The organism is Brevundimonas sp. GW460-12-10-14-LB2 (genome assembly GCF_001636925.1).
Lineage (GTDB): Bacteria > Pseudomonadota > Alphaproteobacteria > Caulobacterales > Caulobacteraceae > Brevundimonas > Brevundimonas vesicularis.
Window position 1 is genome coordinate 1,511,003 of sequence record NZ_CP015511.1, and the last position, 226,115, is coordinate 1,737,117.

General features: G+C 65.5%; 215 protein-coding genes, 5 tRNA genes and 1 pseudogene (2 of these 221 running past the window's edge). 114 read left to right on the plus strand and 107 right to left on the minus strand.

Going from position 1 to position 226,115, the window contains the following annotated elements; all coding sequences use genetic code 11:
- On the minus strand, window positions 1–291 hold the 5' portion of the coding sequence (locus tag A4249_RS07550) for a hypothetical protein (protein WP_197458485.1). The gene continues 255 nt to the left of window position 1, outside the view; the window shows 291 of its 546 coding nt (coding positions 1–291); it begins with the start codon at window positions 289–291; the stop codon falls past the left edge of the window.
- Window positions 292–789: 498 nt separating this feature from the next.
- On the opposite strand from A4249_RS07550, the gene A4249_RS07560 reads away from it, so the two are divergent.
- From A4249_RS07560 to A4249_RS16605, 4 genes are read left to right on the plus strand one after another with little or no spacing between them, the layout of a single operon-like run.
- On the plus strand, window positions 790–1,032 hold the full coding sequence (locus tag A4249_RS07560; RefSeq protein WP_066551811.1) for a hypothetical protein: 243 nt from the start codon (window positions 790–792) through the stop codon (window positions 1,030–1,032).
- Entirely contained in the window at window positions 1,029–1,520 is a 492-nt protein-coding gene (locus A4249_RS07565; protein ID WP_156494668.1) for a hypothetical protein, read from the plus strand. Before A4249_RS07560 ends, A4249_RS07565 begins: the two co-directional genes overlap by 4 nt.
- Window positions 1,517–2,404: a tyrosine-type recombinase/integrase gene (locus A4249_RS07570; protein ID WP_066551813.1), complete on the plus strand. Its 888-nt coding sequence runs from the start codon at window positions 1,517–1,519 to the stop codon at window positions 2,402–2,404. The genes A4249_RS07565 and A4249_RS07570 overlap by 4 nt, the downstream gene beginning before the upstream one ends.
- A 31-nt stretch (window positions 2,405–2,435) precedes the next feature.
- Window positions 2,436–2,846 carry a hypothetical protein gene (locus A4249_RS16605; RefSeq protein ID WP_156494669.1) on the plus strand — a complete coding sequence of 137 codons (411 nt, stop codon included), beginning with the start codon at window positions 2,436–2,438 and terminating at the stop codon, window positions 2,844–2,846.
- A gap of 252 nt (window positions 2,847–3,098) precedes the next feature.
- On the opposite strand, the gene flaF is transcribed toward A4249_RS16605, so the two are convergent.
- Both flaF and flbT read right to left on the minus strand, forming a co-directional pair.
- The gene (gene flaF / locus A4249_RS07585) at window positions 3,099–3,464 is read right to left on the minus strand and encodes a flagellar biosynthesis regulator FlaF (protein WP_055808591.1); all 366 of its coding nucleotides are present in this window, start codon (window positions 3,462–3,464) and stop codon (window positions 3,099–3,101) included.
- Window positions 3,424–3,846, minus strand: coding sequence for a flagellar biosynthesis repressor FlbT (gene flbT, locus A4249_RS07590; RefSeq protein ID WP_045811316.1), 423 nt, complete (start codon window positions 3,844–3,846; stop codon window positions 3,424–3,426). Before flbT ends, flaF begins: the two co-directional genes overlap by 41 nt.
- Before the next feature lie 156 nt (window positions 3,847–4,002).
- Between flbT and A4249_RS07595 the strand changes: the two genes are divergently transcribed.
- The 8 genes from A4249_RS07595 (at window position 4,003) to A4249_RS07630 (ending at window position 10,035) form a co-directional block, all read left to right on the plus strand.
- Complete coding sequence (locus A4249_RS07595) at window positions 4,003–4,446, plus strand: hypothetical protein (protein ID WP_066551816.1); 444 nt, start codon at window positions 4,003–4,005, stop codon at window positions 4,444–4,446.
- A gap of 12 nt (window positions 4,447–4,458) precedes the next feature.
- The gene (locus A4249_RS07600) at window positions 4,459–4,653 is read left to right on the plus strand and encodes a hypothetical protein (protein WP_066551817.1); all 195 of its coding nucleotides are present in this window, start codon (window positions 4,459–4,461) and stop codon (window positions 4,651–4,653) included.
- 63 nt (window positions 4,654–4,716) lie between these two features.
- Window positions 4,717–5,577: an AAA family ATPase gene (locus A4249_RS07605; protein ID WP_017505219.1), complete on the plus strand. Its 861-nt coding sequence runs from the start codon at window positions 4,717–4,719 to the stop codon at window positions 5,575–5,577.
- Between the two features lie 73 nt (window positions 5,578–5,650).
- The gene (locus tag A4249_RS07610) at window positions 5,651–6,454 is read left to right on the plus strand and encodes a methyltransferase type 11 (protein ID WP_066551818.1); all 804 of its coding nucleotides are present in this window, start codon (window positions 5,651–5,653) and stop codon (window positions 6,452–6,454) included.
- 94 nt (window positions 6,455–6,548) lie between these two features.
- Window positions 6,549–7,190 (plus strand): HD domain-containing protein, encoded by a 642-nt coding sequence (locus A4249_RS07615; protein ID WP_156494670.1) that lies wholly within the window; start codon window positions 6,549–6,551, stop codon window positions 7,188–7,190.
- Window positions 7,191–7,194: 4 nt separating this feature from the next.
- On the plus strand, window positions 7,195–8,127 hold the full coding sequence (locus A4249_RS07620; RefSeq protein WP_066551819.1) for an NUDIX hydrolase: 933 nt from the start codon (window positions 7,195–7,197) through the stop codon (window positions 8,125–8,127).
- Between the two features lie 87 nt (window positions 8,128–8,214).
- Window positions 8,215–8,304, plus strand: a tRNA-Ser gene (locus A4249_RS07625).
- Window positions 8,305–8,571: 267 nt separating this feature from the next.
- Window positions 8,572–10,035: a carboxylesterase/lipase family protein gene (locus A4249_RS07630; protein ID WP_231868794.1), complete on the plus strand. Its 1,464-nt coding sequence runs from the start codon at window positions 8,572–8,574 to the stop codon at window positions 10,033–10,035.
- Here the strand turns inward: A4249_RS07630 and A4249_RS07635 are convergent.
- The 3 genes from A4249_RS07635 to A4249_RS07645 form a co-directional block, all read right to left on the minus strand.
- Entirely contained in the window at window positions 10,032–10,940 is a 909-nt protein-coding gene (locus tag A4249_RS07635) for an alpha/beta hydrolase (RefSeq protein WP_231868795.1), read from the minus strand. The genes A4249_RS07630 and A4249_RS07635 overlap by 4 nt on opposite strands.
- A gap of 175 nt (window positions 10,941–11,115) precedes the next feature.
- Window positions 11,116–12,402 carry an MFS transporter gene (locus A4249_RS07640; protein WP_066551822.1) on the minus strand — a complete coding sequence of 429 codons (1,287 nt, stop codon included), beginning with the start codon at window positions 12,400–12,402 and terminating at the stop codon, window positions 11,116–11,118.
- Between the two features lie 88 nt (window positions 12,403–12,490).
- The gene (locus A4249_RS07645; RefSeq protein ID WP_082854105.1) at window positions 12,491–13,327 is read right to left on the minus strand and encodes a 2-keto-4-pentenoate hydratase; all 837 of its coding nucleotides are present in this window, start codon (window positions 13,325–13,327) and stop codon (window positions 12,491–12,493) included.
- 135 nt (window positions 13,328–13,462) lie between these two features.
- Between A4249_RS07645 and A4249_RS07650 the strand changes: the two genes are divergently transcribed.
- Window positions 13,463–14,512, plus strand: a complete 1,050-nt coding sequence (locus A4249_RS07650; protein ID WP_066551823.1) for a LacI family DNA-binding transcriptional regulator — start codon at window positions 13,463–13,465, stop codon at window positions 14,510–14,512.
- 40 nt (window positions 14,513–14,552) lie between these two features.
- Here A4249_RS07650 and A4249_RS07655 read toward each other — a convergent pair whose 3' ends face one another.
- Window positions 14,553–15,215 carry an RpiB/LacA/LacB family sugar-phosphate isomerase gene (locus A4249_RS07655; protein ID WP_066551824.1) on the minus strand — a complete coding sequence of 221 codons (663 nt, stop codon included), beginning with the start codon at window positions 15,213–15,215 and terminating at the stop codon, window positions 14,553–14,555.
- 172 nt (window positions 15,216–15,387) lie between these two features.
- Between A4249_RS07655 and kduI the strand changes: the two genes are divergently transcribed.
- The 4 genes from kduI to A4249_RS07675 all read left to right on the plus strand — a co-directional run bounded on the left by kduI (window position 15,388) and on the right by A4249_RS07675 (window position 19,882).
- Window positions 15,388–16,233, plus strand: a complete 846-nt coding sequence (gene kduI / locus A4249_RS07660) for a 5-dehydro-4-deoxy-D-glucuronate isomerase (RefSeq protein WP_066554893.1) — start codon at window positions 15,388–15,390, stop codon at window positions 16,231–16,233.
- A gap of 22 nt (window positions 16,234–16,255) precedes the next feature.
- The gene (gene kduD / locus A4249_RS07665; protein WP_066551825.1) at window positions 16,256–17,014 is read left to right on the plus strand and encodes a 2-dehydro-3-deoxy-D-gluconate 5-dehydrogenase KduD; all 759 of its coding nucleotides are present in this window, start codon (window positions 16,256–16,258) and stop codon (window positions 17,012–17,014) included.
- Between the two features lie 21 nt (window positions 17,015–17,035).
- Window positions 17,036–18,079 carry a sugar kinase gene (locus A4249_RS07670; protein WP_066551826.1) on the plus strand — a complete coding sequence of 348 codons (1,044 nt, stop codon included), beginning with the start codon at window positions 17,036–17,038 and terminating at the stop codon, window positions 18,077–18,079.
- A 159-nt stretch (window positions 18,080–18,238) separates the two neighbouring features.
- On the plus strand, window positions 18,239–19,882 hold the full coding sequence (locus A4249_RS07675; protein WP_066551827.1) for a pectate lyase: 1,644 nt from the start codon (window positions 18,239–18,241) through the stop codon (window positions 19,880–19,882).
- 60 nt (window positions 19,883–19,942) lie between these two features.
- On the opposite strand, the gene lldD is transcribed toward A4249_RS07675, so the two are convergent.
- Genes lldD through A4249_RS07690 form a run of 3 tightly spaced genes read right to left on the minus strand, consistent with a single transcriptional unit; the run spans window position 19,943 to window position 22,678 of the window.
- Complete coding sequence (lldD, locus tag A4249_RS07680) at window positions 19,943–21,076, minus strand: FMN-dependent L-lactate dehydrogenase LldD (RefSeq protein WP_066551828.1); 1,134 nt, start codon at window positions 21,074–21,076, stop codon at window positions 19,943–19,945.
- A gap of 9 nt (window positions 21,077–21,085) precedes the next feature.
- A complete protein-coding gene (locus A4249_RS07685; protein WP_066551829.1) occupies window positions 21,086–21,847 on the minus strand; it encodes an SDR family NAD(P)-dependent oxidoreductase in 762 nt (253 codons plus the stop codon).
- A 24-nt stretch (window positions 21,848–21,871) separates the two neighbouring features.
- A complete protein-coding gene (locus A4249_RS07690) occupies window positions 21,872–22,678 on the minus strand; it encodes an IclR family transcriptional regulator (protein WP_066551830.1) in 807 nt (268 codons plus the stop codon).
- Between the two features lie 140 nt (window positions 22,679–22,818).
- Here A4249_RS07690 and rhmD point away from each other — a divergent pair, with 140 nt between their 5' ends.
- From rhmD to A4249_RS07730, 8 genes are all read left to right on the plus strand, one after another.
- Window positions 22,819–24,012: an L-rhamnonate dehydratase gene (gene rhmD, locus A4249_RS07695; RefSeq protein ID WP_066551831.1), complete on the plus strand. Its 1,194-nt coding sequence runs from the start codon at window positions 22,819–22,821 to the stop codon at window positions 24,010–24,012.
- A gap of 21 nt (window positions 24,013–24,033) precedes the next feature.
- Window positions 24,034–24,882: a fumarylacetoacetate hydrolase family protein gene (locus tag A4249_RS07700; RefSeq protein WP_066551832.1), complete on the plus strand. Its 849-nt coding sequence runs from the start codon at window positions 24,034–24,036 to the stop codon at window positions 24,880–24,882.
- Window positions 24,879–25,631, plus strand: a complete 753-nt coding sequence (locus A4249_RS07705) for an SDR family NAD(P)-dependent oxidoreductase (RefSeq protein WP_066551833.1) — start codon at window positions 24,879–24,881, stop codon at window positions 25,629–25,631. The genes A4249_RS07700 and A4249_RS07705 overlap by 4 nt, the downstream gene beginning before the upstream one ends.
- 9 nt (window positions 25,632–25,640) lie before the next feature.
- The gene (locus A4249_RS07710) at window positions 25,641–26,543 is read left to right on the plus strand and encodes an amidohydrolase family protein (RefSeq protein WP_066551834.1); all 903 of its coding nucleotides are present in this window, start codon (window positions 25,641–25,643) and stop codon (window positions 26,541–26,543) included.
- A gap of 60 nt (window positions 26,544–26,603) precedes the next feature.
- Complete coding sequence (locus tag A4249_RS07715) at window positions 26,604–27,869, plus strand: MFS transporter (protein ID WP_066551835.1); 1,266 nt, start codon at window positions 26,604–26,606, stop codon at window positions 27,867–27,869.
- Window positions 27,869–30,151, plus strand: a complete 2,283-nt coding sequence (locus tag A4249_RS07720) for a hypothetical protein (protein ID WP_231868796.1) — start codon at window positions 27,869–27,871, stop codon at window positions 30,149–30,151. The genes A4249_RS07715 and A4249_RS07720 overlap by 1 nt, the downstream gene beginning before the upstream one ends.
- Before the next feature lie 26 nt (window positions 30,152–30,177).
- Window positions 30,178–31,629 (plus strand): oligogalacturonate lyase family protein, encoded by a 1,452-nt coding sequence (locus A4249_RS07725; RefSeq protein WP_066551836.1) that lies wholly within the window; start codon window positions 30,178–30,180, stop codon window positions 31,627–31,629.
- Window positions 31,630–31,836: 207 nt separating this feature from the next.
- Entirely contained in the window at window positions 31,837–34,593 is a 2,757-nt protein-coding gene (locus tag A4249_RS07730; RefSeq protein WP_197458486.1) for a TonB-dependent receptor, read from the plus strand.
- A 118-nt stretch (window positions 34,594–34,711) separates the two neighbouring features.
- On the opposite strand, the gene A4249_RS07735 is transcribed toward A4249_RS07730, so the two are convergent.
- The 3 genes from A4249_RS07735 to uxaC are packed head-to-tail and all read right to left on the minus strand — an operon-like array spanning window position 34,712 to window position 39,097.
- Complete coding sequence (locus A4249_RS07735; RefSeq protein WP_066551837.1) at window positions 34,712–36,211, minus strand: UxaA family hydrolase; 1,500 nt, start codon at window positions 36,209–36,211, stop codon at window positions 34,712–34,714.
- Window positions 36,212–36,215: 4 nt separating this feature from the next.
- Complete coding sequence (locus A4249_RS07740; protein WP_066551838.1) at window positions 36,216–37,685, minus strand: mannitol dehydrogenase family protein; 1,470 nt, start codon at window positions 37,683–37,685, stop codon at window positions 36,216–36,218.
- Window positions 37,682–39,097 carry a glucuronate isomerase gene (gene uxaC / locus A4249_RS07745; protein WP_066551839.1) on the minus strand — a complete coding sequence of 472 codons (1,416 nt, stop codon included), beginning with the start codon at window positions 39,095–39,097 and terminating at the stop codon, window positions 37,682–37,684. The genes A4249_RS07740 and uxaC overlap by 4 nt, the downstream gene beginning before the upstream one ends.
- Window positions 39,098–39,307: 210 nt before the next feature.
- On the opposite strand from uxaC, the gene A4249_RS07750 reads away from it, so the two are divergent.
- Window positions 39,308–39,383: transfer RNA gene (locus A4249_RS07750), tRNA-Thr, on the plus strand.
- A gap of 21 nt (window positions 39,384–39,404) precedes the next feature.
- Complete coding sequence (locus A4249_RS07755; RefSeq protein WP_066551840.1) at window positions 39,405–40,031, plus strand: TetR/AcrR family transcriptional regulator; 627 nt, start codon at window positions 39,405–39,407, stop codon at window positions 40,029–40,031.
- Here the strand turns inward: A4249_RS07755 and A4249_RS07760 are convergent.
- The 3 genes from A4249_RS07760 to A4249_RS07770 are packed head-to-tail and all read right to left on the minus strand — an operon-like array spanning window position 40,028 to window position 42,960.
- Window positions 40,028–40,792: a prepilin peptidase gene (locus A4249_RS07760; protein ID WP_066551841.1), complete on the minus strand. Its 765-nt coding sequence runs from the start codon at window positions 40,790–40,792 to the stop codon at window positions 40,028–40,030. The genes A4249_RS07755 and A4249_RS07760 overlap by 4 nt on opposite strands.
- 33 nt (window positions 40,793–40,825) lie before the next feature.
- On the minus strand, window positions 40,826–42,694 hold the full coding sequence (gene feoB, locus A4249_RS07765) for a ferrous iron transporter B (protein WP_066551842.1): 1,869 nt from the start codon (window positions 42,692–42,694) through the stop codon (window positions 40,826–40,828).
- Entirely contained in the window at window positions 42,694–42,960 is a 267-nt protein-coding gene (locus A4249_RS07770) for a FeoA family protein (RefSeq protein ID WP_055754847.1), read from the minus strand. Before A4249_RS07770 ends, feoB begins: the two co-directional genes overlap by 1 nt.
- Window positions 42,961–43,111: 151 nt before the next feature.
- Between A4249_RS07770 and A4249_RS07775 the strand changes: the two genes are divergently transcribed.
- On the plus strand, window positions 43,112–43,615 hold the full coding sequence (locus A4249_RS07775) for a c-type cytochrome (RefSeq protein ID WP_055754846.1): 504 nt from the start codon (window positions 43,112–43,114) through the stop codon (window positions 43,613–43,615).
- Between the two features lie 4 nt (window positions 43,616–43,619).
- Here the strand turns inward: A4249_RS07775 and A4249_RS07780 are convergent, their stop codons facing one another.
- From A4249_RS07780 to A4249_RS07795, 4 genes are all read right to left on the minus strand, one after another.
- Window positions 43,620–46,826, minus strand: coding sequence for an efflux RND transporter permease subunit (locus A4249_RS07780; RefSeq protein WP_066554898.1), 3,207 nt, complete (start codon window positions 46,824–46,826; stop codon window positions 43,620–43,622).
- Window positions 46,826–47,929, minus strand: coding sequence for an efflux RND transporter periplasmic adaptor subunit (locus A4249_RS07785; RefSeq protein ID WP_066551843.1), 1,104 nt, complete (start codon window positions 47,927–47,929; stop codon window positions 46,826–46,828). Before A4249_RS07785 ends, A4249_RS07780 begins: the two co-directional genes overlap by 1 nt.
- A 111-nt stretch (window positions 47,930–48,040) precedes the next feature.
- Entirely contained in the window at window positions 48,041–48,625 is a 585-nt protein-coding gene (locus A4249_RS07790) for a hypothetical protein (protein ID WP_156494672.1), read from the minus strand.
- 185 nt (window positions 48,626–48,810) lie between these two features.
- The gene (locus A4249_RS07795) at window positions 48,811–49,575 is read right to left on the minus strand and encodes a class II aldolase/adducin family protein (RefSeq protein ID WP_055754843.1); all 765 of its coding nucleotides are present in this window, start codon (window positions 49,573–49,575) and stop codon (window positions 48,811–48,813) included.
- A gap of 173 nt (window positions 49,576–49,748) precedes the next feature.
- Between A4249_RS07795 and A4249_RS07800 the strand changes: the two genes are divergently transcribed.
- From A4249_RS07800 to A4249_RS07810, 3 genes are all read left to right on the plus strand, one after another.
- Window positions 49,749–50,873 carry a DUF2336 domain-containing protein gene (locus A4249_RS07800; protein WP_066551844.1) on the plus strand — a complete coding sequence of 375 codons (1,125 nt, stop codon included), beginning with the start codon at window positions 49,749–49,751 and terminating at the stop codon, window positions 50,871–50,873.
- Window positions 50,874–50,946: 73 nt separating this feature from the next.
- Window positions 50,947–51,699, plus strand: coding sequence for an NAD kinase (locus tag A4249_RS07805; RefSeq protein ID WP_156494673.1), 753 nt, complete (start codon window positions 50,947–50,949; stop codon window positions 51,697–51,699).
- A 61-nt stretch (window positions 51,700–51,760) separates the two neighbouring features.
- Window positions 51,761–52,237 (plus strand): hypothetical protein, encoded by a 477-nt coding sequence (locus tag A4249_RS07810; protein WP_055754927.1) that lies wholly within the window; start codon window positions 51,761–51,763, stop codon window positions 52,235–52,237.
- Window positions 52,238–52,356: 119 nt separating this feature from the next.
- Here the strand turns inward: A4249_RS07810 and A4249_RS07815 are convergent, their stop codons facing one another.
- Both A4249_RS07815 and A4249_RS07820 read right to left on the minus strand, forming a co-directional pair.
- Window positions 52,357–53,496, minus strand: a complete 1,140-nt coding sequence (locus tag A4249_RS07815; RefSeq protein WP_066551845.1) for a DUF2336 domain-containing protein — start codon at window positions 53,494–53,496, stop codon at window positions 52,357–52,359.
- Window positions 53,497–53,584: 88 nt separating this feature from the next.
- Window positions 53,585–54,382, minus strand: a complete 798-nt coding sequence (locus A4249_RS07820; RefSeq protein WP_055754840.1) for a transglycosylase SLT domain-containing protein — start codon at window positions 54,380–54,382, stop codon at window positions 53,585–53,587.
- A gap of 166 nt (window positions 54,383–54,548) precedes the next feature.
- On the opposite strand from A4249_RS07820, the gene A4249_RS07825 reads away from it, so the two are divergent.
- Window positions 54,549–55,280, plus strand: a complete 732-nt coding sequence (locus tag A4249_RS07825) for a TonB family protein (RefSeq protein ID WP_066551846.1) — start codon at window positions 54,549–54,551, stop codon at window positions 55,278–55,280.
- On the opposite strand, the gene A4249_RS07830 is transcribed toward A4249_RS07825, so the two are convergent.
- Together A4249_RS07830 and A4249_RS07835 are read right to left on the minus strand one after the other, a co-directional pair.
- Entirely contained in the window at window positions 55,277–56,290 is a 1,014-nt protein-coding gene (locus A4249_RS07830; protein WP_231868797.1) for an NAD(P)/FAD-dependent oxidoreductase, read from the minus strand. The genes A4249_RS07825 and A4249_RS07830 overlap by 4 nt on opposite strands.
- Window positions 56,291–56,338: 48 nt before the next feature.
- Complete coding sequence (locus tag A4249_RS07835) at window positions 56,339–58,186, minus strand: phosphoenolpyruvate carboxykinase (GTP) (RefSeq protein ID WP_066551848.1); 1,848 nt, start codon at window positions 58,184–58,186, stop codon at window positions 56,339–56,341.
- A gap of 196 nt (window positions 58,187–58,382) precedes the next feature.
- Between A4249_RS07835 and A4249_RS07840 the strand changes: the two genes are divergently transcribed.
- Complete coding sequence (locus A4249_RS07840) at window positions 58,383–59,018, plus strand: DUF938 domain-containing protein (protein WP_066551849.1); 636 nt, start codon at window positions 58,383–58,385, stop codon at window positions 59,016–59,018.
- Here A4249_RS07840 and A4249_RS07845 read toward each other — a convergent pair whose 3' ends face one another.
- A complete protein-coding gene (locus A4249_RS07845) occupies window positions 59,019–59,510 on the minus strand; it encodes a hypothetical protein (RefSeq protein WP_231868798.1) in 492 nt (163 codons plus the stop codon).
- A 279-nt stretch (window positions 59,511–59,789) separates the two neighbouring features.
- On the opposite strand from A4249_RS07845, the gene A4249_RS07850 reads away from it, so the two are divergent.
- Window positions 59,790–60,569: a pseudouridine synthase gene (locus A4249_RS07850; protein ID WP_066551850.1), complete on the plus strand. Its 780-nt coding sequence runs from the start codon at window positions 59,790–59,792 to the stop codon at window positions 60,567–60,569.
- Here the strand turns inward: A4249_RS07850 and A4249_RS07855 are convergent.
- From A4249_RS07855 to A4249_RS07890, 8 genes are all read right to left on the minus strand, one after another.
- A complete protein-coding gene (locus A4249_RS07855; RefSeq protein ID WP_066551851.1) occupies window positions 60,566–61,318 on the minus strand; it encodes an ATP12 family chaperone protein in 753 nt (250 codons plus the stop codon). The two genes, A4249_RS07850 and A4249_RS07855, sit on opposite strands and share 4 nt — an antisense overlap.
- 17 nt (window positions 61,319–61,335) lie before the next feature.
- The gene (locus A4249_RS07860) at window positions 61,336–62,820 is read right to left on the minus strand and encodes a putative 2OG-Fe(II) oxygenase (RefSeq protein ID WP_066551852.1); all 1,485 of its coding nucleotides are present in this window, start codon (window positions 62,818–62,820) and stop codon (window positions 61,336–61,338) included.
- Entirely contained in the window at window positions 62,817–63,842 is a 1,026-nt protein-coding gene (locus A4249_RS07865; protein ID WP_066551853.1) for an RluA family pseudouridine synthase, read from the minus strand. The genes A4249_RS07860 and A4249_RS07865 overlap by 4 nt, the downstream gene beginning before the upstream one ends.
- A complete protein-coding gene (crcB, locus tag A4249_RS07870) occupies window positions 63,839–64,234 on the minus strand; it encodes a fluoride efflux transporter CrcB (protein WP_055808533.1) in 396 nt (131 codons plus the stop codon). The genes A4249_RS07865 and crcB overlap by 4 nt, the downstream gene beginning before the upstream one ends.
- Window positions 64,235–64,274: 40 nt before the next feature.
- Complete coding sequence (locus A4249_RS07875) at window positions 64,275–64,763, minus strand: CC0125/CC1285 family lipoprotein (RefSeq protein WP_066551854.1); 489 nt, start codon at window positions 64,761–64,763, stop codon at window positions 64,275–64,277.
- A gap of 62 nt (window positions 64,764–64,825) precedes the next feature.
- Complete coding sequence (locus A4249_RS07880; protein WP_066551855.1) at window positions 64,826–65,548, minus strand: RluA family pseudouridine synthase; 723 nt, start codon at window positions 65,546–65,548, stop codon at window positions 64,826–64,828.
- A gap of 39 nt (window positions 65,549–65,587) precedes the next feature.
- Window positions 65,588–66,031: a hypothetical protein gene (locus A4249_RS07885; protein WP_066551856.1), complete on the minus strand. Its 444-nt coding sequence runs from the start codon at window positions 66,029–66,031 to the stop codon at window positions 65,588–65,590.
- Window positions 66,032–66,102: 71 nt separating this feature from the next.
- On the minus strand, window positions 66,103–67,419 hold the full coding sequence (locus A4249_RS07890; RefSeq protein ID WP_066551857.1) for a replication-associated recombination protein A: 1,317 nt from the start codon (window positions 67,417–67,419) through the stop codon (window positions 66,103–66,105).
- A gap of 74 nt (window positions 67,420–67,493) precedes the next feature.
- On the opposite strand from A4249_RS07890, the gene A4249_RS07895 reads away from it, so the two are divergent.
- Window positions 67,494–67,916: a VOC family protein gene (locus A4249_RS07895; protein ID WP_066551858.1), complete on the plus strand. Its 423-nt coding sequence runs from the start codon at window positions 67,494–67,496 to the stop codon at window positions 67,914–67,916.
- A gap of 4 nt (window positions 67,917–67,920) precedes the next feature.
- Here the strand turns inward: A4249_RS07895 and A4249_RS07900 are convergent, their stop codons facing one another.
- Window positions 67,921–69,324: a Do family serine endopeptidase gene (locus A4249_RS07900; RefSeq protein WP_066551859.1), complete on the minus strand. Its 1,404-nt coding sequence runs from the start codon at window positions 69,322–69,324 to the stop codon at window positions 67,921–67,923.
- A 217-nt stretch (window positions 69,325–69,541) separates the two neighbouring features.
- On the opposite strand from A4249_RS07900, the gene ettA reads away from it, so the two are divergent.
- The gene (ettA, locus tag A4249_RS07905; RefSeq protein WP_055755177.1) at window positions 69,542–71,209 is read left to right on the plus strand and encodes an energy-dependent translational throttle protein EttA; all 1,668 of its coding nucleotides are present in this window, start codon (window positions 69,542–69,544) and stop codon (window positions 71,207–71,209) included.
- Between the two features lie 29 nt (window positions 71,210–71,238).
- Complete coding sequence (locus tag A4249_RS07910) at window positions 71,239–72,165, plus strand: 2-hydroxyacid dehydrogenase (protein ID WP_066551860.1); 927 nt, start codon at window positions 71,239–71,241, stop codon at window positions 72,163–72,165.
- 2 nt (window positions 72,166–72,167) lie between these two features.
- On the opposite strand, the gene A4249_RS07915 is transcribed toward A4249_RS07910, so the two are convergent.
- A complete protein-coding gene (locus A4249_RS07915) occupies window positions 72,168–72,572 on the minus strand; it encodes an EF-hand domain-containing protein (RefSeq protein WP_066551861.1) in 405 nt (134 codons plus the stop codon).
- Window positions 72,573–72,690: 118 nt separating this feature from the next.
- On the opposite strand from A4249_RS07915, the gene A4249_RS07920 reads away from it, so the two are divergent.
- Genes A4249_RS07920 through metH form a run of 4 tightly spaced genes read left to right on the plus strand, consistent with a single transcriptional unit; the run spans window position 72,691 to window position 78,352 of the window.
- On the plus strand, window positions 72,691–73,650 hold the full coding sequence (locus tag A4249_RS07920) for an ArsR/SmtB family transcription factor (protein ID WP_066551862.1): 960 nt from the start codon (window positions 72,691–72,693) through the stop codon (window positions 73,648–73,650).
- Window positions 73,650–74,606 carry a methylenetetrahydrofolate reductase [NAD(P)H] gene (metF, locus tag A4249_RS07925; RefSeq protein ID WP_066551863.1) on the plus strand — a complete coding sequence of 319 codons (957 nt, stop codon included), beginning with the start codon at window positions 73,650–73,652 and terminating at the stop codon, window positions 74,604–74,606. The genes A4249_RS07920 and metF overlap by 1 nt, the downstream gene beginning before the upstream one ends.
- Window positions 74,603–75,685: a homocysteine S-methyltransferase family protein gene (locus tag A4249_RS07930; protein ID WP_066551864.1), complete on the plus strand. Its 1,083-nt coding sequence runs from the start codon at window positions 74,603–74,605 to the stop codon at window positions 75,683–75,685. Before metF ends, A4249_RS07930 begins: the two co-directional genes overlap by 4 nt.
- Window positions 75,686–78,352, plus strand: coding sequence for a methionine synthase (gene metH, locus A4249_RS07935; protein WP_066551865.1), 2,667 nt, complete (start codon window positions 75,686–75,688; stop codon window positions 78,350–78,352). It abuts the gene before it with no gap.
- A 45-nt stretch (window positions 78,353–78,397) separates the two neighbouring features.
- On the opposite strand, the gene A4249_RS07940 is transcribed toward metH, so the two are convergent.
- Both A4249_RS07940 and A4249_RS07945 read right to left on the minus strand, forming a co-directional pair.
- Window positions 78,398–78,952 carry a hypothetical protein gene (locus A4249_RS07940; protein ID WP_066551866.1) on the minus strand — a complete coding sequence of 185 codons (555 nt, stop codon included), beginning with the start codon at window positions 78,950–78,952 and terminating at the stop codon, window positions 78,398–78,400.
- A 142-nt stretch (window positions 78,953–79,094) separates the two neighbouring features.
- Window positions 79,095–82,052, minus strand: a complete 2,958-nt coding sequence (locus tag A4249_RS07945) for a TonB-dependent receptor domain-containing protein (protein ID WP_066551867.1) — start codon at window positions 82,050–82,052, stop codon at window positions 79,095–79,097.
- 253 nt (window positions 82,053–82,305) lie between these two features.
- On the opposite strand from A4249_RS07945, the gene A4249_RS07950 reads away from it, so the two are divergent.
- The gene (locus tag A4249_RS07950) at window positions 82,306–82,845 is read left to right on the plus strand and encodes a hypothetical protein (protein ID WP_066551868.1); all 540 of its coding nucleotides are present in this window, start codon (window positions 82,306–82,308) and stop codon (window positions 82,843–82,845) included.
- A gap of 4 nt (window positions 82,846–82,849) precedes the next feature.
- On the opposite strand, the gene A4249_RS16790 is transcribed toward A4249_RS07950, so the two are convergent.
- A complete protein-coding gene (locus tag A4249_RS16790; RefSeq protein WP_197458487.1) occupies window positions 82,850–82,996 on the minus strand; it encodes a hypothetical protein in 147 nt (48 codons plus the stop codon).
- Window positions 82,997–83,062: 66 nt separating this feature from the next.
- Between A4249_RS16790 and A4249_RS07955 the strand changes: the two genes are divergently transcribed.
- Window positions 83,063–83,965 carry an MBL fold metallo-hydrolase gene (locus tag A4249_RS07955; RefSeq protein WP_066551869.1) on the plus strand — a complete coding sequence of 301 codons (903 nt, stop codon included), beginning with the start codon at window positions 83,063–83,065 and terminating at the stop codon, window positions 83,963–83,965.
- Here the strand turns inward: A4249_RS07955 and A4249_RS07960 are convergent.
- Both A4249_RS07960 and A4249_RS07965 read right to left on the minus strand, forming a co-directional pair.
- Window positions 83,962–84,630, minus strand: coding sequence for a DUF1499 domain-containing protein (locus A4249_RS07960; protein WP_066551870.1), 669 nt, complete (start codon window positions 84,628–84,630; stop codon window positions 83,962–83,964). The genes A4249_RS07955 and A4249_RS07960 overlap by 4 nt on opposite strands.
- Before the next feature lie 18 nt (window positions 84,631–84,648).
- The gene (locus tag A4249_RS07965; RefSeq protein WP_066551871.1) at window positions 84,649–86,277 is read right to left on the minus strand and encodes a long-chain-fatty-acid--CoA ligase; all 1,629 of its coding nucleotides are present in this window, start codon (window positions 86,275–86,277) and stop codon (window positions 84,649–84,651) included.
- A gap of 158 nt (window positions 86,278–86,435) precedes the next feature.
- Here A4249_RS07965 and udk point away from each other — a divergent pair, with 158 nt between their 5' ends.
- Window positions 86,436–87,083, plus strand: coding sequence for a uridine kinase (udk, locus tag A4249_RS07970; protein WP_066551872.1), 648 nt, complete (start codon window positions 86,436–86,438; stop codon window positions 87,081–87,083).
- Window positions 87,084–87,208: 125 nt separating this feature from the next.
- Here the strand turns inward: udk and A4249_RS07975 are convergent, their stop codons facing one another.
- Window positions 87,209–87,991, minus strand: coding sequence for a thiazole synthase (locus tag A4249_RS07975; RefSeq protein ID WP_066551873.1), 783 nt, complete (start codon window positions 87,989–87,991; stop codon window positions 87,209–87,211).
- Between the two features lie 115 nt (window positions 87,992–88,106).
- On the opposite strand from A4249_RS07975, the gene A4249_RS07980 reads away from it, so the two are divergent.
- Window positions 88,107–88,352, plus strand: coding sequence for a type II toxin-antitoxin system Phd/YefM family antitoxin (locus tag A4249_RS07980; RefSeq protein ID WP_066551874.1), 246 nt, complete (start codon window positions 88,107–88,109; stop codon window positions 88,350–88,352).
- Window positions 88,349–88,735, plus strand: coding sequence for a type II toxin-antitoxin system VapC family toxin (locus A4249_RS07985; protein ID WP_066551875.1), 387 nt, complete (start codon window positions 88,349–88,351; stop codon window positions 88,733–88,735). Before A4249_RS07980 ends, A4249_RS07985 begins: the two co-directional genes overlap by 4 nt.
- Here the strand turns inward: A4249_RS07985 and thiS are convergent, their stop codons facing one another.
- Window positions 88,736–88,936: a sulfur carrier protein ThiS gene (gene thiS, locus A4249_RS07990; RefSeq protein WP_066551876.1), complete on the minus strand. Its 201-nt coding sequence runs from the start codon at window positions 88,934–88,936 to the stop codon at window positions 88,736–88,738.
- 350 nt (window positions 88,937–89,286) lie between these two features.
- On the opposite strand from thiS, the gene aroQ reads away from it, so the two are divergent.
- The 5 genes from aroQ (at window position 89,287) to lepB (ending at window position 93,283) form a co-directional block, all read left to right on the plus strand.
- Window positions 89,287–89,733: a type II 3-dehydroquinate dehydratase gene (aroQ, locus tag A4249_RS07995; protein ID WP_066551877.1), complete on the plus strand. Its 447-nt coding sequence runs from the start codon at window positions 89,287–89,289 to the stop codon at window positions 89,731–89,733.
- A 46-nt stretch (window positions 89,734–89,779) separates the two neighbouring features.
- Complete coding sequence (accB, locus tag A4249_RS08000; RefSeq protein ID WP_066551878.1) at window positions 89,780–90,271, plus strand: acetyl-CoA carboxylase biotin carboxyl carrier protein; 492 nt, start codon at window positions 89,780–89,782, stop codon at window positions 90,269–90,271.
- 3 nt (window positions 90,272–90,274) lie between these two features.
- Window positions 90,275–91,627, plus strand: a complete 1,353-nt coding sequence (accC, locus tag A4249_RS08005; RefSeq protein ID WP_055808513.1) for an acetyl-CoA carboxylase biotin carboxylase subunit — start codon at window positions 90,275–90,277, stop codon at window positions 91,625–91,627.
- Window positions 91,628–91,759: 132 nt separating this feature from the next.
- Window positions 91,760–92,440 carry a leucyl/phenylalanyl-tRNA--protein transferase gene (aat, locus tag A4249_RS08010; RefSeq protein ID WP_066551879.1) on the plus strand — a complete coding sequence of 227 codons (681 nt, stop codon included), beginning with the start codon at window positions 91,760–91,762 and terminating at the stop codon, window positions 92,438–92,440.
- Between the two features lie 78 nt (window positions 92,441–92,518).
- Entirely contained in the window at window positions 92,519–93,283 is a 765-nt protein-coding gene (gene lepB / locus A4249_RS08015; protein WP_066554910.1) for a signal peptidase I, read from the plus strand.
- 155 nt (window positions 93,284–93,438) lie between these two features.
- On the opposite strand, the gene A4249_RS08020 is transcribed toward lepB, so the two are convergent.
- From A4249_RS08020 to A4249_RS08030, 3 genes are read right to left on the minus strand one after another with little or no spacing between them, the layout of a single operon-like run.
- A complete protein-coding gene (locus A4249_RS08020; protein WP_066551880.1) occupies window positions 93,439–93,777 on the minus strand; it encodes an EF-hand domain-containing protein in 339 nt (112 codons plus the stop codon).
- A 26-nt stretch (window positions 93,778–93,803) separates the two neighbouring features.
- Window positions 93,804–94,457 (minus strand): DUF2155 domain-containing protein, encoded by a 654-nt coding sequence (locus tag A4249_RS08025; RefSeq protein ID WP_066551881.1) that lies wholly within the window; start codon window positions 94,455–94,457, stop codon window positions 93,804–93,806.
- Window positions 94,454–94,846, minus strand: a complete 393-nt coding sequence (locus tag A4249_RS08030) for an NADH:ubiquinone oxidoreductase subunit NDUFA12 (protein ID WP_026108621.1) — start codon at window positions 94,844–94,846, stop codon at window positions 94,454–94,456. The genes A4249_RS08025 and A4249_RS08030 overlap by 4 nt, the downstream gene beginning before the upstream one ends.
- A 206-nt stretch (window positions 94,847–95,052) precedes the next feature.
- On the opposite strand from A4249_RS08030, the gene A4249_RS08035 reads away from it, so the two are divergent.
- The 3 genes from A4249_RS08035 (at window position 95,053) to A4249_RS08045 (ending at window position 99,108) form a co-directional block, all read left to right on the plus strand.
- Window positions 95,053–97,590, plus strand: coding sequence for a TSCPD domain-containing protein (locus tag A4249_RS08035; protein ID WP_066551882.1), 2,538 nt, complete (start codon window positions 95,053–95,055; stop codon window positions 97,588–97,590).
- A gap of 57 nt (window positions 97,591–97,647) precedes the next feature.
- Window positions 97,648–98,139, plus strand: coding sequence for a pentapeptide repeat-containing protein (locus A4249_RS08040; RefSeq protein WP_066551883.1), 492 nt, complete (start codon window positions 97,648–97,650; stop codon window positions 98,137–98,139).
- An 81-nt stretch (window positions 98,140–98,220) separates the two neighbouring features.
- Entirely contained in the window at window positions 98,221–99,108 is an 888-nt protein-coding gene (locus tag A4249_RS08045) for a pentapeptide repeat-containing protein (protein WP_066551884.1), read from the plus strand.
- Window positions 99,109–99,358: 250 nt separating this feature from the next.
- On the opposite strand, the gene tuf is transcribed toward A4249_RS08045, so the two are convergent.
- From tuf to rpsL, 4 genes are all read right to left on the minus strand, one after another.
- On the minus strand, window positions 99,359–100,549 hold the full coding sequence (gene tuf / locus A4249_RS08050; RefSeq protein WP_055753383.1) for an elongation factor Tu: 1,191 nt from the start codon (window positions 100,547–100,549) through the stop codon (window positions 99,359–99,361).
- Window positions 100,550–100,658: 109 nt separating this feature from the next.
- On the minus strand, window positions 100,659–102,737 hold the full coding sequence (fusA, locus tag A4249_RS08055) for an elongation factor G (protein ID WP_066551885.1): 2,079 nt from the start codon (window positions 102,735–102,737) through the stop codon (window positions 100,659–100,661).
- Window positions 102,738–102,882: 145 nt separating this feature from the next.
- The gene (rpsG, locus tag A4249_RS08060) at window positions 102,883–103,356 is read right to left on the minus strand and encodes a 30S ribosomal protein S7 (RefSeq protein ID WP_055754905.1); all 474 of its coding nucleotides are present in this window, start codon (window positions 103,354–103,356) and stop codon (window positions 102,883–102,885) included.
- Between the two features lie 81 nt (window positions 103,357–103,437).
- Window positions 103,438–103,812 (minus strand): 30S ribosomal protein S12, encoded by a 375-nt coding sequence (gene rpsL / locus A4249_RS08065; RefSeq protein ID WP_008260482.1) that lies wholly within the window; start codon window positions 103,810–103,812, stop codon window positions 103,438–103,440.
- 394 nt (window positions 103,813–104,206) lie between these two features.
- On the opposite strand from rpsL, the gene A4249_RS16610 reads away from it, so the two are divergent.
- Together A4249_RS16610 and A4249_RS08075 are read left to right on the plus strand one after the other, a co-directional pair.
- Window positions 104,207–104,803, plus strand: coding sequence for a hypothetical protein (locus tag A4249_RS16610; RefSeq protein ID WP_156494674.1), 597 nt, complete (start codon window positions 104,207–104,209; stop codon window positions 104,801–104,803).
- Between the two features lie 727 nt (window positions 104,804–105,530).
- Entirely contained in the window at window positions 105,531–106,370 is an 840-nt protein-coding gene (locus A4249_RS08075) for a hypothetical protein (protein ID WP_156494675.1), read from the plus strand.
- A 3-nt stretch (window positions 106,371–106,373) separates the two neighbouring features.
- Here the strand turns inward: A4249_RS08075 and A4249_RS17040 are convergent, their stop codons facing one another.
- The 3 genes from A4249_RS17040 to rpoB all read right to left on the minus strand — a co-directional run bounded on the left by A4249_RS17040 (window position 106,374) and on the right by rpoB (window position 115,043).
- Window positions 106,374–106,505, minus strand: coding sequence for a hypothetical protein (locus tag A4249_RS17040; protein ID WP_255353850.1), 132 nt, complete (start codon window positions 106,503–106,505; stop codon window positions 106,374–106,376).
- A 122-nt stretch (window positions 106,506–106,627) separates the two neighbouring features.
- A complete protein-coding gene (rpoC, locus tag A4249_RS08080; RefSeq protein WP_055754901.1) occupies window positions 106,628–110,824 on the minus strand; it encodes a DNA-directed RNA polymerase subunit beta' in 4,197 nt (1,398 codons plus the stop codon).
- A 103-nt stretch (window positions 110,825–110,927) separates the two neighbouring features.
- Window positions 110,928–115,043 (minus strand): DNA-directed RNA polymerase subunit beta, encoded by a 4,116-nt coding sequence (rpoB, locus tag A4249_RS08085; RefSeq protein WP_066551888.1) that lies wholly within the window; start codon window positions 115,041–115,043, stop codon window positions 110,928–110,930.
- Between the two features lie 340 nt (window positions 115,044–115,383).
- On the opposite strand from rpoB, the gene A4249_RS08090 reads away from it, so the two are divergent.
- The 4 genes from A4249_RS08090 to A4249_RS08100 all read left to right on the plus strand — a co-directional run bounded on the left by A4249_RS08090 (window position 115,384) and on the right by A4249_RS08100 (window position 120,856).
- Window positions 115,384–115,935, plus strand: coding sequence for an FKBP-type peptidyl-prolyl cis-trans isomerase (locus A4249_RS08090; protein WP_066551889.1), 552 nt, complete (start codon window positions 115,384–115,386; stop codon window positions 115,933–115,935).
- Window positions 115,936–116,408: 473 nt separating this feature from the next.
- Window positions 116,409–116,552, plus strand: a complete 144-nt coding sequence (locus tag A4249_RS16615; RefSeq protein WP_156494676.1) for a hypothetical protein — start codon at window positions 116,409–116,411, stop codon at window positions 116,550–116,552.
- Between the two features lie 132 nt (window positions 116,553–116,684).
- The gene (locus A4249_RS08095; RefSeq protein WP_066551890.1) at window positions 116,685–118,646 is read left to right on the plus strand and encodes a M61 family metallopeptidase; all 1,962 of its coding nucleotides are present in this window, start codon (window positions 116,685–116,687) and stop codon (window positions 118,644–118,646) included.
- Between the two features lie 233 nt (window positions 118,647–118,879).
- Window positions 118,880–120,856, plus strand: coding sequence for a M61 family metallopeptidase (locus tag A4249_RS08100; protein ID WP_066551891.1), 1,977 nt, complete (start codon window positions 118,880–118,882; stop codon window positions 120,854–120,856).
- A 153-nt stretch (window positions 120,857–121,009) separates the two neighbouring features.
- Here A4249_RS08100 and A4249_RS08105 read toward each other — a convergent pair whose 3' ends face one another.
- Entirely contained in the window at window positions 121,010–121,690 is a 681-nt protein-coding gene (locus A4249_RS08105) for a type 1 glutamine amidotransferase domain-containing protein (RefSeq protein ID WP_066551892.1), read from the minus strand.
- Between the two features lie 119 nt (window positions 121,691–121,809).
- Between A4249_RS08105 and A4249_RS08110 the strand changes: the two genes are divergently transcribed.
- A complete protein-coding gene (locus A4249_RS08110; protein WP_066551893.1) occupies window positions 121,810–122,727 on the plus strand; it encodes an alpha/beta hydrolase family esterase in 918 nt (305 codons plus the stop codon).
- Window positions 122,728–122,873: 146 nt separating this feature from the next.
- Here the strand turns inward: A4249_RS08110 and rplL are convergent, their stop codons facing one another.
- The 6 genes from rplL to A4249_RS08140 all read right to left on the minus strand — a co-directional run bounded on the left by rplL (window position 122,874) and on the right by A4249_RS08140 (window position 126,913).
- A complete protein-coding gene (gene rplL, locus A4249_RS08115; protein WP_055754823.1) occupies window positions 122,874–123,257 on the minus strand; it encodes a 50S ribosomal protein L7/L12 in 384 nt (127 codons plus the stop codon).
- Window positions 123,258–123,319: 62 nt separating this feature from the next.
- A complete protein-coding gene (gene rplJ / locus A4249_RS08120; RefSeq protein WP_055754822.1) occupies window positions 123,320–123,835 on the minus strand; it encodes a 50S ribosomal protein L10 in 516 nt (171 codons plus the stop codon).
- Between the two features lie 310 nt (window positions 123,836–124,145).
- Complete coding sequence (locus A4249_RS08125) at window positions 124,146–124,718, minus strand: DUF2059 domain-containing protein (RefSeq protein WP_156494677.1); 573 nt, start codon at window positions 124,716–124,718, stop codon at window positions 124,146–124,148.
- Between the two features lie 68 nt (window positions 124,719–124,786).
- Window positions 124,787–125,239: an NUDIX hydrolase gene (locus A4249_RS08130; protein ID WP_055754820.1), complete on the minus strand. Its 453-nt coding sequence runs from the start codon at window positions 125,237–125,239 to the stop codon at window positions 124,787–124,789.
- A gap of 153 nt (window positions 125,240–125,392) precedes the next feature.
- Window positions 125,393–126,475, minus strand: a complete 1,083-nt coding sequence (locus A4249_RS08135) for an AI-2E family transporter (protein WP_082854109.1) — start codon at window positions 126,473–126,475, stop codon at window positions 125,393–125,395.
- A 69-nt stretch (window positions 126,476–126,544) separates the two neighbouring features.
- A complete protein-coding gene (locus tag A4249_RS08140; protein WP_231868672.1) occupies window positions 126,545–126,913 on the minus strand; it encodes a winged helix-turn-helix transcriptional regulator in 369 nt (122 codons plus the stop codon).
- A gap of 101 nt (window positions 126,914–127,014) precedes the next feature.
- Between A4249_RS08140 and A4249_RS08145 the strand changes: the two genes are divergently transcribed.
- Entirely contained in the window at window positions 127,015–127,719 is a 705-nt protein-coding gene (locus A4249_RS08145) for an NAD(P)-dependent oxidoreductase (RefSeq protein WP_231868673.1), read from the plus strand.
- Here the strand turns inward: A4249_RS08145 and rplA are convergent.
- The 8 genes from rplA to aspS form a co-directional block, all read right to left on the minus strand.
- Complete coding sequence (gene rplA, locus A4249_RS08150) at window positions 127,688–128,377, minus strand: 50S ribosomal protein L1 (protein ID WP_017506695.1); 690 nt, start codon at window positions 128,375–128,377, stop codon at window positions 127,688–127,690. The two genes, A4249_RS08145 and rplA, sit on opposite strands and share 32 nt — an antisense overlap.
- Window positions 128,378–128,380: 3 nt before the next feature.
- Window positions 128,381–128,812 carry a 50S ribosomal protein L11 gene (rplK, locus tag A4249_RS08155; protein ID WP_055754816.1) on the minus strand — a complete coding sequence of 144 codons (432 nt, stop codon included), beginning with the start codon at window positions 128,810–128,812 and terminating at the stop codon, window positions 128,381–128,383.
- 227 nt (window positions 128,813–129,039) lie between these two features.
- On the minus strand, window positions 129,040–129,615 hold the full coding sequence (gene nusG / locus A4249_RS08160; RefSeq protein ID WP_017506694.1) for a transcription termination/antitermination protein NusG: 576 nt from the start codon (window positions 129,613–129,615) through the stop codon (window positions 129,040–129,042).
- Window positions 129,616–129,628: 13 nt separating this feature from the next.
- The gene (gene secE / locus A4249_RS08165; protein WP_066551896.1) at window positions 129,629–129,925 is read right to left on the minus strand and encodes a preprotein translocase subunit SecE; all 297 of its coding nucleotides are present in this window, start codon (window positions 129,923–129,925) and stop codon (window positions 129,629–129,631) included.
- Between the two features lie 70 nt (window positions 129,926–129,995).
- Window positions 129,996–130,071: transfer RNA gene (locus tag A4249_RS08170), tRNA-Trp, on the minus strand.
- Window positions 130,072–130,167: 96 nt separating this feature from the next.
- Window positions 130,168–131,502, minus strand: coding sequence for a hemolysin family protein (locus A4249_RS08175; protein ID WP_197458362.1), 1,335 nt, complete (start codon window positions 131,500–131,502; stop codon window positions 130,168–130,170).
- A 95-nt stretch (window positions 131,503–131,597) separates the two neighbouring features.
- Window positions 131,598–131,732 (minus strand): hypothetical protein, encoded by a 135-nt coding sequence (locus A4249_RS17045; RefSeq protein ID WP_257722448.1) that lies wholly within the window; start codon window positions 131,730–131,732, stop codon window positions 131,598–131,600.
- Between the two features lie 146 nt (window positions 131,733–131,878).
- On the minus strand, window positions 131,879–133,711 hold the full coding sequence (aspS, locus tag A4249_RS08180; RefSeq protein ID WP_066551897.1) for an aspartate--tRNA ligase: 1,833 nt from the start codon (window positions 133,709–133,711) through the stop codon (window positions 131,879–131,881).
- A 129-nt stretch (window positions 133,712–133,840) separates the two neighbouring features.
- Between aspS and A4249_RS08185 the strand changes: the two genes are divergently transcribed.
- From A4249_RS08185 to A4249_RS08200, 4 genes are all read left to right on the plus strand, one after another.
- Window positions 133,841–134,164 (plus strand): YciI family protein, encoded by a 324-nt coding sequence (locus tag A4249_RS08185; RefSeq protein WP_228763693.1) that lies wholly within the window; start codon window positions 133,841–133,843, stop codon window positions 134,162–134,164.
- 86 nt (window positions 134,165–134,250) lie between these two features.
- A complete protein-coding gene (locus tag A4249_RS08190) occupies window positions 134,251–134,931 on the plus strand; it encodes a DnaA/Hda family protein (protein WP_066551898.1) in 681 nt (226 codons plus the stop codon).
- Between the two features lie 60 nt (window positions 134,932–134,991).
- Window positions 134,992–137,208, plus strand: coding sequence for an RNA degradosome polyphosphate kinase (locus A4249_RS08195; RefSeq protein WP_066551899.1), 2,217 nt, complete (start codon window positions 134,992–134,994; stop codon window positions 137,206–137,208).
- Window positions 137,208–138,695, plus strand: coding sequence for a Ppx/GppA phosphatase family protein (locus tag A4249_RS08200; protein WP_066551900.1), 1,488 nt, complete (start codon window positions 137,208–137,210; stop codon window positions 138,693–138,695). Before A4249_RS08195 ends, A4249_RS08200 begins: the two co-directional genes overlap by 1 nt.
- A gap of 167 nt (window positions 138,696–138,862) precedes the next feature.
- On the opposite strand, the gene rnd is transcribed toward A4249_RS08200, so the two are convergent.
- On the minus strand, window positions 138,863–140,011 hold the full coding sequence (gene rnd, locus A4249_RS08205) for a ribonuclease D (RefSeq protein WP_066551901.1): 1,149 nt from the start codon (window positions 140,009–140,011) through the stop codon (window positions 138,863–138,865).
- A 79-nt stretch (window positions 140,012–140,090) separates the two neighbouring features.
- On the opposite strand from rnd, the gene purM reads away from it, so the two are divergent.
- Window positions 140,091–141,128 carry a phosphoribosylformylglycinamidine cyclo-ligase gene (gene purM, locus A4249_RS08210; protein ID WP_066551902.1) on the plus strand — a complete coding sequence of 346 codons (1,038 nt, stop codon included), beginning with the start codon at window positions 140,091–140,093 and terminating at the stop codon, window positions 141,126–141,128.
- Window positions 141,129–141,151: 23 nt separating this feature from the next.
- Here purM and A4249_RS08215 read toward each other — a convergent pair whose 3' ends face one another.
- The gene (locus tag A4249_RS08215; RefSeq protein ID WP_066551903.1) at window positions 141,152–142,762 is read right to left on the minus strand and encodes a S10 family peptidase; all 1,611 of its coding nucleotides are present in this window, start codon (window positions 142,760–142,762) and stop codon (window positions 141,152–141,154) included.
- 142 nt (window positions 142,763–142,904) lie between these two features.
- On the opposite strand from A4249_RS08215, the gene purN reads away from it, so the two are divergent.
- Entirely contained in the window at window positions 142,905–143,507 is a 603-nt protein-coding gene (gene purN, locus A4249_RS08220) for a phosphoribosylglycinamide formyltransferase (RefSeq protein WP_066551904.1), read from the plus strand.
- Between the two features lie 87 nt (window positions 143,508–143,594).
- Window positions 143,595–145,679 (plus strand): M13 family metallopeptidase, encoded by a 2,085-nt coding sequence (locus tag A4249_RS08225; RefSeq protein ID WP_066551905.1) that lies wholly within the window; start codon window positions 143,595–143,597, stop codon window positions 145,677–145,679.
- Window positions 145,680–145,768: 89 nt separating this feature from the next.
- Here A4249_RS08225 and A4249_RS08230 read toward each other — a convergent pair whose 3' ends face one another.
- Both A4249_RS08230 and ndk read right to left on the minus strand, forming a co-directional pair.
- The gene (locus A4249_RS08230; protein WP_017504673.1) at window positions 145,769–145,969 is read right to left on the minus strand and encodes a YMGG-like glycine zipper-containing protein; all 201 of its coding nucleotides are present in this window, start codon (window positions 145,967–145,969) and stop codon (window positions 145,769–145,771) included.
- 259 nt (window positions 145,970–146,228) lie between these two features.
- Window positions 146,229–146,648, minus strand: coding sequence for a nucleoside-diphosphate kinase (gene ndk / locus A4249_RS08235; protein ID WP_017504672.1), 420 nt, complete (start codon window positions 146,646–146,648; stop codon window positions 146,229–146,231).
- A 151-nt stretch (window positions 146,649–146,799) separates the two neighbouring features.
- Here ndk and A4249_RS08240 point away from each other — a divergent pair, with 151 nt between their 5' ends.
- Both A4249_RS08240 and A4249_RS08245 read left to right on the plus strand, forming a co-directional pair.
- Window positions 146,800–148,689, plus strand: a complete 1,890-nt coding sequence (locus A4249_RS08240) for an ABC-F family ATP-binding cassette domain-containing protein (protein WP_066551906.1) — start codon at window positions 146,800–146,802, stop codon at window positions 148,687–148,689.
- A complete protein-coding gene (locus A4249_RS08245) occupies window positions 148,686–148,937 on the plus strand; it encodes a DUF2164 domain-containing protein (protein ID WP_066551907.1) in 252 nt (83 codons plus the stop codon). The genes A4249_RS08240 and A4249_RS08245 overlap by 4 nt, the downstream gene beginning before the upstream one ends.
- Window positions 148,938–148,987: 50 nt before the next feature.
- On the opposite strand, the gene A4249_RS08250 is transcribed toward A4249_RS08245, so the two are convergent.
- The 3 genes from A4249_RS08250 to A4249_RS08260 form a co-directional block, all read right to left on the minus strand.
- Window positions 148,988–149,197, minus strand: coding sequence for a DUF3126 family protein (locus tag A4249_RS08250; protein WP_017504669.1), 210 nt, complete (start codon window positions 149,195–149,197; stop codon window positions 148,988–148,990).
- 65 nt (window positions 149,198–149,262) lie between these two features.
- Entirely contained in the window at window positions 149,263–150,090 is an 828-nt protein-coding gene (cysE, locus tag A4249_RS08255) for a serine O-acetyltransferase (RefSeq protein WP_066554922.1), read from the minus strand.
- Between the two features lie 20 nt (window positions 150,091–150,110).
- The gene (locus A4249_RS08260; RefSeq protein ID WP_066551908.1) at window positions 150,111–150,737 is read right to left on the minus strand and encodes an NUDIX domain-containing protein; all 627 of its coding nucleotides are present in this window, start codon (window positions 150,735–150,737) and stop codon (window positions 150,111–150,113) included.
- Between the two features lie 45 nt (window positions 150,738–150,782).
- Between A4249_RS08260 and A4249_RS08265 the strand changes: the two genes are divergently transcribed.
- Both A4249_RS08265 and A4249_RS08270 read left to right on the plus strand, forming a co-directional pair.
- Complete coding sequence (locus A4249_RS08265; protein ID WP_066551909.1) at window positions 150,783–151,376, plus strand: nitroreductase family protein; 594 nt, start codon at window positions 150,783–150,785, stop codon at window positions 151,374–151,376.
- A gap of 72 nt (window positions 151,377–151,448) precedes the next feature.
- A complete protein-coding gene (locus A4249_RS08270; RefSeq protein WP_066551910.1) occupies window positions 151,449–152,111 on the plus strand; it encodes a DedA family protein in 663 nt (220 codons plus the stop codon).
- On the opposite strand, the gene A4249_RS08275 is transcribed toward A4249_RS08270, so the two are convergent.
- Window positions 152,083–152,955, minus strand: coding sequence for a DUF817 domain-containing protein (locus A4249_RS08275; protein WP_156494678.1), 873 nt, complete (start codon window positions 152,953–152,955; stop codon window positions 152,083–152,085). The genes A4249_RS08270 and A4249_RS08275 overlap by 29 nt on opposite strands.
- A 158-nt stretch (window positions 152,956–153,113) precedes the next feature.
- On the opposite strand from A4249_RS08275, the gene A4249_RS08280 reads away from it, so the two are divergent.
- Window positions 153,114–153,881, plus strand: a complete 768-nt coding sequence (locus A4249_RS08280; RefSeq protein ID WP_066551911.1) for an EAL domain-containing protein — start codon at window positions 153,114–153,116, stop codon at window positions 153,879–153,881.
- Between the two features lie 42 nt (window positions 153,882–153,923).
- Here A4249_RS08280 and queF read toward each other — a convergent pair whose 3' ends face one another.
- A complete protein-coding gene (queF, locus tag A4249_RS08285) occupies window positions 153,924–154,385 on the minus strand; it encodes a preQ(1) synthase (protein ID WP_066554928.1) in 462 nt (153 codons plus the stop codon).
- 473 nt (window positions 154,386–154,858) lie between these two features.
- Between queF and A4249_RS08290 the strand changes: the two genes are divergently transcribed.
- From A4249_RS08290 to A4249_RS08310, 5 genes are all read left to right on the plus strand, one after another.
- Window positions 154,859–155,791, plus strand: coding sequence for an NAD(P)H-dependent flavin oxidoreductase (locus A4249_RS08290; protein ID WP_066551912.1), 933 nt, complete (start codon window positions 154,859–154,861; stop codon window positions 155,789–155,791).
- A 38-nt stretch (window positions 155,792–155,829) separates the two neighbouring features.
- On the plus strand, window positions 155,830–156,546 hold the full coding sequence (locus A4249_RS08295) for a TorF family putative porin (RefSeq protein WP_066551913.1): 717 nt from the start codon (window positions 155,830–155,832) through the stop codon (window positions 156,544–156,546).
- A gap of 176 nt (window positions 156,547–156,722) precedes the next feature.
- Window positions 156,723–156,935 (plus strand): cold-shock protein, encoded by a 213-nt coding sequence (locus A4249_RS08300; protein ID WP_008260450.1) that lies wholly within the window; start codon window positions 156,723–156,725, stop codon window positions 156,933–156,935.
- Between the two features lie 51 nt (window positions 156,936–156,986).
- Window positions 156,987–157,181: a hypothetical protein gene (locus A4249_RS08305; protein ID WP_055754798.1), complete on the plus strand. Its 195-nt coding sequence runs from the start codon at window positions 156,987–156,989 to the stop codon at window positions 157,179–157,181.
- Window positions 157,182–157,204: 23 nt separating this feature from the next.
- Window positions 157,205–157,462, plus strand: coding sequence for a hypothetical protein (locus A4249_RS08310; RefSeq protein ID WP_055754797.1), 258 nt, complete (start codon window positions 157,205–157,207; stop codon window positions 157,460–157,462).
- A 2-nt stretch (window positions 157,463–157,464) separates the two neighbouring features.
- Here the strand turns inward: A4249_RS08310 and A4249_RS08315 are convergent, their stop codons facing one another.
- A complete protein-coding gene (locus A4249_RS08315; protein WP_066551914.1) occupies window positions 157,465–158,628 on the minus strand; it encodes a cystathionine gamma-synthase in 1,164 nt (387 codons plus the stop codon).
- A gap of 4 nt (window positions 158,629–158,632) precedes the next feature.
- Complete coding sequence (locus A4249_RS08320; protein ID WP_066554931.1) at window positions 158,633–160,033, minus strand: pyridoxal-phosphate dependent enzyme; 1,401 nt, start codon at window positions 160,031–160,033, stop codon at window positions 158,633–158,635.
- Window positions 160,034–160,151: 118 nt separating this feature from the next.
- On the opposite strand from A4249_RS08320, the gene rnr reads away from it, so the two are divergent.
- From rnr to A4249_RS08335, 3 genes are read left to right on the plus strand one after another with little or no spacing between them, the layout of a single operon-like run.
- The gene (rnr, locus tag A4249_RS08325; RefSeq protein ID WP_066551915.1) at window positions 160,152–162,461 is read left to right on the plus strand and encodes a ribonuclease R; all 2,310 of its coding nucleotides are present in this window, start codon (window positions 160,152–160,154) and stop codon (window positions 162,459–162,461) included.
- Complete coding sequence (locus A4249_RS08330) at window positions 162,458–163,159, plus strand: NUDIX hydrolase (RefSeq protein ID WP_055754794.1); 702 nt, start codon at window positions 162,458–162,460, stop codon at window positions 163,157–163,159. Before rnr ends, A4249_RS08330 begins: the two co-directional genes overlap by 4 nt.
- 1 nt (window position 163,160) lies before the next feature.
- Window positions 163,161–163,574, plus strand: coding sequence for a DUF5990 family protein (locus tag A4249_RS08335; RefSeq protein WP_066551916.1), 414 nt, complete (start codon window positions 163,161–163,163; stop codon window positions 163,572–163,574).
- A 2-nt stretch (window positions 163,575–163,576) separates the two neighbouring features.
- Here A4249_RS08335 and A4249_RS08340 read toward each other — a convergent pair whose 3' ends face one another.
- Window positions 163,577–164,143 (minus strand): hypothetical protein, encoded by a 567-nt coding sequence (locus A4249_RS08340; RefSeq protein WP_066551917.1) that lies wholly within the window; start codon window positions 164,141–164,143, stop codon window positions 163,577–163,579.
- 126 nt (window positions 164,144–164,269) lie between these two features.
- Between A4249_RS08340 and rpmG the strand changes: the two genes are divergently transcribed.
- On the plus strand, window positions 164,270–164,437 hold the full coding sequence (gene rpmG / locus A4249_RS08345) for a 50S ribosomal protein L33 (protein WP_003164451.1): 168 nt from the start codon (window positions 164,270–164,272) through the stop codon (window positions 164,435–164,437).
- 75 nt (window positions 164,438–164,512) lie between these two features.
- Here the strand turns inward: rpmG and A4249_RS08350 are convergent, their stop codons facing one another.
- Together A4249_RS08350 and A4249_RS08355 are read right to left on the minus strand one after the other, a co-directional pair.
- Window positions 164,513–165,874: a PleD family two-component system response regulator gene (locus A4249_RS08350; protein WP_045810078.1), complete on the minus strand. Its 1,362-nt coding sequence runs from the start codon at window positions 165,872–165,874 to the stop codon at window positions 164,513–164,515.
- Window positions 165,871–166,236: a response regulator gene (locus A4249_RS08355; protein ID WP_164952723.1), complete on the minus strand. Its 366-nt coding sequence runs from the start codon at window positions 166,234–166,236 to the stop codon at window positions 165,871–165,873. The genes A4249_RS08350 and A4249_RS08355 overlap by 4 nt, the downstream gene beginning before the upstream one ends.
- Before the next feature lie 106 nt (window positions 166,237–166,342).
- Here A4249_RS08355 and A4249_RS08360 point away from each other — a divergent pair, with 106 nt between their 5' ends.
- The 3 genes from A4249_RS08360 to A4249_RS08370 are packed head-to-tail and all read left to right on the plus strand — an operon-like array spanning window position 166,343 to window position 169,692.
- The gene (locus A4249_RS08360; RefSeq protein WP_082854111.1) at window positions 166,343–167,611 is read left to right on the plus strand and encodes a DNA polymerase IV; all 1,269 of its coding nucleotides are present in this window, start codon (window positions 166,343–166,345) and stop codon (window positions 167,609–167,611) included.
- Window positions 167,612–167,619: 8 nt separating this feature from the next.
- The gene (locus A4249_RS08365; RefSeq protein WP_066551918.1) at window positions 167,620–168,915 is read left to right on the plus strand and encodes a nicotinate phosphoribosyltransferase; all 1,296 of its coding nucleotides are present in this window, start codon (window positions 167,620–167,622) and stop codon (window positions 168,913–168,915) included.
- A gap of 36 nt (window positions 168,916–168,951) precedes the next feature.
- Window positions 168,952–169,692: a polysaccharide deacetylase family protein gene (locus A4249_RS08370; protein WP_066551919.1), complete on the plus strand. Its 741-nt coding sequence runs from the start codon at window positions 168,952–168,954 to the stop codon at window positions 169,690–169,692.
- A 2-nt stretch (window positions 169,693–169,694) separates the two neighbouring features.
- Here the strand turns inward: A4249_RS08370 and A4249_RS08375 are convergent, their stop codons facing one another.
- Window positions 169,695–170,591, minus strand: a complete 897-nt coding sequence (locus A4249_RS08375) for a hypothetical protein (RefSeq protein ID WP_066551921.1) — start codon at window positions 170,589–170,591, stop codon at window positions 169,695–169,697.
- Window positions 170,592–170,697: 106 nt separating this feature from the next.
- Between A4249_RS08375 and A4249_RS08380 the strand changes: the two genes are divergently transcribed.
- Window positions 170,698–171,156, plus strand: coding sequence for a RidA family protein (locus A4249_RS08380; protein WP_066551923.1), 459 nt, complete (start codon window positions 170,698–170,700; stop codon window positions 171,154–171,156).
- 8 nt (window positions 171,157–171,164) lie between these two features.
- Window positions 171,165–172,299: pseudogene (locus A4249_RS08385) on the plus strand (GNAT family N-acetyltransferase).
- A gap of 52 nt (window positions 172,300–172,351) precedes the next feature.
- On the opposite strand, the gene clpA reads toward A4249_RS08385, so the two are convergent.
- Entirely contained in the window at window positions 172,352–174,652 is a 2,301-nt protein-coding gene (clpA, locus tag A4249_RS08390) for an ATP-dependent Clp protease ATP-binding subunit ClpA (RefSeq protein ID WP_066551924.1), read from the minus strand.
- 13 nt (window positions 174,653–174,665) lie between these two features.
- Window positions 174,666–174,995, minus strand: a complete 330-nt coding sequence (clpS, locus tag A4249_RS08395) for an ATP-dependent Clp protease adapter ClpS (RefSeq protein ID WP_017504641.1) — start codon at window positions 174,993–174,995, stop codon at window positions 174,666–174,668.
- 171 nt (window positions 174,996–175,166) lie between these two features.
- On the opposite strand from clpS, the gene A4249_RS08400 reads away from it, so the two are divergent.
- Complete coding sequence (locus tag A4249_RS08400; protein WP_066551927.1) at window positions 175,167–175,640, plus strand: nuclear transport factor 2 family protein; 474 nt, start codon at window positions 175,167–175,169, stop codon at window positions 175,638–175,640.
- A 61-nt stretch (window positions 175,641–175,701) separates the two neighbouring features.
- On the opposite strand, the gene A4249_RS08405 is transcribed toward A4249_RS08400, so the two are convergent.
- On the minus strand, window positions 175,702–176,193 hold the full coding sequence (locus tag A4249_RS08405; RefSeq protein ID WP_082465129.1) for a phasin family protein: 492 nt from the start codon (window positions 176,191–176,193) through the stop codon (window positions 175,702–175,704).
- A 275-nt stretch (window positions 176,194–176,468) separates the two neighbouring features.
- Between A4249_RS08405 and A4249_RS08410 the strand changes: the two genes are divergently transcribed.
- Together A4249_RS08410 and A4249_RS08415 are read left to right on the plus strand one after the other, a co-directional pair.
- Window positions 176,469–177,959: a D-alanyl-D-alanine carboxypeptidase family protein gene (locus A4249_RS08410; RefSeq protein ID WP_066551928.1), complete on the plus strand. Its 1,491-nt coding sequence runs from the start codon at window positions 176,469–176,471 to the stop codon at window positions 177,957–177,959.
- A gap of 62 nt (window positions 177,960–178,021) precedes the next feature.
- Complete coding sequence (locus tag A4249_RS08415) at window positions 178,022–179,086, plus strand: PA0069 family radical SAM protein (RefSeq protein WP_066551930.1); 1,065 nt, start codon at window positions 178,022–178,024, stop codon at window positions 179,084–179,086.
- Here A4249_RS08415 and A4249_RS08420 read toward each other — a convergent pair.
- Window positions 179,083–179,478, minus strand: a complete 396-nt coding sequence (locus A4249_RS08420) for a hypothetical protein (protein ID WP_231868674.1) — start codon at window positions 179,476–179,478, stop codon at window positions 179,083–179,085. The two genes, A4249_RS08415 and A4249_RS08420, sit on opposite strands and share 4 nt — an antisense overlap.
- 2 nt (window positions 179,479–179,480) lie before the next feature.
- Window positions 179,481–180,725: a class I SAM-dependent RNA methyltransferase gene (locus A4249_RS08425; protein WP_066551933.1), complete on the minus strand. Its 1,245-nt coding sequence runs from the start codon at window positions 180,723–180,725 to the stop codon at window positions 179,481–179,483.
- A gap of 196 nt (window positions 180,726–180,921) precedes the next feature.
- Between A4249_RS08425 and A4249_RS08430 the strand changes: the two genes are divergently transcribed.
- Window positions 180,922–181,584: a glycine zipper 2TM domain-containing protein gene (locus A4249_RS08430; RefSeq protein ID WP_066551935.1), complete on the plus strand. Its 663-nt coding sequence runs from the start codon at window positions 180,922–180,924 to the stop codon at window positions 181,582–181,584.
- A gap of 378 nt (window positions 181,585–181,962) precedes the next feature.
- On the opposite strand, the gene A4249_RS08440 is transcribed toward A4249_RS08430, so the two are convergent.
- The 5 genes from A4249_RS08440 to A4249_RS08460 form a co-directional block, all read right to left on the minus strand.
- Window positions 181,963–182,694, minus strand: coding sequence for a TlyA family RNA methyltransferase (locus A4249_RS08440; RefSeq protein ID WP_066551939.1), 732 nt, complete (start codon window positions 182,692–182,694; stop codon window positions 181,963–181,965).
- A 21-nt stretch (window positions 182,695–182,715) separates the two neighbouring features.
- Window positions 182,716–185,514, minus strand: a complete 2,799-nt coding sequence (locus tag A4249_RS08445; RefSeq protein ID WP_066551942.1) for a valine--tRNA ligase — start codon at window positions 185,512–185,514, stop codon at window positions 182,716–182,718.
- Window positions 185,515–185,595: 81 nt separating this feature from the next.
- Entirely contained in the window at window positions 185,596–186,201 is a 606-nt protein-coding gene (locus A4249_RS08450) for a DUF2497 domain-containing protein (RefSeq protein WP_066551944.1), read from the minus strand.
- Between the two features lie 130 nt (window positions 186,202–186,331).
- Complete coding sequence (locus A4249_RS08455; RefSeq protein WP_066551946.1) at window positions 186,332–187,867, minus strand: TolC family outer membrane protein; 1,536 nt, start codon at window positions 187,865–187,867, stop codon at window positions 186,332–186,334.
- Between the two features lie 140 nt (window positions 187,868–188,007).
- On the minus strand, window positions 188,008–188,637 hold the full coding sequence (locus tag A4249_RS08460) for a protein-L-isoaspartate O-methyltransferase family protein (RefSeq protein ID WP_066551947.1): 630 nt from the start codon (window positions 188,635–188,637) through the stop codon (window positions 188,008–188,010).
- A gap of 134 nt (window positions 188,638–188,771) precedes the next feature.
- Between A4249_RS08460 and A4249_RS08465 the strand changes: the two genes are divergently transcribed.
- Window positions 188,772–188,845, plus strand: a tRNA-Cys gene (locus A4249_RS08465).
- A 48-nt stretch (window positions 188,846–188,893) separates the two neighbouring features.
- Here the strand turns inward: A4249_RS08465 and A4249_RS08470 are convergent.
- Window positions 188,894–189,727, minus strand: a complete 834-nt coding sequence (locus tag A4249_RS08470; RefSeq protein WP_082854112.1) for a TrmH family RNA methyltransferase — start codon at window positions 189,725–189,727, stop codon at window positions 188,894–188,896.
- Between the two features lie 44 nt (window positions 189,728–189,771).
- Between A4249_RS08470 and A4249_RS08475 the strand changes: the two genes are divergently transcribed.
- The 7 genes from A4249_RS08475 to mnhG all read left to right on the plus strand — a co-directional run bounded on the left by A4249_RS08475 (window position 189,772) and on the right by mnhG (window position 196,018).
- Window positions 189,772–189,846, plus strand: a tRNA-Asn gene (locus A4249_RS08475).
- A 219-nt stretch (window positions 189,847–190,065) separates the two neighbouring features.
- On the plus strand, window positions 190,066–192,984 hold the full coding sequence (locus A4249_RS08480; protein ID WP_066551948.1) for a monovalent cation/H+ antiporter subunit A: 2,919 nt from the start codon (window positions 190,066–190,068) through the stop codon (window positions 192,982–192,984).
- The gene (locus A4249_RS08485; RefSeq protein ID WP_197458363.1) at window positions 192,981–193,325 is read left to right on the plus strand and encodes a Na+/H+ antiporter subunit C; all 345 of its coding nucleotides are present in this window, start codon (window positions 192,981–192,983) and stop codon (window positions 193,323–193,325) included. Before A4249_RS08480 ends, A4249_RS08485 begins: the two co-directional genes overlap by 4 nt.
- Complete coding sequence (locus tag A4249_RS08490; protein ID WP_066551949.1) at window positions 193,322–194,917, plus strand: monovalent cation/H+ antiporter subunit D; 1,596 nt, start codon at window positions 193,322–193,324, stop codon at window positions 194,915–194,917. The genes A4249_RS08485 and A4249_RS08490 overlap by 4 nt, the downstream gene beginning before the upstream one ends.
- Complete coding sequence (locus A4249_RS08495) at window positions 194,914–195,402, plus strand: Na+/H+ antiporter subunit E (RefSeq protein ID WP_066551950.1); 489 nt, start codon at window positions 194,914–194,916, stop codon at window positions 195,400–195,402. Before A4249_RS08490 ends, A4249_RS08495 begins: the two co-directional genes overlap by 4 nt.
- On the plus strand, window positions 195,399–195,680 hold the full coding sequence (locus tag A4249_RS08500) for a K+/H+ antiporter subunit F (protein ID WP_066551952.1): 282 nt from the start codon (window positions 195,399–195,401) through the stop codon (window positions 195,678–195,680). The genes A4249_RS08495 and A4249_RS08500 overlap by 4 nt, the downstream gene beginning before the upstream one ends.
- Window positions 195,677–196,018 (plus strand): monovalent cation/H(+) antiporter subunit G, encoded by a 342-nt coding sequence (mnhG, locus tag A4249_RS08505; RefSeq protein ID WP_066551954.1) that lies wholly within the window; start codon window positions 195,677–195,679, stop codon window positions 196,016–196,018. The genes A4249_RS08500 and mnhG overlap by 4 nt, the downstream gene beginning before the upstream one ends.
- A 115-nt stretch (window positions 196,019–196,133) precedes the next feature.
- On the opposite strand, the gene A4249_RS08510 is transcribed toward mnhG, so the two are convergent.
- Window positions 196,134–196,856 carry a hypothetical protein gene (locus A4249_RS08510; protein ID WP_197458364.1) on the minus strand — a complete coding sequence of 241 codons (723 nt, stop codon included), beginning with the start codon at window positions 196,854–196,856 and terminating at the stop codon, window positions 196,134–196,136.
- Between the two features lie 111 nt (window positions 196,857–196,967).
- Here A4249_RS08510 and A4249_RS08515 point away from each other — a divergent pair, with 111 nt between their 5' ends.
- Together A4249_RS08515 and A4249_RS08520 are read left to right on the plus strand one after the other, a co-directional pair.
- The gene (locus tag A4249_RS08515; protein ID WP_066551959.1) at window positions 196,968–197,573 is read left to right on the plus strand and encodes a TIGR00730 family Rossman fold protein; all 606 of its coding nucleotides are present in this window, start codon (window positions 196,968–196,970) and stop codon (window positions 197,571–197,573) included.
- 105 nt (window positions 197,574–197,678) lie between these two features.
- Window positions 197,679–197,972, plus strand: a complete 294-nt coding sequence (locus tag A4249_RS08520) for a CC_3452 family protein (protein ID WP_017504618.1) — start codon at window positions 197,679–197,681, stop codon at window positions 197,970–197,972.
- A 15-nt stretch (window positions 197,973–197,987) separates the two neighbouring features.
- On the opposite strand, the gene gltX is transcribed toward A4249_RS08520, so the two are convergent.
- The 3 genes from gltX to A4249_RS08535 all read right to left on the minus strand — a co-directional run bounded on the left by gltX (window position 197,988) and on the right by A4249_RS08535 (window position 200,438).
- Window positions 197,988–199,322 (minus strand): glutamate--tRNA ligase, encoded by a 1,335-nt coding sequence (gene gltX, locus A4249_RS08525; RefSeq protein ID WP_066551960.1) that lies wholly within the window; start codon window positions 199,320–199,322, stop codon window positions 197,988–197,990.
- A 76-nt stretch (window positions 199,323–199,398) separates the two neighbouring features.
- Window positions 199,399–199,833, minus strand: a complete 435-nt coding sequence (gene dksA / locus A4249_RS08530) for an RNA polymerase-binding protein DksA (RefSeq protein WP_017504616.1) — start codon at window positions 199,831–199,833, stop codon at window positions 199,399–199,401.
- Between the two features lie 179 nt (window positions 199,834–200,012).
- Window positions 200,013–200,438, minus strand: coding sequence for a flagellar assembly protein FliX (locus tag A4249_RS08535; protein WP_066551962.1), 426 nt, complete (start codon window positions 200,436–200,438; stop codon window positions 200,013–200,015).
- Between the two features lie 183 nt (window positions 200,439–200,621).
- Between A4249_RS08535 and A4249_RS08540 the strand changes: the two genes are divergently transcribed.
- The 4 genes from A4249_RS08540 (at window position 200,622) to A4249_RS08555 (ending at window position 204,150) form a co-directional block, all read left to right on the plus strand.
- Window positions 200,622–201,743, plus strand: a complete 1,122-nt coding sequence (locus A4249_RS08540; protein WP_091747795.1) for a flagellar basal body P-ring protein FlgI — start codon at window positions 200,622–200,624, stop codon at window positions 201,741–201,743.
- A 2-nt stretch (window positions 201,744–201,745) separates the two neighbouring features.
- Complete coding sequence (locus A4249_RS08545; RefSeq protein WP_066551966.1) at window positions 201,746–202,048, plus strand: rod-binding protein; 303 nt, start codon at window positions 201,746–201,748, stop codon at window positions 202,046–202,048.
- Window positions 202,045–202,482 (plus strand): flagellar basal-body protein FlbY, encoded by a 438-nt coding sequence (locus A4249_RS08550; protein ID WP_066551967.1) that lies wholly within the window; start codon window positions 202,045–202,047, stop codon window positions 202,480–202,482. Before A4249_RS08545 ends, A4249_RS08550 begins: the two co-directional genes overlap by 4 nt.
- 90 nt (window positions 202,483–202,572) lie before the next feature.
- Window positions 202,573–204,150, plus strand: a complete 1,578-nt coding sequence (locus A4249_RS08555; RefSeq protein ID WP_066551969.1) for an EAL domain-containing protein — start codon at window positions 202,573–202,575, stop codon at window positions 204,148–204,150.
- Window positions 204,151–204,156: 6 nt separating this feature from the next.
- Here A4249_RS08555 and A4249_RS08560 read toward each other — a convergent pair whose 3' ends face one another.
- Complete coding sequence (locus A4249_RS08560) at window positions 204,157–205,767, minus strand: ABC-F family ATP-binding cassette domain-containing protein (RefSeq protein ID WP_066551972.1); 1,611 nt, start codon at window positions 205,765–205,767, stop codon at window positions 204,157–204,159.
- Between the two features lie 175 nt (window positions 205,768–205,942).
- Between A4249_RS08560 and A4249_RS08565 the strand changes: the two genes are divergently transcribed.
- The 3 genes from A4249_RS08565 to uvrA all read left to right on the plus strand — a co-directional run bounded on the left by A4249_RS08565 (window position 205,943) and on the right by uvrA (window position 209,953).
- Window positions 205,943–206,377, plus strand: coding sequence for a hypothetical protein (locus tag A4249_RS08565; RefSeq protein ID WP_066551975.1), 435 nt, complete (start codon window positions 205,943–205,945; stop codon window positions 206,375–206,377).
- Window positions 206,378–206,402: 25 nt separating this feature from the next.
- A complete protein-coding gene (locus A4249_RS08570; RefSeq protein ID WP_156494679.1) occupies window positions 206,403–206,897 on the plus strand; it encodes a group III truncated hemoglobin in 495 nt (164 codons plus the stop codon).
- Window positions 206,898–207,007: 110 nt separating this feature from the next.
- Complete coding sequence (gene uvrA / locus A4249_RS08575) at window positions 207,008–209,953, plus strand: excinuclease ABC subunit UvrA (RefSeq protein WP_066551976.1); 2,946 nt, start codon at window positions 207,008–207,010, stop codon at window positions 209,951–209,953.
- Window positions 209,954–209,956: 3 nt separating this feature from the next.
- Here uvrA and A4249_RS08580 read toward each other — a convergent pair whose 3' ends face one another.
- The 9 genes from A4249_RS08580 to flgK form a co-directional block, all read right to left on the minus strand.
- On the minus strand, window positions 209,957–210,859 hold the full coding sequence (locus tag A4249_RS08580; protein ID WP_066551977.1) for a hypothetical protein: 903 nt from the start codon (window positions 210,857–210,859) through the stop codon (window positions 209,957–209,959).
- 94 nt (window positions 210,860–210,953) lie between these two features.
- Window positions 210,954–211,604 carry an ABC-type transport auxiliary lipoprotein family protein gene (locus A4249_RS08585; RefSeq protein ID WP_066551978.1) on the minus strand — a complete coding sequence of 217 codons (651 nt, stop codon included), beginning with the start codon at window positions 211,602–211,604 and terminating at the stop codon, window positions 210,954–210,956.
- On the minus strand, window positions 211,601–212,539 hold the full coding sequence (locus tag A4249_RS08590; RefSeq protein WP_039246448.1) for an MlaD family protein: 939 nt from the start codon (window positions 212,537–212,539) through the stop codon (window positions 211,601–211,603). Before A4249_RS08590 ends, A4249_RS08585 begins: the two co-directional genes overlap by 4 nt.
- Before the next feature lie 12 nt (window positions 212,540–212,551).
- Complete coding sequence (locus A4249_RS08595; RefSeq protein WP_055804373.1) at window positions 212,552–213,328, minus strand: ABC transporter ATP-binding protein; 777 nt, start codon at window positions 213,326–213,328, stop codon at window positions 212,552–212,554.
- Window positions 213,325–214,440, minus strand: a complete 1,116-nt coding sequence (locus A4249_RS08600) for an MlaE family ABC transporter permease (RefSeq protein WP_066551983.1) — start codon at window positions 214,438–214,440, stop codon at window positions 213,325–213,327. Before A4249_RS08600 ends, A4249_RS08595 begins: the two co-directional genes overlap by 4 nt.
- A 228-nt stretch (window positions 214,441–214,668) precedes the next feature.
- Window positions 214,669–216,123 carry a UdgX family uracil-DNA binding protein gene (locus tag A4249_RS08605; protein ID WP_066551985.1) on the minus strand — a complete coding sequence of 485 codons (1,455 nt, stop codon included), beginning with the start codon at window positions 216,121–216,123 and terminating at the stop codon, window positions 214,669–214,671.
- Window positions 216,123–217,361 carry a putative DNA modification/repair radical SAM protein gene (locus A4249_RS08610; protein ID WP_066551986.1) on the minus strand — a complete coding sequence of 413 codons (1,239 nt, stop codon included), beginning with the start codon at window positions 217,359–217,361 and terminating at the stop codon, window positions 216,123–216,125. Before A4249_RS08610 ends, A4249_RS08605 begins: the two co-directional genes overlap by 1 nt.
- Before the next feature lie 66 nt (window positions 217,362–217,427).
- Complete coding sequence (locus A4249_RS08615) at window positions 217,428–218,393, minus strand: flagellin (RefSeq protein ID WP_055754756.1); 966 nt, start codon at window positions 218,391–218,393, stop codon at window positions 217,428–217,430.
- The gene (flgK, locus tag A4249_RS08620) at window positions 218,390–220,489 is read right to left on the minus strand and encodes a flagellar hook-associated protein FlgK (RefSeq protein WP_231868675.1); all 2,100 of its coding nucleotides are present in this window, start codon (window positions 220,487–220,489) and stop codon (window positions 218,390–218,392) included. The genes A4249_RS08615 and flgK overlap by 4 nt, the downstream gene beginning before the upstream one ends.
- A gap of 405 nt (window positions 220,490–220,894) precedes the next feature.
- Here flgK and A4249_RS17050 point away from each other — a divergent pair, with 405 nt between their 5' ends.
- The 5 genes from A4249_RS17050 to mnmA form a co-directional block, all read left to right on the plus strand.
- Window positions 220,895–222,829, plus strand: a complete 1,935-nt coding sequence (locus A4249_RS17050) for a flagellar hook-length control protein FliK (RefSeq protein WP_257722449.1) — start codon at window positions 220,895–220,897, stop codon at window positions 222,827–222,829.
- A 4-nt stretch (window positions 222,830–222,833) separates the two neighbouring features.
- Entirely contained in the window at window positions 222,834–223,562 is a 729-nt protein-coding gene (locus tag A4249_RS08630; RefSeq protein WP_066551989.1) for a flagellar hook assembly protein FlgD, read from the plus strand.
- A gap of 48 nt (window positions 223,563–223,610) precedes the next feature.
- The gene (gene flgE, locus A4249_RS08635; protein WP_055754753.1) at window positions 223,611–225,368 is read left to right on the plus strand and encodes a flagellar hook protein FlgE; all 1,758 of its coding nucleotides are present in this window, start codon (window positions 223,611–223,613) and stop codon (window positions 225,366–225,368) included.
- Between the two features lie 172 nt (window positions 225,369–225,540).
- Entirely contained in the window at window positions 225,541–225,825 is a 285-nt protein-coding gene (gene sciP, locus A4249_RS08640) for a CtrA inhibitor SciP (RefSeq protein ID WP_026108337.1), read from the plus strand.
- Between the two features lie 91 nt (window positions 225,826–225,916).
- Window positions 225,917–226,115 carry the beginning of a tRNA 2-thiouridine(34) synthase MnmA gene (gene mnmA, locus A4249_RS08645; protein ID WP_066551990.1) on the plus strand. The gene runs 1,013 nt beyond the window's last position, so the window shows 199 of its 1,212 coding nt (coding positions 1–199); it begins with the start codon at window positions 225,917–225,919; the stop codon falls past the right edge of the window.

The following is a 226,115-nucleotide window of genomic DNA, read 5'->3' on the forward strand; positions in this document are numbered from 1 at the left end:
GATCCGATAGTTGTCGCCGCTCACCATGTAAGTGCCACCGTCGTAGTAGCGATCATTCACCTCAATCTGACGCTCGCTATGCTCGGCAGTGAGTTCATCCAATCTGAGCCTTGGGACGTCGATGTGGTTCGACGCGACATAGTAGTCGATCAGCGCGTCGATATCGGTGTTGAGTATGCGTTCAGCCGGAAGGTTGGCGATTTGTGACTGAAGGTTTTGAATCCGCTCATGCTGGATTGCGAACCCGTCGTATCGCGAGAACAGGCAGTTGTCAGAAAAGCCGCGACTCATATGCTGATCCATCAGATGTAATAGCGTCAGGCTATCACCGGTTGCGGACGGTTATAGGCGCGCAGTCGCATTTTTTCGCGCTGGCTCTTGCAGCCGCAAAGCTCGCTAACCATCTCCCACCCAAGGCGCGCAATCGCCAACGATATAGTCGGAGCGTGTAAGGGGTCACCAGAACCGGACCAAACACAGGCCAAACAAACCCCAGCCTACGCTGGCCTAAAGCATCCCCCGACTACCCCAAGGGACCGGGATGCAGGAGGTAGAGGAGACAGGACTTGAACCTGTTATTCGCTATCGAGGTCAGCCAGCCGAGTGGGGCAATGTTCCGCATGGTTTTGGGATGCAATCTGCATCCTCTGATCTCGTGGTTCGGCGCCGTATCCCGGTTGTTCTGAACAAAGAAGGCCGTCTCGGAAACGAGGCGGTCTTTCTTTTTGACACGATTGACCAAAAGAGTCATCGGCGCCATCATGATTCCAAAGCACATAACAGGTTGTCATGATGGAAGCGAATAGGGCGGCTCGGGGCTGGGCCAAGGTGATTATCGCGGGGTTCTTCGCGACGATCCTCGAACTTCAACTGCGACAGTCGGGTGGATCGTTGCTGTGGCTGCTTCATGCCGCGTCCATGATCCTCAAGGGCATGGGCGATTGGTTTAGCGAGCTTGGCGCAATCGCGCCGGTCGCAGCCCTTATCACCCTGTTCTGCCTCGATGGCTTCTTCTCGGGTTTTCGCAAATGAGGTCTGCCGCCCTGTCGTGCGACGACACGCTCGATATGTTCATTGAGCTTAAGGCCAAGCCGACGCATCCTTTGCGCCTCGTGCAAAAGGATTCGGCCATGGCCTCGATCAAACCCCACGTCTGGACGTTCATGACGTTCGCTGCTGCCCTTCAAACCCTCGCGAAGGAACTACCGACCCGTGTGACGGTGCGCCAACTGCTGACGTTCGCGATGATCGTCGAACAGGTCAGCCTTGGTCACAACATCACCATCGCGACCATCCGTGAGAAGGCTGGGAGCGATAAGCACGGTGATGAACTGCTCGGTCAGTCCATCGGCCGCAGCTACCAACTTTTCCTCAAGCCCACCAAGAAGGAGCCTGACGCTCTGGGCTGGGCCTACGTCGAGGAAAACGAGGACGACCGACGCGAGAAATTCCTGCGCCTAACCCCGGAGGGCGAAGAGGTCGCCCTCAAGATCGCCAAGCTGCTGAAAGAGAAACCGTGAAGGTCCGCGAACTCCTGCGCTACTGCGAAGTGCACGAATGGCGTGGCGCCCGATCCAAGGCCACCCTCCGCACCAACATCAAGCAGCTTGCCGCTCTGATCGGCGAAGAGGACATCGCTGATCTGCATTACACCCGGCTCAAGAAACTGGCGTCAGACCTTGAGACTTACGGCCGGAAGGCGGCGGCGCCCGCGACCGTCAAACGTAAGCTGGACACCCTGTCCAACGCCCTGACCATCGCCACGCGGATGACGAACGACGATGGCTCGCCGGTCCTGAAAGCCAAGCCGACTTTCCCGACGTTCGACATCAACAACATCCAAGAACGCACGATCTCCGACGCCGAACTGGCGGACATGTTCGAGGTCATCGCCGCCCGGCGCGAGGCCGAGCCGCACCGCGATTGGAGCCGGTTCGACGCCTTCATGAGGTTCATGCTGGCCACGGCCTGTCGGCGAGGCGAGGCGTTGCGGGTCTGGCCGGGACACATCGAGCAGCGCGACGCCCGGCACTTCGTGATCTTCGAACGCTACACGACCAAGAGCAAAAAGCCCCGGATCGTCCCGCTGTCGGCCGAGATTGTCAGGCTGCTTCCGGCACTGCGCCTACAGGCGGGAAATGGCCCGCTCTTTCCTTTCACCGCATCGGTTCTCTGGGGAATGTGGAAGGCGGTCAGGCAGGACATGGCCGGGCGCGGCCATGACTTCTCGTTGGTCCGCTACCACTCCACCCGCCACACCACGCTGACCAAGGCGATGAAGCGACATCCAATCGCGCTCGTGTCCAAGCTGGCCGGTCACGCCAGCATCCAGATTACGGCAGATCGCTACGGCCACCTGTCGGCTGATGACCTCGTGGGTATGGTGGACGAGATCGCGGCTTGACGTTCGGTCGAACGCTTCGCAAATCTGGTTGATGATACCGGCACAATGTGAAGTCGATTGGGGTGCGTGGGCGACGCTGTTCACAGGCTGCGCCGCTGTTTTGGCGGCGTTGATCGTCGGCTTGAAGCAGTCCCGTATCCAAGAACTGCAAGCCAAAATCGCGGATCGCGTGGCCTCAACCGAAGAGGCCCGCATTCGCCTTGAGCTTTTCGAGAAGCGATATGCCTTCGTCGTGGTGCTCAACAGATTCGTGAGCCGCGTCCGATCCAAAAAGGATTTTTGGACGGAAGAGGATACGGCGTTTCTCGAAGAGTCGAAGCGCGCCCAATATCTCATTTCCACGCGAAATGAAGGCGATCATCGACCGCCTCTGGTATCTCGCAGCGGACTATCAGGGCACATCAGATATGCTGACCAGTCGGATACCCGGCGAAAGAGATGAAGCTATCAAGCAGAGGCCGAAACTCCGCAATGATCTGAACAAAATCGTCGAGGACTTTTACGAAGTTTGCGACCGCGAAATGCGGCCTTTCCAACATTAAGCCGACCCCTTCCCTGCCCCGCCAAACCCCGCGCCTCGTATGAGACATGTGTGGGTTTGACTTCCTTTCGACTGTTGAACAGGGAGGTGAAACATAAGCCTGCTCAACGCCTTGCGCCAATGGGCTTCGCGCTTTCGTGAACGCGTGCCGGTTTACTGCGTCGGCGACGCCCCGCCGGACAGGCCCTGCATGATCATGCGATTGATATCGATCAGATCCTGAAAGCTCTCTTCGCCCCGCATGATCGCCGAGGAATGGCGATTGATGAACAGGCTCAGGGAAATGATCTGCGCACGCATCGGAGCGCCCAGGGCGTTGCCTGCATCGCTGCACTCGCCGGCCAGCGTCGACCAGAGACGCCGATTCCAGTCCAGCGCGTCGATACGGGTGGCGATGTCGGATTCGTCGACGGTCGAGGCGTGAACCAGAGCGCGCGTGACCTGACCGAACAGACGGTACTCCAGGTCGCGCGGGCTCTCAGCCCTCGCTGTCGCCGCTGTGTAGGCCTGAAGCGACATTCAGCACTCTCTCTTCATACTCGACAATCTTACGCGCTGACATCAGGGCCTTGTAGTATTCGCGCGCCAGCACATGACGCGAGGCCGAGACGCATTCGGCCAGGATGTCCGGGTTCTGCGTCGCGCCCATGAATTCGGTGATCCGCAGAGCGAGTTCGTCGAAGAACTTCGACGCCGAACTCTCGTCCAGATACATCATCATGATCGGGAAATAGATGCGGCGTGCGGGCGTGGTGACGTCCTCGGCCTGCATGATGTCCTTCTCGCGCAGGACGCTGGCGCGGTTTTGGAGGATCAGCACGCCGCGACGATCGCCGTTCTGGACCACGGCGCCATTCAGAACGAACTTCTCGCCGGGTTTCAGCGACAGCTTCAAGGCCATTGAGGACCGTACTCCAGTCGTGATCGAGCCGGTCGCGCACGACAGCTCCGAGTGAATCAGACTCTACCCCGGCATCAGTTAACCATCCCTTGTGAGATCGATCCGCTGGAACGCGTATCGTCGCCGTTGCGTTGGCTTGTCGAAGAGGAGACGACCATGCCGGACAACGACTATCAGGACGATCAGGAACAGTCTGAGACGTTCGACGAAACCCATCTGGACGACGAGGGCGACGGCGAATTTCTGCTGGATGAAGCCGACCAGGTGCTGGACGTGACCCAGGCTGACGGCGACGCCGACGAAGAGGAGTTCGACGAGGACGCCGAGGTCGATCTCGACGACCAGCTAGCTCTCGACGGCATCGAACGCGAAGCCGACGCCCTGTTGGGCGTCGATGGCGAAAACCGCGATCAGATCGACGCCGAAGGCGGGCCTGCGTCAGCACCAGATGAAGTCGAGCTCGTCTATTCGGGCCTGATGGAAAACGAACGCGGCGCACAGGCCAGCGCCGCCCACTGGGAAGCCAAACGGCTCTCGGATGACGACATCACGGACCTGGGATACGGCCCGGACGGTGATCAAGACGCTCCGGCGCGATAAGGAGACAATGACATGACCGACGATAAAGCCCGTCACGACGCGTCCACCGACGCCCCGCACGCCAAGCGCACGACCTCGCAGGACGGTGTGCCGGACCAGCTCGACAAGATCGAAAAGTCCGAAAGCCGCCAGGAGGCGCTCGTGGATGAGGGTCTGGAAGAAACCTTCCCCGCCAGCGATCCGGTCTCGGCCAAGCGCATCACCTGATCGCTGTTCACGGCGCAAGTGATCCGCTAACCCACTTCGTGGAAACACGGAGTGGGTTTTTCTATGAGCCGTTTCGAAGGCACGGACCGTTATATCGCCACGAGCGACCTCAAGGTCGCGGTGAACGCTGCGGTCGCGTTAGAGCGTCCCCTGCTGATCAAGGGCGAGCCCGGCACAGGCAAGACGGTCCTGGCCTATGAGATCGCCAAGGCCTTCGACGCACCGCTGATCACTTGGCACGTCAAATCCACGACCAAGGCCCACAACGGTTTGTATGAGTATGACGCGGTCAGCCGACTGCGCGACAGCCAGTTGGGCGAGGAGCGCGTCCATGACGTCCGCAACTATCTGAAAAAAGGCAAGCTGTGGGAAGCCTTCACCGCCCCTGCCCGCCCCGTCCTGCTGATCGACGAGATCGACAAGGCCGACATCGAGTTCCCGAACGACCTGCTTCAGGAACTGGATCGGATGGAGTTCTACGTCCAGGAAACGGACGAGACGATCCGCGCCGAAGTTCGTCCCATCGTCATCATCACCTCCAACAACGAGAAGGAACTGCCCGACGCCTTCCTGCGGCGCTGCTTCTTCCACTTCATTCGCTTCCCCGACGCCGAGACCCTGTCGGCCATCGTCGATGTGCACTTCCCCGGCATCAAACCGCGCTTGGTGTCCGAGGCACTGAAGACCTTCTACGAAATCCGCGACACGCCGGGCCTGAAGAAGAAGCCGTCAACCTCGGAGCTTCTGGATTGGCTGAAGCTGCTGCTGGTCGAGGATATCGATGCTGAGACCCTGCGTGAGAAGACGCCGAACAAGCTCATCCCGCCGCTGCATGGCGCGCTGCTCAAGAACGAGCAGGACGTGCATCTGTTCGAACGCCTGGCCTTCCTGAACCGCCGCGAAGGCTCGCGCCCCGGCGGCTGACCCGGTGATTACCGCGATTTCACTGGATCACGCGGCCGCAGCGCGCAGAATGAGGGCCAAGAGAGGTTCGACCATGCGTCATGTCCTGCTTTATCTAGCCCTCAGCGCCAGCCTGGCCGCCTGCGACGGCGACAACTCGGTCCGCATCACCACCACCTCGTCCAGCGACGATCAGGGCGCGGGCGTATTGAAGGTGATCGACGCCCTGCAATGCCCCGACAATCTTGGCGTTCTGACGCGGAAAGGCCTGGCGGCGGCGGGCGGCGCGAACTGCGTCTATGGCGGCCCCAAGGGCGCCGACGTCGTTCTGCATCTGGTCAAGCTGGACGGTCGCTCCGTTGATGACGTCCTGCGGGACTTCGAGGCGCGCGCCAGCGCCGATCTGCCCCATACGGTCGCGCGCCTGGCTCCGGGCGCAGGCGATGCGCCGCCGCCTCCGCCATCGATCGAGGCAGGGGATACGACTTCCGTCCAGGCGCCTGGGGTCGACATCAAGACGCGCGGCGAGGACGCCTCGGTCCGCCTGCCCGGCCTGAAGATCGAGACCCAGGGCGATAACGCCAGCGTCCGCATCGGCGGCATCAACATCCAGTCCAAGGACGGACAAAACGTCCGCACCGAAACCTCGACGGTCAGCGTGGACGCCAACGACAACTCCACGCGCGTGCGCACCCGTGCGCCGGGCGCGGCGACGCGCATGACCTATATCCTAGCTGACGATCAGCCCGGCGATGCGGGCTGGCGCCAGGTCGGCTTCGAGGCGCGCGGCCCCAGCGGCGGCCCGATCGTCATCGCCGTGGTCAGGTCCAAGGATCGTAGAAACGACGGCATTTTCGACGACGCCAAGGAACTGGTCACACTGAACGTCGGACGCTGACGCGGCGATTTCCTGCGCCGTCTGGTCCCTCCCGCTTGATCCCGGCGTATCTTTGCGTCACCTGACCAGCCGACAAGCGATCAGGACACGCGATTTGGCCGAGCGCCCCACCAAGAAGAACGCCCCCCGCGCCTGGCAGCGCATGCTGTCCGGTCGTCGCCTGGATCTGCTGGACCCGTCGCCGTTCGACATCGAGATCGAGGACATCGCCCACGGTCTGGCGCGCGTCGCCCGCTGGAACGGTCAGACCATCGGCGAGCACGCCTTTTCGGTCGCCCAGCACTCGTGCGTGGTCGAAGAGATCGCCGCCCACATCAAGCCCGGCCTGGATCCGAAATGGCGTCTGGCCGCCCTGCTGCATGACGCCTCGGAATACGTCATCGGCGACATGATCTCGCCGTTCAAGGCGGCGCTCGGAGCCGGTTACAAGGACTTCGAGGCCAAGCTGGAAGCCGCGATCCACCTGCGCTACGGCCTGCCGCCCAAGACGCCGCAAACGATCAAGACCCTGATCAAGAAGGCCGACAAGGCCTGCGCCTTCTTCGAGGCGACGCAGCTGGCAGGTTTCACCGAAAAGGAATCGCTGGGCTTCTTCGGCAGCCCGCCCCAGGGCTACAGCCTGACGATCGAACCCCAACCCGCGCCGGTCGCCCAGGCCCGCTATCTGGAACGCTATCGCGTCCTGGCGGGCGCCGTCGGCCTGATCCCCGCCGACGACGCCTGGCACACGGAATAGCGCAATGACCCAGGGGGCGGAGGACGGCGTTCGCATCGGCCTGTCGGCGGTCGTGATGACCCTGAAAGATCGGCAGGCCGTCGTCCTGACGACCCCGACCGAGGACGGTTCGCGCGCCCTGCCCTTCGGGCCGTTCGATCCGGTGCGCGACCGCACCTTCGAACGCGCCCTACGGGACTTCGTAACCGCCCAGACCGGGTTTCGGCTCGGCTTTGTCGAACAGCTCTACACCTTCGGCGACGCGGGCCGCGCCTCGCCGCGCGCCACCCCCGGTCCTGGCCGTCACAGGGAGGTGTCCGTCGGCTACCTGGCCCTGACGCCTGACGCGGCGGAAGGCCAGACACACGACGCCCGCTGGGACGCTGTGTTCGAATTCTTCCCTTGGGAAGACCGGCGCGGCGGCCAAGACACCCCGATCACGGAAGGCTTGCACGCCTGGGCCGATGGCGACGAGCACCGCCTGGCCCGCGCTCGCGCCCTGTTCGCCCTGACGCCCGATCATCGCTGGAACGAGGAGCGGGTCCTGGAGCGCTATGAACTGCTCTACGAAGCGCGTCTGGTCGCTGAGGCGTGGCGCGACGCCGACCTGTCGCCCACGCAGCCCATGCCGGGCCGCATCATGTCTTCCGATCACCGGCGCATCTTGGCGACCGCGCTCGGCCGCCTGCGGAGCAAGCTGAAATACCGCCCGGTTCTGTTCGATCTGACGCCTGGCGTCTTCACCCTGTCCCAACTCCAGGCGGGCGCCGAGGCCGTGTCGGGCCTCAGTCTGCACAAGCAGAATTTCCGCCGCGGCGTTGAGCGGACAGGGCTGGTCGAACCCACTGGACAGCTGTCTTCCACCACGGGCGGCCGGCCTGCCGAACTGTTTCGATTCAAGGGCGTGGACGCCCAGACCGGCGCCGCGCCGGGCCTGTCTTTGCCCGCACAAAGATAGCGTCGGATTTCTTTCACAGACGGGTTGCGAAGCGCTGCGGCTCCGACTAGAGAAGCCCCTCGCTCGACCAAGCGATATCGGCGCCGCGGAGAGGTGGCAGAGTGGTCGAATGTACCGCACTCGAAATGCGGCGTGCCTGGAAGGGTACCGTGGGTTCGAATCCCACCCTCTCCGCCACCGGCCTGACGAAGGCCTAGCCCAAGTTCCAACATTATCGAAACGAGGCTTCGGCCTTTGTCGTCGGGTTTCTGCGCCTGCATCTCGGACTCTCAAGCATTGCGCATTGAATGATCATGATACCGGTGTCAGGGTCACTTTCGTTGGATATCAGATGGGCGACGATCGATGATCACGCGACGTAAGGCGCTGCTGAGCAGCATGGCGATCGCAGGTCTGCTTTCGGCGCCCTCCGGCGTTCTTGCGGCGACGGCGCCAGATCGCGTTATGACAACCGCAGGACCGGTGATCGGTCTACGACGGGAGGGAATCAGCGTCTTCAGAGGCGTGCGATATGGAGCGCCGACGCGGCGGTTCCAACCGCCAGAAAAGCCGACGCCTTGGCGCGACCCGGTTCGTGCAACACGTTACGGCGCGGCCAGTCCGCAGCGCGGCGATGAGCCGAATCAAAGCGAAGACTGCCTGTTCCTGAACGTCAGGACGCCGGGGACCGACGCGGGTCGGCGACCGGTGATGGTCTATATCCACGGCGGCGCCTATTCGAGCGGATCGGGATCGGACCCGCTGTATGACGGCACGCGTCTGGCGGCGCGCGGCGATGTCGTGGTGGTGACGCTGAACCACCGGCTGAATGTCTTCGGTTATGCCTATCTGGCGCGACTGGCGCCGGGGTTCGAAGATTCGGGCAACGTCGGCCAGCTGGATCTGATTCTGGCGCTGCAGTGGATACGGGACAATATCGCTGCGTTCGGCGGCGATCCTTCCAGGGTGATGCTGTTCGGTCAGTCCGGCGGCGGCGCAAAGATCGCCACCCTGATGGCGACGCCGGCGGCGCAGGGTCTGTTCCACCGCGCCGCGACCATGAGCGGTCAGCAGGTGACCGCGTCCGGGCCGATCAACGCCACGACGCGAGCCACGACATGGCTGAACGCCCTGGGCCTGACACCGGATCGGGCGGCCGAAGCGGCGACGATGCCGGTCGAGCGGCTGCTCGAAGCGCAGAGCGCCGAGGACCCGATTCTGGGCTTCGGCGGCCTGTATTTCGGGCCGGTGCTGGATTTCCGCACCCTGCCCCGCCACCCCTTCTATCCCGACGCGGCGCCGCTGGGCCGGTCGATCCCCATGATCATCGGCAATACCCGCGAAGAGACGTTGGGCTTCATGGGCAACGATCCCAAGAATGTCGGCCTGACGTGGGAGACCTTGAAGACGCGGCTGTCGCCCGGCGTCATGCGAATCGACATCACGCCCGAAGCCGTGATCGCCGGCTATCGCGCCATGCATCCTGAATGGTCGCCCGACCAGGTGCTGATCGCCGCGACGACGGCGGGGCGGTCCTGGCGCGGCGCGGTGATCGAGGCCGAGGAGCGGGCCAAGGCCGGGGCGCCAGCCTGGGTCTATCAACTCGACTTCCCTGGAGAGTTGGCCTCGGGTCGCAAGGGCGCCTTCCACACCGCCGACATTCCGTTGGTGTTCGACAATGTCGAGGCGACAGGCTCGCGGACGCGTGGGCCGGATGCGCAAATCATGTCGGACCGGATGAGCGACGCCTTCATCGCCCTGGCCCGCGACGGCGATCCCAACCATGCCGGACTGCCGCGCTGGGACCGCTATGAGCTGCCTCGCCGACAGACGATGTTGATGGATATCCAGCCGCGCATGGTCGACGACCCGCGCGGCGACGAGCGGGCCTTCTTCTCGGCCATTCCCTATATCCAGCCGGGAACCTAGAGCGGGAAATCCAGCCTGACGGCCCAGGCGCGAACCAGATCGGGCCAGACCTGGGCGGGCTTGCCCTGGATCAGGCGGACGCCGAATCCGTGGCCGCCTTCCTGGAACAGATGCGCCTCAGACGGGACGGCGGCGGATTTGAGCGTGGTCAGCAGTTGCAGGCTGTTCTCGACCGGCACGGACGTGTCGTCCATGGCGTGCAGCAAGAAGACGGGAGCCGCATTCCGCCACCCCATCTGCTCAAGAGAATAGGCCGCGATCCGCTCGGCCGAAGGCGTCTCGCCCAGCAGGTGCGTCCGCGATCCGGCGTGGACGTACGGGTCCGCCATGGTCGCGACCGGATACATTAAAACGGTCAAATCTGGTCGCAAGGATGCGCTGTCGGCGGCGTCGACCGGTTCATAGGTCGGGTCCGTCCGGACACTGGCCAACCCCGCCAGATGACCGCCGGCCGAGGCGCCCAGTACGGCGATCTTTTGCCGATCGACAGCATAGTCGGCGGCGCGGCTGCGTATCAGCCGGATCGCACGCTGGGCGTCCTGAAGGGGTGCGTCGGCCCCGGCCGCCCAGCCGTCAGCCGGCAGGCGATAACGCAGGACGAAACAGGTCGTGCCGCTGGCCGCGAAAACGCGCGCAACGTCATACCCCTCCTTGTCCAGCACCGCCCAGCGGTAGCCGCCACCGGGTATGAGGAGCATCGCCGAACCGTTCGGCCGCTCGGGGCGAAAGACGGTCAGGATCGGATCGGTCGTGTACTGGGCGTAACGGTCGTGGAAGGCGGGATCGGTCGACCGTTCTGGCACGACCGGCGTGACAGTCACACCCTGCCTGCCCGGCGCGCCGTGGGGCCATAGGCGGATGATCTCGGTTGGGTCGGCCGGACCGGCGCGGCCGCCGTCCGCCACTGTCTGCGCCCTCGCCCCGGATGCGCCAACCACGGCCCCTATCGCCAGACCTAAAAGCGTCCTGCGTTCCAGATCCATCACGGTTCTCTCTTCCTGAAAAAGACGACGGCCGGACGATCGCTCGGCCGGCCGCAATCCTTGATGACGTCGCGGCGCTGAGCCACGCAGTCTTTCGTCAGACCTTGGCCAGTTCGTATTTCGGCGTGATCAGATGAATGACCAGAAGGGCGATCAGATAGGCCGAGGCCGCCACGATGAAGATGGGCGTATAGGTGCCGATCTTCTCCAAGACGTAGCCGGCGTATTTCGCCATGGCCATGCCGCCGATGGCGCCCAGCATTCCGCCGATGCCGACGACCGATCCCACCGCCGAGCGTGGGAAGACATCGCCTGGAAGCGCATAGAGATTGGCCGAGAAGCCCTGGTGCGCGGCCGTCGCCAGTCCAATGATTCCTACCGCGACCCAAAGGTTTGACGCCTCGGCCGCGAAGGCCACCGGCACGGCGCATAGGGCGCAGATCAACATGGTGATCTTGCGGGCCTTGTTGATGCTCATGCCCCTATGCATGAAGCGCGACGACAGCCAGCCGCCGCCAACCGACCCGACATCGGACAGCAGATAGATGGCGACCAGCGGCGGGCCGAAGGTCTTTAGGTCCAGCCCATAGGTTTTGCCGAGGAAGTCCGGCAACCAGAACAGGAACATCCACCAGATCGGATCAATCAGGAACTTGCCTAGAGCGTAGGCCCAGGTTTCCTTGACCGTCAGCAGTTTGGTCCATTTGACCTTTTCGACGACGTCGGCCGGGTCCTGTTCGATGTAGGCTAGTTCGGTCGCGGACAGCTTCTTCTGTTCGCGCGGGCGGCGATAGACCAGCAGCCAGATCGGAAGCCAGATCAGGCCCAAGGCCCCGGTGATGACGAAGGCCATCTGCCAGCCGAAGGCCAGGACGAGGCCTGGAACGATCAGGGGGGTGACGATGGCGCCGATATTGGTGCCGGCGTTGAACAGCCCCGTGGCGAAGGCGCGTTCCTTCTTCGGGAACCACTCCGCGACCGCCTTGATGCCGCCGGGGAAGCCGCCGGCCTCACCGACGCCCAGCATCATCCGCGCCATCATGAAGTGCGACAAGTCACGCGCCGCACCATGCATGATATGACCGATCTGCCAGATGCCGAATGCGATCCCCAGCCCCCAGCGCGCGCCAATCTTGTCCATGATCCGGCCCCACAACAGGTAGGCTACGGCATAGGACGCCTGGAACCAGAAGACGATGTCGGCATAGTCTGTTTCGGACCAACCGAATTCGGCCGAAAGGGTCGGCTTGAGGAAGCCGATCATCTGACGATCGACGTAGTTGATGACCATGGCTGCGAACAGCAGCCACATGATGATCCAGCGATACTTGCCGGGAGATGGCGCCTTGATCTGGATCGGCGGCGCGACGGAGGCGTCTGACATGGTTATGAAAACCCGTTCCTGAATATTCCTCGACGCGTCCCTGCTCTTTTCCGTCCCTGAACGGCGGCGGGGTGGGCGTCCGATGATGTTACTGGGCTTCGGCCCTGACGACCGAACAGTGAAGTTCTGCGATACCCTTGAAGATGCACACGGCCTCGTCGCCCGCGTGGACACGGTGGACGCCGGTGACAGCCCCGGTCGAAACCAGCGTGCCCGCCTTCAGCGGACGGCCCCAGCGCGCGCAATGTTCAAGCAGAAATCGCACGGATTCCATCGCGCCGCCCGCCAGGGACTGCGACCCGCCCGTGCCGACACTGGCGCCATTGATCACCGTCTCGACCTCAATGCCGTCCAGCCGGTCGCGCCAGTTCTCGACCTCGGGACCGATCATCAGTCCGCCATTGTTGCCGAAATCGGAGGCGACCACGGCTGATCCCAGGTCGTTGATCGTCGAAAGCGGACTGCCAGCCAGCTCGACGCCGATGAAGACCTTGTCCACGACGCCCATCGCGTCTTCGATGGTCCAGTCGGTCTTGGCTGGATCGGCGTCGGCGCCGATCCGAGCAATGAACTCGGCTTCCACCGCTGCAAACCCGCCCTCGATTTCGGGCAAAGGCACGACTGTATCGCCGGGCGCCGGCCAGACGTTGCGCGCGAAGATGGCGCCGGCCAGACGATGGATCCCCAGCTTCGGCTGCTGCTCAGGCGGGACACCGCCCACCTTCCAGCCCACGACCTTATCGGGAAACAGACCGATGGCGACGTCCTGGATGGCGTAGGATTCGGCCATGCTCTGCGGAATCACGCCGGGATAGTCTGGCGTGTTGCGCGCCGCCAGACGCGCGGCGACGAACTGCTGTGCGATCGCCGCCGGGTCGGCCGACAGCGCGTCGTCCTGGCTCGCAAGAGAGGGGGTCGAAGTCAAAGGTGTCGCCTCGTGAATAGGCTGCGATAAGAGCGATGAAGGAAACCGGTGTCAATGCGCTTTAACTGAGCCCCATGGCGTCGGCCGCGAGTCGCGGCTATGCCTTCAAGCTGCACATAGGGAAGGAGCCGAACCTTGGCTCAAGACGATCCGCGATCCGGCAAGCCGGGCAAGCGGGCAACCATCAACGATGTCGCCCGTGAGGCGCAGGTCTCCAAGAAGACCGTCTCGCGGGTCATCAATCAGTCGCCGTTCGTCAAGGAAGACACGCGCGAAAAGGTCAACGCCGTCATCAAGGCTCTGGGGTTCACGCCTGATCCACAGGCGCGCGGCCTGGCCTTTCGACGTTCGTTCCTCGTCGGTCTGATCTACGACAACCCCAGCCCGACCTATGTCGTGAACATGCAGCAGGGCGTGTTGGATGCGCTAAAGGGGTCCGGCCTGGAACTGGTCGTTCATCCTTGCAATCGCAACTCCCCTACCCTGCTGGAAGACATCAGGGGCTTCGTCGAGCGCCAACGTCTGTACGGCGTCATCATGCCGCCTTCGGTGTCCGAGGACGAACAGGTCATCGACCTGCTGCGCGATCTCGACTGCCCCTATGTCCGCATCGCCTCGGTGGCCTTGGATGAACCTCAGGCGATGGTGGTCACCAATGACTGGCTCGGCGCGGCTGAGGCAGCGGCACATTTGGCCGATCTGGGACACAGACGAATCGGTCTGGTGCGCGGGCCGGACCTGTTCCGGTCGTCGGCCGTGCGTGGCAAGGGGTTCCTGGACGCTCTGGCCGAGCGCGGGATCCCGCTGGACCCGGCTTACGATTTCAAAGGCGCCTATACGTTCGAATCAGGCGTGGAGGCGGGCCACGCCCTCCTGGCGCTGGAAACGCCGCCGACCGCGATCTTCACCCTCAACGACGACATGGCCATCGGGGTGATGCAGGCGGCGCGAGATCGCGGCCTTGAGCTGCCGCGCGACCTGTCCGTCGTCGGTTTCGATGATTTGCCGATGGCGGCGCGGGTTTGGCCCAACCTGACCTCGGTGCGCCTGCCGATCCGAGACATGGGACGGATGGCGGCCGAAAAGCTGCTGGCGCCGATGCGGGGCGTGGATCCGGCCACGATGCAGCAGCCCGAAGTTCGACCGGCTCTGGTGGTGCGCAAGTCGGCAATCCCGGTAGTCTGAGTTGGGTCGGCGCGCGTGATCGCGCGCCGACCTCTCTGCCTCAGGCCGTTTCGAGGGCAGGCTTGGCGGCGAGAACGCCCTTCAGATAGTCGCGAATGCCTTCGTCCGTGGCATTGGCGAAGAAGTAGTCCTGGAATTTCTCGCCGGCGATGGCGGCCTTCAGCAGATCCTGATCCATTGTCTTTAGAACCGTCAGCATGTCGTGGCAGGTCACCGACTTCAGGTCGCTGAGCACGCCGCGATTCTTGCGCATGATCTCGGCGCGTTCCTTGGGATAGCCCAGGCCGCGCTCGCCTTCGAACAGCTTGCGATAGACGTCCTGAAGGTTCAGTTCCGCCGCCCAGCCGAAGCCCTTGGCGTAGGGCATGGCGATGGCGTTGCCGTCGTTGATCTGGCCGAACAGGAAGGCGTCGGTCGGGTCGATGATCAGGCCGCAGAAAACGCCCGGCATGGCGTTGGCGGCCAGCATCGAGCCCGTGCCCGTACCGCAGCCCGTGACGACGAAATCGGCCGCGCCGGAGTTCAGCAGGATGCCGGTCAGGACGCCGTTCATCACGTAGGTCAGCGACGCCTTGTCCTCGGCCGCATACATTCCATAGTGGAAGACTTCATGGCCCAGCGGTTCGGCGACGGCGGTCAGTGCGGCATGCACCGTCTCGCTTTTGGCGGCCTGGCTGTTTTCGATGACGAGAGCGATCTTCATGGGGGAATCCTCAAGACGGTGGCGATGCGATGCCGACATATGTGGACGGCGTTGGTCTAATCGATTGCATCATTATATGACACCGGTTACCTAGTCCACAGAAGGACGGGCGCAAGATCCGTCTCGGTGGCTCGCGCTGCGAGTTCCCAGGGAGACCGGCATGTACGACCCCATGTACGACAAAGTCTATCAGGCCACTCATTCCGACATGATGGACGGCGCCTCAAACCAACAGCTGCGCGATCGCTATCTGATCGAGAACCTGTTCGTTCCGGGCAGAATCAGCCTGATTTATTCCCACCACGAGCGCATGATCATCGGCGGCGCGACACCGGCCGAGACCGCCCTGAGCCTGCCCACCCAGTCGGAGCCACCCTCCTTGGCCGGCGCGCCGTTTCTGCAGGCCCGTGAACTGGGCGTGGTCAATATCGGCGGCGCCGGTTCGATCACGGTGGATGGCGAGACTATCGAACTAGGGTTCCGTGACGGCCTGTACGTGCCGATGGGATCGAGCGACGTCAGCTTCGCCTCGAATAACCCCGCCGAGCCGGCGAAATTCTATCTGGTCGCCACGCCCGCCCACGCCCGCTACGACCTGACAAAGATCTCGATCGAGGAGGCTGTGCCGCTGGAAATGGGGTCGCTGGAGACCTCCAACGAACGGACCATCTATCAGTACATCGTTCCCGCCAAGGTGAGGTCCTGCCAGTTGCTGTTGGGCGTGACGGTGCTCAAGTCGGGCTCGGTGTGGAACACTATGCCGCCGCACATTCACGACCGCCGTTCGGAAGCCTACCTCTATTTCGGCCTGGGCGAAGACGACCGCGTCTTTCACTTCATGGGCGAACCAGACAAGTCACGCCACATCGTCATCGCCGACGGCGAGGCGGTGATCTGCCCGCCGTGGTCGATCCATACTGGCGCAGGCACCTCGAACTACACCTTCATCTGGGGCATGGGCGGCGAGAACCTCGACTACACCGACATGTACAAGCTCGACATCTGCCAGTTGAAGTAATCAGGACAAGAGGAAGAAAAACATGAGCAATCCGTTCGACCTGACCGGCAAGGTCGCCCTGGTCACCGGCGGCAATGTGGGCCTGGGCCAAGGCATCGCCCTCGCTTTGGCCGAAGCCGGCGCCGACATCGTCTCGGTCGCCCTGTCGGATTCTGACGACACGGTCGCCAAGGTTCAGGCCATGGGCCGTCGCGCCCACGCCATCAGCGCCGACCTGACCTCGATCGAGCCGGTCGAGCGCGTGGTTCAGGAAGCTTTGGCCGCCATGGGCCGGATCGACATCCTGGTGAACAACGCCGGCCTGATCCGTCGCGCCGACGCGGTGGACTTCACCGAGGCTGACTGGGACCTGGTGATGAACATCAATCTGAAGACCGTCTTCTTCATGAGCCAGGCGGTCGCTCGTCTGTTCATCAAACAGGGCGACGGCGGCAAGATCATCAACATCGCCTCCATGCTGTCCTTCCAGGGCGGGATCCGCGTGCCGTCCTACACCGCGTCCAAATCGGGCGTCGCCGGCCTGACCAAGCTGATGGCTAATGAATGGGCGCCGCACCGCATCACCGCCAACGCCATCGCCCCCGGCTATTTCGCCACCGCCAACACCCAGGCTCTGCGCGAGGACCCGGTGCGTTCGGCCGAAATCCTGGGCCGCATCCCGGCCGGGCGCTGGGGCGAGCCGTCGGACCTGGGCGGTGCGGCCGTCTTCCTGGCCAGCCGGGCCTCCGACTACGTCCAAGGCGCCATCCTGCCGGTCGACGGCGGCTGGCAGGCGCGCTGATCCGGGGCTAGCGTTGCGATCATGACCCAGGCTGCATCTTCCCGCCGCATCCTCTGCTTCGGCGAGATGCTGCTGCGGTTTTCGCCCGACGCCAACGAACTGCTGATGCAGTCGCCTGCCCTGACCGTGCGTCCGGCCGGCGCCGAGGCCAATGTCGCCGTGTCGCTGGCTCGCTTCGGCGCGCCGACCGGCATAGCGACGGTTCTGGCCGACAATGCGCTGGGCCGCGGCGTGCGTGACGAGGTGCGCAAGCACGGGGTCGACACCTCTCAGGTCGTCTTCAAACCCGGCCGCATGGGTCTGTATTTCCTGACGCCGGGCGCTGTTCGTCGTCCGTCGGAAGTCCTCTATGACCGCGCCGGATCGGCCTTTGTCGAATATGTCGATACGGCCTTCGACTGGGACCAACTTCTGGATGGCGTCGAATGGCTGCACGCCTCGGGCGTGACGCCGGCGACGGGGCCGAACGGCTCGGCCGCCGCCCTCGCCATCATCGAGGCTGCCGTCCGCAAGGGCGTCAATGTCAGCTACGACGGCAACTTCCGCGGCAAGTTATGGGAACAATGGGATGGCGATCCCCCGGCCACGCTCGGCAAGATGCTGGCCGGCGCCACGGTCGCCTTCGCCGACGACCGCGACTTCGCCCTGGTGCTGAAGACGACATTCATCAGCCCCGACCCGGCTGTGCGTCGTCGTGAAGCCGCCAAGGCCGCCTTCGCCGCCTTCCCGCGCCTGCAACGCATCGCCTGCACCCTGCGCGTTCAGGATAGCGTCGCCGACCAGGCCTTGTCGGCTGTCATGCTGACGCGCAATGGCGGCGAAGTGATCGAAACCAAAGCCGAGGCCATTCATATGGCCGGCGTCGTGGACCGGGTCGGCGGCGGCGACGCCTTCGCCTCCGGTGTGCTGTTTGGCCTGTGGAACGGCTGGTCTGATCAAGTGACCCTCGACTTCGGCCTCGCCGCCGCCGGCTTGAAACATTCCGTGCCCGGCGACTTCAACCTTTTCACCGCCGACGACGTACGCGCAGCCATGGGCGACGGCGGGTTCGATATCCGCCGCTGAGGCTGAGAGCATTGTGATTGGGTGGAGGCCGCATGGAGAAGTCCATGCGGCCTTTTTCAATCCCGCCGTGGGGCTAGGAAACCGGTGTCAATCATGCTTCAGTGACGGTTCGAGACGGTCGTTAGAAACCGTGCGAGAGAGGTCACACCAGGAGTTTCCATGTCCGTCACGTCCATGAACCGCCGCGCTCTTTTGGCCGCGGGCGCCGCCGCCACCTTCGTCGCCGCGTCCGGCCCCGCCATGGCCCAGGCGTCGCCAGGGCGCGCCGCCATTCTGGACACCATGAAGCGCGCCGCTCGGTTCATGAGCGAAGAGGCCGCCGTCGAGGGCGGCTATGTTTGGCAATACCTGCCCGACTTCTCGCGCCGTTGGGGCGAGCTTGAGGCCAACCCGACGATGATCTGGGTCCAACCGCCGGGCACCGCGACCGTGGGCCATCTGTTCCTGGACGCCTATCACGCAACCGGCGACGAATTTTACTATGAAGCCGCCAAGAAGGCCGCAGACGCCCTGATCAAGGGCCAGCACCCGTTGGGCGGCTGGAACTATGTGATCGACACCGCCGGCGAGGAGTCGCTGAAGCAGTGGTACGGCACGGTCGCCGCCAACGCCTGGCGATTGGAGGAATTCCACCACTACTACGGCAACGCGACGTTCGACGACGCGGGGACAGCCGAGGCGTCGCAACTGTTGCTGCGGATCTACCTTGAGAAGAAGGATCGCAAATATCTGGTGCCGCTGAACAAGGCGATCAGCTTCGTGCTGGAAAGCCAGTACGAGAACGGCGGCTGGCCCCAGCGCTATCCGTTCGTCGAGAACGGCGGTCTGCACGGCCATGCGGACTATACGCCCTACATCACCTTCAACGACGACGTGGCCGGCGAGAACCTGGAGTTCCTGATCTACGCCTATCACGGGCTAGCGCGGAACGGCCGGGGCGATGCAAGGATTCTGGACGCCATCAATCGCGGCATGGACATCTTCGTGAAGACCCAGCAGCCGCAGCCTCAACCCGCCTGGGGCCTGCAACACTTCCCCGACACGCTGAAGCCGGCGGGCGCCCGGACCATCGAGCCGCAAGCCTTCGTCACCCACACGACCGGCACCAACATCAAGTCGATGATGGGCTTCTATCGCCTGACGGGCGACCGCAAGTATCTGGCCCGCCTGCCCGAGGCGATGGACTGGCTGGATCAGGTCGCGGCCAAGCCGCCGCTGAACACGCCGGGCCGCACGCACCCGACCTTCATCCTGGAAGGCGCCAACACCCCGATCTACATCCACCGGCGCGGGTCCAACATCGCCAACGGCCAGTACTACGCCGACGACAACCCCACCAATCTGATCGTCCACTACGGTTCGTTCCGCAATGTGGACACCCCGGCCCTGCGCGCGGAGTACGCGCGTCTGTCGACCATGCCGGTCGATGAGGCCACGCGCGGGTCGCCGCTGAAGGCGCGCCCCGGCTCGCTAAATCTGCCCAAGTACTTCACGCTTCAGGATGTGGACGTGTGGGACATGTCCAGCGATGCTCGTCGCCCGACCGCGCCTCACGCCGGTCGCGCGGCCGAAGTCATGGCCGGGCTGAATGCGCGCGGCTATTGGCCCACGCCGCTGACCACGACGTCAAACCCGTACAAGGGCCCCTCCCCCACCGCCGTAACAGGCGGCGAATACCAGATGACCCGCGTCGGCGACCTGTGGGACACCTCGCCTTACAATACCGACTTCCCGGTGGAGGGCGTCTCCACCTCGGTCTTCATCCGCAACATGGGCGATCTGATCGAGTCGTTGGGGGCTTAGGACTTGCGAAGATGTGCTTTGTCCCCGCTTTCGTGGCGGGGATAACGCACTGATCCTGTGTCAAATCGCCAGCATCTCTCGGGTCATGCCCGTTACCGACTTGGCGCCGGTCAGGGTCATGGCGACGCGCATTTCCTTTTCGAACAGGTCCAGCAGGTTTTCGACACCCGCCTGACCGTTCGCCGCCAAGGCGTAGATGAAGGCGCGGCCCAGCAGGACCGCGTCGGCGCCCAGGGCGATGGCGCGGACCACGTCCAGACCGTTGCGGATGCCGGAATCCACCAGAATCTTCAGCTCGCCCTGCACCGCGTTGGCGATGGCGGGCAGAGCGCAGGCAGACGACAGCACTCCATCCAACTGACGCCCGCCGTGGTTCGACACCACGATGCCGTCTGCGCCGAAGCTGACGGCGTCGCGGGCGTCCTGCGGATCCAGGATGCCCTTGATGATCATCGGCCCGTCCCAGAAATCGCGGATCCATTGCAGATCCTTCCACGAAATCGACGGATCGAAGTTGTTCGCCAGCCAACCGATGTAGTCGGCCAGGCCCGTCGGCTTGCCCAGATAGGCCGAGACATTGCCGAGGTCGTGCGGCGTGCCGCGCACCCCGACGTCCCAGGCCCAGGCCGGATGGGTCATGGCCTGGACCATGCGGCGAATCTCAGCATTGGGCCCGCTCATGCCCGAATGGGCGTCACGGTAGCGAGCGCCCGGCGTCGGCATATCGACGGTGAAGACCAGGGTCTTCACCCCCTCCGCCTTGGCCCGTTCCAGCGCATTCCTCATGAAGCCGCGATCGCGCAGCACATAGAGCTGGAACCACATGGGCCGGTCGATGGCCGGCGCGACCTCCTCAATCGGGCAGACAGACACGGTCGACATCGTGAACGGCACGCCGCGCAAGGCCGCCGCCTTGGCCGCCTGGACCTCGCCCCTGCGCGCATACATGCCGGTCAGCCCTACGGGCCCCAGGATGATCGGCAGGCGCAGGGTCTCGTCGAACAGCTTCGTCTCAAGGCTGAGACTGGTCATGTCCTGTAGCACGCGCTGGCGAAGCGCGATGGCCTGCCAGTCCTCGACGTTGCGACGCAGGGTTTGTTCGGCATAGGCGCCGCCGTCGATGTAATGAAACAAGAAGGGCGGCAGCTTGCGCCGCGCCGCTTCCCGATAATCGCTCGGCGACGAAATGATCACGGCTTGGCCTTACTGAAAGTTGGCGAAAGCGCCGCCGTCCACCAGCAGCGCCGCACCGGACATATAACCCGCCATGTCCGAGGCCAAAAAGGCGACGACGGACGCGATGTCCTCGGGCCGGCCCAGACGCCCCAGCGGAATGCGGCCCTCCATATATTCGCGCTTCTTCGGATCGGCGAGGTCATCCTTGTTGATGTCGGTGGCGATGGTGCCCGGCAGGACCGAGTTGCACCGGATGCTGTGGCGGCCCAGGGCGACGGCGCAGGACTGCATCAGGCTGTGCACTCCTGCTTTGGTCGGGGTGTAATGGGTCTGCATCTCGCCGCCGACCAGGGCCGAGATCGAGCTGATGGCGACGATAGCGCCACCCTCCCCCTGTTTGACCATCTGATTGGCCGCCGCCTGCACCATGTAATAGGCGCCGTGAAGATTGACCTCCATCGTCCGGCGCAGGGTCTCGACCGGCATATCGAGGAAGGCGTGGAACGGACAGATGCCAGCGTTCGAGACGAATATATCAACCCGGCCCAGCGCCTGAACGGCGGCGGCGACGAAGGCTGCGGCGCTCTCGGGCTGGGCCACGTCGCCGCTGACGGCGATGGCCCGGCGGCCCAGCGCCTCGATCTCGGCGACCACCTCGGCGGCGGCCGTCTCGTCTCGGAAGGTATTCAAGGCGACATCCGCCCCCTGGCGTGCAGCTTCGATCGCCGTCGCCCGTCCGATACCCCGCGATGCGCCCGTGATCAGGACGACCTTGTTCTCTAGCAGCATGCGGGCTCCGGCGGTGGCACGGCTTCAGGATTTGGGCGACCAGCCCAGGTCGGCGCTGATCGCGTCGGCGGCCTCGGTCACGGTCTTGGTCAGTTCGGTCATCCGAGCGTCGGACATATATTGGGCAGCGGAAGACACGCTGAGCGCGGCGACGATCTGGCCGTTCACCGAACGGATCGGCGCGGCGACGCAACGGATCTGGTCTTCGTTCTCTTCCAGGTCGAAGGCATAGCCCTTCTGGGCATAGCCATGCATCCGCTCCAGCCAGACGGCGCGGGCCGACGAGTCGTAGGTGGCGCCCGGCTCGGCGTAGAAGTCGATCCAATCCGCCTCGGTCTTGTCCAGGATCAGCGCCTTGCCCAGGCCGGTCGAGGCGATCGGATGACGTTCGCCCAGGCGCGAGCCGATGTTGATCCGCCTGCGCCCCGCCACCTTGTCCAGATAAAGCGCATGACGGCCGTCCAGCACGCCCAGGTGGACCGTATCGTCGGTCTGGGCCGACAGCTGCTCCAGCCAGGGCCGGGCCACGCGTGGCAAATGCATCTGCTGACTGGCCGCATGACCCAGCTCCAGCAGTTTGGGACCCAGGGAATAGCCTTCGCGCGGGCGGAACGACAGCAGCCGCCGCTCGACCAGGGCCGAGGCAAGACGGTGTGTGGTACTGCGGGTCAGATCCAGCTTTTCGGAAAGCTCCGCCAAGGGCAGAGAGCCCTCGATCAGGGCGTCGATGACGTCCAGACCACGCAGCAGTGTCTGGCTGCCGGACGCCTTGGCGCCGACCTCTTCATCCCCATCGACCTGTGCGGTCTTGATTGACGGCGTTCGTCCCATTTCGTAATCCTCATTCTCAGAATGTAGCAAAACGCGCAAGTCGCTCCGTTACACGGACCTGACTTTGACGCTGCGCACGGAGGAACGCCAGTGAAATCCCGTATTATGGGAGCAAATCACCAAACCTTGGTGATGACGCGATGAGCCGCCTGCCCCGCATCAAACACGTCCGCGCCTTCGTCGTGAAAAACGACGGCACGGGCGGCGGCGCCGATTACCACGATCAGGGCGACGGCCACTGGATCGACGACCACATCGCCACCCCCATGGCGAAATACCCCGAGTACCGCCAGAGCCGCCGCAGCTTCGGCATCAATGTGCTGGGCACACTGGTCGTCGAGATCGAGGCCGAGAACGGCGTGGTCGGGTTTGCGGTCACAACCGGCGGCGAACCGGCGGCCTATATCGTCGAGAAACACCTGGCCCGCTTCCTCGAAAGCCGCGATCCGTCCGAGGTCGAGAAGATCTGGGACCAGATGTATTTCTCGACCCAGTATTATGGCCGCAAGGGCCTGGTGGTGAACGCCATCTCCGGCGTCGATCTGGCCCTGTGGGATCTCTTGGGCCGTCTGCGTCAGGAGCCGGTTTTCGCCATGCTGGGTGGGGCGGTGCGCGACGAACTGACCTTCTACGCCACCGGTGCGCGGCCCGACAAAGCCAAGGAACTGGGCTTCATCGGCGGCAAGATGCCCCTGCACCACGGCCCGGCCGAGGGCGAAGAGGGCCTGCACAAAAACATCGCTGAACTCGAAGCGATGCGGAACGCCTGCGGAGACGACTTCTGGCTGATGTTCGACTGCTGGATGGCGCTGGACCTGAACTACGCCACGCGGCTGGCTCACGAGGCCCACAAACTGGGTCTAAAGTGGATCGAGGAGGCGCTCAGCCCCGACGACTACTGGGGCTATAAGGCGCTGAAGAAGAACGCCCCCAAGGGGATGCTGGTCACGACTGGCGAGCATGAGGCCACCCGCTGGGGCTTCCGCATGCTGCTTGAGATGGAATGCTGCGACATCATCCAGCCGGACGTGGGCTGGTGCGGCGGCGTCACCGAACTGCAGAAGATTTCGGCCCTGGCCGACGCCAAGGGCGTGCTGATGATCCCTCACGGTTCGTCGGTCTACTCCTACCACTTCGTGGTGACCCGCCATAACAGCCCGTTCGCCGAGTTCCTGATGATGGCCCCCGGCGCCGACGAGGTCGTGCCGATGTTCCATCCGCAACTGATCGGCGAACCCGTCCCCGTAAACGGCCGCCTGAAGGTTCCAGATACCCCCGGCTTCGGCGTCGAGCTGAACCGCGACATCGCCCTGCACCGCCCCTACGCGCGCTAAGACGAAAGCCCTCCCCTCACCATGAAACTGCTGCGTTACGGCCCCAAGGGCCAGGAAAAGCCGGGCACGCTGGACGCCGAGGGGCGCATCCGCGACCTGTCCGGCGTTATCGCCGACATCACGCCGGACCAACTGCATGGCCCGGCGCTCGAGGCGCTGAAGTCCATCGACCCGACCACCCTGCCCTTGGTCGAGGGCGAGCCCCGCTATGGCGTGCCGGTCAATGGCGTACGCAAATTCCTGGCCATCGGCCTGAACTTCGCCGATCACGCAGCGGAATCGAACCTGCCGATCCCGGCCGAGCCGGTTCTGTTCACCAAGGCCATCACCTGTCTGAATGGGCCGAACGATGACGTGGTCATTCCGCGCGGCTCGGAAAAGACCGACTGGGAGGTCGAACTGGGCATCGTCATCGGCAAGCCCGCCTCCTACGTCACCCAGGCCGAGGCGCTGGATCACGTCGCCGGCTATGTCTTGATCAACGACGTGTCCGAGCGCGCCTATCAGACCGAGCGCGGCGGCACCTGGGACAAGGGCAAGGGCTGCGACACCTTCGGCCCCGTCGGCCCCTGGCTGGTCACCACCGACGAGGTGGGCGACGTCCAGAACCTGGACATGTGGCTGGATCTGAACGGCAAGCGGATGCAGACCGGCAATACCAAAACCATGATCTTCGGCGTCGCCGAGATCGTCTCCTATCTGTCGGAATTCATGACGCTGGAGCCCGGCGATCTGATCACCACCGGCACCCCGCCCGGCGTCGGCCTGGGCCAGAAGCCGCCGCTGTATCTGAAACCCGGTGACACGGTGCGTCTGGGCATCCAGAAGCTGGGTGAACAGGGTCAGACCTTCGTGGAGTGGACCCGATGAGCGCCTATCAGGGCCGTTTCACGGGCCGCACCGCCGTCGTCACCGGCGGCGCCTCGGGCCTAGGCAAAGCCGCCGCCTCCCGCATCGTCGCCGAGGGCGGCAAGGTGGTGCTGTGGGACCTGAACGCCGAGGCGCTGACGGCCGCCGCCGCCGAGGTGGGGGCCGCCCATGTGATCGCACTGGACGTCGCCGACCCCGACGCCGTCGCTGCTGCGGCCGACGCCTCGGCCCAGGCGCTGGACGGCCGCATCGACATCCTGATCGCCTCGGCCGGCATCACCGGCGCCACCGTCCCGGTGCATGAGTTTCCGATCGACAGTTGGAAGCGGGTCGTCGACATCAATCTGAACGGCGTCTTCTACTGCTCCCGCGCCATCGTGCCCTTCATGCTCGCCAACGGTTACGGACGTATCGTCAATGTGGCCTCGGTCGCGGGCAAGGAAGGCAATCCCAACGCCTCAGCCTATTCCGCCTCAAAGGCCGGTGTGATCGGATTCACCAAGTCGCTGGGGAAGGAACTGGCCGGCAAGGGCGTGGTCGCCAATAGCCTGACCCCCGCCACCTTCGAAAGCCCCATCCTGGAGCAACTGCCCCAGAGCCAGGTCGATTATATGCGCTCCAAGATCCCCATGGGACGCCTGGGCGAGGTCGAAGAGAGCGCCGCCATGGTCTGCTTCATGGCCTCCGAAGAATGCAGCTTTACCACCGCCTCGACGTTCGACACGTCGGGCGGCAGAACGACTTATTAGGACGCACGCGTGGCTTCGGACCTTCGCATCGTCGACGGGCACGTCCACCTGTGGGACCTGTCGCGTGCGCGCTATGGCTGGCTTCAGGACGATCCCCTGCCGAACAATCCGGCGGGAGACATGTCGCCCATCGCCAACGCAAGCTATCTGCTGGACAACTATCTGGCTGATACGGCTGGGTGGCGTGTGGGCAAGATCGTTCACGTCGAGGCCGGTCAGCCCGGCGGTCAACAACTGGCCGAGACCGACTGGCTTCAGTCGCTCGCCAATGACAGCGGTTATCCGCACGCGATCGTTGCCGGGGCCGACCTGCTCGACCCGGACTTGGACACCCTGCTGGAGGCCCACGCCGCCCGGCCGAACGTACGCGGCGTGCGCCAGATCGCCTGCTGGCATGAAGACCCGCTGAAGACCTACACCGACCGCGATCTGTTGCGTGACCCGAAATGGGTCGAGGGCTTCGCCAAGCTAGCGCGCCACGGCCTCTCGTTCGACCTCCAGATCTATCCATCCCAGATGGCGACCGCCGCCATCATCGCCGCCCGCCACCCCGACATTCCGATCATCGTCAACCACGCCGGCCTGCCGACCGACCGGGACACCGCAGGGATGGAGCGCTGGCGCAAAGGTCTGCGCCTGCTGGCCGCCCAGCCGCAGATCTCGATCAAGATCTCAGGCTTGGGCATCACCGACCGCGCCTGGACGCCCGACAGCATCCGTCCCATCGTTGTGGAGTGCATCGAGGCCTTCGGGACCGAGCGCGCCATGTTCGCCTCGGACTTCCCCGTCGAAAGCGTGCACGGAACCTTCGACGCCTTCTATTCCGCCTTCGATGCGATCACGGCCGACTTGTCGGTTGACGAACGTGACCGCCTGTTCGCCGCCAACGCCGAGGCGATCTACCGTATCTGACCCACCCGCCGAAGCCGCATCAAGACGGCGAGGCCCGAGGAACACCAGGAGAGTATCCCAATGGTCATCGAGACCGACGCTGCCCACACCGCCGGGGGCTTGGCCAAGCCCGCCGGGTCGCTGAACGGCCCGCTGGCCTTCGCCATAGCTTGCTTCCTGATCTGGGGCTTGGCCTACGGCCTGTTGGACGTGCTGAACAAGCATTTCCAGGAGACGCTGAGCATCAGCCAGGCTGACAGCGCCTGGCTGCAGATCGCCTATTTTGGAGCCTATCTGCTGCTGTCGATTCCGGCGGGCATGCTGCTGCATGCGCGGGGCTACAAGTTCGGCCTCGTGTCGGGCCTGGCGGTCACCGCCGTCGGCGCCTTGCTGTTCATCCCGGCCGCGGGCGCAGGCGCCTTCCTGCCCTTCGTCGGATCGATGTTCGTTCTCGCCGCCGGCCTGTGCATCCTTGAGACCAGCGCCGACACCTACGTCAACGTCTTGGGTGATCCGGCCAAGGCCTCTCAGCGGCTGAACCTGGCCCAATCGTTCAACGCCCTGGGCGTCTTCTTCGGCCCCCTGATCGGCGGCGCGGTCTTTTTCAGCCCGACGACGACCGAAGCCCTGGGCGGCGCGACCCGGTCGATCCAGATCGTCTATGGGCTGATCGCCGTCGGCGTGGTCCTGTTCGCCCTCGCCGTCTGGCGCGCCCGCCTGCCTGAGACCGGCCTGTCGGACCATGGTGGCGCGGTCGCAGGCGACGCCCCGGCCCGCCCCCTGTCGCAGCAGCCGCATTTCACCGCCGGCGTGATCACCCAGGCGCTCTACATCGGCGCCCAGGTCGGCATCGGCGCCTATTTCATCAATCTGGTGACCCACAACTGGCAGGGCCTGACGTCGCAGCAAGGCGCCTTCATGCTGTCCCTGGCGGCCGTTGGATATCTGGTGGGCCGGTTCTTCGCCACCGCCCTGCTGCTGAAGATCAAGCCACGCGTGCTTCTGACGGCCTATGGCGTCATCAACGTCATCCTGACGCTGATCGTCGCCGCCGGCATCGACAAGGTCTCGCCCATCGCCCTGCTGGCCGTCTTCTTCTTCATGTCCACCATGTTCGCCACCATCTTCGCCCTGGGCACGACCGGCCTGGGCGCCGGCACAAAGAAGGCCTCGTCTCTCATGGTCATGGCCATCGGCGGCGGCGTTCTGCTGCCCTGGCCGATGGGAAGGATCGCCGACCTCTACGGCGCCAATGTCGCCTTCCTCTTGCCCGCCGCCTGCTTCGCCGTCGTCGCCTGGTATGGCTGGAAGGGCGCGGGGTTGGGGCTGAAGGCGGAGACGAAGTGATGCGTCTTCGCAGCGCCCTCCTCGCCTTCACGCTGTTGGCCGGCCCCACGGCCGCCTGCGCTCAAACGGTCGCGCCCACCGCCGCCTTGGCGCCGGCGTCTCCCATCGACCGCCACGCGCTGGTCACGCGCCACAACGTGACCCTGACCGCCATCGACCGCCATGCCCCGATCATGCTGGGCAACGGCGACTTGGGCTTCACCGCCGACATCACCGGGCTTCAAACCTTCCCGGAGCAGTACTCGGAACTGGCGCCCCTGCTGACCATGGCCCAATGGGCCTGGCACAGCTTTCCCAATCCGAACGGCTATACCGAGCAGGACGGCCTGATCGACGTGCCCGTGCCGGGGCGGGGCGAGCAACCCTATGCCTGGATGAAGTCCTGGGCCGTCGCCGAGACCCAGCCCGCCTACACCTGGCTGCGAGCCAACCCGCATCGGTTCTCGCTCAGCCGTATCGGCCTCGCCTTCGCCGACGGCCGGCCGCTTGATTTCGCCAAGGTCGCTGGCACCCGCCAGACGCTGGACCTATGGTCGGGCGCCCTGACCAGCCGTTTCACCTACGACGGCCAGCCGGTCGAGGTCGTGACCCGCGTCCACCCGACGTTGGACATGCTCATGGTCGAGATTGCCTCGCCTCTCGTTTCATCTCAGAGCCTGGGCGTCCAGGTCCGCTATCCGGGCGTGAACCCCGCCATCAATCCCGACCCGACGACGTTCGAGCGTGATGGCGACCAAAGCCTGAATATCGTCGCCTCCGACACAGGCGACGTCCACATTCGCCGCACCCTGGACGACACCACCTATTATTCCGGCATCACCGCATCCGGTAAGATCGAACAAAGCGGCCCCGACACCTTCCGCGTGGCCGCTGCTGGTCGCGATCGGCTGACCGTCATGGTCCGCTTCGATCAGCAGGAGCCCGTTGAGAAGACGCCTGCTTATTCCGCCGGCATCCAGGCAACGACTGCACACTGGAACGGTTTCTGGACCCAGGGCGGCGCCGTTGATTTCACAGGCTCTACGGATGCGCGCGCAGCAGAATTGGAACGCCGCGTCGTCCTGTCGCAATACCTGTCGGCCGTGAACGGCTCTGGTGAACTGCCCCCGCAGGAAGAAGGCCTGTTCTCCAACAGCTGGTACGGCAAGTTCCACCTGGAAATGCACCCCTGGCATGCCGGCTGGCAGGCCATGTGGGGCCATCCCGACATGCTGGAGCGCAGCCTGCCCTGGTATGTCAGTAATCTGGACAACGCCCGCGCCGAGGCCGCTCGTCACCATGTGAAGGGCGCGTGGTGGCCCAAGATGGTGGGGCCAGAGGGTCGCAATAGCCCCAGCCTGGTTTCGCCCTTCATCATGTGGCAGCAGCCGCATCCGATCCTTTTGGCCGAACTGGTCTGGCGGGCCGAGAAGGATCCGGCCGTGCTCAATCGATACGGTGATGTGGTCGAAGCCACGGCCGATCTTTTGGCCACCTGGCCTATCGAGCGCGACGGCCGGCTGAACCTGGGCACGCCGATGATCCCGGCGCAGGAGAACTATGATCCCCTGATTACGGTGAACCCGACGTTTGAAGTCGAGTATTTCCGCTGGGCCCTCCAAACCGCGCAACAGTGGCGCGAACGCAAAGGACAGGCCCGCCGCGCCGATTGGGATCAGGCCCTGGCGAAGATCGCGCCGCCGCCGATGAGGGAGGGCCTGTATCTCCCCGTCGAGAGCGTGCCGGACTTTTGGGAGACGGCCATGTCCGACGCCTGTCGCCGACACGCGGCGGCGGCTCAGTGCAAGAACCGCGACCATCCCTCCTTCCTAATGGCCTATGGCTTCATTCCCGGCGCGCGGATCGATCCAGCCGCCATGCGCCGCACGTTTGAAGCGGTGGAGCAGAGTTGGGACGTCCGCCAGACTTGGGGCTGGGACTTCCCGATGATGGCGATGACGGCGGCTCGCCTTGGCGAACCGGAGAAGGCGGTGAACTGGCTGTTCGCCGACCTGAAGAACAATCAGTGGGGCGTCACCGGCATGACGCCTCGCGTTCACCTGGATGAACACGCCGACGAACTGGTGCCCGTCTCGGCCGGCGCCGGCGGCGTGACGATGGCGGTCAATCCAGATGGTCCGGGCTATCGCCGCGCAGCCGAGACCTATTTCCCGTCCAACGGATCCCTGCTTATGGCCGTCGGTCTGATGGCGGCGGGTTGGGACGGGTCCAGCGGCCACGCGCCCGGCTTCCCGAAGGAAGGCTGGACCGTCCGTGTCGAAGGCCTGACCCCCGCGCCGTAATCAAGAAAACCGAGAGGACCGCCCCAATGACGACCTCGAGACGCACCGCCCTGAAGGCTCTGCTCAGCGCCCCCGCGGTCGGCGCCTTCACCACGACGACCGCTCAGGCGCGGACCACGCCGGCCGTCCCGCCAGCGCCGGGACAGACGCCCGTCTGGCCCGCGCCCAACACCGCCCCGCCCTCGACTCAAGAGACGCCGGTCGAGCGGCCGCGCTGGGACGGCCCGGTGCCGACCGAGTGGGTCGATCCGAAGACCGGCCATCGCATCCGCCGCGTCTCGCCCGATGGTGGGGGCGGAAAGCCCTATTTCTACAAGAACATGTTCTTGCCCAAGAAGGTTGGGGCGGCCGACCTGATGGTCATCTCGACGCCTCAGGGCATCTCGACCGTCAATCTGGCGACCTGGGCCGTCGAGGTTCTGGTGCCCGACCATGACGCCGACCTGATGTTCACGGGCCGCAAGGGGCGCAACGTCTATTATTCGGTGACCGCGCCTGGCGAAGGCCAGTTGATGGACCGCGCCAAGACCCTATTCGTCATCGACGTCGACACCAGGCAGCGTCGCGAGATCGGCCGGATACCGAACGGTCAAATCAACTCGGTCAATGCCGATGAGAGCCTGCTCCTGGGCTTTGTGGCCTATGACAGCCAACCGCTCCAGCCGACCGTGCCCGACCCGCGCAACCGCCGCTTCGATCAGGCCGAATACGAAGCTGATGGGCCGGACGGAAAGCCGCTGAACTTCGCCCGCGCCAAGGGCGTGCGGATGCTTCAACGCTGGGCCGCGCGCTATCCGATGGAAATCTTCGTCATCGACCTGACCACGGGCGAGCGACGCGTGATCCACAAGACCAACGAATGGATCGGCCACACCCAGTTCTCGCCCACCGACCCCCAGCAGATCATCTTTTGCCATGAAGGGCCTTGGCACCGCGTGGATCGAATGTGGGCTATCCGCGCCGATGGCACGGGCCTGAGAAAGACCCATCAGCGGACGATGAACTTCGAGATCTTCGGCCACGAATGGTTCAGCCCGGACGGCAAAGAGGTGCTCTATGATCTGCAGACCCCGCGCGGTCAGGTTTTCTGGGTTGCCTCGGTCGATCTGGAAACGGGCCGCCGGGTCTATCGTCGGGTCGAACAGAATGACTGGTCGGTCCATTACAACGTCTCGCCGGACGGTAGCTTGTTTGCTGGCGACGGCGGTGACGGCGACATGGTCGCTCATGCGCCCGACGGTAAATGGCTCGTCCTGTTGCGCCCCGAACCGATCGTCGATGAAGATCCGTCCAGCGACAAGGACAACCAGATCTTCGTCGAATATCTGCGCTCCGAGCGGATCGTGGATCTGTCCAACCACGACTACAGGCTTGAGCCGAATCTGACTTTCACACCGGACGCAAAATGGATCGTCTTCGTGTCGAACATGCACGGCGCCAACCACGTCTATGCTGTCGAAATCGATCGTGGCGCTTAGAACCATCGGCAGTTTCTCGAGCCCTAACGCCTGAGATGTCGAGGATTTATCGACGTTCTCGGCGGAATCTCTCGGTCCTGACATCACCTTGTTGCAAAATGCGGGAAGCTGTTGCAATAAGCGACACGTCGCTAATCCGAATATACGCGACAGCATGCCACAAAATGACACCGGTGCCAGATGGACGCCGGGATGGGGAGAGAACGAATGCGACGGACCAACACCCGGACTCTGTGCGCGGTTGGCGTATCCCTGGCGGCCCTGATGGGTGCGTCGGCGGCTGCGGCTCAGGCCGTTCCTGCCTCAGAACCCGTCACGCAAGACGCCGCCCAGGACGCAACCGTGGTCGATGAAATCGTCGTCACCGGCTTCCGGTCCAGCCTGCAACAGGCGCTGAACATCAAGCGCCGCGAAGCCGGAGCGGTGGACGCCATCCTGGCTGAAGACATGGCCGACTTTCCCGATCAGAACCTGGCCGAAGCGATCCAGCGCCTGCCCGGCGTGACCATCGACCGTGTGAACGGCCAAGGCACCACCATATCGGTGCGTGGTTTGGGTTCCGATTTCACCCGCACCCGCATCAACGGCCTGGAAGCCCAAGCTGCGTCTGGCGGCAACCGCAACCGCAGCTTCGACTTCTCAATGTTCGCGTCCGAACTGTTCAACAGCATCAAGGTTCGCAAGACGCAATCGGCCGAGATCGAAGAGGGCTCACTGGGCGCCACGGTCGATCTGCAGACGGGTCGCCCCCTGGACTTCGGCGGCAGCGGCCTGAACTCCGCCCTGTCTGTCCAGGGCTCGTACAATGATCTGTCTGAGAAGACGGTACCGCGGCTTGCGGGCCTGCTCAGCTGGTCGAACGAGGACCGGACTTTCGGCGCGCTGGTGTCAGTCGCCTATTCCGAGCGGTCGCCAATCCTGGGCAGCTTCAACACGACGCGTTGGCAAAAGGGCGACCCGTCAAACGTCAACGCCGCCGGCAACCCCTACGGGCGCGGCCAGAACGTCGGTGGCTGCATTCCCTGCACCACGACAGCGCAACGTGACGCCGTCCTGAACGCCTTCTATCCCCGCATCCCGCGCTACACCTTGGGCAATACTCAGGAAGATCGTCTGGGCATGACGGGCGCGCTGCAATGGCGGCCGAGCGACCGCACCGAGGCCGTGCTGGACGTTCTGTGGTCGCGTTTCAACTCGGAACTGGAAAGCCCGAACATCGAAGCCTGGTCGTTCAGTCGCGCCAACGTCAACAGCGTCGTCGTGCGCGATTATGCGATCGACGCCGACAAGAACATCCTGTCCTACGGCGTCTTCGACAATATGCTGGTTCGCGCCGAAAACGGCTTTACCCGCAACGAAAGCAACTTCTACCAAGCCTCTCTGAACGTCCGCCACGATTTCAGCGACCGCCTGCATGGCAATCTGAAGGTCGGCGCCAACCGATCCGAAGCCCGCACGCCGCTCAATGTCGCCTATGCCTTCGAGGCGGCGGGCGTAAACGGCTATACCTTCGATTTCCGCGAGAATGATCGCGCGCCGCGCATCAACTACGGCTTTGACGTCACTTCGGGTCAGCGTTTCACCCTGGTCAATGCGACCCGCAGCAACGCCGGCGGCAACTTCGACAACAAGGTCGGCGCCGGCTCGCTGGCCTATGACTGGTCGGACTCCCTCACCCTCAAACTGGGGGGCGAATATCGCACCTACGGCTTCGAGACCTTCGGCTTGACCCGTACCAAGACCAACCCGACCGGAGCGGACCGTCTGACTGGCGTCGACAGCATCGGCCGCAACGTTGATATCTCGGACGGCGTGGACGCGGGCGCGGGCTCCGACCTGCGCTTCATCGTCCCCGACATCTCGAAGATCGCCGACTTCCTCAGCTTCTACGACGATCCCCTGGTGCCCAATCGCAGCGAGCGTGAGGTCGACGAAACCGACAAGGGCGTCTTCCTTCAGGCCGACTTCAACACAACGGTTGGGGGCATGGTCCTTCGCGGCAATGCGGGCATTCGCTACGCCCAGACCGAGGTCACAGCCAAAGGATGGCAAACCATCGCGGTGGGAACGCCACCCGTCACGACCTACGACTACGTGACCACCGACAACGACTATGACGACGTCCTGCCATCCTTCAACCTGGCGCTGGAGCCGCGCGATGACGTCGTGATCCGCCTGGGCGCCGCCAAGGTGATGTCGCGTCCGACCCTAGGCGATCTGACGCCAGGCGGCAGCGTCTCGCCGACCACCCGCACCGTCTCCTACGGAAACCCGCTGCTCGATCCGTTCCGCGCCACCAACTACGATGTCTCGGTCGAGTGGTATTTCCAGAATGAGGGCCTTCTGGCCGCCGCCGTCTTCTACAAAGACATCGACAGCTTTATCACATCAGAGACGGTCGGCATCCCCTACAATCAGTTGGGCCTGCCCAACGAACTGCTTCAGGGCGCTGCAAGCCCGACTGACATCTTCCAGGTCACGCGCCGCCTGAACGGCGAAGGCGGTGCGCTGAAGGGAATCGAAATCCAGTATCAACAACCCTTCACCTTCCTGCCCGGTCTTTGGTCCAACTTTGGCTTCACCGGGAACGTCACGTGGGTTGATTCCGAAGTCAGCTACGGCACGGCCGGCAAAAACCGCCTGACGGGCCAGTCGAAGAACACCGCCAACGCGACCCTGTATTATGAGGATGGCCCGTTCCAGGCCCGCGTCTCGATCGCACACCGCAGCCAGTATCTGCTGTCCTTCCCCGGCGCGAACGGCAACTCCGAAGAAGGCGTCAACGACACCACCAATGTCGATGCCTCCATGTCCTACGAGTGCACGCCGAACCTGACCTTCTCGCTCGAAGGCATCAATCTGACGGACGCCTACACCGACCGTTACGTCGACGTGACCAACCGCGTGTCCGACTACCGTCATACCGGCCGAGAGATCGCCGTGGGATTGCGCTGGAAGTATTGAGCTTCACTCCCTGACGCCTCCAGCGTGACAAACTAAAGGCCCGGAGCGGACAGCTCCGGGCCTTCTTTTTTACCCAGGAAAAAGGCGGCGATTGAGGTTTTCGGATCCCTCGCCGCCTCTACAAATACGCCCCCACCTGCCAAGGCACGAACTCGTTGTCGCCGATGCCGAGGGCCTCGGATTTGGACGGCTCGCCTGACGCGACATCAAGCATCTTGCGGAAGATGACCTTGCCGACCTCGACCAGGCTGGTTCCCGTCAGGACGGGCGAGGCGTCGATGTCCATGTCCTCGTCCATCCAGTTCGCCAGCCTGGCGTTGGAGGCGACCTTGATCGACGGGGCGGGCTTGGCGCCGAAGACCGAGCCCCGGCCGGTGGTGAAGACGATCAGATTGGCGCCCGAGGCGATCTGGCCCGTCGCCGAGCACGGATCGTAACCGGGGCTGTCCATGAAACTGAGGCCCTTGGCCTGAAGCGGTTCGGCGTATCCGATCACGTCGTTCAGCGGGGTCGAACCGGACTTGGCCACCGCACCCAACGACTTTTCCAGGATGGTGGTCAAACCGCCCTTCAGATTGCCGGGCGACGGATTGTTGTTCAGCTCCATCTGATGGCGATCCGCATAGTCGCGCCACCACGCCAGACGCGCGTTCAGCTTTTCCGCAACGTTCTGCGACGCCGCGCGCCGCAGCAGCAGGTGTTCCGCACCCCAGATTTCGGGCGTTTCCGACAGCATGGCCGAGCCGCCGTGCGCGACCACCAGATCGACAGCTGCGCCCAAGGCCGGATTGGCGGTGACGCCGGACCAGCTATCCGAACCGCCACATTGCAGACCGACAGTCAGGCGAGATGCGGAAACAGGTTGGCGCTGCACTTGCGCCGCTTCCGTGACTAGGTCGCGAACGATTTCGATCCCGGCCTCGATCGCACGGGCCGTGCCGCCGGCCTCCTGGATCGTCAGGGCGCGCAGACGCGAGCCGGATTGAAGCCCTTCGTTGGCGAGCCAGGCGGGAATCTGATTGGCCTCGCAGCCCAGACCCACGATCAGGATGGAGTGGAAGTTCGGGTGGCGTGCATAACCGGCCAGGGTCCGCTGCAGCAGGGTCACGTCGCTGCTGAGCGACGAGCCGCCGCAACCGCCCTGATGGGTGAATGCGACCACGCCATCGACGCCCGCAGGCAGGATGGAATCCGGGAAGGCGTCGGCAATGCGGCGCGCCACGGTGGCCGAACAGTTCACGCTGGTCAGGACGCCAATATAGTTGCGCGTGCCGACCCGACCGTCCGGGCGAACAATGCCGCTGAACGTCGCGCCCGACAACGCCGCAGGCGGACGCAGGTCGGCCCCGACCTCGGCTTCACGCCCATCCTCGGCCATAGCCAGATTGTGAACATGGACGTGATCGCCGGCCGCGATGGCGGCCTTTGCGCGTCCGATGACCTGACCGTATCGGCGGACCAGACCGCCCGCCTCCACCGCATGACGAGCGATCTTGTGGCCGGTGGCGATGTCGGCGCGCGCCGGCGCGGTCAGGCCATCAAGCGTATCGCCGCTGGCGATGTCGTCCAGGGCGATGGCGACGTCGTCGGCGGGGTTCAGGATCAGGACGCGAGACATTGATTTACTCCGCGACCAGACGCGCGGCCTCGACGGCGCCGTTCTGGCTGAGCGACAGATAGGCGGACGTAACCGCTGCGGCGAACCGGTCGTCAGCGGCCAGCGCGGGCGGGAAGACGGCGGACAGGCTCAGCAAGGCCGAAACCCGCGACTGATCGGTGTCGGCGCCAGCCAACAGTTCAGACGTCTTGGCCGCTAGCGGATCGTCGACGACGACTGTCTCGCGCGTTTCGGTCACGCCCGACTGCCATTTCATCCAGGCGGCGACGCCCAAGGCCATAGCGTCGACACCCTGCCCCGCCGCCAAACGGTCGGCGGCCCCGGCCAGCAGGCGCTGGGGCAGTTTCTGCGAGCCGTCCATGGCGATCTGGCGCGTGCGGTGCATCAGGGCCGCATTGGAGAACCGGGCCATCAGCGCCTCACGATAGGCGGCAATGTCCAGACCCGGCGGCGGGTTCAGCGTGGTTTCGGCCTCGTCCCACACGGCCTCGAGATAGGCGCGGAAAGCGGGTACGGCCACGACCTCGTCAACATGCTCATGCCCCGACAAAGCGCCCAGATAGGCGATGGCCGAGTGGGCGCCGTTCAGCAGCCGCAGCTTGGCGTCTTCCCACGGCTCGACCGCGTCGGTCAGCTGCACGCCGAGAGACGCAAAGTCAGGCCGTTCGCCGGCGAACCAGTCCTCAATCACCCACTGGGTGAAGGGTTCGGCCTTGACCATGCCCTGATCCTCGACGCCGAGACGAGCGGTCAGGCGGACAATGTCTTGGGGGATGGTCGCCGGGACGATCCGGTCGATCATCGTCTGGGGAAAGGCGCCCTCGGCCTCGATCCAGTCCGCCAGCGCCGGGTCGATCTGGCGCGCCATCGCCAGCACCCCGTCCCGGATGCGCTTGCCGTTATGGGGAAGGTTGTCGCAACTGATGACGGTGAAGGGCTTCAGTTCCGCCGCCTTGCGGGCCTGAAGCGCGGCGACGATGAAGCCCGGCGCCGTGCGGGGCGAGCCGATGTCGGCCAAGTCCGCCGCCACCTCCGGGTCGTCCAGCAGCAGGTCGCCGGTCGCCGGATCGAGGCGATAGCCCTTTTCGGTCACAGTCAGGGTGACGATGTGGACGTCGGCATCGGCCATGGCGGCGACCAGGGCGGCGGGATCTTCCGGCCCGACCATCACGCCCGCGCAGGCGCCGATCACCCGCAGATGCTCGTCCGATCCGTCACGCACGACCAGGGTGTACAGCCCGTCCTGCGGATTCAGCTGATCGCGTACGCCGGGCGACCGAAGCGAAGCGCCCAGCACACCCCAGCGCAGATCCCCCGACTTGATTGCATCGTCGAACACGACCGCCTGGTGGGCGCGGTGGAAGGCGCCGATGCCCAGATGGATGACACCCGTCTTCACCTGGGCGCGGTCGTAGCCGGGGACGGCGACGTCGGCGGACAGACCCTTGAGCTCGGCTTCGTTCAGTCTGCTCACAGCTTGTAGGCCGCCTTGACCAAGCCATAGGTCAGGGCGTGGGCCAGTTCGTGCGCCTCGTCCTCCTCCATCCGGTGCTCGACGACCAGTTTGGCCAGGAAGCCGCAGTCCATGCGCCGCGCCACATCGTGGCGGGCGGGTATGGACAAGAAGGCGCGGGTGTCGTCGTTGAAGCCGACCGTATTGTAGAAGCCAGCCGTCTCGGTGACCTGCTCGCGGAAGCGACGCATCCCTTCGGGGCTGTCGTGGAACCACCAGCTGGGTCCCAGCTTCAAAGCCGGATAGTGACCGGCGAGCGGCGCCAGTTCGCGGCTATAAGTGGTCTCGTCCAGGGTAAAGAGAATCAGGGTCAGGCCCGTGTTCGAACCGAACCGGTCCAGCAGCGGCTTCAGCGCGCGGACGTAATCGGTCTGGGTCGGGATATCGCAGCCCTTGTCACGACCGAAACGGTTGAAGACGGTGGCCGAGTGGTTGCGGAAGCTGCCGGGGTGAAGCTGCATCACCAGACCATCCTCGACCGACATGGCCGCCATTTCGGTCAGCATCTGGCCGCGGAACAGTTCAGCGTCGGCGGCGCTGGCGGGCGCCGTCGACACACGCCGGAACAGGGCCTCGGCTTCGGCCTTAGGCAGATCTGCGGTGAAGGCCGTCGGGTGGCCGTGATCGGTCGAGGTGGCGCCCATTTCGATGAAGAAGACCCGGCGATCGCGTAGGGCTTGTAGGTATCCGTCCCACGACAGCGTATCGCGGCCGGTCTGTTCAGCTAGGATCTTCAGATTGTCGCGGAAACCCTCATAGTCCGGGTCAAGAACCGGATCCGGGCGATAGGCGGTCAGCACCTGTCCCTTCCAGCCCGAGGCTGCGATGGTCCTGTGATGCTCCAGCGTGTCCAGCGGGCTCTCGGTCGTGGTCAGGACCTCGATATTGTAGCGATCGAACAGGGCGCGCGGCCTGAAGGCGTCGGTCTTAAGGGCCGCATCGATTACGTCGTAATAGTGATCCGCCGTCTCGGCCGACAGGCGCACGTCGATGCCGAAGGCCTCGGCATAGACCCAGTCGTGCCACATCCGCGAAGGCGTCCCCCGGAACAGGTGATAGTTCTCGGCGAAGCGCCGCCAGATCTCTCGCGGATCGCTCTCGACCGGCCCGCCATCGGCGCGCGGCACGCCCAAATCTTCCATCGCCATGCCTTGCGAGTGCAGCATGCGGAAGACGTAGTGATCGGGCGTAATCAGAAGTTCGGCCGGATTGGCGAAAGGTTCGTTCAGCGCAAACCAGCTCGGGTCCGTATGGCCATGCGGGCTGATGATCGGCAGCCCCTTGATCTCGCCATACAGACGACGCGCGATCGCGCGGGTGTCGGCGTCCGCCGGAAACAGGCGATCGGGGTTCAGTTTGAGCGGATGAACCATAGCGTTTCTCATTGCCTCGTGGCGGAGGCTTGGTTCGCCTCTCGATCTTGATCCAACAAGCCTACAACATGGACCGCAAAAAGACACCGGTTACCATCACCGAACCTCAGCTTGTTTTCGGCGTCGGACGTCGGATTGTAGGCAAGGCGGCGCTGGCGCCTTGCGTCCGGGCGCGAGGCTGGACATAAGGGCCGCTCACCGCCCGTGCGGGCCGGCTTAGCTCAGTTGGTAGAGCGCCAGTTTTGTAAACTGGATGTCGCGGGTTCGATTCCTGCAGCCGGCACCACGCCTTTCGACCATCGGGGACATGGCCGACACAACCAACAAGCTGGGCCACAAGATCGGTGCGCGGGGCGGAAGAACCCGCCAGGCGATCCTCGACGCGACCCAACGCCTGTTGAACGAGCGGCATTACGGTGAAATCCGCGTCGCCGATCTGGCCTCGGCCGCTGGTGTATCGCCTTCCAACTTCTACACCTATTTCAAGACGGTCGAAGAACCTGTTCTGGCGCTTTGCGAGGTCGCCGCGACGGATTTCCAGGGATTGGCCACGCATTTCCAAGCCGACTGGCCGGGCGACAAGGCCTTCGTCATCGCGCGCGCCTTCATTCTGGATGTGATGGCCATCTGGCGCAGCCACGGTCAGGTGCTGCGTGTCGAACATATGCTGGCCGACAATGGCGACGCGGCCTTCGTCGAAAGCCGGGTGCGCCGCTTGCGCCGGCTTCACCTGTCCATCGAACGCCGTGTGGCCCAGGCCCACGCCAGCGGTCTGCATCCCAAGGACTATAATCCGCGGCTGGCCTCGTATCAGATCGCCTCGATCGCCGAATCGACGGCGGCCAGTTTCGATCTTCTGCGACGGGCCGATACGCCCGAAGCCATCCTAGATACGGCGGCCATCATCATCGTGAAGCTGACGACCGGACGTTAGAAGCCCAACGGCCCATACAGCCAGGTCGTCCAGATCCCGACCGCCAGGAAAACGCCGAACGGCAGCTTCTCCGATCCGCTGACGCTGCGCCGAACCACCAAAATACCGAAGACCAGACTGAGCCCGACCGCGCAGGCCCACAGCAGCACGCTGGGTAGGCCAATCCAGCCGACCCAGGCCCCTGCCCCCGCGAACAGGAAGGGGTCTCCTCCCCCCAGTCCTTGGCGCTTGCGGACGAGTTGGTACAGCCAGCCGACCAGCCACAGACCACAAAACCCGACAGCCGCACCGATCAGATGGGAAAAGCCGAGGCCCCAATCCAGAATCAGCGCGACCGTGACGCCTGTAGAGATCAAGGGCAGCGTCAGACTATCCGGCAGCCAGAAGTGTTCACCGTCGACGATGGCGATCAGCAACAGCTGCCAACCCAGAACGGCTGTGGCGGCGATCATGAATGTCGAGGCGCCGCCTGTCGCGCCCCACAGCCCGGCCCAGATGCCGATACCGGCCGACGCCAGTTCGATCAGGGGATAACGCGGCGAAATCCGGGTGTGGCATCGCGCACAACGCCCGCGCAAGGCAAGCCAGCTGAAGACCGGCACAAGCTCCCAGGGACGTAGCGTCTGATCGCAGCCCCGGCATCGCGAGCGGGCGACGACGATGTCCTCGTCGCGCGGCAGGCGAACGCTGACGGCGGCGATGAAACTGCCGACGACCAGGCCCAGCCCGCCCATGACGGCGGCGGCGAGTACAGGATTCATCAAGACGTCCCGAAGGCGGCGAACCGCTCAGGCTTAACCGCCTCCGAGCGCCACCGCCACATGATAGGTCACCAGCGACGCCAGATAGGCCAGACCGAACATGTAGCCGATCATGATCCAGGTCCATTTCAGCGAGTTGGTCTCGCGCCGCACGACGCCCAAGGTCGCTACGCACTGGGGCGCAAAGATGTACCAGGCCAGGAAGGACAGCGCCGTCGCCAGAGACCAGTGCGACGCCAGGGTCGAGGCCAGAAGCCCCGTCGCATTTTCGGCGTCTGCGATGGCGTAGGTGGTCCCCAGCGCAGCCACCGCGACCTCGCGCGCCGCCATGCCGGGGATCAGGGCGATGACCATCTGCCAGTTGAAGCCGATGGGGGCGAAGATTGGCGCCAGCGCCCGACCCAACATGCCGGCGAAGGAATAGTCGATGGCCGGCAGGGTCGCGTTCTCGGGCGGGTAGGGGAAGGTCGCCAGCACCCACAAGATGATCACCAATGGCAGGATGATGCGGCCGGCGCGGTTGAGGAAGATCTTGGCCCGGAGCCACAGATTGAAGCCGACGCTGCGCAGGTCCGGCGTCTTGTAGGCCGGAAGCTCCATCATGAAGGGCTCGACCGCACCGCGCCAAAACACCTTGCGGATCAGCAGGGACACGATCAGGGCGCTGACGATGCCGGCCGCGTAGAGGCCGAACATCACAAGGCCTTGCAGGTTGGCGAAGCCCCAGACCGTCTCGTTCGGGATGAAGGCGGCGATGATCAGCGTATAGACCGGGATGCGCGCCGAGCAGGTCATCAGGGGGGCGACCAGAATGGTGGTCAGGCGGTCGCGCCGCGAATCGATCACCCGCGCCGCCATCACGCCGGGAATGGCGCAGGCGAAACTGGACAGCAGCGGGATGAAGGCCCGGCCGTGCAGCCCCGCCCCGCCCATGATCTTATCCATCAGGAAGGCCGCGCGGGCCATATAGCCGAAGTCTTCCAGCGCGATGATGAATAGGAAGAGGATCAAAATCTGCGGCAGGAACACCAGCACGCTGCCGACCCCGGAAATGATCCCGTCCACGATCAGGCTTTGCAGCAGGCCATCGGGAAGGACATTGGCGACCAAGCCGCCCAACCAGGCGATGCCGGCCTCGATGCCGTCCATCACGGGTGCGGCCCAGCTGAACACGGCTTGGAACATCACGAACAGCAGGGCGAACAGGATCAACAGCCCGCCGACCGGATGCAGGAGCACCGAATCGATCCTGCCGGTCAGGGTGTCGGGCCGCTCAGGCGGGCGGACGCAGGCCTTCATGATCCGCTCGGCCTCGCGGGCGGCGGTTCGTAACTCGGCGGCGTCCGGACTGCGCCATTGGCTTTCGGTCACGGCGGCGACGGCGGCTTGGTCCTCAATGGCGGCGACCAGATCGTCGATGCCGCGCTTGCGCGTGGCCACGGTGGTGATGATCGGCACGCCCAGTTCGGCGCGCAGTCGTTCCAGATCGATGCGCAGGCCCTGGCGCTGGGCGATGTCATACATGTTCAACGCCAGAACCATCGGCCGACCGACGGCCTTCAGCTCCAGAATAAGGCGCAGGACTAGACGCAGATTGGTCGCGTCCGCGACGCAGACCACCACGTCGGGCGTCGTCTCGCCGGCCAATCGCCCCAGAACGGCGTCGCGCGTGACCTCCTCATCAGGGCTGCGGGCGCGCAGGGAATAGGTGCCGGGCAGGTCCAGCACCGACATCGTGCGGCCCGAGGCGGCGCGGATCAGGCCTTCCTTGCGCTCCACCGTCACGCCGGCGTAGTTGGCGACCTTCTGGTGAGCGCCAGTCAGGGCGTTGAACAGGGCCGTCTTGCCGCTGTTGGGATTGCCGACCAGCGCGACACGAGCAGTCTTCAGCGCAATGTCCATCAGGCGGCGCCCAGCCGGATCGAGAGGCTTTCCGCCTCGTGGCGACGCAGGGCCACGCGCATGTCGTCCACCTTCATGGCGATCGGGTCGCGTCCGAACAGACCTTCGTGCAGCAGTTCGATCTGCGCGCCTTCGACAAAGCCCAGTTCAAGCAGACGGCGTTCCAGCTCGACCGCCTCGCCCTGATGGTGACAATGGGCGCCCACCTGAACGATGACGCCGCGATCGCCGCGTCGGGCTTGGCTCAACTTGATGGTGTCGGTCAATTCTACGCTCGCACGGGCGAGGCCGCTCCCCAACGGCTCCGCGTTTCTTTGACACTGATTATCAGGTGCGAGGGGGCTACGTCCAGCAGGACAGCTTGACCATTTGCCGCGCCGGCGCGTTGCGGTATCACAAGGCAAACAGGAAGCCGCCATGACACGCCATGCCCTCGTCGCCCCCCTTCTTCTGGCCCCGCTTTTGACCTTGGCCGCCTGTGGTCAGGGCGAGCCGTCCACAACTACGCCTGCCGCGCCGGTTCACGTGCTGACGGATGCAGAAAAGGCGACCCTGCTGGCCTCCCTGCCCGCCCCCTACAATGCGGGCGATCTCGAGAACGGGCGTCGGGCGTTTGCGCGCTGTCGCGCCTGCCACACCATAGGCGAAGGCGGCCCGGACATGGCGGGGCCAAACCTATACGGTGTGTTCGGCCGCAAGGCGGGAGATCGTCCGCGCTATAACTATTCCAACGCCATGCGCACGGCGAACTTCACCTGGGACGCCGAGAAGCTGGATCACTGGCTGGAAAATCCGCGCACCTTCCTGCCCGGCAACAAGATGACCTTCCCCGGTCTGCCCGACGCCACGGATCGCCGCGACGTCATCGCCTTCCTGAAGGTGGAGACGGGCTACAAGCCGGAGCCTGCGCCCGCCGCTTGATCCGTCAGGCCTCGGGCAGTTCCTTGGGGCCGCCTTCGCGCAGTTCCTTGGCTTCCCACTCCTCGATCTTGCGGGCGGTCCATTCCGGCGACTTGGTGAAGCGCGCCAGGACGCCATAGATCACCGGCACCACGAACAGGGTCAGGACGGTGGCGAAGATGGCGCCGGTGAAGATCACCACGCCGATCGTCTGACGGCTGCCGGCGCCTGCGCCTTGCCACAGCACCAGCGGCAGAGCGCCGAAGGCGGTTGCGATCGAGGTCATGATGATCGGACGCAGACGCAAGGACGACGACTCGATGATCGCCTCCCTGATGGAGCGTCCCTGGTCGCGCAGTTGGTTGGCGAACTCGACGATCAGAATGCCGTTTTTAGCCGCCACCCCGATCAGGATGATCAGGCCGATCTGGCTGTAGATGTTCAGGCTGGAGCCCGCCATCAGCAGGCCGAACAGACCGCCCGCCGCCGCCAGCGGCACCGTCAGCATGATGACGGCAGGCGTGATCCAGCTTTCGAACTGGGCCGCCAGAACCAGGAAGACGAGCAACAGCGCCAGACCGAACGCCGCGAACACCGCCCCGCCCGCCTCCTGCTGATCGCGCGCCGCCCCACCCCACTGGGTGACGACGGCGCCTTGCGGCTGCTTCGCCGCCTCGGCGTTCAGAAACTGTATCGCGTCGTCGATCGTGGTGCCGGGATTGAGGTCGGCCTGCAGGGAGATCGCGCGCTGCCGATCCAGACGGCGACGGTCCGGCGTGTCCCCGCTGGTCTTGGTCGTGACTACGGCCGACAGCGGCACGAGTTGGCCGCCCCCGGTTGCAACATACAGGGCTTCCAGGTCGGCGACCTCGCGACGATTGTCGCGCTCGGTCTGCAGGATGACATCGTATTCCTGACCACCCTTGATGTAGGTCGTGGCGCGGCGAGAGCCAAACATTGTCTCCAGCGTGCGGCCGATCGACTGGGAGGAAACGCCCAGCGCGGCGGCTTTTTGCGGATCGACATCGACCAGCAGACGCGGCGAGTTCGGCTCATAGTTCAGGCGTGGACGCGAGAAGCCGGGATTGGCTTGGGCTGCGGCCAGCATCGGCTGGAGCCAGGCGTAAATCTGCTGGTAGTCGCTGCCGGTCGCGATCAGTTCAATGGAGTTGGAGTTGCCGCCGCCGCGCTGGAAGGCGCCAGGGGTCGAGGCATTGACCTGGGCGCCCGTCTGGCCGCGCAGCTTGCCGTTCAGTTCTTGAGCGATCTCGGCCGCCGAGCGGTCGCGCTTGGACCAGTCGGCGAGCGTGAGGACCGCATTGCCGGAGTTGAAGCTGCCGCCGCCGAAGCCTGGCGCGGACACCAGATAGCTGTCGGCCTCGCCGCTCGTCTTGTATTCGGCCAGCAGAGGCTCCAACCCCAGCATGATCTTGCGGGTATAGTCGAAGCCCGCGCCTTCGGGCCCTGCGACGCGCACCGTAACCCGGCCGCGATCCTCGTCCGGCACCAGCTCGTTGGGCAGGGTCAGGAAGATGCCGCCCGCCCCCGCTGCGACCAGCAGGATCAGGGCGCCGACGCCGATCACGGCGATGCGACGACCCAACAGCATATCCAGCGACCGGCCATAGGAAGACTTCAGCCGGTCCATGCCCCAGTCGACTTTGCGCGCCACCCAGCCACCGCCATGTGCGGGTCGCAGGATTTTGGAGGCCAACATCGGCGACAGGCTGAGCGCCAAGAAAGCCGAGAAGGCCACGGCCGCCGCGATCGCTGCGGCCAGTTCGACGAACAGACGTCCGACATAGCCCGGCAGGAACAGCAGCGGCGCAAACACTGACAGCAACACGATGGTGGTGGCCACGACCGCGAAGAAGACCTGGCGCGCGCCGCGTTCGGCGGCGACCAGAGGCGGCTCGCCCAGATCCAGACGACGCTGAATGTTCTCAACCACCACGATGGCGTCATCGACCACGAGGCCGATGGCCAGCACCAGGGCCAGCAGCGTCAGAAGGTTCAGCGAGAAACCCAGCGGGGCCAGGACGATGAAGGTCGCCAGCAGACAGATCGGCGCCACGATGGACGGGATCAACGCGGCTCGCAGGCTGCCCAGGAAGATGAAGTTCACCAGGGCCACCAGGGCCATGGAGATGCCGATGGTGATCCAGACCTCGTCGATCGCGTGCGAGGTGAAGACCGAGTTGTCGGATCCGACCTCGATGGTCACGCCCGGCGGCAATGTCGGCCGGATTTCCTCGATCATCTTGTGGACGCCGTCCGAGATGGCGAGGTCGTTGGATTGCGCCTGACGGGTCACGGCCAGGCCGATCTGATCCATCCCGTTGCCGCGGAACAGACGCCGGTCTTCTTCCGGCGCCTCCTCGACGCGGGCGATGTCGCCAAGGCGCGTCACATAGGTCGGCTGCCCCTGGATGATAGCCGACGATCCGCTGCCCGTGCCTGTGGCGACCGTCGCTGAGGCCGAGGCCGAGCCGCGCGTGCCGATGGGCAGTTGGCGGAAGTCTTCCGGCAGGGCGTAGGTGCGCGCCACGCGGACGGTGTAATCCTTGTCCGTCGATTCCAGCGAGCCGGCGGGCAGTTCGACGTTCTGGTTCGTCAGGGCCGTCTCGACGTCGTTGACCGTCAGGCCCCGCGCCGCCATGGCGGCGGAATCCAGCCAGATGCGCATCGAATAGCGCTGCTCGCCATAGATGTTGACCTGGGCCACGCCGGGCACCGTCGCCATCCGGTCGATCAGATAGCGGTCAGCGTAATCGGTTAGCTGCAGCCGGTTCATGCTGGTCGAGCGCAGGAAGACGATGATGATCGGCTGGCTGTCGGAATCGGCCTTGGCCACCTCAGGCGGGTCGGCCTGATCCGGCAGGCGGCCGACCACGCGGCTGACGCGGTCGCGTACGTCGTTGGCGGCATCGTCGATGTTGCGGTCCAGCGAGAACTCGATGTTCACGTTGGAGCGTCCGTCGCGGCTGGTCGAGTTGATGCGTTCGACGCCCTGGATGCCGGCGATCTGCTGCTCCACCGGCTCGGTGATCCGGCTCTCGATCACCTCGGCCGAGGCGCCAGCGTAGCTGGTGTTGACCGAGACGATCGGCGGATCGACGTCGGGCAGTTCACGCACGGGCAGGAAGAAGAAGGCCGCCGCGCCAATGACGCACAGCACGATGGCCGCGACGGCCGCGAAGACGGGCCGCCGGACCGAAACATCGGACAGCATCATTTGGCGGCGCCCGACTCGCGACCCTGGCCGCCCACGCTGACCGGTGCGCCCGGCTGAATACGGTTCAGGCCCGATCCGACGATGCGGTCGCCGGCCTCTATGCCGGACAGGATTTCAACAAAGCCGTTCTCGACGGCCCCGGTCTCGACCTCGACCCGCTGCGCGGTAGAGCCGTTCTGGCCGGGCGCGATGCGATAGACGAAGGCGCCGGCGCCTTCATATTGCACGGCCGACTCGGGCACGGCGGCGCTCTGACGCTGGCCCTGCTGGACCGCGACGCGCATCAGCATGCCGGGACGGATGCGGCCGCCGGGGTTGGGGAACTCCGCGCGCGCGGTCGCGGCGCGGGTCGTTTCGTTGACGCGCGTGTCGATCAGGGCGATCCGGCCCGTAAACGGCTCGTCGCCATAGGCGTCTGCCGTCGCGGTCAGCTGGGCGCCGGGACGCAGCAGGTTCAGATAACGCTCAGGCAGGGGGAAATCGACGCGGATCGTCGAGGTGTCGTCCAGCGTCGTGATCACCGCGCCCGGGTTGATCAGCGTGCCGGGCGTCACCGTGGTCAGACCGACACGGCCGGAGAAGGGAGACCGGATCACCCGGTCGCCGCGACGCGCCTGGGCCGCCTGCAACGACGCCCGCGCGGTTTCGAGCGCGGTCTCGGCCTGTTCCAGCATGACCTGGGGCGCGACGCCCCGGTCGGCCAGGGCCTTGTAGCGATCGTATTCACGCTGGGCCTGATTGACGTTGGCGCGAGCCTCGATAATGGCCGCGTCTTCTTCACGCGCTTGGAGTTCGACCAACGGCGCGCCGGCCGAGACGTACTGGCCGTCCGCGAACAGGACCCGGGTGATCAGTTCGGTGGTCGAAGAGGTGACGTTCACCGACCGCTCGCCGCGCGCCACGCCCAAGACGCGAATTTGATCCGAGAAGGGTCGCTGCGCCACGACGGCCTCGGACACCTGCTGCGCCCCGCGTCCGCGACCGCCGCCCGGCCCTGCCGCCTTCTTTTCATCTCCCGCGGAGACTTTGACGATGGCGGCGACGACCATCAGGGCAAGCAGGACAGCGGCGGCGACGAGGAAGAAGTGACGTTTGATCACGCGGGGGTCTCTCGGTCAGGGGACGCCGCATGCATTACCGGGTAATGAAGTGCGCGCAATGTTACGTATCAGTAACGTGCCGGATCACATTTTCCGTCGCGGAAATCTTGCCTAAAATCGTCTCCAGATCGAAAGAACGGGCCCGCGGCTGATGGGAATCTCCTGGCCTGCGACGGTTTGTCTCCATCCGGCCTGCACGCTCCAGGCGCCGAAATCACGCACCACCGAGGCTTCCAAGGACAGCCAGCGCGCGCCGCCGTCGGCCGCGCCGCCGAACGCCTGACCCAGCACCATCCAATCCTCGCCGAGCCGGGCGCCCGCCGTGGCGTCGATGCGGGTTTCATCCGGCAAGCCGTCCCGCAGACGGCGTGCGGCCTGAAGCTCGACAAATGCGCCGTCCATTCCCCAGCGCTCGCCCATCTCGCCGAGGGACCGGCCGACCGACACGCGCGCCTCCCAATCGTGATCGCCGACGCCCGGCGCGGCATAGCCGGCGTTGCGCCCCTCCCCGGCCTGGGTATAGCCGCCGTAAAGACTGACGGCGTTCCGGTCGTCGCGCCAGACCTGCCAGGTCGCACCGATCTCGATGGGGCCGCGCCCGCTGTAATCAACGAAGGCGTCCTCGCCGTCCTGCCAGTCCGCCTTCAGTTGAAGCGTCAGCCGATCCGACACGCCGTATTCGGCGAATAGACCCAAGGTCGCGTCACGCCGCCGGCCAAGAAGATCACGCTCCTCGCCAGCAGCGTCGAAACCTGTGTCGGCGCTCAGCCGCTCGTATTTGACGATGGCTTGGCCCTTGCCCTTTGGCTGGGTCCAGGCGCCGGCGAGGGCTTGGGTCGGCGTCAGCGCCGCAAGGACCAGCGCCCCCGCGACGAAGGGATTTAGGCGTCGTAGCCCGGCGACTTTCGATCCAGCTGTCGCAGAGCGCCCGGCCAGGCCAGCGACGAGATGAACCCAATGCCGCGCCCCTGCTCCTTGGTCTCGGCCTGCGCCTCGTCCGGCGCCAACAGGATGTGCTCGCGCCCGCCAGACAGAGCCGCAACCTGCTGCGCGCAGGCCCTCTCCAGGAAGAAGATGCCGATCCATGCCTGAGCCGCCGTTTCCCCGACCGCCAACGTGCCGTGGTTTCGCAGCAGCATCAGCGGTTTGTCCCCCAGGTCGGCGACCAGACGTTCGCGTTCGTCATGGTTCAGGGCCAACCCCTCGTACCCATGATACGCAACCTGATGCTGTAGTAAACACGCGTTCTGACTGACGGGGAGCAAACCTTCGGCCTGAGCGGCGACGCCCACGCCGTTCACTGTATGCAGATGGATGACGAACTTGGCGTCTTCGCGCGCGGCGTGGACGGCCGAGTGGATGGTGAAGCCCGCCGGATTGATGAAATAGGGCGTGTCCTGGACGATGTTCCCTTCCAGATCGACCTTCACCAGCGACGAGGCCGTAATCTCGTCGAAGTAAAAGCCGTAGGGATTGATCAGAAAATGATGCTCCGGCCCGGGCACGCGCGCCGAGATATGGGTGAAGATCATGTCGTCCCAACCGTTCAAGGCGACGAGCCGATAGAGGGCTGCCAGCTCGACACGAACCTGCCATTCGGCCTCGGACACGCGCGACTTGATCGAAGGACTGGTTCCGTCCGCCATGATTTCCTCCTGCCTCTGGATGGGCTTTGACAAACCGTCACCCCGCGCGGTCGCGTCGTCAAGCCGACAAGGCCGCCGTTGACGTGACGGCACCCCCTGCGGCGGCCTTGCTTAACCGGGTCTTCATCACGCAAGCATATGGTTAAGCATCGTCGCCGGTTCGGGGAGCCGCCTTGTCTGTCGTTCAACTGGAGCCGCCCCGCGACGCCTGGGACGACCGGACTGTGTCTGAGCTTATGGTGCTGGCCAGCAGCCGTTCGGCCGACGACCGTCAGCGCCTGCTGCTTAAGGTCACCTCGCTGTGTGAATCCAATCCGCCGCCACCCAAGGTCGCGCCGCTGCTCAGCGACATTTTCCTCGCTCTGACAGCCCAGGCCGAGCGGGATATTCGACTGGCCCTGTCCGAACGGATCGCGGGCGTCGACTGGGCGCCGCCTGCGCTGGTCAATATGTTGGCGTTGGATGAGATCGAGATCGCCCGCCCGGTCATCACCTCCAGCCCGCTTCTTCGAAACGCCGACCTGATACGCCTGCTGATCGAGGCGACGCTGGAGCATCAAATCGCCGTCGCCCGGCGCCCGCAGCTGGCGCGGCCGGTCGTGGACACGATCGTCGATCGCGCCGAACCCGTCACCATGACGGCACTGGCGTCCAACCGTACGGCCGACATTGGCGAAGACGCCATGCGCAAGCTGGTCGATCATTCGCGCCGCATCGCGGGCCTGCGGGCGCCGTTGACGCGTCACCCCAGGCTGAACGAACAACTGGCTCAGCAGCTTTATCAATGGGTCGGCCAAGCTCTGCGTCAGTCGATCGGCGAACGCTTCCGCATCGACGACGACCAGTTGAATGCGGCGGTTCAGGACGCGGCGGCGAAGGCTGTCGGCAGCCCGGAATGGCGCGCCATGTCCGCCCGGATGACCGAGGATCGCGCACGCATCGACGCGGAACGACGACTGGTGGAAAAACTTCAAGCCGCCGGCCAGCTGCGCCCCGGTCTGCTGGTCCGCGCGCTACGAGAACAGCGTTTCGAACTGTTCGAACAGACGCTGGCGGTTCTGGGCGGCTTCAGCGAAGCACAGGTGCATCACGCCATCCGGGCTCCGACCGCCGAGCCGCTTTATTTGGCCTGCATCGCCGTGGGCGTGGATAAGGCCGTTTTCGCCTCCGTTCTGGTCGAGGTGCGCAAGCTTTCGGGCGGAATGCCCGCCGACGGCGGCTGGAAGGCGACGCCGATGAGCGCGCACGCCGCCTCTCGCGCCTTCCATCAGATGATGCACAGGCCCGCGACCGTTTGACTCTGCGCGCAAGCTCGGGCCACGTCGCCAAGTGACTCAGTCAAGCCCCTCTCCCCTGCCGTCGTCGCCCCGATTGGCCTTCGTCGCCAGCGACCGGCCCGAAGCCCAGGCGGCGCGCAAGGCCTTGATCGCCCGCTATGGCGCCGTGCCCGAAGACGAGGCCGATGTAATAGTGGCCTTGGGCGGCGACGGGCAGATGCTGGAAACCCTGCACGGCAACCTGCGCCAGCGCACGCCCGTGTACGGGATGAACCGGGGGTCGGTCGGCTTTCTGATGAACGACTACGACGAAAACGGTCTGCTTGAGCGGATCGCGACGGCCGAAAGGACGGTCATCCACCCTCTGCAGATGGATGCCTGGACCGAAAGCGGCGAGGTCCACACCGGTCTGGCCATCAACGAGGTGTCGCTGCTGCGCCAGACGCGCCAGTCGGCCAAGCTGCGCATCACCGTCGACGAGCGCGTGCGTCTCGAGGAACTATCCTGCGATGGCTGCCTCGTAGCGACGCCTGCGGGATCGACCGCCTATAACCTGTCGGCGCACGGCCCGATCATTCCTCTGGACGCCCGCATCCTGGCCCTGACGCCCATCAGCGCCTTCCGTCCCCGACGCTGGCGCGGCGCCCTGTTGTCGCACGGCGCCAAGGTGCGGTTCGAGGTTCTGGAGGCCGACAAACGCCCAGTCTCGGCGACCGCCGACAACTTCGAGGTCCGACGCGTCGCCCGCGTCGAGGTGCGCGAGCGTCGTGACGTCACCCTGAGCATGCTCTTCGATGCGGGCCGGTCGTTCGACGAACGCGTAATGGCCGAACAGTTCGCCAACTGATCGGTCACGGCTTCTTAAGCCCGCCACCGTATCTTCGCGTGAACGTCCTATGGAGCCCGCCATGAGCAATCCGGCGCAGATCACCCCTCCGACCAACTCGCTGCGGCTCAAGGTCGGCGGCGGCTTCGGCATCAACGCCGACGCCATCGCCCGTGCAGAGGAAGCGCTGAAAGCCATGTCGGCCCAGTTCGGCCAGTGGCTGAACGACGAGATCGTCAAGCTGGACAAGGCCCAGGCCGATATCCGCGAGCAGGGCTACACCCCCGTCACCGCAGAGGCTCTGTATTTCCGGGCCCACGATCTGAAGGGTTTGGGGACGACCTACGAATATCCGCTGGTCACCCGCATCGCTGGTTCGCTGTGCAAGATGCTGGACGACGCCGATCGCCGCATGACTGCGCCCATCGCCATCCTGGACGCCCATATCGACGCCATCCGCGCCGTCGTCCGCGACCAGATCAAGACTGACGAACATCCGACCGGCCGCGCCCTGGCCGAGACCCTGGAAGCGCGCGTCGCAGATCACCTCGCGGGCTGAAGTCCCTCCAGCCGTTTGCGAAAGGCCCGTCGTCTCCGGCGGACCTTTTTCTTGAAGCCTGATCGGTTGAGACGAGTCACTTCGCGACTTCGTCGATGCCGTGAATCAGGCTCTCAGGATCAGGCTGCGTTGGCGGCGGTCAGGCTGAGCGACGGCGACTGATCCAGCCGCTCCATCAGATAGGCCAGATCGTCGCGCAGCACGGCCGGACGCTGGGTCAGGAACCGCTCCAGCATCTGATCGCGGAAATAAGCGCTCGACGTATCGATCCCCTCCGCCGCGAGCGCACGCCAGGTGTCGACGCCCGCGCGGAAGGCTTGGAACAGGCGCGGCGGCAAACCCGCGCGATCATAGATTGCCTTCAGCCCCAGCGGACCGGCGTCATGCACCATCAGCCAGGCGCGGTGATGGGGCGTGTTGGCCAGTTCGGCCAGCCCATATTCGAACATCGCCATCTGACCCCGCGCTAGTCCGCGCAGCAGCAGGGATGCGTTCAGGACGCGACGGGCGTTCAGCTGGGCCATGAAGGCCGCCAGATCGGCGCTGGCGCTGGCCTGATCGACCAGATCGACCGTCATCCGCTCACGAGAGTATTGGGCCAGACGGATCGCGGTTTCCGGCGCCACAGCGTGATGGCTGATCAAATGTTCGCGCACCGCCTCGCTGGCCAGTTGGATCAACCGTTCGGTCACATGCAGCGGCAGGACCTGGCGATAGGCTACGGCGGCTAGGACTTCAGGCGCTTCGGCGAAACGCTCGACGACGGTCGCCAGCGCGCCTTCGGACAGGTCGGCGTTGTCATTCGCCGCCAAGGTGCGAACCGACTGCTCGCATCCTTCGGCCGCCAACACGGTTGCGACATCGCGCGACACCCGCGCCCGCCCCGCCACGGCGACCTGACGCACGACCGATCCGGCGCGCACGATCTCGATCAGATCCTCGTCGCTGAACGCCGGCGAGGAAGCGATGATCGGCAGGGCGATGCTGTCCAGATCGCCGGCCAGTTTGCGCGCCACGTCGTTGGGAATCAGATCGGACGCCTTCAGCGTCACGGCCATGGCGCGACGCACCAGTTCGGCGGCGTCATTGGCCAGCAGACGCAGGATTTTCTGCGCCGCCGCCCTGTCGTCCTCATTCAGTTCCGCGCGCTCCATGTTGCGGCACAGCTTGTGCGCCGCTTCGGCCCGCTCATCGTCGTCCGTCGCCTTGATCAGGCGTCGGATGTCCACTTCTGTCAGGCGGGCGCGGAAGGCGGTCATGGACGGCTCGTGATGGAATCGGACGTTGATCCCAGAATGAGACTGCCATGCTTAACGGGCGGTTTACCATCGGTTGCAATGCAACGACTCAGGTCGATTCCTTGCCATTTGGCGAGAAAGCGCCGCCGAAGCCGCTGCTGGATGATCCATCCTGACCGAGCAATAGCGCCAGAAGGCCTTGATCCTGCTTCAGCCGATCCAGACGTGCGGCCAGCATCTGGTCCTTGTCGCTCAGGTTCGGCACGGCGTATTTCGTCTCGCCGGCTCCGGCGGCGGGTGCGCCCTCGCCTGCCGTGCGCTGCAGATTGGCGTGGACCTCGGCGACCGTGGCGGCGCGTCCATTGCGATAGAAGATGCTGCGGTTGGCCCGCGCAGCGTCGGGGAACAGCGCTGCGGCGCTGCCGCCCGGATTACGATCCATCGCCTCCATCAAACCGGCGGCGCCGGCCGGCCCCAGGAAATGAGCCGCATACAGATCGCCTGCGCCCGGTTCCTTGCCCGTGCGTCCGCGCAGATAGGCGGCATTGGACGCCGTCAACTCAGCCGCCATGGTCGAGGCCGCATGAGGATCGAATCGAAGGTCCAGCACCACATTGCGCGCTGAACCCTCGACGCGCCAACGTCCGTCCGACCCGCGATGGATCAGGTCGGCGTACTGGCCGTAGCCGTGCTGGGCCCCGTGCTGCTTGACCGTGCCCAGCCAAGTCTGCTCGATGAATTGAAACAGGCCGGCGGCGGACGAGGTCGGGGCCTTGGCCGACGGGTTCATCGCGCTCTCGCGCCGCGCGGTCTTGACCAGGAAGTCATAGTCCACGCCAACGGCGTTCGACGCGCGCCGGATGGCCGCCTCTACTCCGCCTGTCGATGGAATCGCTCCGATACCCATGTGCGAAGGGTCGGCGAACGTAGTTAACCAACTCTTAATTCTTAACGGCCGCGTTAACGCCTCGACCTTCGTCGAACGGGAAAACTTCGCCGTAAAGCCGCCACAACCTGCGCGCTCAACTTGCAGTTACGGGCGCTGCGGGGGCGGTGAACGAGGGAGTGACGTTATGATGATCCGTGCTGCCGGTGGTCCCGGCTTGATCAGCCCGATCGACTTCGGGGAACGTAAGAAACCCATCCCGCGCTGGATGCTGGGCGCCATCGGCGTCTCGGTCGTCCTGCACGTTGCGGCGGGGGTGGCGCTTTATAATCAAAGATTCGAGCTAAGTGCGGCGCCCATCGACGACATCCTCGACCCGCCGGTCTCGGTGATGATGGCGCCGCCCAAACCCAAGCCCTTGCCCACGCCCGAAACGGCGGCGCCGCCAACGCCCATTCACAAGTCGGCGATCCCCGTGCCCTCGACGGTGCAGACGATCCCGCTGACGCCGCCCGAGCCCGGCGTCGTGACCGCTCAACCCGGTCTGCCGACCATCAGCGTCGCCCCCACCGGCGTTGAGGGCGGCACGGCAACCGTCGAGACGCCACCGCGCCCGCCGTCGGTGATCAACAATCCATCTTGGGCCAGCCGGCCTTCGGCGGCGCAGATGGCGCGGGCTTATCCGACCCGCGCCGCAGAGAACGGCACGCCGGGTTCGGCGACGCTCAGTTGCGTGGTCAATGCGGACGGCGGCCTGAACGGCTGCCGGGTCGTGGGCGAGACACCGAGCGGCCAGGGCTTCGGCCGCGCCGCGCAGAGCCTGACGCGGTCGTTCCGCATGAACCCGCGCACCGTTGACGGCCGGCCTGTCGACGGCGCGACCGTCAACTTCACCGTCCGGTTCGCGATGGAAGGCTAGAACCGACCAGGGTCGAGGGCGCGGGCGTGTGGCGACGCCGTCCGCCCCTCGATCGCATCGGCGACCACGGCGCCGACCAAGGGCCCCAGCAACCAGCCGTTTCGACGCGGCGCCAAGGCCATAAACAGACCCTCTTCACCAGGCGCCGCGCCCGCGAGGGGCAGACCATCCGCCGTAGCGCCCCGGATGCCGACGCGCCATTCGATAGACAGCGGCTCAGGCGACCGACCCAGCGCAGCCCACCCCGCTTGGGTCAGGCGTTCGGACGCCTCGGCATCCGGCGTCGTATCCCGCCGCCCCGGCTCCATCGTCGCTCCGATGACCGCGCCAGACGCCATTGGCGCGACATAGGCGCCCGGCCCGCGCACGACATGATCGACAAGATGTTCGGCTGCGACGCCGATCTGTCCGCGGATCGGCTGGATTTCCTCGATCAATCGGCGCGCGACATCGGGCAGACCCGCAACGGCGTCACAGGCGCCGGTGGCCAGCACGACCGCCTCCGCATGCAGCCACCGATCACCGACTTCGAGCCGCCAGCCGCCATCGATGCGGGTGATCGTCGTCACCGTCCCGGCTACGACAGCGTCACCCAACGCCCGCCTTAGAGCCGCCAGAGCCTGTGTCGGCTCGACCTGATAATCTTCGTCGGTCGCGACACGGTCACTCTCGCGCCGAGCGTCGAAGGCCAGCGCACGCAATCGCGCCTCCATCCTGTCCAAGTCGCCGCCCCGCCACTCGGCCGGTCGGTGCGCCAAGGCGATTCCTGCCGCCGCCGCAAAGTCGGGCCACAGGTCGCGCCCCGCCCGAAACAGCCGGGCATAATCGGGCGACACGTCATCGATGGCCGATTCCATCGCCGGGGCGATCATCCCCGCAGCCACCAGGGAGGCGTTCACCTCGCCCGGATCGACCACCAACACCGCCCGGCCGCGCCGATGAAGTTCGAACGCCGTGCAAAGCCCCAGCACGCCGGCGCCGACGATCACGATGGGAGAAGAAGACGTCACGGGCCGTCTGATCGACCCGTGACGCCCCTATTGCAAGATGGCTTTCGCCTATTCCGCGGCCATTGAGGCCGCGCCGGCGCCGTCCAGACGCGCGACCAGGGCCGCGTGCTGGTCCCACAGGGCGGTCGGCAGTCGATCGCCGAACTGGCGATAGAAGTCGGGGATCAGCGCCGCCTCTTCGGCCCAGACGCCTGCATCCACGTCCAACAGGGTCGACAATTGCGTCGGCGTCAGGTCCAGGCCTGACAGGTCCAAAGCCGCGACGGACGGCACGCGACCAACCGCCGTATCGACCGCCTCGGCCTCGCCGTCGATCCGCTCGCTGATCCACTTCAGCACGCGCGCATTGTCGCCGAAGCCGGGCCAGACGAACCGGCCGTCTTGATCCTTTCTGAACCAGTTGACGAAGAAAATGCGCGGCAGTTTCGACGCGTCTCGCCCCTGGCCCATCTTCAGCCAGTGGTCGAAATAGTCGCCCATGTTGTAGCCGCAGAACGGCAGCATGGCGAAGGGATCGCGGCGCAGTTCGCCGACCTTGTTCTCGGCCGCCGCCGTGCCTTCGGACGCCACGGTCGAGCCCATGAAGACGCCGTGCTCCCAATCGAAGGCTTCGGTCACCAGCGGCACAGCGCTGGCGCGACGACCGCCGAACAGAATCGCGTCGATCGGCACGCCCCTGGGATCTTCCCATTCCGGCGCTATGGCCGGGCATTGGCTGGCGGGCGCCGCGAAACGGGCGTTGGGGTGCGCGGCGGGTTCGCCGGACGCGGGATCGTGCGGACGGCCCTTCCAGTCGGTCAGACCTTCGGGCGTCTCCTTGGTCAGACCCTCCCACCAGACATCGCCATCGTTGGTCAGGGCGGTGTTGGTGAAGATGGTGTTGGAGGCCAGGGTCTCCAGCGCATTGTGATTGGTGTTACGGCTGGTGCCCGGCGCGACGCCGAAGAAGCCCGCCTCGGGATTGACCGCATATAGCCGCCCGTCGTCGCCGAACCGCATCCAGGCGATATCGTCGCCGATGGTCTCGGCCTTCCAGCCCGGAAGGCTGGGCTGCAGCATGGCTAGGTTCGTCTTGCCGCACGCGCTGGGGAAGGCGGCGGCGACGTATTTCGCCCGGCCCTTCGGATCCGTCAGCTTCAGGATCAGCATGTGCTCGGCCAGCCATCCCTCATCGCGAGCCATGATCGAGGCGATGCGCAGGGCGTAGCATTTCTTGCCCAACAGGGCGTTGCCGCCATAGCCCGAGCCATAGGACCAGATTTCCCGCGTCTCGGGGAAATGCACGATCCATTTGTCGTCGTTGCAAGGCCAGGCCACGTCCGCCTGACCATCGGCCAGCGGCGCACCCAGCGTATGGACGGCCGGCACGAAGACGCCTGTTTCGCCCAACTGATCCAGCGCCGGCTTACCCATGCGGGTCATCACGCCCATCGACAGGGCGACATAGCCGCTGTCGGTGATCTCGACGCCCAAGGCGCTGATCTCCGACCCCAGCGGGCCCATGCAGAACGGGACGACATACATCGTCCGCCCGGCCATGCAGCCGTCGAACAGACCGTCTAGACGGGCGCGCATCTCGATCGGATCGGCCCAGTTGTTGGTCGGACCGGCGTCAGCCTCGTCGTCCGAGCAGATGAAGGTACGGCTCTCCACGCGCGCGACGTCGCGGGGATCGGAGGCGGCGTAGTAGCAGCCCGGCCGCTTGGTCTGATCCAGCGCCTTCAGCGTGCCCTTGGCCAGCAGGTCGGCGGTGATGGCCTCTTTCTCGGCCTCGGAGCCGTCGCACCAATGGACCTTGGCGGGCTTGGTCAGGGCGGCGATCTGCTCGACCCAGGCGATCAGCCCAGCATGGGCGGTGGGCGCCGGACGCAATCCGGGCGTAGTGAGAATGGACAAGGGCGTCTCCTGAGCGAAAAGGTCCGACGATCTGACGCCGTCGTGGCCTTCAGCGCGTGACGATCACGCACTGTTACAAGCGAATTGCGCCGGGCCTCGGTGATCGTCAAGTTGCGCAAAAAATGCACAAACAACCGGCCTTTCGCGGTGAGAAATCGCAGATGTGTTCGTCGCGTTTCGACGATACTTAGGAGGAATGAACAGCTTGGACTCCATCAGCGTCTTGCCGGACGGCGCACTGACATCGCCCGCTGCGCGGCGCAACGCCGAGGCGATTCTTCGCGTGCTCCGCGCCCATCTGCCGGCGCGTGGTTCGGTGCTCGAGATCGCGTCCGGATCGGGCGAGCACGCAGCCGCCTTCGCCGCCGCCTTGCCAAATCTGGATTGGACGCCCAGCGACCCCAGCGATCAAGCTCGCGAAAGCATCGCCGCCTGGAGCCGCCAGCTCGATCTGTCGAACCTGAAACCGCCGTTGGCGCTCGACGCCGGCGACCCCTCGACATGGCCAGCCGACACGTTTGACACTCTGTATTGTGCGAACATGACGCACATCAGCCCCTGGTCGGCGACCGAGGGGCTAGTGGATTTGGCCGGTCGGGTCTTGCGACGGCCCGGCGGCCTGCTGGCGCTTTATGGCCCCTACCGCGAGGCCGAGGTTCCGCTGGCGGAGTCGAACGCGGTCTTCGAGGCCAGTCTGAAGGCGCGAAACGTGGAATGGGGTCTGCGTGATCGCGAAGCGGTTGAGACCCTGGCCCGCTCGCATGGCCTTGCGGCCACGCTGCAGGTTCAGATGCCGGCGAACAACCTCATCCTGCTGTTCCGCGCCATTTGATCACACGATCGCGCCGACCAGCTTGGACAGTTCGGCCCGCTCGTTCAGGAGGCTCACCCCCCCGTCCTTGAACACCGCGCCCTCGGCCTGGGCCGATAAGCCGAAGCTGTCGGCCGCCAGCGCAACGCCGTCCGCGAAGGCGATGACCGTCAGACCGTTGGCGCGCGCCAGATCGATCAGCGACCGCACGGCCGCCAACGACGCCTCATCCGTCGAACCGCCCGGAACGACCAAACCCTTCAGACGGCCTTCGGCGATGTCCTTGGCTGTAGCGGTGGCCAGCACAGTCACGCCGCCGGCGATCAGGCTGGCGTCGCCCGTCGAGATCGGCGCAAGACCCACGCCTTCGGCCCGCAACGCGCCCTCCACGTCGCCCAACTCGCCGAACGCCATGTCACGCCGCATCACCAGCCCCATGCGCAGACGGGTGGGAACAGGACGGTTGTAACCGGTGCGACGGGGGCCTGCGGAAGATTTGTTTTGAGCGAACAAGACGTCTCCTTGAGATGTTTCAATACTGATCCAGATCCGACAAGCGACGCTGTCGGACCGCCCACGCCGATGACCAGAAAAAAGAAAATCTATGGGTCCGACGCGTGTCGTCCCGCACTCTGGCTCATTTGTGGAATGCCGTCAGATATAGTGACGATCCCGGCCGGATCAACCTATCAGTTCAAACGGACCGGCCCTACTAATCCTGAAAGCGGCGGCCCGCTTGCTCGCGATCCCGCCCGGCTCTAGACAGCCGCATCGACTGGACGACGGAATCGCATGGCCTTCACCCGCACCTATGACGGCGACGAACCCGTTCGCGTGAACAAGTGGCTGGGCCAGACCGGCGTCTGTTCGCGGCGCGAGGCCGATACCCTGATCGCCAATGGTCTGGTCTCCATCGATGGCGAGACCATCAGCGACGCCGGCCGAAAGATTCAACCGGGCGAAACCCTGACCCTGAACGACACCGCCCAGGCGGCCTTGGCGACGGGCATGACCCTGGTGCTGCACAAGCCGGTCGGTTACGTCTCGGGCCAGCCCGATCCCGGCAAGATCCCGGCCGTGCGACTGCTGAAGACGCCCAATCGTGTCGGCGAAGGCGAGACGCCTGCGCGGGATGCCTCCTTGCCCCCCATCGGTCGGCTGGATGAGGATTCGCGCGGCCTGTTGCTTTTGTCGTCGGACGGCGTCGTCGCCAAGGCGGTGATCGGCCCGGCGTCCGAGTTGGACAAGGAATATCTGGTCGTCGTCGAAGGCCAGATCACCGAAGGCAAGCTCAGCAAGCTGCGCCACGGCCTGTCTCTGAACGACAAGCCGCTAAAGCCCGCCCGCGTCACCCAGATCGAGCCGCAGCGCCTTCGCTTCGTCCTGACCGAGGGCAAGTATCGCCAAATCCGCCGCATGTGCGAACTGGTCGGGCTGGAGGTCGTAGATCTCTATCGCACCCGCATCGGGCCGCTGGTATTGGGCGACCTGCCCGAGGGTCGCTGGCGCCACCTGACCGATCAGGAACGCGCGATGCTGATCTCGGCCTCGACGACGCCTCCAGCGCCCTAATCGAGTGCCCTGAACCACCGATCCAGCAGTTGGGCTTCCTCACGGCGCGCCTCGGTGCGTTCGGCGGCCTCGGCGTCCACGCCCCACTGCTCTTCCTGAAACAGCTCGTCGATCCGCGACAGGTCGAACGCCGCGCCGCCGTCCAGCGCGCCCTGCTCCACCGCCAGGGCCAGCACCGCCGAACCCAACAGCGGCACGGCCGTCGCCAGTCCGGTCAGGCGGAAGTCGTCCAGCGACAGGGCGTGCGCCTTGACCCGCGCGATGGCGTCCGGCGACTGCGGTCGATGCAAGATGCCGGCGACAGGCTCCAGCGCCACGCCCATCTCGCGCGCGGCCCAGTCGCGCCACGGCCCCCACTCCCGCGCTTGGCGCTCGACCAGCGGCGTCGGATGTTCGGCCAGATAGCAGACCACGTCCGACCCGGCATAGGCAGCGATCTCGTCCGCCACCGGCTCGCGCGCCTGACCGATCCGGTCGATGGCGGTCGAGGCCAGCCGGGTCGCCGGCATAATCGAGGGATCGAGAAACTGGCCCTGAGCCGCCCATTCGTCGGCGACCAGCTGGGCTGCGGCCTGCGTCGGCAGGACCAGCGCCGCCTTGTCCGGCGTCTTCGGCGTACGCCCGTCCAGCAGCACGGCCCAGCCGCCGTCGGTGTGTGGAGCGACGACCGCCTCTTTCCAGAAACGGGTGATGCGATCCGGCGCCTGTTCAACGAAACGCGGGCGATGCGGGGTGGATTGATTGGTCATCAGAAGGTCCGTTGGAATCAGGCCGGCACGACGTCGAACGCCAGCGTCAGACGCGACGCCTCGCCGCCGAACGGCTGGGTTCCATGCCACATATAGGAAGGAAACAGCACCAACGTGCCGGGTCGGGGCTGTACATAGTGTTCTGCCGCCAAGCTCGGCAGGCCAGGCGGCGCGCCGAACCGCAACCAGCCCTCGCGGCGCTCGCCCTGCACCGCCGGCGGCAATTCGATATGGCAGGCCGAGGACAGCCAGCCGTTAGAGTGAATGTGGTCGGCGTGAAATCCGTTCGGCCTCAACCGCACCGACCAACTGCCCTGGATGCGATAGTCACCTGTATTCCGGGCCCTCAGCGGATCGTCGCCCCGGCCCACCGCCGCCATATAGTCGCGGATCGGCTTGTCGATGGCCTGGAAGAAGGCGCGAATGGCCGGATCTTCGCCTTGGGCCAGAGGCGCGGTGGTCTGCGATCCCCCGCGCAGCGACTGGCCCACCGGATGGGTCTTCAACGTGTGCAGATCGTGCAGCGCCCTGGCCAGATCGACCAGATAGGCCTCCAATGACGCCCACCCGTCAGGCGCCTCCAGCCGATACGGCCGCACGAAGGCGTCGTAGTCGTAAAGCCGGCCGTACCGCACATCGCCGAGCATCCGCCAGGCCGTCGCCTGAAAGGCCAGCACATGCTGGTTCAGCGGCTCGCGCGCCCTAAGAGCTTCAATCGGGACCAGCGCCGCCTCAGCCTCGCCCAACGCCAGCAGACATTCGGCCTGGGTCACCATGATCGCCGGGACCTCGCCGCCGGCCAGCGCTGCCGCCCGGTTCGCATGATCCAGCGCGCGACGGGGACCCCACGTCAGACACGCCTGCGCCGCCGCCAGTTCCCCCGGCCCATCCAGCGGCCCGGCGACCAGGGTGCGATAGGCCCCCTCGCCCTCCCCCGCATATTCTAGCAGCTTTGCTTTGATCTGGCGCAGCAAAGGCGTCGCTGGCGATACGGCGATGGCGGCATCCAGCGGCGCGCAGGCGGTTTCCAGATCGGCATCTCGCATCCAGATCAACTGGCTCAGATCACGCAGCGCATCGCCGTAGCCGGGCCGCCGCAGCAGCGCCTTACGATAGGCGTCCTCGGCCTCGTCGAACCGACTCTGCGCCTGCAAAGCCCGCGCCAGCACCAGCGAGGTTTCCGGCGCATGGCCGCCGATGGACATGGCGGCGCGACACGCGACCTCCGCCTCGGCCGCCCGCCCGAGATCGCCGAGGGTGGACGCCAGATTATGCCACGCCGGAATGCTGTGCGGCCGAACCTCGACGAGGCGCTGCGACAGCGCCGCACTCTCTTCCAGACGCCCCACACGCTTCATCAGATCAGCCTGGACAGACAGCGCCTGCCACGGCGCATCGGCCTGCTGCGCCATCGGCGCCAGCATTTCCAAGGCCGCGTTCAGCTGGCCGGCAGCGGCCAGAGCCTTGGCCCCTTCGACCCTCGCCTGGACCCCCGCCGTCACCGGATTCGCTTCACGCCCAGGAAGGGATCGTCTTCGGCCTCGTCATCGGAGAAGCCGAAGTGGGCGAAGCCGGCTTTCATCTCGGGGCTTAACGGGGCGGTGACCTTGAGAACGCCGCCGCGCGGGTGATCGAGTTCGATGCTGCGGGCGTGGAGTTGCAGCTTCAGGGGGCCCGACAGTTCACGCGATTTCTCGTCGCCGTATTTCGGGTCGCCCAAGATCGGATGGCCGATCCCCGCCATATGGGCGCGTAGCTGGTGCGTCCGTCCGGTGAAGGGGCGCAGGGCCATCCAGGCCGCCCGGTGCGAAGCGCGGCTGATGGTCGAGAACGCCGTTTCGGCCGGTTCGGCGCGCGGGTCCTTGCGCTCGGCCGGGCGCATCATCTCGAAATCGTTGATGCCGGTCTTCTTCAACGGCATGTCGATCTGGCCCGAATAGGGTTTAGGATTGCCGATGACGATGGCCCAATAGGTCTTCTTGGCCTGCCGACGGGCAAAGGCGCCCGCCAGTCGCTTGGCCGCCTCCGGCCCCTTGCCCAGCAACAGGACGCCCGAGGTGTCGCGGTCCAGCCGGTGAACCAGGCGCGGTCGCTCCAACCCCTCGCCCCAGGCCGACAGCAGACGGTCCACATGACGGCTCGTCTTGGTCCCGCCCTGCACCGCAAGGCCATGCGGCTTGTTCAAGGCGATAACCATGTCGTCTTCGTAAAGTACCAGCGACTTGGCGAAGGCGATGTCCCTTTCGGACAGGGTGTGGGCGTCGCCAGCCTGGCGAGAGGTGTCATCGGGGATCGGCGGCACGCGCACAGCGGCGCCGGCAGTCAGTCGGCCTTCGGGCTTGATGCGGGCCCCGTCCACGCGGATCTGACCGCTGCGGGCCATCTTCTGCACTTGGATGTTGGACAGGTGCGGCCAGCGACGGCGGAACCAACGATCCAGCCGGATGCCGTCCTCGTCCTCGGCGACATAGATCGTCAGGACTTCGCGCTTGGGCGCATCTGCTGCGGGCGGCTGATCGGTCAAGCGGGAACTCCAAAGGCGCGGCGAGCGACCATCAGGCCGACGAACAGGGCCGCGATAGCCAGAACCACCGAGCCGATCACATAGGCGGCGGCCAGGCCGATCTGGCGGCGCTCGATCATCTGCACCGCTTCCAGCGAATAGGACGAAAAGGTCGTGAACCCGCCCAACACGCCGACGGCGGCGAACAGGCGCACTATCTCCTGCTGCGCCCCGCCCCGGAACGCCAGCCAGCCGACGAGCAGACCCATCATCAGACCCCCTGCGACATTGGCGGCGAAGGTGCCCACGGGCCAGCCGGCATTGGGCGCGAGCCGCCCGGCGGCGAGGCCCAGGCCATAGCGCGCCATGGAGCCGATGGCCCCGCCTGCCGCAACGAGAAGAAAACGTGTCATCGTGCGGCGATATATACGCCGCCCGCGCCGAAAGCGATGGTCAGCGCGGGATGGAGCTCTGCACCGAACGTGCGTCATAGGCGTTCGGACGATCGGGCTTCTGGCCGCGTCCGAGAACCACTTCCAACGTTGTCGAGGTCGGCTGCGGTCCGCTGAAATTCAGACCAACGCCCACGCCGACGCCAGACGCCGAATAGCCGCCATATCGGCTGCTGCCGCCGCCGATGGAGACGCTCGGGCTGACGCCGCCTGCGCCACCCGGCCGACCATCGGTCCAGCTCTGCGTCACCTCGAACCAGTCGTAGCCTTGTTCGGTGGTCAGGTCGGCGGCGCGCACCAGCGCCCAATCGGCGACACGGCCCGCAGCGCCGACGCCGTTGTAGGTGACACGGTAGCGGTTGGATTCGATCCGCTGCTCGGAATACCCCTGCCCGTTCGGACCCATCTGGGCGCCATAGGGCGCCAGGCTGGCGCAGGCGGTCAGGGCCAGGGCGGAAAGACCGGTCAAGGCGAGGGCGAGACGCTTCATCAGAGGTATCCTTTCAACGACATAGCGCCAAAATGCGCACGTCGTTCCCTGAGGCCCGCGCCCTAAAGACCCAGCGCCGTTCTCAGCTTCGCGAAATCCTCGGGCGGCGGCGCTTCGACCGTCGTCGTCCCGCCCTCGGGATGCGGAAAGCTCAGTTTGGCGGCGTGCAGCATCAGACGCGGCGCAGGTCCAACGGGCGTGGTCAGAGCGCCGCCGTAGCGCACGTCTCCGATCAACGGCCGACCGATATGGGCCATATGCACACGCAGCTGATGCATCCGCCCGGTCAGCGGCTCCAGCTCGACCACGGCCCCTTCCGGCCCCGCGGCCAGGGTCCGATAGCGGCTCTGCGACCCTTGCGCGCCCGGCGCGTCAAAGGCGACGACCCGCACATAGCTCTCGCGCCCGATCTCTTCGCGACGCAGCGGCGCGTCGATGGTCGCCGCCTTGGGCTCAGGCGCCGCCGACAGCAGGGCCAGATACTGTTTTCTGAAACGCCGCATCTGCAACGCCTTACCCAGAAAACTCGCCGCCGGCTTGGTCTTGGCCGCCAGAATCACGCCCGAGGTGTCGCGATCCAGCCGATGCACCAACTCCGGCCGCTTGCCGTTCGACCGCGCGAACGCCCAAAGCAGATCGTCCAGCGTATGCGCCTTGATCCGCCCGCCCTGGCTGGACAGGCCCGGTGGCTTTGAGAAGGCGATGACGTGCGCATCCTCGTGGATCACCCACGACCGGACGGCGGCGATATCATCGGATGAAAGATCGGCAGGAACGCGGGTCACGGCGCGTCCATACGCGACGGCGCGCCCTGCGTCAGCCCATCAGCGCAGCACGCCGCGTTTGCGCATATTGAACGCATAACCAAACAGCAGAACCGCAATCAGCAGGATGATGATGGGCATCCAGCTCATGGCCGCCAGTTCGGGCGGCGCCGGCGGCGGAGGATCGATCAACTTGCCATAGATCAGGCTGATCAACGCGCCCAGCAGCGACAGACCGAAGGCCGGAACCGCCCAACGCCGGCGCAAAAGCAGCAGCACCGAACCGATCACCGCACCCCAAACTCCCAGCGTCCACGGCAGATACATCCAGCCGGGCATGGCCTCGTAATAGGCGACCATGGCGTCGTCGAAACCCGCCGCCCGCATGTAGGCCTCGCCCCGCGTCGTAGTCTGGATGAAGTCGAACGCGCCGAACCCATTCCACGACAAAGACAACACGCCCACCAGCCACAGATGCCAGGGCGTTTTCACTGTCTCAATCATCGTCCCCTCCCAAGGATGTCAGGCCGGAACGCTAACCCCCTTGTGAACTGACGACAATGAAGAGCGTTCAGTCAGTCGCCGGACGCGTCCGCCGCCAGCCGTGCTCGCATCTCGGCCCAGCGCTCCAAACGCGCCTTGACCTTCTCCTCGTGCCCCTCGCCCTTGGGGTTGTAGAAGGTGCGGCGTTCCATCTCGTCGGGGAAGAAGTTCGCGCCCGAGAAGCCTTCGGGCGTATCGGGATCGTACTGGTAGCCCTTGCCGTAGCCCAGCGACTTCATCAGCTTGGTCGGGGCGTTGCGGATATGGGCGGGGGGCATCAACGAACCCGTCTCATAGGCCGCCTTCTTGGCCGCCTTGAACGCCTCATAGACCCCGACCGACTTGGGCGCAGTGGCCAGGTGGACCACCGCCTGAGCCAAGGCCAACTCGCCCTCGGGACTGCCCAGGAAGTCGTAGGTGTCCTTGGCGGCATTGGCGACCAGGATCGACAGCGGATCGGCCTCGCCGATGTCCTCAACCGCCATCCGCACGATCCGCCGCGCCAGATAAAGCGGATCCTCCCCCCCGTTCAGCATGCGCGCCAGCCAATAGAGCGCTGCGTCGGGGTCGGATCCCCGAACCGATTTATGCAGGGCCGATATGAGGTTGTAGTGTTCTTCTCGGCTCTTGTCGTAGGCGGGCGCTCGGCGTTGCAGCACGCCCGCCAGCCCCTGCACGTCCAGCTTTTCGCCTTCAGGCAGGTCGAACAGCACCTCCGACATGGTCAGCAGATACCGCCCGTCGCCGTCGGCCAGGGCCAGCATCGCCTGCCGCGCCTCCGGCGTCAGCGGCAGGGTCCGGTCCATGTGCGCCTCGGCCCGGCTCAGCAGCTGATCCAATGCCGCGTCGTCCAGCCGCTTCAGCACATAGACCTGACTGCGCGACAGCAAGGCGCCGTTCAACTCGAAGCTGGGGTTCTCCGTCGTGGCCCCGACCAGGGTCACCACGCCTGCCTCGACGAATGGCAAAAAGCCGTCCTGCTGGGCGCGGTTGAAGCGGTGGATCTCATCGACGAACAGCAGCGTGCTCTGTCCCGCCGCACGCCGCATCCGCGCCGCCTCGAACGCCCTCTTCAGGTCGGCGACGCCCGAAAACACCGCGCTGATCGCCTGATATTCGTATCCCGCCGCCTGGGCCAGCAGCCGCGCGATCGTGGTCTTGCCCGTCCCCGGCGGTCCCCACAGGATCATCGACCCCAACCGCCCCGCCTCGATCATGCGCCGGATCGGCCCGCCTGGCCCCAGCAGATGATCCTGCCCCACCACCTCGTCCAGCGTGCGCGGACGCAGGCGGTCGGCCAAGGGGGCGTCGGGGGGCAGAATGCCGGAGGCTTCGAAAAGGTCGCTCATGGGTGCGACCTATGTAGGCGTTCGCCAAAGGCTTTTCACGCGCTAGTATGGCGAACCGCCACAGAGACCGCCCCATGACCGACGCCAATCCGAACCAGGGTCCGACTTCTGGCGTGACGCCGCACCTGACCATCCCGTCGCGCGGGGCCTCTGCGGCGATCGATTTCTACATTATCGCCTTCGGCGCCGAGGTGTTGGACCGTCGACTGGCCGATGATGGCGAGCGACTGATGCACGCCCACCTGAGGATCAACAGCGCCAGCGTCATGTTGAATGACGAGTTTCCGGAATACGGCGGCTCGCAGGACGTGCGGCCCACCGGCGTGACCCTGCACCTTCAGGTCTCCGACCCCGACGCCTGGTGGACGCGCGCCATGACCGTCGGCGGCGCGGAACCCGTGCTGGACATGGCCGATCAGTTCTGGGGCGACCGCTACGGCGTCCTGCGCGACCCCTTCGGCCACACCTGGTCGATCGGCGGGCCGACGAAGGCCTGACGACCTATCTCAGCACGCCGCGAATCTGACGGCCGCCACGGTTGACGACGACCTCCCACGGGCCGCGACCCGAACTGGCGGCCTCCACATCGCGGGCCGAGCCGATGGCGCGGCCATTGATGCTGACGATCAGGTCGTTCTGGCGGAAGCCCGCGCGCGCCGCATAGCCGCGGCCGGACACGCCGGTCACGATGACGCCCGTCGCGAACGGATCGCCGCCCAGGCGGTCGGCCAGAGCAGGGCTGAGCGCCACGACCTCGGCGCCGGCGAAGGGGCCGGACTGGATCGTCACCCCCTGCTTCGGATCGGCGTCGCCCGGCAGAGTCTGAACCCGCGTCGTCACGGTCTGCGCCCGACCGTCGCGCAGGATGGACACCTGCACCTGGTCGTTCGGATTGCGCGAGCCGACGCGGTAGTTCAGCCCGTTCTGGTCGTTGATCTCCTGACCATCGACGGCGGTGATGACGTCGCCCTGACGAATGCCGGCGCGCGCGGCCGGACCGTTTGCGTAGACGTCGGTGACGACCAGCCCCTGCGGTCGGCTCAGGCCCAGGCTGCCGGCGATGTCGCCGGTGACCGTATCGCCCTTCACGCCCAGCCACGGCCGAACCACAGCCGTCGCGCCGCCCAGCGCGCTGTCGACGACCCGCTTGACCATGGCCGCCGGCACTGCGAACCCGACCCCGGCCGAAGAGCCTGAGCGCGAGAAGATGGCGGTGTTGATGCCGATCAGGTCGCCGTCCATGTCCACCAGCGCCCCGCCCGAGTTGCCGGGGTTGATGGCCGCATCGGTCTGGATGAAGGACCCACTGTCGGAAATGCCGGTCTCGGTCCGGTTCAGGGCCGAAATGATGCCGTTCGTCACCGTCTGCCCTACGCCGAACGGATTGCCGATGGCCAAGACCAGGTCGCCGACCTGCTGCTCTTCCTGATCGTCGATAGCCAGGACCGGCAGGCGGTCGCTGACGTTCTCCAGCCTCAGCACCGCGATGTCGCTGCGCTCGTCGGCCAGGATGACGGTGGCGGGAAACTCGCGCCGATCGTTCAGCACGACCTTGATCTGCTGGGCGCCGTCGATGACGTGGTTGTTGGTCACCACGATCCCGTCAGAGCGGACGATGACGCCGGAGCCAACGGATTCCGCCACCCGCGCCTGGGGAATGCCGCCGCCGAAGAATTGGAAGAAGGGATCGGCCTGCACCCGCTGCACGCTGCGCGCCGAGATGTTGACCACAGCCGGCGCGGCGGATCGCACCACCGGTGCGAAGCTGGACTTCATTCCCGCCGCATCGGCCGGGGCGGTGCGCGTCGGTTGGGCGAACTCGCCCTCCTGCGCCTTGGAGTTCGAGGGATTGCCGCACGCCGACAGGGCGAAGGCGGCGGCGAGCACGAGCGATCGAGTCTTCATGGGCATCCGAAACTGGGCATCCGGGACTGGCAAGCGTAAAGCGACGCCATTCCGCACCCGGTTTCGGGCTGGATCAAGGCGTATGATGTCATCAACGGACAAGCTTTACAGCCGTTCCGTTCGGCCCCCTGCCCGCCATATTTGCCCTTCGCGCGCAGGATCGCTACATCCGGCGCAACTCCCCATTCAGACGAACCCGAAGGGCGCAACGCACCTCATGGCGCAGCAGTATATTTTCCAGATGCAGGGTCTGACCAAGACCTTCCCCGGCGGCCGCAAGATCTTCGAGAACATCTGGCTCAGCTTCTACAACGACGCCAAGATCGGCGTCGTCGGCGTCAACGGCTCGGGTAAATCCACCCTGCTGAAGATCATGGCCGGCCTGGACAACGAGTTCAACGGCGAGGCCCGCGCCGCCGACGGCATCAAGCGCGGCTATCTGGAACAGGAGCCCCAGCTCGATCCGGCCCTGAACGTGCGCCAGAACGTCGAGGCCTGGTGCGAAGAGAAGCAGTGGGTCAACCGCTTCAACGAAGTCGCCGCCGAACTGGGCGAGAACTACACCGACGAACTGATGGAGGAGATGACCTCCCTTCAGGAAAAGATCGACGCCGGCGACGTCTGGGACATCGACAGCCGCATCGACCAGGCCATGGGCGCCCTGCGCTGCCCGCCCGACGACTGGGAAGTCACCAACCTGTCCGGCGGTGAAAAGCGCCGCGTGGCCTTGGCCCGCCTGCTGCTGTCCAAGCCCGACATGCTGCTGCTCGACGAACCGACCAACCACCTGGACGCCGAATCCGTCGCCTGGCTGCAGCACCACCTGGAAAACTTCCCCGGCTGCGTCATCCTGGTGACCCACGACCGCTACTTCCTGGACCTCGTCACCAAGTGGACGCTGGAGCTGGATCGCGGCAAGGGCCACCCGCACGAGGGCAACTATTCCTCGTGGCTGGAAGCCAAGACCAAGCGCGTCGTGCAGGAGCAATCGGAATCCGAAGCCCGCCAGCGCGCCCTCACCCGCGAACTGGAATGGGTCCGTTCGGGCGCCAAGGCCCGTCAGGCCAAGTCCAAGGCCCGTCTGGCCGCCTATGAGCGGATGGTCGAGGAACAGGAATCGATGCGCGGCGCCCAGACGCACGCTCACATCCAGATCCCGCCTGGCCCGCGCCTCGGCAACGTCGTTTTGGAAGTCGAGGGCCTGCAAAAGACCTATGGCGACAAGACGCTGTTCGACAACCTGACCTTCAAACTGCCGCCCAACGGCATCGTCGGCGTCATCGGCCCGAACGGCGCCGGCAAGTCGACCATGTTCAAGCTGATCACCGGCCAGGAACAGCCAGACGGCGGCACGATCAAGGTCGGCGAGACCGTCAAACTGGCCTATGTCGATCAGTCGCGCGACGACCTGAAGCCCGACGAGACCATCTGGCAGGCCATCTCGGGCGGCACCGACGTGATGATGGTCGGCAAGCGCGAGATCAACACCCGCGCCTATGTCGGCAGCTTCAACTTCAAGGGCGGCGACCAGCAGAAGAAGGTCGGCCAGCTTTCCGGCGGTGAGCGCAACCGCGTCCACCTGGCCAAGACCCTGGCCTCGGGCGGCAATCTGATCCTGCTCGACGAACCGACCAACGACCTGGACATTGAGACCCTTCAGAACCTCGAAGAGGCTCTGGAAGAGTTCGCGGGCTGCGCCGTGGTCATCTCCCACGACCGCTGGTTCCTTGACCGCTTGGCCACCCACATTCTCGCCTTCGAGGGCGACGGCCATGTGGAATGGTTCGAGGGCAACTTCGAAGCCTACGAACAGGACAAGATGCGTCGCCTGGGCGCCGACAGCATCATCCCCAAGCGCATCCAGCACCAGAAGTTCGGCCGCTGATCGCCTGATCTGACAAGAGGAGCCGCTGCATGACCCAACGCCCCGCCGTTCTCATCATGCAGCGGCATCTCGCTCCGCTCTCGGGATTTCTGGAGAGCGCCTACGACGTCTATCGCTTCTGGGAAGGTCCGCCGATCGAGGCCGCCCACGAAATCCGCGTCATGGTCGTCGCCGGCGAGGCGGCCCTGGACAAGGCGCTGATCGAACGTCTGCCCAATCTCGACCTGATCGCCTGTTTCACCTCCGGCTATGACGGGATCGACATCGACTGGTGCCGCCAGCGCGGTCTGCCCGTCACCCACGCCCCCGGCGTCAATCACGAGGATGTCGCCGATCACGCCTTGGGCTTGATCCTGGCCGCACGCCGCCAGATCGCCTCGGGCGACCGTCAGGTCCGCGAAGGCGGCTGGACCTTCGAGACGCGCACCATCACGACGTCGCTCGCCGGCCAGAAGCTGGGCATCGTCGGCTTGGGCCACATCGGAAAAGCCGTCGCCGACCGCGCCGAGGCCTTCCGAATGGCGGTCAGTTGGTGGGGGCCGCGGCCGCACGACGCAGAATGGCCGCGCGCCGACAGCCTGCTGGCGCTCGCCAAGGCCAGCGACATCCTCGTCGTCGCCTGCAAGGCGGACGAGACCAATCGCGGTCTGATCTCGCCGGACATCATCGAGGCGCTTGGTCCCGACGGCCTGCTGGTCAACGTCTCGCGCGGTCAGGTCGTGGACGAGGACGCCCTGATCGCCGCCTTGAAGTCAGGGACATTGGGTCAGGCCGCCCTGGATGTCTTCATCGAAGAGCCGACAGACCCAGCCCGCTGGGCCGACGTGCCCAATGTCATTCTGACGCCCCACACCGCCGGGGCCACGACTGCCGGGGTGCAGGGCATGCTGATGCTGCTGATCGAAAATCTGCAGGCGCATTTCGCGGGCGAGCCGCTGAAGACGCCCGTCGTCTGACTTCAGCGGGGACGCTGCGGCCGCTCGTCCGCCGTCACCACGCCGTCGCCGTTCTTGTCCATCGCCTTGAAGGCGGCGGCGAGGCCCACGTCGAACTCTTCGCGAGTAATGCGCCCGTCCGCATCGGCGTCGAAGCGCGCCAGCATCCGACCGCCGCGCGCATTGGCCAGTTCGCTGGCGTCGACTACGCCGTCTTCATTGGCGTCCAGCCGGTTGAACATCTGGGTCATGCGCGCCTGCATCTGGGCCAGGTTTTCGCGCTCCGGCGGCCGCATCTGTCCGCCCATAGGCCGCCCTGACATTTCAGGCCCAGACATTTGAGGCATGGGCGTCTCGGGAAAGTCGCTCTGGGCCAGCGCCGGACTGGCGGCGGCGACAGCAAGAGCGGCGATGAACAGGCTACGCATGAGATCACTCCAAAAGGGTCTGTGGACTTTAACGCACGCACGAACCATTCCCGTCGACGCGGTTCCAAGAAACCGATTTCACTTGCCAAATCATATAAGGATATCTTTATATGAGCATATGAGTTTGTCCGCCGATCAGACTGTCGAAGCCCTGCGCGCCGCTGGCGAACCCACCCGTTTGCGCGTTCTGTCGCTGCTGGCGGGCGAAGAGCTGTCGGTCATGGAAATGTCCCGCATCCTGGACCAGAGCCAACCCCGGGTGTCGCGCCATCTGAAGCTGATGACCGACGCCGGACTGATCGAACGCTTTCCCGACGGCGCCCGCGTCTATTATCGTCTGTCCCACGACGCCCAGGCGCGCCGGTTGATCGACACGGTGCTGGACATCCTAGCCGAGGACGCCGGCGAGGCCGATCATCGGCGTCTGGACGAGGTCCGCAAGGACCGCGAAGAAGCCGCCGCCAGCTATTTCGAACAGGTCGCGCCCCAGTGGGACCGCCTGCGTTCGCTCTACGTCAGCGAAAGCGCTGTCGAGGCGGCGCTGGAAAAGGCTGTGGGGCCCGGCCCCTTCGAACGCGTCGTCGATCTGGGCACGGGCTCTGGCCGGATGCTGACCCTGTTCGGCAAGAAGGCCAAGATGTCAGTCGGGCTGGACCTCAGCCAGAACATGCTCAACATCGCGCGCACCAACGTCACCAAGGCGGGAGTGGAACAGGTCGAACTGCGCCACGGCGACATCTTCGCCACCCGCCTGCCCGCCGCCAGCGCCGATCTGGTGATCGTGCATCAGGTGCTGCACTACCTGTCCGATCCGTCCGCCGCCGTCGCCGAGGCCGCCCGCCTGGTCAGTCCGAACGGCCGCTTGGTCATCATCGACTTCGCTCCGCACGACTTCGAACATATGCGTGAGGCGCATCAGCATCGTCGCCTGGGCTTCGCCGACAGCGAGATCAACGGCTGGCTGCTCGACGGCGGCCTGACGCCATCGGCCCCCATCGCCCTGCCCCACGACGCCGAGGGCCTGACCGTGACCATCTGGACGGCGGAACGCCGCGTTCAGGATAGAAAGACCGCCTGATGGCCTCCTCCGCCTCCCTCAATTTGGCCGACGCTCGCGCCCTGCTGCTGTCGCCGCTTGGCCCCGTAGCCCGCGCCGGATCGAACCGCGATGCCGTGCGCGTCTCGTTCGAATTCTTTCCACCCAAGACCGATGAGGCCGAGGCCAATTTGTGGAAGGCGATCCGCCGTCTGGAGCCGCTGAACCCCGCTTTCGTCTCCGTCACCTACGGCGCCGGCGGTTCGACGCGCGAGCGGACCCACCGCACAGTCCAGCGCATCATCACCGAGACTTCGCTACGCCCTGCCGCCCACCTGACCTGCGTCGAGGCCAGCCGGGAAGAAGTCGATGAGGTCATCGAAGGCTACAAGACCATCGGCGTCGATCACATCGTGGCTCTGCGCGGCGATCCGCCCGGCGGGGCTGGCATTGGCGGTGCCTATCAGCCGCGCGCCGACGGCTATGCCAACGCCACGGAACTGACCGCCGCCATCAACCGCATCGGCGGTTTCGACGTCACGGTCGGCGCCTATCCCGAGCGCCATCCCGAAAGCCCCTCCATCGATCACGACATCGAGGTGCTGAAGGCCAAGGTCGACGCCGGTGCGACCCGCGCCGTCAGCCAGTTCTTCTTCGACATCGACGCCTTCCTGCGCTTCCGGGACCGGGTGCGGGCGGCGGGCGTCACCATCCCCCTGATCCCCGGCGTCATGCCGGTGTCCAACTTCGCCGGTCTTCAGCGGATGTGCGGCGCGTGCGGCGCCAGTATCCCTGAGTGGCTGAAGGCGCATTTCGACGGCCTGGACGACGATCCCGAAACCCGCAAACTGCTCGCCGCCTCCGTCGCCGCCGAGACTTGCGCGCGTCTGCAGGAAGAGGGCTTCTCGGACTTCCACTTCTACACCCTCAACCGCGCCGACCTCGTCTATGCGATCTGTCGCGTTCTGGGCGTGCGCGAGACGGCGGCAGCTCAATGACCCGCGCAGAACGCATCGCCGCCCTGCATCAGGCGGCCAAGGAACGCATCCTGGTCCTCGATGGCAGTTGGGGTGTCATGATCCAGCGTCGCGGGCTGGACGAGGCCGACTTTCGCGCGGACCGCTTCGTCGCCGCCAACGGCTATGACGAGAAACACCAGATGAAGGGGAACAACGACATCCTCTGCATCACGCGGCCCGATGTCATCGCCGACCTGCACGACCAGTATTTCGCCGCCGGCGCCGACATAAGCGAAACGAACACCTTCTCGGGCACAACCATCGCCCAGGAGGACTATGCCCTGGACGCCCAGGCGGTGTGGGACATCAATCTGGAGGGCGCGAAACTTGCCCGCGCATCGGCCGACCGCTGGACCGCCAAGGAGCCGCACAAGCCGCGGTTCGCCGCCGGATCCATCGGCCCGCTGAACAAGATGCTGTCGATGTCGTCTGACGTGAACGACCCCGGCGCCCGGAGCGTGACCTTCGACCAAGTCTATGAGGCCTATCGCCATCAGGTGAAGTCGCTGAACGAAGGCGGGGTCGATCTCTATCTGATCGAAACCATCACCGACACGCTGAACTGCAAGGCCGCGATCAAAGCGATCAAGGACTTGGAAGACGAAGGCATGGACGTCCTGCCCATCTGGATCAGCGGCACCATCACCGACCGCTCGGGCCGCACCCTGTCGGGCCAGACGGCCGAGGCCTTCTGGAACAGCGTACGCCACGCCAAACCGTTCGCTGTCGGCTTCAACTGCGCCTTGGGCGCCGACCTGATGCGACCCTTTATCGCCGAGCTGAGCCGCGTCGCCGACACCCTGGTCGCCGCCTATCCCAACGCCGGCCTGCCCAACGCCATGGGCCAATACGACGAAGAACCGCACGAGACCGCCCACTTCATCGAGGAATGGGCCGCCTCCGGCCTGGTCAATATCGTCGGCGGCTGTTGCGGCACGACGCCGGATCACATTCGTCACGTCGCCGAAGAGGTCGCGCCGCTGAAGCCGCGCGCCATCCCGGAACGGCCGGTGGCCTTGCGTCTGTCCGGCCTCGAACCTTTTGAATTGGTAGCGTAAGTGCGTCCTGTCTTCATCAACGTCGGCGAACGGACCAACGTCACCGGCTCGGCCAAATTCCGCAAGCTGGTGGTCGAGGGCGACTATTCGGCCGCGCTGGACGTCGCCCGACAGCAGGTCGAGGCCGGCGCCCAGATCATCGACGTCAATATGGACGAAGGCCTGCTGGACGGCGTCGTCGCCATGCGGACCTTTCTGAACCTGATCGCGGCCGAGCCCGACATCGCCCGCGTGCCGGTGATGATCGACAGCTCCAAATGGGAGGTGATCGAGGCGGGCCTGAAGTGCGTCCAGGGCAAGCCCATCGTCAACTCGATCAGCATGAAGGAGGGCGAACAGGCCTTCCGCGACCATGCGATCAAATGCCTGCGCTACGGCGCCGCCGTCGTGGTCATGGCTTTCGACGAGGTCGGTCAGGCCGACACCGCCCCGCGCAAGATCGAAATCTGCACCCGCGCCTACAACATTCTGGTCAACGAGGTCGGCTTCCCGCCCGAGGATATCATCTTCGACCCCAACATCTTCGCCGTAGCGACAGGGATCGAGGAGCACGACAACTACGCCGTCGACTTCATCGAAGCGACGCGGGCGATCAAACGCACCCTGCCCTATGCCCGCGTCTCGGGCGGGGTGTCGAACGTCTCGTTCAGCTTCCGCGGCAACGAGCCGGTGCGCCGCGCAATCCACAGCGTCTTTCTGTATCACGCCATCAACGCCGGCATGGACATGGGCATCGTCAACGCCGGCGACCTGCCGGTCTATGACGACATCGACGCCGAACTGCGCGAGGCGGTCGAGGATGTGATCCTGAACCGGCCGCAGCGGACCAATGTCTCGAATACCGAGCGGCTGGTCGACATGGCGCCCCGCTACAAGGGAGAAAAGGGCCAGGCGCGCACCGTCGATTTGAAATGGCGCGAACAGCCGGTCGGCAAGCGGATCGAGCACGCCCTGGTCAACGGCATCACGGAGTTCATCGAGGCCGACACCGAAGAGGCGCGCCTGGCGTCCGAGCGCCCGCTGCACGTGATCGAAGGCCCGCTGATGGACGGGATGAACGTGGTCGGCGACCTGTTCGGCTCCGGCAAGATGTTCCTGCCGCAGGTGGTAAAGTCCGCCCGCGTGATGAAACAGGCCGTCGCCTGGCTGGAGCCCTTTATGGAGGCCGAGAAGGCCGGCAAGCCGCGCGAGCAGGCCGGCCGCATCCTGATGGCCACCGTCAAGGGCGACGTCCACGACATCGGCAAGAACATCGTCGGCGTCGTGCTGCAATGTAACAACTACGAGGTCATCGACCTGGGCGTTATGGTCCCGGCCGACCGAATCCTGGACGAAGCCAAGGCTCACAATGTCGACATCATCGGCCTGTCCGGCCTGATCACGCCGTCGCTGGATGAAATGGTCTTCGTCGGCGCCGAGATGGAGCGGCGCGGCTTCGACATACCCCTGCTGATCGGCGGCGCCACCACCAGCCGCACCCATACGGCGGTCAAGATCGAGCCCGCCTATCGCCGGGGCTCGACCACCTATGTCGTCGACGCGTCGCGCGCCGTCAGCGTCGTCTCGGGTCTGTTGTCCAAGACCGAGCGCGAGAAGAACGAGGCCGCCACCCGCGACGAATACATCCGCATCCGCGAGCAATATGCCCGCGGCCAGGAGGTGAAGGCCCGAGCGACCCTGGCTCAGGCGCGCGAGAACCGCTTCCGCATCGACCCCGCCCAGCCCATGCCCGGCAAGCCGTCTTTCCTCGGCGTGAAGGCGTTTGACGCCTGGGACCTGCAGGATCTCGCCGACCACATCGACTGGACGCCCTTCTTCGCCAGCTGGGAGCTGATCGGTCGCTATCCGCTGATCCTGGACGACGAGATCGTCGGCGAGGCCGCGCGCGACCTGTTCGCCGATGCGCAAGTCATGCTGAAGCGGATCATCGACGAGAAGTGGTTCACGGCCAAAGGCGTCGTCGGCTTCTGGCCCGCTCGCGCCGACGGCGACGATGTCATCGTCTTCACCGATGAAAACCGTGACGCGGAGATCGCCCGCTTCCACACCCTGCGCCAGCAGATCAAGAAGTCGAACGGCAAGCCGAACCTGGCTCTGTCCGACTTCATCGCCGATGCGGGTGACGACTATATCGGCGCCTTCGCCGTCACCGCCGGTCACGGCGAGTTGGAGGTCGCCAAACGGTTCAAGGATGTCGGCGACGACTACTCCGCCATCCTCGCCACCGCCCTGGCGGACCGTCTGGCCGAGGCCTTCGCCGAACGGCTGCACAAGGAGGTCCGCACCACACTGTGGGGCTATGCCGCCGACGAAACGGCCGACATCGACGCGCTGATCGCCGAACAATACCAGGGCATCCGCCCTGCCCCGGGCTATCCCGCCCAGCCCGATCACACGGAAAAGGCCACACTCTTCCGCTTGCTACAGGCCGAAGACCTCGCCGGCATGGCCCTGACCGAGAGCTATGCCATGACGCCGCCGGCCTCGGTGTCGGGCCTCTATTTCGGCCATCCCGGCAGCCACTATTTTGGTGTCGGCAAGATCGATCTGGACCAGGTCGAGGATTACGCCCGCCGCAAGGGTTGGGATGTCGGCACCGCCGAGCGCTGGCTTGCCCCCATCCTCAACTACGATCCCTACGCCCCCAAACGCGAAACGGCGGCTTGAGCCGCGCTCAAGCCGCCGTCTGTCATCGGACAAACGCCGAACTGATCAGTTGATACCGACGCTCTCCAGCGTGGCGGGCGGCGTGGTGATGTTGTCGCGCAGGCGGCGCGCGGCGTGCTCGCAGCGACCCGGCAGACCGAAGAACAGGCCGAACGACTGGCTGCGCGCCTCGGCGTCGGGGTTTGCCATCAACGGCGCCCACTGCGCCTTGACGGCGGCGACGGCCTGCTCAGCCTCGGCCTTCAAAGCCGCCGATTGGCGCGGCGCGGCTGCGGCCAAGGCGCTGCGGAAATCTTGGGCTTCAAGACGGCCCAGCCGCACCAGCTCGACATCCTCCGGCGCGCGCGACGTCAGCGTCTCGCCCAGATCAGCATGTCCGGTCACCAGCGCATCGCACCACGCCACCAGCGGATAGTCTGCACTCGGCGCGCCGCGCGGCAACGGCCGTGCATAGGCGATGGCCTCGCGCGTCTTCAACGCATCGGCGGTCTCGCCCGAGCGATTACCCGTCACGATCGGCCCATCCTGCGCTTGAGCGACAGCTGCGCCGGCAGCCAGCAGCGACAGGACCGACAGTCCGGGAACGACAAATTTCAGCATGATCTTCCTTGGAGGGGCGCGCCGCAAACAGGCGACGATCCGTAACGCTCGCCCGCCCGAATGGTTTTTCTACGGCGCCGCTTAAACGAAAAAGGCGGCGGAGCGTTGCTCCGCCGCCTCAGTCTCGTGTCGTTGACCGGCCCTAGAACTTGGCGGTCAGACCGACGTAATAACGGCGACCCAGCACGTCGTAGGTCGACGGGTCGGTGTTGGCTTGAACGCCTGGAACAAAGACGTTTGGCTGTTCGTCGGTGAGGTTGTTCACACCGCCGCGCAGCGACACCGTGTCGTTGATGGACCACGAACCGTTCAGATCGAAGTAGTCGATGGAAGGCAGAACCTCGGTGGTGTTGATCACCGTGATTTCGCCAACCCGACGCCAGCGTGCGCCGACCGAGAACGGACCGCTCGCCCAAGTCACCGACGTCAGAGCTTTCCATTCCGGGAAGGTGTTGCCGAACGAGCTGTCGATCGTGCCCGTACGGTCCGTAAAGGCGCCGCCTTCGACAACGTTGTCTTCGTAGTTCTCCAGCCAGCTGATAACCGTGTTGAACTTCAGACGGCCCCAATCGCCACCACCGATATCGGCGATGTTGAAGGCCCAGTCGGCTTGGAAGTCGACGCCGGACGTTCTGATCATGCCGAGGTTGGCTTGGTTTTCGATCGCGCCGGTGATGTTACCCGACAGCGGATCGCGGCTGAACAGCTGGCAGTAGCTATTAGCGTTGCTGAACGTCGGGTTTTCGCCCGTGACGTTGAAGCAACCGGCCAGCGAGTCATCAGCCGCAATCGATCCGATCGCATCGGTGATTTCGATGTTGTAGTAATCGATCGAGGCCGAGAAGCCCGACAGCCAGGGCGACGCAAACTGCGACTGATAAACAAGGCCAGCCGACCAGCTGTCCGACGTCTCTTCAAACAGGTTCGGGTTACCGCCGGTGCGGCTTTCGACCTGGTTGTTCGAGAAGGTGTACTGATCGATCGCTTGCGGCGAGATGCCTTGCGCCAAGCAGAGCGCGCGCACAGCTGCAGCGTTGGAGCCTTGGCGGAAGCTGCTGCGGATGTCGCAGGGATCACCGCCAGTGCCCGTCGCCGACGGCGCGCCAATGCTGGGGAAGTTCGTGCTGGCGGTCGCAAACAGTTCGCCGATCGAAGGTGCACGAACCGAGCGGCTGTAACCGCCGCGAGCGCGCAGGCCGCCGGCGACGGTCCAATCGAGCTCCGCACGATAGGCCTGAGTTCCGCCAGCGGTGCTGTAGTCGGCGTAACGATAACCGAGGTTCAAATCCAGCTGCTCGACGAAAGGCAGATCCGACAGCAGCGGGACCAGCGCTTCGATGAACAGTTCTTTGGAGTTCGTACCGCCGCTCAACGAAGGCGTCGGGTTGAAGCCAGCGATTTCGGACCCGCCGATGTTGCCGCCGTCCGGTTGGCCATTAGCCCCAAGGTGAGGCGTGACAGCGTTCTGTTGAGCGAGCGACGAGTCGGCGCCGAATGCGAAGTCGTCCTGACGATATTGGGCGCCCAGAGCGACGCGAACTTCGCCGGCCGGAAGGTCGAATGCCTTGCCTTGCAGCGAAGCCTCGATCACGCGCTGTTCCGTGACGGTGGAGTTACGCGCCGACCGGCCGATGTAGCTGACGCACTCGGCGGACAGGGCCGTTACGCCGAACGGATCGAAGCCGCCCGCGCACAGACTGCGACCGCCGTCAGCAGCGTCCAGAAGGCGCTGTACCGACGAACGAGACACGTTACCGGTCTGTGTCGTCGTGTTGGAGACGCGGCCGTACGAACCATAAACGTCATACGTCCAGGTGCTTTGCGGCACCTGACCACGGACGCCCGTGGTGATCTGATAGATGTTGTACTCTTCGATCGAGTGACGACCGCCCAGCGCAGTGAAGCGCTTGTTGAGCAGGAACGAGCCATTGGGGTTGGCGCGCGCGTTCAGCAAAGTCCGAAGATCAGCCGTGATGAAGGGATTGGTCGCTGGGACACGGAAGCCGGTGCTGCTGGCCGCCGGACTGGCCGCCAGCTCGGTGTCGCCCTGATATTGCGTGAACAAGGCGTTGGCGTAAACTTCGGCGTTGTCGTTAATCTTGTAACGACCACCGCCATAGACGTTGTAGCGGTCCAACGGCAGCTGGAGATAGTTCAGCGGACCCGTATTGAACGTATAGTTGGCGCCCGGAGCGGTATATTCAGCGCCACCACCAGGCGGAACCTTGAAGTTAAGCTTGCCGGTATAAGAGAACAACGAGTTGTCCTCGTTGAAGCCGAAGGCCCCGGTGTTGGCAAGCGTTGCGTTGCCGAAATAGGCGCGAACGGCGGCAAGGCTCGGAAGATTGTTGCTGTCGAAGATCGTCGAACCGAGGGGCGAGGTGCCCGAGGGACCGGACACAGCCGAGAAGTCACGCGCGGCGTTGAAGATCACATCGCGGGTCGAACGGCCGAGCGACAGCACCATGTTGCCGCGGTCATCGTCGAAGTTGCCGCCGACGGTGACCGAGTAGCTTTCGGTCTTGCCGTCGCTGCGATCGGTTTCACCGTACTGGGCGTCGACTTGAACGCCCGAGAAGTTCTCGTCGAGGATGAAGTTCGCGACACCAGCCAGGGCGTCCGAACCATAGGCCGCCGAGGCGCCGCCCGAGATGACTTCGATGTTCTTGATCAGAGCAGTCGGGATCAGGTTGACGTCAACCGAACCGTCCGAGTTCGACGGCACGACGCGACGGCCGTTCATCAGAACCAGCGTGCGGTTCGAGCCAAGGTTACGCAGGTTGATGTTGGCCTGGCCGCCATTGGACGGGTTGTTCGAGGTCGACGAGATCGACGGCGTGAACTGCGGCAGATCGTTGATCAAGGTGTCGATCGTGACCGAACCCGTCGCCTGGAAGTCTTGGGCGGTGACGGTGACGATCGGGCTGGTCGAACGGTAGTCCTGACGGGCGATGCGCGAACCCGTGACGACGATCTCGCCGACGTCGGTCGCTTGGTCGTCAGCCGACTGTGCGAACGAGGGCGTAGCGGCCATCGCCAAAGCGGCGCCGCCGATGATCGTGGTTGCCAGCAGGCCACGACGATATCTGTTGGTGTTCAAGGCTTGTTCTCCCAGAAGAGCCAAGTTCGTTAGAAACGAACTGCTCAATACATTAGCCATTTGCCGACCATGCGATCGGTTGGGCGCGAGAGCATACCAACGCAGGCGTCAAGTCCAGCGAGAAGGTGGCGCTTGAACACATTGGCGACACGCCTGTCGCAAAGACGACACACCGTAGTCGCTACAGCGACATCGGACACACCTTGATTTCTAGTGATATACTGGCCGCCAACTTAACGAGACGAAGAAGATTATGACCCGCTCAGCTGTCGTAAGTGCCAAAAAAATCACCGCTCTATCGGTTGCATCGGTTATTTTTTGGTCAAATCAGGCTCAGGCGCAGCAAGATTTGTCTTCGTCGGGGAGCGACCTGGTCGGAGCCGTCACGCAATGCACGACGATTGAGGCCAACGCCGCCCGGCTAGCGTGTTTCGACGCCGCCGCAGCTCGATTGGCAGCCGCCGGCGAGGTCGCGATCGTCAGCCGGCAGGATGTGGAGCAGAATCAACGCCGGTTGTTCGGTTTCAACGTCACAGGCTTGAACCCCTTCAGCGGATCAGGGCGGTCGGAAGAGTTGCAGTCCATCTCGGCGACGATGACATCAGCCCGAAACCTTGGCAGGGGCGAATGGTCTATCACGCTGAATGACGGCTCCGTGTGGCGAAAGACCGACGGCGTAGACGTGCTCTTTTCGGCTGAGCGGCAGTATCCAGTGACTGTGCGCAGGGCGGCGTTGGGAAGCTACATGATGAAGGTGGCGAACGATCCGCCCTTCCGCGTCCGCCGCGAGTAGGCCTCTAGCTTTGGATCATCACCCGCGCTGCATAGGGTGCGGGCTCCGGCGTGCAGGAGGCGGCGATCAGTTGCACCGCGGCGAGACACAGGATCGCCGCCGCGACGAACGGAAGCCGATTTGATACAGCGTTGGCGATCGAACGGGCCATTGTGGGCGCTCCAGGCATGATTACCGAGACGTTAACGCAAGCTCTGCGCCAAACGCGAGGGTGGCGATGATCCCGTTCGTTAGGGCGTTCGACTTCGCCTATGGGCGGCGCGATCAGGTGTCGCCATTGATCCAGCGGGTGATCGCCGACAATCCGGGGCCTTTCACCTTCACCGGGACGGGGACCTATATCGTCGGCCGACCTGACCAAGCGGCCGAAATCGCGGTGATCGATCCGGGCCCGCTGGATCATGCGCATCTGGCGGCGCTGATAGCGGCGGTCGAGGGGCGGCGGGTCAGCCATGTGCTGGTGACGCATACGCACCGGGATCATGCGCCTTTGGCCCGGCCATTCGCCGAGGCGACCGGAGCGCGGATTTGGGCCGCCCGGCCTCCGGTGCGGGAAACGCATGCGTCGGGTGCGCTCGATGAAGATGACGATGCCGACTTCGCGCCCGATGTGGTGCTGACGGGCGGCGAGGTCATCGAAGGCGACGGCTGGACGATCGAGGCGATATTCACGCCCGGTCACGCGTCAAATCATATGGCTTTCGCTCTGCGCGAAGAGAACGCGCTGTTTTGCGGCGACCATGTCATGGGCTGGTCGACGACGGTCGTGGCGCCGCCGGATGGAAGCATGCGGCAGTATATGGCCAGCCTGGATGCGGTGATCGCGCGCGACTTCGACGTGCTGTGGCCGACGCACGGGGCGCCGGTGACGCAGGTGCGGCCGTTTCTTGAGGCCTATCGCGCGCATCGGCTGGAGCGGGAGGCGCAAGTGCTCCAGCGGCTTGCGGCGGGGGATCGCACGATCGCGCAGATGGTCCCGGTTCTGTACGCCGCCGTCGATCAGCGGCTGTGGCCGGCGGCGTCGCTGTCGGTGCTGGCGCATCTGATCAAGCTGGTCGAGGACGGCGCGGCGACCAGCGATGAGGCGCCCGGCCTGTCGGCGCAGTTCCGGCTGGCTTAGCGTCCCGCTTCCAGGTTTCGAGTGATTTTCGCGGCGAGGCGGCAGGTGGCGCCGCCGTCGGGACGGCTGCCGCGTGCGGCGACGCGGATGTCGGTGCGGCCAGGGCGGATGCGAACGACGGCGTCGGTGGCGAAGCCGAACCAGGCGCCGGCATGCACGGCTTCGACCTGGAAGGTTGTGGCGCGGGTGACGACGAAGCCGGCGTCGACCAGCGCCGAGGTCGCCTGCTGGGCCAGGACCTGGGTCGGGATGGCGTCCACACCGTCACAGGTCTGCGGCGCGCCGCTGCGCACGCCTGCGGCGCGCGGCAGGCCAGGCGGCTCGTCCAGGTTGGTGCTGACGTCACGTGGATGGGGCGTCGCATCCTGGCCCTGACGCAGCACGAAGCCGGCGACGGTCGCGCCCGAGAGAACCAGCGCCGCCAGCGCATAAATCCCCCTGCCCTTCAGGTCGCGCAGCGCCAGCACCGCCGCCACCAGAGCCGCCGCCAGACCGACCCAGGCCAGGAGGCGCGCCACGGTCCAGGTCAGCAGGTCGTAACCGATCGCCAGATCGAGCCCGCCGAACCGCGTCGCCGTGACGGCCGCCACGATCAGCACGAAGGGCGCCGCCGCAAGCGCCGTCAGCCAGGGCAGAATGGCGGGTACGGGCTTTCTGGTCGGCATTCAGGCTCCTGTTCTAACTTAGGCAGCGGTCGGCAGACGATAGTCCTTCATCCGGTCGCGCAGAAGCTTCTTGTCGATCTTGCCGGTCGCGCCCAGCGGGATGTCGTCCACGGCGACCACGTCGTCGGGCATCCACCACTTGGCGATCTTGCCGGTCAGGAAGTCCAGATGCTCCTGCTTGTCCAGCGTCTCGTCGGGCTTGAGCTTCAAGATCAGGACGGGCCGTTCGGCCCATTTGGGGTGGGCCGCGCCGATGACGGCGGCGATCTCGACCTTGGGGTGACCCACGGCGATGTTCTCGATCTCGATGGAGCTGATCCACTCGCCGCCAGACTTGATCACGTCCTTGGCGCGGTCGGTGATCTGCATGAAGCCCAGGTCGTCGACCGTGGCCACATCGCCGGTGTCGAAGAAGCCTTCGTCGTCCAGGATCGAGCCGTCTTCCTTGAAGTAGGCGCGGCTGATCGTCGGCCCCTTGACCATCAGACGACCGAAGGTGGCGCCGTCGTGAGGCAGTTCGGCGCCCGCCTCGTCCTTCAGCTTCAGCTCGACGCCCAGCGGCGGCACGCCCTGCTTCAGGCGGTACTTCATCTGCTCGTCGTACGAGAGCCTCAGGATTTCGGGCGGCAGGTTGGCGATGGTGCCGATGGGCGAGGTCTCGGTCATGCCCCAGGCATGGGTCACCTCGACGCCGAAATCGTCCTGGAAGCCGCGGATCAGGCTTTCGGGGCAGGCCGAGCCGCCGATCAGCACGCGCTTCAGGGTCGAGAAGCCCAGGCCGTTCTGTTTCATGTGGGCGAACAGGCCCTGCCAGACGGTCGGCACGGCGGCCGAGAAGGTGACGCCCTCCTGTTCAATCAGCTCATAGATCGACTGACCGTCCATCTTGGCCCCCGGCATCACCAGCTTGGTGCCAGCAGCCGGGCCGGCGAAGGCGATGCCCCAGGCGTTGGCGTGGAACATCGGCACGACCGGCAGGATCACTTCCTTGGGCGTGGCGCCCATCACCGTGGCCTGAAGGCCCATGAAGGTGTGCAGGAAGTTGGAGCGGTGCGAATACAGCACGCCCTTCGGATTGCCCGTGGTGCCAGAGGTGTAGCAGAGGCCGCAGGCCGTCTGTTCGTCGAAGTCGCCCCAGACGACGTCGGTCGATTGACCGGCGATCGCGTCCTCATAGGCGACGGCCTTGGGCAGCTTCGTCTGCGGCATATGGGCGGCGTCGGTCATAATGACAACGCGCTCGACCTTGGGGATATGCGGCAGGATCGCTTCCAGCAGCGGCACGAAGGTCAGGTCGACGAAGATGATCCGGTCTTCGGCGTGATTGATGATGTAGACGAGCTGTTCGGGAAACAGACGCGGATTCAGGGTGTGGCACACGGCTCCGATGCCCATGATGCCATACCAGGCCTCGATATGGTTGGCGGTATTCCAGGCCAGGGTGGCGATGCGGTCGCCCGGCCGGACGCCCCAGTCCTTCAGCGCGCTGGACACGCGTTTGGCCCGTTCGTGGATCTGGGCGTAGGTCGTGCGGACGATGGGCCCCTCGACCGAGCGCGTCACCACCTCGCGCTCGCCATGCCAGTTTTTGGCGTGGTCGATGATCTTGTCGACCGTCAGCGGCCAGTCCTGCATCAAGCCCAGCATGTCGTATCCTTGTCCCTTGGATGCGTCTGCTTTGATGCGACGCTTGAGCCGACGCTAACATCGGTGATCGGCGATAAGCAACGTGACGCAGCGTCAGCCACGGCGCGGCGGATCGTCCCCCGTGGCGTCGGCCGGTTCGGCCGTCTAGAAGGCCGCCCATGACCATATTGATCGCGATCACGGGGGGCTCCGGCTCCGGCAAAAGCACCCTGGCGGAGGCGCTGGTCTCGGCCCTGCCGGAAGGCTCGGCCGTGCTGGTGCGCGAGGACAGCTATTATAAGGACGCAGCCTCCCTGCCCGGCTTCGACGCCGCGACCTTCGACTTCGACGATGTGACGGCGCGCGATCACGACCTGATGATCGCGGACCTGAAGGCATTGAAGGCTGGACGCGCGGTGACGGCGCCGGTCTATTCCTTCATCCACCACGGCCGCGAGCCGGGCGGCGAGCCGATTCCGGCGGCCGAGGTGGTGATCGTCGAGGGCACGCATGTTCTGTGCACCCCCGACCTGACCGCCCTGTTCGACATCCGGGTCTTTGTGGACACCCCCGCCGACATCCGCTTCATCCGCCGCCTGCTGCGCGACCAGGCCGAGCGCGGCCGATCGGCGGATTCGGTCGTGGCGCAGTATCTGGCGACGGTGCGTCCGGGTCACGAGCGCCTGACCGAACCGTCGCGCACCCACGCCGACTTCATCGTCGCCGATGCGACGGCCGCCGTCCGCCTGGAAGATCCCCAGGCTGTGGTGCGTCTCGCCGCGCCTGTCCTGGCCCATCCGCTGCTGCAGGCGCTGCTGGGCGACTAGAGCCACAGGTATGTGATGCGGTCTTGCGTATCTATCCGCGAGATCGTGAGGATGAACTGCGTTCAGCGGCCCGCTCAACCGCCTCTCTCCGCGAGCCTACTTCTGCTCTGAGGGAGACAGGACGTTTAGATCAGTCCCGCCAGCGGCGACGACGGGTCGGCATACATCCGCTTGGCCATCCGCCCAGCCAGATAGGCGTCGCGGCCGGCGATGACGGCGTGCTTCATCGCCTTTGCCATGCGGATCGGGTCCTTGGCCCCGGCGATGGCGGTGTTCATCAGGACGGCGTCGCAGCCCAGCTCCATCGCCAGGGTCGCGTCCGAGGCCGTGCCGACGCCCGCATCGACCAGCACCGGCACCTTGGCCTGTTCGACGATCAGGCGGACGTTGATGGGGTTCTGGATGCCCAGGCCTGAACCGATGGGGGCGGCGGCGGGCATGATGGCGGCGGCCCCGGCGTCTTCCAGCCGCTTGGCCATCACCACGTCGTCGGTGCAATAGACCATGACGTCGAAGCCGTCCTTGATCAGCAGATCCAGCGCCCGCAGCGTCTCGATCATGTCGGGATAGAGGTGGGCGGTGTTGGACAGCACCTCCAGCTTCACCAGGCTCCAGCCGCCGGCCTCGCGCGCCAGGCGCAGGGTCCGCACCGCGTCCTCGCCGGTGAAACAGCCGGCGGTGTTGGGCAGGAAGGTGAAGCGGTCCGGCTTCACGTAGTCGACCAGCATCGGCTGGTTCGGATCGGTCAGGTTCACCCGGCGCACGGCCACGGTGACGATCTCGGCGCCCGCAGCCTCGGCGGCGGCGGCGTTCTGGGCGTAGTCGGCGTATTTGCCGGTGCCCACGATCAGGCGCGAGGTAAAGGTGCGGCCGGCGACGGACCAGGTTTCGGAGGCTGTATCGGTCATGGAGCCTGACCTACGCGCCCCGGCCGCGAAGCGAAAGGCCGCAGGGATCACACGGCGTTGCGAGAGACCATCAGATAGACTAAACTAAGTGGACTAAGTTCAATGGAGACACGTCATGGAGACGGTCAATATTCATCAGGCCAAGACGCATTTGTCCCGCCTGATTGAGAAGGCGGCGAAGGGCGAACCCTTCATCATCGCCAAGGCCGGCAAGCCGATGGTGAAGGTGACGGCCCTAGATGACACGCAGAAGAAGCCGGTTCAGCGCATCGGGTTTATGAAGGGCGAAGGCGTGGTTCCTGATGACATCAAGACGCCCTTCAAGGACGACATTGAAGACATGTTCTACGGCAAATCGTGAACCTGCTTCTAGATACTCATCTTTTGATCTGGGCCGCTTTCGACACGGGGCGACTGAGCGAAAAGGCCTGTGAACTGATCAATGACCGTGACAACACCCTTCATTTCAGCGCGATGAGCATATGGGAAATCGCTATCAAGACGGCTCGGAATTCCGAGGACTTCTCGATCGATCCCAAACGGCTCCATTATCTGCTCACCGTGAATGGCTTCGTGGAGGTGGTCATGACCAGCGAGCATGGGATCGTCGCGGGGCAACTTCCGTTGCTCCATCGCGATCCTTTTGATCGCGCCTTAATCGCTCAAGCGCGCTGCGAAGACTTGACCTTGTTGACGGCGGACAGCGCCATCAGCCTCTACGAAGGCCCTATCCTCAAGGTCTGATCACCCGCCGCCGACGAACTGAACCAGCTCAATACGATCGCCTGCGGCCACTGGCGTGGCGGCGTGCAAGGACTTGGGCACGATCTCGAGATTGCGTTCGACGGCGACCTTGCGCGGGTCCAGCGACAGTTCCTCGACCAGGGCCAGGATGGTGGCGGCCCGGACCTGGCGTGGCTCGCCATTGAGATGGATCTGGTGCATGCGCATTCTCCCTGACCTTCGCCTCGCCGACCGTCGCGCGTCAGATAGACGGTGACAGGTCGCTTCGCCAGACTGTGCGCTCAGCCCGCCTCAAACAAGAAGGCGCCGACCGCAACGGCCAGGGCCGCGAAGGTCGCCACCACGGTTCTCAGGATCAGTTTGCCGTCCTGGCGCATCCTCGGCGCTCCCTCAGGCCGTCCCGACCGGGGACGATGGCGGCCGGCGCTGCGAAATCCACGCCATCGCACGTAACGTCGGGTAAGGTTCGACGCCGCGAGCGTTTGACCCAGGCCCCACGTCGGCTAAAAGGCCCCTCTTGCGCCGCGCTGCGCCGGATCGATTCTGGAACCATGGCCGAAACGCCCGTCATTCATGTGCTGAACGGCCCCAATCTGAACCTGCTCGGGGTTCGGGAGCCGGACATCTATGGCCGCGACACCCTGGCGGACATCGAGCAGCGCTGCGTCAGGGCGGCCGGCGAGGCGCACATCGTGTTTCGCCAGACCAACCATGAAGGCGTGCTGGTGGACTGGATCCAGGAGGCGCGCGAGGGCGCCCACGCCCTGATCCTCAATCCGGCGGCCTATGGGCATACGTCGGTGGCGCTGCACGATGCGCTGAAGACGCTGTCGATCCCGGTGATCGAGTTGCATCTGTCCAATCCGGCGGCGCGCGAGGCGTTTCGCCATCACTCCTATGTGTCCTCCGCGGCGACCGGCGTCATCGCCGGCTTCGGCGCGGCGGGCTATGAACTGGCCGTCCAGGCGGCTCTCACCCAGGTTCGGGAACGCGGCTGAGGCCCGTCCCGTTTACTCAAGACCACGAAAGACAAGGCGCACTCCAATGGCCGATGACAAGAAACACGCCGAAATCGACGCCAGCCTGGTTCGCCAGCTGGCCGACATCCTGAACGAGACCGACCTGACGGAAGTCGAGGTCGAGCGTGGCGACCTGCGCATCCGCGTGGCGCGCGAAGTCACCGTCAATGCCGCCCCGGTTCAGTACGCCGCCGCCCCCGCTCCGGTCGCCGCTGCGCCCGCCGCCGCTGCTGCGCCTTCCGCCATGCCGTCGGATCCGGCGACCATCGTCGCCCGCGCCGGCGAAGAAGTGAAGTCGCCGATGGTCGGCACCGCCTATCTGCAGGCCTCGCCGGAAGCTCCGGCCTTCTGCCAGCCGGGAGACAAGGTCAAAAAGGGCCAGACCCTGCTGATCGTCGAAGCCATGAAGACGATGAACCCGATCCAGGCGCCGCGTGACGGCGTTGTGGCCGAAATCCTGGTCGGCGACGCCCAGCCGGTCGAGTTCGGCGAACCCCTCGTCCTGCTGGAAGCCTAAGCCGTGTTCACCAAGGTCCTGATCGCCAACCGCGGCGAGATCGCGCTGCGCATTCACCGGGCGTGCAAGGAGATGGGCATCTCAACCGTCGCCGTGCACTCCGAAGCCGACCGCGGCGCCATGTGGGTGCGGCTGGCCGACGAGAGCGTCTGCATCGGCCCCGCCTCGGCCGCAAAGTCGTATCTGAACATCCCCTCGATCATCGCGGCGGCGGAAATCACCGGCGCCCAGGCGATCCACCCTGGCTATGGCTTCCTGTCCGAAAACGCCCGCTTCGCCGAGATCGTCGAAGCCCACGGCATGACCTTCATCGGTCCCAAGCCCGAACATATCCGGGTCATGGGCGACAAGATCAGCGCCAAACAGACGGTCAAGGACGCCGGCATCCCCGTCGTCCCCGGCTCGGATGGCGAAGTCGAGACCGTCGAGGCCGCCATCGAGGCGTCCAAGTCCATCGGCTTCCCCCTGATCGTCAAGGCGGCGGCGGGCGGCGGCGGACGCGGCATGAAGGTCGCCCTGACGCCTGACGACCTGGTCGAGGCGGTCCAGACCGCCCAGTCCGAGGCCAAGGCCGCCTTCGGCAACGGCGCCGTCTATATGGAGCGCTATCTCCAGAAACCGCGCCACATCGAGATCCAGGTCATCGCCGACAGCCACGGCAATGTCGTCCACCTGGGCGAACGCGACTGCTCGCTGCAACGCCGTCACCAGAAGGTGCTGGAAGAGGCCCCCTCGCCCGCCCTGTCGGCCGAAGGCCGCAAGCAGATCGGCGAGACGGTCAACAAGGCCATCGCCGCCATCGGCTATCTGGGCGTCGGCACCATCGAGTTCCTGTGGGAGGACGGCGAGTTCTTCTTCATCGAGATGAACACCCGTCTGCAGGTCGAGCATCCGGTTACGGAAATGATCACCGGCGTCGATCTGGTGCGCGAACAGGTGCGCATCGCCGCCGGTCTGCCGCTGTCGTTCACCCAGGACGACATCGAGTTCAAAGGCCACGCCATCGAGGTGCGGATCAACGCCGAGAACCCGGAGACCTTCACCCCGTCCCCAGGCAAGATCACCGACTTTCACGCACCGGGCGGCTTGGGCGTGCGCCTGGATAGCGCGATCTACGCCGGCTATTCGATCCCGCCCTACTACGACAGCCTGATCGGCAAGCTGATCGTCCACGGTCGCGACCGCGAAGAGGCCATCGCCCGACTGAAGCGTTCGCTGAACGAGGTCGTGATCGGAGGCGTCGATACGACCATACCCCTGTTCCAGAAGCTGCTGGCCGAGCCGGACATCCTGTCGGGCGACTACGACATCCACTGGCTGGAGAAATGGGCGGCCCGTCAGAAGGGCGACGCCTGATTTTCTTTTCGTCATTCTCGGCCTTGTGCCGAGAATCCATAAACTCCGTCTTCGACGCGGTACGCCGCTCGCAGCACCGGGCGTATGGATCCTCGCCACAACGGCGAGGATGACGGATTTCAGGAATAGGCGATGACCGACCCCGATTTCAGCGCCAGCGGGCCTTTCGGCGGTTTCGGCCCCGAGGACCTGCTGGCCTGTTACGCCCGGGGCGTGTTTCCGATGGCCGAGGCGCGTGATGATCCGCGCGTCTTCATCATCGAGCCGGAACAGCGGGGCGTCATTCCGCTGGACGCCTTCCATATCCCCAGCCGACTGCGCCGCACCGTACGGGGCGAACCGTTCGAGGTGCGGGTCGATACCGCCTTCGAAGCGGTGCTGGACGGCTGTGCGGCCGCGCAGGGCCCTGATCGCGAGGACACCTGGATCAACGGTCCGATCCGGCGGCTGTACGCCGCCCTGTTCGCCATGGGCTTCGTCCATTCCATAGAGTGCTGGCGGGACGAGCGGCTGGTCGGCGGGCTTTATGGCGTATCGCTGGGCGGGGCCTTCTTCGGCGAGAGCATGTTCAGCCGCGAGCGGGACGCCTCCAAGGTCGCTCTAGTCCATCTGGTCGCGCGCCTGCGAAAGGGCGGGTGGACCCTGCTGGACGCGCAGTTCCTAACCGACCATCTCAGCCAGTTCGGTGCGGTTGAAACCCCTCAGGCGGCCTATCTGGAGCGGCTTCAGCCCGCGCTGTCAGTCAGGCCGGACCAAGGGGCGTTGCGCGCGCGCCTGACCGGCGCAGAAGCCGTCGCCTTAGCCATCGCCTAGTCTGTCCGGACACGATTTAGGGCCCGTCCCGACAGCTTAGGCTTGGCGTCTCCGCCCGGCCCGGCGGTCAATGGCGGCATGACACAGACCCCGCCCGAAGCCCCGCCCCACCCGTCCGTTCTACGCGAAATCCGAGAGATCGCCCTGACGCTGATCTTCGCCATCATCCTGGCGCTCGCGATCCGCATCGTCCTGTTCCAACCCTTCACCATCCCTTCGTCGTCGATGGAGCCAGGGCTGGTGACCGGCGACTACATCGTCGTGTCTAAGTATCCCTACGGCTGGAGCACCGCCTCTCTGCCGTTCAATCCGGCGATGTCGCCGGGGCGGCTGTTCGGGGGCGAGCCGAGACGTGGCGACGTGGTGGTGTTCCGCCTGCCGCGCGACCCCAGCGAGGCCTGGATCAAGCGCGTCGTCGGTCTGCCGGGCGACACGGTCGAGGTGCGGGGCGGCGTTGTGTTCGTCAATGGCGATCCGGTGCGCCAGACCCGGCTGGACATCGTCGCCGATTACGATGCGCCGCAGAGACGGGTCCAGCAGGTGCGCGAGACCCTGGCCGACGGACGATCCTACATCACCTACGACGGCGGATCGGGCCTGCCGGGCGACGACACGCCTGTGCGCCGTGTGCCCGCAGGCCATTATCTGATGATGGGCGACAATCGCGACAATTCGCTGGACAGCCGCTGGCCGCCCGAGATCGGCGTCGGCCTGCTGCCCGCCGAGAACATCATCGGCCGGGCCGAGGTGGTGCTGGCCTCTTGGAAGCCGGGCACCAGCCTGTTCAAACCCTGGACGTGGTTAGACCTTCAGTGGGACCGGTTCCTGGTCCGGGTGCGGTAGACTTGGCTGTCGTCACTCCGGGGCGTCCGCAGGACGAACCCGGAGCCCAGGTGGGCATCGCGGCTTTTGATGCGTTGCAGAGCCAGTCCGCAGCTCTGGATTCCGGGTTCCGCACAGAGCGCAGCCCCGGAATGACGGCGAGCGGCCGAACAGGCCTAACGCGCGCGGTACTCTTCGAAGCTGACGACGCCGTCGTGATTGCGATCCAGCCGGTCGAAGTCGGCGCGGGTGGGCGACGACTGGGCCAGGGAGGGTGCGGCGACTGCGCCCAGCGCCAGGCCCGCGACGGCGGCGGCCAGCAGGGGTCGCCAGCTCAGGCGGGGTTGAGGACGCGCGGATGACGTCGCGTTCAACTCGGCGTCTATGAAACGGCGAATGGCGTCGCTGGCCGTCCGGCCCTCGTCACGGCACCGGGCCATAAAGGCGGTCTTGGTCGCGTGGGGCAGTCGGATTTCGACCGTTTCGGTCTTCTTCGGCGGCTTGTTGCGATCCATGGCGCGCCTCCTCGCGTCGTCTAAGCTCAGTTCTTACAGCCTACGACCCAGGCGTCGTAATAGGGATTCTGGACCCCGCTGACGGCGGGCGACGAGGCGAACATCCAGCCGCGGAAAATCTGACGCCCCGCCTGACGACCGCGCGGCTGAAGCGAGACGTCCATATAGGCGATGGCGTCCTCGGTCAGTTCGTCCGGCGTCGTGACCTCGCAGGCGCGGGCGGCGAAGATCAGATTCTGGTTGAAGCGCACGGGGCGACCGCCGACCTCGACCTCGAACTTCATCGTCTCGGCGGTGACCTTGTCGATGGCCTGGATGATCGCGAACTTGCGACGCTGACGGCGCGCGGGCGTGGCGGGTTGATCGACGGCCTTCTCCGCGACCGGCTTTTCGGCCTTGACCTCTTCCTCGGCCTTTTCCTCGACGGCGGCGTCCTCGGCGATGACTACGGCCGGCGGCGGGGTCACCGCGACGGGCGCTCGAGGCGCGGGCGCGCCCGCGGGCGGCGTCTCAGTCGGGACCGAGGGCTGGGCCGGGGTGGTGCGCAGAATGTCGCCGATCGGATCCTGTACCGGACGTGCATCGCGCGGCGCGTCCTGAAGCACGCTGGCGGTCACCGCACCGGCGCTCAGCACAGCCGCGACGGACGCCGCGCCCAACAGGATGCGGCGGATTTTCACTCGGGCGTCCAGGCCTGATAGTCGCCGGTCGCGGCCGGGCGCTTGGCGTCGCCGGCCAGCGAGCCGGGCGGACGCCAGGCCAGAGGCGTGCCGGTCAGATTGGGCAGATGCTCTTTCTCCCAGGCGCGACGCGGCAGCGGCTGCTCGGTCGGCGGCAGATCGAAGGTGTAGTGCAGCCAGCCGTGCCAGTCGGGCGTCACCTTGGACGCCTCGGCATAGCCGTCATAGATGACCCAGCGACGCTTGCGGCCGTCGTAGCTGACGTTGTCGCGGCTCTCGTAATAGCGATTGCCGTTCTCGTCCTGGCCGACGAAGCGACCGCGCTTGGCGATGGTGAACCGGGTGCCGATCGTGGCGCCCTCCCACCAGCCGAAAATCTTGCTCAACACGTCGTGGAATCCAACCGTAAGGGGTCGCCGGAAAGGGAGGCGGCGTCTGGTTCGGATCATAGAAACCCGCGCCCTCTTCGTCCAGCGTTCAAGCGCCTGGCGGTGAATCGATATCTTGTGGGCAAACCTGCCCAGCGACACCAGATGTATTGGCTAAGCCGCGTGCGCATCCTAGGCTCGCTCGAACCTTTCGGAGAGACGCCGCCATGCGCTTTCAATCCGGCTTCGCCGCTCGCGCCGAACGAGTCGCGATGGAGACCCGCGCCATCGAGCGCCCCGCTGGCGTGCAGCAGGTCCTGGCCCCCGCCGGCTGGTCCGACGTCCGGATCGAGGCGTGGCTGGATTGGGTCGAGGCGGAAGGGTTCGCAACGCCCCGTTCCGGCGACTGGCTGAACGTCGACGCCTGGGCCGAGCGGCTGGCGGCGACGGGCGTGACCGAGGGCGTGTTCGACCGGGCCGAGGCCGCCGCGTTCGTCGAGGAGCTGTCGGGCGCCTTCAGGCTGGGACTGGCGGCGCCGGCGGCGTCTGGTCCGGCGGCCACGGGAGTCGTCGATCTGAACGACCCCGGCGCGGCGGCGCGATTGAAGGGGCACGCCGGACGGCGCGCGGCCGCGCGTCTGGGCGCCCAGGCGGCCGACGCCTTGGCCGAGGCGCTGGCGGGCGTGGCCGATGCGGTCGATCGCTGCGAAGGCCCGCGCGGCGACTGCGGCGACCCTTCGCGCAATCCGGCCCTGGGCCGGGCGGCGGCCCTGGCGCGGCGGTGCGGCGCCAGCGACGCCGATATCCTGAGAGCCATCGACGGTGAACGACCCGCAATGGCCTTGGAGCCGATAGTCGAAGGCGCGCCTCTGGTCGCCCTGGCGGACCGGACCCAGATCGCGGCGGGCGCGCCCGAGACCCTGTTGGCGGCCGAGGCGGCGCTGGACGGCGGTCTGATCGTCGCCTTCGACCCGCGCGACGCGGAGGCCGCGACGGCGCAGACCGCGCGGGCTTTGATCGACCTAGGCGCCGTCTTGGGGCTCGACGGAGACATGGCGACCAATCTGGCGGATCTGACACGCCTGCTGACCGTGGCGCTAGACCTTCAGTACGCGCGGCCCGGTCCCATCGCGCTGGGACTGGACGGCCTGCTGGACGCGCTGGCGGCCAGCGACGACCGCACGTCTCAGGCGCGGACGTTCGCGGAACTGGTCGAGGCGACGGCGGCGATGAGCTCGGCCGAACTGGCGAGCCTGCGCGGCCCCTGCCCCGATTGGGAAGACCCGGAGAAGCCGCGTCGCCATTCGGCCATCGGCCTCTTCGTCGACGATGCGGAGGCGCGGCTGCGGCTGGGCCTGGGTCGCGTCGCGGCGATCAATGTGTTCCAGACGGCCGACGGCGAGATCGGTCGCCGGCTGCACCCCGCGCTTGCCGTGGCCATCTCTGCCGCCGGCGGCGATGTCCAGGCGGCGGAACGGTGGACGTTCGGTCGTCGCACCCTGGTCGAGGCGCCAGGCATCGATCACACAGCCTTGCGCGCCCTGGGCTTCACCGACATCGAACTGGCCGCCATCGAGACCGCCCTGGGCTGGGCCGAGGATTTCGACACGGTCTTCGCCGCCCCCGTCCTGGACCCCGGCTTCATCCGCGACGTCTTGGGCGTCGATGACGGCGATGGTCTGCTGCTGACCCTGCTGGGCGTGTCCGAAGAGGCGGAGACGGCGGCGACGCGCTGGGTCTTCGGTCATGGCGATCTGAGCGACTGGCCCGAGGCGCCGGCGTCCGTCGCCGCTCTGCTGGCCGATCCGGCGGCGGCGGCGGCGGACCTGCGGCGCGCCGTCGAACCGTTCAGCGACATGCCGGACCTCGCGATCGAACCGATGGACTGGCGCACGACCTCCACCCAGGCTGCGCGCCTGTTGAGCCAAGGCGCGCTGGACGGCCGACGCGCCCTTCGCCTGGCGCGCGCCGCGCCGCCAGCAGGCCCGCTGCTGTCCCTGCCGTCGCTCGATGCCGCCCGCCCCGAGCTTGGCCGCTCAGAGCCTGTCCGCGAAGCGCCTCGCCCGGCTCCGACGGAACGGGTCGTCAAACGCGTCGTCGAGCGCGAACGCGCGCGCCGCAAGCTGCCCGACCGGCGCAAGGGCTATATCCAGAAGGCCGCCGTCGGGGGCCATAAGGTTTATATCCACACCGGCGAGTACGAAGACGGCGAGCTGGGGGAGATCTTCATCGACATGCACAAGGAAGGCGCCGCCTTCCGCAGCCTGATGAATAACTTCGCCATCGCCATCTCGATCGGCCTGCAATACGGCGTGCCGCTGGACGAGTTCGTGGACGCCTTCGTCTTTACCCGGTTCGAGCCGGCCGGGCGCGTCACCGGCAACGACTCCATCAAGTCGGCGACCTCGATCCTGGACTACATCTTCCGCGAACTGGGCGTCTCCTACCTGGACCGGCACGAACTCGCCAACGCCGAGACGGAAGCGCAGAACCCCGACGATCTGGGCGACGGAAAGCCCGACGCCCATACAGCCGTGCCCGCCGCCCGTTTCATCTCCAAGGGATTCGCGCGCGGTTCCGCGCCCGACAATCTGGTCGTCCTGCCCTTCGGCAAGAAGGGCGAGCCGGAAGCCCGCGCCGCCACCAACAGCGAGGCCGTCGCCTGCCCCGCCTGCGGCGATTTCAGCCTGCAGCAACGCGGCGCGGCCTGGGTGTGCGACACCTGCGGGGCGGCCCCTGCGCTGAAAGGCGGCGATCAGGGCTAGGTTAAGGGTTATGGCCTAGGGTTTGCTGACAGACGATCAAACGTCGGAGCCCGGTCCATGAAACGCACACTTTCCCTCGGCCTGATCGCCGCCCTGCTGGCCGTCGCCGCGCCTGCGCTGGCCCAGAACGCGGGTCAGATCGCCAGCGTGCGGCGCGGCGCCTCCTGCGCCGGTTGCAATCTTTTTCAGGGCGACTTTTCGGGGCTGGAGGCGCGGGGCTTGAACTTGGCAGGCGCCCGCCTGCGTCAGGCGGACCTGAGCCTCAGCGTGATGAACCGCACGCGGTTCTCCAACACCGACATGCGCGACGTCGAGGCCTATGGCGGCGTCTTCTCCGGCTCCAACTTCTCGCGCGCCAACCTGACCAACGCCAGCTTCGTCGGCGCCTACCTGGAGGGCGCAAGCTTCGCCGGCGCGACCCTGTCGGGGACCAATCTGTCGGGCGCTCAGCTGGCGCGAGCCACCGGCCTGACCCAGGCCCAACTGAACCGGGCCTGCGGCGACGGCTCCACCGTCCTGCCTCGGGGCTTGCGCATTCCGGCCTGCTGAGCGGCGCCGACCTTGCCTCGATTTCATGAAGTTACCTCGATTTAAGTAGGTGCGGCGGGGGTTTCGAGGCATTCAGAGTGCGTGAAACAGATCGCTGAACATATCCGGGTCCGCCCCACATTGGCCCTGCTGACGCTGGGACTGGCGCTCGCCGCCTCCCCAGCCTTCGCCGGGGTCGAGATGTCGATGCAGGACCGCGACGTGGCCCGTTCGGTGTCGCTGGGCGGATCGTGCAATCGCTGCGAACTGTCCGGCCGCAATCTGTCGGGCGCCACCTTCACCGGCGCCAGCTTCATGAACGCCACCCTTGTCGGCGCCAATCTGCGCGGCGCCGAGATGATGGGCTCCAACTTTACCGGCAGCGATTTCAGTCGCGCCAACATGGGCGGGGTCGAGATCGTCGGCGCCAACTTCACCTCCGCCAACTTCACCGGGGCGCAAATCAACGGCGCCGAGGCGCAAGGATCGTCCTTCGTTCGCGCCAACCTGACCCGCGCCAATCTTTCGGGCAGCGAGATGCACGGCGTCAACTTCACCGGCGCCACCCTGGCCGGAACCAACTTCTCCAACTCGGAGCTGTTCGCGGCCACCCTGGCCAATGTCCGGGCGTCCGGCGCCAACTTCGCCAGCGCTGAGGTCACGGCCTCGAACCTTTCGGGCGGCGATTTCTCCAACGCGGACTTTTCGAACGCCAGCTTGGATGGGGCGCGATTGACCGGCGGCAGCTTCTCGCGCGCCGACTTCTCCAACGCCTCGCTGCGTCGGACCGATATTCGCGGCGTGGACCTGTCGGGCGCGCGCGGCCTGACGCAGGACCAGATCAGCGAGGCCTGCGGCGACGGCTCGACCCGCCTGCCCGGCCGCCTTTCGCCCCAGGCCTGCCGCAGCAGTTCTATTCGCATCGTCCGCGCAGCGCCCACACCGCCGGTCCCGCCTCGCGTGCGCAACCTGGTCAACGCCGAAAACTAGGCCGTCCGCCCCGGACTCGTCCTTCGGGAATGCCCCGCATTTCAGGTCGGACCGCGCTAGGGAGCCCAGAGGCCCTAGCCGGCGGCGCAACCCTATCAAACTGGGATCTCCTACGAGCGCCTCTGGCGATCTGCGGATAGCCCTCACAGCAAAACGGCCCCTGGATTGCTCCGGGGGCCGCTCTGTTACGCTACTGTGTCTTTCGGCCTATGCGCGCCTCGCCGAGGCGCGCGACTTGAGGCCGGTCTTCTTACTCGACGATCTTGGCCACGACGCCGGCGCCGACGGTGCGGCCGCCTTCACGAATGGCGAAGCGCAGGCCCTGGTCCATCGCGATCGGGGTGATCAGCTCGACGTTCAGCTCGGCGTTGTCGCCCGGCATGATCATCTCGACGCCTTCCTTCAGGTGAACGATGCCGGTCACGTCCGTCGTGCGGAAGTAGAACTGCGGGCGATAGTTCGTGAAGAATGGGGTGTGACGACCGCCTTCTTCCTTGGTCAGGATGTAGGCTTCGGCCAGGAACTTGGTGTGCGGGGTGATGGAGCCCGGCTTGCACAGCACTTGGCCGCGCTCGACGTCTTCACGCTTGGTGCCGCGCAGCAGCACGCCGACGTTGTCGCCCGCTTGACCTTGGTCCAGCAGCTTGCGGAACATTTCCACGCCCGTGCAGGTCGTCTTCTGGACCGGACGGATGCCGACGATCTCGACTTCCTCACCGACCTTGACGATGCCCTTCTCGACGCGGCCCGTGACCACGGTGCCGCGGCCCGAGATCGAGAACACGTCTTCGACCGGCATCAGGAATGGCAGGTCGACCGGACGCTCCGGCTGCGGGATGTAGGCGTCGACGGTTTCCATCAGGGCCAGAACGCGCTGTTCGCCGATTTCCGGGTTCACGCCGTCGGTCGCGGCCTTGGCCGAACCCTTGGTGATCGGAATGTCGTCGCCGGGGAACTGGTACGAGCTCAGCAGCTCGCGCACTTCCATCTCGACCAGCTCGAGCAGCTCTTCGTCGTCGACCAGGTCGACCTTGTTCATGAAGACCACCAGGGCCGGCACGCCGACCTGACGAGCCAGCAGGATGTGCTCGCGGGTCTGCGGCATCGGGCCGTCAGCGGCCGACACCACCAGGATCGCGCCGTCCATCTGCGCGGCGCCGGTGATCATGTTCTTCACATAGTCGGCGTGGCCGGGGCAGTCGACGTGGGCGTAGTGACGGTTGGCCGTCTCATATTCCACGTGCGCGGTGTTGATCGTGATGCCGCGCGCCTTCTCTTCCGGCGCAGCGTCGATGTCGGCGTAGTTCATCGCCTTCGCGCCGCCGGCCTTCGCCAGCGTCATCGTGATCGCAGCCGTCAACGTCGTCTTGCCGTGGTCAACGTGACCAATCGTGCCGATGTTGCAGTGCGGCTTCGTCCGTTCGAACTTTTCCTTGGCCATTTTCTAGCTCCTAAGGTCCCCGAACCGGGGTTCCTGCAGTTTGGGGGTTAAGGACGCCCGGTCCTTACGGTCCGGGCGCATATAGGCGGGCTTTCCGAAAAGGGAAAGCTTAGGCGTACTTCTTGATCACTTCGTCGGCGACGTGTTGCGGCACCGGCTCGTAGTGGTCGTATTGCATGGTGAACTGGGCGCGGCCCTGCGACATGCCGCGCAGCGTGTTCACATAGCCGAACATGTTGGCCAGCGGCACGAAGGCGTTCACGACGGTGGCGTTGCCGCGCATGTCCTGACCCTGGATCATGCCGCGACGGCCGTTCAGGTCGCCGATAACCGAGCCGAGGTATTCCTCGGGGGTTACGACTTCCACCGCCATGATCGGCTCGAGCAGCTTGGGCGAACCCTTCTCCTTCAGTTCGCGGAAGGCGGCGCGCGCAGCGATTTCGAACGCCAGCACGCTGGAGTCGACGTCGTGGAACTTGCCGTCCGTCAGCGTCGCCTTGAAGTCGATCAGCGGGAAGCCGGCCAGCAGACCGTTGTCCTTGGCTGAGTTCAGGCCCTTTTCGACGCCGGGGATGTATTCCTTCGGCACCGCGCCGCCGACGATCGAGTTCTCGAACACGAAGCCCGAGCCCGGCTCGCCGGGTTCGAAGGTGATCATGACGCGGGCGAACTGGCCCGTACCGCCGGTCTGCTTCTTATGCGTGTAGTCGATGTCGACCTTGCGGCCCAGCGATTCACGATAGGCGACCTGCGGCGCGCCGATGTTGGCCTCGACCTTGTAGGTGCGCTTCAGGATGTCGATCTTGATGTCCAGGTGCAGCTCGCCCATGCCCTTCAGGATCGTCTGGCCCGACTCGTGGTCGGTCGAGACGGTGAAGGAGGGATCTTCCGAGGCCAGCTTGGCCAGGGCGACGCCCAGCTTCTCCTGGTCGCCCTTGGTCTTGGGCTCGACCGAGATCTCGATGACCGGCGCCGGGAACTCCATCTTCTCCAGGATGACGGGCGACTTGATCGGGTCACACAGGGTGTCGCCCGTGCGGGTTTCCTTCAGGCCGGCCAGGGCGACGATGTCGCCGGCGTAGGCTTCCTTGACGTCTTCACGGTTGTTGGAGTGCATCTGCAGCATCCGGCCGACGCGCTCTTTCTTGTCGCGGCTGGAGTTCAGCAGCGACTGACCGGTTTCCATCTTGCCCGAGTACAGGCGGCAGAAGGTCAGCGAGCCGACGAAGGGGTCGTCCATGATCTTGAAGGCCAGGACCGACAGGGGCTCTTCGTCCGAAGCCTTACGCACGACGGGCTCTTCGGTCTTGAAGTCGATGCCCGGCGTCGGCGGGATGTCCAGGGGCGACGGCAGATAATCGACGACGGCGTCCAGCAGCGTCTGCACGCCCTTGTTCTTGAAGGCCGAGCCGCACAGGATCGGATAGAAGGCGCCGGTCAGAACGGCCTTACGGATGCACTTCTTGATGGTGGCTTCGTCGGGCTCGTTGCCCTCGAGGTAGGCTTCCATCGCCTCGTCGTCCAGCTCGACGGCGTTGTCGATCAGGTACTGACGCGCAGCGATCGCCTTGTCCATCAGGTCGTCGGGGATCGGCACGTCCTTGTAGGAAGCGCCCAGGCCGTCGTTATCCCAGACCACGCCGGTCATACGGACCAGGTCGACCAGACCCGACAGCGAAGATTCAGCGCCGATCGGGAACTGGATCGGCACGGCCTTGGCGCCCAGACGGTCGCGGATCGACTCGACCGAGGCGTCGAAGTCGGCGCCGATCTTGTCCATCTTGTTGACGTAGACGATGCGCGGCACCTTGTACTTGTCGGCCTGGCGCCAGACGGTTTCCGTCTGCGGCTCGACGCCGGCGTTGCCGTCCAGCACGGTCACGGCGCCGTCGAGGACGCGCAAGGAACGCTCAACTTCAATGGTGAAGTCCACGTGGCCGGGGGTGTCGATGATGTTCAGGCGCTTGCCCTGCCAGAAGGCGGTCGTCGCGGCGGACGTGATGGTGATGCCGCGCTCCTGCTCCTGGTCCATCCAGTCCATGGTCGCAGCGCCGTCGTGGACTTCGCCGATCTTGTGGGATTTACCGGTGTAATACAGGATCCGCTCGGTCGTCGTCGTCTTGCCCGCGTCGATGTGGGCCATGATGCCGAAGTTGCGGTAGTCCTCGAGCTTGTGAGTGCGGGCCATGAAAGCGTGCCTTGAAAATTTCAGGACGCTCAGGTGCGCCCTCGGAAGGATGTCGGTGTTCGGATAAGCGAGCGCGGGCGATTTAACTTAAACCGCCCGCGCCGGAAACCCTTAGATAGTCAGCGCAGATGACGCTTTGAAGGCGTTACCAGCGATAGTGGCTGAAGGCGCGGTTGGCTTCGGCCATCTTGTGTGTGTCTTCGCGCTTCTTGACCGCGGTGCCGCGGTTGTTCGAGGCGTCCAGCAGTTCGGCGGCCAGCTTTTCGGTCATGGTGTTCTCGCCACGCTTGCGCGCAGCGTTGACCAGCCAGCGGATGGCCAGGGCGCGGCGACGGTCCGGGCGGACTTCGACGGGCACCTGATAGGTGGCGCCGCCGACGCGACGCGAGCGCACTTCGACCGACGGGGAGACGTTGTCCAGGGCGGCGTGGAAGGTCGCGACCGGCTCCTGGTCCTTCTTCTTCTCGGCCAGGATGTCGAAGGCGCCGTACACGATGTTCTCGGCGACGGCCTTCTTACCTTCGTACATGACGTAGTTCATGAACTTGGTGACGATCAGGTCCCCGAACTTGGGATCCGGCAGAACTTCACGTTTCTGGGCGCGGTGACGACGCGACATGGGGTATTCCTTGCAGTGCCCGACCAGCGCCGGGAAGATCTCGAAAAGGCCTCCGGGCGCGACGGCCCGGAGAAGAATGGCTTACTTCGGACGCTTGGCGCCGTAGTGCGAACGACGCTGCTTACGGTCCTTGACGCCTTGGGTATCCAGAACGCCGCGCAGGATGTGGTAACGAACGCCGGGCAAGTCCTTCACGCGGCCGCCGCGGATCAGAACAACCGAGTGTTCTTGCAGGTTGTGGCCTTCGCCGGGGATGTAGCAAACGGCTTCATAGCCGTTCTTGGCCAAACGGACCTTGGCGACCTTACGCAGAGCCGAGTTCGGCTTCTTCGGGGTCGTGGTGTAAACGCGGGTGCAGACGCCGCGACGCTGGGGCGAACCCTCCAGAGCCGGCACCTTGTTGCGGGTGGGCTTGGGCTTGCGCGGCTTGCGGATCAGCTGGTTGATCGTAGGCATTCGAAACTCGTCTCGACTTCTGATGGAGGCGTGTGTCTTTCGACCGAAGCGCCTCTCGCCTTCTTGTGAACGGGGGACCATCCCCTCGCCCGGGTGTCATCGAGACTGAGCGCGCGACCACCCAAACAGAAAAACCGGAACGCGCGCTTTGGGCGTTCCGGCGGGCACAGCCCGTCCGTTCGATTGTCACGATCTCAGCGACCGGCGAACCGGCCACGCCTCGAGAGTGGGCGGCTTCTACGCCCGATGGGCGCGAAGGTCAAGGCGGAGACGTTAACGCTCCAGAATGCAGCCGCTTTAATGAAGTCTGGCGGTCTTCAATAGAGCGACCTTTCGCCTGAAACCCGCCACGCTTCGCGCTCAGCTTGACGAGACGACCAACCGGGGATGGGTCATGGCGGGGCTGGCCAGAACAGGGGCGATTGCGCTCTCGCTTGCGGTGAACGCAGGCCTGCTGACGCTGCTCGCGTTGGAGGACCGCCGCCCGGCGCCGCGTCGGATTTGGGGACAAGCGCCGCTCTACATCGAGATCGAGCCTGTGATAATTAGGGCCAAGGCCCACAAAGCGTCGGCGGCTGTGCCGCAAGCGGAGGACCAGCGTCGGGCGTCAGTCCCTTCGCGCGACTCCGTGCCTGCGAGACCGGCGCCGACCGTGATGCCGACATCGGATCGTCCGGCCGCGCCCGCCTATGACCCGCGCTGGACGGTCCGACCAAGCCAATCACCCGACGCCGCCTGGCCGACGGGGAACGCGACGCGCAATGGCGAACCGGATTGCCGCCCCGAAATGGCACGGTCCACGCAAGACCGGCACGTTTGCCGTGCGCTGGCGAGCGCAGCCGCTGATTCATCACCGCCGATGTTGCGCTCCGGCGATGAGGAAAGGACGGCGGGCTTTGCAAAAGAAGCCGCCGTCAAGAAACGTTGGCGCGACTACCGCGAGGGCGACGGCGCCTACCCCGGGCTGCGGTCCCTGTTCGGCATGAACTGAGGATGGCTGCGCTTGACATCGGACCTGGGGCGATGACGCCGACAAAGGCGCCCCGCCGTCTTGGCTGGCGCAAGGCGGCCTTTGAGGCCGCAGCCGTCGGGCTGAATGCGGGCGCCGTCGTGCTTCTATCCATGACGGATCCGGGGCTGCACGCGCGGTCGCTGCGGCCTGCGCCGATGATCGTCTATCTTGAGGAGGCCTGGCCGGCCCTGGTCCACGCGCCGAGGACTCCGTCTGTCACGTCCTCTGAGGACGCCATAGCCGCGCCCCGACGCGCGCAGGCATCGCAAGGGGATGCGCCCAACAGAGGCGATCTGACGACGTCGGCGCGCCCCCTCGCGTCCATGAACCAGGCGAAAGAGGAAGTCGGGATCGACCCCCGCTGGCGGGTCGACGGCGCCTTTGCGGGGCCGAGACTATCTTCCCCTTCATGCAACGCCCCGCACCGCCTAGCGCCCGACGACCGCCGCCGCTGCGAAGAGCGCTGGAGCGGTCATGCGGCGGTCCGTCCCATTCGAGGCACGGGGGATACAGAACGCGACGCGGCCTTCGCTCAGCAAGGCGCACGTCGCTTGGCGGCCTGGGAGGCTCAACGCGCCGCACCGCCGCGCGGAGATCCGCCGTGCGTAACGCCACATCCGATGGCAGGATGCGAGGGCGTGAACATTCAGGTCGAACTCTTCTCCTCGCGAGATGGCTTCCTGCCCAATCTCAGAAAGCGTCGCGAATGACCGCAGCCTCCGCGCCCTCCCCTGGCCCATGGCCGCGACGAACTCGTCCGGACTGGCGCAAGGTCGCCTTGGCCACAGCCTCGGTCGCCATCAACGCAGGGCTGATCGCCACCCTGTCTCTCACCGCGCTGGGGATCGACGCTCCGCCGAGCGCGCCCGATTCACGCCCCCTCTATATCGACATCAGCCCACGCCCTCTGCTGCCGAACGAGCGGCCCCGCCCTGCGATGCAGACGCCCGAGCCCGTCGCCATGTCCGCATCGCGTGACGCTAGCGGCATCGACGCCGCTCCCACAGACAGGGTCGCGTCCGCACCGGACAGTCGCCCCACCTCGATTCGTCCGCGGATCGCCGCGCCCACGCCCCAAGGTGCGCCCGCGCCGCCGGGTGCCTGGACGGTCAATCCGAACGACCGCGCCGGCGCCATGTCACGCGTCCTGCGTCAGGGCTTGATCGGCTGCACCACGCCGCAACAGCTCAACGCCGCCGAGCGCGCCCATTGCCGCGAGGACGCCATGCGACGCGGGATGAACGCCGCTCCGATCACCGGCACGGGCAACCCCGAGCGCGACGCCGCCTTTGCTCGCGAGGGGGCGCGGCGTCTGGCCGAATGGGAGGCGCGCCGTCGTCCTCTGTCCGGCGGCGTCGGCGTGGTGGGTCCGGCGGACTGCGTCGGCTCGAACTTCGGCGCAGGCTGCGCCGGCGCCCTATTGCCCGACGTTCCCGGCGTTGACATGCGTCAAGGCGCAGAGACGACAATCAATCGAGGCGAACGCCGCCGCCAGGGCTTTTCTGCAAGCGTCGGAGGACTTCAAATCGGAGGTAGGGAAGACTGAGCCTTAGTGATCCTGGCAATAGGCGTCATGCATGGCCGCGCCAAGATTGAGCATCATCGTCTTGGCTTCAACGACAACGAAGAGCGACAAAATCACGGCCGTTAGGCCCCACAACACCTTGTCAGCCTTCGTCATGGCGGCCCTCTACACAGCCTTGGCTCAGTTCACCGCAATCCGAGCACGCGTCAAGTCATAGAAAAAGGGCGACGCCGTCGCCGGCGCCGCCCCCTTCATGTCTTCGCTTTTGAAACGAAAGATCAGCTCTCGCTGCTCTCCAGCTCCAGTTGCAGATCGGCCGGCAGAGGCTCGATCGCCTCTTCCAGAGCCGAGGTCAGTTCTGCATCACGCTCGTTGGCGATCTTCTGCAGGCTGCGCAGGTAGGCGCCGGTGCCGGCCGGGATCAGGCGGCCGACGATGACGTTTTCCTTCAGGCCTTCCAGCATGTCCTTCTTGCCGTGGACCGAGGCGTCGGTGAGGACGCGGGTGGTCTCCTGGAAGGACGCCGCCGAGATGAAGCTGCGGGTTTGCAGCGACGCCTTGGTGATGCCCAGCAGGACGGGCTGGGTGGTGGCCAGACGGCCGCCACGCTTCTCGACCTTGGCGTTCTCCAGAACGGCTTCTGCGACTTCGACGGTGTCGCCGCGGATCAGGGTGGTTTCACCCGAATCCAGCACTTCCACCTTCTGCAGCATCTGACGCACGATGACTTCGATGTGCTTGTCGTTGATCGGCACGCCCTGCAGTCGATAGACCTCCTGCACTTCGTTCACCAGATACTCGGCCAGCGCCTCGACGCCTTGGATGCGCAGCAGATCGTGCGGATCCGGGTTGCCGTCGATGATGTAGTCGCCCTTCTGGATCAGATCGCCGTCGTGGACGGAGATGTGCTTGCCCTTCGGGATCAGGAACTCGACCGGTTCGCCCTGCACGCCGTCGGCGTTGGGCTCGGGCGTGATCTTGATGCGACGCTTGTTCTTGTAGTCGCGGCCGAATTCGACGCGGCCATCCATCTCGGCGATGACCGCGCAGTCCTTCGGACGGCGAGCTTCGAACAGTTCGGCGACGCGCGGCAGACCGCCGGTGATGTCGCGGGTCTTGGCGCCTTCGGTCGGAACGCGAGCGATGATCTCGCCCGGCTTGACCTCGTCGCCGTTCGACACGGACAGAACAGCGCCCACGGGCAGCAGATAGCGGGCGTCCGAACCGGACGACAGCTTGGCGTAGGCGTCGCCCAGGGTGACGCCCATGGCCGGACGCAGGTCCGAACCGCGCGGGCTGGCGCGCCAGTCGCTGACGACGCGCTGGGCGATGCCCGTCGCTTCGTCGGTTTCTTCCTTGACCGACAGGCCTTCGACCAGGTCCTCGAAGCGCACGACGCCGCCGACTTCCGTCAGGATCGGGGTGGTATAGGGGTCCCACTCCGCCAGGCGTTGGTTCTTCTTGACCTCGTCACCGTCCTTGACGCGGATGCGGGCGCCGTAAGGAGCCTTGTGCGTCTCGCGGTCCTTGCCGTCGACGACCACGGTCACGATGACGTTGCGGCTCATGGCCACTAGGTCGCCGTGGGCCGCGACGACGGTCGGGCCGGTGACCTTGGCCGTACCGGCGTTGGTCGCCTCCATGAAGGAGGTTTCCGCCACCTGGGCCGTACCGCCGATGTGGAAGGTCCGCATCGTCAGCTGGGTGCCCGGCTCGCCGATCGACTGGGCGGCGATGACGCCGACCGCTTCGCCGATGTTGACGTTGGTGCCGCGCGCCAGGTCACGGCCGTAGCAGTGGGCGCAGATGCCGGCTTCTGCCTCGCAGGTCAGGGCCGAACGGACCTTGACCGACTGGACGCCCGCGGCCTCGACGGCCTCGGCGACTTCTTCCACCAGATAGGTGTCGGCGGGGAACAGGACGGTATCGGTGCCCGGCTCCTTGATGTCCTCGGCCGCATAGCGACCCAGGATGCGCTGACCCAGCGAGACCAGCACGTCGCCGCCTTCCATCACCGCACGCAGGGTGATGCCGCGCGTCGAGCCGCAATCCTGCTCGGTGACGATGGAGTCCTGCGCCACGTCCACCAGACGGCGGGTCAGGTAACCCGAGTTGGCGGTCTTCAGCGCGGTGTCGGCCAGACCCTTACGGGCGCCGTGGGTGGAGTTGAAGTATTCAAGGACGGTCAGGCCTTCCTTGAAGTTCGAGGTGATCGGCGTCTCGATGATCTCGCCGGACGGCTTGGCCATCAGGCCGCGCATGCCGCCCAGTTGCTTCATCTGGGCCTGCGAACCACGGGCGCCGGAGTTGGCCATCATGAAGACCGAGTTGATGTCGGGGTTTTCACCCTCGATCAGCACGCGCGGTTGCGCGATCTCGCCCATCATGGCGTCGGCGATCCGGTCCGTGGCCTTGGACCAGGCGTCCACCACCTTGTTGTACTTCTCGCCGCGCGTGATCAGGCCGTCGGCGTACTGTTGCTCGTACTCCTCGACCTGGGTGCGCGTTTCGGCGACCAGCTCGACCTTCTTGGCCGGGATCACGATGTCGTCCTTGCCGAACGAAATGCCGGCCTTGGCGGCTTCGCGGAAGCCCAGGCCCATCATCTGGTCGGCGAAGATGACCGTCGCCTTCTGACCGCAGTGGCGATAGACCACGTCGATCAGATTGCCGATTTCCTTCTTGGTCAGGTTCTTCTCGAGCAGGCGATAGCCGACGTTCGGGTTGCGCGGCAGCAGAGCCGCCAGCTTCATGCGACCCGGCGTCGTGTCGATGACCTTGGTCACCTCATTGCCTTCGGCGTCCTGTTCCGTCCAGCGCGCCTTGATGCGCGTGTGCAGGGTGACGACCTTGGCGTCCAGCGCCGCATCGATCTCGCCGATGTTGGCGAACAGCTTGCCTTCACCCGGCTCGCCGTCCTTGACCAGCGACAGATAGTACAGCCCCAAGACGATGTCCTGCGACGGCACGATGATCGGCTTGCCGTTGGCGGGCGACAGGATGTTGTTGGTCGACATCATCAGGACGCGCGCTTCCAGCTGGGCCTCGAGGCTCAGCGGGACGTGAACGGCCATCTGGTCGCCGTCGAAGTCGGCGTTGAAGGCGGTGCAGACCAGCGGGTGCAGGCGGATGGCCTTGCCCTCGATCAGCTTGGGCTCGAACGCCTGGATGCCCAGACGGTGAAGCGTCGGCGCGCGGTTCAGCAGAACCGGGTGCTCGCGGATGACCTCGTCCAGGATGTCCCAGACGGCGGGCTGCTCGCGCTCGACCATGCGCTTGGATTGCTTGACGGTGCCCGACAGGCCCTTGGCGTCCAGGCGCGCATAGATGAACGGCTTGAACAGCTCCAGCGCCATCTTCTTGGGCAGGCCGCACTCGTGCAGCTTCAGTTCCGGACCCACGGTGATGACCGAACGGCCCGAATAGTCGACGCGCTTGCCCAGCAGGTTCTGACGGAAGCGACCCTGCTTACCCTTCAGCATGTCGGCCAGCGACTTCAGCGGACGCTTGTTTGCGCCCGTGATCACGCGACCACGACGGCCGTTGTCGAACAGGGCGTCGACAGACTCCTGCAGCATCCGCTTTTCGTTACGGATGATGATGTCCGGCGCGCGCAGCTCCATCAGGCGCTTCAGGCGGTTGTTGCGGTTGATGACACGGCGATACAGGTCGTTCAGGTCGGAGGTCGCGAAACGACCGCCGTCCAGCGGCACCAGCGGACGCAGTTCCGGCGGGATGACCGGCACGATCGTCAGGATCATCCACTCGGGCTTGTTGCCCGATTCCAGGAAGGCCTCGATCAGCTTCAGGCGCTTGGACGCCTTCTTGGCCTTCATTTCCGACGGATTGTCGGCCAGCTCGGCGCGGTGCTTTTCAGCTTCCGCGTTCAGGTCGATGCCCATCAGCAGGTTGCGGACGGCCTCGGCGCCGATCTCGGCGGTGAAGCCGTCATCGCCGAACTCTTCCTGGTAGCGATAGAACTCGTCTTCCGTCAGCAGTTGGTTCTGCTTCAGCGGGGTCAGGCCCGGCTCGGTGACGATGTAGTTCTCGAAGTACAGGACGCGCTCGACGTCCTTCAGCGCCATGTCCAGCATCAGCGAGATGCGGCTGGGCAGCGACTTCAGGAACCAGATGTGGGCGACCGGCGCAGCCAGGTCGATGTGACCCATGCGCTCGCGGCGAACGCGAGCCAGGGTGACTTCGACGCCGCACTTCTCGCAGATGATGCCCTTGTACTTCATGCGCTTGTACTTGCCGCACAGGCATTCGTAGTCCTTGGTCGGGCCAAAGATACGCGCGCAGAACAGGCCGTCACGCTCGGGCTTGAACGTACGGTAGTTGATGGTTTCCGGCTTCTTGATCTCGCCGAACGACCACGAACGGATCTTCTCGGGCGAGGCCAGGGCGATCTTGATCTGGTCGAAGGTCGGGGTGACCGGGACCGGGTTGAAGATGTTCAGGACTTCCTGGTTCATCTTGATTCCTTCTGCGGGGCTGACCCGCGAAAATTATTCAGAACGGAGAAAAGCGGAGGGATCGCCCTCCCCCGCCGTGGCGAGAGAGGGCTCGTGATCCGGATCAGCTGTTCCCCAGCTCCACGTTCAGACCCAGCGAACGCATTTCCTTGATGAGCACATTGAAGCTCTCGGGAATGCCGGCCTCGAAGCTGTCGTCGCCACGGACGATGGCCTCGTAGACCTTGGTCCGGCCGGCCACGTCGTCGGACTTCACCGTCAGCATCTCCTGCAGGGTGTAGGCGGCGCCGTAGGCTTCCAGAGCCCAGACCTCCATTTCCCCGAAGCGCTGACCGCCGAACTGCGCCTTGCCGCCCAACGGCTGCTGGGTGACCAGCGAGTACGGGCCGATGGAGCGGGCGTGGATCTTGTCGTCGACCAGGTGGTGTAGCTTCAGCATGTAGATGTAGCCGACCGTGACCGGACGCTTGAACTGCTCGCCGGTTTGACCGTCGTACAGGATCGACTGGGCCGACTTGTTCAGCCCCGCCTCTTCCAGCAGACGCTCGATGTCGCCGATGTGCGCACCGTCAAAGACCGGGGTCGCGAAGGGCACGCCCTTGGACAGGTTCTTCGCCAGTTCGATCAGTTCTTCCTCATCCTGCGGCAGAGGGGTTTCCTCGCCGTAGATATGCGTCAGACGATCGATCAGCGCCTGCTTCTGACCACCCGCTTGCCAGGCTTCCAGCAGACCGGAGATCTGCTTGCCCAGACCCGCGGCGGCCCAACCCAGGTGGGTTTCGAAGATCTGGCCGATGTTCATGCGCGAAGGCACGCCCAGCGGGTTCAGAACGACGTCGACGTGCGTGCCGTCTTCCAGGTGCGGCATGTCCTCGATCGGCAGGATCTTGGAGATGACGCCCTTGTTGCCGTGACGGCCGGCCATCTTGTCGCCGGGCTGAAGCTTGCGCTTCACGGCTACGAAGACCTTGACCATCTTCATCACGCCGGGGGGCAGTTCGTCGCCGCGCTGCAGCTTCTCGACCTTGTCTTCGAAACGACGGTCCAGTTGCTTGCGAGCGTCCTCGAACTGGCGCTTCATCGCTTCCAGCTCGCCCATGGCCTTTTCGTCGTCCAGGGCGATCTGCCACCACAGACCACGGCTGACCTCGGCCAGCTTCTCGTCGGTCAGTTCGCCACGGCCGATGCCCTTGGGCCCCGACACGGCGTTTTTGCCCACGATCAGCGGCTTCAGGCGGCCATAGACGTTGCGCTCGAGAATCTTGAGCTCGTCGTCGCGGTCCTTGCCCAGACGTTCGATCTCGGCGCGTTCGATCGCCATGGCGCGCTCGTCCTTGTCGACGCCGTGACGGTTGAAGACGCGAACGTCGACGATCGTGCCGGCGACGCCGGGCGGCAGGCGCAGGGAGGTGTCGCGCACGTCCGAAGCCTTCTCGCCGAAGATGGCGCGCAGCAGCTTCTCTTCCGGCGTCATCGGGCTTTCACCCTTCGGCGTGACCTTGCCGACCAGAATGTCGCCCGGCTGGACCTCGGCGCCGATGGCCACGATGCCCGCTTCGTCGAGGTTGCGCAGGGCTTCCTCGCCGACGTTGGGGATGTCGCGCGTGATTTCCTCAGGGCCAAGCTTCGTGTCGCGGGCGGCGACTTCGAACTCTTCCAGGTGGATCGAGGTGAAGACGTCGTCGCGCACGATGCGCTCGGAGATCAGGATGGAGTCTTCGAAGTTGTAGCCGTTCCAGGGCATGAAGGCGACGAGGGCGTTGCGGCCCAGGGCCAGTTCGCCCAGGTCCGTCGACGGACCGTCGGCGATCACGTCGCCGCCCTTCACCTGATCGCCCACGCGCACGATCGGGCGCTGGTTGATGCAGGTCGACTGGTTCGAACGCTGGAACTTCGACAGGCGGTAGATGTCGACGCCCGAGCGGGCGGCGTCCACGTCGCCGGTGGCGCGCACGACGATCCGGGTGCCGTCGATCTGTTCGACGACGCCGTCACGACGGGCGACCACGACGGCGCCGGAGTCAACGGCCACGACCGCTTCCATGCCCGTGCCGACCAGCGGCGCGTCCGACTGCACCAGAGGCACGGCCTGACGTTGCATGTTGGCGCCCATCAGCGCGCGGTTGGCGTCGTCGTTTTCCAGGAACGGGATCAGGGCGGCGGCGACCGAAACGACCTGTTTCGGCGACACGTCCATCATGTCCACGGCGTCCTTGTTCAGGAGCTGGGATTCACCGTTGATCCGGCCGGGGACCAGGTCCTCGACGATCTGACCGTTCTTCAGTTCGATGTTGGCCTGAGCGATCGTGTATTTCGACTCTTCCATGGCCGAGATGTAGACCACCTCGCCCTGGGCCTGGCCGTCCTTCACGCGACGGTACGGGCTCTCGATGAAGCCGTACTTGTTGACGCGCGCGTGGGTGGCCAGCGAGTTGATCAGGCCGATGTTCGGGCCTTCCGGCGTTTCGATCGGGCAGATGCGGCCGTAGTGGGTCGGGTGCACGTCGCGGACTTCGAAACCCGCGCGCTCACGCGTCAGACCGCCCGGGCCAAGCGCCGACAGACGACGCTTGTGGGTGATTTCCGACAGCGGGTTCGTCTGGTCCATGAACTGCGACAGCTGCGACGAACCGAAGAACTCGCGAACCGCGGCGGCGGCCGGCTTGGCGTTGATCAGGTCGTGCGGCATGACCGTGTCGATATCGACCGAGGACATGCGCTCCTTGATGGCGCGCTCCATCCGCAGCAGACCGACGCGGTACTGGTTTTCCAGCAACTCGCCGACCGACCGGACCCGGCGGTTGCCCAGGTTGTCGATGTCGTCGATCTCGCCGCGGCCATCCTTCAGGCCGACCAGGATCTGCAGCACCTTCAGCACGTCTTCCTTGCGCAGGACGCGGATCTCGTCGGAGACCTCGGGGCTTTCCAGACGCATGTTCATCTTGACCCGGCCGACGGCCGACAGGTCGTAGCGTTCGCTGTCGAAGAACAGCGAGTTGAACATGGCCTCGGCGGCTTCCGGGGTGGGCGGCTCGCCCGGACGCATCACGCGATAGACGTCGAACAGGGCGTCCTCGCGATTGTCGTTCTTGTCCACGCGCAGGGTGTTGCGCATGTAGGCGCCGACCGTGACGTGGTCGATGTCCAGCACTTCGATGGTGGTGAAGCCGTTTTGCTCCAGCACTTCGATGGTCGGGGCGTCCAGTTCGTCGCCGGCCTCGGCGAAGATTTCGCCGGTCTCGAAGTTGACGGCGTCATTGGCCAGATACTTGGTGACCAGGGCGTCGGCGGCCAGCGACAGCGAGGTCGTCGTCTCGCCCAGCTTTTTGGCGGCGCGGGCGCTGATCTTCTGGCCGGCCTGGGCGACCACTTCGCCGGTGTCGGCGTCGATCAGGTCGAACTCCGGCTTAACCCCGCGCCAGCGCTCGGCCTTGTAGGGCGTGACCCAGCCTTCGCCGCGCTTCTCGTAAGGCACGGTCTCGTAGAAGGTCTTCAGGATTTCTTCGCCGTCCATGCCCAGACCCATCAGGAAGGTCGTGGCGGGCAGCTTGCGGCGGCGGTCGATGCGGACATAGACCACGTCCTTGGCGTCGAACTCGAAGTCGAGCCACGAGCCGCGGTACGGGATCACGCGGGCGGCGAACAGCAGCTTGCCCGACGAGTGCGTCTTGCCCTTGTCGTGGTCGAAAAAGACGCCCGGCGAACGGTGCATCTGCGAGACGATCACGCGCTCGGTGCCGTTGACGATGAAGGTGCCCTTATCCGTCATGAGCGGGATGTCGCCCATGTAGACGTCCTGCTCCTTGATATCCTTGACCGAACGGGCTCCCGTTTCCTCGTCGGTTTCGAACACGATCAGGCGCAGCTTGACCTTCAGCGGCGCCGCATAGGTCATGTCGCGCTGAATGCACTCCTCGACGTCGTACTTCGGCTCTTCGAACTCGTACGAGACGTATTCCAGGATGGCGCGTTCGTTGAAGTCCTTGATCGGGAACACCGACTTGAAGACCGCCTCGATGCCCTGCTCCTTGCGGACGCCCGGACGGACCTCGCGCTGCAGGAACTGTTCGTAGGAAGCGCGCTGAACCTCGATCAGGTTCGGCATCGCGATCGCTTCAGGGATACGCCCGAAGGATTTGCGGATGCGCTTCTTGCCGGTGAACGAGGTGGCGGAAGCGATCTGACCGTTGATGGCGAGATCGTGGGCGACGTCAGTCATTCAGTGTTTCCCATGGCGCACGCCCCGGGGAAGGCGTGCGTGAAATGCAGCAGCCACGGCGCGCGTCTCCGCGTCCGCAGCCAGGGTTTCGGCATCCACCCTCGGCCCGCTGCCGGGCCAGGACGCCTGAAATGTACCGGCTCCCTGGGAAGGAGCCGCGCCTTCGCTCGGTCGGAGGGCGACGGACCGGGCCTCGGCGCTTGCGCGCAGACTCATATGGAGTGTTGCGGAGCGCGCACATATACGCGCATTCGCGACGAAATAAAGGCCCCAGGGAACCTTTTCGACAGAGCCGACCAATCTCGTTGCGAGCGACGATGGCCTGATCTAGCGTCGCCTTATGACACGGATCGCCCTGCCTCTGCTCGCCGCTCTCGCCCTTTCCGCCTGCGTCACCCATCGCGAGCCGGTGACCTATGCCGAGACGGCTTCGGCCGCCGCGCGCGCCGCCGATCAGGTCAATGGCCAGGGGGCCCTGACGCCGCAGCAGGCCTGGGACGCCGGCAACACCGCCTACCTCGCCTGGAACGGCGCGCGGCGCGGCTGGACCACCACCGAAAGCGGCCTGCAATATCGCCGCGTCGGCAAGGCCCACCCCGAGGGCGCTCAGCCGAAGGCGACCGACACGGTCAAGGTCCACTATCGCGGCACCTTCATTGACGGGCGCGAGTTCGACAGTTCCTACGCCCGCAACGAACCGGCCGAGTTTCCGCTGAACCGCGTCATCAAGGGCTGGACCGAGGGCGTGGCCCTGATGCGCGTCGGGGAAATCTACGAATTCGTCATCCCCGCCTCGCTGGGCTACGGCTCGCGCTGGGTCGGCGGCGACGAACTGCCCCCCAACTCCACCCTGCGCTTCTCTGTCGAACTGCTGGACGTCAAGCCGGGTTGAAGACCGAAACAAGGATGGCTGGCGACCGTGCTCCATCGTATTTCGACACCCTGACCGCAGCCTATTCAACGCCTTGGGCGCTCGGATCGTCTTTGTTCCGGCCTTAGGCGGCGTCGCCCGGATCATGGGCGGCATGACCGATGACATCTCCGATCCCAATCCGATTCGCCCGACTGGACCCGGCGATCCGCCGCAACCTGGGCTGCCGCCCGCAAGGATTATCTCGCCGGGGGTTTCGCCCCGGAGGTCTGCGAGCGCCACGGTCTCAGCCTCTCGACCTTCCGTTGGCGCGCCCGCACGGAGGGCTGGCGCCGATCGGACCAGCCGCACGGCGCGGTTTTCGAACCGCTCGACGCCTATGAGTTGGACGCCATCGACCAGCGCCTGCCCTGCAACGCCGCCGACATGGCGCGTCTGGCCTGGGCCAATGCTTCACGGGCGATGATCGACGGCAAGCTGATCGAGGCGCGGGGATGGTCCGACTGCACAGGGATCTGGAGGCCATCGCCAAGATCGACGACCATGCTGTGCGCTACTACCGGGGCATGGCCAACGACCCGAAACGGCAGCACAAACTGCCCACCACGCCGCCCCTGCGTCCGATGGAGGAGGAATGATCCGAATTGCACGTCCTTGCATTTTGCACGCGTTTTCGGGGTGCAGTGCAATTTCGGATCAGCGCTGACGCTTGACGCCTTGCACCCTGCGTCGGACTGTCGCGGCTCCCCCAGTCGCCTGAAGAGTCCTCGATGATCCGTTCTTGCCTGCGCGCCGCTCCACTCGGCCTCGCCCTCCTATTGGCCTCGACCGCCCCGGCCGCCCTGGCGCAGCAGGCCTCGACCACCCCGCCCGCCCTGCCCGCGCCTCTGCCTGCGATTCCGGAAGCGCGGGACGTCGCCTATCCCGGCGTCATCACGCTGGACGTCGACGCCACCAACCTGGCCCAGCACATCTTTGCGGTGAAGGAAACGATCCCGGTCGCCCAGGCGGGACCGATGACCCTGTTCTTCCCCGAATGGCTGCCGGGCAACCACGGCCCCGTCGGCCCCATCGCGCAGCTCGCCGGCATCGAGATCACGGCGAACGGCCAGCGGGTGCAGTGGGTTCGCGACACCCTTCATCCCTTCGCCTACCACGTGGTCGTCCCGGCCGGTGCGACCGCGCTGGACATCACCCTGCAGCACCTGTCGCCGACGACCGGCAATCAGGGTCGCATCACGATGACGCCCGAGATGCTGAACATCCAGTGGGAGAAGATGCTGCTCTATCCCGCCGGCCACTGGTCGCGGAACATCACGGTCCAGCCCACGGTCAAGTTCCCCGCCGGCTGGCAGTTCGGCACGGCGCTGGAGCCCGAAACCAAGGCTGGCGACGTCCAGAACTTCAAGCCCGTCAATCTGGAAGTGCTGATCGACAGCCCGGTCTTCGCCGGCGTCCACTATCGCCAGATCGACCTCGATCCCGGCGGCCGCTCGCCCGTTCGCGCCAACATCGTCGCCGACAAGGCCGACAGCCTGAACGCCACCGACGAGCAAATCCAGATTCTGCGAAATCTGGTTGATCAGATGGACCGGCTGTATGGCGCGCGCCATTTCGACCACTACGACTTCCTGATCGCCATGACGGACAAGCTGGGCGGCATCGGGCTGGAGCATCACCGCAGTTCGGAAAACTCGGTCGATCCCGCCTTCTTTACCGGCTGGGATACCCACCTGTCCGACCGCGACCTGCTCAGCCACGAAATGAACCACTCCTGGGACGGCAAATGGCGCCGCCCCGCCGACCAGTATGTTCCCAACTTCAACAGCCCCCTGCAGAACAGCCTGCTGTGGGTCTACGAGGGCCAGACGCAGTACTACGGCCAGGTGATCGCCGCCCGTTCGGGCCTGCTCAGCAAGCAACAGGCGATGGACGCCCTGGCCATGACCGCCGCGACGTTCGACACGCGCGTCGGCCGCGAATGGCGCGCGATGCAGGACACGACCAACGACCCCATCATCAGCCAGCGCCAGCCCAAGGGCTGGCTGTCGTGGCAGCGCGACGAGGACTACTATTCGGAGGGCCAGCTGATCTGGCTCGACGTCGACACGACGATCCGCGAGAAGACCGGCGGCCGGAAGTCGCTCGACGACTTCGCCCGCGCCTTCTACGGCGTCCGCGACGGCGATTACGCCCCGGCTCCCTACACCCTCGAGGATGTGGTCGCGGCCCTGAACGGCGTCGTCGCCAATGACTGGGCGACCTTCCTGCGCACCCGCCTGGACGCCGATGGCCCCGAGGCCCGCGCCCCGCTGGACGGTCTGGCGCGCGGCGGCTGGCGGCTGGCCTATTCGGACAAGCCCACCGATTACATGAAGACCCTGTACGCCGAGCTGAAACGCAACGACTTCACCTATTCGCTGGGCTTCCAGACCGGCGAAGGCAACAAGATCCGCAGCGTCCAGTGGAACGGCCTGGCCTTCAAGTCGGGCCTGGCCGCCGGGATGGAGATCGTCGCCGTCAATGGGCAGGCCGCCAGCGCCGAACGCCTGACCGAGGCCGTCACCGCGGCCAAGGATCCGTCGACGCCCATCACCCTGATCGTCAAGGACGACGAGCAATACCGCACCGTCGTCTTCGACTACCACGACGGCCTGCGCTACCCCCGCCTGGAACGCATCCCCGGCACACCTGACCGCCTGGGCGACATCCTGACGCCCCGCCGGCGCTAGAACGCCGAACACATACGTCTCCTCCCCACTGCGTGGGGAGGTGGCGCGGCGCTTCTTCAGCGCCGTGACGGAGGGGCTCTTCACCGCCTCGCAGGCGCCTGTGAGACTTCAAGAGCCCCTCCACCGCTTCGCGGTCCCCCTCCCCATTTCATGGGGAGGAGACACAACGCCGCGCTTGACGCATCGCCCCTCGCCCCCGACGGTGCGGCTTCCTCGCCGAACCGGATGACCGAATGCCGCGTACCCGCCTGACCGCCGCCTGCCTCGCCGTCCTGATGACGACCGCAGCCGCTCCCGCGATAGCACAGACCTTCCAGTCCACCCCTGTCGTCACCGATGCGAGCCAGGCGCCGCTGGCCCTGCCCCGCGCCCAGCCGACCATTCCCGCCCCCCAGGACAAGCCCTATCCGGGCGTGATCCAGTACCGCGCCGACATCACCGACCTGGACCGTCGCATCATCAACGTCAGCCAGACCATCCCGGTCGCCAGCCCGGGCCCGCTGACCCTGCTCTATCCGAAGTTCCTGCCCGGCAACCACGCCGCCACCGGCCCGATCCAGCTGTTGTCCGGCCTGACCGTCACCGCCAATGGCCAGCGGATCGAGTGGCTGCGCGACACGCTGGACCCTTACGCCTTCCACCTCGACATCCCAGCGGGCGTGACCAGCATCGACGTGCAGTTCCAGCAACTGACCCAGCCGGACGCCTCCAACTGGCGCGTGCTGATGACTCCGGCCATGGTCAATCTGCAGTGGGAAAAGGCCATCCTCTATCCGGCCGGCTATTTCAGCCGCCAGATCCAGGTCGCCCCCTCAGTGATCCTGCCTGCCGGCTGGAAATACGGCACGGCCTTGACCACGGCGTCTCAGGACGGCGACGTGGCGACCTTCGCCCCAACCGACCTCTACACCCTGATCGACAGCCCCATCTTCGCGGGCGCGCACTACCGCCGCGTCGACATCGACCCCAGCGGCGAGCGCGTCCACCTGAACATCCTGGCTGACGAGGCCAAGGGTCTGGCCGCCACCGACGACCAGCTGAAACTGTTCGAGTACATGGTTCAGCAGGCCGACCGCCTGTTCGGCGCCCGTCACTTCGACAACTACGAATTCCTGTTCGCCCTGACCGATCAGATGGGCGGCATCGGGCTGGAGCATCATCGCTCGTCCGAGAACACCGGTGCGCCCGACTTCTTCACCAACTGGACCAAGACCGCCGGCGACCGGGGCCTGCTGCCGCACGAATACACCCACTCCTGGAACGGCAAGTTCATGCGTCCGGCAGATGAGCTGACAGCCAACCACAACGTCCCGACCCAGAACACACTGCTATGGGTCTATGAGGGCCAGACCGAATACTGGGGCGATGTGCTGGCCGCCCGTTCGGGGCTGCATTCCAAGGACGTGGCCCTGGCGACCCTGGCCAGCGTCGCCGCCTTCTATGACAACCAGCCGGGTCGCCAGTGGCGCGCCTTGCAAGACACCAACAACCACAATCTGCTGGGCTATCGCGTGCCGGGCCAGTTCACCTCGTGGATGCGCGGCACCGGCGACTATTACCGCGAAAGCCTGCTGGTCTGGCTGGACGCCGACACCCTGATCCGCGAGGGTACCAACGGCCGCAAGTCGCTGGATGATTTCGCCAAGGGCTTCTTCGGTCACGACGACGGCGAATGGGCGCCTCAGGGCTACACCTTCGAAGACGTCGTCGCGGCCCTGAATGCGGTCTATCCCCACGACTGGGCCGCCTTCCTGCGCACCCGTCTGGACGCCGTCGGTCCCGACGCCCGTGCGCCGCTGGCCGGGATCGAGCGTGGCGGCTGGCGACTGACCTACACAGACACGCCCTCGGCGGCGGAAAAGTCGGTTCAGAGCGGCTGGGCCAACGACTTCCAGTATTCGCTGGGCTTCACCCTGTCGGGCGACAAGCTGACCAACATCCGCTGGGGCGGGCCCGCCTTTGAGCACGGCCTCGGCGCCGGCTGGAGCCTGGTCGCCGTCAACGGCAAGGCCGGCTCGGCCGAGGTGTTGCGCGACGCCGTCACGGCGGCGAAAGGGACCGACGCCCCGATCGAACTGTTGCTGAAATCCGGCGATCGCTTCCGCACGGTGGCCTTCGCCTACCACGACGGCCTGCGCTACCCGCGGCTGAAACGGATCGAAGGCGCGCCGGATCGCCTGTCCGACATCCTCGCGCCCCGCCGGCGCTAACTCTGGGCGACCGTCTCCTCCCCACTCGGTGGGGAGGTGGCGCGACGCGCCTTCGCGTCGCGACGGAGGGGCTCTTTGGGTCAGTGGGACTTCAAGAACCCCTCCACCGCTTCGCGGTCCCCCTCCCCGCATCGCGGGGAGGAGACAGTTTCCTTAAGCTCTCAACAGCTTCAGCAACGCCTCGGCCGCCGCGTGCGACGAGCCGGGGTTCTGCCCGGTCACCAGCTTGCCGTCGGTCAGCACATAGGAGCCCCAGTCCGGCCCCTTGGAGTAGTCGCCGCCGTTGGCGGTCAGCACGTTCTCGACCAGGAACGGCACCACGTCGGTCAGGCCCACGGCCTCCTCTTCGGAGTTGGTGAAGCCGGTCACCTTGCGGCCGTTGACCAGCGGCTTGCCATCCGGCCCGTTCACCGACTTCAGCACGCCGGGCGCATGACAGACGAAGCCGGTCGGCTTGTCCGCCTTGGCGAAGGCCTCGATCAGGGCGATGGAATCGGCGTCGTTCGCCAGGTCCCACAGCGGTCCGTGGCCGCCGGGATAGAAGACGGCGTCGAAATCCTCGGCCTTCACCGACGACAGGACGACGGTCGAGGCCAGGGCGGCCTGGGCTTCGGCGTCGGCCTTGAACCGGCGCGTGTCGTCGGTCTGGGCGTCGGGGTCGTCGCTCTTGGGGTCCAGCGGCGGCTGACCGCCCTTGGGCGAGGCCAGCACGATATCCGCGCCCGCATCCTTCAGCGCGTAATAGGGCGCCGCCAGTTCTTCCAGCCAGAAGCCGGTCTTCTTGCCCGTGTCGCCGAGTTGATCGTGCGACGTCAGCACCAGCAGAATTTTCATAGGGGATGGCTCCGTCTTGGGGTGTCCACAGATGGGAAGCCGCACGGCGCCGCTCAAGACTGGTCTCGATACCGAAAACACCCCACCCTGTCGCTCTCGATCAGCGGAGACGACGTCGCATGAAGCCTTGGTTCGGTCTGTTCGCCGCCCTGATGGGCCTGATGATCTTCAGCCCGTCGGCGCACGCGGCCGGGCCCTGCAACATCGGACAGGCGGGTGCGACCCAGGCCGTCGCCATCGGCCGCAGCGGACGCACGATGCGAATCCACCTGCCTGCTGGTTTCGACCCTGCAAAACCGGCGCCTCTGGTCTTCCTGCTGCACGGCAGCGGCGGCACCGGAGAGAAGATGCTGGCGTCTTCCGGCCTGGCTGAGGCGGCGGATCGGCACGGCTTCATCGTCGCCGCGCCCGACGCCGGCATTCCGATCGATCAAGGTTTCGTCTGGAACATCCCCGGCGTGCCGACCGTCACTGGCGCAGTCCCCGGCCCCGATGATGCAGACGACGTCGCCTATCTGACGGGGGCCATCGATTATCTGGCCGACCAGGGCTGCGTCGATGACAGCCGCATCTATGCGACGGGCCTATCGGGCGGCGGGCGGATGACGTCTTGGCTGGGTTGCGTCGCCGCCGACCGTTTCGCCGCCATCGCCCCTGTCGTTGGCTTGCGCGCCGGCAATCCCAGAAAGGACCGCCCGGAGGAGCCGGATCCCGCCACCTGCCGCCCTTCGCGCCCCATGCCGGTCATGGCCTTCGCCGGCGACGCCGACACGACCAATCCGATCCAGGGCGGCGGCGCAGGCTACTGGAGCTACACCATGCACGCCGCCGAACAGCGCTGGGCCCAGCTGAACGGCTGCACCCAGGTGCGCGACACCCGCTGGATCGCCGACAAGGTCTATGAAGAGGGCTACGCCGCCTGCCGCGACGGCGCGGACGTGGTGGGCCGCATCACCTCAGGCGGCGGTCACAGCTGGGTCGCCGACAACGACGCCCTGTGGGCCTTCTTCGCTATGCGCAGCCGACCGCAGCGCTGAGCCCAGAGCTCCTAGACGCCGCTGCTTATTCGCCGGCGGCCTACCCATCGGCCTCAAGCAGCGCTCCGCGCGATAGGCCAACAAAAAAGACCCGGCGGTTTCCCGCCGGGCCTTTCCGATCTTCAGCAAATGCCGAAAGTCAGATCTTACTTGATCTGGACCTTGGCACCGGCTTCCGTCAGCTTCTTGGCGACTTCGTCGGCGGCTTGCTTGGAGACGTTCTCGACGACGTTCTGCGGAGCGCCTTCGACCAGGTCCTTGGCTTCCTTCAGACCCAGGTCCGAACGGACGCCGCGGACTTCCTTGATCACGTTGATCTTCTTGTCGCCGCCGTCGACCAGGACGACGGTGAATTCGGTTTGCTCTTCGGCAGCTTCAGCCGGAGCGCCGCCGCCGGCGGCCGGAGCAGCCATGGCGACCGGAGCAGCGGCGCTGACGCCCCACTTTTCTTCCAGCAGCTTGGAGAGTTCAGCAGCTTCGAGGACGGTCAGAGCGGACAGGTCTTCGACGATCTTGGCGAGGTCAGCCATTGTCAGTTTTCCTTCGGAGGATTGGTTTTAGAGAGTGATGCAGAGATGAAAGGCTGGGCCGCTTACGCGGCTTCCTTGGTGGCGTAGGCGTTGAACACGCGAGCCAGCTGACCGGCGGGTGCTTGCAGCACGCCGGCGATACGGGTCGCAGGCGCGTTGAGCAGGCCGATGAGTTGACCGCGAACCTCGTCGAGCGTCGGGAGCTTGGACAGTGCGTCCACGCCCTTTTGGTCGACGATGGTCGAGCCCATGAAGCCGCCGACGATCTTGAAGCGATCGTTGGCCTTGGCGAACTCGGTGGCGACCTTGGCGGCCGTACCGGGGTTCTCGGAATAGGCGATGCCCACGGGACCCTTGAACAGGTTGTGGTAGTCGCTGCCTTCCTCGGCTTCGAGCGCCTTCAGCGCCAGGCGGTTCTTGACCACCTTGAACGCGCCGCCTTCTTTACGAAGACGGCCACGCAGATCTTCCATTTCCGCAACGGTCAGACCCAGGTTGTGGGTCACGACCACGCTGCCGGCGTCGGCGAAAACGCCCTTGAGCGATTCGATAGACTCGGCTTTTTGAGCGCGATCCATTGCGGTCTCCAGTCTTGGTATTCGCCGCCGGGCTTATTCCCGACGACGGATTGGCCAAAGCGCGTCGCATCGCTGCGAAACGTCGGGCCGGTCGTATTGTCCGAAGGATGCGTCTGACGGCGTCCGTCCCGGAATGCGGGCTGACAGCGCAAGGTCGCGTCCCCATCTCCCCACGGCGTCAGAGGGCTCTCTGACAGTTATGGCCTGGGTGACCCCCACGCCCCGAAGTTCTCGGACAGGACCGTCAGAAGATGAACCTCCGACGGGAAGCGGCGCTCTTACAGGCGCCGTCGTTGGAAATCAACCCGGCTTAACGCCCGCTGGGCTTGGCGCCGGTCTGTTCGGCCTCGCCGCAGTCGAACCGGGCGCAATATTTGCTCTCAAACTCCTCCAGAAGGTCCGTCATCGCTGCGGTCTCGACCTCCTGTGAGGCCATGCTCAAGGATATCGTCTTGGCTGCGACAGAGCGCCCGACAGACGTGCGATAGAATGCGATCTGAGCGACGAGTTCTTCTTCAGTGAAGACGGAGCCGTAGATTGGGGCCAAGTCATCCATGAACCGCTCGATCATTCTGCTAGCCATAGACGGCATGTTGGTGCGGACCCAAATCGCTTCTTCGCCGCCCTTCTTATCCAGTTCGCCCATCTGCGCGACCATGACGCGCTCGAACTCCTTCATGAAGTTCGGTCCGACGGACAGATCGATCAGTTCGCGCGCCAGGGCGCTGCGGCGGGCCAAGCCGGCATCCTGCGGCGCAGGCTCGACGCGTGTGACGACGACTGTTTCCGATTGAGCCGCCGTCTGCGCGTGCGCGCCTGTCGCGCTCAGACCCAGCGCCAGACCCAGCGACGCAGCCAGCGCCTGTTTGCGTGTGATGATCATGATGGCCTCCCCGCCCACTTATCGGAAGGCTCAGGTCCGCAGGCCAGTAGAATTCGACCGACGGTTGCTCAATCTTCGAGCGGCGTGGCGTCGAAGTCGCGGATCAGCGCGGCCAGGTCGGGCTCATGAACCAGATCCGCCGCCTCGCTCAGGCTCATCCAACGGCGCTCGCGCTGATGCGCTTCGGGCCAGGCGCCCATTTGGATCAGCACTTCCAGCGGATAGACCGACACCACGCACTGACGCACGCCGCCGTCTTTCAGACCCTTGGCGTATCGGAAGACGCCGATGGACTGAGTGTCGACGTCGCCCTTCACCCCCGCCTCCTCCATCGCCTCCTGGGCGGCGGCCTCGGGATCGCTCTTGCCGACCATCCGCCCGCCCTTGGGGATCACCCAGCGTCGCGTTTCGCGCGAGGTGATCATCAGGATGCGACGCTCGCCGTCCTCCAGCCGCCACGGCAGGGCCGCGACCTGCCGGGTCTCGGAGCGGGTGGTGCGTTTCGACCGGGCCTGCGGCACGCCTCAGCCCTCGCCCATCGCTTGAGCGGTCCTGACGATTCGTGCTGGCGCTCGCCCAATCTTCACGTCTGGTTCCAGGTCTGCCGGTCGCGGCCGCCCTCGAAACGGGATCACGATGGCTGCGTCAAGTTGTCAGACCACGGACGGTCCCATTTATTTCTCGCCGGGCGCCTTGGCCTTTGGATCGCCCAGCACGTCCTGACGATACAGCATGGTGATCAAGGTGTGCAGCACCAGCGCCAGCGGCGTGGCGAACAGCACGCCCAGCGGCCCGAACAGGGTGCCGATGCCCACCACGGCGAAGATGCCCAGCACCACGGGCAAGTTCGCGACGTTCTTCTGCACCATCGGCGTGATGAAGTTGCTCTCCAGCTGGGACACAACGACATACAGCGCCAGCGTCATCAGGGCCGTCTGCCACCCTTGCGTGGCGCCGACCAGCACAGCCGGCACGGTGGAGACGATGGGGCCCACGATCGGCACGAACTGCGCCAATCCCGTCAGCAGACCCAGCCCCAGCGCCGACGGCACGCCGATGATGGCCAAGCCGACCCCTGTCAGCGTGCCGACCAGAACCATCGAGAACAGCTGCGCCTTCAGCCAGCCTTTCAGCGCCTTCCCACAGCTGTTCAGCACTTCGCGCATTCGCGGGCGGCGATCCATGGGCAGCATGGACAGCAGCCCCTCGCGCGACTTGGCGGGCTCGATCGCCAGGAAGACGCCCGCGACCACGACGAGAACCAGTGTGGTGACACCCGATGCGAAGCCCAGGGCGAACTTCTGAGCGACCTGCAACGCCTGACCGGCACGGCCGCCCAGCCCTTGTAGTTGCTCCAACAGCTGTGCGGCATAGGGTTGGGCCTGAATCCAGGACTGAACCTGCTCCCAGCCTTGCGGCACCACGGCGGACAGGGCCACGACCTGTTCGGTGATCTGGGTTCCGAACAGGGTCAATATCCCCGCCAGGACCGCGACCACGATCAGCAGCGACAGGAAGACGGCCAGCGGATCCGGCGCCTTCAGCCAGCGCACGATGGGATCGGCCAGGGCGCGCAGGATCACCGACACCACGATGGCCCCGAAGATCAGCAGCCACAGCGTCTGCAAGGTCACGATCAGCTGGACCGCGAAATAGGCCGACACCAGCACGATGGCGCCGAACGCGAGCCGCCCCTTCCACGGGTCGTGGCCGCCCACACCAGGCTTGTCGCCCATCAGTTTTCCCAGTCCGAACATATCGCCCCCTTCAAGGTCGCGACAGGAACGCGGGTCGAGCGTGGCCGTTCGCCGCAGGCGATAAAAAAGTCAGTGGGCGTCGGAGGTCCGCTGATCATAGGCCATTTGCGCGGCCGCGACTTCCGGCATCCGGGTCTCGGCCCAGTCGATCATGGACTGCATCGCCGCCATCAGGGTTCGGCCCAGCGGCGTGACCGCATAGGTCACCGACACCGGCACGGTGGCCACGACGGAGCGTGACACCAGCCCGTCGCGCTCCAGCGACTTCAGCGTCTGGCTCAGCATCTTCTGCGACACGCCATCGACCCGCTGCTTCAGGGCGTTGAAGCGGATCGGCCCCTCTACCAGCACGATCAGGATCAGGGTGCTCCATTTGTCGGCGATGCGGTCGAGCAGTTGCCGCGTCGGACAGTTCGCTGCGAGCACGTCGCCGCGCAACCAGGTTTCTTGAAGGTAACCAGGTGTCTGAGAGGTGCCGTCTTGCATAGGCGCATCCCATATCGCACCTGGTATCCATTGGATACCCAAAGGAGCCTTCCATGAAAGTCGCAGTCCTCGGCGCCAGCGGTCGCGCCGGCTCGGAAATCACCAAGGAACTGGCCGCCCGCGGTCACACGGTCACCGCCATCGCCCGCAAGCCGGAAGCGATTCCGAGCGCCACCGGCGTCACACCTGTCGCCGGCGACGCCTCGGACGCCGCCGCGCTCGCCGATCTGATCGAGGGTTCGGACGCGGTCATCAGCGCCCTGCACTTCGATATTCCCGCCGCGACGATCCTTGGCGCGCTGAAGACCGCCGGCATCCCGCGCCTGCTCGTCACCGGCGGCGCCGCCAGCCTGGAGGTCGCGCCCGGCGTCCTCTTGTTCGACACGCCGCAGTTTCCGGCCGAATGGAAGCCGATCGCCAAGGGCGGCCTGACCTTCCTGGACGACCTGCGTCAGGAAACGGACATCGACTGGACCTTCTTCTCGCCCGCCGCCCTGATCGAAGAGACGCCGCGCCTGGGCCGCTACCGGACCGGGACCGACCAACTGGTCGTGGACGCAACGGCGACAGCAAGATCGGCTTCTCCGACTACGCCATCGCCATGGTCGACGAACTGGAGAACCCCAAGCACAGCCGCGCCCGCTTCACCGCCGCATACTGATCCGGGCAAGAAAAAAACGGCGGGGATCGCTCCCCGCCGTTCTTCCGTATGGCTTGTCTTCCGACTTAGGCGCCCAGCGAGGCCGGATCGACCTTGAAGCCCGGGCCCATCGTCGAGGACAGGCTGATGCGCTTCACATAGGTGCCCTTGGCGCCCGACGGCTTGGAACGCACCAGGGCGTCCACGATGGCCTTCACGTTGGCTTCCAGAGCGTCCTGGGTGAACGAGACCTTGCCGATGCCGGCGTGGACGATGCCCGCCTTCTCGACGCGGAACTCGACGGCGCCGCCCTTGGCGTCCTTGACGGCCTGGGCCACGTTGGGGGTCACGGTGCCGACCTTGGGGTTCGGCATCAAGCCGCGCGGGCCCAGCACCTTACCCAGACGGCCGACCAGGGCCATCATGTCCGGCGACGCGATCACGCGGTCGAACTCCATGAAGCCGCCGGCGATCTTTTCGTACAGATCTTCGGCGCCAACGTGTTCGGCGCCGGCTGCGGTGGCTTCGGCGGCCTTGGCGTCCTTGGCGAAGACGGCGACGCGAACGTCACGGCCGGTGCCCGACGGCAGGTTGACGACGCCACGGACCTGTTGGTCGGCGTGACGCGGGTCGACGCCCAGGTTGACCGAGATTTCCAGCGACTCGTCGAACTTGGCCTTGGCGTTTTCCTTGGCCAGCTTGATGGCGTCGGAGAACGGCAGCAGGTCTTGGGTCACGCCGGTGCGGGCCTTGAAGGCCTTGGTTTGCTTGGCCATGGTTTAGCCCTCCACCACTTCGAGGCCCATCGCGCGGGCGGAGCCTTCGATGATCTTGGCCGCCGCGTCGATATCGTTGGCGTTCAGATCCTTCATCTTCTTTTCGGCGATCTCGCGCAGTTGCGCCTGCGTGATCTTGCCGGCGACTTCACGGCCGACCAGCTTCGAACCCGACTTCAGGCCCGTGGCCTGTTTCAGGTACCAGGTCGCCGGCGGCGTCTTGGTGATGAAGGTGAACGACTTGTCCTGATAGACGGTGATCACGGTCGGAAGCGGGGTGCCCTTGGCTTCCTTCTCGGTGCGCGCGTTGAACTCCTTGCAGAAGCCCATGATGTTCACGCCGCGCTGACCCAGAGCCGGGCCGATCGGGGGCGAAGGCGTGGCCGAACCGGCCGGCACTTGCAGCTTGATATAGCCGAGAATCTTCTTGGCCATTGGTCTCTCCTATGAATGACCCGGCGCGAACGCAGGGCCGGTGAGCCGTGGTGCGGCATGGCTGCCTCCCACGGATTTGACGCTCCACGAACCGAGGTCCGCCGAGCGAAGGCGCGCGTGTAACAGAGCGGGGCTGGAAAGGCAACGCACCGCCCTACCCACGCCGCAGAAATGAAAAAGCCGCGCCCTTTCGGACGCGGCTTGATATCTCGACCGGTGCGTAAGCCTCAGCCCGCGACCTTCTCCACCTGGGCGTATTCCAGTTCGACCGGCGTGGCGCGGCCGAAAATGGACACGGCGACGCGCAGGCGGGCGTGTTCTTCGTCCACGCTCTCGACCGAACCGTCGAAGCTGGCGAACGGGCCGTCGATGACCTTGACCTTCTCGCCAATGTCGAAGCGGATGGTGGGCTTCGGACGCTCGACGCCCTCTTCCACGGCGCCGATGATGTTCTGAACTTCACGCTCGGAAACCGGCAGGGGCTTGGTGCCGCCTGCGGCGCCCAGGAAGCCCGTTACCTTCGGCGTGTTCTTGACCAGGTGATAGGCTTGGTCGGTCATTTCCATCTTCACTAGCACATAGCCGGGGAAGAACTTGCGTTCCGAGTTCACCTTGCGACCGCGACGGATCTCGACGACGTCCTCGGTCGGAACCAGGATTTCAGAGAAGGCGTCTTCCAGGCCCTGTTGCTTGGCCTGATCGCGCAGCTGCTCTGCGACCTTCTTCTCGAAGTTCGAGTAGGCGTTGACGATGTACCACTTGTGGCGCGGATTGGCGGGCTTTGCAGGCGCTGCATCGGTCATGGGCGCGTCTTTCTCAGGATCCGAGAGCGATGATGTAGCGGAAGGCGTAGCCCAGGCCGGTGTCCACGATCCAGAAGAAGATCGAGGCGATGATGACCATGATGAAGACCATCACCGAGGTGATCCAGGTCTCCTTGCGGCTGGGCCAGACGATCTTGCGGCCTTCGGCGCGCACCTGGCTCAGGAACTGGCCGGGGCTGGTGCGGGGCTTCTTGGGCTCGGGCGAATCGACCGTGATGGCGGCGGCGCCGCCCATCTGGGGCTTCGCGCTGCCTTGAGGCCGCTTGCCGGGAGTTTTGGCCTTGGCCATCAGTTGCTCTTCACACAATTGTTCCTGTCGCCCCAGATGGGAAGTCCCATCCGGAAGCGACAGGGGGGATTGGCAGGAGTTGGGGGACTCGAACCCACGACCCCCGGTTTTGGAGACCGGTGCTCTACCAGCTGAGCTAAACTCCTAGACAACCGCGCAAACCCGAAAGGTCCGTGCGTTCGCCAGAGGGGGGCGTATGCCCGACACCGCCCGCCATTTCAAGGGCGATGTGACACTTGCGATCAGTCTTCCAGATGCGCGGCGATGGCGTTCCGCTCGTCCTGTGCCTTCACCAGTTCCTTGAAGATCAGCTTGTCGATGCGGCGGTCGTCCATATCCACGACCTCGACCTCGAATCGGCCGACCTGGAGCACTTCACCTTCGTCCGGGACCCGCGAGATCTGGTGCAGAATCAGGCCAGCGACGGTGTGGAAGCCTTCATGCTCGCCAAAGTCCTCGCCCAGCTTGTCGGCCAATTCGTCCAGGTCCGTTTGACCATCGACAAGCCAGCTGCCGTCGGCGCGCTGATGGATCCAGGCCTGCTCTTCGTCATGGCCTTCGTTGAAGTCGCCGGCGATCATTTCCAGGATGTCGGTCGCTGTCACCACGCCTTCGAAGGCGCCGTACTCGTCGACGATAAAGGCCATGTGGACCCGCGAGCCCTTCAGGATCTCCAGCGCCTTCAACACCGAAGTCGACTGCGGAATGAAGGCCGGCTCGGCGACCAGCGGTTCGATGTCGAACTTGCCGTTGGTCAGCAGGCTGTCCAGCAGATCCTTCTTGTGAACCACGCCCAGCGGATTATCCACGTCGCTCTCGCGCGCCACCACGATCCGCGAATAGGGGCAGGTGCGAATCTCTTCGCGCAGCATCTCTTCGGGGTCGTCCAGGGCGATCCAGAACACGTCGTGGCGCGGCGTCATGGCCACCCGCACCGGGCGGTCGCCCAGGCGCAGGATTTCCTCGATCATCACCTGCTCTTCGGGCTCGATCAGGCCGGCCGAGGTGCCTTCGGCCAGGATGGTCGCAACCTCTTCCTGGGTCACGTCGGAGCCATCGCGATCCTTGACGCCCAACAGCTTCAGTATGCCCGACGTGGAGGCGGTCAGCAGCAGGACGAACGGCTTCAACACGATCGCCAGCTTGGAGATCGGCCCGGCCATCTTGGACGCTACCGTTTCGGGGAAGATCAGCGCAAGGCGCTTGGGCACCAGTTCGCCGATGATCAGCGAGACATAGGTGATGCACACGACCACCAGGGCCGTGGCGAAAAATTCGGTATATTGAGCCAGCGCCGGGAAAGCGACTTCCAGAATGCGATCCAGTTCGCCCGCGATGGTCGCTTGACCATATGCGCCCGCCAGAATGCCGATCAGGGTGATGCCGACCTGGACGGCGGACAGGAACTGGGTCGGTTCTTCGGACAGCTTCAACGCCGCCCTGGCCCCCCGGTCTCCCCGTTCCGCCCTCGCCTGTAGTTTGGATTTCCGCGAGGAGACGACCGCCAATTCGGTCATGGCGAACAAGCCGTTGAGCACCACCAGGAGCAGAACGACAGCAATAGCGATGAGTAACATCTAGGGGGTTTTGGGGACCGACGCGGCGCGACAGACGGCGTCCGCAGCGCTACAATAGGGCAGGATCGCGACCAGCGCCACGTTTTCCTTTGCGCTCAGCCCGTCCGCCCGGCTTCGACCGAGCCGTAAGCGCCCGAAACCGGCCGACCAGTGGCATCATACTGGGTCGCACAGGCGCTCATGCCCAGCACGGTGCCGATGAAGATACCCAGTCGAATGGCGCGTCGCATTTGGTTACCGAAAGATTAACGTCCGATCCGAACGTAAATCCCGGTTTGCGGTTGCAGGCAATCGTGCTCGCCTTGGGCGCGAGCACAAAAAAGGGGGACGCCGCTAAGCATCCCCCCTTTTTTCGTCCTGGATCAGACCTCGCCGATCACACCTTGATCGGCAGGGCCGTGCGGATGTGGACATCCTTCAGCTGGCGCTCCTCGGCCTCGGTCGGAGCGTTCATCAGCAGATCCTCGCCCTGCTGGTTCAGCGGGAAGGCGATGACCTCGCGGATGGCCGTCTCGCCGGCCAGCAGCATGACGATGCGGTCGATGCCGGGGGCCAGACCGCCGTGCGGCGGCGCGCCGAAGCGGAAGGCGTTCAGCATGCCGCCGAACTGCTCCTCGACCACCGAGGCGTCGTAGCCGGCGATGGAAAACGCCTTCAGCATGATCTCGGCCTTGTGGTTCCGGATCGCGCCCGAGCACAGCTCATAGCCGTTGCAGACGATGTCGTACTGATAGGCCCGGATGGTCAGCGGATCCTGGTTCTCCAGAGCCTCCAGCCCGCCCTGCGGCATGGAGAAGGGGTTGTGGCTGAAGTCGACCTTCTTCTCTTCTTCCGACCATTCGAACATGGGGAAGTCGACGATCCAGCAGAATTTGAACTGCTCTTCGTCCACCAGCTTCAGCTCGGCGCCCACGCGGGTGCGGGCCAAGCCGGCGAACTTGGCGAAGGTCGCAGGCAGGCCGGCGACGAAGAAGGCGGCGTCGCCTTGACCCAGACCCAGCGACGACATCAGAGCCTCGGTCGGTTCCTGACCCAGGTTCTTGGCGATCGGGCCGCCCCAAGCGCCCTGGTCTTCGGACCAGAAGATATAGCCCAGGCCCGGCTGGCCCTCGCCCTGCGCCCAGCTGTTCATGCGGTCGCAGAAGGCGCGCGATCCGCCGGTCGGCGCCGGAATGGCCCAGACGGCGTTCTTGTCGTCCGCGCCCAGAATCTTGGCGAACAGGCCGAAGCCGCCGTCGCGGAAGTGGTCGGACACGACCTGCATCTTGATCGGGTTGCGCAGGTCCGGCTTGTCCGAGCCATACCAGGCCATCGACTGGGCATAGGTCAGGCGCTCGAAACCCTTGTGCTCGAACGTCTCGCCGAAGTCGTTGGTGAAGGTATGGACGCCGTCGATGGGCGATACCGGCTTGCCTTCGCCGAACTCCTCGAACACGCCGTGCATCAGCGGCTCGATGGCGGCGAAGACGTCTTCCTGCGTCACGAAGCTCATCTCGACGTCGAGCTGATAGAACTCCAGCGAACGGTCGGCGCGCAGGTCTTCGTCGCGGAAGCAGGGCGCGATCTGGAAGTAGCGATCGAAGCCCGACACCATCAGCAGCTGTTTGAACTGCTGCGGCGCCTGGGGCAGCGCATAGAACTTGCCCGGATGCAGTCGCGACGGCACCAGGAAGTCACGCGCGCCCTCCGGCGACGAGGCCGTCAGGATCGGCGTCTGATACTCCAGGAAGCCCTGATCGACCATGCGACGGCGGATCGAGGAGATCACCTTGGAGCGCAGCACGATATTGTTGTGCAGTCGCTCGCGGCGCAGATCGAGGAAGCGGTTGGCCAGGCGGATGTCCTCGGGATACTCCTGATCCCCAAAGACCGGCATCGGCAGTTCGGCGGCTTCGGACAGCACCTCGACGCCGTGGACGCGCACCTCGACCTCGCCGGTCGGCAGGTTAGGGTTCACCACCGAGGCGTCGCGGGCGACCACCTCGCCGTCGACCTTGATTACGCTCTCGGCGCGCAGACGCTCGACCGCCGCGAAGCCCGGCGTCTCGGGGTGCAGAACCAGCTGCGTCAGGCCGTAGTGGTCGCGCAGGTCGATGAACAGCAGGCCGCCGTGGTCGCGCTTGCGGTGAACCCAGCCCGACAGGCGAACAGCGGAACCGGCGTCGGAGGCGCGCAGGGCGCCGCAGGTGTGAGAGCGATAGGCGTGCATGAAACGAACCGTCTGGAGTCTCTGGGCGGTGGAATCCGACGCCGTCGGCGCCCGAAATCGAAGCGGCGTAGGGCGCATCATCGCCCCGGAAAGTCAAGGTTTCAGCCGTTGCAAAGCCTGCCGCCGCGCATGATATCTGACGCTTCCATCCCGCCCGAGGCCGCCATGTTCATCGTCACCATCACCTACACCCAGCCCATCGAAGCCATCGAGGAACGGACGGTCGAGCATCGCGCGTGGCTGGATCAGCATGTCGCCAGCGGCCTGATCATCGCCGCCGGGCCGATGGTGCCGCGCACCGGCGGCATTCTGGTGGTGCGCAGCGGCGGAACCAAGCAAGAGCTGGAGACCCTGCTGAAGGACGATCCGTTCCAGGTTCACGGCCTGGCCGATTACACGGTGACCGAGTTCAAGGCCGGCAAGCTGAACCCCGCCCTGGCCGAATTCGCCTGATTTCATCCACAGGGGCGCGGTTCGCTCCCCGCAACCAACAGCGCGGGCCTGACGCGGTTAACGCCGGCCTCTGCTATGACAGGCGCATGTCCGCGCTGAGCGCCCTGCCCCCGACGACGACCGAACAGCTGCGTCTGCCGCTGGAGCGGCCGGTTGCGGGCGCGGCCTTCGTGACGTCCGACAGCAACGCCGAGGCCGTGCGCGTTCTGGCCCGCTGGCCCGACGGCGTGGGCGCGGTGCTCGCGCTGCACGGCCCCCCAGGATCGGGCAAGAGCCGCCTCGCCGCCGACTGGGCCGAACGGATCGGCGCCGTGCCCCTGAACGGCGCCGAGGCCGCGCTGATCGATCCGCTGGAGCTGGAAGGGCGGCCGGTCCTGCTGGACCGCGCCGCCGACGCCGACGACGAAAGCCTGTTTCATCTGATCAACCTGGCCAACTCCGGCGGCGGCGCTCTGCTGCTGGTGTCCCGCTCGGCCCCGCGTCAGTGGTCGGTCGATCTGCCCGATCTGCGTTCGCGGCTGGACGCCGTGCGCGCCGTCGCCATCGCCGCGCCCGACGACGCGGTCCTGTCGGCCATCCTGCGCGCCCGCTTCGCTGAACGCAGCATCACCCCGTCCGACGACGTGATCGACTATCTGGTGCGCCGCCTGGACCGCTCGGCCGAGACCGCCGCTGCGGTGGTCGAACGTCTGGACGCCCTTCACCGCCCGGTCACGCGCGTTCTGGCGCGTCAGGTGCTGGACGCCATGGACGCCGCCGCCGACTGACCCGCGACATTTTCTCGGCGCCCGCTTGCGGCCGTCACACACGCGCGCGAGAACCGGTTCATGACCGACGCCGCGATCCATGACGACACCCGAGGCGAAGAGGTTCCCGCCTCTCGCGCCCCTCAACTGGCGCTGAGCGAAGAGCTGATGGCCTCGCCCAGCCGGTTCTTCAATCGCGAAACCTCGTGGCTGGCGTTCAACGAACGGGTTCTGGAAGAAGCGGCCAACCCCAACCACCCCCTGCTGGAGCGGCTGCGGTTCCTGTCCATCTCGGCCAATAACCTGGACGAGTTCTTCATGACCCGCGTCGCCGGCCTGAAGGGCCAGTTGCGCGAACGGCTGCGCGTCCTGTCCGCAGACGGCCTGACCCCCGCCGAACAGCTGGAGCGGATCAACATCGCCGCCGGCGAGCTGATGGCCGAACAGCAGTTGCGCTGGCGCCAGCTGAAGAAGGAGCTGACCGTTGCCGGCATCGAGATCGTCGATCGCCAGAAGATCACCAAGACCGAGAAGGAGCGTCTGGAACCCGAGTTCCTGAACCAGCTCTTCGCCGTCCTGACGCCGCTCGCCATCGACCCGGCGCACCCCTTCCCCTTCCTGCCCAACCTCGGATTCTCCCTGGCGCTGAAGCTGAAGCGCAAGGGCGAGACCAAGACCTTCTACGCCCTGGTGCCGGTGCCAACCCAGGTGCGCCGGTTCTGGGAACTGCCGACCGACGGCCGCTCCACGCCGGGGCATAAGCGGTTCATCACGCTGGAAAACGTGCTGCTGCTGTTCATCGACCACCTGTTCCCCGGCTGCGAGGTTCAGGAAAAGGGCGTTCTGCGCCTGATCCGCGACTCGGACATCGAGATTGAGGAAGAGGCCGAGGACCTGGTCCTGGAGTTCGAGGAAGCGCTGAAGCAGCGTCGTCTGGGCTCGGTGGTGCGGGTCAAGATCGAGGCGTCCATGCCTGTCGATCTGCGCGACTTCATCGTCGGCGAGCTGGAAGCCGCGCCCCAGGACGTGGTTCTGGTGGACGGCATGCTGGGTCTGGCCCAACTGTCGGATCTGATCCCCGGCGGCCACCCGGACCTGAAGTTCAAGGGCTATGAGCCGCGCTATCCCGAACGCGTCCGCGACAATGGCGGCGACGTCTTCGCGGCCATTCGCGAAAAGGATCTGCTGATCCACCACCCATTCGAGAGCTTCGACGTGGTGGTTCAATTCCTGCGTCAGGCCGCGCGCGACCCCAATGTCATCGCCATCAAACAGACGCTGTACCGCACCTCCAAGGACAGCCCCATCGTCGCCGCCCTGATCGAGGCGGCCGAGAACGGCAAGAACGTCACCGCCCTGGTCGAACTGAAGGCCCGCTTCGACGAAGAGGCCAATCTGCGCTGGGCGCGGGCGATGGAGCGGGCCGGCGTTCACGTCGTCTTCGGCTTCGTCGAATATAAGACCCACGCCAAGGTCAGTGTCGTGGTCCGGCGCGAGGGCGAGGGCTTGCGCACCTACTGCCACTTCGGCACCGGCAACTACCACCCCGTGACGGCCAAGGTTTACACCGACCTGTCGCTGTTCTCCTGCGACCCCGTCTTGGGGCGCGATGCGACGCGGGTGTTCAACTACATCACCGGCTATGCGACGCCGGACCATCTGGAAGCCCTGGTCGTCTCGCCGCTGAACATGAAGGCCACGCTGATCGAACTGATCGGCAAGGAGATGTCGGCCGCCGCCATGGGCAAGCCCGCCGCCATCTGGGTCAAGCTGAACGCCTTGGTCGATGTCGAGATCATCGACGCCCTTTACCGGGCCAGCCAGTGGGGCGTGAGGATCGATCTGGTCGTGCGCGGCATCTGCTGCCTGCGTCCTGGCGTGCCGGGTCTGTCCGAGAATATTCGGGTCAAGTCGATCGTCGGCCGCTTCCTTGAACACAGCCGCATCGTCTGTTTCGCCAATGGCAAGGACCTGCCGCATGATAAGGCCAAGGTTTTCATCTCTTCGGCCGACTGGATGACGCGAAACCTGGATCGCCGGGTCGAGCTGATGACGCCGATCCGCAACGCCACCGTCCACGATCAGGTGCTGGACCAGATCATGGTCGCCAATCTGAAGGACGATGCACAAAGCTGGGTGCTGGACGCCGAAGGGCGCTATACACGCGTCACCCCCGCCGATCCTGAGCGGCCCTTCTCGGCCCACAAATACTTCATGACAAATCCCAGCCTGTCCGGGCGCGGCCGTAAGGCCAAGAGCCTACCCGCCGTCCTGCGCTACGAGCGTCCGGGCCGCTGATGCCCGACATCACGCTTACCGACCGCGACATCGCCGCGATCGACATCGGTTCAAACTCGGTGCGTCTGGTCCTGTACCGGCTGGAAGGCCGCGCGATCTGGACCGTCTATAATGAAAAGGTTCTGGCCGGCCTGGGCCGCGACCTGCCGACGACACGCAAGCTGTCGCCCGATGGCGTGGTCATGGCGATGACGGCGCTGCGCCGTTTCGCCGCCGTGCTGGAAGGCGTGCGGCCTGACGCGACCCTGATCGCCGCCACCGCCGCCGTGCGCGAAGCTTTGGACGGGCCGGAGTTCTGTGAGCGGGTCGCCGCCGAGACCGGCCTCCAAATCCGCGTCCTGTCGGGTGAGGAAGAGGCCAAATACGCGGCCATGGGCGTATTGGCCGGCGCCCCCCTGGCTCACGGCGTCTCGGCCGACATGGGCGGCGCCAGTCTTGAGCTGACCCGGCTGAACGGAGACGGCGTCGAGAATGGCCTGACCCTGCCGCTGGGTCCGTTTGCTCTGGCTGACGGCAAAGCCTTCGACGCCGACCGCATCAAGGCCCGTATCGATCAGGCCCTTAAACCGGTCGCAGGCCAGTTCAAGAGCGAGCGCCTCTACGCCGTCGGCGGCGCCTGGCGAACCCTGGCCCAGGTGCAGATGGGCTTGAAATCCTATCCGCTGAAGGTCGTGCATCAGTATCAGATGTCGGCCGAGGAGGCGTTGGAGACCGCGCGTCTGGTGGCGCAACAATCGGCGGCCAGCCTGGCCAAACTGCCCGGCGTGTCGAAGAAGCGCGCCGAGACCCTGCCCTACGCCGGCCTGGTGCTCGAGGCATTGATCAAACATCTCGGTCTCAAACAGATCGAGATGTCGGCCTGGGGCGTGCGCGAGGGCCTGCTTTTCGAGACGCTGGACGAGGCGACGCGCACGGCCGATCCGCTGCTGGCCGGCTGCACCGCCCTGGGCGGTCGCCAGGGTGTGGCCCCCGCCCTGCCCGGCGCGCTCAACGGCTGGATTTCCGAAATCGTCGCCGCCCTGCCCGAGGTGTTCGGCGAGAAACGCGACGCCGTGCTGGTCAGCGCCGCCTGCCGTTTGGCGGATCTGGGCGCGCGACTGCATCCGGATCACCGGTTGGAGCTTGTCTTCGACCAGGTGCTGCGCGCGCCCGTCGCGGGCATCAGCCACACGGAACGCGCCTTTTTGGCCAGCGCGATGAACGCCCGCTACGGCGGCGCCCCCGCCACCCCGCAGCCCGAGGTCATCGACCGCCTGCTCGACGCCGCCGCCGCCAAGCGCGCCCGCGCCCTGGGCCTAGCTATCCGTCTGGCCTGCGATCTGTCCGGGCGCTCGCCCCAGCTGATGGCCAACGCCACCGCCAAGGTCAAAGGCGGCGACCTGCGCCTGACCGCGACCGAAGGCTACGCCGACGTCCTCTTGGGCGAACAGACCAAGAAGCGCGCCAAGGCTCTCGCCGAGGCGATGGACCTGGGGCTGAAGATATAAGGCGATCAGCCCGTCTCCTCCCCATCTTATGGGGAGGTGGCGCGGCGCGCCCTCCGCGCCGGGACGGAGGGGTTCTCCAACGCATCATAGGCGCCCGCGGGACTTCAAGAGCCCCTCCACCGCTTCGCGGTCCCCCTCCCCATTGCATGGGGAGGAGACGCTCGCCCCTACTCGATCTCGACGACTTCCACCCGCGCGCCGTTCAGCACCAGGGCGATCTCGCCGCGCTTCAGCTTCAGCGCATCCTCGCCGAAGATCTGGCGGCGCCAGCCCTTCATGGCGTCGATGTCGGCGTCGTCGCTGATGGCGATCTTTTCCAGGTCCGACACGGTGGCGATCAGCTTGGAGGCCACGCCGGCGTTGTCGCTCTTGGCCTTCAGCAGCACCTTCAACAGCTCCACCACCGACGGCGGGGCCGGCTGGCGGTGGGCGGGGCGCTCCATCTCTGGCGCATGCGACTCGGGATCGGCGAGAACCCGCTTCAGCTCCTCAGCCAGTTCCAGACCCAGCCGTGAACCGCCGAAACCCTTGGGCACTGAGCGCAGGCGATTAAAAGCCTCGACATCCGTCGGGGTCTGCTGGGCGATCTCGTCGATGCCCTCGTCCTTGAGGATGCGGCCGCGCGGCTGGTCGCGCTCCTGCGCCGCCCGCTCGCGCCAGACGGCGACGGCCTTGAACGCCGCCAGATATTTGGCCGAGAACTTCTTGGGCTTCAGCCGCTTCCAGGCGTTTTCGGGATTGGTGTCGTAGAGGGCCGGATCGGTCAGGCTCTCCATCTCCGACATCACCCATTCCAGCCGGCCTTCCTTCTGCAGCCGGTCGCGCAGCTTGGGATAAAGCGCCGCAAGGTGGGTCACGTCGCCCAGCGCATAGACGAGTTGGTTCTCCGACAACGGCCGGCGCGCCCAGTCGGTGAAGCGGCTGCCCTTGTCCACCTCGATGCGCAGCATCTGCCGGACCAGCGAATCATAGGCGACCTGCTCGCCGAACCCGGCGGCCATGGCGGCGACCTGGGTGTCGAACATCGGCTTTGGCATGGCTCCCAGGCGCACGAAGATTTCCACGTCCTGTCGGCAGGCGTGGAAGACCTTGACGATCTTCTCGTCGCGCAGCAGGTCCAGGAACGGCTCCAGATCCAGCCCCTCCGCCATCGGATCGATGATGGCGGCGTGATCGGCCGAGGCCGCCTGGATCAGGCAGAGCTTCGGCCAATAGGTCGTTTCCCGCATGAACTCGGTGTCGACCGTGATGAAGGGAGCGTTGGCTACGCGGGCGCAGAAATCGGCCAGCGCCTCGGTGGTGGTGATCGGCGTCATTCCGATGCTATAGCCCCGCGCATCCTACCTGTGGCAAGAGCCGCGCTACATTTCCGCCCCGATTCAGGCCCGAGATCCCATGAGCGACACCCAAAAGCCTCTCGAAAACGGTCTGACCTACGCCGATGCGGGCGTGGACATCGACGCGGGCGAAATGCTGGTCGAACATATCAAGCCGCTGGCGAAATCAACGGCGCGCCCCGGATCGGAGCCCTCGCTGGGCGGATTCGGCGCCCTGTTCGACCTTAAGGCCGCCGGCTTCCAGGACCCGCTGATCGTCACCACCACGGACGGCGTCGGCACCAAGCTGAAGATCGCGATCGAGACCGGCCGTCATGACGGCGTTGGCGTCGACCTTGTCGCCATGTGCGTCAACGACCTGTTGGCCCAAGGGGCCGAACCCCTGCTGTTCCTCGACTATTACGCCACCGGACGGCTTGAGATCGACGCCGCCCGCCGCGTCGTCGCCGGCATCGCCGAGGGTTGTCGCCAGGCCGGCTGCGCCCTGGTCGGCGGCGAGACGGCCGAAATGCCGGGCATGTACACCGAGGGCGACTACGATCTCGCCGGCTTCAGCCTGGGCGCCGTCGAGCGCGGCCACGCCCTGCCCTATCTGGATCGCCAAGCGGCCGGCGACGTCATCATCGGCCTGGCCTCCACCGGCCCGCACTCCAACGGCTATTCGCTGGTGCGCAAGGTGGTCGAGAAGTCCGGTCTGGCTTGGGGCGACGACGCCCCCTTCGCCAAGGACCGTTCGCTGGCCCAGGCCTTGATGGAGCCGACCCGCATCTATGTGAAGCCGGTCCTGCCGATCATGAAGGCGGGCCTGGTCAAGGGCGCGGCCCACATCACCGGCGGCGGCCTGATCGAAAACCCGCCCCGCTGCATCGCCGAGGGTCTGCAGGCCCGCTTCGACTGGAACGCCTGGCCCATGCCGGCTGTCTTCCAGTGGCTGGCCGAAACCGGCGGCATCAGCGACCACGAGATGCGCCGCACCTTCAACTGCGGCGTCGGCTTCATCCTGATCGTCGCGCCCGAGAACGCCGAACCGGTGCTGGCCGCCCTGCTCAACGCCGGCGAAGTCGCCTTCGTCTGCGGACAACTGGAAGCGGCCTAAGCCGCCCCCAGGTCCCGCGGGGCTTACCGGACCCCGCCGTTCGCCGTCTCGGCGTAGAAGCGCGACAGGTCGGCGTGCAGCTTCACCAGAGCGTCGTGGCTGAGGTACATCATGTGCCCGCCCTCATAGTAGGTGAACTCCAGGTTCGGCCGCAGGCTGGGCTCCAGCATCATTTGCGCCAGGTCGAACTCGGTCGAGAAGAAGGGCGTGGCGGCGTCATAATAGCCGTTCAGCGACATCACCTTCAGATACGGATTGCGCCGCATCGCCGTGGCCAGATCGATGGCCGTATTCGGCGTGGTTTGCGGCCCTCCGACCGGCGGACGGTGGCTCCAGTTCCAGTTGAAGCCCGGCAGACCGCGCGCCGACATCCGGTATTCGACGTCGGTCTTGTAGTTCAGTTCGTTTGCCACATAGTCGCGGAAGATGCCGAAATAGGCCCCCGTCACGGCCGAGCTGGACGGATCATCCTCCGGCTCGCCGCCCGCCGCATCCTCATCCAGACCCATGTAGCGGGTGTCCAGCCGCCCGATCGTCTGGCGCCGGTCGCGCAGCAACTCCTTGCGGAAGGCGCCGAGGTCCACGCGCATATTGGCGTTATCGATGAAGGTGGTCGACAGGCCGGTCAGGTCGCTCATCTGGCGCACGATGTCCGCGCGCTCGGCGTCAGAGATCATGTGCCCCTTGGCTAGAGCAGAGGCATACGGCCCCAATGCGAAGTCGCGCGCCCGCTGAACCTGTTCCTCCACCGTCGCCGCCGGATTCGCCAGCTTGCGATGATACCAAGCCGTCGCCGCATAGGTCGGCAGCAGGGTCACATAGTTCTGCGGATAACCCGGCTGGCGCACGCCATAGTTCATGATCGACGACAGCAGCACCACCCCGTTCAGCGACATCCCGCGATCTTCAAGCTGGAACGCCACCGCACCGGTGCGCAGCGTGCCATAGGATTCGCCGATGATGTATTTCGGGCTGGACCAACGGCTGAACTTGGTCGTGTAGCGCATGATGGCGCGGGCGAAGGCGTCGGCGTCTCCGTCCACGCCCCAGAAGGTCGAACCCGGCGTCTCGCCCAACGGACGCGAGAAGCCCGCGCCAACCATGTCGATAAAGACCAGATCCGTCTGATCCAGCAAGGTCATGTCGTTTGGACCGAAGGCGAAGGGCGCAGGCCGCACCACAGTCGGCTCATCGGTCTGGACCCGCATCGGCCCAAACGAGCCCATATGCAGCCACACGGTCGGCGAGCCTGGTCCGCCGTTGTAGAGATAGGTCACCGGCCGCGTCCCGACCGGCTGACCGTCCAGCGTATAGGCGGTGTAGAACAGGCTGGCGGTCGGCATCCCCGCATCGTCGCGGATCGTCAGGGTGCCCGCCGTCGCCTTGTAGCGCAGAGTCTTGCCGTGGGCGTTGACCGAATGGGCCGTCGTGACTTCGGTCTCCTCGACCGGTGCGCGCGCCCAGTCCTTTTCGATCGCCTCGGCGTTGGCGTTGCGGAACCGGTCGGTTGCGGATCGCATGGCGGCGCCTCCGCCATTGTTGCTGCTGCTGTTGGTCCCGCTTTCCTGGGCCAGCGCCGCCACGGGCGCGCCCAGCATCGCGGCGATGGCCGCGAGGCAGATCAGTCTCTTCATGCGATAGTCCCCTGTACGCGCCGACCCACGACCCCTCGCCATGCGGTCGGCGTTACACGCTAACGCCCGAATCCAGCCGACAACAAGGGTGGATCGCGTTTGAAACTTGCCAAGCGTCGCCCGCGCCGTCATGCGAGGCGCCATGTCGCCCCAAGCCGCCCCGCCCGTCCGCGTCGCCGTCCTGATCTCTGGGGCGGGCTCCAACATGGCGGCTCTGATCGACGCCGGTCAGGCGCCGGACAGCGGCTATGAGGTCGTGCTGGTGCTGTCGAACATCGAGGGCGCGGGCGGTCTGGCGATTGCGGCCGCCAAGGGCGTGGCGACGGCGACCGTGACGCACAAACCGTTCGGGAAGGATCGCGAGGCGCATGAGCGGGCGGTGGACGCGGTCCTGCGGGAGGCCGGCGTCGAGGTGGTGGCGCTGGCCGGCTATATGCGCGTTCTGACGCCTTGGCTCGTCGGCGGCTGGCGCGAGCGGATGCTGAACATCCACCCCAGCCTGCTGCCCCTGTATCCCGGCTTGGACACCCACGCCCGTGCAATCGCCGCCGGCGACGCCGAGGCCGGCTGCACGGTCCACCTGGTGACCGAGGGCGTGGACGAGGGACCGATCCTGGGCCAGGCGCGGGCGCCGATCGTCGAGGGCGACACGGCCGAGGCCCTGGCCGAACGGGTCAAGACGGCGGAGCATCAGCTTTACCCGCAGGTGCTGTCCGATTTCTGCCGAGACCTGCCCCGCCCTTAGCGGCGCGAAGATTACAAAAACGTCATGCGACAGACCGCCGCACCGGCGCAATGGTGCGCCCGACCTCAATCGGGACCCTCTCTATCCATGACTCGCATTCGTCTGATGGCCGCCTGCTCGGCCTGTATCGTCGTCGCTCTCACCGGCGGCGCGGCCTCGGCCCAGGACGCTTCGGCCCAGAACGCTTCGGACCAGCATTCGCACGGCATGGCTGGCGCGGCCCACAGCCCCTTCGGCGCCTGGGGCTTCGATCTGGCCGGTCGGGACACCTCGGTGAAGCCCGGCGACGACTTCAACGAATACGCCAACGGGACCTATCTGCGCACGACCGAGATTCCGGCCGACAAGTCGCGCTTCGGCCCGTTCGACGTCCTGTATGAGAACGCCCAGTCCCAGCTGAAGTCGATCATCGAAACCAGCGCCGCCAATCCCGCCAACGAGAACGCCCGCAAGGTCGGCGCCCTGTACGCCAGCTTCATGGACGAGGCGAAGATCGAGCAGCTGGGCGCAACGCCGCTGGCCGCCGACCTCGCCGCCGTCAAGGCGGTCACCGACCACGCCGGCATGGCGCGCCTGATGGGCGAGAGCCATTCGGGCTTCGGCGGCTCCCTGTTCGGCATCGACGTGTTCGAGGACCTGAAGAACCCCAATCTAAACTCGGCCTATCTGGGTCAGGGCTCGCTGGGCCTGCCGGACCGCGACTACTATCTGAAGCCCGACTTCGCCGCCCAGCGCGAGGCCTATCTGGCCTATCTGACGACCACTCTGACCGCCATCGGCTGGGCCGATCCGGCCAAGACCGCCGCCGACATCCTCGCCTTCGAAACCAAGGTCGCCGACAAGCAGTGGACGACGGTCGAGCGTCGCCAGATCGACAAGCTGTACAACCCGGCCAAGGCCTCGGACCTGGCGACCCTGGCTCCCGGCTTCGACTGGGCCGGCTTCCTGTCCGGCGCCCAGGTGTCGGACGTCGACACCCTGGTGCTGATGGAAAACACCGCCATCCCCGCAACCGCCCAGGTGTTCGCCGACACCCCGATCGAGACGCTGAAGGCCTGGCAAGCGTTCAACGTCGTCGATCAGGCCACCCCCTATCTGTCCAAGGCCTTCGTCGATGCCCGTTTCGACTTCCGCGGCAAGACGCTGCGCGGCCAACCCGAAAACCGTCCCCGCTGGAACCGGGGCGTGGCCCTGGTCGATGGCCAACTGGGCGAGGTCCTGGCCCAGGAATACGTCCGCCTGCACTTCCCCGCCTCGTCCAAGGCCCAGATGGAAGCCCTGGTCGGCAACATCCGCGACGCCATGACCGAGCGGCTGAAGACCCTGGATTGGATGAGCGAGCCCACGCGCGAGCAGGCCCTGTACAAGATGTCCAAGTTCGGGGTGAAGATCGGCTATCCCGACAAGTGGCGCTCGTATGACGGCCTGGAGCTGAAGACCGACGATCTGTACGGCAACGTCGAACGCTCCTCGGCCTTCGAATGGGCCTACAAGCGCGGCAAGATCGGCATGCCGGTCGATCCGCTGGAATGGGGCATGACGCCCCAGACGGTGAACGCCTACTATAACCCGCCGCGCAACGAGATCGTCTTCCCGGCCGCCATCCTGCAGGCGCCCTTCTTCGATCCGAACGCGGACCCGGCCGTCAACTACGGCGGCATCGGCGCGGTCATCGGCCACGAAATCACCCACGGCTTCGACGATCAGGGCCGCAAGTCGGACGGCGACGGCGTGCTGCGCGACTGGTGGACGCCGGAAGACGCCGCCCGCTTCGAGGCGCGCGCCAAGGTGCTGGGCGACATCTATGACAAGCTGGAGCCGATCCCCGGCGTGCACGTCAACGGCGACCTGACCATGGGCGAAAACATCGCCGACCTGGGCGGCCTGCTGCTGGCCCTGGACGCCTATCACAAGTCTCTGAACGGCCAGCCGGCGCCGGTCATCGACGGGCTGACGGGCGATCAGCGCGTCTTCCTGGGCTGGGCGCAGGTCTGGCGCGAGAAGTCGCGCGAGGCGGCGCTGAAGGAACAGTTGACCACCGATCCGCACTCGCCCGGCCCGGTGCGCGCCGCGACCTCGCCGCGCAATATCGACGCCTGGTATGCGGCCTTCGGCGTCTCGCCGGACCAGAAGGAGTATATCGCGCCCGAGGCCCGCGCCCGCATCTGGTAAGGGCGCCGGACGTCAGACGTAGAAAAGGCCCGGAGCGAACGCTCCGGGCCTTTTTGTCATCCGGGCTTTCGCCCCAGACTGAGCCTGATTTAGCGGGGCTTGGTCGCCGCGCCGGCGACGGCGCCGATGGCGGCGCCGGCCACGGTCGAACCCGTGTTGCCGCCGATGACCTGACCGGCGACGGCGCCGCCCAGGGCGCCGGTGGCGGCGCGTTGTTCCATCGTCTGGCCGCAGGCGGCCAGCAGGGCCACGACGCCGATGACGGGGGCCAGTTTGATCATGGTCTTCATGGGTCTTCTCCGGGAGACGAACGAGATAATGACCACCAAACGACAAGGCCCGCGTCCGGTTCCGGGCGCGGGCCTATATAGTCACGCTATGCGAGAGGCTTCGCGCTCGTATCGCTTTGTTTCGGCGCTACGCTCGGGACGCGGTCCCTCGCGACTTGAGCGCCTTGTGCTCGCGCTACGCTCGGAACGCGGTTCCTCGCGACTTGAGCGCCTTGTGCTCGCGCTACGCTCGGAACGCGGTTCCTCGCGACTTGAGCGCTTAGCCGACGATCTGGTCGTCGGTGAAGAACTGGGCGATCTCGATCTTGGCGTTGTCCTGGCTGTCCGAACCGTGGACCGAGTTTTCACCGATCGACAGGGCGAACTGCTTGCGGATGGTGCCTTCGGCGGCTTGTTCCGGGTTGGTGGCGCCCATGACTTCGCGATAGGCGGCGACGGCGTTGTCGCCTTCCAGCACCTGAACGACGACCGGCTCGGCCGTCATCTGCTCGACCAGTTCGCCGTAGAACGGGCGCTCGGCGTGCACTTCGTAGAATTTCTTGGCTTGCTCGGTCGTCAGCTTGACGCGGCGCTGGGCCACGATGCGCAGGCCGGCGCCTTCGATCACGGCGTTGATCGCGCCGGTCAGGTTGCGGCGCGTGGCGTCGGGCTTGATGATCGAGAAGGTACGTTCGGTCATGGGAATTGACTTCTTGTTGGGAGATTGAGTGTCGCGGGCTTATAGCGACCACCTCCCGCGTTTCCAACCGTCCCTTTTTGCATCCCTGACGCACGCCGCATTGCGACTTGCCGATTGAGGGACGCCGACCAACCGAAGAACCTTCGCCGCAATGCTTCAGATCACCGACCTGACCTTCAACGCCTGGGGCCGCAAGTTTCTCGTGGACGCCTCCGTCAGCCTGCCGCCTGGCTCAAAGGTCGGTCTGGTCGGCCGCAACGGCATCGGCAAGTCGACCCTGTTCAAGCTGATCCTGGGCGAACTTCACGCCGCTGGCGACGAGATCAGCCTGCCCAAGACCGCCCGTATCGGCTCGGTCGATCAGGAGCATCCGGCGACCCCCGTCAGCGTCATCGACACCATTCTTGAGGCCGACGTCGAACGCCACACCCTGCTGGGCCGGCTCGAGACCGCCGAACCGGAAGAGATGGGCGAGATCTGGTCGCGCCTGATCGAGATCGACGCCGACGCCGCGCCCGCGCGCGCCGCCGAAATCCTGGTCGGCCTGGGCTTCGACCAGGAAAACCAGGCTCGGCCGATGTCGGAGTTCTCGGGCGGCTGGCGGATGCGCGTAGCCCTGGCCGCCGCCCTGTTCGCCGAGCCGGACATGCTGCTGCTGGACGAACCGACCAACTACCTCGATCTGGAAGGCGCTCTGTGGCTCGAGGCGCGGTTGAAGAAATACCCGCACACCGCCCTGATCATCTCCCACGACCGCGAGATGTTGAACGAGGTCTGCACCCATATCTTGCACCTCGCGAACCACACCCTGACGCTCTACACCGGCAACTACGACGCCTTCGAAAAGGCCCGCGCTGAGAAGGCGCGCCTCCAGCTGTCCGCCAAGGCCAAGCAGGACGCCGAACGCGCCCACCTTCAGGCCTTCGTCGATCGCTTCAAGGCCAAGGCCTCCAAGGCCGCCCAGGCCCAGTCGCGCATGAAGCGGCTGGAGAAGATGCAGCCGGTCGCCACCACGATCGAGGAGCGGGTCGCCCCCTTCACCCTGCCCTCGCCGCCGCGTCCGCTGGCCCCGCCGCTGATCCGGCTGGAGCGGGCCAATGTCGGCTATGAGCCGGGCAAGCCGATCCTTCGCAATCTGAACCTGCGCATGGACCTTGACGACCGCATCGGCCTGCTGGGCGTCAACGGCGCCGGCAAGTCCACCTTCGCAAAGATGATCGCCGGCGCTCTGGACGTGTCCGAGGGCGAGCTTCACCGCGACAGGAAGATGCGCGTGGGCTGGTTCCACCAGCACCAGATCGAGGCGATGGACCCGACCGACACGCCGCTGGAAATCATCCGCCGCGCCATGCCGGATGCGCCCGAAAGCGCCCGACGCTCCAAGCTGGCCCAGTTCGGCCTGGGTTACGAGAAGCAGGAAACAACGGTCGACAGCTTGTCGGGCGGCGAGCGCGCGCGCCTGCTGCTGAACATGGTGGCGATGGACGCGCCCCACGTCCTGATCCTGGACGAACCGACCAACCACCTGGACATCGACAGCCGCCGCGCCCTGCTGGACGCGCTGAACGACTACAACGGCGCCGTCATCCTGATCACCCACGACCGCTCACTGATGGAAATGGTGGCGGATCGCCTGTGGCTGGCCGCCGACGGCACGGTGAAAGCCTTCGACGGCGACATGGACGATTACGCCAAGTTCGTCCTCGACCGCGCCAAACAGGCCATCGCCAAGCCCAGCCAAATCAAGAAGGAAGAGGCCGCCGCAGCCGCCCCGGCCCAGAACAACAAGAACCGCAAGAACGACAAGAAAACCGGCCCCTCGCCCTCGACCCTGCGCCATGCGGTCAAGAAGGCGGAGGAGACCATGACCCGCCTGACGGCCGAGATCGCCCGCATCGACGACGACATGGCCACCGCCTCGGTCAGCAATCCCAAAGCCCTCGAAGGCCTGACCCGCGCCCGCGCCAAGACCGAGGCCGATCTGGCCGCCGCCGAAGCCGCCTGGGTCGCCGCCGAAGAAGCCTTGGCCGAAGTCGCATGAAGCCGATCGAATTCTCCAAGGAAGAACGCGCGGCGATCACCGCCAAACTGCGCGACTACTTCGCCCGAGAACTGGATCAGGAACTCGGCCAGCTTCCGGCCGAGATGCTGCTGGACTTCATCGGGAAGGAGATCGGCGGCGCCTTCTACAATCGCGGCATCCACGACGCCCAGCAACTGGTCCAGCAGAAGGCCGAGGACATCGTCGAGGCGCTGTACGGCCTCGAACGCGCGGCCCCCACGCGCTGAGACGAAAACCGCCCGGCGCATTCACGTCGGGCGGTCAGATCGGTCGGCGATTAGGCCGGAAGGTCTTCGGCCAGGATCGCCATTTCGAACATGAACGAACCTTCCTCGTCCTCATCCTCGAAGACGATGCCGATGAACTCGTCGCCGACATAGACCTCGGCCGAGTCATTCTGCTTGGGGCGGGCTTTCACGATGATGCCGCCGGTGTTGAAGGTGCGCTTGAGGTGGGCCTCGATGCGTTTCAGGTCGGTGTCTTTCACGGGGGACCTCATGGTCTGAAGGTTGGCGGCGGACCCTAGAGACATCGGCAGTTCAGGGAAACCCGTCAGATGACGAAGTCGTACACCACCTCGGCCAAGGTGTGATCCATCGTCCGGGCCGGTTCGGCGTTGGTCGGGCAGTTGACCAGCCGGGCCGGCACCCCCGCCACGGTGCAGCCGGACGGCACGGCCTTCAGCACCACCGAGCCGGACGCCACCTTGGCGTAGTCGCCGACATGGATATTGCCCAGCACCTTGGCCCCGGCGCCCAGCAGCACCCCCTTGCCGATCTTGGGGTGGCGGTCGCCGCGTTCGGCGCCCGTCCCGCCCAGGGTCACCCCGTGCAGCATCGACACGTCGTCGCCGACGACCGCCGTCTCGCCGATGACGATGCCCGTGCCGTGATCCAGAAACAGCCCCTTGCCCATCTGCGCGGCCGGATGGATGTCCAGCTGGAACAGTTCGGAAATCCGGCTCTGGAAGTGGAAGGCCAGCGTCTCGCGCCCTTGCCCCCACAACCAGTGCGCCACGCGCCAGCCCTGCAAGGCCTGGAAGCCTTTGAAATACAGGAAGGGCTGCAACAGGTTGCGGATCGCCGGGTCGCGTTCGGCCACGGCCTGCAGATCCGCCTCCGCCGCCTCGACCATCGACGGATCGGCCTTGAACGCCGACAGACACACCTCGCGCACCGACATGGCGCTCATCTCGCCGTCCGCCAGCTTGCGCGCGATCTGGAAGCTCAGCGCGCCAGCCAGGTCGTCGTGCGACAGGATCACCGCATTCATCTGCGAGCCCAGTTGCGGCTCCTCGCGCGACGCCGCCTCGGCCGAGGCGCGCAGCTGACGCCACACGCTGTCCATTTTGAGTTCTGCGACGACTTCCAGCTTGGCCATGACCGGCTCCTTCGGCGACATCATACGCGCCCCAGCAAGGCGCGCGCCAGCGCCTCGGGCAGTTCGCCGTTCATCGCCATATGATAGGCCTTGTAGGCCGTCGCCACCGTCAGGCTGTCGCGCACCGTTCCCCGCCCGATCTCGTCCAGCAGATCCAGGAACGGCACGCGCACCACGGCGATGATCTCGGTGGGATCGGGATCGGTCGGCGCGGGCGACAGGCCCCACGCGATCCAGGTCATGCCGATCTCGTCGGTGATGGAGTTCGACATCTCGACCTTCAGCGCCGGCAGCCAGTGTTCAGCCTGCAATCCCGCCTCTTCGGCCAGTTCGCGCCGGATGCCGTCGAACGGATCCTCGTCCAGCGGTGCGCCGCCCTCGGGCATTTCCCAGCTGTAGTTGGCGTGGGCGAACCGCTGCTGGCCCACCAGGGTCACCGTCCCATCGTCGTGGACGGGCAGGACGCCGGTCCCGACGTTCTTGAACCGCACGACGGCATAGTCGGCCTTCATGCCGGTCGGCGCCGTCGCCGGATGCCGGGTCAGCGCCATCCAGGGGCTGTCGAACACCGTCTCGGTTCCGTCGCTTCGCCAGGCCGGCGGCTTCGACAGGCCTTCGGCCCATTTCGGTTCGTCGGATTTGCGCATGGGCCACCTATGGCGAAGACGCGGATGAAAGCCTAGCTAGACGGCATGGTCGCGCTCAACGAACCCCTGCCCCCGCCCGTTCCCTCGAAAGATTTTCGGGACCGCCTGGCCCAGCGGCGCTCCGCCCCGGCCCAGGCCCTGGTCGCGCCCGGCCCGTCCGAGGCGGAACTGGACGAGATTCTGACCCTGGGCGCCCGTACGCCCGACCACGGCAAGCTGTTCCCGTGGCGCTTCGTCGTCCTGGGTCCCCAATCGCGCGCTGACATCGCCGCCCGTCTCGCCGTGCTGGTCGAATTGCGCAACGGCCCGGCCAAGGATCAGGCCGTGCTGGCCAAGCTGACCGCCGCGCCCGTCACCATCCTGGTCGTCTCGACGCCGGTCGAAGGATCCAAGCCGATCTGGGAGCAACACCTGTCAGCGGGCGCCGTCTGCATGAACCTGGAACACGCCGCTTCCGGCTTCGGCTATTCGTCCAGCTGGATCACCGACTGGTACAGCTACGACCCGCAAGGCGTCGCCCTGTTCGGCCTGACCGAGGGCGAGAGCGTCGCCGGCTTCATCCACATCGGCACGCTGAAGGAACCCGCGCTGGAACGCCCGCGTCCCGACCTGGCCGCCAAGGTCACACGCCTGCCGTAAGCGGGTGACATAAGGTCGCCCTACGTCGGTTTGACCTCGACCGACTCCGCCTTCCTCCCCCAAGGCCTTCGTATGGATTCCCTGTTGCAAGCCGTGGGCGACTTCATCGCCCGCAACCATATGTGGGCCGGCGTCATGTTGGGCCTGGTCGTGTTCGTCGAGTCGCTGGCGGTCGTCGGCGCGTTCGTGCCCGCCACCGGCCTGCTGGTCGCGGCGGGCGGCCTGATCGCGGCCGGCGTGCTGGACCCTGTCAACGTCATCGTCGGTTGCGTCATCGGCGCGGTTATCGGCGACGCCATCTCCTATTGGGCCGGACGTCGGCTGGGCGTACGCTTCCTCCAGCGCCCGATGTTCAAGGCGCACCGCCGCCGCATCGCCTGGACGCGCCTGTACTGCCGTCGCTACGGCGTCATGTCGATCTTCGTCGGCCGCTTCTTCGGGCCCTTGCGCGCCTTTGTGCCCCTGACCCTGGGCATGCTCAGGATGCGTCAGCGCGCCTTCCAGTTCGGCAATGTCACATCCGGGATCGTCTGGGTGCTGGCCATGCTGGCGCCGGGCTATCTCGCCGCCCAGGGCCTGGCGAAGATGGAAGTCCTCAGCGAGGCCCACGGCCCCACCCTTCTGATCGGCGCCCTCGCCGTGACCATCCTGATTGTCGCCGTGGCCTATCGCCTGGTGAAGGCCCGCATGAGCCGCAAGTCCGCCATCATGCGCGGGGCGTTACAGGGCCGCTAAGTTCCTCTTCCGGTCGGTGCACCAACGAGACCAGCACCACCGAAATGATCATCAGCAGGAACCAGCTGCCCAGCTTGGCCAGGGACACCATCTCCCACCCGTCGGCCTGCCCCGGATAGACCCAGGCCCGCCCCAGCGTGCCCAGGTTCTCGGCGAACCAGATGAATAGGGCCACCAAGCCGAAGCCCAACAGCAACGGCATCTTCAATCGCATCCGATCGACGGTGAAGAAGAACCAGCCTCGGCAGAACAAGAGGATCGTCAGCACAAATAGGACTTTTCGAAAATCCGGAAGCCAGTGATGGGCGAAGAAGTTGATGTAGATCGCCGCCGCCAGCACCCAGGTCGTCCACAGCGGCGGATACCTCCGCACCCGGATATGGAAGATGCGCTGCACCCGCGCGATATAACTGCCCACCGCCGCATACATGAAGCCCGAGAACAGCGGCACCGCCCCGATCCGCAGAAGACTGTCCTCAGGATAGACCCACGACCCGTGCGCGGTCTTGAACAGCTCCATGATCGTCCCCGCCACATGGAACAGGAAGATCACCCGCGCCTCTTCCCAGCTCTCCAGCCGGAAGATCAGCATCGCCGCCTGGATCACCACCGCCCCGACGGCCAGGAAATCGTAACGGGACACCGGCGCCCCCTCCGGCCAAAGCGGAAACGTCCCCAGGATCAGGGCCAGCATCAGCCCCCCGAACAGACACGCCCACCCCTGCTTCAGCCCGAACCACAGGAACTCATAGGCGTATCGACGCGGTCGGGACCCATCCGCCCACGCCTCCGCCCGCGTCATCAGACGGCGCCCCCAGGCTTCGAGCGGAAGTGCGTGGTTCATCGCATTACCCGTGACGGCGCAGCGAAAAACTTCAAGAGCGGACCGTTCCCGCGCTGCGGAGTTTCAACCGCACTAAAGGAACCCGAGAGCAAATTTCCTGTTCGACATCAGTCTTTAACGCCTGCCGCCTTAGACTTGCCGGCCAGTAGGAGAAGCTTATGTCTTGCGCAGGTTGTAAGGATGGGGCGGGGTTTGACCTGCCGATCACCATGGCGTTCCAGCCGATCGTCGATGTCACGACCCAGACGGTCTTCGCCTACGAGGCCCTGGTGCGGGGCAAGGACGGCCGGGGCGCGGGTCAGGTTCTGTCGCATATCTCCCACGACAACCGCTATGCCTTCGATCAGCTATGCCGCACGACCGCCATCGATCTCGCCGCCGGTCTGGATATGACGGCGGGCGGCGCCAGCCTGTCGATCAACTTCCTGCCCAACGCCGTCTATGAACCGCGCGCTTGCATCCGCGCCACCCTGGCGGCGGCTATGCGCACCAACTTCCCGGTGGATCGGATCATCTTCGAGTTCACCGAGAGCGAGGTGATGGACACCGACCACATCCTGAACATCCTGCGATCCTATCGCGCCATGGGCTTCAAGACCGCCATCGACGACTTCGGCGCCGGCTATGCGGGGTTGGGCCTGCTCAGCCTGTTCCAGCCCGACATCGTCAAGCTGGACATGGCCCTGGTGCGCGACATCGACACCAACACGGTCAAACGCACCATCGTGCGCCACACGCTGAACATGCTGCGGGACCTGGGCATCCAGCCGGTCTGCGAAGGCATCGAAACCCTGGCCGAACACGATGTCCTGCGCGACCTCGGCGTCGATCTGATGCAGGGCTATCTGTTGGCGAAACCGGCCCTGGAAGCCTTGTCGCCTGTCGCCTGGCCTGACCAGGCTGCGCCTGCCGCCCTGAGCGCCTGATCGCCGGGTGCCGCCGCTAAACGGCGGACGCGGGGCCTCTGACTATCCCCGCCCGCGATAGGTCGGCACGCCTTGGTCCGGCAGCCACAGCCCTTCGGGCGGCGCACCGGTCTGCCAGAAGACGTCGATCGGGATGCCGCCGCGCGGATACCAGTATCCGCCGATCCTCAGCCACTTGGGTTCCAGCAGGTCCGCCAGCCGCCGCCCGATAGCGACGGTGCAGTCCTCGTGGAAGGCGCCGTGATTGCGGAAACTGGTCAGATACAGCTTCAGGCTCTTGGACTCGACCAGCCAGTCGCCCGGGGCATAGTCGATGACGATGTGGGCGAAATCCGGCTGGCCCGTCACCGGGCACAGGCTGGTGAACTCCGGCGCCGTGAACCGGGCCAGATACAGCGTGTCCGCATGCGGGTTCGGCACCCGCTCCAGCACCGCCGTCTCGGGACTGGTCGGAGCGGCGGTTTGGGCGCCGAGCTGGCTGAGGTTGTCGGTGTAGTGGGTCATGCCGGGCATTTAGGCGCTTGCCGCTCAGATGAAAATCCTCCCCCGCTGCACTTCCCTCTCCCATTGGGAGAGGGCTTGAGCGCACGGCGGCGTCAGCCGGCGTCATTGCGCGAAAGGGTGAGGGTCGGATGGCGTGATCTGGCCAACCGACCGACCCTCATCCGGCCCTCCGGGCCACCTTCTCCCAACGGGAGAAGGAAGGCGATCAGCCAGCCATCCTAGTCCCGGACAACTACCCCTACCCTTTCAACGCCGTCGCGGCGGGCAGCGTCAATCGACCGACCCTACGTCCGAACCATCGTATGATGGCCGGTTTTCACCCGCCGCCAGCCCCTACCCTCTTTCACCCCGCCTCCGACCCGAGATTAGACGAATTAGACTCATTTTTTCGCGCCACCGTCTGAAATCCCTGCGATTGCCTTCCCCGGCGACAGCCCGCTAAGCGTAGCGAAAGAAAACCAAAGGAGACGTCCGTGGCCATTCCCGCTTCGCTGCAAAAAGGTCTGATCCTGCCGATCATTTCGGCGCCGATGTTCCTGGTGTCCGGACCGGATCTGGTGGTCGAGGCCTGCAACGCGGGCGTGATCGGCACCTTCCCGTCGCTGAACCAGCGCACGACCGAGGGCTATCGCGACTGGATTCATGAGATCAAAGGCCGGCTGAAGCCCGAGGCCGCGGCTTTCGGTGTCAACCACATCGTCCACCCGACCAACCCCCGGCTGATGGCCGACATGATGGTGTCGGTCGAGGAGAAGGTGCCGCTGATCATCACCTCCCTGGGCGCCGTGCGCGATGTGGTCGACGCGGTCCATGGCTACGGCGGTCAGGTCTTCCATGACATCGCCAACATTCGTCATGCGCGAAAGGCGGCCGAGGCGGGCGTCGATGGTCTGATCCTGGTCGCCAACGGCGCGGGCGGCCATGCGGGCGTCATCAACCCCTTCGCCCTGGTCAATGAGGTTCGCAGCTTCTTCAAGGGGACCATCATCCTGTCGGGCGCGCTCTCGACGGGTCAGGATGTGGCGGCCGCCCTGATGCTGGGCGCGGACTTCGCCTATATGGGCACGCGCTTCATCAACACGACCGAGGCCATGGCCGCTGACGCCTACAAGCAGATGGTCATCGACAGCGGCGCGACCGACATCGTCCACACGCCCGCCGTGTCCGGCATCCCCGCCAACTTCATGAGCAAGTCGCTGATCGAAAACGGCATCGATCCGAAGACTTTGCCAGAGCACAAGCTGGACATGGGCGACGAGGCCAAGGCCTGGAAGACCGTCTGGTCCGCCGGCCAGGGCGCGGGCGCCATCCACGACGTCCTGCCGACCGCCGAACTGGTCGCGCGCCTGCGACAAGAGTTCGCTCAGGCCACGGAGGAATTCGCCATCAAGGCCGGAGCACGCTAAAGGCGGCGCAAATCCGCTTCTCTCGCGCTGGAGCCCCCATGATCCGAAGGACCATCCTCGCCGCCCTCTCCGTCTCCGCGCTCGCCGTTGCGCTGCCGGCCGCCGCTCAGTCGGCGCCTGGATCCGCCCCGACGTTCGCGCGCGACGCCTGGTCCTTCGAACTGGGCGCGGGCACGGACAACCGCTCCAAGGATGCGTCCAAGTCCGGCAACGACGGCTACGCCTTCGGCTCGGCGACCTGGGAAAGCGCGGACGGCCTGTTCTACGTCGGCCCCGGCTTCCAGACGATCCAGGCCGGCGGCTCCAACGTCGAGGCCGAGTTCGTGGTCGGCTATCAGCCCGAGGCCTTCGGCTATCGGTTCGACTTCAACGTCGCCTACAAGAACCGCCTCGACGCCGAAGCCGGCTATGATCAGGACGCCTGGGAGATCACCGGCAACGCCAGCCGCTCGATCGGCCCGGCCAGCGCGCGACTGCAGGTCCAGTATTCGCCCGACGCCGCCGGCTCGACCGACAGCTTCACCTGGGTCGAGGGCCGCCTGGGCTGGGACTTCACGCCCCAGCTGAACGGCACAGTCGCCGTCGGTCGTCGCGAACAGAACGGCGCGCCCGATTACACCGGCTGGAACGCCGGCGTGACCTACGCCCTCACCGAGGCCGTGGAGCTGGACCTTCGCTACTACGACACGGACGCCCACACCTTCGGCGAACAATATGAGGACGCCCTGGTCGCCAAGGTCGCCTACGCCTTCTGATCGCCAGCCCCTTGCGTAACGGTTGTCAGGCGCCCATCTAGGTCTGGTCGATCTCTCTGCGTAACGCCGCTGCTCCCTTTGCATCACGCACCGAGGTCCAAAAGCCGATCCCATTCAGACCCGACAGGCCGACCAGGGATCCCTCCCTGCGGTCAACGCCAGACGGAGGTCTCCAAATGGCTACCGGCACTGTAAAATGGTACAACCCCACCAAAGGCTACGGCTTCATCGCGCCCGATGATGGCGGCAAGGACGTCTTCGTCCATGCCTCGGCCGTCGAAACCTCGAGCGTCGGCTCGCTGAACGAAGGCCAGAAGATTTCCTACGAAATCGAGCGCGATTCGCGCTCCGGCAAAGAGTCCGCCGGTCGCCTTACGGCGGCGGAGTAGGACACGCTCCACGCGTCCAACACGAACGAGCCGGCCCCGACCAGGGCCGGCGTGATCGCCTTCGACGGCGAGGTCATCAAACTGATGCCGCTCGGCGGCCGTCGCGTTCGCCTGGACAACGGCCACCTGATTACCGTCCTGCCCTCGCTGGGCGCCCAGACGGGCGTCTCGCTGCTGGGCGACCGCGTGACGGTGGAAATCGCCTTCAATCAGCTGAAGGGCTGGCGCCTGTCGCGCCAGCCCTGAGGCTTCTGCACACGGATGCCGACATGACCCCGCTCGCCGACATGATCCCCGCGATGACCGACGCCGACCTGACGACGCTGCGCGCCAACGCCGCCCGCCTGGTCGAACACGGCGCCTCGACCCAGGTCATGGCCGCCAGCGACATCATCCCGGTCATCGACACCGAAATGGCCCGCCGCGCGGCCCTGCCCAAGCCCGCAAAGGCCCCGGTCAAGCGCGCCGCCCCCAAGAAGAAGCTGCCGCCGGTCACCGGCCACCAGACAGCCCTTCCTTCCAGCTGATATCAGCCCAGGGCCTGATCCAGATCTGCGATCAAGTCCTCGACGTTCTCGACCCCGACCGACAGCCGGATCAGGTTGTCGGTCACGCCGCCCGCCTCGCGCACCTCCCTGGGCACGCTGGCGTGGGTCATGATCGCCGGGTGGTTCACCAGGCTTTCGACCCCGCCTAGCGATTCCGCCAGGGTAAAGACCTGAACCCGCTCCAGAACGCGCTTGGTGCGCTGCAGATCGCCCTCCAGGATCACCGTCACCATCCCCCCAAAGCCGCCGTGCATCTGGCGCGCGGCCAATTCATGCTGCGGGTGGGCGATCAGGCCGGGGTAGATCACCTTGGCGATCCCCGCGCGCGTCTCCAGCCAGCGTGCGATGGTCAGAGCGTTCTCGCAGTGCGCCTTCATCCTCAGCGCCAGGGTCTTCAAGCCCCGGTTGGCTAGGAAGGCGTCGAACGGCCCCATGATCCCGCCGACCGAGTTCTGCAGGAACTTGATCCGCGTCGCCAACTCGGCGTCGGCCGTCACCAGCACCCCGCCGATAATGTCCGAATGGCCGTTCAGGTATTTGGTCGCCGAGTGCATCACCACGTCCGCCCCCAGGCTCAGCGGCTGCTGGCAGAACGGGGTGGCGAAGGTGTTGTCCACGACCAGCAGCAGACCATGCGCCTTGGCCACCTTCGACAGGGCGGCGATGTCGGCCAGCTTCATCAGGGGATTGGTGGGCGTCTCGACCCACAGCATCTTGGTCTTGGGCGTGATCGCCGCCTCGACCGCCGCGATGTCGCTCAGGTCCACATAGGCGAAGTCCAGCCCCATGGTTCGCCGACGCACCCGCTCGAACAGTCGCCACGAGCCGCCGTACAGGTCGTCGCCCGTGACGATGTGATCGCCCGCATCCAGCAACTCCAGCGCCGTCGAGGTCGCCGCCATGCCCGAGCCGAAGCCGAACCCGTGCGTGCCGCCCTCCAGGTCGGCGATACAGGCCTCGAACGCCTCGCGCGTCGGGTTCTTGCCCCGCGCATACTCATAACCCTTGTTCACGCCCGGGCTTTCCTGGGCGTAGGTCGAGGTGGCGTAGATCGGCGTCATCACCGCGCCCGTCGTCGGGTCAGGATGTTGGCCCGAATGGATGGCGCGGGTCGAAAAGCCCTGGCTGTTCTTCTTGTCAGTCATAAGCTTACCGGTTCAGGCTGAGGTGATTGATCAGGTCGGTGCGCGTGATCAGGCCGACGAACCGCTCGCCGTCCAACACGATGGCCACCCGGTCGCGGTCGAAGACAGGGATTAGGGCGTCCAGAGGCTCATTGACCTGAAGCGTGTCCAGATCCCGCGTCATGGCCGAGGCCACCGGCTTGGCGAACCGCTCCTTCCGCGTGATCTCGTCAGTGTTCATGATGCGGATCAGGTCGCTTTCGTCCAAGATCCCGACCAGCCGGCCGTCTTCGATGATTGGCAGTTGCGATACGTCGGCACCCTTCATGCGCTTGAAGGCGGTGTCCAAGGTGTCGCCCGGCCCGGCGACGACGACGTCGCCCTTCTCGTATTTGCGGTTGATCAGGTCCGACAGGTCGCCATGCAGCTCGCGCTCGCCCAGGCCCTGATCCGCCAGCCAGGCGTCGTTATAAACCTTGGAGAGATACTTGGCCCCGGTGTCGCAGACGAAGGTCACGCAAGTCTTGGCTTCCGTCTGCTCGCGGCACCAGCGCAGCGCCGACGCGATCAGGGTGCCGGACGACGAGCCGGCCAGAATGCCTTCCTTCAGCAGCAGTTCGCGCGCCGTGGCGATCGCCTCGGCGTCGGGGATGGAATAGGCCTTGTCGATCAGGCTCATGTCCGCCGTATCGGGCACGAAGTTCTGGCCGATTCCCTCGACGGTGTAGCTGCCTTCCGGCCCCGGCACGCCGTCGTTGACGATGCCGGCGAGGGTCGAGCCGACCGGATCCGCCAGGATGATCTGGGCCTTCGAGCCAACGCTCTTCAGAAACTGCGCGGTGCCGGTGATGGTGCCGCCCGAGCCGATGCCGGCGACGAAGGCGTCGATGTCGCCGCCCGTCTGCTCCCAGATTTCGGGGCCCGTCGTCTTCACATGGGCCTCGGCGTTAGCGGCGTTGGCGAACTGGTTGACGTAGAAGCCGCCGGGAATGCCTTGGGCCAGACGCTCGGCCATGTCGGTGTAATATTCCGGATGGCCATGCGGGACGTCCGAACGCGTCAGACGAACATCGGCGCCCATCGCCCTGAGATGCTGGATCTTTTCCTTGGACATCTTGTCCGGGATGACCAGAAGCACCTTATACCCCCGGGCCCGACCGACCAGCGTCAGCGCCAGGCCGGTGTTGCCCGCCGTCGCCTCCACGATGGTGCCGCCTTCCTTCAGGAAGCCTTCGCGCTCGGCGGCGTCCAGCATGGAGATGGCGATCCGGTCCTTGATCGAACCGCCGGGGTTCTGGGACTCCAGCTTCAGCAGCAGGCGGCACGGGCCGGTGTCGATCTTCGTCACCTCCACCATCGGCGTCTTGCCGATCAGATCCAGCGGCGACGAGACGGTCGCGCTCAGGGCGGGGGCGGTCAGGGACATCGAAAACTCCATTCGGGGCGGGCGGAAGCTGAAGCCCCGCCTTCACATGGTCAACTCACGCAAGATTTGACCCCTCAAGATTTACTCAAGGGCGCGGTTCCGCGCTACGAAAGACATAATGACCAAATCATCCAAGAGGCCGCCCGCCGGTCTCCCCGACAAAGACACCCTCGTCGCCTTTCTGCGCGAGGCCGGATCGGCCGAGAAGACCGACATCGCGCGCCATTTCGGGCTGAAAGGCGGTGACCGCAGGGCCTTGCGGGAAATGATCCGCGAACTGGAAGCCGAAGGGCGACTGGGCAAACGCGGTCGCAAAGGCTTTTCCGAAGCCGGCGCCCTGCCCCCCGTCGGCGTCGCCGATGTGATCGAGCGCGACGGCGACGGCGAACTGTATGTTCGCCTGGTCGAGGCCAGTCCCGACGCCCCGCGCGCCATTCTGATGCCCGACAAGTCAAAGGCCGCCCCTGGCCTAGGCGACCGCGTGCTGGTGAAGTTCCAGCGCGGCGCGGAGGGTTGGGAAGCCCGGCTGATCAAGAAGCTGGACGTGGGGACCAACCGCGTCCTGGGCGTGATCCGCAAGTCAGCGCGCGAAACCCGTGTCGAGCCGGTCGATCGTCGCTCCAAGGACGTGCTGGTGGTGCCCCAGGCCCAATCCGGCGACCTGCGCGACGGCGACCTGGTTCTGGCCGCCATTGAAAAAGGCGACCAACGCTATGGTCCCAAGCGCGGCAAGATCCTTGAGCACATCGGCAAGGAGGATGATCCCCGCGCCGCCTCCCTGATCGCCATCCACGCCCACGGCGTCCCGACGGGCTTCTCCGAAGCGGTCGAACGCGAGGCCGAGGATCAGGCCCTGCCGACTCTGAAGGGGCGCGAGGACCTGCGCGAGGTCCCCTTCATCACCATCGACCCCGCCGATGCGCGCGACCACGACGACGCCGTCTATGCGGCGCGCGACGAGGATCCGAAAAATGAAGGCGGGTGGATCGTCTGGGTCGCCATCGCCGACGTCGCCGCCTACGTCCGCCCCGGCAGCCAGCTGGACCGCGAGGCGCGCGACAAGGGCAACTCGACCTATTTCCCCGATCGGGTCGAGCCGATGCTGCCGGAGGTGTTGTCGAACGGTCTGTGTAGCCTGAAGGAGGGCGAGAACCGCGCCTGTCTTGCCGTGCGGATGGTCTTCGACAAGGACGGCCGAAAGACCGAACATAGGTTCGTGCGTGGTTTGATGCGGTCGCACGCCAAGCTCAGCTACGAGCAGGCGCAGGCCGCCATCGATGGACAACCGGACGACACGACCGGCCCGATCATGGAGGCGATCCTCTATCCGCTGTGGAACGCTTATCACGCCATGCTGAAGGGCCGGCTGAAGCGCAGCCCGCTGCAGATCGAGTCGGCCGAACGCCGCATCCGCATGGCGCCCGATGGCGGCATCGCCTCCATCGAAAAGCGCGCTTCGCTGGAGGCGCACCGGCTGATCGAAGAGATGATGATCCAGGCCAACGTCTGCGCCGCCGAAACGCTGGAGCAGAAGAAGACGCCGCTGATCTACCGCGTGCACGACACACCCAGCCAGGAGAAGATCTTCAACCTGGCCGACTTCCTGTCGACTATCGGCAAGCCCTGGAACAAGGGCGAGCCCGGCACGACCAAGCGGTTCAACAAACTGCTGGACGAGACCCGCAACACCGAACACGCCGATGTCGTCAACGAGGTGGTCCTGCGCAGCCAGATGCAGGCGATCTACAGCCCCGAGAATATCGGCCACTTCGGCCTGAACCTGGATCGCTACGCCCACTTCACCTCGCCGATCCGGCGTTATTCCGACCTGATCGTCCACCGCGGCCTGATCCGGGCGCTGAATCTGGGCAAGGACGGACTGACCGACCGCGAGATCGCCGAACTGCCGGCCATCGCCGAGGGCGTGACCATGACCGAGCGCAGGTCGATGGCCGCCGAGCGCGACGCAATGGATCGCTATATCGCCGCCTATCTGGAAGAGCACGTCGGCGCGACCTTCGCCGGGCGGATCACCGGCGTGACGCGGTTCGGCCTGTTCATTCGTCTGGAGGACACGGGCGCGGACGGCCTGGTGCCCGTCTCCACGCTCGGCAGCGAATACTTCACCCACGACGACCGCGCCCACGCCCTTGTCGGCGAACGCACGGGTAAACGCTTCACCCTGGGCCGCATGGTGGAGGTCAAGCTGCGCGAGGCGACCCCCGTCACGGGTGGCTTGGTGTTCGAAATGCTCAGCGAGCCCGAACCCCGCGATCCCAACGCCCCGGCCCCACGCTACGGCATTCGCGGACGCGGCGGTGACGGCCCGCCGATGCGCGGCAAGAACCGCCCTGGCGGCCCCAAGCCCCGCAACGGCTCCAAACCCTCCGGCGGCCTGAAGGGTGTGAGGAAGGGCAAGCGCAAGTGACCCCTTTCGACGCCGCTCAGGATCTGGCCGACGCCCCGCGTGTCGGCGGGGCTCAGCGGCCGAAGGATGCGGCGACGCTGATCCTGACGCGTGGCGGCGATCGGCCCGAGGTGCTGATGGGGCGGCGCGCGCCTGGCCATGTGTTCATGGCGTCGAAGTGGGTGTTTCCGGGTGGGCGGATCGATCGCAGCGACTTCAACGCCGCCGCGACGGATGAGTTGTCGGGCGAGGTTGCGCGGCGACTGGAAGGCGAATTGCCCGCTCGCCGTGCGCGCGCCCTGGCCCTGACGGCGGTGCGCGAGACGTTCGAGGAGACAGGGCTCATTCTGGGGCGGCCGGCGCCCCGCGCCTCCGTCGCCGGACCTTGGCGCGAGTATCGCCAGGCCGGCGCGCTGCCCGATCTGTCGGTCCTGTCCTATGTCGCGCGCGCGATTACGCCGCCGGGCCGGACCCGCCGGTTCGACGCCCGCTTCTTCATGGCCCCGGCCGATGCCCTGCTGAGCCCGGAGCCGACCGCGGGGTCGGGCGAATTGGACGAGATCGCCTGGCTGCCGTTGGACGAGGCGCGCGCACTGGACCTGCCCGCCATCACCCGGTTTGTGTTGGGGGAGTTGGCCGAGCGGTTGAAACACCCGAACCGGCCCCTGCCCTTCGTGCGGATGGTGCGGGGTCGGCACACGGTCGAACACAGGGACTGAAATGGCCGGAACGACGATCACCCTGCGCCTGACGATCGCCGACCCCGTCGCGGGCGTCGCCTACAGTCTTCAGGACAAGGCGAACATGCCGGTCGAGCCGCGCATCGCCAGCGCGGACCCGATCAGCTTCGACGCGCCCGTCACCCTGTCCGAGGATGACCGCCTGACCGGCCCCTTCGTGCGGCGCGAGGGCGCGACGCGGCGGTTCGTCTATATCGCGATCGGCACGTCGGCAGGCCAGCACGCCAGCGAATGGAGCCGACGCGCCAAGATCGACGTCCACGATATTCCCGCCGATCTGCTGGCCCCGGCGCGCCAAGGCGAGGTGCTGGAAGTCGTCTTGCCCGGCCGCGCCAAGGACGGCGGCCCCGCCTGCGCGACCGTACGACCGATCAGAGCCTGGCGCGCAATCTGACCCTAGTCGGCGATCGGCCTGGTCAGGTCGAACTCGACGCGGAAATGCCGGTTGGGACGACGAAGCTCGTAGGCGAACACCCGGTCGGGATGAACCTCCATCGCCCAGACATTGGTGATCGAGATCGCCGCGTCATTGGCTTTGAATAAGGCGATCGATTCGGCGTCGACCGGGAATTCCTGACGCTCGGCCGTGCCGGCGTTGACCGTATCGCCGCCATACCAGTGCAGCACGTCGGTCGTCCCATCCGCATGGCGGTGATCGTGCTTCAGCCGAAGGCCCGTGTCGGTCTTGGTCACGACCCAGGTTCGCGAACGATCCGACCCCACGGCGAAGGGAATACGCACCTCGTCCGGCGAACAATCGCGAACATGCATCACCAACCGCTCGCTGGCGAACCTGGCGTCGGCGGCGTCATTGGTGACGACCCGGCCTTCGAATCGTTGGCCGCAAAGGGCGGTCAACCGGGCCAGGAAATCGTCCTGGGACTGAGCCGGATCGGCCGTTGCGACGCCGAGGGACGACAAGGACATCAGGGCCGTAGCGGCCAGCAGGGATGCGATTTTCATGCAGTCAGACTATATGTGCGTTCCGCCTCATCAACGTGGCATCGCGCCCGTTGACTTTGGGGCGATCCTGAGTATGTTCCGCGCCTCTTATTTTAAGCGGCTTTCGCCGTCGCAGAGGTAATTCCGATGGCCAAACCGGCTTCCATCAAGATCCGCCTGAACTCCACGGCCGACACCGGCTTCTTCTATGTCACCAAGAAGAACGCCCGCACCATGACCGAGAAAATGGTCGTCAAGAAGTACGACCCCGTCGTGCGCAAGCACGTCGAGTTCAAGGAAGGCAAGATCAAGTAAGTCCTTGATCCGCTGAGAATTGAAAACGCCCGGCTGGTCTCCAGCCGGGCGTTTTTCGTTGTCTGGACGCCCTCGTTACGCCGCCTTGGCGATGACCCGGTTGCGGCCGGCAGCCTTGGCCTCATAGACCCCCTCGTCGGCGCGCTTCAGCAGGCCTTCAGGCGTATCGCCGTCGCCGGTCGTAGCGGCCACGCCGATCGAGATGGTGATGGTGATCTGCTCCTTGCCGCCCATGACGCGGAACGGCGCTGAGGCGACGTCTCGGCGAATCCGTTCGGCGACGCGGCCGGCGTCTTCCAGGCTGGCGCCCGGCATGACCACCACGAACTCCTCGCCGCCCATGCGGCATGGCAGATCCACGGCCCGGACATTGGTGGCCAGGCGCACGGCGAACTCCACCAGCACCTCGTCGCCAGCGTCGTGGCCGAAGCTGTCGTTGACCGACTTGAAGTGGTCGATGTCCAGAACCAGCACGGCCACCTGGGCCCCGCCCTGGGCCGCACGACCCACCAGCGCCTGCAACTGGCCGGTCATGTAGCGCCGGTTGTGCAGGCCGGTCAGGGCGTCGGTGACGGCCATTTCCATGCTGCTGTCCAGCTTCTGGCGCAGGAAGTCGGTGTAGCGTTTGCGACGGATCTGGGTGCGAACCCGCGCCGACAGCTCCTCGGTATCGACAGGGCGCGGCAGGATGTCGGCGGCGCCCAGTTCCAGCGCCTTGATCATGCGCGGCCTTTCGGTCGGCTCCACGATCGCCAGGATCGGCGCGCGGCGGGCATCGCCCGACTTGGCCTGGGCGACGATCCGAAGGCCGTCGAAGCTGGCGGCGGCGACGTTGACGATGATCAGGTCCAGCGCGCCCTTGGCCGCAACCAGCGCCGCCTCGGGATCCGTTTCGATGGTGACGCGATGTTCGCCGCCCAGTTCCTGGGCGATCTTCTCGGCCTGACGCTGGTCGTCATCGACGATCAGAACGCGCCCGCCCTCGCTACGCAGCCGCGCAGCATTGTCCGAATCGACGCCCAGACGACGGCCGCTTTCCTCGCGCTCGCGCAGCTCGTCCATGACGTGCTTCAGCCGCGTCAGCGACTTGACCCGCGCGAACAGGATGACGTCGTCGATGGGCTTGGTCAGGAAGTCGTCGGCTCCGGCCTCAAGCCCCTTGATCCGATCCTCGCGCCCGTCCAGCGCCGTGACCAGCACGACGGGAATATGGCGCGTCTCGGCCTGGGCCTTCAGCCGTCGGCATGTCTCGAACCCGTCCATGCCGGGCATCATGACGTCCAGCAGGATCAGGTCCGGCTGGTGCTCGGCGGCGATGGCCAGGGCTGACAGGCCGTCGTTACAGGTCAGCACATCATAATATTCGATGGTCAGCTTGGCTTCGAGCAGGCGGACGTTCACGTCCACATCGTCGACGACGAGGATACGGGCGCTCATCCGAGGTGCTGCCGGATGGTTTCAAGGAAATGCATGACCGAGATCGGCTTGGAGATATAGGCCTCGCAGCCGCCCTGACGTATCCGCTCCTCATCGCCCTTCATGGCGAAGGCGGTGACGGCGATGACGGGGATGTGGTTCAGCTCCTCGTCGTCCTTCAGCCACTTGGTGACTTCCAGACCCGAAATTTCCGGCAGCTGGATATCCATCAGGATCAGGTCGGGATGATGGGCGCGCGCCAGGGCGAGCGCCTGCAAGCCCTCGCGGGTCTGCAGGGTCTCATAGCCCTGGGAGTCGAGCAAATCATGAAAAAGCTTCATGTTCAGCTCGTTATCCTCGACGATGAGGACTTTCTTGGACATCATCACCTGACCTGCGCGCCCCTCGAACGCGGGACGCCTCGTTGGTCGCATTCGTAGGCGCCCAGTCTTAAGTTGGGGTGAAGCCAACCTTACGGAGACCTTAAGCGTGGCCATCAAGGCCATCTGTCGCGACTGCTTGTGGACCGGCGAAGATCCCGCCGGGCCGCGCGAGAACCGCTGTCCGGCGTGCGGATCGCGGCGCGTGGTCGTAGACGCCGAACTGGACCAGTTGTCGATCGCGCACATGGACTGCGACGCCTTCTACGCCTCGGTGGAGAAGCGGGATCGGCCCGAACTGCGCGACAAGCCGGTGATCGTCGGCGGCGGAAAGCGCGGCGTGGTCTCCACCGCCTGCTATGTCGCGCGTCAGTATGGCGTCGGCTCGGCCATGCCGATGTTCAAGGCGCTGAAGGCCTGTCCTGAGGCCGTTGTGATCAGGCCGGACTTCACCAAATACGTCTTCGAATCGCAGCGCATTCTGGGGGCGTTGGGACAGCTGACGCCCTTGATCCAGCCCTTGTCGCTGGATGAGGCCTGGGTCGATCTGTCTGGCACAGAGCGACTGAACGGCGGCCCCCCGGCGCTGCAGCTGATCCGCTTTCAGAAACAGATCGAGGAGGAGACCGGCCTGACCGTCTCCATCGGCCTGGCGCCCAACCGCTTTCTGGCCAAGATGGCGTCGGAGATGGACAAGCCGCGCGGTTTCTCCGTCGTCGGCGCCGCCAACGCCCAGGCCCTGCTCGCGCCGCGCCCCGTCACCGCCCTGCCGGGCGTCGGGCCGGTATTCGGCAAGGCGCTACGCAGCGACGGCTATTCGACCATCGGTGATCTGGCGCGGGCAGACGTGCGCGACCTAGTCAAACGCTACGGCGAATCCGGTCTGCGCCTGCACGATTTGGCCCACGCCCGCGACGCGCGCGCCGTGAACCCCGAGCGCGATCGCAAAGGGATGAGCGCCGAAACCACCTTCAACGAAGACCTGACGTCGGCCGAAGCGCTGGAGGCCGAGCTGTGGCCCCTGTGCGAGAAGCTGGCGTCCAAAGCCCGGCGCGACGGGGTCGCCAGCCGGGTGCTGGTGCTTAAGCTGCGCCGCACCGACTTCAAGATCGTGACCCGACGCGTCACCCTGCCCGATCCGGTGCAGACGGCGCGCGCCTTGTTCGCTGCGGGGCGCGATCTGCTAAAGCCGGAGCTGGGGCGCCCCTATCGTCTGATCGGTATCGGTATGGCGGACGTGCAGGACGCGGAGGACGCGCCCGCCGGCCTGTTCCAGACCAGTGAGACGCGCGCCTTGAAGACAGAGCGTGCCATCGACGTGCTGCGCGAAAAGTTCGGCAAGGACGCAGTGGTGGCGGGCCGTGCGCTGAAGCCGTAGGACAGGGCATGGATCTCGCTAAACGCGCCTATGACCATGGCTTTCGCCTGGACCCGATCGTCCGCAGTCTGCTGGACACAGACTTCTACAAGCTGCTGATGCTGCAGATGATCTGGCGCGAGCATCGCGACGTGCCGGTCGTCTTCCAGGTCATCAACCGCACCAAGACTGTGCGTCTGGCTGACGAAGTTGATATCGACGCCTTGCGCGAACAGCTGGATCATGCCCGCACCTTGCGCTTCACCAACAAGGAATTGGTCTGGCTGGCGGGCAACAGCTTCTATGGCGTGAAGCAGATCTTCTCGCCCGACTTCATCGCCTGGCTGACCGACTATCGCCTGCCAGACTACGAGCTGTCGGTTCAGGACGGGCAGTATGTGCTGACCTTCTCGGGTGCTTGGGCCGAGGTGACGCTGTGGGAAATCCCGGCGCTGGCGATCCTGAACGAGTTGCGCTGCCGGGTCGGGATGCGGCGGCTGGGCCGGTTCGAGCTGGACATCCTGTATTCTCGCGCCAAGACGCGGCTGTGGTCCAAGGTCGAGCGGCTTCGCGCTCTGCCCGACCTCGCCCTGTCCGACTTCGGCACGCGGCGGCGGCATGGCTTCCTGTGGCAACGCTGGTGCATTCAGGCGTTGAAGGAGGGGCTGGGCAAATCCTTCATTGGCACGTCCAATGTGTTGCATGCCATGGAGAACGACCTTGAAGCCATCGGCACCAACGGCCACGAACTGCCGATGGTTCTGGCGGCCCTAGCGCTAGACGACGCGGCGCTGGCCCAGGTTCCATATGCGGTGCTCGACGAATGGCGCAGACACTATGCGGGCAATCTGCTGATCGTTCTGCCCGACGCTTTCGGCACCGAGGCGTTTCTGGAGCAGGCGCCCGATTGGGTGGCGGACTGGACCGGCTTCCGTCCCGACTCGGCCCCGCCCATCCCGGCCGGCGACCGCCTGATCGACTGGTGGCGCGCGCATGGACGAGAGCCAAGGGAGAAGCTGCTGATCTTCTCGGACGGGATGGACATCGACGGGATCGAGGCGACGCACGCCCATTTCCACGGCCGCGCTCGGCTCAGCTTCGGATGGGGCACCAATCTGACCAATGATTTCCGCGACTGTTCGCCCGCCGTCGCGCCGGAACTGGAGCCGATCTCCCTGGTGTGCAAGGTGGTCGAGGCCGGCGGTCGCCCCGCCATCAAACTGTCGGACAATCCGGCGAAAGCGGTCGGCGATCCCGGCGAGATCGAACGGTATCGCCGTGTCTTCGGCGTGCGCGGTCTGACGGCTCAACCCGTCACGGTCTGAAACCCGGCCTTAAGCCAGTCATGCGAAAAGGCGGGCATGAGCGCCTTTCTCGACAAGATGCGTCGCCGCGCCGGCCGCTATCTCGATGTCCGTCCCGCCACGGTCCAACCCGCGCGCGGCGTCCTCAGCCTGTCGTTCGACGACATCCCAGCATCGGCCTGGACCGAGGCCGGGCCGATCCTGGCCCAGCATGGGGTCAAGGCAACCTACTATGTCTGTGGCGGCCTGTCGGGCGGTCGCAATCTGGACCTGCCCCAGTTCGAGGTGGAGCATCTGCAAGCCCTCCGTGAGGCCGGGCACGAAGTCGGATGCCACACCTATGAGCATGTCTCGACCCTGACCCTGTCGCCGGCCGAACTGGACGCCAGCCTGGCCCGCAACGCCGCGTGGGTGGCCGAGCGGCTGGACGGATACGAAATGCAGACCTTCGCCTATCCCTTCGGCGATTGCGCCCTGCGGTCCAAGCCGGTGATCGACAAACGCTTCCTGTGCGGGCGCGGCGTACGCGACGGGGTCAATGCCGGGCGTTCGGATCGCAATCTGCTGCAGGCCATCGGCCTGGAGAGCCGTCGCCTGCCCGGCTACGACCTGGAGGCGCTGGTGGCGGAGACGGCGGCGTCAAAAGGCTGGCTGATCGCCTACGGCCACGATGTCAGCGACGCGCCGACGCCGTATGGTTGCCGTCCAGAGGACATCGATCGATTGATCCGACTGGCCAGGGCGGCCGACTTGGACATTCAGCCGGTCGCGGCGGCGTGGCGGATGGCGACAGCCTGAAATCAGGCGGCGTTACGCCGATCCGCCCAGGCGATCAGCTCCTTGCGGGGCCAGATCATCAGCCAGGACCGGGCGGTGTATTCGCCGCTATCGATCAGCGCCTTCCTCGACGCAGACGCCGTCGCCGCCCGTTCGGTGTGGATCTCGCCCGGTCCTTGGTGGACCATGAAGGCACCGCCCTTCAGCGGGTTCAGCCGCAGGTGCGCCAGGCGGGGGCTGATCTCGGTCAGGGGCGGATCGTAGAACCAGCTGGAGCCGATCATGCCCGCCAGTTCAGGGCGCGCGCGGCACAGCTCCGCCGCCGTCGCCCAGGCCTCGTTCCAGCCGTCCTCGTTGAAGCCCCTCAGCCAACGGCTTTCGGTATGCACCTCCAGCCACGGCTCGCGCTTGGCGCCCGCCGCCAGATAGCGGAACAACGGCTTGACGCCCCAGCCGTCGCGGACGTGTTTGACGATCTGCCCAGGTCCGACCGGTGAAGAGAGATCAATCACCTGGCTCTTGCCCCCCGGCACGCTGAGCGCCAGGGTGAAGCGCACGTCCTTCGACCAGTGGTCGAAGACGTAGTCGCCCTCGGCCTTGTCCAGAAACGCCGCAAGCTGTTCGATCCAGTAGGGATACAGCGCCATCACCTCGGCCGGCAGGTTCATCGTCGCCGCACGGTCGGGCAGTTGCAGCGCCCAGGCGGCGACCAAACCCCGACGCACATCGTCGGATGCATCAGCGCCCAAGAGCGCATCCACCGCCTTGGCCGGCATTTCGAAGTCCCAATGCGGCGCAGCCTCGGCGGCCTTTTGCGCGGCCGGGATTACGGCGGCGTCCACGCGCGCGCGGTCGTCAGGAGACAATCGCGCCAGCACGGCATGGAAGGCGGCGACGTCGGGGGTCAGGTGCATATCCATGATCGCACCATGACACGGCGCGGTTGGCGAACCTTTAAAGCGCGCCGAACGGGTGACGCCGCCCTTGCCCCGCGCTAAACCGCGCCCAGATAAACAGGAGCCCCCCATGACCATCGAAGCCCGCATCGCCGAACTCGGCCTCACCCTGCCGGAACCCGCCAAGCCGGTGGCCAGCTATGTCTCCTATGTCCGCTCGGGCAATCAGGTCACCATCTCGGGCCAGCTGTCGAACGACGCGAACGGCGGGATCAAGGGCACGGTCGGCGTGGACGTGACGCCGGAGCAGGCGCTGGAAGCCGCGCGCCTGTGCGGTCTGAACCTGATCGCCCAGATCAAGGCCGCCTGCGATGGCGATCTGGACCGGGTGGTCCGCATCGTGAAACTGGGCGGCTTCGTTCAGGCCGGCCCTGACTTCACCGCCATTCCCGCCGTGATCAACGGCTGCTCGGACATGATGGTCGAGGTCTTCGGCGACGCTGGCAAGCACGCCCGCTCGGCCGTCGGCGTGTACAAGCTGCCGCTCGGCTTCGCCGTCGAGATCGATGCGATCGTGGAGATCCGCTGATCTTTCAGATCTCGGTTCACGAAGGGATCGCCGACATCGGCCGAGAGGCCTGGGACGCGTGCGCGCTGCCCACCGGCGATCCCTTTATCTCCTACGACTTCCTGCACGCGTGCGAGGCCTCTGGCAGCGCCGCGCCGCGTCAGGGCTGGGCCCCACGACACTTGGCTCTGAGGGGTGAAGACAACGCGGTATTGGGCGTCATGCCCCTCTATCTGAAGGGCAACAGCCAGGGCGAATATGTCTTCGACCACAGCTGGGCCGACGCCTATGAGCGGGCCGGCGGCCGCTACTATCCCAAGCTGCTGGGCGCCGTGCCCTTCACCCCCCGCGACCGGCCCGCGCTTCCTGAACCATCCCGAGGCCGACGGCGCGACCGTGCGTCAGGCCCTGATCCAGGGGGCGGTGACCCTGGTCGAACGGCTGGGCGTGTCCTCCCTGCACGTCAACTTCCCGACCGAGGCGGACTGGTCCGCCATGACCGAGGCGGACCTGCTGCCACGCCAGGACATCCAGTTCATCTGGCGCAATAACGGCTATCGGTCCTTCGACGACTTTCTGGCCGCCCTGTCGGCCAACCGCCGCAAGACCATCAAGCGCGAGCGTCGCGACGCCCAAGCCGATCTGGATATCCGCGTCCTGACCGGCGCCGACATCACCGAGGCCCACTGGGACGCCTTCTTCGCCTTCTACATGGACACCGGCTCGCGCAAATGGGGCCGGCCCTATCTGACACGCGACTTCTTCAGTCGCATCGGCGCGACCATGGCCGACCAGATCGCTCTGGTCATGGCGTTTCGGGATCAGACGCCCATCGCCGGCGCCCTGAACTTCATCGGCCGCGACGCCCTTTACGGCAGGCAATGGGGCACGCTGGAAGACGTGCCCTTCCTGCATTTCGAGCTTTGCTATTATCAGGCCATCGAATTCGCCATTTCGCGCGGACTGTCCCGCGTCGAAGCCGGCGCCCAGGGCGACCACAAGATCGCGCGCGGCTACCTGCCCTCATCCGTCTATTCCGCCCACTTCATCGCCGACCCTGCCCTGCGCGATCCCGTCGCCCGCTATCTGGACGGCGAACGCCCGGCCGTGGCGGCGGAGATGCGGGCGATGATCGAAGAACTCTCGCCCTACAAGCAGGCATAGAAAAAGGCCCGGCTGCTGCCAGCCGGGCCTTTCGCCATCACCTTTTCGAGGATCAGGCCGTCTCTTCTTCCTCGGCTTTCGCGGGCGCGCTGGCGCTCATGATGTCGAAGTCGATCTTCCCGTCCTTCAGTTGGACCCTGACGTGTCCGCCGCGCGTCAGACGCCCGAACAGTATGTCGTCGGCCAACGGCTTCTTGATCGAGTCCTGGATGACCCGCGCCAGCGGACGCGCGCCGTACAGTTCGTCGAAGCCGTTCTTGGCCAGCCAGTCGGCGGCTTCGTCGGTCAGTTCGATGGTGATGTTGCGGTCCGCCAGCTGTGCTTCCAGCTGAAGGATGAACTTGGTCACCACCGAGCGGATCGTGTCGGCCTGCAACGGCTTGAAGGCCACGATGGCGTCCAGGCGATTGCGGAACTCCGGCGCGAACAGGCGCTGGATGGCCTTGTCATCCTCGCCCTCGACCTTGCCCCGGCCAAAGCCGATGGAAGCGCGGGCGTTGTCGGCGGCCCCGGCGTTGGTCGTCATGATCAGGATGACGTTCCTGAAATCGACCTTCTTGCCGACCGCATCGGTCAGCATGCCGTTGTCCATCACCTGAAGCAGGATGTTGTAGACATCCGGGTGCGCCTTCTCGATCTCGTCCAGCAGCACGACAGCGTGCGGATGCTGATCGACGGCGTCGGTCAGAAGCCCGCCTTGGTCATGTCCGACATAGCCGGGAGGCGCGCCGATCAGACGGCTGACCGTGTGGCGCTCCATATATTCCGACATGTCGAAGCGCTGCATCTCTATGCCCAAGGTGGCGGCGAGCTGCTTGGCGACCTCGGTCTTGCCGACGCCGGTCGGGCCGCTGAACAGGAAGCTGCCGATCGGCTTGTTCGGATCACGAAGACCCGCCCGCGCCAACTTCATGGCCGCCGACACCTGCTCGATGGCCTGTTCCTGACCGAAGACCGCACGCTTCAGGTCGGTTTCCAGCTCGCGCAGGCTTTCCGTGTCGGACTTGGACACCGACTTGGCCGGGATACGGGCCATCTTGGCGATAACGGCCTCGACCTCCTTCTGACCGATGACCTTCTTCCTCTTGGATTCGGTCAGCAGCATCTGCGACGCCCCGGCCTCGTCGATCACGTCGATCGCCTTGTCCGGCAGTTTGCGGTCGGTCATGTAGCGCGCCGACAGCTCCACCGCCGTGCGCACGGCGCTGTCGGTATAGCGGACCTTGTGGTGCTGCTCGTAGTAGGTCTTCAGACCCTTCAGGATCTTCACCGTATCCTCGACCGTCGGCTCGTTGACGTCGATCTTCTGGAAGCGACGCACCAGGGCGCGATCCTTCTCGAAGTGCTGGCGATATTCCTTGTAGGTCGTCGATCCCATGCAGCGCAGGGTGCCGGACGCAAGGGCCGGCTTCAGCAGGTTCGACGCATCCATCGCTCCGCCCGAGGTCGCGCCCGCGCCGATCACCGTGTGGATCTCGTCGATGAAGAGCACGGCGTTGTCGTGGTTCTCCAGTTCCTTGACCACCTGCTTCAGGCGTTCCTCGAAGTCGCCGCGATAGCGGGTGCCGGCCAGCAGCGCGCCCATATCGAGCGAATAGATGGTGGCGTCCTTCAGGACGTCGGGCACCTCGCCGTTGACGATCTTGCGGGCCAGACCTTCGGCGATGGCGGTCTTGCCGACGCCGGGATCGCCCACCAGAAGCGGGTTGTTCTTGGTCCGACGGCACAGGATCTGGATCGAGCGATCGACCTCGGCCTGACGACCGATCAGGGGGTCGACCTTGCCCTGGCGCGACTTCTCGTTGAGGTCGACGCAATAGGCTTCCAGCGCCTCGCCGCCCTGTTTGACGGCGGAAGCATCTTCGGCCTCTTCGGGCGAAGCGCCCTTGGCCGGGCGCGCCTCGTTGGCGCCCGCCTTCTTGGCGATGCCGTGGGCGATGAAGTTGACCGCGTCATAGCGCGTCATGTCCTGCTCTTGCAGGAAGTAGGCGGCGTGGCTCTCGCGCTCGGAGAAGATGGCGACCAGGACGTTGGCGCCGGACACTTCCTCGCGGCCGGACGACTGGACGTGGATCACCGCGCGCTGGATGACGCGCTGGAAGCCGGCGGTCGGCTTGGCGTCCTCGCCGTCGCTGGTGGCCAGGGCGGCCAAGTCGTTGTCGACATAGAGGGTCAGCGCCGCTTTCAACGCCGACAGATCGACGTTGCAGGCCTGCATGACGCCGGTCGCGTCGGGATCGTCGATCAGCGCGAGCAGCAGGTGCTCAAGCGTCGCATACTCGTGCCTGCGCGCATTGGCGTATCCCACCGCGCGGTGCAGGGTTTCTTCGAGAGGACGGGAAAATGAAGGCATAGGGAGGCTCCTCTCAGTCCTTTTCCATCGTGCATTGCAGAGGGTGCTGGTGGCGGCGCGCCGTCTCGATGACCTGCGCGACCTTGGTCTCGGCGACCTCGTAGGTGAAGACGCCGCAGACGCCGACGCCATGCTGATGCACATGCAGCATGATGCGGGTGGCCTCTTCCCGGCTCTTCTGGAAGAACCGCTCCAGCACATAGACGACGAATTCCATCGGCGAATAATCGTCGTTCAGAATCAGCACTCGATACAGCGAGGGCTTTTGCAGCTTCGGCTTTGTTTCGGTGACGACGGCGGTTCCTTGACCGCCGCCGGTCTCACCGGGCCTTTGTATGGGCATTCGTGTTCCGTAATCGGGGAGTCGTCTTGGCTCTCAGATAGGGAATGATGGCCTGAATTGAAGCGGCGTCCAGTCACGGCTTTCGTGAAGGGCGTCTGACAAAGATTTCACGTGATCACAGAAGGTCAACGGCTCAGGTTGAGCGCCTCAGTTGAACAGCTCCCGATCGCCATGCCCGCCGCCCTCGTCGCCGCCCTTTCGCTCGCCGCCTTCGCCCAGCCTACGCCGCTGGAAACCGCCGTCATGGCGGCCGACGCAAAACTGTTCGCTGTCTTCTTCGAGGGCTGCGACCCGGCCGGACTTCGGGCCATGCTGACCGACGATTTCGAGTTTTTCGACGACCGCGGCGGACGCGTGGCCACCGACGCCGACGGCTTTGTCGCGCAATACGCCGCGCGCTGTCAGGACCGCAGCGCGCCAGACGCATGGCGGACTCGGCGCGAGGCTCTGCGGGACGGTCTGGCGGTCTATCCCATCAACAACTACGGCGCGGTCGAAACGGGCGAGCACGTCTTTTACGAGCGGCAGGGCGACGGTCCGGAACGGCGCGTCGGACGCGCCCGCTTCACGCAGATGTGGAAACAGGAGGGAGCCGAGTGGAAGCTGGCGCGGGTCTTCAGCTACGACCATTCCGCCCTGCCCTGACAGCAAAGAGGCCCCGGAGCGAACTCCGGGGCCTTTTCGATTCTTCAGGCGGTTCGCGGGATTAGCGAGCGGCCTGGAAGGTTTCGACTGAGGCGGTTACGCGCTCGTTGATCGGCTTGATGCTGTCCTTGACCGTGGCGGTGACGATCTCGTTCGTCTTGGTCAGCTCGGCGACATAGCGCTCCATCGACTTCTTGGCCCAGGCGGTCTGAAGCTCGAAGAACTCCTGCACCGAACGGGCGGTCGACAGTTCCTTGGAGGCGGCGACGCCGTCTTCCCACGAAGACTTGGCGAAGCCCAGCGCCTGTTGCGACAGGGCCTCGGCGCCTTTCTGGGCGACGGTGACCGACTCGACCATGGCTTCCAGGGTCTTCTTGCTGTGCGCGTTCAACTCGGCCATCGAGGCCGTCGACTTGTCGATGCCTTCACGGAAGGCCTGGGTGCCAGCAGCCTGCATGGTTTCGGCTTGCGCCTTGACCTTGGCGGCAGCCGAAGTTGCGGCGGCGGTGGCTTGGTCGGCGGTTTTCTTCACGGTTTCAGCGGCGTCGGCCATGATCGTCTCTCCGGTAGAAGGCCCTTGGGGACGGGCCTGAGGGCGGAAATAATGACGCGAGAGGATCTCGCAGACCCGCAATATGCTGCACGTGCGAAGGTTTTTCAAGCGTTTTGTGCAATGCACAATATGATCGGCGATAACCTTGATCGGCCGGTCAAATTTGCGTTGACGCGCGGTTAACCACCACGAAACCTGCGCTTCCTATGCTAGCTGTTTGTTCGTGACGGCCGGGGGGCCTGTCGCACCCTGCTCACCGAGGGGTTGTCCCGCCCATGATTGCTTTTCTCCGCCGTGGCCTGTTCGCCGTCCTCGCGCTTTCGCTGGTTCTGGGCGCGAACGTCAGGCCGATCGAGGCCCAGACCGCCTACTCGGCCCAGGAGAACAGCCGCTACGCCGCCATCGTGATCGACGCCGCCACGGGCGAGGTCCTGTTCGCGCGCAACGCCGACAGCCGTCGCTATCCAGCGTCCCTGACCAAGATGATGACGCTGTATCTGACGTTCGAGGCGCTGTCTCAGGGCAAGGCCAATGTGAACGACGTGCTGACGATCTCGCCGCGCGCCGCGTCCCAGCCGCCATCGAAACTGGGCCTGGCTGCAGGCCAGACCATCACCTTGGACAACGCCATGCGCGCCACCGCCGTGCGGTCCGCCAACGACATGGCCCTGGCCATCGGCGAGCACATCGGCGGATCGGAAGCCCGCTTCACCAATATGATGACGCAGAAGGCCGCGCAGCTGGGCATGACCCAGACGCGCTACTACACCGCAAACGGCCTGCCGGACGCACGCCAGGTGACCTCCGCGCGCGACCAAGCCATTCTGGCGCGCGCGATCATGCGCGATTTCCCTCAGTATTACAGCTATTTCGGCCTTCACGACTGGGCCTACAACGGCCGCAACTATCGCAACACCAATGGCCTGCTGCCGACCGGGCGCGGCTATGACGGGATGAAGACCGGCTACACCAACGCCTCCGGCTATAACCTCGCCGCCTCGGCCGTGCGTGACGGACGACGCCTGATCACCGTGGTTCTCGGCGGCCGCTCGACCGCCAGCCGCAACGCCCACGTCGCCGAACTGATGGACACCGGCTTCGAAGTCGAGCGCCGCCGCGCCCAAGGCGAGCGGATTCAGGTGGCCCAGACCTTCTTTGAGCAGCGTGGGTTCGGCGTCGGGTCGGCGATCGCCGACGCCCCGATCGCCTATGCTTCGGTCAATGACGACGAAGACGGCGTCGGCGCGGAATCCACCGCTGTCGCCTATACGGCCGCGCCGGCGCCCGCCGCCCTGCCGACCCGTGTCGCCCCTGCCCCGTCGGAGCGCGCAGCCAGCCAGCGGGCCGCCGCAGCGCTGCCGCCCATTGGTTCGGCGCCGACCGCCTCCGCCGCTCCCCGTGCGCCTCGCAATGTCACCGCTTCGCTGAACGGCGCACCGGCCAATGCCGCTGTCGCGCCGTCCACCACGCCCCGTCGCTCGGCGTCGTCCGCAACGCGGGAACCCGCCCGCGCCGCTGCCCGCACGCCAGCCGGTCGCTGGGCGGTGCAGGTCGGGGCCTTCCGCGAAGAGAAGGTGGCAACCGACTGGCTGACCGAGGTCAACCGCCGCTTCCGCGATCAGTTCGCCACCGCCGAACGCAACGTCCAGACCGCCGGCGACTGGTATCGCTCGCGCTTCGTGGGCCTGACCGAAACCGGCGCAAAGTCCGCCTGCGAGGCGCTGGCCGCGCGTCGCGTGACCTGCATGGTCATCGGCCCCGACTGAGACCAAAATCGCGAGAACAAATGTTCTTGCTTTGTTCCGGATGATGTCGCATCGTCCTTCCCATGGAAACCGCCAAGGGAAGAGGCGCGCGTTCGAATGCCAGCGGCCGATACGAGCCTGAGCAGCATCAGTCGTTCGATGACGGCTGGACGCAGGACGACGCCGAGGCCGCGCCGCTGCGCACCACCCTCACCCCTGAACACGCCCGCACCATCATCGCCCGGAACGACAGTCCGGACATCGGCTTCGACCGCTCCATCAACCCGTACAAAGGTTGCGAACATGGCTGCATCTACTGTTACGCCCGTCCGTCCCATGCCTGGATGGGCCTATCCCCGGGCCTGGATTTCGAGAGCCGGATCTTCTTCAAGCCCCAGGCCGCAAGTCTGCTGGAACAGGCGTTCCTCGCACCCCGATACCGATGCAAGCGCATCCACATAGGCGGCAATACAGACCCCTATCAGCCGGTCGAACGTGATCTGAAGTCGACGCGCTCGATCCTGGAGGTCATGCAGCGGTTCAATCACCCATTCAGCATCATCACCAAGTCGGTTTTGATCGCGCGCGACGCCGACATTTTGGGCCCGATGGGCAAGGCGGGGCTGGCCTCGGCCTTCGTCTCCATCACCACCCTGGATCGTGGGCTGGCGCGGGCGATGGAGCCGCGCGCCTCGACCCCCGCCAAGCGGCTGGAGGCGATCAGCCGCCTGGCCGACGCCGGTTGTCCGGTCGGGGTCGGGTTCGCCCCCGTCATTCCCGGTCTGAACGACCACGAACTGGAAGCGATCCTGGAGGCCGCCGCCAAGGCTGGGGCCACCCGGGCCATGTATGTCACCCTGCGTCTGCCGCTTGAGATCAAGGATCTGTTTCGGGAATGGCTGGCCGACGCCCGCCCGGATCGCGCCGCGCGCGTCATGTCCCTGATCCGCCAGACACGCGGGGGCAAGGATTATGACGCCGACTGGTCCCAGCGGATGAAGGGGAGCGGCCCCGTCGCCGAACTGATCGGAACGCGGTTCAAGGCCGCCGTCAAACGCTACGGCCTCGACACGCCGCACCGCCTGCTGGATGAAACCCAGTTCCGCGTGCCCGCAGACGCTCGGCCGCAGCTGGAGTTGTTCGGTTAGTCGTCCGCCGCCGAAGGATCGATGGCCCGCGTGACCAGATCGCGCCAGGTCGGATCGGTGTCATCGACCAGATCGACGTCCTCCATCAGGGCCACCGCGCCCTCCCCGTCCGGCAGGATCAGACCCAGGATTTCCATCTCCTCGCCATCGGCGCCGAGGTGGCTTTCGGCCTGAACGGCCACCGCCGCCTGTTCACCGTCCTCTTCCCACCAGATGACCGGCTGGGGCAGGTCCATGGCGATGGGACGCGGATCGTCGGTTTCGCCCAAGGCGAAGACGGCACGTCGCGCCTGAACGTCGTCCAGCGTCGCCACGGCGCCCGTGAACGGTGTCAGCCGCATCCAGTCGTCGGCGTCGAAACCGCCGCCGTCCTCTTCGTTCGTGTCGTCCAAGATCATCGTTTGAAAACCCCCACCAGTTCGACGTGCGAGGACCACAGGAACTGATCCACCGGCGTCACCGTCTCCAGCCGGAAACCGGCATCGATCAGCACCCGCGCATCACGTGCAAATGTCTGAGGATTGCACGACACGCCCACGACGACGCCGGCCTTGGTGTCCGCGATCTGGGCCGTCTGGTCGATCGCGCCGGCCCGCGGCGGGTCGAACACGATGGCGTCGCATCCCTTCAGGTCATAGGGATTCATCGGCCGACGAAACAGATCGCGGGCCTCGGCCGTGATGGCCTTCATCCCTTTGGCAGACCCGATGGCGGCCTTCAGCGCATCGATGCCCGGCTTGGATGCGTCCGCTGCGATCACCGGCGCTACCGTGGCCAACGGGAAGGTGAAGGTCCCTGCGCCGCAGAACAGATCGGCGATCTTCTTGGCGCCCTTCACCGCCGCCAGCGCGCGCGCAACCATCGCCGCCTCGGCCTGAGGGACCGCCTGCAGAAATCCACCCGCCGGCAGGGACACGGTCGCAGGACCGAACGCCACCTTCGGCTGGCGCGCCATCACCAGGGTGTCGCCTGCCAGACTGAGGCGCGCCAGATCGGCCCGGTGTGCGGCCTGAATGGCCTGCATCTGGGCGTCAGCCGACAGGCCGCCGCCCGAGCGCCTTTCGACCCCGGTCACATCGACGTCCAGCCCCGACAGGGTCCAGGTGACGTGCAGGGTCGGGGCCGATTTCGGATGTTCGAAAAAAGCGGCGGCGACCTGGGTCAGCGCCGGAATGGCCGCCACGATCCGGGGATCGGCGACCGGACAGGCCTTCACTTCGACCAGCCGCCAGGAGCGGCGCGCCTTGAAGCCCAGCACCACCCGTCCATCCTGGGTGCGACGGGCATGAAGGGCCAAGCGGCGACGACTGGCCGGCGGGGTCGCCACCGTCGACTCGATCTCGGTCTCGATCCGCTCGCGCGCCAGGGCCAGGCGCACCTGTTCTCGCTTCCAGTCCAGATACGGCTGTTCCGACCAATGCTGAAGCGAGCAGCCGCCACAGTCGCCATATTGAGGCGAGACCGGTGCGATCCGGTCGGGGCTGGGCGTGATGATCTCGACCTCTTCCAACCGACCGTCCACTACGACGCCGCGCACCGTTTCGCCGGGCAAGGTCAGGCCGGCGAACACCGGACCGGACGGCGTCTGGGCGACGCCGTCGCCCTGGCCGCCGACGCGGTCGATGGTGAAGATGTCCATCGGCGGGCTTCTAGCCGGGCGTCCCCTTTCGCTCAAGCCACGGGGCTACAACGGCGGACCGGCTGAACATGAACGAAGATGAACGAACCGATCAATTGCCGTTCAGCTTCGCCGTCGTAAATCCTAGTGCAACGAGACACGAGGCTTTGCCGTTAACGTTTGACGGAAAACCGTTCGGTCCTCAGAGGGTTGGAAAATGCGTCTCACGAAAACATCGATCGCCGCCGTCGCCGCCCTGGCGTTCGGCGTCACGGCTGCCCCGCTCACGGCGTCGGCCCAGAACCATTACGGCAGCGGCTATAGCCAGAACTACGGCACGGGCGCCTACAGCCGCTCGTATGATTACAACAGCGGCCGATATTACGATCCTTGCGCGCGCGAGCGCCAAGGCCGCACCGGCGCCGGCGCGGTGATCGGCGGCGGCGCGGGCGCCGTCATCGGCTCGCAACTGGCCGCACGCGGTCGACGCACGGAAGGCAGCATCCTGGGCGGCGTGCTCGGCGCTGTCGTCGGGTCGCAGGTCGGTCGATCCAGCTCGGACGCCTGCCGCAGCTATCAGAGCAGCTATGGCTCGAACGGCTATTACGCCCAGGGCTATAGCCAACCGAGCTACGGCTATTACGACGATCGTTACACCGGCGACCAAGGCTATCGCTACGACGACTATGATCGTCGCGATGACTATGCCTACAGCCGTGGCGGCTATTACGACGACCGCTCACGCCCGGTCGAATCTTATCAGAATTCAGATGGATGCCGTCTGGCCGAAAGCCAGATTCGTCTGCCGGATGGTCGCACGGACACCCGCTACGTCCGCACCTGCCCCGACCAGTACGGCCGCTATCGCGTCGTCGATTAATTTTCAGCCCCCCTGTCGATCGACGACGTGACGGAGCCGCCGGAGGAGTAATCCTCCGGCGGTTTCTCTTTGTTTCAGGGGCTATCGGCCGTTGGCCTACTTGAGCCCGTTTTGGGGCTATCGGCCGTTGGCCTACTTGAGCCCGTTTTGGGGCTATCGGCCGTTGGCCTACTTGAGCCCGTTTTGGGGCTATCGGCCGTTGGCCTACTTGAGCCCGTTTTGGGGCTATCGGCCGTTGGCCTACTTGAGCCCGTTTTGGGGCTATCGGCCGTTGGCCTACTTGAGCCCGTTTTGGGGCTATCGGCCGTTGGCCTACTTGAGCCCGTTTTGGGGCTATCGGCCGTTGGCCTACTTGAGCCCGTTTTGGGGGTTACGGCCCTAGCCCGGCTTCTTTGCCCAGAGCAGGAACTCAAGATTGCCGTCGCCACCGGTGATCGGACTTTCGGTTGTCGCCTGAACCGCCCAACCCAACGCTTCCAGCCAGTCGCGCACGCGCTCCACGGCCGCCGCATGCGCCCTCGCATCCTTGATCACGCCCTTCTTGCCGCCGCCCGGGCCATCGGCCTCGAACTGCGGCTTGACCAAGGTGACCAGATCCGCGCCGGGCGTCGCCAGATCGAGAGCGACTGGCAGCACTTTGATCAGGCTGATGAAACTGGCGTCGCAGACGACCAGCGACGGCGGCTGCGGGATCACATCAGGCGTGAGGTCGCGCGCATCGGTGCGCTCCAGATTGATCACGCGTGGATCGGACGACACCCGTGCGTGCATCTGGCCGAAGCCGACGTCGACGGCGAACACCTTGGCCGCGCCGCGGTTCAGCAGAACCTCGGTAAAGCCGCCCGTCGATGCGCCGACATCCAGCGCCACCCTGCCCTCCACGAGAACGGGCCATAGGGTCAGGGCGTGGTCCAGCTTCAGCGCCCCGCGTCCGACCCAAGGGTGGGCGGGTTGGGCCTCCAGCGCGATGTCATCCGAGAACTGTTCGGACGCCTTCCGCACGATCACGCCGTCGGCCAGAACCAGCCCCGCCACGATCGCGGCGCGCGCTTGCGAGCGGCTGTCAAACAGGCCGCGTGCGACCAGAAGCTGATCAATCCGCGTCTTCACGGCCGTGCTTTCATCGGGGCGTCAAAGCGACGCCAGACGCGCCAGCGCCGCCTGTAGCTTGACCTTGCCTGCCTCGGCCTCGCCCAGCTTGGTGCGCTGTTCGTCGACGACTTCCGGCGCCGCGCGAGACACGAAGTTGGGGTTGCCCAGCTTCTTGTTCACATGACCGATGTCGCTGTCTAAGGCGGCGATTTCCTTCTCCAGACGGGCCCGTTCGGCGGTCAGATCGATGATGCCCGCCAAGGACAAGGCGATGGTCGAGCCGCCGGATACGAAGGTCACGGCCCCTGTCGGCGCCGCGTCAGCCGAGCCGACCTCGGACACACGACCCAGGGTCAGGATCAGATCGCGATGGCGGGCCATCCGCTCGGCCGTCACGGCGTCGGGCGCGACAAAGGCCAGCGGCGGCTTGGCCGACGGCGGCACGTTCATTTCGGCGCGCAGACCGCGAATCTCGCCCACCAGATCGACCAGCCAGCCGATCTCGGCCTCGGCCGAGGCGTCGATGAAGGCGTCCGGCAGCACCGGCCACTCGGCGCCGATCAGCAAGCCGTCGCGCGCCAAATCGCGGGGTGCCCCCTCCTTGCCCAGTTCGGCCCACAGTTCCTCGGTGACGAAGGGCATGACCGGATGCAGCAGCTTCAGCGTCTGATCCAGCGTCCATGCGGTCATCGCGCGCGTCTCGGCCTTGGCGGCTTCATCGGCGCCCTGGAACACCGGTTTGGCCAGTTCCAGATACCAGTCGCAGAATACATTCCAGACGAAGCGATACAGGGCGCCCGCCGCATCGTCGAAGCGTCCGCCCTCGATGGCCTCGGACACGGCGCGTTCGGCCTTGGTCAGCTCGCCGCGGATCCAACGGTTGATTGTCTGGCCGACGCTCGCGGGATCGAAGCCCTCGATCCGGCGCGCCTCGTTCATCTGGCTGAAGCGCGCGGCGTTCCACAGTTTGGTGCCGAAGTTGCGGTAACCCTCGATCCGCTGTTTCGACAGTTTGATGTCGCGAGTACCCGACAGGATCGCCATGGTGAAGCGCAGCGGATCGGCGCCCAGCTCGTCGATGATGCCCAGAGGGTCGATGACGTTCCCCTTGGATTTGCTCATCTTCTGGCCCTTCTCGTCGCGGACGAGGCCATTGATGATGACGCGCTTGAACGGGACCTCGCCCATGAAGTGCTGGCCCATCATCATCATCCGGGCGACCCAGAAGAAGATGATGTCCGCCGCCGTGACCAGGTCGCTGGTCGGATAGAACCGCTCCAGATCCTCGGTCTTCTCGGGCCAACCCATGGTCGAGAAGGGCCACACGGCCGAGGAGAACCAGGTATCCAGAACGTCCTCGTCCTGGGTCAGGGCGACCTCGGAATCATAGTCCGCCATCGCCTGTTCGCGGGCGTCCTCTTCCGTTTCAGCCACATAGATTTCGCCATTCGGGCCATACCAGGCCGGAATGCGGTGCCCCCACCAGAGCTGGCGTGAGATGCACCACGGCTCGATGTTGCGCAGCCATTCGAAATAGATCTTCTCGTAGGACTTGGGCTCGAACACAGTATCGCCCTGCTCCACCGCCTTCAGCGCGGGCTGGGCCAGGACCTTGGCGTCGACGTACCACTGGTCCGTCAGCCACGGCTCGATCACCACGCCAGAGCGGTCGCCGTGCGGCACGACGTGTTTGGTCTTCTCGATCTCGCGCAGCCAGCCCTCTTCCTCGGCGCGGGCGACGATGGCCTTGCGCGCGGCGAAGCGGTCGAGGCCCGCGAAATCCGGGAAGCTCTCGACCAAACGCAAAATCTCGAAGTCTTCTGTTGTCCGCCCCTCGGCGTCGACGCCCTTGTAGGCTGCGTCAAAGTTCAGTATCCGACCGAATGCGTCCATTACGTTAATGGCCGGCAGGCCCGCCCGCTTTCCGACTTGGAAGTCGTTGAAGTCGTGCGCCGGCGTGATCTTCACCGCGCCCGAGCCCTTGGTCGGGTCGGCGTATTCGTCGGCGACAATCGGGATACGGCGCCCGGTGATCGGGAGGATAACCGATTTGCCGACGATGGCTGCGTAACGCTCGTCATTCGGATGCACGGCCACGCCGGTATCGCCCAGCATCGTCTCAGGCCGCGTCGTGGCGACGACGATGAAGTTTCGCGTCTCCCACTCCGTCGCATTGCCTTCGTCGTCGAAGATCACCGGGTGTTCGTATGTTTCCTCGTCCGCCAGCGGATAAGCGAAATGCCAGTAGGCGCCGTCCACCTCGCGCTGCTCGACCTCCAGGTCAGAGATGGCGGTCTGAAAGTGCGGGTCCCAGTTCACCAGCCGCTTGTCGCGATAGATCAGGCCTTCCTTATGCAGTTGCACGAAGACCTTGCGGACGGCGGCGTTTAGCCCCTCGTCCAGGGTGAACCGCTCGCGCGACCAGTCGCACGATGCGCCGAGGCGGCGCAGCTGACGCACGATGGTCCCGCCGCTTTCGGCCTTCCACTCCCAGATTTTTTCGATGAAGGCGTCGCGGCCCATGTCGCGACGCCCCACATTGCTGGCGGCGGCCAGTTGACGCTCGACCACCATCTGGGTGGCGATGCCGGCGTGGTCCGTGCCCGGCAGCCACAGCACCGCCTTGCCCTTCATCCGGTGATAGCGGGCCAGGATGTCCTGCAGCGTATTGTTCAGCGCATGGCCGATATGCAGGCTGCCGGTCACGTTGGGCGGCGGAATGACGATCGAATAGGCCTCTGCGGCGCCGTCGGTGCGGGGCGCGAACAAGCCGCTCTCTTCCCACTGGGCGTAAAGGCGGGGCTCGGCGGCCTGGGGTTCGAAGGTCTTCTCAAGCATCGGAATAGGTCTTTTGCAAAATGCGAAAGGGCGGCCCCTTCAGGAGCCGCCCCTCGGATTAGTCTGGGCTGAAGCGAAGGGCTAGGCGCTGCGCGCGATGCGTTCGACTTCCTTTTGTACCGCCGCTTGGACAATGCCGGGCAGGTTGTTGTCCAGCCAGTCCTTCAAAAGCGGGCGCAGCATCTCGGCGACCATGGCCTCGACCGTGTTGCCGCTGACGAAGGGCAGGTCGCCCGAGGCCGACGGAGCCGGCTCAGGCTTCTTGAAGCTGGCGGCCAGGCCCGCAAAGGCCGAGGCCGCGCTGGCGGCGGCACTGTCGCCGACCAGAGTGTCATAGGCCGGGGCCGGCTCGGGAGCCGATTCGTAAGCCGGCGCGGGTTCCGGCTCGGGCTGATAGGGCGCGGGCGAATGCTCTACCACGTCCAGGTCGCCGATGGTCTCGGCCGGCGCTTCATAGCGGTCGGTCAGTTCCAGCACGTCGTCTTCGACGGCGGCGGGTTCCGGCGTCGGCTCGACCGGGGCGGCGAAGACGGTTTCGGCCGCGATCGGTTCGGGAACCGGCTCAGGCGTGGCTTCCGGCATCGCGGCCGCCGGCGTCTCGGCCGGGGCCTCGTCTTCGGAGATGATCCGGCGAATCGACGCCAGAATCTCTTCCATGGTCGGTTCCTGGGCGGACTGATCGGTCATGGCGCAACCTTGGGCGAGGCCTGGGTAGAAGGGGTGGGCGCCGAACGACGGATCGCTCGAAACCTGTGCCTTGTCGTCGCATCTTCGCCCGTCGGAATCAACGGGCGGTTTCCGTCCGTATTCGACGCGGTCAGTTCTGCGGCGCCGTGCGCACAACCTCGCCCTTGAGCTGAGCGTCGATCGGCGCGTCGGCGGTGTCCGGCGTGGTCACGATCGGCGGCGAGGCCACGCGGTCCAGCGTCTCGATCACGCCGTCCCACGGCAGGCCGCCGCGTCCCTTGACCTGGTCGTAGTTCGCAGCGGGATCATAGGCCTCGATCGTCGGGTTCAGCGCCGGGCCTTCCAACTGTCCCATGGCGGCCAGCAGCGAGGCGCGGGCGACATATTCAGCGGCGCGGGCGCTGGCGACCGAAGTCTGGGCATTCCGAAGCGCTAGTTCCTGGTTCAACACGTCAAGCGTGGTGCGCAGGCCGACCTGAGCTTCCTGCCGCACGCCTTCGGCCGCGACCGATGCTGCGCGAACGGCTTCCGTGCCGGCCGCGACCGTGGCGCGGGTCGAGAGCACCTGGGCATAGGCCGAGCTGACATTCTGCAGCACGGTGCGGCGCTCGCCCTCAATGCCGATCTGGGCCGCGTTGGCGCGCTCCAAAGCCTGGGCGACGCGCGAGCGATTCAGACCGCCGGTGAACAGCGGCACGGACAGGGTCGCGCCAGCCGTGAAGCTGCGGCGATCGGCCAGTTCGCCCAGGTCGCCCAGATCGTTGGTCGATCCGCCATAGGAGGCGGTGGCGCGCACCGACGGCAGATATTCCGAACGGGCGGCCGCGACGGCGGCCTCGGCGCTTTGCAGTTGATAGGTCGCGGCCAGGACAGCGGGATTGCGCTGCAACGCCGTCTCGATGGCGACGTCGAAGTCGCTGGGCACTTCCGGCAGGACCGGCGCGGCTTCCAGATCGGCCGGCGACTGGCCGACGACGGCGGCATAGGCGGCGCGCGACGTGGAAAGCTGGGCCTGGGCGTTCGCCAGGTCGGCTTCAGACTGCGCCTGCGAGGCTTCGGCCTGGGCCACGTCGGTGCGGGTGATCTCGCCGACCTCGAAACGGGCGCTGGTTTCTTCCAGCTGGCGTTGCAGCACCGTCAGGTTCTCCTGACGGATACGCAGGATTTCCATGTCGCGGGTGACGTTCACATAGGCCTGGATCACCGACAGCATGACCGACTGTTCGATCTCACGCAGGTTCTCGCGGCCGGCCAGGACGCTGGCGCGCGCCTGGTCGATGGCGCGCGAGGTGCGACCGGCAGTCCAGACATTCTGGCTGACGCTGACGCCGACATTGGCGCCTTCAGTTTCGGACGACGAGGTCTTGACCTGGGTATCGGGTATGCCGTCGCCGTTCGTGTCGACGAACTGGGTCACGGCGGGGAAGTCGCTGCGGGTATAGTCGACGCCGGCCGAGGCGCCGATGGTCGGGCGCAGGCCCGACCGCGCCTGGACCACCGTCTCGTCCAGCGCACGCTGGTTGGCGCGTTGGGCCAGCAGGTTGGGATTGGTCCGATAGGCCAGGGCGATGGCGTCCTGCAGCGTCTCGGCCCAGGCCGGCGCGCCCAGACCGGTCATCACAGCGACCACAGCGGCCGAAGCCAGCACACGCGAGCGTTTCAACATTGTCCGTCCTTGCGTGACGCTCCGAAGAACGCCCGAATGTTTTCTCAAGCGTAACTGCGGCCTGACCGAACCACACGCCAGTTAAGTTTTCTTCACGGTTGCGAGCGGGATTTCCGTCGCAACCGCTCGTCTCTTTGATCTTACAGCGCGAAAGTGGGGGCCGGCTTCAGCTCGGCAAGGACCGCAGGCGACGAATCAAACAGCTCGCGGCGCGACAGCCCTTCGCGCGTCTGAACATACAGGGCCGCCTTGCCGATGGCGCCGCGGCGTTCGACCACGCCGATCCGGCCGCCGGGACGCAGAGCCGCGCCCCACGATTCGGGCAGGCTCTCGACGCCGCCTTCGGAAATGATCAGATCCCATCCTTCGCCGCTCGGCTGAGCCAACGGCGCGACGACCGTGGTTACGCCCGCTTCGGACAGGGCCTCGCCGACCACGGCGAAAACGGCCTCGTCCGACTCCTGAGCCGTGACACTGACACCCATACGGGCCAGCAGGGCGGCGGCATAGGGCGCGGCGATCGCCAGGGCCTTCTCGCCTTCGCGTGCATCGGCCGCTTGCAGCAGCTTGGCGACGTCGCGCGCAGGCATCAGGCGGCGCTCGCCCGCGATCATCACCGATTCTTCGGAATAGGCGGCGAAGGCGCGATCAGGCGCGCAGAATTTCTCACGCGGCACAGCCATCATGGCCAGGTGAATCGCGCGATCCGTCACGTCGTTCACTCGCACCTGCGAGTCGACCATGGCCTTGCGCTCTGCGGTGAAATCCATCTGTAGGCAGCCTTCAACGATAATCCGGGAGGAAATCTCGCGCGCTTATAGGTCCGTGCGTTGCAGCGGACAATCCGATCTGATAGCGAACGCCCCTCGCGATGACCGCCCCCGAGAAATCGGGGACAAAAAGCGGCCTGATGGCGGAGTGGTGACGCAGAGGACTGCAAATCCTTGCACCCGGGTTCGATTCCCGGTCAGGCCTCCATCGCGACGATACGGACGAAGGCCGCCCCTCGGGGCGGCCTTCGCGTTTTCAGCTTCCAGCAAGCGGCGTCGTCGTCAGATGATGAAGCGCAACCGCACTCGTCGCCGCGACATTCAGCGAATCGAACCCGCCCGCCATAGCGATGCCGATCGGCCGGCAACGGTCGATCAAATCCTTGGGCAGCCCCGGACCTTCCGACCCCAGCATCAGAGCGACCGGTCCGGCGCGCCTGTAGTCCGAAAGCCGCTCGGTCGCCGAAGGCGTCAGCGCCAACACCTCGACGCCGGCCCGCTGCAGGGCCTCGATAATGTCTGTCGCGCCGGCCACGACGAACGGCGTGCGCAGCACCGCGCAGACCGAAACGCGAATCGCCTTGCGGTAAAAGGGGTCGCAGCAGGTCGGATCAAGCAGCACCGCCGTGGCGCCGAACGCGGCGGCGTTCCTGAACAAGCCGCCGACATTGTCGTGGTTGCCGATCCCGCTGGCCACGACGAACACGTCCTGCGACCCGATATCCGCCAGCACTTTGTCCAGCGACAGCGGCTCGGGCTTTTGGCCCAAGGCCAGAATGCCCCGATGCAGTTCGAAACCCGCGATTCGGTCCAGCACGGCTTGGCCCGCAACATAGACGGGCGTCGCGGGCGCCAGAGACGTGATGACATCGCCCAAGGCCGCAACGCGCTTTTCCGCCAGCAGCAGCGACAGGGGCCGGCAGCGCGACGCCGTCGACGCCAGTCCACGCACCACGACCTCCCCTTCCGCGATGAACAGTCCTTGACGACCCGTCAGATCGCGCTCTCGGATATCGCGATAGGCCGCAACACGCGGGTCTGCGGGATCGTCGATAAATATCGTTTCGATTGGCTCGTTTTCCCATTGCAAGATCGGAACAGCCGCTGCTATACGCCCGCCTCCCGAGCAGATGTTCCGCAGTAGCTCAGTGGTAGAGCAGCCGACTGTTAATCGGCTGGTCGTAGGTTCGAATCCTACCTGCGGAGCCACTCGGGGTAAAGACTGAGGCCAGACAAGGCGTTAGGTCAAAAATTTTCCATAATACCTGATCCTTCTCGCACGACGACCGAGCTGCTGGGCGCGGACGTGCCGCGATCTGGTGTCGCTTTGACGCACACCGCCCCTGTCCGTAGATCAAAGCGAACCTTGGCCAACCTTGAGCGTTGGCAAAGCTATCCCTCACGATCCAGGAGAGACGCCCCGCCTCGATGTCCATCAGCTTCCTTTTCGTCGTCATCCTGGTCCTGCCGTTCCTTGGCGCCATCGTCGCGTCCGGCTTGCCGCGTCACGCACGCACCTCGGCCGCCATCTTGTCCTGGATCGTGGCCTTGGTCAGCCTGGGGTGTCTGGCTGCGCTATGGCCGATGTTCCAGGACGGGGAGACGCTGCGCTACGAGATCCCGTGGCTGCCGTCGCTGGGCGTCAATCTGGTGCTGCGACTGGATGGACTGTCGTGGCTGTTCAGCGCCCTGATCCTGGGGATCGGCGCCTTGGTGGTGCTGTATGCCCGCTACTACATGTCGCCGAAGGATCCGGTGCCGCGGTTCTTCTCCTTCCTGCTGGCCTTCATGGGCGCGATGCAAGGCGTGGTGCTGTCGGGCAATCTGATTCAGCTGGTCGTATTCTGGGAGCTGACCAGCCTCTTTTCCTTCCTTCTGATCGGCTATTGGCACCAGAACCCCGCCGCGCGCGAAGGGTCGCGAATGGCGCTGACGGTGACGGCCATGGGCGGCATCGCCCTGCTGGTCGGGATGATCCTGATCGGGCGGATCGTCGGCAGCTACGACCTCGATGTCGTCTTGGCGTCGCGCGAGGCGATCCAGACCAGCCCGCTGTATCTGCCCGCGCTGATTCTGCTGCTGCTCGGCGCGATGACCAAGAGCGCGCAGTTTCCGTTCCACTTCTGGCTGCCCCGCGCCATGGCCGCGCCGACGCCGGTCAGCGCCTATCTGCACTCCGCGACCATGGTGAAGGCGGGGATCTTCCTGCTGATCCGCTTCTGGCCCGTCCTGGCGGGGTCTGAGAGCTGGTATCTGATCGTCGGCGGCATGGGTCTGGCGACGCTGCTGCTCGGCGCCTGGTGCGCCATCTTCCAGCATGATCTCAAAGGCCTGCTGGCCTATTCGACGATCAGCCATCTGGGCCTGATCGTGCTGCTGCTGGGATTAGGCAGTCCGTTGGCCTGTATCGCGGCCATCTTCCACACGGTGAACCACGCCACCTTCAAGGCGTCGCTCTTCATGGCCGCCGGCATCATCGACCACGAGGCCGGCACGCGGGATATGCGCAAGCTCAGCGGTCTTTTCCGCTTCATGCCCTTCACGGCGACCCTGGCTATGGTGGCCGCAGCCGCGATGGCGGGCGTGCCCCTGTTGAACGGCTTCCTGTCCAAGGAAATGTTCCTGGCCGAGGCGGTGGCCAGCGCCCATACGCACGGCCTGAACATGCTGCTGCCCGCCCTGGCCACCTTGGCCAGCGCCTTCAGTGTTCTGTATTCACTCCGGTTTATCCACGCGACCTTCTTCGGCCCGCCTCCGACCGAGCTGGATCGCATCCCGCACGAGCCGCCCGCCTGGATGCGTCGCCCCGTCGAGGTGCTGGTCGCCCTGTGTCTGGTCGTCGGCATCTTCCCGGCTGTGACAGTGGGACCGTTCCTGAAGAGCGCCGCCGTTTCGGTGCTGGGCTTTGACCTGCCCTATTACAGTCTGGCCCTGTGGCACGGATTCAACCTGCCGCTGGTGCTGAGCCTTATCGCCCTCGCCGGCGGCGTGGGTCTTTATGTCGTCTTCGGCAAACGCATCAACGCCAACCCGCGCGGCGGACCGTGGGGCTGGAAGCGTCTGAACGGCGGCTGGTTGTTCGAGCGAACCATGACCGGCCTGTTCAAGGGGTCGGAGGCGATGGTTCGCCTGTTAGGGGCCACACGACAACAGGCACAGCTGAGGGCCATCGTCTTGGTCGCCCTGCTGGCGGGCGGGCTGGCGGCGATCGGCGCAGGATTGGTCATCCGCCCGATCATGCCGACATTCACCCTGTCCAACTGGGCCTTCGCCGGTCTTTGGCTGGTCGGCGCCAGCTGTGCAGTCGCGGCGGCATGGCAGGCGAAATATCACCGGCTTGCCGCCGTCGTTCTAATGGGCGGCGCAGGTCTGGCCAGTTGCCTGTCCTTCGTCTGGCTGTCGGCGCCGGATCTGGCCGTGACCCAGTTGCTGGTCGAGGTCGTGACCACCGTCCTGCTGCTGCTGGGTCTGCGCTGGCTGCCGAAACGGCTGGAGACCATTCGCCTGCCACAGGCCATGGAGAAGCGGTCTCGCCGCCGCCGCCGTATCGACCTGATCATCGCCGCCGCCGTCGGCGCGTCCTTGGCGGCCATTTCCTACGCCGTCATGACGCGACCATCGATCGAGGGGATTTCGCGCTTCTTCGTCGAACACGCCTACAAGGACGCGGGCGGTCGCAACATCGTCAACGTCATCCTGGTCGACTTCCGCGCCTTCGACACCTTTGGAGAGATCACGGTTCTGGGCATTGTCGGTCTGACGATCTTCGCCCTGCTGCGCCGCTTCCGTCCCGCCGACGACACCCTGTCCAATCCCAGCCAGCAGAGCGTGCAGGATGCCTCAGACCGCGATCATGAGACGCGATCGGAGGGCGACACGCTGAAGGAGACCATGCTGATCCCCCGCGTGGTGATGCGCTGGATCTTCCCCTTCATCATCCTGCTCGCCGTTCACCTGTTCCTGCGCGGTCATGACCTGCCGGGCGGCGGTTTCGCGGCGGGTGTGGCCCTGTCGATCGCCTTCATCCTGCAATATATGGCCTCGGGCGCCCGCTGGGTCGAAGAGCGGCTGGCGATCCGGCCCATCTTCTGGATCGGAGCCGGCCTGGTGATCGCCGCCCTCAGCGGGATCGGATCGTGGCTGTTCGGCTATCCCTTCCTGACTTCCTGGTTCCAGTATGCCGACCTGCCGATCCTGGGCCGCGTGCCCTTGGCCAGCGCCGTGCTGTTCGACTTGGGCGTGGTCGTTCTGGTCGTGGGCGCCACGGTCCTGACCCTCGTCGCCCTGGCGCACCAGTCGCTGCGCAAGCCTAAGCAAAGAGACGCCGAAGAAGGAGAGCCGTCATGATGGAGCTGGTTCTCGCCCTCGCCATCGGCGTGTTGTCGGCCTCGGGTGTCTGGCTGCTGCTGCGCCCGCGCACCTTTCAGGTGATCATGGGGCTGTCGCTGCTGTCCTATGCGGTCAACATCTTCATCTTCGCCATGGGGCGGCTGAGGTCGGGCGCGCCGCCCGTGCTGGCGGGCGACGTCTCCGACCCCGCGCGCTACACCGACCCGACGCCGCAGGCGCTGGTCCTGACCGCGATCGTCATCAGCTTCGCCCTGACGGCGCTGTTCCTGGTCGTCATTCTGGCCGCGCGCGGCATCACCGGCAACGACCATGTCGATGGCAAGGAGCCGGACGCATGATCGACTGGAACGCCCATCTGATCATCGGCCCCATCGTCCTGCCGATGATCATCGCCTCAGCCATGCTGCTGCTGGACGAACGTCGCCGAACGCTGAAGGCGGCGCTTAGCTTGAGCGCTATGGCCGCCATTCTGGTCATGGCTTTGGTTCTGCTGCACGAGAGCGCAAACGGCGCGGTGGGCGGCGGGGATACTGCCCGCGTCTATCGCCTCGGATCGTGGGCTGCGCCCTACGGCATTGTCCTGGTGGCCGACCGGCTGTCGACGATGATGGTCGCGCTGACCAGTGTTCTTGGCGGATGCGCGCTGATCTTCGCCCTGGCGCGATGGGACCGGGCGGGACCGCGCTTCCACGCCCTGTTCCTGCTTCTGATCATGGGCGTGAACGGCGCCCTGCTGACCGGCGACCTGTTCAACCTGTTCGTCTTTTTCGAAATCATGCTGGCCGCCTCATACGGACTGGCCCTGCATGGGTCGGGCGAGGCGCGGGTGCGGGCGGGCGTGATCTATATCGCCGTCAATCTGACGGCGTCCTTGCTGTTCCTGATCGGCGTCAGCCTGATCTACGGGGTGACCGGCACGCTGAACATGGCGGATGTTGCGACGCGGGTTGCGACCGTTTCAGTAGATGACCTAGGACTGTTTCATATCGGAGCGGCGGTGCTGGGCACAGCCTTCCTGATCAAGTGCGCCATGTGGCCCTTGGGCTTCTGGCTGACCCCGACCTATTCGGCTGCCACCGCGCCGGCGGCGGCGGTCTTCGCCATCCTGTCCAAGGTCGGGGTCTATGTCGTCATCCGCCTCAGTCTGCTGCTGTTCGGCGCCGACGCGGGCGCCTCCGCCGGATTTGGCCTGACCTGGCTGTTCGTCGGCGGACTGGCGACCATAGCGTTCGGCACGTTCGGCCTGATCGCCTCTCGCGATCTGTCGCGCGCCGCCGGGTTCGGCGTGATGATTTCGTCTGGCACCGTTTTGGCCAGCCTTGGCGTCGGCGATGCGGCGACCCTCAGCGGCGCGCTCTTCTACTTGATTGGCTCAACCCTGGCCTGCGCAGCCCTGTTCTTGCTGGCCGAGATTCTCCAGCGCGGACGCGAGACCGACGTCGGCGAGGCGCGCGCTGTTTTCGATGACGAGTATCGTGATCCCTTCGACGACGAAGAGCGCAATGAGCCAGGCCTGGTCATTCCGGCGGCCGTCGCGGCCCTGGGCGGGGCCTTTCTGATCTGCACCCTGATGGTCGCCGGTCTACCGCCCTTGGCCGGCTTCGTCGGAAAACTGTCGATGATCAGCGCCTTGGTCGGCGTTGGCGATGCGGCGGCCTGGACGCTGGTCGCTGTGCTTTCCGTATCCAGCCTCGGCGCCTTGATCGGCTTGACGCGTCTCGGTGTCGGCGCGATCTGGACCCGCGACGAGGACGCGCCGGCGTTCGTCGTGGGTGCGGCCGAGCTGACGGCGGTCGCAGCCCTGCTCGGCGCCTGCGTGTTTCTGGCCATCTTCGCTGGTCCCGCGTTGATCTACACCGACCACACCGCGGCCTGGCTGGCTGAACCGCAAGGCTACATCCACGCGGTCCTGGGCGGAGGCGGTCGATGAGACGCGTCCTTCCCTACCCCATCCTGTCGCTAGGCCTGTTCGTCGCCTCGATCCTGCTCAGCGCCTCGGTTGCGCCGCCGGCTCTGGCGCTCGCGGTGCTGCTGGCCTTGCTGGCGCCGATCATCATGCTGGCGCTGGGCGTGGATCGCGTGCGGGTGAAGGCGCCGATGACCATCATGCGCCTCGCCATCGACGTCGTGGGCGATATCGTGCGCTCCAACTGGGCGGTCTCGCACATCATTCTGGGGCGGCGACGGCATGAGCGCACATCCGGCTTCATCCACATCCCGCTGGACCTGCGCGACCGATACGGTCTGGCGGTCCTGGCCATCATCATCACCTCGACGCCCGGCACCCTGTGGGTCGAGTACGAAGCCGCGACCGGCCGTCTGCTGCTGCACGTGCTGGATCTCGTGGATGAAGAGACCTGGGTGCGGCTGATCAAGGATCGCTACGAACGCCGGCTGATGGAGATTTTCGAATGACGGCGGCGGTGCTGACCTGGGGCCTGGGTCTGGCCCAGCTGATGCTGATCTGCGCCATGGCCCTGGCGGCGTGGCGGATCATTCACGGTCCGCGCGCCCAGGATCGCGTCCTGGGCATGGACACGCTTTATCTGAACGGCATGCTGCTGGTGGTGGTGTTCGGCATCCGCACCAACAGCCAGCTTTATTTTGAGGCCGCTCTGGTGATCGGCATGTTGGGCTTCGCCGCCACCGTGGCGCTGGCCAAGTTCCTGATGCGTGGCGAGGTGATCGAATGACCCAAGCTGAACTTCCCGCATGGGCCGCCATCATCGTCGTCGTCCTGGCGGTCATCGGGTCGGCCCTTTCGCTACTGGGCGCGGTTGGGCTGGTTCGGCTGAAGACCTTCTATGAGCGCGTCCACGCTCCGACGCTCGGGGCCACGCTAGGCATGGCGCTGGTCCTGCTGGCGTCGATCGTCTGGTTCACGATCGTCGAGCGGCGTTTCATGCCCCGCGAAATCCTGATCGGCCTTTTCCTGACGGTCACAACGCCGGTCACCTTGATCCTGCTGGCCCGCGCCGCCCTGTTCCGCGATCGCACCGAGGGCGCCGAAGACACGTCGGGAAAGGGCTGATCGGCGGCAAAAAGAAGCCCGGCGGGGGCGCCGGGCTGCAAGCAGGTTCGGTGATGGTGTCCCTGAGGACGGCCCCATTTCTTAACCGAAATGGTTTCCAGATCGTTAAATGCCTTCAGTCAGGCAGCCAGGTCGTCTGACGCCCGGATGGCTCGACAGGCCATGTGATCCGCCAGCCCGCCCCCGCCCGCTCGACGACGAAGCCCGCAGCCGCGCCCGCGCCCGGATAGTCGAAGCGCTTTCCATTCACCGTGATCGTCGCCGCACCCGACTGTCCGATGACGGCCCGCCAGCGGCCGCGCCCGATCGCCGTCGGCGCCATATCTGCGCCGTTGATATTGACCGAGGGAGCCGCCCCATTCGTCCGGCCTGACACCATCAGAGTCGCACCGTCCGAATCCACCGCATCCAGCCCCTCGCTGCCATCGAGCCGGACAGTCGGCTGGCCTGCTGCAATCAGGGCGACGGGACCGGCCCCGCCCTGGATCACCACCAGCGTCTCAGGCGAGACGGCGGCGTCCTCGCCCACCTGCACCTCAGGCGTGAAGCGTACATCGCCGCTCAAAGGCGGCAGTCGCAGTTCGAACCGCCCCGCGCCGTCCGCCGTCGTCGCCACGGCCGCAGTATCCGGCGCACGCAGTACGACGCGCGCATTGGGCCCCGCCCCGCCGCGCAGCACCAGAACGCCGCCGTCGCGCATCACGCCATCAATCTGGGGCGGGCGAACCCAGGGCGAGGCCTCGTCGGCCCCCGTCGGCCCCGCCACGCCGCCCTGCTGATCGGAACAGGCTGCGGCAGCCAGGACCGCGACACACGCGACCATCATCTGACGTTTCATCCTGCGCCTCTACGATATAGGACTGGCGACCCAGCGGCTCGAGCCTGTGTTAGCTTGAGCGCCGTCGGTTTGGCCATGGCCAGGCCGCCTATTCGTTTTCTTCGAGGCTCCATGTCCCTGCCCCCCGTTTCGTTCCTGCCGTTCGACGGCTCTTCCGTCTGCCTGTTCTGCGGCGCCTCCGAGACCGCCGATCCTACCTATACCGAGGCGGCCTATGCGTTCGGCAAGGTGACGGCCGAGGCCGGCTGGCGGCTGGTCTATGGTGGCGGCGGCGTGGGCCTGATGGGGGCCTCGGCGCGCGGCGCGCATGAGGCGGGCGGCCGGGTCGTCGGCATCATGCCGGCTTTCCTGCGCAGCCGCGAACGCTTGTTCGACGAGGTCGAGACCGTCGTCGTCACTTCGATGCACGAACGCAAACAGCTGATGTACGATCAGTCGGACGCCTTCGTGGTGGCGCCCGGCGGCATCGGCACCCTGGAAGAGGTTGTGGAGCTGCTGTCCTGGAAGCGGCTGGACCTGCACCACAAGCCGGTCGTCTTCCTTAACCTGAACGGCTTCTGGAACGGCTTCTTCGAGCTGATGAAGCACAGCGTCGCAGAAGGAATGACGCCGCAGTCATTCCTGGACGCCTGGACCGTCGCCGAAACCGTCGAAGAGGCGATGGCGCAGGTTCAGGCCGGCGGCGATGCGCCGCAATTGAAACATGATCATCGATAAGTGATCATCGCTCATAATCCGCTACGCGCACCTTGACAGTTTTTATCGAAAACTGACATGGGAGCGCAGCGGCATGACGCCGTTCTTCATTTCGGAGAGTTTTCAATGCGCGCTCTGCTGATCGCCGCCGCCCTGTTCGCCGCCGCCCCTGCGGTCGCCCAAGCCCCCGCCGCCACCAGCCTGACGCTGGCCGACGCCGCCAAGGCGCCCGCACGCGCCACCATCATCGACGGCGCTCGTTGGTCCTGCGAAGGCGCGACCTGCACCGCTGCTGGCGGCACGGAACAGCCCGCGACGCGCGCCTGCCGTCGCGTGGTTCAGAAGTTCGGTCCCGTGACCGCCTTCTCGTACAAGGGCGTCGCCCTGAGCGCCGACGAACTGGCTGTCTGCAACGCCTAAAATGCGTGAGGCGGCTTAGGCCGCCTCACCTCTCAGACGCCGCTGGATGGTTTCGCGACCGATCAGCGGCGCCATGGCCGCCATGTCCGGCCCGTGCTGCTGCCCCGTCAGCGCCAGACGCAGCGGCATGAACAGCGCCTTGCCCTTGGCGCCCGTCTCGGCCTTGACGGCCGAGGTCCACGCCGACCACGCGTTCTCGTCGATCACTTCCGGCAGCAGACGCAGCGCCGTTTCAATGAAGGTCGCATCTTCGATCACCGGTTGGATCGGACCACGGACGATCTGCGCCATGTCCGCGACGTCGGCGAACTTTGTCAGATTGCCCCGCACCGTATTCCAGAAGGCTTCGCCGAGATCGGCGCCGAGAGCCTGAAGACGCGGCTGCGCCGTCTCATAGTCCATGACGTGCAGCGCTTGGGCGTTAAGCCGGTCCAGATCCGCCGTATCGTAACGCGCCGGCGAACGGCCCATCTTGGAGAAGGCGAAGCTCTGACCCAGAGCCTCGACCGAGGCGCCGACTTCCAGCGGATCAGACGTCCCGATCCGGCCGAGGTGGCTGGTGATTGCGATCGGCTCATAGCCTTGGTCGCGCATGTCGCTGATCGACAGCGATCCCAGACGCTTGGACAGGGCCGCGCCGTCGGCGCCGACCAGCAACGGCATGTGGGCGAACCCCGGAACCGTCGCGCCCAGAGCTTCGAAGATTTCGATCTGCGCGCCAGTGTTGGTGACGTGATCCTCGCCCCGGATGATGTGGGTGATGCCCATGTCGATGTCGTCGATCACCGACGGCAGGGTGTAGAGGAACAGGCCGTCCTCGCGGATCAGCACCGGGTCCGACATCGAGGCGGTGTCCACCTCCGCATGACCGCGCGCCAGGTCTTCCCAGGCGACGCGCTTGCCGTCTAGCTTGAAGCGCCAATGGGGGCGGCGCCCTTCGGCTTCGTAAGCGGCCTTCTGCTCTTCGGTCAGTTCCAGCGCCGCGCGGTCATAGATCGGCGGCAGGCCGCGCGACAGTTGCACCTTGCGCCGACGGTCGAGCTCGTCGGCGGTTTCATAGGCGGGATAAAGCCGCCCCGACGCCTTCAAACTGGCGGCCGCTTCTTCGTAGCGATCGAACCGCTTGGACTGATTGTAGCGCTCGTCCCACGGCATCCCCAGCCAGGTCAGGTCGTCTTCGATCCCCTGTTCGAACTCGGGCGTGGAGCGCGCCAGGTCGGTGTCGTCGATGCGCAGAACGAACGATCCGCCCTGCCCCTTGGCGAACATCCAATTCACCAAAGCGGTACGGACATTGCCGACGTGCAGCTTACCCGTGGGCGACGGGGCGAAACGAACCTTGACGGACATGGGTAGACGACCTCGAAAGCGAGGCGGCTAGGTCGCCCCGCAACCCGGCGAAGTCAAGGCGCGGAAGGCTTAAACCTCAGTCGTCGCGGTGAACGCGTTCGCGGCGTTCGTGGCGTTCCTGGGCTTCGACCGACAGGGTCGCCGTCGGACGGGCTTCCAGACGACCCAGGCTGATGGGTTCGCCCGTGTCCTCGCAGTAGCCGTAGGAGCCGTCCTCGATCCGGCGCAGCGCGTCGTCGATCTTGGAGATCAACTTGCGTTGGCGGTCGCGGGTGCGCAACTCCAGCGCGCGATCGGATTCCGAAGACGCCCGGTCCACCAGATCGGGGTGGTTTTCGGTCTCGGCCTTCAGATTGACGACCGTGCCCTTGGACTCGCGAAGGATCTCATCCTTCCAGGCCAGCAGCTTCTTCTTGAAATAGGCTTGCTGCCGTTCGTTCATGAACGGCTCGCTGTCAGACGGCCGATACGGGCCGGTTTCGTCGGACACAACGGACGCCAAGGCGCTCATCGATCTCACGCTCTCTAACACGCCCCCCTGTGGCGTAGATGGCCGTATAATCAGCCCGTCGAGTCGCGGCAACGCGGTTCTCGATTCCGTGATGAAAATAGGGCGACTAACCGCCTGACAGTGGCAAAAGTCACTCACTGCCAAAGCTTAGCCGCCTGATGTCAGACGATTATTTCGTATCAGGGGCGGTTGCGGCGCATTTCCGCCTTCGCCAGTTCGACTGAGGCGCGCAGGTCGATCTGATCCAGCAAGGCGCCCAGGTCCTTGTCGTCGTCGGCGGCGCGCTCCTCGCGCAGGCTCCGCGCCAGACGATCCAGAGCCCCCTCGTCGGCGTCGCCGTTCAGCAGGGCCAGCTTGATTTCGTCAAGGCGGTCCAGAAGACCGCTGCCGCGCCGGATCGCGCGACGTCGCTTTTCCAGCGGCCCCTCGACCCCTTGAAGGGCCATCAAGGCCGAGACGTCAGAAACCCCGCCCGTCGCTGCGCTGGCGGTCGTTGCAGCAGGCGCAGGGGTAGCCGCAGTCTGCCCTAGTGAGAAGCCGCTGGCGGATCGCGTAGGACGTGTGCTGGCAGGCGTGCTGACGCCGTTGGGGCCGACAACCTTCATGTGCAGGTGCTCCGCGTCATGAAACCATGGATGACGGCCGGCGATGACTGTTTGGTTAACGCCCCGGCAAATCCTGCCGCTTCTCTGACCGTCAAAGGCCGACCGACATTGAATTCACGTCGTTAATTCTCCGGCACGATCCTCGCACTGATGACGGCGTAACGTTGCGTGGACGCCTGACCGATGCAAAATCTGCTTGCCCGCCTGATCGCCTCCGTCGCCGCGACGCTCGTCGTCGCCGGCGGCGCGACCTCGGCGTTGGCCCAGTCGCAGTCGCGCATCAAGGACATCGCCGCCGTCGAGGGCGTGCGCGGCAACCAGTTGGTCGGCTACGGCATGGTCATGGGGCTGAACGGCACGGGCGATTCCTTACGAAATTGCCCCTTCACCCGCCAATCGCTGGAAGGCATGACCGAGCGGCTGGGCGTCAACATTCGCGGGGCCAACGCCAACACCAAGAATATGGCCGCCGTCATGGTCACGGCCGACCTGCCCGCATTCGCCACGCCCGGCTCGCGCATCGACGTGTCGGTCGCCTCCATGTGCGACGCCAAGAGCTTGCTGGGCGGTTCGCTGGTTGTCACCAGCCTGCAAGGCGCGGACGGTCAGGTCTATGCGGTGGCGCAAGGCTCGGTCCAGACCGGCGCCGTCTCGGCGTCTGGCGGTTCAGGGTCGTCGGTGACGCGCGGCGTGCCGACTGCGGGCCGCATCGCTTCGGGCGCCTTGGTCGAGCGCGAGACCGGCTTCCAGATGGCCAATATGAACGAGGTGCGCCTGAACCTGCGCAACCCCGACTTCACCACCGCCCAGCGCGTCGCCGCCGTCGTCAACGCCGCCTATCCGGGGTCGGCTTTGGCCGAGAACGGTACGGTCGTCGCCCTGCGCGCGCCTGGTGAACTGGGCATGGCGGGCTTCATCAGCCGGATCGAGAACCTGGCCGTCAGCGTCGATACCCCCGCCAAGGTCATTATCGACGAGGTCAACGGCGTCATCGTCATGGGCGACGCCGTGCGCATCTCTCGCGTCGCCATCGCCCAAGGCAACCTGACCATATCGGTGGACGAACAGCCGCAGGTTAGTCAGCCGGCGCCCTTCAGCCGGGGCCAGACCGCCGTCGTGCCCTCGACCCAGGTGAACGTCGAAGAGGATCTGGGCACCCAGATGCGGCTGGTCGGCGGCGGGGCCAACCTGTCCACCCTGGTCAACGGCCTGAATGCCCTGGGCGTCAGCCCGCGCGACATGATCAGCATCCTGCAGGCCATCAAGGCCGCCGGCGCCCTGCAGGCCGACATCGAGGTGATGTGAGCATGACCGACCTGACCGTCTCCGCCGATCTGCTGCGCCCTGCGGCGGCCGCGCCCACGGCCGTGAACCGTGACAAAATCGCGGAAACCGCCAAGGCCTTCGAGGCCACCTTCATCTCGCAAATGCTGAAGCCGATGTTCGAAGGTCTGTCGACCGATGGCCTGTTCGGCGGCGGCCAGGGCGAGGCGACGTGGCGCAGCTTCATGCTGGACGAAATGGCCAAGTCCACGGTCAAGGCGGGCGGCATCGGCCTGAGTAATACCGTCATGGCCGAAATGCTGAAGATGCAGGAGGGCCGGCCATGAGCGACACCGAACTGGCCCAGGCGCGGGTTCGTCAGTTGACGACCTTGACCTTGCGCCTGACCGAGCGGCTGAAGGCCGAAACAGCCGCCTTCGCCGATGGCCGTCCTCAGGATGTGGCGGCCGGTCTGTCGGAAACGCAGGAGATGGCCAATCTCTACCGGCGCGATTCCGCCCATGTGAAGGCCAATCCGGCGCTGCTGAGCGGCGCTCCGCTCGAAGACCGCAGGACACTGGTCGACGCCACGCGTGAGTTCGACGCCGTCCTGACTCGTCACAGCCGCGCAGTCGACGCCGCGCGTCAGATTTCCGAGGGTCTGGTCCGCGCCATCGCGGCGGAGGTCACCGCTGCTCGCACACCCGCCTCCGCCTATGCCGCCGACGGCCGCGCCTCGCTGGGCGACGGACGCGCTGTCGCCCTGAACCGAACGGCCTGAACGGGACACCTCTTCGCCGTTCGCCGATCACGGTTCGCGTCCTAAGGGTCATTGCCTATTTTTTAAGCGACTGCGTGCCAGCATGGCCTCATGACGCTGACCACTCGCCTCCTAGGCCTGGCCTTCGCTTCCGCCGACACCCTGGTGGAGGTGGATCCGAAAGGCGTGGTCGCCTTTGCGATCGGCGCGGGCGCCGTGGCGGGCGAAGACGCAGGCGCGACCTGGACGGGCCGTCCCCTGCTCGATCTGCTGCACGACGGCGCCTCTACCCTGACCGCCCTGCAAGGCATGAAGGCCGGCGTGCGTATTCCCGCGACGTCGATCCTTGTGGCGGCCGGTCCCGACCGTGTGCGCCGTGCCTCGTTCCGCGCCTTTGTCCTGCCGCAGATGGCGCCGGCCGTCTCCTGCGCCATATCCTACGAAGGCCCGGCATTCGCGCTGGAGGATCTGGAAACACGCCCGCTTCTGGAACCCGAGGATTTCCTGGCCGACGCCGGGCGTGTGCTGGAGTCCAATCCCGACCTGGCCCTGTCCTTCCTCGACATCACCGGGTTGGAGAACGTCACCGGCGAAGCCGCCGACCGTCTGAACCGCCGCATCGAGGCCACGCTTCAGTCCGCCGCCGTCGAAGGGTCGAGCGCGTCGCAGGTCACCGGCGTCCGCTTCGCCCTGCTGCGCCCGGCCAACGACCGTCGCGACATCGCCGCCGAAATCGTCGAGGCCGGTCGCGCCGAAGGCCTGTCGCTGGGTGCGGAGGCGTTCAGCTCGCCCGTGCCGCCCGGATCGGATTCCCTGTGCGTCCTCCGCGCCATGCGGTTCGCCATCGAAGGCTGCCTGAAGGGCGACGGCCTCGCCAATCCACAGATCGCCTTTGCCGACTCGCTGAAGCGCACCTTCCGCGACGCCGAGACCTTCCGCAGCCTGGTCAAATCGCGCGAGTTCCAGGTCCACTATCAGCCCATCGTCCATCTGGACTCCCGAGCGGTCCATCACTTCGAGGCCCTGACCCGGTTCAGCGGCAACAACGGTCCCGCCGAGGCCATTCGCATGGCCGAAGAGCTGGACATGATCGAGTCGTTCGATCTCGCCGTGGCGGAGAAGGTCCTGAAGCGGATGCGCCAGCCCGGCGCCGGCCTGCTGAAGATGGCGATCAATGTCTCGGGCGCCTCCTTGGGGGACGACACCTACGTCGAACAGCTGCTGCGCATGACCGCCGGCGCGCCCGAGGAACGCCGTCGCCTGATGGTCGAGGTGACCGAAACCTCCGCCGTCGCAGACATCGAAGCCGCCGACCGTCGCCTTGCCGCGCTGCGCGAAGCCGGCATCAAGGTCTGCATCGACGATTTCGGCGCTGGAGCCGCCGCCTTCGACTATCTGCGCAAACTGTCGGTGGACTCGGTCAAAATCGACGGGGCCATCGTGCGCGACATCCAGACCGACCAACGCTCCAAGGCCATGCTGCACAGCATCGTCGAACTGTGCCGTTCGATGAGGCTGGAAACCATCGCCGAGATGATCGAGACCGACGGTGTCGCATCCGAGCTCAAGGCGGCGGGCGTCGAATACGGCCAAGGCTGGCTGTTCGGCCGGGCCGAAGCCGAGCCGCGCACCCAACTGTCCAGCCCGTCGATGGTCCGTCGCAAGGGCGCCGTCGAGGCCTGGGGCTGACCGAGTTCAGAGTTTGATCGTGCGCGTGATCTTCAGCGTCGCAAGGAAATCCACGTCGTGGCTCACCAAGATCAACGCGCCGTCATAGGCGTTCAGCGCCTCTTCGACCGCCGCGATGGCGTCCAGGTCGAGATGGTTGGTCGGCTCGTCCAACACCAGCAACTGCGGCGGCGTCGCGCCTGTCATGACGCAGGCCAGACCCGTCCTCAGCCGCTCCCCGCCTGACAGGTCGCCGACGTGGCGCTGCGCCGCCGTATTGCGAAACAGAAACCGCGCCAGCGCTGCCTGGGCGTCATTGACCGACCCTTTAGGGTTCAACCGCCGCCACGCTTCCACCAAGGTTTCGTCCGGGTGCAGGATCTTGACCTCTTGGTCCAGCAACACCGCACGCACAGGCCGATCGACGGCGCCCGTGGTCGGTGAAAGATCGCCGGTGATCAGCCGCAGCAGGGTCGTCTTGCCCGCGCCGTTCGGTCCCGTGATCGCGACCCGTTCCGGCCCGACCAGGTTCAGGTCGACCGGCCCGACGATCGTCCGCCCCTCGGGTGTCGCCCAGCCGGCCTGGTCCATCGTCAGCACCGTCCGTCCCGTTGGCAGGCCGGTCGTCGGCATCGGGATCGCCAGCGTCCGCGTTCGCTCTACGCGCGCCTGGGCTGAGGCCAAGGCGTCCTTCGCGGCCGCGGCCTGACATTCGGCCAGCAAGCCGCCGCGCCCGCCCGTGTTTTCAGCGCGCTCGGCCCGGGCGCCCAGCAGGATTTTCGGCATGTCGCCCTTGGCGGCCTTGCGACGGCCGGCGGCGTCGCGGCGCGACTGGGCCTCCGCGCGCTGCTGAGCCTCGGCGCCAGTACGCGCGAGTTCGCGCTTGGCTTCGGCCAGATCCCGCGTCGCCGCCTCGCCCTCCAGCGCCTTTCGCTCGACATAGGCGTCATAGCCGCCGCCGTAGCTGGCGACACCCAAGCTCGACACTTCAAGAATTCGGTCCATGCGGCGCAACAGGTTGCGATCATGGCTGACCACCACGACCCCGCCGTCCCAACGCGCGATGACATCGGCGACCAGCGCCCGCGCCTGCGCATCCAGATGATTGGTCGGCTCGTCCAGCAGGATCAGATCGGGCTGGGCCAGCTTCAAACCCGCCAGCCGCAACCGCGTCTGCTCGCCCCCGCTGAGACTGCACGTCAGGCGTTCGTGGTCCAGGTCAGGCAGCCCGATCTCTCGCAAGGCCTCGTCAAGACGAGTCTCCAGCGTCCAGTCAGCCTCGGCCAGATCGTCAGCCGTTCCCTGCCCCGCCAAAACCCGCGCCACAACAGCCAGCGCAGATTCTACACCGAGGGTTCGCGCGACGGTTTCGTCTGGCGCCGGCTCATAACGCTGATCCAGCACGCCGATCGTTCCAGCTCGGGCGACAGCCCCCTCAGCCGGCGCGGCTTCGCCCGAAATCAGACGCAACAGCGTGCTCTTGCCCGCGCCGTTTCGACCGACGACGCCGGTGCGCTCAGGCCCGAACGTCAGGCTCAGATTGTCGAAAAGGGTGGCGCCGTCCGGCGTCCTAGCGGCGACCTTGTCGAGTGTCGCGAGTGCGGACGGGGACGGGTTTCGGCTTGGGCTGATTGGCATTGAGGATCACGAGCAGCATGGCGGACAGGGCGGAACCGGTGGCCAATGCGATGATCATGATCGTCAAACCTTCTGCAAAACGCGTCAGAACAAGGAGGATGGGTCGTAATCCCGCAATGCGCAAGTCTGGCGTCGAACACGGCCGCGTGAGAAGCTTGGCGTTGAGGAGACAACCATGAAGACCGTCATCACCCTCGCCATCGTCTCCACACTGGCTTGCGCCGCATGCGCGACTGCGCCGGACCGGCCGCCGTCAGCCCCGGATTACAGCGCCGTTGCGACCCAGGCGCCGACGCCCAACGCACGGCTCTTTGCCGCCTGCCTGGAGCAGGCTGCCGCAGCCGACGCCTATCGTCGCGCGGACAACGGGGACGGCGCAGAATATATCCTGTTTACCTGCACGGGTGCGCCGGCCGCCGCCTTCGCCGTGGCCCTGATTCCGTGGAGCGAGAAGATCGGATCGACCTTCCAGCGTGACGGCCGTATCTTCCGCTCGACCGCAAAGGTCGAGGCCGACCTGTTCGGCGTCGATTTCTGCTCGACCGATGCGACGGGTGGGGACGCCATCTGCATCCTGTCGTTCAACGCCGGCGACTTCCTCGACCAATAGGATTGCGGCGGCTAGACCAGCCGTCATGCAAACCCGTCTCCGCATCGAAGACCCCGCCGGCGCCGCCGCGCGGCGCGAGGCCGCCGTCCAGCGCCTGCGGGACGAAACGGGCATTGACGAAGCCGTGATCGACGCGTTCGTCGAAGGCTTCTACGCCCGCGTCCGCGACGACGCCCTGATCGGCCCGATTTTCGCGGACCGGATCATCGACTGGGCGCCGCATCTGGCGCAGATGAAGCTGTTCTGGTCGTCCGTCGCCCTGTCCACGGGCGTCTATCAGGGCCGGCCGATGCCGAAACACCTGCCCCTTCCCATTGATGCGCGGCATTTCGATCGCTGGCTGGAGCTGTTCGCCGAAACCGCGCGCACCCTGTGTCCGCCCATCGCCGCCGACCACTTCATTGAACGCGCCCGCCGCATCGCTGAAAGCCTGGAACTGGGCGTCGCCAACGCCAGCGGCGTGCTTCTGGCCAAGGGCGGGCGTTTCGTGCGCCCCACGCAATCGTGGACGCCCAAATGATGCGTCAGCCGCAATGTTCCTACATTGTTCTTGCTTCAATCACGCAATTCGTCCCCATATAGCGATGTCGCGCCGGACCCGCCGGCCCTCCTCCGCGTTCTCCGGACAGCATGACCGAAAAGCACAACTTCATCCGCGTTCGCGGCGCCCGTGAGCATAATCTCAAGGGCGTGGATCTCGACATACCGCGTGAACAGCTGGTGGTGATGACCGGCCTGTCGGGGTCGGGCAAATCGTCGCTCGCGTTCGACACCATCTATGCCGAGGGCCAACGCCGCTATGTCGAGAGCCTGTCGGCCTACGCGCGCCAGTTTCTGGAGCTGATGGGCAAGCCTGACGTGGATCTGATCGAAGGCCTGTCCCCGGCCATCTCGATCGAGCAGAAGACAACGTCCAAGAACCCGCGGTCGACCGTCGGCACGGTGACGGAAATCCACGACTATATGCGTCTGCTGTGGGCGCGCGTCGGCGTGCCCTATTCGCCTGCGACCGGCCTGCCCATCGAGAGCCAGACCGTCAGCCAGATGGTCGACAAACTGGTCGCCCTGCCCGATGGCGAGCGCATCCTACTGCTCGCCCCCGTCGTTCGCGGCCGCAAGGGCGAGTACAAAAAAGAGATCGCCGAGTGGCAGCGTCAGGGCTTCCAGCGCCTGAAGATCGACGGCCAGTTCTACCCGATCGACGAAGCGCCCACCCTGGACAAGAAGTTCAAGCACGACATCGACATCGTCGTGGACCGGATCGTTACCAAACCGGATCAGGAAGCGCGCTACGCCGACAGTCTACAGACGGCGCTGGGTCTGGCCGACGGCATCGCCAACGCCGAATGGGCCTCGACCGCCGAGGGCGAGACGGCGCCCCGCTCCATCCTGTTTTCCGAACGGTTCGCGTGCCCGGTGTCGGGCTTCACGATCAGCGAGATCGAACCGCGACTATTCTCGTTCAACAACCCCTTCGGCGCCTGCCCGGTCTGCGACGGCCTGGGGGTCAAGCTGGCCTTTGATGCCGATCTGGTAATCCCGGACCGCGACAAGACCCTGCACAAGGGCGCCGTGGCGCCGTGGGCGCGTGGGCCGTCGCCGCTCTACACGCAGACGCTGCAGTCGCTGAGCCTCCACTACGGCTTCTCGATGGACAAGCCGTGGCGCGACCTGCCCGCCCAGGCGCACAAGGCCATTCTTCATGGCACGGGGTCCGAGAAGATCAAGTTCGTCTATGACGACAACGCCCGCAAATACGAGGTCTCCAAGCCGTTCGAGGGCGTGCTGCCAAACCTGGAGCGCCGCTGGCGCGAGACCGACAGCGCCTGGGTGCGCGAGGAACTGGCTCGCTATCAGTCCGAGACGCCCTGCGACGCGTGTCACGGCAAGCGGCTGAAGCCCGAGGCCTTGGCCGTCAAGGTCGGCGGCGAGGACATCGCCGACATCTCCACCCTGTCGATCTCCAAGGCCTATCTGTGGTTCTCGACGCTGGAAGAGAACCTGACCGAAAAGCAGATGGAGATCGCCCGGCGCATCTTGAAGGAAATCTGCGACCGTCTGCGGTTCCTTAACAACGTCGGCCTGGACTATCTGAACCTGTCGCGATCCTCAGGCACCCTGTCGGGCGGCGAGAGCCAGCGCATTCGCCTGGCGTCGCAGATCGGCTCGGGCCTGACCGGCGTCCTCTATGTGCTGGACGAGCCGTCCATCGGCCTGCACCAGCGCGACAACACGCGCCTGCTGGAAAGCCTGAAGGGCCTGCGCGATCTCGGCAACTCGGTCCTCGTGGTCGAGCATGACGAAGAAGCCATCCTGACCGCGGACTACGTCATCGACATGGGCCCGGCCGCCGGGGTTCATGGGGGACAGGTGTGCGCCGAGGGCACGCCGGCCCAGGTCATGGCCAATCCCAAGTCCCTGACCGGCAAATACCTGACCGGCGAGCGCGAGATCGAAATCCCCGCCGAGGGTCGCCGCCCCATCAACCGCAAGCGGATGCTGAAGATCAGCGGCGCCAGCGGCAACAATCTGAAGAGCGTCACTGGCGAAATTCCGGTCGGCGTCTTCACCTGCATCACCGGCGTCTCGGGCGGCGGCAAGTCCACCTTCACCATCGAGACCCTGTACAAGGCCGCCGCGCGTCGCCTGAACAATGCATCGGAGGCCCCTGCCCCGTTCGACCGGATCGAAGGGCTGGAGCATTTCGACAAGGTCATCGACATCGACCAGTCGCCCATCGGCCGCACCCCGCGCTCGAACCCCGCGACCTATACCGGCGCCTTCGGGCCCATCCGCGACTGGTACGCCGGCCTGCCGGAATCCAAGGCGCGCGGCTATGGCCCCGGCCGGTTCAGCTTCAACGTCAAGGGCGGGCGTTGCGAAGCCTGCCAGGGCGACGGCGTCATCAAGATCGAGATGCACTTCCTGCCGGACGTCTACGTCACCTGCGACGTCTGCAAAGGCAAACGCTACAATCGCGAGACGCTGGAGATCGTGTTCAAGGGCAAGTCCATTTCGGACGTGCTGGACATGACGGTCGAGGAGGCCGCCAGCTTCTTCAAGGCCGTGCCGCCGATCCGCGACAAGATGCTGACGCTTGAACGCGTGGGCCTGGGCTACGTCAAGGTCGGCCAGCCCGCCACCACCCTGTCGGGCGGCGAGGCCCAGCGTGTCAAACTGTCCAAGGAGCTGTCCAAGCGCGCGACGGGCCGCACCCTGTACATCCTTGACGAGCCGACGACCGGCCTGCACTTCGAGGATACGCGCAAGCTGCTCGAGGTGCTGCAGGAACTGGTCGAGGCCGGCAACACCATCGTGGTGATCGAACACAACCTCGATGTCATCAAGGTCGCCGACTATCTGCTCGACTTCGGTCCTGAGGGCGGTGACGGCGGCGGCGAGATCGTTGCGGTCGGCACGCCCGAACAGGTCGCGGACAACAAGGCCAGTTGGACCGGCAAATACCTCAAGGAGGTGCTGGATCGGCACGAGGACCGCCGCAAGGCGCGCGTGGCGGCCTTGGGCGGGTCTGTCGATGCCCCGGCAAGGAAGAAAAGGGTGAAGGCGTCGGCCTGATTGTCAGGAAAAGACGTCCGTCGGCTGACCGCCTCGAAGCCCATTCCAGGCCGCTGCGAACGGGGCATACAGGACCGCGAGTTGCAGCGCGGCCAGGAAGGCGTTGACGATCGACGACACCAGGATCGCAGGCCAGGCCTGCATCAGGATCTGACCCAGTCCCTCGCCGTCGAAGCGCGCCAGCGTCTGGATGCCGCCGGTGGCGAGGTCTGCGGCTGCGCCGATGATCATGCCCAGGATGCTGACGATCAGGGACATGATGATGGCGATCACGGCCATGCCCAGCAGCGACCAGAAATGCCCCTTGGTGGCGGCGAACGATTCCACGATGGTGATCTTGCGGCGATCGATCGTCATCGGCACCGCGAGGCTGAACTTGATCGCCAGCCAGACGATCAAGGCGAAGACGGCGAAGATCAGGAGCACGCCGGCCAAAATCAGCAGCGCCTGACCCGACGCGGCGCCGAAACCGATGGCCGCGCCGACCACCATCATGCCGACGCCCGACGCCAAGCCGACAGCCAAGCTGACGATCAGACTGACCGCCAGAACACGGACCTCATCCATACCGAGGCGCAGATAGCCCCACGACGACTCGTCCGGCCGCAAGACGGAGCGCGCCACCGCCCCGCTCAGCACCGCGCCGACCAGCAGGCCGATGGGCGCGGCCCAGATCAGGGCTCCGGCATAGGTCTGGCCTAGGGCCTGAAACTCCGCCATCGACGGGTTGGCCGACTGTTCCAGCGCTTCGCCGGCCGCCATCAGACTGGCCCACTTGTCTGCGCCCAGGCCGAACATGGCGACATAGACGGCCAGATAGACGAGGCCCCAGGCGACCGCGACGATCGGATGCCGGCGAACGACCCGGAAGCCTTCGAAGGCCGCGTCGGTGGCGGAAAAACTCATGACAACTCCGGGAGCAGATTCGCAGCGCACCCTAGCGCATACGCAAGCCTACGTCCCGCACCGCCGCCATCGCGGCATCATGCGTTCGATCGCGTCAGTTCGCGGAGGCGATCGTCCAGTCCGCGATCTGGGTATTGATGTCGCGCGTCGCCGTGTCGAAGGCTGCAACGATGGCGGACACGCGGTTGTCGCCGGCAGGCTGGGTCACGGTGAACACCCGCTCGACCGAGCGGCCTTCCTCGGGACGAATGGTCCCGCCGCCAGCGCGCCGTTCCGGGGTGGAGCGCAGCTGCGCCCGTGCGGTCACGACGACATCCGGCACAGCGCCCGGCGCGGCGTATCGCGCCTCGAACGTCGTGACCGTGACCTGCAGGATCAGCGGCGGCGTCCCCGGCTCGCGGCGACCCAGCACGCGAATGCGGTCGGCGCGGTTGGCGAAGGCCGCCTTCAGGCTGTCGTCGAACAGGGTCGAGGCCGGCGACACCCAGCGTGCGCCGCCGATATAGGCCGTCTCTAGACCCGTGACGCCCAGGATCTTGTCGTCGCCGGTCGCCTGTGGGAACTCGATGCGGCGGATCGAGACCGTTAGAGGCGCAGGCGTGTCGCCCACCGCCGACGGCGCGGCCATCGGCAGGCCGAACCGATAGTTCTGGACCGGGTCCGGCGACGACAGCAGGGCGCATCCGCTCAGCGCGGTCAGGACAGCGGCGGACGCCGCCAGTCGAAGGACAGGACGAAGGATCACGGCTGCACCTCCAGCTCTTTGGATTTCGGACGACCGATAAAGTCGCGCGGGCTGGCGCGGACGTCGTCGATCAGGGATTGCAGAGACCGGGTGGCGTCTTGCAGCTCTTCAATCGTGCCGGTCAATTGCGGCAGGCTGGTCGTCGCAAAGTCACCCAAAGGACGCTCCAGCCCCGTGATCGAACGGTTGGCCGAGGCGATCGCCGTGCGGGCTTCCGCCGTCGCCGAGTTGATATTGGCGATGGCTTGGCGACCGTCCGTATTGATGATCTGACGCGTGTCGACGGCCAGGGCCTGGTATTCCTTCACCGCCGCGTTGGCGTTGGTCACGGCCTCTTCCAACTGCTGGAAGATGGCCTTGCGGGCTTCCAGTTCAGTCGTCAGCGCTTCGACGTTCTTCACACTGGTGGAGAAGCTGCGGATATTGTCATCGGACATGACGCGGTTGATCCGGTTCAGCGCATCCACGGTCTGGGCCAGAACCGTGCCCGAACCACTCAACAGTTCAGCGATCGGCGACGGCTGGCTTTGCAGCACGGGCACGACATTATCCGGATACTGCTCTTTCAGCAGGGCGCTGTTGGGCGAGCCCGCGGTGATCTGGATGTAGTTCAGGCCGGTGATGCCTTGCGGCTCCAGCTGCGCGCGCGAGGTGACGCGCACCGGCGTCGTGCCGTCCACGCGGACACGGGCGATCACCTGGTCACCGCGCTTGGTGTCGATGTTCAGGTCGGTCACCTCGCCGACGCGGATGCCGTTGAAATGGACCTCGCCGCCTTCCGACAGGCCGTTCACTGGCCCATAGAAGACGATGTCGTACATGTCGTAGTCGCTGTTGAACTGCAGCCGGGCCAGCCAGATGGTGAACACCGCCAGGGCCGCCAGAAGGGCGACGGTGGCGATGCCGACGGCGGCGTAATGTGCGTCTCTTTCCATGATCCGCTCTCCTCAGGCGGCAGACTTGGTGGCTGCGCGTCCGCGCGGCCCCAGGAAATATTCTTTGATCCACGGATGGTCGGAGCCTTCCAGCTCCTGCACCGTGGCCTTTTCCACGACCCGCTTGTCCGCCAGCACCGCCACCTTGTCACAGATGGCGTAGAGCGTATCGAGGTCGTGGGTGATCATGAAGACGGACAGACCCAGGTCGTCCGCCAGTTGCCGGATCAGATCGTCGAACGCGGCCGCGCCGATGGGATCCAGACCCGCCGTCGGCTCGTCCAGAAACACCAGTTCCGGGTCCAGCGCCAACGCACGCGCCAGGCCGGCGCGCTTCTTCATGCCGCCCGACAGCTCGGCGGGCTTCAGGTGGTGGTGCTCGGGCTTGAGGCCCACCATGGCGATCTTGAGTTCGGCAAGTTCATAGATAATCGCTTTGGGCAGCTTGGTGTGCTCGACCAGAGGCGAGGCGACGTTCTCCAGCACGCTCAGCGACGAGAACAGCGCACCCTGCTGAAACAAGATGCCGGTGCGGCGCTCGATGTCCGCCGACTGATCGTCGGTCAGGGTCGCACGGTCGTAGCCCAGCACCTTCACCGACCCGCCCTCGGGCTCTTTCAGTCCGATGATGGTGTTCAGCAGGACGGTCTTGCCCGCGCCCGATCCGCCGACGACGCCCAAGACTTCGCCGCGCACCAGGTCGAGGTCGAGGTTTTCGTGGATGGTGCGCTCGCCGAACTGGCTCAACAGGCCGCGCACCTCGATCAGGTTTTCTGGTGCTTCGGTCATATGTTCAGCTCCAGGAAGACCAGGGCGAACACGGCGTCCAGAAAGATGATGGCGAAGATGGCTTGCACCACGGCGGCCGTCACGCGCCGGCCGAGGCTTTCGACATCGCCGGCGACCGACATGCCCTGACGGCAGCCGATGGCGGCGATCACCAGGGCGAACACCGGCGCCTTCACCAGACCGACCATCAGATGCTGGGCCATGGTGCCATCCTCGACCAGACGCTGGAAGAAGAAGGACGGACCGAGATTCAGCGAGCTCCAGCACACGACCAGACCGCCGACCAGGCCGCCGATCATGCCCATAAAGGTCAGCAGCGGCAGCATCAGCACCAGAGACGCGACGCGCGGGATCACCAAGGCCTGGAACGGATTGACGCCCATGACCTGCATGGCGTCGACCTCCTGGTTCATCCGCATCGATCCGATCTCGGCCGCAAAAGCCGAAGCCGAACGTCCAGCCAACAAGACCGAGGCGATCACCACGGCGAACTCGCGGAACATGGCGACGCCGATCAGCTGAACCGCAAACACTTGGGCGCCGAAGTCTGTCAACAAATCCACGCCGATGAAGGCGATGACGGCGCCGATGAAGAAGTTGGTGATCATGACGATCGGAATGGCGTCCAGCCCAGCCCGCTCGGCCTGACTGACCCAGGCCGGCCAGCGGATGCCGCCGGGATGTTTGGCGGCTTCCACGACAGCAGCCATCAGCCGACCCAGGAAGGCCAGCGACAACATGCCCTCGCCGCCGAAATCGTACACGCCACGGCCGATCTTGGCGAAGGTGCGAACGAAGGCGCTGGGGCGTTTCGGCGCCGGAGCGCTCTCGCGCTCCAGCAGCTCGATCATGTGATAGATGCGACCGGCCTCCGGTCGATCCTTCCACTGGCTCTTGGACAGGCGGCCGCTTGAGGCCTGCACCAAAGCCAGTGCGCCGGCGGTATCGAAGCGACCGAGATCGGAGGTGTCGATGCTGGCGATATCGCGGCCTTCCAGATCGCGGCTCAGCTCCGTCGGCAGACGACCGAGCGCCGTGGTCGTCCAGTCGCCGGTCAGGCGCAGACGGGCCTCGCCATCTCTATCGACGATTTCGTATGCGGCCGTGTTCATCGCGCCCCTGAAGACCGGTCTGACATCGCGATTTTCCCCTGACCCTCTGAACAGACAGCCGAAATCTCTGCCGCGCTAATGGTCAAGCCGGCATTCGATGTCAACGCGCGATGACATTCGCGCGGATGTTTGTCGATCAACCGTGTCGAGATCGCCTCCCCCGATGAAACGTCCAACGGTCACGCTGGCGCTGATGCCAAACGCGGCCGAACGGGATTCGTTCTCGCGTCACCTCATACGACGCTGCACGGCCGCCAGATCTTCAATGAACAACCGCCTCGCCTCGGACTTCGCCGCCTCGTCCGACAGACGCAGCAGATAGGAGGGGTGGACCGTCAGTACGACGGTCGATCCGTCGCTCAGGTCGATCGGCGCGCCGCGTTCCTGCATCACAGCCGGCTTGCGACCCAGCAACGCCAGACCCGCCGTCGCCCCCAGGGCCAGCACGACCTGCGGCTTGATCAGCCTTCGCTCCGAGTCCAGCCACCAGCGGCAGGCCTGAACCTCGCCCGCATTCGGCGTCTTGTGCAGGCGACGTTTGCCGCGCGGCTCGTGTTTGAAGTGTTTGACCGCGTTGGTGACATAGACGTCGGATCGATCAATGCCGGCCTCGGCCAGGGCTGCGTTCAGCACCTGTCCCGCCGGCCCGATGAAGGCGCGGCCTGCCAGATCCTCCTGATCGCCGGGCTGTTCGCCGACGATCATCAGACGCGCCGACTTCGGCCCCTCCCCGCACACGCCTTGCGTCGCGTCGCGGTAAAGCGGGCAACGGCGACAGGCCTGAACGCCGCCTGCGACATCGTCTAGGTTTTCGGGCACGGCCTCGGCGTCGGGACGCGCCAAATGGAGGTCAGGCGCGACGGCGCGCGCGAAACGCGGATTGGGCTGAGGAGACGGCGTGGCGACCATGGTCTCGGTTCGAACCGACGAGGCCGCGACCAGTTCCGGGATCAGGGCGGCTTCCGGCAGGTTCTTCCAGTAGGACTTGGCCATCTCTCCCTGCATCGTCTTCACCTTCAGCCGCGCGGGATTGAAGGTCGAGGCGTAGTAGGTCTTCCAGAAATCCTCGATCTCGTCTTCGGCCGGCGCCATGTCGCGGGTGGCTGGCGGGCCGAACCGCAAGGCTTCTCCATCCCAAAAGGCCGAACCATCCGGCGTCAGGATCGACCAGCGCATGGTCGTGAACCGCCGCTGGAAGAAGGGCGCGGTCTTTTCCAAAACCCGATGCGGCGGCTCGAACCACGCCACCCAAGCTTCGCCCAAATCGTCATGCACCTGGCGAAAGCGAACGAAGGCCTTCATCTTGTGCGAGGCGCGGCTGACATTCTTGACCCGCTCCAGCGAGTCGGCGACGTCGCGGTCCGAAATGACCTTGATCAGGTCCGGCTCATCCTTCAGCCGCCACAGCAGCCGATACATCAGATCGAAACGGTCAGCGGATCGATGCAGGATCAGGTTCTGGGCTAGGTCCACGAACTCTTTCGGGACGTTGAAAGCTCTGCGCTCATCTGGCGTCGGCGACGCCTCTTCGGCAATCGGCTGATCGAAAAGCCCGCCCTGTTCCATCGTCCCCGCCACGACGAACCGCGCCGCCGCAGGCTCCACACCCGCCAATCGAAACGCGCGCGCCGCCTTCCGCCAGCCGTCGAAGTCCGTCTCACCGTCCAGCATCACCACCGCCATCAGAACAGGCTCAACTGCTCGGGCGTGCGGCTGGTCACGCGCGCCTTGAGGTCCGCCGCATCCGTCAGACCGCCTGGCGTCCAGTCCAGCGCCGTGATGAAGGGCCGAATCTTGGCCACCGATCGCGTCAGTCGTCCGACGTCCTCCAGCCGCAGGGTCCGATAGCGGCGCACCGAGACGATCCGGTCCACCGCCTTCACGCCCAGCCCCGGCACACGGAGCAGCATCTCGCGCGGCGCGCGGTTCACATCGACGGGGAACTGCTCGCGCTTGTTCAGAGCCCAAGCCAGTTTGGGGTCGACCGCCAGATCGAGCATGCCGTTCGATGCCCCCTCGCCAATCTCCGGCGCGGAGAAGCCATAGAACCGCATCAACCAATCGGCCTGATACAGCCGATGCTCACGCATCAGCGGCGGCTTGGACAGCGGCAGGATCGAACTGGCGTCCGGGATGGGGCTGAACGCCGAATAATAGACGCGACGCAGGCCGTAACCGCCGTAGAGCGAGGCGCTGCGATCCAGGATTTCCGTATCCGGCGCGCCGTCGGCGCCGATGATCAGCTGGGTGCTCTGGCCGCCCGGCGCGAACTTCGGCGGCTTGATCTTTTCACGTTTGGCCGGCTTGGCCGCCTCGACGCCCAGGCGCACCTGGCTCATCGCCTTTTTAATGACCCCGACATCCTTTTGTGGCGCAAGTCGCGCCAGCGCCTCGTCGCGTGGAAGCTCGATATTGGCCGACAGGCGGTCGGCATACAGTCCCGCCATCTCCACCAGCTTCGGATCCGCCTCCGGAATCAGCTTCAGATGAATGTAGCCCCGGAAATCGTGGACTTCCCGCAGCGTCTTGGCCACCAGGACCAGCTGCTCCATCGTATAGTCGCCGGATCGAATGATGCCCGACGACAGAAAGAGGCCCTCGATATAGTTGCGCTTGTAGAAGTTGAGCGTCAGGTCGACGACCTCGTCGATATCGAACCTTGCGCGCTCCACGTTCGACGACACGCGATTGATGCAATAGGCGCAGTCGTAGATGCAGAAGTTGGTCAGCAGGATCTTGAGCAGACTGATGCATCGACCGTCCGGCGTATAGGCGTGACAGATGCCCATGCCCTCGGTCGAGCCGATCCCCTTGCCGCCGACGGAGTTTCGTTTCGACGTTCCGGACGACGAACACGAGGCGTCATACTTGGCGGCGTCAGCCAGAACGGAGAGTTTTCGACGCAGATCGAGACGGGCCATCGTTCATGATACGTTCCAGAACGGTGTTTGGTCCAGCGTTGCCGTTTTCTTTTTCGAAACGACGACTTAACGCAGCAGATTGAGCAGCGACGTGCTCTTCAGCGAGTTGATGATCTGGGCCGAAGCCTCGATCGCCACCTGCGCCATCTGCAGGTCCGTGATCGCCCTTGCCGGATCATAGCCGGACTTGTCCTGCATCATCTTCTGCAGGGCGGTCTTCTGATTTTCCTGGGCGTCCAGCGCCGTCTCGACGTGGTTCTGGATCAGACCGTTTTTGGCCGTCTGGTTCGTCAGTCCCGCATTCGCCTTGTCCAGTTCGCCCATCTGCGCCTTCAAAAACGCGGTGACGTTGGCGTCCGGCTGTCCCGTCAGCGTGCCCGCGCCGGCTGGCGTATAGGTCACGCCGCCGACGGTCACCGCCGCGCCGTTCTGGAAGGCCTGAATGTTGCGAAACACCTCAGTCAGCGGCCCGCCGATCTCGCTGGCCAGAAACCCGGTCTCGACCGTGGTCTTTTCGTCGATACGCGACTTCTGCTTCAAGGTGTCGTTGGCGAAGGTCGCGGCGGTGGACGCCGCCGCCGTCAAATCGGCCATGGTTGCAGCCGTGGCGGGAGCGATGTCGCTTTGACCGCCCGCAAACAGGTACGAGCCCTGGTGTTCCGCGTTCAGCCCCCCCTGCACCGTCTGATAGTTCAGACCGAGCTCGACCATCAGATTGTCGATCCGCCCGGCGGCTAGACTATTAGCGATGGCCTCGCGCGCCGCATTACCGCCTTCGTAGATGCGGCTCATGGCCAGATCCTGGGCGCTCAGTCGCGCCTTCACGGCCTCGCCGGTGGAGATGAAGCCCTCCAGTCGCGCCTGGGTCGACGTCAGGCTGGTCAGTTGCTCTGCGCCTCGGCCGTAGCCGGACATGTCGGTGGCGATCTTCTCGCTATCGATCCGCTCCTGCGCCTGCTGCGCGCGGCCTTGCGCGTTCATCAAACTGAGCAAGGCCGACTGGTAGTTCCCGTGGGTCGCGACGCGCGTCATTGCAGGATTCCGATCAGTACGTCGTACATGTCCTTGCTCGCCTGGATCAGGCGCGCAGAGGCGTTATAGGCTTGCTGGAAGGTGGTCATATTGACCAGTTCCTCGTCCATGTTCACGCCTTCGGCCGAGGTGCGGCGACTGTCCGCCTCCTTGGCCAGGGCGCTTGCCGTTTCGCTGCGGGTCTTGGCGGCCGAGGCCTTGCCGCCGATCTCGCCGGCGAAGTCCGCTGCATAGGACGACAAGGTCTTGGTCCCGCCTGCATTGCCGCCGGCTGCGGCGAAAGCGATGTTCTTCTTGCCCACATCCCCCAGCGCCAGGCCGCCGCGCCCATCATTCTTGCTCAGCGCCGGCGTCCCCGCCGCGGCCGACAGGTTCAGTTGCGCCAGGGCCAGCTTTCCGGGGTCCTGCTGGATGTCGCTGCGCAACGTATAGGCGCCCGCCCGGGTCGATCCCATCGCGCCCAGGCCGAACAGTTGCGACATTGAAAGGCCGGACGGATCCTGGGTCGTATTGTCCTTCACGACGCTCATCGACGTCGCCGACGCGTCGTAAGCCTTGAATGACAGTTTGCCCGCCGCATCCAGGCTGAAGGCGCCATAGCGGCCAACGCCGGTGATGGGATCGTTCAGCGCGCCCAACATCTCGCCCATCGTTCCCGTCCCGGCGGGCACGGACACGGTGATGTCGCGAAGACGCGCGCCGGACGGACCGGCAAAGCGCAAGGTCAGGCTCTCGCCTGGATCGAACCCATGCTGAGACGTCAGAGTCAGGCCCGTCTCGTAGAAGGTCGGCGTGGTCGTGGCGACCAGGTCGTTCAGGCCGAACCAGTGCGAAAATCCACGCCCGCCCTTCGTGCTGGGCGAGGTCGCATCGTCGGCGATGGCCACACCGTTTCCACCCGCCCCGTCCAGGCGCAGTTGGCCGTCCGAGAAGCTCGCCGTCGCCGTGCCGCCTAGCTGGGCGTTCAGCACGCTGAGGAAGGTGGTCGGATCCGCGGCGGCGCCGTTGATCGTCATTGTGCCGCCGGAAAAGACGATCCGGGCCGAGGCCTGCACCACGCCCGACGCATTGACCGCCGAGATGGTCGTCGTGCCGGTGAAGCCGGTCAGGGCGTTCTCCAGCGACTGGCCGGTGTTGCGCCCCGTCAAGGTGGTCGGTGCAGGAACGCTGCTGTTTGCGTTATGGGCGCGGTTCAGTTCGTCCGCGAGTTTGGCCGTCAACTCACCCAGGCGCGCGGCGACCGCCGGCGCATCGACATCGCGCATCTCGACCAGACCCCGGATCTGACCGGACGACACGCCGTCCAACAGCGGCCAGCGCGTGCCGCTGGGCTCGGTGATCATGATGTCCGAGAAGGCCGTCATGGCGTCCACAGTGCCGGCCGCCTGGTACGACAGCGTCGCCGCCCCCTCGCCCACCAGGGTCGTGCCTGTGTTGGTGCGCAGCGTCACGCCGCCGTTCGAGCGCGCCTCGACCTTCACATCCATATATTTGGACAGTTCGTTGATCAGGCCGAGCTGGGCGTTCTGGGCGCCCGTCACATCCTCGTTCGTCACCGTGCCGGCGGCGATGGTCTTGTTCAGCTTGGCGATCTGTTCCAGCAGAGGATTGACCGTCTCGACCGCGCTCAGCAGCCGGCCGTCCGCCTCCTGACGCGCTGACTCGATCTGGGACGCGATGCCGGCGGCCTGATTGAAGATCGCCTGGGTCTTGTAGATGGTATCCTGACGCCCGGCCGAGGACGTCGGGCTTTCGGCTAGGGTCGCATAGGTGGCGAACAGCTTGTCGACCTGAGCGAAGAAGTTGGTGTCGCTGCTGGGATCGCCGAACTGGTTCTGGATCTGGTCGTACAGCTCATAGCGCACGGTCTGGCGCGCGGCGTCCGCCCCGGCGCTGAGGCTGGCCGCCTGCAGGAAACGGTCTGTCGCCAGACGCACCCGCGTGACGTCGACACCCGAACCATAGCCATTGGTGACGGCGGCCGACTGATCGGCGACCTTGCGGATGTATCCGGGCGTATCGACGTTGGCGATATTGTCGGCGGTGACGCGCAACTGCGACTGGGCGGTCTTCAGCCCCGACGTCGCAATGTTCATGATCGAGTTCAGCGACATTGACGCGTCTCCCCCGCCCTACCCGGCAAGCCCTGCACTGTCGCGCGCAGTTCTTGCCCAGCCACGCGCCGGCCCCGCTCATGCAGAGCGTTGTTTTTCAACAAGATCACAGATCGGTCGGCCGTCATGATCGCAATGAGGCGCAAACACCGGGCCAACCGCGCCAGGGCGTATCCCGACGGTCGGCGGCAGGATCGTCGCAGCCGGGCAAAAAATGGCGATAGCGCGGCAATAACGACCGTCACCCCTCATTCCGCCTGAACTCGGCACAGCAGTCCATATTGTTTTCATTGATCTAATTTCATGGCCCGACCCTTGCGTTGATGGCGGCGAACCCTTGGGCGCAGCAGGCGCCGTCGACTCCTTCCTGAAAGCCGCCGCGCTTCCATGTCCATCGCTTCCGCCCTGTTTGCGCCCGCCGCCCCGGTTTCGACCGGGACGACGACGGCTGCCTCGGGCGCGGAAACGAACGAGGCCGGCCTGTTCTCCAGCAAGATCGCCGTCGTCCTCGACGCCGGCTTGGGCGGCGCGACGAACGAGACGTCTGCACCTGCCAGCCGCCTGACGACGGCCAAGGCTTTCAGCCTGGTGCAGCCGCAAACCTTCGAAGCCGCAGCGGTCGTATCGGCAGACGCTACAGTCGCGACCGACACCGTCATCGACGAAGCCACGCCGCCGCTCGAAACGACGATGCCGTTGCTCACGCTCTCGGACGAACCGGCTATTGATGGCGACGACGCGAACGAAGCCAGCGATGTGAGCGTGCCGGTCGTTGCCGCTCTCCTCGCGCCTCAAACGTCGGCGGTCGCACCTCTGGCGTCGCTCACGCCTCAGCCCACCGTCGAGCAGGCGGCGACAGACCAATCCTCGGCCACTGACACCGCAAAGGCATCGTCAGAGACGCCTGCGCCCGTGGACATTATCGCGACGCTGAACACGGCCCCCTCCATCGTCGCCCCGACGCAAGACAAAGCCGAGCCTGCTCCCACCGCTTTCGTGTCGGCATCGACGACGAACTCGGAGCCTGTTCGCGCAGATGCCGCCAAGGCCGAGACCGTCGCCGCACCGGAGGCCGCCAAACCTGTCGCGGACGTTCGGCCGCCCGTCATTGCGCCGCTCATGACTGCGGATGCCTCGACACCTATGCCGGGCGCTGTTCAAAAGGCGCTGGAAGACACTGCCGCTGATATCGGTGATGCGAAGCTCGACCTGACAGCGCCGCTGAAAGCGTCATCGGAAGCCGCCGCAGCTCGCGTCGCTCAACCCAAGACGGCTGAAACGGCCTCGACCGATCCGGCGACTGTGAGGGTTGCCCAGGACATCGCCAGCCCAGACGGCCAGACCGCGCAATCCGACAGCGCCAAACCTGCCGCCGCATCGCCCATCGCACAGGTCATGGCGGCCGCGAAGATTTCGGCCGCTCAGGTTCAAGTCGCCGTCCAGGCGCCAAAACCCGCGCTGATGGTCCCTACCGATGTCGCCGCCGCCGTGGTCGCAGCCGATCTGTCGATCGACACCGATCAAGTCGCCGCCGATCAGCCAGCCGAGGCGACCATCGGCGACAAGACGCCCGTGACCACCCAGGCCGGACCGTCGCTCAGACCCGCTCGTCACGAACTGGCGCAACAGACCAGCAACGCGGCGCAGGCGCCGGCCCAGACCGAAGCCGCCGGTACAGAACCGACCGCGCCCGCCAAGCCCGAGATCGCCGCCGCGCAACCCACCGTCCAGCCGGTGAAGGTTGCAGACGCAGCGGTCGCCGCGACGCCTGCTCCCGTCGCCGCCCTCGACGCCGCACCGACCGCAGCTGCACCCACAGACACCCAAGCGGTTCAGCAGGCCGCTGCACCCAGCCATGATCTCGGCCTGTCCACCCTGTCGCGCGCCACCGTCGAGACCACCGCCCAGCTCGCCGCCCAGATCGCCCGCCGCCTGGACAGTCGCTCCACCCGGTTCGACATGGTGCTGACGCCCGAAGACCTGGGCCGCGTGGATGTCAGCCTTGAAATCGGCAAGGACGGCCAGCTGTCCGCCCGTTTGGCCTTCGACAACCCCGCCGCCGCCGCCGACCTGAAGGGTCGCGCCGACGAACTGCGTCGCCAGCTTCAGGAGGCCGGATTCCAGGTCGCGGGCGACGCGCTCGACTTCTCGCAACGCGATCCGTCAACGGGCGGCGGCGCCTTCGAGCGCCAGCAGCAGCGCAACGCCTTGTTCGCCGGCGGCTCTCACCTCGCGGCCCAGGCCGACATGCCCATCGTCCCGGCGCCCGGCGCCTGGATCAACCATTCCCTGACGCCTGACCGCGTCGATCTGAAGGTCTGACCCCATGGTCGACGCCGTCACAACCTCCGCCGCAGCGGGCCGCATCACCGGCGGCACCAAGGCCTTGGCCTCGAACTTCGAGACCTTCCTGACCCTGCTGACCACGCAGATGAAGAACCAGGATCCGCTGTCGCCACTGGACTCCAATCAGTTCACGGCCCAGCTGACCCAGATGGCCGGCGTGGAGCAGCAACTGCTGACGAACGACCTGCTGACCAGCCTGCTGGCCGCCCAGGCCGGCGGCGGTCTGGATAACGCCGCCAACTACATCGGCAAGAGCGTCACCGCCGCCTGGACCGCCACCGAGTTCAACGACGGCAAGGCCACCTGGGCCTACGAACTGGGCGCCGACGCGGACAAGGCCGCCTTGCAGGTCGTCGACAGCAAGGGCGTCGTCGTCTGGGAAGGCGCCGCGCCCGACAAGACGTCCGGCCTGCATACCTTCTCCTGGGACGGCAAGCTGAAGGACGGCGGCACGGCCGAAGACGGCGGCGTCTACACGCTGAAGGTCGCCGCGACCGACGCCACCGGCGCCAAGGTCGACGCCCAGGCCCTGATCCAGGGCCGGGTCACCGGCGTCGAGATGTACAACGGCGCGCCGTATCTGGTGATCGGCGACTCCATCCTTCCGCTCTCGACCGTGATCTCGCTGAACGAGATCAAGGCCCAGGCGGCAAACGATACCGACGATACGGAGAATCCGAACGTCCCCACCGAGGAGGCGGCCGCATGATGCGATCCGCCGCCTTCCCGATGACCTCTATTTAAGGAGCGTTCTTCCATGAGCCTCAACAGTGCAATGCTGGCCGGCGTGTCCGGCCTGGCCGCCAACTCCGCCGCCCTGGCGGCGATCTCGCAGAACATCGCCAACGTAAACACCGTTGGCTACAAGCGCACGGCCAGCGAGTTCCAGACCCTGGTCAACAGCCAGACCGCATCGGGCGGCAGCTACTCTGCCGGCGGCGTGACCACCAACACCCGCTCCTATGTCAGCCAGGAAGGTCAGCTTCAGCGTACGACCTCCAGCACCGACCTCGCCGTCAACGGTCAGGGTTTCTTCGTCACGACGACGCAGGCCGAGAACGTCGGCGCGACCGACACCCGCCTGTTCACCCGCGCCGGCGCCTTCACCGTCGACAAGCAGGGCTATCTGAAGAACAGCGCCGGCTTGTATCTCCAAGGCTGGCCGGTGGACTCCAACGGCGAAATCTCCACAGATCCCTCCGACCTTTCGCGCCTGCGCTCGATCAACATCGGCTCGGTCGGCGGCACCGCCGAACCGACCACTCGCGTCCAGATCAACGCCAACCTGCGTTCGAGCCAGGAATCGTCCTCCGCGGCCAGCGCCCAGTCCTACAAGGGCGTGTCCGATACGGCGACGCCGGCCGTGACCCACGACGTGTCGGTCCGCTACACCCGCACCGGCGCCAACAGCCACGATCTGGTGATCAAGTCCGGTTCGCAGAAAGTCGATGCTTCGGCGACCTTCGACCCGACCACCGGCGCCATCACCGGGCTGACGATCAACGGCGCGAACGCCGGCTCGGCGACCGCGATCGGCACGCCGCCGACCCAGATCCAGTTCACGCCGGCCAGCGGCCCCGCCTATACGCTCAACCTTTCGGACGTCGGCCTGGGCAACGAAAACGTCGCCAAGACGAAGTACGACCCGTCGGTCAACTCCATGGCGATGTACAACGCCGACGACGACAACCCTGTCGGCGTGAAGCCAGACTTCAAGATGAACATCCCGGTTTCGGACTCCAAGGGCGGCCAGCGCAACCTGGAACTCCGCTTCCTGAAGAGCGACGAACCGAACATCTGGTATGCGGAAATCGTGTCCGTGCCGGCCAGCGACGTGATCGCAGGCGCGCCCTACGCCAACGGCCAGATCAAGACCGGCAAAATCGCCTTCACGCCGTCGGGTCGCCTGGACGTCGATACGATGAAGGCCTGGCCTGCGGGCACGGGTCTGTTCGACGACCCAACCATGGCGACGTTGGACTTCGGCAAGTCCGATCCAAACAATCTGACCATGCCGGCCGGCCAGGTGGCCTGGGCCGACGGTCTGGGCATCGCCGCCCAAGCCGTCACGCTGGACCTCAACACCTCGGCCGGCGGTCTCAGCCAGCTGAACACGGCCTCGGTCGTCCAGTCGACGGTCACCAACGGCACGGCGTTCGGCAATCTGAGCGAGATCAAGATCGACGAGGGCGGCTTCGTCACCGCCATCTTCGACAATGGCGTCATGCGCCGCATCGCCCAGGTCGCGGTCGCCACCTTCCCCAGCCCCGACAGCTTGCGTGAAGTGTCGGGCAACGCCTACGCCGTCAGCCTTCAGTCCGGCACCTTCAACCTGAAGGCGGCGGGAACGGGCGGCGCGGGCGAGATCGCGGCCAAGCAGCTGGAGTCCTCAACCGTCGATCTGTCGGCCGAGTTCACCGGCCTGATCACCACCCAGCGCGCCTATTCCGCCTCGTCCAAAATCATCACCACGGCCGATGAAATGCTGGCCGAGCTGATCAACATCAAACGCTGATCGGCGAGTAAGTAAGCGTTAGTCTCGATGAATCGTCGCGCAAGCAAGGTTTACAGAGTCGTTCGGGAAGGGGCGGAAGTTATCCGTTCCTTCACCACGACCCTTAAACGGACCTTAGTCGGGGACGCCTACCTTCATGACACTACGGTGTTGGTGAAAGAGGCATAAGCCCATGTTGCAAGAGCGACGCCTTAATAGCAAAGGCGAACAATACGTGGTCGGACCGACTGGCACGCCCCTGACCCTCAACGACCTGCCGCCGTCCAACACGGACCGGTGGGTGATCCGGCGCAAGGCCGAGGTCGTCGCCGCCGTTCGCGGCGGCCTGCTCAGCCTCGACGACGCCCTGGCGAAATATCGTCTGACGGCCGAAGAGTTCCTGGCCTGGCAGAAGGCCATCGACAAATGGGGCATGCAGGGCCTGCGCACGACGCGGATCCAGAGCTACCGCTCCTGAGGGTTTCCCCGAAGACGTTAAGGGCCGCATCCGGCGACGGGTGCGGCCCTTTTCGTTTGCGGGCCTCGAAATCGCGCCGGTTCCGCACTAAATGGCCGCGATGACCCTGGTCGAAGATTGCTGCCCCGTTCCCGACATCGCCCGCACCGACATGGATGCGGCGGTGGAGAGCGCGCGGGCGGCGGTCGGCTTGCCGATCGGCGCGCGCGTGGTGGCAGCCATGTCAGGCGGTGTGGATTCCACAGTCGTCGCGGCCCTGCTGCACAAGGCCGGCTATGACGTCGTCGGCG

What these genes read in the sequence shown, in the direction of transcription:
- A4249_RS07560 (WP_066551811.1), top strand. Translation starts at nt 790, where the DNA reads ATGATGGAAGCGAATAGGGCGGCTCGGGGCTGGGCCAAGGTGATTATC.
- A4249_RS07565 (WP_156494668.1), top strand. Translation starts at nt 1,029, where the DNA reads ATGAGGTCTGCCGCCCTGTCGTGCGACGACACGCTCGATATGTTCATT.
- A4249_RS16605 (WP_156494669.1), top strand. Translation starts at nt 2,436, where the DNA reads ATGATACCGGCACAATGTGAAGTCGATTGGGGTGCGTGGGCGACGCTG.
- flaF (WP_055808591.1), bottom strand. Translation starts at nt 3,464, where the DNA reads ATGTCGCTTCAGGCCTACACAGCGGCGACAGCGAGGGCTGAGAGCCCG.
- flbT (WP_045811316.1), bottom strand. Translation starts at nt 3,846, where the DNA reads ATGGCCTTGAAGCTGTCGCTGAAACCCGGCGAGAAGTTCGTTCTGAAT.
- A4249_RS07595 (WP_066551816.1), top strand. Translation starts at nt 4,003, where the DNA reads ATGCCGGACAACGACTATCAGGACGATCAGGAACAGTCTGAGACGTTC.
- A4249_RS07600 (WP_066551817.1), top strand. Translation starts at nt 4,459, where the DNA reads ATGACCGACGATAAAGCCCGTCACGACGCGTCCACCGACGCCCCGCAC.
- A4249_RS07605 (WP_017505219.1), top strand. Translation starts at nt 4,717, where the DNA reads ATGAGCCGTTTCGAAGGCACGGACCGTTATATCGCCACGAGCGACCTC.
- A4249_RS07610 (WP_066551818.1), top strand. Translation starts at nt 5,651, where the DNA reads ATGCGTCATGTCCTGCTTTATCTAGCCCTCAGCGCCAGCCTGGCCGCC.
- A4249_RS07620 (WP_066551819.1), top strand. Translation starts at nt 7,195, where the DNA reads ATGACCCAGGGGGCGGAGGACGGCGTTCGCATCGGCCTGTCGGCGGTC.
- A4249_RS07630 (WP_231868794.1), top strand. Translation starts at nt 8,572, where the DNA reads ATGACAACCGCAGGACCGGTGATCGGTCTACGACGGGAGGGAATCAGC.
- A4249_RS07640 (WP_066551822.1), bottom strand. Translation starts at nt 12,402, where the DNA reads ATGTCAGACGCCTCCGTCGCGCCGCCGATCCAGATCAAGGCGCCATCT.
- A4249_RS07655 (WP_066551824.1), bottom strand. Translation starts at nt 15,215, where the DNA reads ATGAAGATCGCTCTCGTCATCGAAAACAGCCAGGCCGCCAAAAGCGAG.
- kduI (WP_066554893.1), top strand. Translation starts at nt 15,388, where the DNA reads ATGTACGACAAAGTCTATCAGGCCACTCATTCCGACATGATGGACGGC.
- kduD (WP_066551825.1), top strand. Translation starts at nt 16,256, where the DNA reads ATGAGCAATCCGTTCGACCTGACCGGCAAGGTCGCCCTGGTCACCGGC.
- A4249_RS07670 (WP_066551826.1), top strand. Translation starts at nt 17,036, where the DNA reads ATGACCCAGGCTGCATCTTCCCGCCGCATCCTCTGCTTCGGCGAGATG.
- A4249_RS07675 (WP_066551827.1), top strand. Translation starts at nt 18,239, where the DNA reads ATGTCCGTCACGTCCATGAACCGCCGCGCTCTTTTGGCCGCGGGCGCC.
- A4249_RS07685 (WP_066551829.1), bottom strand. Translation starts at nt 21,847, where the DNA reads ATGCTGCTAGAGAACAAGGTCGTCCTGATCACGGGCGCATCGCGGGGT.
- A4249_RS07690 (WP_066551830.1), bottom strand. Translation starts at nt 22,678, where the DNA reads ATGGGACGAACGCCGTCAATCAAGACCGCACAGGTCGATGGGGATGAA.
- rhmD (WP_066551831.1), top strand. Translation starts at nt 22,819, where the DNA reads ATGAGCCGCCTGCCCCGCATCAAACACGTCCGCGCCTTCGTCGTGAAA.
- A4249_RS07700 (WP_066551832.1), top strand. Translation starts at nt 24,034, where the DNA reads ATGAAACTGCTGCGTTACGGCCCCAAGGGCCAGGAAAAGCCGGGCACG.
- A4249_RS07705 (WP_066551833.1), top strand. Translation starts at nt 24,879, where the DNA reads ATGAGCGCCTATCAGGGCCGTTTCACGGGCCGCACCGCCGTCGTCACC.
- A4249_RS07715 (WP_066551835.1), top strand. Translation starts at nt 26,604, where the DNA reads ATGGTCATCGAGACCGACGCTGCCCACACCGCCGGGGGCTTGGCCAAG.
- A4249_RS07720 (WP_231868796.1), top strand. Translation starts at nt 27,869, where the DNA reads ATGCGTCTTCGCAGCGCCCTCCTCGCCTTCACGCTGTTGGCCGGCCCC.
- A4249_RS07725 (WP_066551836.1), top strand. Translation starts at nt 30,178, where the DNA reads ATGACGACCTCGAGACGCACCGCCCTGAAGGCTCTGCTCAGCGCCCCC.
- A4249_RS07730 (WP_197458486.1), top strand. Translation starts at nt 31,837, where the DNA reads ATGCGACGGACCAACACCCGGACTCTGTGCGCGGTTGGCGTATCCCTG.
- A4249_RS07735 (WP_066551837.1), bottom strand. Translation starts at nt 36,211, where the DNA reads ATGTCTCGCGTCCTGATCCTGAACCCCGCCGACGACGTCGCCATCGCC.
- uxaC (WP_066551839.1), bottom strand. Translation starts at nt 39,097, where the DNA reads ATGGTTCATCCGCTCAAACTGAACCCCGATCGCCTGTTTCCGGCGGAC.
- A4249_RS07755 (WP_066551840.1), top strand. Translation starts at nt 39,405, where the DNA reads ATGGCCGACACAACCAACAAGCTGGGCCACAAGATCGGTGCGCGGGGC.
- A4249_RS07760 (WP_066551841.1), bottom strand. Translation starts at nt 40,792, where the DNA reads ATGAATCCTGTACTCGCCGCCGCCGTCATGGGCGGGCTGGGCCTGGTC.
- feoB (WP_066551842.1), bottom strand. Translation starts at nt 42,694, where the DNA reads ATGGACATTGCGCTGAAGACTGCTCGTGTCGCGCTGGTCGGCAATCCC.
- A4249_RS07775 (WP_055754846.1), top strand. Translation starts at nt 43,112, where the DNA reads ATGACACGCCATGCCCTCGTCGCCCCCCTTCTTCTGGCCCCGCTTTTG.
- A4249_RS07780 (WP_066554898.1), bottom strand. Translation starts at nt 46,826, where the DNA reads ATGCTGTCCGATGTTTCGGTCCGGCGGCCCGTCTTCGCGGCCGTCGCG.
- A4249_RS07795 (WP_055754843.1), bottom strand. Translation starts at nt 49,575, where the DNA reads ATGGCGGACGGAACCAGTCCTTCGATCAAGTCGCGCGTGTCCGAGGCC.
- A4249_RS07810 (WP_055754927.1), top strand. Translation starts at nt 51,761, where the DNA reads ATGAGCAATCCGGCGCAGATCACCCCTCCGACCAACTCGCTGCGGCTC.
- A4249_RS07815 (WP_066551845.1), bottom strand. Translation starts at nt 53,496, where the DNA reads ATGACCGCCTTCCGCGCCCGCCTGACAGAAGTGGACATCCGACGCCTG.
- A4249_RS07820 (WP_055754840.1), bottom strand. Translation starts at nt 54,382, where the DNA reads ATGGGTATCGGAGCGATTCCATCGACAGGCGGAGTAGAGGCGGCCATC.
- A4249_RS07825 (WP_066551846.1), top strand. Translation starts at nt 54,549, where the DNA reads ATGATGATCCGTGCTGCCGGTGGTCCCGGCTTGATCAGCCCGATCGAC.
- A4249_RS07840 (WP_066551849.1), top strand. Translation starts at nt 58,383, where the DNA reads ATGAACAGCTTGGACTCCATCAGCGTCTTGCCGGACGGCGCACTGACA.
- A4249_RS07850 (WP_066551850.1), top strand. Translation starts at nt 59,790, where the DNA reads ATGGCCTTCACCCGCACCTATGACGGCGACGAACCCGTTCGCGTGAAC.
- A4249_RS07855 (WP_066551851.1), bottom strand. Translation starts at nt 61,318, where the DNA reads ATGACCAATCAATCCACCCCGCATCGCCCGCGTTTCGTTGAACAGGCG.
- crcB (WP_055808533.1), bottom strand. Translation starts at nt 64,234, where the DNA reads ATGACACGTTTTCTTCTCGTTGCGGCAGGCGGGGCCATCGGCTCCATG.
- A4249_RS07875 (WP_066551854.1), bottom strand. Translation starts at nt 64,763, where the DNA reads ATGAAGCGTCTCGCCCTCGCCTTGACCGGTCTTTCCGCCCTGGCCCTG.
- A4249_RS07885 (WP_066551856.1), bottom strand. Translation starts at nt 66,031, where the DNA reads ATGATTGAGACAGTGAAAACGCCCTGGCATCTGTGGCTGGTGGGCGTG.
- A4249_RS07890 (WP_066551857.1), bottom strand. Translation starts at nt 67,419, where the DNA reads ATGAGCGACCTTTTCGAAGCCTCCGGCATTCTGCCCCCCGACGCCCCC.
- A4249_RS07895 (WP_066551858.1), top strand. Translation starts at nt 67,494, where the DNA reads ATGACCGACGCCAATCCGAACCAGGGTCCGACTTCTGGCGTGACGCCG.
- A4249_RS07900 (WP_066551859.1), bottom strand. Translation starts at nt 69,324, where the DNA reads ATGAAGACTCGATCGCTCGTGCTCGCCGCCGCCTTCGCCCTGTCGGCG.
- ettA (WP_055755177.1), top strand. Translation starts at nt 69,542, where the DNA reads ATGGCGCAGCAGTATATTTTCCAGATGCAGGGTCTGACCAAGACCTTC.
- A4249_RS07910 (WP_066551860.1), top strand. Translation starts at nt 71,239, where the DNA reads ATGACCCAACGCCCCGCCGTTCTCATCATGCAGCGGCATCTCGCTCCG.
- A4249_RS07915 (WP_066551861.1), bottom strand. Translation starts at nt 72,572, where the DNA reads ATGCGTAGCCTGTTCATCGCCGCTCTTGCTGTCGCCGCCGCCAGTCCG.
- A4249_RS07920 (WP_066551862.1), top strand. Translation starts at nt 72,691, where the DNA reads ATGAGTTTGTCCGCCGATCAGACTGTCGAAGCCCTGCGCGCCGCTGGC.
- metF (WP_066551863.1), top strand. Translation starts at nt 73,650, where the DNA reads ATGGCCTCCTCCGCCTCCCTCAATTTGGCCGACGCTCGCGCCCTGCTG.
- A4249_RS07930 (WP_066551864.1), top strand. Translation starts at nt 74,603, where the DNA reads ATGACCCGCGCAGAACGCATCGCCGCCCTGCATCAGGCGGCCAAGGAA.
- A4249_RS07940 (WP_066551866.1), bottom strand. Translation starts at nt 78,952, where the DNA reads ATGCTGAAATTTGTCGTTCCCGGACTGTCGGTCCTGTCGCTGCTGGCT.
- A4249_RS07950 (WP_066551868.1), top strand. Translation starts at nt 82,306, where the DNA reads ATGACCCGCTCAGCTGTCGTAAGTGCCAAAAAAATCACCGCTCTATCG.
- A4249_RS16790 (WP_197458487.1), bottom strand. Translation starts at nt 82,996, where the DNA reads ATGGCCCGTTCGATCGCCAACGCTGTATCAAATCGGCTTCCGTTCGTC.
- A4249_RS07955 (WP_066551869.1), top strand. Translation starts at nt 83,063, where the DNA reads ATGATCCCGTTCGTTAGGGCGTTCGACTTCGCCTATGGGCGGCGCGAT.
- A4249_RS07960 (WP_066551870.1), bottom strand. Translation starts at nt 84,630, where the DNA reads ATGCCGACCAGAAAGCCCGTACCCGCCATTCTGCCCTGGCTGACGGCG.
- A4249_RS07965 (WP_066551871.1), bottom strand. Translation starts at nt 86,277, where the DNA reads ATGCTGGGCTTGATGCAGGACTGGCCGCTGACGGTCGACAAGATCATC.
- udk (WP_066551872.1), top strand. Translation starts at nt 86,436, where the DNA reads ATGACCATATTGATCGCGATCACGGGGGGCTCCGGCTCCGGCAAAAGC.
- A4249_RS07975 (WP_066551873.1), bottom strand. Translation starts at nt 87,991, where the DNA reads ATGACCGATACAGCCTCCGAAACCTGGTCCGTCGCCGGCCGCACCTTT.
- A4249_RS07980 (WP_066551874.1), top strand. Translation starts at nt 88,107, where the DNA reads ATGGAGACGGTCAATATTCATCAGGCCAAGACGCATTTGTCCCGCCTG.
- thiS (WP_066551876.1), bottom strand. Translation starts at nt 88,936, where the DNA reads ATGCACCAGATCCATCTCAATGGCGAGCCACGCCAGGTCCGGGCCGCC.
- aroQ (WP_066551877.1), top strand. Translation starts at nt 89,287, where the DNA reads ATGGCCGAAACGCCCGTCATTCATGTGCTGAACGGCCCCAATCTGAAC.
- accB (WP_066551878.1), top strand. Translation starts at nt 89,780, where the DNA reads ATGGCCGATGACAAGAAACACGCCGAAATCGACGCCAGCCTGGTTCGC.
- aat (WP_066551879.1), top strand. Translation starts at nt 91,760, where the DNA reads ATGACCGACCCCGATTTCAGCGCCAGCGGGCCTTTCGGCGGTTTCGGC.
- lepB (WP_066554910.1), top strand. Translation starts at nt 92,519, where the DNA reads ATGACACAGACCCCGCCCGAAGCCCCGCCCCACCCGTCCGTTCTACGC.
- A4249_RS08020 (WP_066551880.1), bottom strand. Translation starts at nt 93,777, where the DNA reads ATGGATCGCAACAAGCCGCCGAAGAAGACCGAAACGGTCGAAATCCGA.
- A4249_RS08035 (WP_066551882.1), top strand. Translation starts at nt 95,053, where the DNA reads ATGCGCTTTCAATCCGGCTTCGCCGCTCGCGCCGAACGAGTCGCGATG.
- A4249_RS08040 (WP_066551883.1), top strand. Translation starts at nt 97,648, where the DNA reads ATGAAACGCACACTTTCCCTCGGCCTGATCGCCGCCCTGCTGGCCGTC.
- tuf (WP_055753383.1), bottom strand. Translation starts at nt 100,549, where the DNA reads ATGGCCAAGGAAAAGTTCGAACGGACGAAGCCGCACTGCAACATCGGC.
- fusA (WP_066551885.1), bottom strand. Translation starts at nt 102,737, where the DNA reads ATGGCCCGCACTCACAAGCTCGAGGACTACCGCAACTTCGGCATCATG.
- rpsG (WP_055754905.1), bottom strand. Translation starts at nt 103,356, where the DNA reads ATGTCGCGTCGTCACCGCGCCCAGAAACGTGAAGTTCTGCCGGATCCC.
- rpsL (WP_008260482.1), bottom strand. Translation starts at nt 103,812, where the DNA reads ATGCCTACGATCAACCAGCTGATCCGCAAGCCGCGCAAGCCCAAGCCC.
- A4249_RS16610 (WP_156494674.1), top strand. Translation starts at nt 104,207, where the DNA reads ATGGCGGGGCTGGCCAGAACAGGGGCGATTGCGCTCTCGCTTGCGGTG.
- A4249_RS08075 (WP_156494675.1), top strand. Translation starts at nt 105,531, where the DNA reads ATGACCGCAGCCTCCGCGCCCTCCCCTGGCCCATGGCCGCGACGAACT.
- A4249_RS17040 (WP_255353850.1), bottom strand. Translation starts at nt 106,505, where the DNA reads ATGACGAAGGCTGACAAGGTGTTGTGGGGCCTAACGGCCGTGATTTTG.
- rpoC (WP_055754901.1), bottom strand. Translation starts at nt 110,824, where the DNA reads ATGAACCAGGAAGTCCTGAACATCTTCAACCCGGTCCCGGTCACCCCG.
- rpoB (WP_066551888.1), bottom strand. Translation starts at nt 115,043, where the DNA reads ATGACTGACGTCGCCCACGATCTCGCCATCAACGGTCAGATCGCTTCC.
- A4249_RS08090 (WP_066551889.1), top strand. Translation starts at nt 115,384, where the DNA reads ATGACACGGATCGCCCTGCCTCTGCTCGCCGCTCTCGCCCTTTCCGCC.
- A4249_RS16615 (WP_156494676.1), top strand. Translation starts at nt 116,409, where the DNA reads ATGGTCCGACTGCACAGGGATCTGGAGGCCATCGCCAAGATCGACGAC.
- A4249_RS08095 (WP_066551890.1), top strand. Translation starts at nt 116,685, where the DNA reads ATGATCCGTTCTTGCCTGCGCGCCGCTCCACTCGGCCTCGCCCTCCTA.
- A4249_RS08100 (WP_066551891.1), top strand. Translation starts at nt 118,880, where the DNA reads ATGCCGCGTACCCGCCTGACCGCCGCCTGCCTCGCCGTCCTGATGACG.
- A4249_RS08105 (WP_066551892.1), bottom strand. Translation starts at nt 121,690, where the DNA reads ATGAAAATTCTGCTGGTGCTGACGTCGCACGATCAACTCGGCGACACG.
- A4249_RS08110 (WP_066551893.1), top strand. Translation starts at nt 121,810, where the DNA reads ATGAAGCCTTGGTTCGGTCTGTTCGCCGCCCTGATGGGCCTGATGATC.
- rplL (WP_055754823.1), bottom strand. Translation starts at nt 123,257, where the DNA reads ATGGCTGACCTCGCCAAGATCGTCGAAGACCTGTCCGCTCTGACCGTC.
- rplJ (WP_055754822.1), bottom strand. Translation starts at nt 123,835, where the DNA reads ATGGATCGCGCTCAAAAAGCCGAGTCTATCGAATCGCTCAAGGGCGTT.
- A4249_RS08125 (WP_156494677.1), bottom strand. Translation starts at nt 124,718, where the DNA reads ATGATCATCACACGCAAACAGGCGCTGGCTGCGTCGCTGGGTCTGGCG.
- A4249_RS08135 (WP_082854109.1), bottom strand. Translation starts at nt 126,475, where the DNA reads ATGTTCGGACTGGGAAAACTGATGGGCGACAAGCCTGGTGTGGGCGGC.
- A4249_RS08145 (WP_231868673.1), top strand. Translation starts at nt 127,015, where the DNA reads ATGAAAGTCGCAGTCCTCGGCGCCAGCGGTCGCGCCGGCTCGGAAATC.
- rplA (WP_017506695.1), bottom strand. Translation starts at nt 128,377, where the DNA reads ATGGCCAAGCAAACCAAGGCCTTCAAGGCCCGCACCGGCGTGACCCAA.
- rplK (WP_055754816.1), bottom strand. Translation starts at nt 128,812, where the DNA reads ATGGCCAAGAAGATTCTCGGCTATATCAAGCTGCAAGTGCCGGCCGGT.
- nusG (WP_017506694.1), bottom strand. Translation starts at nt 129,615, where the DNA reads ATGACCGATGCAGCGCCTGCAAAGCCCGCCAATCCGCGCCACAAGTGG.
- secE (WP_066551896.1), bottom strand. Translation starts at nt 129,925, where the DNA reads ATGGCCAAGGCCAAAACTCCCGGCAAGCGGCCTCAAGGCAGCGCGAAG.
- A4249_RS08175 (WP_197458362.1), bottom strand. Translation starts at nt 131,502, where the DNA reads ATGTTACTCATCGCTATTGCTGTCGTTCTGCTCCTGGTGGTGCTCAAC.
- A4249_RS17045 (WP_257722448.1), bottom strand. Translation starts at nt 131,732, where the DNA reads ATGCGACGCGCCATTCGACTGGGTATCTTCATCGGCACCGTGCTGGGC.
- aspS (WP_066551897.1), bottom strand. Translation starts at nt 133,711, where the DNA reads ATGCACGCCTATCGCTCTCACACCTGCGGCGCCCTGCGCGCCTCCGAC.
- A4249_RS08185 (WP_228763693.1), top strand. Translation starts at nt 133,841, where the DNA reads ATGATATCTGACGCTTCCATCCCGCCCGAGGCCGCCATGTTCATCGTC.
- A4249_RS08190 (WP_066551898.1), top strand. Translation starts at nt 134,251, where the DNA reads ATGTCCGCGCTGAGCGCCCTGCCCCCGACGACGACCGAACAGCTGCGT.
- A4249_RS08195 (WP_066551899.1), top strand. Translation starts at nt 134,992, where the DNA reads ATGACCGACGCCGCGATCCATGACGACACCCGAGGCGAAGAGGTTCCC.
- A4249_RS08200 (WP_066551900.1), top strand. Translation starts at nt 137,208, where the DNA reads ATGCCCGACATCACGCTTACCGACCGCGACATCGCCGCGATCGACATC.
- rnd (WP_066551901.1), bottom strand. Translation starts at nt 140,011, where the DNA reads ATGACGCCGATCACCACCACCGAGGCGCTGGCCGATTTCTGCGCCCGC.
- purM (WP_066551902.1), top strand. Translation starts at nt 140,091, where the DNA reads ATGAGCGACACCCAAAAGCCTCTCGAAAACGGTCTGACCTACGCCGAT.
- A4249_RS08215 (WP_066551903.1), bottom strand. Translation starts at nt 142,762, where the DNA reads ATGAAGAGACTGATCTGCCTCGCGGCCATCGCCGCGATGCTGGGCGCG.
- purN (WP_066551904.1), top strand. Translation starts at nt 142,905, where the DNA reads ATGTCGCCCCAAGCCGCCCCGCCCGTCCGCGTCGCCGTCCTGATCTCT.
- A4249_RS08225 (WP_066551905.1), top strand. Translation starts at nt 143,595, where the DNA reads ATGACTCGCATTCGTCTGATGGCCGCCTGCTCGGCCTGTATCGTCGTC.
- A4249_RS08230 (WP_017504673.1), bottom strand. Translation starts at nt 145,969, where the DNA reads ATGAAGACCATGATCAAACTGGCCCCCGTCATCGGCGTCGTGGCCCTG.
- ndk (WP_017504672.1), bottom strand. Translation starts at nt 146,648, where the DNA reads ATGACCGAACGTACCTTCTCGATCATCAAGCCCGACGCCACGCGCCGC.
- A4249_RS08240 (WP_066551906.1), top strand. Translation starts at nt 146,800, where the DNA reads ATGCTTCAGATCACCGACCTGACCTTCAACGCCTGGGGCCGCAAGTTT.
- A4249_RS08245 (WP_066551907.1), top strand. Translation starts at nt 148,686, where the DNA reads ATGAAGCCGATCGAATTCTCCAAGGAAGAACGCGCGGCGATCACCGCC.
- cysE (WP_066554922.1), bottom strand. Translation starts at nt 150,090, where the DNA reads ATGGCCAAGCTGGAAGTCGTCGCAGAACTCAAAATGGACAGCGTGTGG.
- A4249_RS08260 (WP_066551908.1), bottom strand. Translation starts at nt 150,737, where the DNA reads ATGCGCAAATCCGACGAACCGAAATGGGCCGAAGGCCTGTCGAAGCCG.
- A4249_RS08265 (WP_066551909.1), top strand. Translation starts at nt 150,783, where the DNA reads ATGGTCGCGCTCAACGAACCCCTGCCCCCGCCCGTTCCCTCGAAAGAT.
- A4249_RS08270 (WP_066551910.1), top strand. Translation starts at nt 151,449, where the DNA reads ATGGATTCCCTGTTGCAAGCCGTGGGCGACTTCATCGCCCGCAACCAT.
- A4249_RS08275 (WP_156494678.1), bottom strand. Translation starts at nt 152,955, where the DNA reads ATGAACCACGCACTTCCGCTCGAAGCCTGGGGGCGCCGTCTGATGACG.
- A4249_RS08280 (WP_066551911.1), top strand. Translation starts at nt 153,114, where the DNA reads ATGTCTTGCGCAGGTTGTAAGGATGGGGCGGGGTTTGACCTGCCGATC.
- queF (WP_066554928.1), bottom strand. Translation starts at nt 154,385, where the DNA reads ATGACCCACTACACCGACAACCTCAGCCAGCTCGGCGCCCAAACCGCC.
- A4249_RS08295 (WP_066551913.1), top strand. Translation starts at nt 155,830, where the DNA reads ATGATCCGAAGGACCATCCTCGCCGCCCTCTCCGTCTCCGCGCTCGCC.
- A4249_RS08300 (WP_008260450.1), top strand. Translation starts at nt 156,723, where the DNA reads ATGGCTACCGGCACTGTAAAATGGTACAACCCCACCAAAGGCTACGGC.
- A4249_RS08310 (WP_055754797.1), top strand. Translation starts at nt 157,205, where the DNA reads ATGACCCCGCTCGCCGACATGATCCCCGCGATGACCGACGCCGACCTG.
- A4249_RS08315 (WP_066551914.1), bottom strand. Translation starts at nt 158,628, where the DNA reads ATGACTGACAAGAAGAACAGCCAGGGCTTTTCGACCCGCGCCATCCAT.
- A4249_RS08320 (WP_066554931.1), bottom strand. Translation starts at nt 160,033, where the DNA reads ATGTCCCTGACCGCCCCCGCCCTGAGCGCGACCGTCTCGTCGCCGCTG.
- rnr (WP_066551915.1), top strand. Translation starts at nt 160,152, where the DNA reads ATGACCAAATCATCCAAGAGGCCGCCCGCCGGTCTCCCCGACAAAGAC.
- A4249_RS08335 (WP_066551916.1), top strand. Translation starts at nt 163,161, where the DNA reads ATGGCCGGAACGACGATCACCCTGCGCCTGACGATCGCCGACCCCGTC.
- A4249_RS08340 (WP_066551917.1), bottom strand. Translation starts at nt 164,143, where the DNA reads ATGAAAATCGCATCCCTGCTGGCCGCTACGGCCCTGATGTCCTTGTCG.
- rpmG (WP_003164451.1), top strand. Translation starts at nt 164,270, where the DNA reads ATGGCCAAACCGGCTTCCATCAAGATCCGCCTGAACTCCACGGCCGAC.
- A4249_RS08350 (WP_045810078.1), bottom strand. Translation starts at nt 165,874, where the DNA reads ATGAGCGCCCGTATCCTCGTCGTCGACGATGTGGACGTGAACGTCCGC.
- A4249_RS08355 (WP_164952723.1), bottom strand. Translation starts at nt 166,236, where the DNA reads ATGTCCAAGAAAGTCCTCATCGTCGAGGATAACGAGCTGAACATGAAG.
- A4249_RS08365 (WP_066551918.1), top strand. Translation starts at nt 167,620, where the DNA reads ATGGATCTCGCTAAACGCGCCTATGACCATGGCTTTCGCCTGGACCCG.
- A4249_RS08370 (WP_066551919.1), top strand. Translation starts at nt 168,952, where the DNA reads ATGAGCGCCTTTCTCGACAAGATGCGTCGCCGCGCCGGCCGCTATCTC.
- A4249_RS08375 (WP_066551921.1), bottom strand. Translation starts at nt 170,591, where the DNA reads ATGGATATGCACCTGACCCCCGACGTCGCCGCCTTCCATGCCGTGCTG.
- A4249_RS08380 (WP_066551923.1), top strand. Translation starts at nt 170,698, where the DNA reads ATGACCATCGAAGCCCGCATCGCCGAACTCGGCCTCACCCTGCCGGAA.
- clpA (WP_066551924.1), bottom strand. Translation starts at nt 174,652, where the DNA reads ATGCCTTCATTTTCCCGTCCTCTCGAAGAAACCCTGCACCGCGCGGTG.
- clpS (WP_017504641.1), bottom strand. Translation starts at nt 174,995, where the DNA reads ATGCCCATACAAAGGCCCGGTGAGACCGGCGGCGGTCAAGGAACCGCC.
- A4249_RS08400 (WP_066551927.1), top strand. Translation starts at nt 175,167, where the DNA reads ATGCCCGCCGCCCTCGTCGCCGCCCTTTCGCTCGCCGCCTTCGCCCAG.
- A4249_RS08405 (WP_082465129.1), bottom strand. Translation starts at nt 176,193, where the DNA reads ATGGCCGACGCCGCTGAAACCGTGAAGAAAACCGCCGACCAAGCCACC.
- A4249_RS08410 (WP_066551928.1), top strand. Translation starts at nt 176,469, where the DNA reads ATGATTGCTTTTCTCCGCCGTGGCCTGTTCGCCGTCCTCGCGCTTTCG.
- A4249_RS08415 (WP_066551930.1), top strand. Translation starts at nt 178,022, where the DNA reads ATGGAAACCGCCAAGGGAAGAGGCGCGCGTTCGAATGCCAGCGGCCGA.
- A4249_RS08425 (WP_066551933.1), bottom strand. Translation starts at nt 180,725, where the DNA reads ATGGACATCTTCACCATCGACCGCGTCGGCGGCCAGGGCGACGGCGTC.
- A4249_RS08430 (WP_066551935.1), top strand. Translation starts at nt 180,922, where the DNA reads ATGCGTCTCACGAAAACATCGATCGCCGCCGTCGCCGCCCTGGCGTTC.
- A4249_RS08445 (WP_066551942.1), bottom strand. Translation starts at nt 185,514, where the DNA reads ATGCTTGAGAAGACCTTCGAACCCCAGGCCGCCGAGCCCCGCCTTTAC.
- A4249_RS08450 (WP_066551944.1), bottom strand. Translation starts at nt 186,201, where the DNA reads ATGACCGATCAGTCCGCCCAGGAACCGACCATGGAAGAGATTCTGGCG.
- A4249_RS08455 (WP_066551946.1), bottom strand. Translation starts at nt 187,867, where the DNA reads ATGTTGAAACGCTCGCGTGTGCTGGCTTCGGCCGCTGTGGTCGCTGTG.
- A4249_RS08460 (WP_066551947.1), bottom strand. Translation starts at nt 188,637, where the DNA reads ATGGATTTCACCGCAGAGCGCAAGGCCATGGTCGACTCGCAGGTGCGA.
- A4249_RS08480 (WP_066551948.1), top strand. Translation starts at nt 190,066, where the DNA reads ATGTCCATCAGCTTCCTTTTCGTCGTCATCCTGGTCCTGCCGTTCCTT.
- A4249_RS08485 (WP_197458363.1), top strand. Translation starts at nt 192,981, where the DNA reads ATGATGGAGCTGGTTCTCGCCCTCGCCATCGGCGTGTTGTCGGCCTCG.
- A4249_RS08490 (WP_066551949.1), top strand. Translation starts at nt 193,322, where the DNA reads ATGATCGACTGGAACGCCCATCTGATCATCGGCCCCATCGTCCTGCCG.
- A4249_RS08495 (WP_066551950.1), top strand. Translation starts at nt 194,914, where the DNA reads ATGAGACGCGTCCTTCCCTACCCCATCCTGTCGCTAGGCCTGTTCGTC.
- A4249_RS08500 (WP_066551952.1), top strand. Translation starts at nt 195,399, where the DNA reads ATGACGGCGGCGGTGCTGACCTGGGGCCTGGGTCTGGCCCAGCTGATG.
- mnhG (WP_066551954.1), top strand. Translation starts at nt 195,677, where the DNA reads ATGACCCAAGCTGAACTTCCCGCATGGGCCGCCATCATCGTCGTCGTC.
- A4249_RS08510 (WP_197458364.1), bottom strand. Translation starts at nt 196,856, where the DNA reads ATGAAACGTCAGATGATGGTCGCGTGTGTCGCGGTCCTGGCTGCCGCA.
- A4249_RS08515 (WP_066551959.1), top strand. Translation starts at nt 196,968, where the DNA reads ATGTCCCTGCCCCCCGTTTCGTTCCTGCCGTTCGACGGCTCTTCCGTC.
- A4249_RS08520 (WP_017504618.1), top strand. Translation starts at nt 197,679, where the DNA reads ATGCGCGCTCTGCTGATCGCCGCCGCCCTGTTCGCCGCCGCCCCTGCG.
- gltX (WP_066551960.1), bottom strand. Translation starts at nt 199,322, where the DNA reads ATGTCCGTCAAGGTTCGTTTCGCCCCGTCGCCCACGGGTAAGCTGCAC.
- dksA (WP_017504616.1), bottom strand. Translation starts at nt 199,833, where the DNA reads ATGAGCGCCTTGGCGTCCGTTGTGTCCGACGAAACCGGCCCGTATCGG.
- A4249_RS08535 (WP_066551962.1), bottom strand. Translation starts at nt 200,438, where the DNA reads ATGAAGGTTGTCGGCCCCAACGGCGTCAGCACGCCTGCCAGCACACGT.
- A4249_RS08540 (WP_091747795.1), top strand. Translation starts at nt 200,622, where the DNA reads ATGCAAAATCTGCTTGCCCGCCTGATCGCCTCCGTCGCCGCGACGCTC.
- A4249_RS08545 (WP_066551966.1), top strand. Translation starts at nt 201,746, where the DNA reads ATGACCGACCTGACCGTCTCCGCCGATCTGCTGCGCCCTGCGGCGGCC.
- A4249_RS08550 (WP_066551967.1), top strand. Translation starts at nt 202,045, where the DNA reads ATGAGCGACACCGAACTGGCCCAGGCGCGGGTTCGTCAGTTGACGACC.
- A4249_RS08555 (WP_066551969.1), top strand. Translation starts at nt 202,573, where the DNA reads ATGACGCTGACCACTCGCCTCCTAGGCCTGGCCTTCGCTTCCGCCGAC.
- A4249_RS08560 (WP_066551972.1), bottom strand. Translation starts at nt 205,767, where the DNA reads ATGCCAATCAGCCCAAGCCGAAACCCGTCCCCGTCCGCACTCGCGACA.
- A4249_RS08565 (WP_066551975.1), top strand. Translation starts at nt 205,943, where the DNA reads ATGAAGACCGTCATCACCCTCGCCATCGTCTCCACACTGGCTTGCGCC.
- A4249_RS08570 (WP_156494679.1), top strand. Translation starts at nt 206,403, where the DNA reads ATGCAAACCCGTCTCCGCATCGAAGACCCCGCCGGCGCCGCCGCGCGG.
- uvrA (WP_066551976.1), top strand. Translation starts at nt 207,008, where the DNA reads ATGACCGAAAAGCACAACTTCATCCGCGTTCGCGGCGCCCGTGAGCAT.
- A4249_RS08580 (WP_066551977.1), bottom strand. Translation starts at nt 210,859, where the DNA reads ATGAGTTTTTCCGCCACCGACGCGGCCTTCGAAGGCTTCCGGGTCGTT.
- A4249_RS08590 (WP_039246448.1), bottom strand. Translation starts at nt 212,539, where the DNA reads ATGGAAAGAGACGCACATTACGCCGCCGTCGGCATCGCCACCGTCGCC.
- A4249_RS08595 (WP_055804373.1), bottom strand. Translation starts at nt 213,328, where the DNA reads ATGACCGAAGCACCAGAAAACCTGATCGAGGTGCGCGGCCTGTTGAGC.
- A4249_RS08600 (WP_066551983.1), bottom strand. Translation starts at nt 214,440, where the DNA reads ATGAACACGGCCGCATACGAAATCGTCGATAGAGATGGCGAGGCCCGT.
- A4249_RS08605 (WP_066551985.1), bottom strand. Translation starts at nt 216,123, where the DNA reads ATGGCGGTGGTGATGCTGGACGGTGAGACGGACTTCGACGGCTGGCGG.
- A4249_RS08610 (WP_066551986.1), bottom strand. Translation starts at nt 217,361, where the DNA reads ATGGCCCGTCTCGATCTGCGTCGAAAACTCTCCGTTCTGGCTGACGCC.
- A4249_RS08615 (WP_055754756.1), bottom strand. Translation starts at nt 218,393, where the DNA reads ATGACGCGCGTCGCGACCCACGGGAACTACCAGTCGGCCTTGCTCAGT.
- flgK (WP_231868675.1), bottom strand. Translation starts at nt 220,489, where the DNA reads ATGAACATTGCGACGTCGGGGCTGAAGACCGCCCAGTCGCAGTTGCGC.
- A4249_RS17050 (WP_257722449.1), top strand. Translation starts at nt 220,895, where the DNA reads ATGTCCATCGCTTCCGCCCTGTTTGCGCCCGCCGCCCCGGTTTCGACC.
- A4249_RS08630 (WP_066551989.1), top strand. Translation starts at nt 222,834, where the DNA reads ATGGTCGACGCCGTCACAACCTCCGCCGCAGCGGGCCGCATCACCGGC.
- flgE (WP_055754753.1), top strand. Translation starts at nt 223,611, where the DNA reads ATGAGCCTCAACAGTGCAATGCTGGCCGGCGTGTCCGGCCTGGCCGCC.
- sciP (WP_026108337.1), top strand. Translation starts at nt 225,541, where the DNA reads ATGTTGCAAGAGCGACGCCTTAATAGCAAAGGCGAACAATACGTGGTC.